This is a genomic window from Nocardiopsis akebiae (assembly GCF_018316795.1).
Taxonomy (GTDB): domain Bacteria; phylum Actinomycetota; class Actinomycetes; order Streptosporangiales; family Streptosporangiaceae; genus Nocardiopsis; species Nocardiopsis dassonvillei.
The window spans coordinates 1778288-2008973 of sequence record NZ_CP074132.1 but is presented as its reverse complement, the minus strand read 5'-3'; the positions used below and the strand labels follow the sequence as shown (position 1 = coordinate 2008973).

General features: G+C 71.5%; 178 protein-coding genes, 6 tRNA genes and 1 pseudogene (1 of these 185 only partly in view). 72 read left to right on the top strand and 113 right to left on the bottom strand.

What is annotated here, in order from left to right; all coding sequences use genetic code 11:
* The 4 genes from KGD83_RS08585 to KGD83_RS08570 all read left to right on the top strand — a co-directional run.
* Positions 1-2360: the 3' portion of a DNA gyrase/topoisomerase IV subunit A gene (locus tag KGD83_RS08585; protein ID WP_212643302.1), read on the top strand. 127 nt of this gene lie to the left of the window's left edge; 2360 of the gene's 2487 nt are visible here — the last part of the coding sequence; its start codon lies off the left edge, out of view; it ends in the stop codon at positions 2358-2360.
* 85 nt (positions 2361-2445) lie between these two features.
* On the top strand, positions 2446-2973 hold the full coding sequence (locus KGD83_RS08580) for a beta-class carbonic anhydrase (RefSeq protein ID WP_212643301.1): 528 nt from the start codon (positions 2446-2448) through the stop codon (positions 2971-2973).
* 202 nt (positions 2974-3175) lie between these two features.
* Complete coding sequence (locus KGD83_RS08575) at positions 3176-3502, top strand: tetratricopeptide repeat protein (protein WP_013154318.1); 327 nt, start codon at positions 3176-3178, stop codon at positions 3500-3502.
* Between the two features lie 165 nt (positions 3503-3667).
* Complete coding sequence (locus tag KGD83_RS08570; RefSeq protein WP_212643300.1) at positions 3668-4810, top strand: L-cysteine desulfhydrase Cds1; 1143 nt, start codon at positions 3668-3670, stop codon at positions 4808-4810.
* Positions 4811-4819: 9 nt separating this feature from the next.
* Here the strand turns inward: KGD83_RS08570 and KGD83_RS08565 are convergent, their stop codons facing one another.
* On the bottom strand, positions 4820-6925 hold the full coding sequence (locus KGD83_RS08565; protein WP_212643299.1) for a DNA gyrase/topoisomerase IV subunit B: 2106 nt from the start codon (positions 6923-6925) through the stop codon (positions 4820-4822).
* A 354-nt stretch (positions 6926-7279) separates the two neighbouring features.
* Here KGD83_RS08565 and KGD83_RS08560 point away from each other — a divergent pair, with 354 nt between their 5' ends.
* Entirely contained in the window at positions 7280-7498 is a 219-nt protein-coding gene (locus KGD83_RS08560; RefSeq protein WP_047869571.1) for a DUF7455 domain-containing protein, read from the top strand.
* A gap of 46 nt (positions 7499-7544) precedes the next feature.
* On the opposite strand, the gene KGD83_RS08555 is transcribed toward KGD83_RS08560, so the two are convergent.
* A complete protein-coding gene (locus KGD83_RS08555) occupies positions 7545-8222 on the bottom strand; it encodes a GNAT family N-acetyltransferase (protein ID WP_212643298.1) in 678 nt (225 codons plus the stop codon).
* A 247-nt stretch (positions 8223-8469) separates the two neighbouring features.
* Between KGD83_RS08555 and KGD83_RS08550 the strand changes: the two genes are divergently transcribed.
* Complete coding sequence (locus KGD83_RS08550; protein ID WP_249352218.1) at positions 8470-9108, top strand: hypothetical protein; 639 nt, start codon at positions 8470-8472, stop codon at positions 9106-9108.
* Positions 9109-9154: 46 nt separating this feature from the next.
* Positions 9155-9895 carry a peroxide stress protein YaaA gene (gene yaaA / locus KGD83_RS08545; protein ID WP_212644327.1) on the top strand — a complete coding sequence of 247 codons (741 nt, stop codon included), beginning with the start codon at positions 9155-9157 and terminating at the stop codon, positions 9893-9895.
* Positions 9896-10353: 458 nt separating this feature from the next.
* Here the strand turns inward: yaaA and KGD83_RS08540 are convergent, their stop codons facing one another.
* Both KGD83_RS08540 and KGD83_RS08535 read right to left on the bottom strand, forming a co-directional pair.
* Positions 10354-12066: an RNA polymerase sigma factor gene (locus tag KGD83_RS08540; RefSeq protein ID WP_212643296.1), complete on the bottom strand. Its 1713-nt coding sequence runs from the start codon at positions 12064-12066 to the stop codon at positions 10354-10356.
* 366 nt (positions 12067-12432) lie between these two features.
* Positions 12433-14514: a SpoIIE family protein phosphatase gene (locus tag KGD83_RS08535; RefSeq protein WP_212643295.1), complete on the bottom strand. Its 2082-nt coding sequence runs from the start codon at positions 14512-14514 to the stop codon at positions 12433-12435.
* Between the two features lie 569 nt (positions 14515-15083).
* Between KGD83_RS08535 and KGD83_RS08530 the strand changes: the two genes are divergently transcribed.
* Both KGD83_RS08530 and KGD83_RS08525 read left to right on the top strand, forming a co-directional pair.
* Complete coding sequence (locus tag KGD83_RS08530; protein WP_212643294.1) at positions 15084-15371, top strand: hypothetical protein; 288 nt, start codon at positions 15084-15086, stop codon at positions 15369-15371.
* Positions 15372-15570: 199 nt separating this feature from the next.
* Positions 15571-17187, top strand: a complete 1617-nt coding sequence (locus tag KGD83_RS08525) for a hypothetical protein (protein WP_212644326.1) — start codon at positions 15571-15573, stop codon at positions 17185-17187.
* A 22-nt stretch (positions 17188-17209) separates the two neighbouring features.
* Here KGD83_RS08525 and KGD83_RS08520 read toward each other — a convergent pair whose 3' ends face one another.
* The 4 genes from KGD83_RS08520 to KGD83_RS08505 form a co-directional block, all read right to left on the bottom strand.
* Positions 17210-18007: a tyrosine-protein phosphatase gene (locus tag KGD83_RS08520; protein WP_212643293.1), complete on the bottom strand. Its 798-nt coding sequence runs from the start codon at positions 18005-18007 to the stop codon at positions 17210-17212.
* 47 nt (positions 18008-18054) lie between these two features.
* Positions 18055-18789, bottom strand: a complete 735-nt coding sequence (locus tag KGD83_RS08515; RefSeq protein ID WP_212643292.1) for a nucleotidyltransferase family protein — start codon at positions 18787-18789, stop codon at positions 18055-18057.
* A gap of 42 nt (positions 18790-18831) precedes the next feature.
* On the bottom strand, positions 18832-21300 hold the full coding sequence (locus KGD83_RS08510; protein ID WP_212643291.1) for an AAA family ATPase: 2469 nt from the start codon (positions 21298-21300) through the stop codon (positions 18832-18834).
* 192 nt (positions 21301-21492) lie between these two features.
* A complete protein-coding gene (locus KGD83_RS08505; protein WP_212643290.1) occupies positions 21493-22191 on the bottom strand; it encodes a ribonuclease HII in 699 nt (232 codons plus the stop codon).
* 202 nt (positions 22192-22393) lie between these two features.
* On the opposite strand from KGD83_RS08505, the gene KGD83_RS08500 reads away from it, so the two are divergent.
* The 3 genes from KGD83_RS08500 to KGD83_RS08490 all read left to right on the top strand — a co-directional run bounded on the left by KGD83_RS08500 (position 22394) and on the right by KGD83_RS08490 (position 24089).
* Entirely contained in the window at positions 22394-22966 is a 573-nt protein-coding gene (locus tag KGD83_RS08500; RefSeq protein ID WP_212643289.1) for a DoxX family protein, read from the top strand.
* Positions 22967-23044: 78 nt separating this feature from the next.
* Positions 23045-23701: a hypothetical protein gene (locus KGD83_RS08495; protein ID WP_212643288.1), complete on the top strand. Its 657-nt coding sequence runs from the start codon at positions 23045-23047 to the stop codon at positions 23699-23701.
* Positions 23702-23897: 196 nt separating this feature from the next.
* Positions 23898-24089, top strand: a complete 192-nt coding sequence (locus tag KGD83_RS08490) for a hypothetical protein (protein ID WP_017565304.1) — start codon at positions 23898-23900, stop codon at positions 24087-24089.
* A gap of 114 nt (positions 24090-24203) precedes the next feature.
* On the opposite strand, the gene KGD83_RS08485 is transcribed toward KGD83_RS08490, so the two are convergent.
* Together KGD83_RS08485 and KGD83_RS08480 are read right to left on the bottom strand one after the other, a co-directional pair.
* Positions 24204-25670 carry an SPFH domain-containing protein gene (locus KGD83_RS08485; RefSeq protein WP_212643287.1) on the bottom strand — a complete coding sequence of 489 codons (1467 nt, stop codon included), beginning with the start codon at positions 25668-25670 and terminating at the stop codon, positions 24204-24206.
* Positions 25671-27467: an SPFH domain-containing protein gene (locus KGD83_RS08480; protein ID WP_212643286.1), complete on the bottom strand. Its 1797-nt coding sequence runs from the start codon at positions 27465-27467 to the stop codon at positions 25671-25673.
* A gap of 287 nt (positions 27468-27754) precedes the next feature.
* On the opposite strand from KGD83_RS08480, the gene KGD83_RS08475 reads away from it, so the two are divergent.
* Complete coding sequence (locus KGD83_RS08475) at positions 27755-28060, top strand: hypothetical protein (protein WP_212643285.1); 306 nt, start codon at positions 27755-27757, stop codon at positions 28058-28060.
* Between the two features lie 67 nt (positions 28061-28127).
* Here the strand turns inward: KGD83_RS08475 and KGD83_RS08470 are convergent, their stop codons facing one another.
* Both KGD83_RS08470 and nrdR read right to left on the bottom strand, forming a co-directional pair.
* Positions 28128-32258 (bottom strand): vitamin B12-dependent ribonucleotide reductase, encoded by a 4131-nt coding sequence (locus KGD83_RS08470; RefSeq protein WP_212643284.1) that lies wholly within the window; start codon positions 32256-32258, stop codon positions 28128-28130.
* A 107-nt stretch (positions 32259-32365) separates the two neighbouring features.
* Entirely contained in the window at positions 32366-32851 is a 486-nt protein-coding gene (gene nrdR / locus KGD83_RS08465) for a transcriptional regulator NrdR (RefSeq protein ID WP_212643283.1), read from the bottom strand.
* A gap of 654 nt (positions 32852-33505) precedes the next feature.
* Here nrdR and lexA point away from each other — a divergent pair.
* Entirely contained in the window at positions 33506-34225 is a 720-nt protein-coding gene (lexA, locus tag KGD83_RS08460) for a transcriptional repressor LexA (RefSeq protein ID WP_061078907.1), read from the top strand.
* 107 nt (positions 34226-34332) lie between these two features.
* Positions 34333-35424, top strand: a complete 1092-nt coding sequence (locus KGD83_RS08455; protein WP_212643282.1) for an alpha/beta hydrolase family protein — start codon at positions 34333-34335, stop codon at positions 35422-35424.
* A gap of 13 nt (positions 35425-35437) precedes the next feature.
* Here the strand turns inward: KGD83_RS08455 and KGD83_RS08450 are convergent, their stop codons facing one another.
* From KGD83_RS08450 to leuS, 3 genes are all read right to left on the bottom strand, one after another.
* Positions 35438-36064 (bottom strand): hypothetical protein, encoded by a 627-nt coding sequence (locus tag KGD83_RS08450; protein WP_212644325.1) that lies wholly within the window; start codon positions 36062-36064, stop codon positions 35438-35440.
* 392 nt (positions 36065-36456) lie between these two features.
* Positions 36457-37047, bottom strand: coding sequence for a hypothetical protein (locus KGD83_RS08445; RefSeq protein ID WP_212643281.1), 591 nt, complete (start codon positions 37045-37047; stop codon positions 36457-36459).
* Positions 37048-37133: 86 nt separating this feature from the next.
* Positions 37134-39629 (bottom strand): leucine--tRNA ligase, encoded by a 2496-nt coding sequence (gene leuS / locus KGD83_RS08440; RefSeq protein ID WP_212643280.1) that lies wholly within the window; start codon positions 39627-39629, stop codon positions 37134-37136.
* 372 nt (positions 39630-40001) lie between these two features.
* Here leuS and KGD83_RS08435 point away from each other — a divergent pair, with 372 nt between their 5' ends.
* Positions 40002-41561, top strand: coding sequence for a long-chain-fatty-acid--CoA ligase (locus KGD83_RS08435; RefSeq protein ID WP_212643279.1), 1560 nt, complete (start codon positions 40002-40004; stop codon positions 41559-41561).
* A 169-nt stretch (positions 41562-41730) separates the two neighbouring features.
* Here the strand turns inward: KGD83_RS08435 and KGD83_RS08430 are convergent, their stop codons facing one another.
* Positions 41731-42630 (bottom strand): carbohydrate ABC transporter permease, encoded by a 900-nt coding sequence (locus KGD83_RS08430; RefSeq protein WP_212643278.1) that lies wholly within the window; start codon positions 42628-42630, stop codon positions 41731-41733.
* 166 nt (positions 42631-42796) lie between these two features.
* Here KGD83_RS08430 and KGD83_RS08425 point away from each other — a divergent pair, with 166 nt between their 5' ends.
* Positions 42797-43096 (top strand): hypothetical protein, encoded by a 300-nt coding sequence (locus KGD83_RS08425; protein ID WP_212643277.1) that lies wholly within the window; start codon positions 42797-42799, stop codon positions 43094-43096.
* 23 nt (positions 43097-43119) lie between these two features.
* Here KGD83_RS08425 and KGD83_RS08420 read toward each other — a convergent pair whose 3' ends face one another.
* The 5 genes from KGD83_RS08420 to KGD83_RS08400 form a co-directional block, all read right to left on the bottom strand.
* A complete protein-coding gene (locus KGD83_RS08420; RefSeq protein WP_212644324.1) occupies positions 43120-44025 on the bottom strand; it encodes a carbohydrate ABC transporter permease in 906 nt (301 codons plus the stop codon).
* A 112-nt stretch (positions 44026-44137) separates the two neighbouring features.
* Positions 44138-45421 (bottom strand): sugar ABC transporter substrate-binding protein, encoded by a 1284-nt coding sequence (locus tag KGD83_RS08415; RefSeq protein ID WP_212643276.1) that lies wholly within the window; start codon positions 45419-45421, stop codon positions 44138-44140.
* Positions 45422-45616: 195 nt separating this feature from the next.
* Entirely contained in the window at positions 45617-46102 is a 486-nt protein-coding gene (locus KGD83_RS08410) for a hypothetical protein (RefSeq protein WP_047870734.1), read from the bottom strand.
* Between the two features lie 229 nt (positions 46103-46331).
* Entirely contained in the window at positions 46332-47618 is a 1287-nt protein-coding gene (locus KGD83_RS08405; RefSeq protein WP_212643275.1) for an SAM-dependent methyltransferase, read from the bottom strand.
* A gap of 69 nt (positions 47619-47687) precedes the next feature.
* Positions 47688-49133: an FAD-binding oxidoreductase gene (locus KGD83_RS08400; protein ID WP_212643274.1), complete on the bottom strand. Its 1446-nt coding sequence runs from the start codon at positions 49131-49133 to the stop codon at positions 47688-47690.
* A 253-nt stretch (positions 49134-49386) separates the two neighbouring features.
* Between KGD83_RS08400 and KGD83_RS08395 the strand changes: the two genes are divergently transcribed.
* Positions 49387-50172, top strand: a complete 786-nt coding sequence (locus KGD83_RS08395; RefSeq protein ID WP_212643273.1) for a glutamate racemase — start codon at positions 49387-49389, stop codon at positions 50170-50172.
* Between the two features lie 73 nt (positions 50173-50245).
* On the opposite strand, the gene KGD83_RS08390 is transcribed toward KGD83_RS08395, so the two are convergent.
* On the bottom strand, positions 50246-51763 hold the full coding sequence (locus tag KGD83_RS08390) for a hypothetical protein (protein WP_212643272.1): 1518 nt from the start codon (positions 51761-51763) through the stop codon (positions 50246-50248).
* 227 nt (positions 51764-51990) lie between these two features.
* Between KGD83_RS08390 and KGD83_RS08385 the strand changes: the two genes are divergently transcribed.
* Both KGD83_RS08385 and KGD83_RS08380 read left to right on the top strand, forming a co-directional pair.
* Complete coding sequence (locus tag KGD83_RS08385; RefSeq protein ID WP_047870738.1) at positions 51991-52338, top strand: hypothetical protein; 348 nt, start codon at positions 51991-51993, stop codon at positions 52336-52338.
* A gap of 183 nt (positions 52339-52521) precedes the next feature.
* Positions 52522-53049: a DUF6315 family protein gene (locus KGD83_RS08380; RefSeq protein ID WP_047870739.1), complete on the top strand. Its 528-nt coding sequence runs from the start codon at positions 52522-52524 to the stop codon at positions 53047-53049.
* A 36-nt stretch (positions 53050-53085) separates the two neighbouring features.
* Here KGD83_RS08380 and KGD83_RS08375 read toward each other — a convergent pair whose 3' ends face one another.
* From KGD83_RS08375 to KGD83_RS08360, 4 genes are all read right to left on the bottom strand, one after another.
* Complete coding sequence (locus KGD83_RS08375) at positions 53086-55170, bottom strand: ATP-dependent DNA helicase (RefSeq protein ID WP_212643271.1); 2085 nt, start codon at positions 55168-55170, stop codon at positions 53086-53088.
* An 87-nt stretch (positions 55171-55257) separates the two neighbouring features.
* Positions 55258-55731, bottom strand: a complete 474-nt coding sequence (locus KGD83_RS08370; protein ID WP_212643270.1) for an SRPBCC family protein — start codon at positions 55729-55731, stop codon at positions 55258-55260.
* Positions 55728-56075 (bottom strand): ArsR/SmtB family transcription factor, encoded by a 348-nt coding sequence (locus KGD83_RS08365; RefSeq protein ID WP_212643269.1) that lies wholly within the window; start codon positions 56073-56075, stop codon positions 55728-55730. The genes KGD83_RS08370 and KGD83_RS08365 overlap by 4 nt, the downstream gene beginning before the upstream one ends.
* 263 nt (positions 56076-56338) lie before the next feature.
* Positions 56339-56411: transfer RNA gene (locus KGD83_RS08360), tRNA-Ala, on the bottom strand.
* A 159-nt stretch (positions 56412-56570) separates the two neighbouring features.
* Here KGD83_RS08360 and KGD83_RS08355 point away from each other — a divergent pair.
* Positions 56571-56786, top strand: coding sequence for a hypothetical protein (locus tag KGD83_RS08355; protein WP_212643268.1), 216 nt, complete (start codon positions 56571-56573; stop codon positions 56784-56786).
* Positions 56787-56846: 60 nt separating this feature from the next.
* Here KGD83_RS08355 and KGD83_RS08350 read toward each other — a convergent pair whose 3' ends face one another.
* Positions 56847-57071, bottom strand: a complete 225-nt coding sequence (locus tag KGD83_RS08350) for a hypothetical protein (RefSeq protein ID WP_338036951.1) — start codon at positions 57069-57071, stop codon at positions 56847-56849.
* 370 nt (positions 57072-57441) lie between these two features.
* A tRNA-Ala gene (locus KGD83_RS08345) sits at positions 57442-57514 on the bottom strand.
* Between the two features lie 154 nt (positions 57515-57668).
* Between KGD83_RS08345 and KGD83_RS08340 the strand changes: the two genes are divergently transcribed.
* Complete coding sequence (locus tag KGD83_RS08340) at positions 57669-57962, top strand: GroES family chaperonin (protein WP_017568462.1); 294 nt, start codon at positions 57669-57671, stop codon at positions 57960-57962.
* Positions 57963-57993: 31 nt separating this feature from the next.
* Here KGD83_RS08340 and KGD83_RS08335 read toward each other — a convergent pair whose 3' ends face one another.
* Positions 57994-58638: a TetR/AcrR family transcriptional regulator gene (locus KGD83_RS08335; protein WP_212643267.1), complete on the bottom strand. Its 645-nt coding sequence runs from the start codon at positions 58636-58638 to the stop codon at positions 57994-57996.
* 138 nt (positions 58639-58776) lie between these two features.
* Here KGD83_RS08335 and KGD83_RS08330 point away from each other — a divergent pair, with 138 nt between their 5' ends.
* Together KGD83_RS08330 and KGD83_RS08325 are read left to right on the top strand one after the other, a co-directional pair.
* Positions 58777-60555: an ABC transporter ATP-binding protein gene (locus KGD83_RS08330; protein WP_212644323.1), complete on the top strand. Its 1779-nt coding sequence runs from the start codon at positions 58777-58779 to the stop codon at positions 60553-60555.
* Positions 60556-60715: 160 nt separating this feature from the next.
* Complete coding sequence (locus KGD83_RS08325) at positions 60716-61879, top strand: alpha-hydroxy-acid oxidizing protein (protein ID WP_212643266.1); 1164 nt, start codon at positions 60716-60718, stop codon at positions 61877-61879.
* Positions 61880-61971: 92 nt separating this feature from the next.
* Here the strand turns inward: KGD83_RS08325 and KGD83_RS08320 are convergent, their stop codons facing one another.
* Genes KGD83_RS08320 through KGD83_RS08310 form a run of 3 tightly spaced genes read right to left on the bottom strand, consistent with a single transcriptional unit; the run spans position 61972 to position 65083 of the window.
* Complete coding sequence (locus tag KGD83_RS08320) at positions 61972-62871, bottom strand: carbohydrate ABC transporter permease (RefSeq protein ID WP_212643265.1); 900 nt, start codon at positions 62869-62871, stop codon at positions 61972-61974.
* The gene (locus KGD83_RS08315) at positions 62868-63716 is read right to left on the bottom strand and encodes a carbohydrate ABC transporter permease (RefSeq protein WP_212644322.1); all 849 of its coding nucleotides are present in this window, start codon (positions 63714-63716) and stop codon (positions 62868-62870) included. The genes KGD83_RS08320 and KGD83_RS08315 overlap by 4 nt, the downstream gene beginning before the upstream one ends.
* A gap of 56 nt (positions 63717-63772) precedes the next feature.
* Entirely contained in the window at positions 63773-65083 is a 1311-nt protein-coding gene (locus tag KGD83_RS08310) for an ABC transporter substrate-binding protein (RefSeq protein WP_212643264.1), read from the bottom strand.
* Between the two features lie 223 nt (positions 65084-65306).
* On the opposite strand from KGD83_RS08310, the gene KGD83_RS08305 reads away from it, so the two are divergent.
* Positions 65307-66326, top strand: coding sequence for a LacI family DNA-binding transcriptional regulator (locus KGD83_RS08305; RefSeq protein ID WP_212643263.1), 1020 nt, complete (start codon positions 65307-65309; stop codon positions 66324-66326).
* Between the two features lie 19 nt (positions 66327-66345).
* Complete coding sequence (locus tag KGD83_RS08300) at positions 66346-67965, top strand: glycoside hydrolase family 13 protein (RefSeq protein WP_212643262.1); 1620 nt, start codon at positions 66346-66348, stop codon at positions 67963-67965.
* A 165-nt stretch (positions 67966-68130) separates the two neighbouring features.
* Here the strand turns inward: KGD83_RS08300 and KGD83_RS08295 are convergent.
* The 4 genes from KGD83_RS08295 to nadD all read right to left on the bottom strand — a co-directional run bounded on the left by KGD83_RS08295 (position 68131) and on the right by nadD (position 70011).
* A tRNA-Ala gene (locus KGD83_RS08295) sits at positions 68131-68203 on the bottom strand.
* An 80-nt stretch (positions 68204-68283) separates the two neighbouring features.
* Entirely contained in the window at positions 68284-68907 is a 624-nt protein-coding gene (locus KGD83_RS08290; protein ID WP_212643261.1) for a histidine phosphatase family protein, read from the bottom strand.
* Positions 68908-68941: 34 nt separating this feature from the next.
* Positions 68942-69340, bottom strand: coding sequence for a ribosome silencing factor (gene rsfS / locus KGD83_RS08285; protein WP_047870575.1), 399 nt, complete (start codon positions 69338-69340; stop codon positions 68942-68944).
* Between the two features lie 17 nt (positions 69341-69357).
* On the bottom strand, positions 69358-70011 hold the full coding sequence (nadD, locus tag KGD83_RS08280; RefSeq protein ID WP_256448850.1) for a nicotinate-nucleotide adenylyltransferase: 654 nt from the start codon (positions 70009-70011) through the stop codon (positions 69358-69360).
* Positions 70012-70242: 231 nt separating this feature from the next.
* On the opposite strand from nadD, the gene KGD83_RS08275 reads away from it, so the two are divergent.
* On the top strand, positions 70243-71298 hold the full coding sequence (locus KGD83_RS08275; protein ID WP_212643260.1) for a M48 family metallopeptidase: 1056 nt from the start codon (positions 70243-70245) through the stop codon (positions 71296-71298).
* A 191-nt stretch (positions 71299-71489) separates the two neighbouring features.
* Here the strand turns inward: KGD83_RS08275 and KGD83_RS08270 are convergent, their stop codons facing one another.
* The 3 genes from KGD83_RS08270 to KGD83_RS08260 all read right to left on the bottom strand — a co-directional run bounded on the left by KGD83_RS08270 (position 71490) and on the right by KGD83_RS08260 (position 74951).
* Positions 71490-72221: an alpha/beta hydrolase family protein gene (locus tag KGD83_RS08270; protein WP_212643259.1), complete on the bottom strand. Its 732-nt coding sequence runs from the start codon at positions 72219-72221 to the stop codon at positions 71490-71492.
* 175 nt (positions 72222-72396) lie between these two features.
* Positions 72397-73368: a hypothetical protein gene (locus KGD83_RS08265; RefSeq protein ID WP_212643258.1), complete on the bottom strand. Its 972-nt coding sequence runs from the start codon at positions 73366-73368 to the stop codon at positions 72397-72399.
* A gap of 308 nt (positions 73369-73676) precedes the next feature.
* Positions 73677-74951 carry a glutamate-5-semialdehyde dehydrogenase gene (locus KGD83_RS08260; protein ID WP_212643257.1) on the bottom strand — a complete coding sequence of 425 codons (1275 nt, stop codon included), beginning with the start codon at positions 74949-74951 and terminating at the stop codon, positions 73677-73679.
* 543 nt (positions 74952-75494) lie between these two features.
* On the opposite strand from KGD83_RS08260, the gene KGD83_RS08255 reads away from it, so the two are divergent.
* From KGD83_RS08255 to KGD83_RS08245, 3 genes are all read left to right on the top strand, one after another.
* Positions 75495-76787: a phenylacetate--CoA ligase family protein gene (locus tag KGD83_RS08255; RefSeq protein WP_249352215.1), complete on the top strand. Its 1293-nt coding sequence runs from the start codon at positions 75495-75497 to the stop codon at positions 76785-76787.
* Between the two features lie 106 nt (positions 76788-76893).
* Positions 76894-77856, top strand: coding sequence for an aldo/keto reductase (locus KGD83_RS08250; RefSeq protein WP_212643256.1), 963 nt, complete (start codon positions 76894-76896; stop codon positions 77854-77856).
* Positions 77857-77955: 99 nt separating this feature from the next.
* Entirely contained in the window at positions 77956-78420 is a 465-nt protein-coding gene (locus KGD83_RS08245) for a MarR family winged helix-turn-helix transcriptional regulator (protein ID WP_013154379.1), read from the top strand.
* A gap of 260 nt (positions 78421-78680) precedes the next feature.
* Here KGD83_RS08245 and KGD83_RS08240 read toward each other — a convergent pair whose 3' ends face one another.
* The 4 genes from KGD83_RS08240 to KGD83_RS08225 all read right to left on the bottom strand — a co-directional run bounded on the left by KGD83_RS08240 (position 78681) and on the right by KGD83_RS08225 (position 83361).
* The gene (locus KGD83_RS08240; protein WP_212643255.1) at positions 78681-79736 is read right to left on the bottom strand and encodes a 3-oxoacyl-ACP synthase III family protein; all 1056 of its coding nucleotides are present in this window, start codon (positions 79734-79736) and stop codon (positions 78681-78683) included.
* Between the two features lie 85 nt (positions 79737-79821).
* Positions 79822-80571 carry an HAD family hydrolase gene (locus KGD83_RS08235; protein ID WP_212643254.1) on the bottom strand — a complete coding sequence of 250 codons (750 nt, stop codon included), beginning with the start codon at positions 80569-80571 and terminating at the stop codon, positions 79822-79824.
* Positions 80572-80606: 35 nt separating this feature from the next.
* Positions 80607-81710, bottom strand: a complete 1104-nt coding sequence (locus KGD83_RS08230; protein ID WP_212643253.1) for a ScbA/BarX family gamma-butyrolactone biosynthesis protein — start codon at positions 81708-81710, stop codon at positions 80607-80609.
* Positions 81711-81888: 178 nt separating this feature from the next.
* A complete protein-coding gene (locus tag KGD83_RS08225; protein ID WP_212643252.1) occupies positions 81889-83361 on the bottom strand; it encodes an MFS transporter in 1473 nt (490 codons plus the stop codon).
* A gap of 222 nt (positions 83362-83583) precedes the next feature.
* On the opposite strand from KGD83_RS08225, the gene KGD83_RS08220 reads away from it, so the two are divergent.
* The 3 genes from KGD83_RS08220 to KGD83_RS08210 all read left to right on the top strand — a co-directional run bounded on the left by KGD83_RS08220 (position 83584) and on the right by KGD83_RS08210 (position 88414).
* Entirely contained in the window at positions 83584-85245 is a 1662-nt protein-coding gene (locus tag KGD83_RS08220) for an FAD-dependent monooxygenase (protein ID WP_212643251.1), read from the top strand.
* 588 nt (positions 85246-85833) lie between these two features.
* A complete protein-coding gene (locus tag KGD83_RS08215; protein WP_212643250.1) occupies positions 85834-86997 on the top strand; it encodes an AMP-dependent synthetase in 1164 nt (387 codons plus the stop codon).
* Positions 86998-87454: 457 nt separating this feature from the next.
* A complete protein-coding gene (locus tag KGD83_RS08210; RefSeq protein WP_212643249.1) occupies positions 87455-88414 on the top strand; it encodes a cyclase family protein in 960 nt (319 codons plus the stop codon).
* 115 nt (positions 88415-88529) lie between these two features.
* On the opposite strand, the gene KGD83_RS08205 is transcribed toward KGD83_RS08210, so the two are convergent.
* From KGD83_RS08205 to KGD83_RS08125, 17 genes are all read right to left on the bottom strand, one after another.
* Positions 88530-88976 (bottom strand): type II toxin-antitoxin system PemK/MazF family toxin, encoded by a 447-nt coding sequence (locus tag KGD83_RS08205; RefSeq protein ID WP_212643248.1) that lies wholly within the window; start codon positions 88974-88976, stop codon positions 88530-88532.
* A gap of 37 nt (positions 88977-89013) precedes the next feature.
* The gene (locus KGD83_RS08200) at positions 89014-89904 is read right to left on the bottom strand and encodes an alpha/beta hydrolase fold domain-containing protein (RefSeq protein WP_212643247.1); all 891 of its coding nucleotides are present in this window, start codon (positions 89902-89904) and stop codon (positions 89014-89016) included.
* A gap of 90 nt (positions 89905-89994) precedes the next feature.
* The gene (gene proB, locus KGD83_RS08195; protein WP_212643246.1) at positions 89995-91152 is read right to left on the bottom strand and encodes a glutamate 5-kinase; all 1158 of its coding nucleotides are present in this window, start codon (positions 91150-91152) and stop codon (positions 89995-89997) included.
* Positions 91153-91233: 81 nt separating this feature from the next.
* On the bottom strand, positions 91234-92598 hold the full coding sequence (gene obgE, locus KGD83_RS08190) for a GTPase ObgE (RefSeq protein WP_212643245.1): 1365 nt from the start codon (positions 92596-92598) through the stop codon (positions 91234-91236).
* 122 nt (positions 92599-92720) lie between these two features.
* Positions 92721-92981, bottom strand: a complete 261-nt coding sequence (gene rpmA / locus KGD83_RS08185) for a 50S ribosomal protein L27 (RefSeq protein WP_047869455.1) — start codon at positions 92979-92981, stop codon at positions 92721-92723.
* 14 nt (positions 92982-92995) lie between these two features.
* Positions 92996-93307, bottom strand: a complete 312-nt coding sequence (rplU, locus tag KGD83_RS08180; RefSeq protein ID WP_212644319.1) for a 50S ribosomal protein L21 — start codon at positions 93305-93307, stop codon at positions 92996-92998.
* A 359-nt stretch (positions 93308-93666) separates the two neighbouring features.
* Entirely contained in the window at positions 93667-96630 is a 2964-nt protein-coding gene (locus KGD83_RS08175) for an Rne/Rng family ribonuclease (RefSeq protein ID WP_212643244.1), read from the bottom strand.
* Positions 96631-96788: 158 nt separating this feature from the next.
* Entirely contained in the window at positions 96789-97565 is a 777-nt protein-coding gene (locus KGD83_RS08170) for a TIGR03936 family radical SAM-associated protein (protein WP_249352423.1), read from the bottom strand.
* Positions 97566-98229: 664 nt separating this feature from the next.
* A complete protein-coding gene (locus KGD83_RS08165) occupies positions 98230-100167 on the bottom strand; it encodes a TIGR03960 family B12-binding radical SAM protein (protein ID WP_212643242.1) in 1938 nt (645 codons plus the stop codon).
* Positions 100168-100448: 281 nt separating this feature from the next.
* Positions 100449-101621: a rod shape-determining protein RodA gene (rodA, locus tag KGD83_RS08160; RefSeq protein ID WP_212643241.1), complete on the bottom strand. Its 1173-nt coding sequence runs from the start codon at positions 101619-101621 to the stop codon at positions 100449-100451.
* A gap of 2 nt (positions 101622-101623) precedes the next feature.
* Entirely contained in the window at positions 101624-103768 is a 2145-nt protein-coding gene (gene mrdA, locus KGD83_RS08155; protein ID WP_212643240.1) for a penicillin-binding protein 2, read from the bottom strand.
* An 8-nt stretch (positions 103769-103776) separates the two neighbouring features.
* Positions 103777-104337: a rod shape-determining protein MreD gene (mreD, locus tag KGD83_RS08150; protein ID WP_212643239.1), complete on the bottom strand. Its 561-nt coding sequence runs from the start codon at positions 104335-104337 to the stop codon at positions 103777-103779.
* Positions 104334-105230: a rod shape-determining protein MreC gene (gene mreC, locus KGD83_RS08145; RefSeq protein WP_212643238.1), complete on the bottom strand. Its 897-nt coding sequence runs from the start codon at positions 105228-105230 to the stop codon at positions 104334-104336. The genes mreD and mreC overlap by 4 nt, the downstream gene beginning before the upstream one ends.
* A 3-nt stretch (positions 105231-105233) precedes the next feature.
* Positions 105234-106268 carry a rod shape-determining protein gene (locus KGD83_RS08140; protein WP_013154400.1) on the bottom strand — a complete coding sequence of 345 codons (1035 nt, stop codon included), beginning with the start codon at positions 106266-106268 and terminating at the stop codon, positions 105234-105236.
* Between the two features lie 220 nt (positions 106269-106488).
* Positions 106489-106893, bottom strand: a complete 405-nt coding sequence (gene ndk, locus KGD83_RS08135; protein ID WP_013154401.1) for a nucleoside-diphosphate kinase — start codon at positions 106891-106893, stop codon at positions 106489-106491.
* A gap of 154 nt (positions 106894-107047) precedes the next feature.
* Positions 107048-107443, bottom strand: coding sequence for a DUF4233 domain-containing protein (locus tag KGD83_RS08130; protein ID WP_212643237.1), 396 nt, complete (start codon positions 107441-107443; stop codon positions 107048-107050).
* A gap of 31 nt (positions 107444-107474) precedes the next feature.
* Positions 107475-108827: a bifunctional folylpolyglutamate synthase/dihydrofolate synthase gene (locus tag KGD83_RS08125; protein ID WP_212643236.1), complete on the bottom strand. Its 1353-nt coding sequence runs from the start codon at positions 108825-108827 to the stop codon at positions 107475-107477.
* Positions 108828-108947: 120 nt separating this feature from the next.
* Here KGD83_RS08125 and KGD83_RS08120 point away from each other — a divergent pair, with 120 nt between their 5' ends.
* Positions 108948-110261, top strand: coding sequence for a folylpolyglutamate synthase/dihydrofolate synthase family protein (locus KGD83_RS08120; protein ID WP_212643235.1), 1314 nt, complete (start codon positions 108948-108950; stop codon positions 110259-110261).
* A 371-nt stretch (positions 110262-110632) separates the two neighbouring features.
* Here the strand turns inward: KGD83_RS08120 and KGD83_RS08115 are convergent, their stop codons facing one another.
* The 3 genes from KGD83_RS08115 to KGD83_RS08105 form a co-directional block, all read right to left on the bottom strand.
* The gene (locus KGD83_RS08115) at positions 110633-112048 is read right to left on the bottom strand and encodes an LVIVD repeat-containing protein (protein ID WP_212643234.1); all 1416 of its coding nucleotides are present in this window, start codon (positions 112046-112048) and stop codon (positions 110633-110635) included.
* A gap of 152 nt (positions 112049-112200) precedes the next feature.
* Positions 112201-113613, bottom strand: a complete 1413-nt coding sequence (locus KGD83_RS08110; RefSeq protein WP_212643233.1) for a hypothetical protein — start codon at positions 113611-113613, stop codon at positions 112201-112203.
* A gap of 194 nt (positions 113614-113807) precedes the next feature.
* Positions 113808-115127 carry an LVIVD repeat-containing protein gene (locus tag KGD83_RS08105; protein ID WP_394358100.1) on the bottom strand — a complete coding sequence of 440 codons (1320 nt, stop codon included), beginning with the start codon at positions 115125-115127 and terminating at the stop codon, positions 113808-113810.
* Positions 115128-115507: 380 nt separating this feature from the next.
* Between KGD83_RS08105 and KGD83_RS08100 the strand changes: the two genes are divergently transcribed.
* On the top strand, positions 115508-116218 hold the full coding sequence (locus KGD83_RS08100) for a DUF305 domain-containing protein (RefSeq protein ID WP_212643231.1): 711 nt from the start codon (positions 115508-115510) through the stop codon (positions 116216-116218).
* Positions 116219-116430: 212 nt separating this feature from the next.
* Here KGD83_RS08100 and clpX read toward each other — a convergent pair whose 3' ends face one another.
* From clpX to KGD83_RS08075, 5 genes are all read right to left on the bottom strand, one after another.
* Positions 116431-117705: an ATP-dependent Clp protease ATP-binding subunit ClpX gene (gene clpX, locus KGD83_RS08095; protein ID WP_013154409.1), complete on the bottom strand. Its 1275-nt coding sequence runs from the start codon at positions 117703-117705 to the stop codon at positions 116431-116433.
* A 286-nt stretch (positions 117706-117991) separates the two neighbouring features.
* Positions 117992-118651 carry an ATP-dependent Clp protease proteolytic subunit gene (locus tag KGD83_RS08090; RefSeq protein ID WP_047872141.1) on the bottom strand — a complete coding sequence of 220 codons (660 nt, stop codon included), beginning with the start codon at positions 118649-118651 and terminating at the stop codon, positions 117992-117994.
* Between the two features lie 48 nt (positions 118652-118699).
* Positions 118700-119332, bottom strand: coding sequence for a ClpP family protease (locus KGD83_RS08085; protein ID WP_013154411.1), 633 nt, complete (start codon positions 119330-119332; stop codon positions 118700-118702).
* Positions 119333-119549: 217 nt separating this feature from the next.
* Complete coding sequence (gene tig / locus KGD83_RS08080) at positions 119550-120995, bottom strand: trigger factor (protein ID WP_212643230.1); 1446 nt, start codon at positions 120993-120995, stop codon at positions 119550-119552.
* Positions 120996-121221: 226 nt separating this feature from the next.
* A tRNA-Pro gene (locus KGD83_RS08075) sits at positions 121222-121296 on the bottom strand.
* A gap of 117 nt (positions 121297-121413) precedes the next feature.
* Here KGD83_RS08075 and KGD83_RS08070 point away from each other — a divergent pair.
* From KGD83_RS08070 to KGD83_RS08060, 3 genes are all read left to right on the top strand, one after another.
* Positions 121414-121487 (top strand) — tRNA-Gly (locus KGD83_RS08070).
* Between the two features lie 475 nt (positions 121488-121962).
* A complete protein-coding gene (locus KGD83_RS08065) occupies positions 121963-122466 on the top strand; it encodes an adenylyltransferase/cytidyltransferase family protein (RefSeq protein WP_212643229.1) in 504 nt (167 codons plus the stop codon).
* A gap of 170 nt (positions 122467-122636) precedes the next feature.
* Positions 122637-124499 (top strand): ABC transporter ATP-binding protein, encoded by a 1863-nt coding sequence (locus KGD83_RS08060; RefSeq protein WP_212644318.1) that lies wholly within the window; start codon positions 122637-122639, stop codon positions 124497-124499.
* Between the two features lie 108 nt (positions 124500-124607).
* On the opposite strand, the gene KGD83_RS08055 is transcribed toward KGD83_RS08060, so the two are convergent.
* The 10 genes from KGD83_RS08055 to KGD83_RS08010 all read right to left on the bottom strand — a co-directional run bounded on the left by KGD83_RS08055 (position 124608) and on the right by KGD83_RS08010 (position 133555).
* Positions 124608-125144, bottom strand: a complete 537-nt coding sequence (locus KGD83_RS08055) for a (2Fe-2S) ferredoxin domain-containing protein (protein WP_249352213.1) — start codon at positions 125142-125144, stop codon at positions 124608-124610.
* Positions 125145-125287: 143 nt separating this feature from the next.
* Complete coding sequence (locus tag KGD83_RS08050; protein ID WP_212643228.1) at positions 125288-126205, bottom strand: M23 family metallopeptidase; 918 nt, start codon at positions 126203-126205, stop codon at positions 125288-125290.
* 46 nt (positions 126206-126251) lie between these two features.
* Positions 126252-126494 (bottom strand): Rv0909 family putative TA system antitoxin, encoded by a 243-nt coding sequence (locus KGD83_RS08045; protein WP_212643227.1) that lies wholly within the window; start codon positions 126492-126494, stop codon positions 126252-126254.
* Between the two features lie 94 nt (positions 126495-126588).
* Positions 126589-127932, bottom strand: a complete 1344-nt coding sequence (gene mgtE, locus KGD83_RS08040) for a magnesium transporter (RefSeq protein WP_212643226.1) — start codon at positions 127930-127932, stop codon at positions 126589-126591.
* Between the two features lie 495 nt (positions 127933-128427).
* On the bottom strand, positions 128428-129531 hold the full coding sequence (locus KGD83_RS08035; protein WP_212643225.1) for a PP2C family protein-serine/threonine phosphatase: 1104 nt from the start codon (positions 129529-129531) through the stop codon (positions 128428-128430).
* 657 nt (positions 129532-130188) lie between these two features.
* Positions 130189-130656, bottom strand: coding sequence for a ribose-5-phosphate isomerase (locus KGD83_RS08030; RefSeq protein ID WP_212643224.1), 468 nt, complete (start codon positions 130654-130656; stop codon positions 130189-130191).
* 85 nt (positions 130657-130741) lie between these two features.
* Positions 130742-130891, bottom strand: coding sequence for a hypothetical protein (locus KGD83_RS08025; RefSeq protein ID WP_165435955.1), 150 nt, complete (start codon positions 130889-130891; stop codon positions 130742-130744).
* A 187-nt stretch (positions 130892-131078) separates the two neighbouring features.
* The gene (locus tag KGD83_RS08020; protein WP_212643223.1) at positions 131079-132500 is read right to left on the bottom strand and encodes an aldehyde dehydrogenase family protein; all 1422 of its coding nucleotides are present in this window, start codon (positions 132498-132500) and stop codon (positions 131079-131081) included.
* Positions 132501-132623: 123 nt separating this feature from the next.
* Entirely contained in the window at positions 132624-132779 is a 156-nt protein-coding gene (locus tag KGD83_RS08015) for a hypothetical protein (protein ID WP_013154423.1), read from the bottom strand.
* A 140-nt stretch (positions 132780-132919) separates the two neighbouring features.
* Complete coding sequence (locus KGD83_RS08010) at positions 132920-133555, bottom strand: DsbA family oxidoreductase (RefSeq protein ID WP_212643222.1); 636 nt, start codon at positions 133553-133555, stop codon at positions 132920-132922.
* A 213-nt stretch (positions 133556-133768) separates the two neighbouring features.
* On the opposite strand from KGD83_RS08010, the gene pepN reads away from it, so the two are divergent.
* Positions 133769-136315, top strand: coding sequence for an aminopeptidase N (gene pepN, locus KGD83_RS08005; RefSeq protein ID WP_212643221.1), 2547 nt, complete (start codon positions 133769-133771; stop codon positions 136313-136315).
* Positions 136316-136486: 171 nt separating this feature from the next.
* On the opposite strand, the gene malQ is transcribed toward pepN, so the two are convergent.
* The gene (malQ, locus tag KGD83_RS08000; RefSeq protein ID WP_212643220.1) at positions 136487-138520 is read right to left on the bottom strand and encodes a 4-alpha-glucanotransferase; all 2034 of its coding nucleotides are present in this window, start codon (positions 138518-138520) and stop codon (positions 136487-136489) included.
* A 195-nt stretch (positions 138521-138715) separates the two neighbouring features.
* On the opposite strand from malQ, the gene KGD83_RS07995 reads away from it, so the two are divergent.
* Complete coding sequence (locus KGD83_RS07995) at positions 138716-140035, top strand: MFS transporter (RefSeq protein ID WP_212643219.1); 1320 nt, start codon at positions 138716-138718, stop codon at positions 140033-140035.
* 115 nt (positions 140036-140150) lie between these two features.
* Here KGD83_RS07995 and KGD83_RS07990 read toward each other — a convergent pair whose 3' ends face one another.
* Positions 140151-141590 (bottom strand): amidase, encoded by a 1440-nt coding sequence (locus KGD83_RS07990; RefSeq protein WP_212643218.1) that lies wholly within the window; start codon positions 141588-141590, stop codon positions 140151-140153.
* 212 nt (positions 141591-141802) lie between these two features.
* Between KGD83_RS07990 and KGD83_RS07985 the strand changes: the two genes are divergently transcribed.
* A complete protein-coding gene (locus KGD83_RS07985) occupies positions 141803-142588 on the top strand; it encodes a nuclease-related domain-containing protein (protein WP_212644316.1) in 786 nt (261 codons plus the stop codon).
* Positions 142589-142829: 241 nt separating this feature from the next.
* The gene (ilvD, locus tag KGD83_RS07980; RefSeq protein ID WP_212643217.1) at positions 142830-144692 is read left to right on the top strand and encodes a dihydroxy-acid dehydratase; all 1863 of its coding nucleotides are present in this window, start codon (positions 142830-142832) and stop codon (positions 144690-144692) included.
* 38 nt (positions 144693-144730) lie between these two features.
* On the opposite strand, the gene KGD83_RS07975 is transcribed toward ilvD, so the two are convergent.
* The 4 genes from KGD83_RS07975 to KGD83_RS07960 all read right to left on the bottom strand — a co-directional run bounded on the left by KGD83_RS07975 (position 144731) and on the right by KGD83_RS07960 (position 146295).
* A complete protein-coding gene (locus tag KGD83_RS07975; protein WP_017566030.1) occupies positions 144731-144934 on the bottom strand; it encodes an FmdB family zinc ribbon protein in 204 nt (67 codons plus the stop codon).
* A 26-nt stretch (positions 144935-144960) separates the two neighbouring features.
* Positions 144961-145374 carry a type II toxin-antitoxin system VapC family toxin gene (locus KGD83_RS07970; protein ID WP_212643216.1) on the bottom strand — a complete coding sequence of 138 codons (414 nt, stop codon included), beginning with the start codon at positions 145372-145374 and terminating at the stop codon, positions 144961-144963.
* Entirely contained in the window at positions 145371-145622 is a 252-nt protein-coding gene (locus KGD83_RS07965; RefSeq protein ID WP_212643215.1) for a type II toxin-antitoxin system Phd/YefM family antitoxin, read from the bottom strand. Before KGD83_RS07965 ends, KGD83_RS07970 begins: the two co-directional genes overlap by 4 nt.
* Before the next feature lie 172 nt (positions 145623-145794).
* Positions 145795-146295, bottom strand: coding sequence for an HNH endonuclease (locus KGD83_RS07960; protein ID WP_019611059.1), 501 nt, complete (start codon positions 146293-146295; stop codon positions 145795-145797).
* Positions 146296-146673: 378 nt separating this feature from the next.
* Between KGD83_RS07960 and KGD83_RS07955 the strand changes: the two genes are divergently transcribed.
* Complete coding sequence (locus KGD83_RS07955) at positions 146674-148767, top strand: prolyl oligopeptidase family serine peptidase (RefSeq protein WP_212643214.1); 2094 nt, start codon at positions 146674-146676, stop codon at positions 148765-148767.
* 137 nt (positions 148768-148904) lie between these two features.
* Complete coding sequence (locus KGD83_RS07950; RefSeq protein WP_212643213.1) at positions 148905-149348, top strand: acyl-CoA thioesterase; 444 nt, start codon at positions 148905-148907, stop codon at positions 149346-149348.
* Positions 149349-149397: 49 nt separating this feature from the next.
* Here the strand turns inward: KGD83_RS07950 and KGD83_RS07945 are convergent, their stop codons facing one another.
* The 9 genes from KGD83_RS07945 to cobC all read right to left on the bottom strand — a co-directional run bounded on the left by KGD83_RS07945 (position 149398) and on the right by cobC (position 165164).
* Positions 149398-149919, bottom strand: a complete 522-nt coding sequence (locus KGD83_RS07945; RefSeq protein ID WP_249352211.1) for a globin — start codon at positions 149917-149919, stop codon at positions 149398-149400.
* Between the two features lie 133 nt (positions 149920-150052).
* Complete coding sequence (ettA, locus tag KGD83_RS07940; RefSeq protein ID WP_212643212.1) at positions 150053-151717, bottom strand: energy-dependent translational throttle protein EttA; 1665 nt, start codon at positions 151715-151717, stop codon at positions 150053-150055.
* Positions 151718-151828: 111 nt separating this feature from the next.
* The gene (locus tag KGD83_RS07935) at positions 151829-153052 is read right to left on the bottom strand and encodes a DUF4192 domain-containing protein (RefSeq protein WP_212643211.1); all 1224 of its coding nucleotides are present in this window, start codon (positions 153050-153052) and stop codon (positions 151829-151831) included.
* Positions 153053-153137: 85 nt separating this feature from the next.
* The gene (locus tag KGD83_RS07930; protein WP_212643210.1) at positions 153138-154514 is read right to left on the bottom strand and encodes a GGDEF domain-containing protein; all 1377 of its coding nucleotides are present in this window, start codon (positions 154512-154514) and stop codon (positions 153138-153140) included.
* 561 nt (positions 154515-155075) lie between these two features.
* Complete coding sequence (locus KGD83_RS07925) at positions 155076-157484, bottom strand: YfjP family GTPase (RefSeq protein ID WP_212643209.1); 2409 nt, start codon at positions 157482-157484, stop codon at positions 155076-155078.
* Positions 157481-159376 (bottom strand): dynamin family protein, encoded by a 1896-nt coding sequence (locus KGD83_RS07920; RefSeq protein ID WP_212643208.1) that lies wholly within the window; start codon positions 159374-159376, stop codon positions 157481-157483. The genes KGD83_RS07925 and KGD83_RS07920 overlap by 4 nt, the downstream gene beginning before the upstream one ends.
* 70 nt (positions 159377-159446) lie before the next feature.
* On the bottom strand, positions 159447-160727 hold the full coding sequence (gene cobA / locus KGD83_RS07915) for a uroporphyrinogen-III C-methyltransferase (protein WP_212643207.1): 1281 nt from the start codon (positions 160725-160727) through the stop codon (positions 159447-159449).
* Positions 160728-160942: 215 nt separating this feature from the next.
* Positions 160943-163825, bottom strand: coding sequence for a nicotinate-nucleotide--dimethylbenzimidazole phosphoribosyltransferase (gene cobT, locus KGD83_RS07910; RefSeq protein ID WP_212643206.1), 2883 nt, complete (start codon positions 163823-163825; stop codon positions 160943-160945).
* Positions 163826-164138: 313 nt separating this feature from the next.
* On the bottom strand, positions 164139-165164 hold the full coding sequence (gene cobC, locus KGD83_RS07905; protein WP_212644314.1) for an Rv2231c family pyridoxal phosphate-dependent protein CobC: 1026 nt from the start codon (positions 165162-165164) through the stop codon (positions 164139-164141).
* A 203-nt stretch (positions 165165-165367) separates the two neighbouring features.
* Here cobC and KGD83_RS07900 point away from each other — a divergent pair, with 203 nt between their 5' ends.
* Together KGD83_RS07900 and KGD83_RS07895 are read left to right on the top strand one after the other, a co-directional pair.
* Positions 165368-166477: a peptidoglycan recognition protein family protein gene (locus KGD83_RS07900; RefSeq protein WP_212643205.1), complete on the top strand. Its 1110-nt coding sequence runs from the start codon at positions 165368-165370 to the stop codon at positions 166475-166477.
* Positions 166478-166745: 268 nt separating this feature from the next.
* Entirely contained in the window at positions 166746-167321 is a 576-nt protein-coding gene (locus KGD83_RS07895) for a GNAT family N-acetyltransferase (RefSeq protein ID WP_212643204.1), read from the top strand.
* 116 nt (positions 167322-167437) lie between these two features.
* Here KGD83_RS07895 and KGD83_RS07890 read toward each other — a convergent pair whose 3' ends face one another.
* Positions 167438-167728, bottom strand: a complete 291-nt coding sequence (locus KGD83_RS07890) for a DUF6504 family protein (RefSeq protein WP_013154448.1) — start codon at positions 167726-167728, stop codon at positions 167438-167440.
* Positions 167729-168020: 292 nt separating this feature from the next.
* Here KGD83_RS07890 and KGD83_RS07885 point away from each other — a divergent pair, with 292 nt between their 5' ends.
* Both KGD83_RS07885 and KGD83_RS07880 read left to right on the top strand, forming a co-directional pair.
* Positions 168021-170288, top strand: coding sequence for a serine/threonine-protein kinase (locus KGD83_RS07885; protein WP_212643203.1), 2268 nt, complete (start codon positions 168021-168023; stop codon positions 170286-170288).
* Between the two features lie 74 nt (positions 170289-170362).
* Positions 170363-171328: a quinone oxidoreductase family protein gene (locus KGD83_RS07880; RefSeq protein WP_212643202.1), complete on the top strand. Its 966-nt coding sequence runs from the start codon at positions 170363-170365 to the stop codon at positions 171326-171328.
* 135 nt (positions 171329-171463) lie between these two features.
* Here the strand turns inward: KGD83_RS07880 and KGD83_RS07875 are convergent, their stop codons facing one another.
* From KGD83_RS07875 to KGD83_RS07865, 3 genes are all read right to left on the bottom strand, one after another.
* Complete coding sequence (locus KGD83_RS07875; RefSeq protein ID WP_212643201.1) at positions 171464-172555, bottom strand: SPFH domain-containing protein; 1092 nt, start codon at positions 172553-172555, stop codon at positions 171464-171466.
* A 44-nt stretch (positions 172556-172599) separates the two neighbouring features.
* Positions 172600-173040, bottom strand: coding sequence for an NfeD family protein (locus KGD83_RS07870; RefSeq protein ID WP_212643200.1), 441 nt, complete (start codon positions 173038-173040; stop codon positions 172600-172602).
* Between the two features lie 164 nt (positions 173041-173204).
* Positions 173205-176132: a penicillin acylase family protein gene (locus KGD83_RS07865; protein WP_212643199.1), complete on the bottom strand. Its 2928-nt coding sequence runs from the start codon at positions 176130-176132 to the stop codon at positions 173205-173207.
* Between the two features lie 439 nt (positions 176133-176571).
* Between KGD83_RS07865 and KGD83_RS07860 the strand changes: the two genes are divergently transcribed.
* Positions 176572-177087 carry a hypothetical protein gene (locus KGD83_RS07860; protein WP_212643198.1) on the top strand — a complete coding sequence of 172 codons (516 nt, stop codon included), beginning with the start codon at positions 176572-176574 and terminating at the stop codon, positions 177085-177087.
* A 42-nt stretch (positions 177088-177129) separates the two neighbouring features.
* On the opposite strand, the gene KGD83_RS07855 is transcribed toward KGD83_RS07860, so the two are convergent.
* Positions 177130-178017, bottom strand: a complete 888-nt coding sequence (locus KGD83_RS07855) for a cobalamin biosynthesis protein (RefSeq protein ID WP_212643197.1) — start codon at positions 178015-178017, stop codon at positions 177130-177132.
* A 543-nt stretch (positions 178018-178560) separates the two neighbouring features.
* On the opposite strand from KGD83_RS07855, the gene KGD83_RS07850 reads away from it, so the two are divergent.
* Positions 178561-178633: transfer RNA gene (locus KGD83_RS07850), tRNA-Arg, on the top strand.
* A gap of 261 nt (positions 178634-178894) precedes the next feature.
* Here the strand turns inward: KGD83_RS07850 and KGD83_RS07845 are convergent.
* The 5 genes from KGD83_RS07845 to KGD83_RS07825 form a co-directional block, all read right to left on the bottom strand.
* On the bottom strand, positions 178895-180244 hold the full coding sequence (locus tag KGD83_RS07845; RefSeq protein ID WP_338036960.1) for an FG-GAP-like repeat-containing protein: 1350 nt from the start codon (positions 180242-180244) through the stop codon (positions 178895-178897).
* 255 nt (positions 180245-180499) lie between these two features.
* Complete coding sequence (locus tag KGD83_RS07840) at positions 180500-180772, bottom strand: hypothetical protein (RefSeq protein WP_212643195.1); 273 nt, start codon at positions 180770-180772, stop codon at positions 180500-180502.
* 1165 nt (positions 180773-181937) lie between these two features.
* Positions 181938-185114 (bottom strand): RHS repeat-associated core domain-containing protein, encoded by a 3177-nt coding sequence (locus KGD83_RS28940; protein ID WP_256448849.1) that lies wholly within the window; start codon positions 185112-185114, stop codon positions 181938-181940.
* 573 nt (positions 185115-185687) lie between these two features.
* Complete coding sequence (locus tag KGD83_RS07830) at positions 185688-185951, bottom strand: hypothetical protein (RefSeq protein ID WP_212644649.1); 264 nt, start codon at positions 185949-185951, stop codon at positions 185688-185690.
* Between the two features lie 54 nt (positions 185952-186005).
* Complete coding sequence (locus tag KGD83_RS07825) at positions 186006-186872, bottom strand: phosphotransferase family protein (RefSeq protein ID WP_212643193.1); 867 nt, start codon at positions 186870-186872, stop codon at positions 186006-186008.
* Positions 186873-187131: 259 nt separating this feature from the next.
* Between KGD83_RS07825 and KGD83_RS07820 the strand changes: the two genes are divergently transcribed.
* The 4 genes from KGD83_RS07820 to KGD83_RS07805 are packed head-to-tail and all read left to right on the top strand — an operon-like array spanning position 187132 to position 189985.
* Positions 187132-187776: a HemK2/MTQ2 family protein methyltransferase gene (locus tag KGD83_RS07820; protein ID WP_212644313.1), complete on the top strand. Its 645-nt coding sequence runs from the start codon at positions 187132-187134 to the stop codon at positions 187774-187776.
* Positions 187769-187984 carry a CDGSH iron-sulfur domain-containing protein gene (locus KGD83_RS07815; protein WP_212643192.1) on the top strand — a complete coding sequence of 72 codons (216 nt, stop codon included), beginning with the start codon at positions 187769-187771 and terminating at the stop codon, positions 187982-187984. The genes KGD83_RS07820 and KGD83_RS07815 overlap by 8 nt, the downstream gene beginning before the upstream one ends.
* Entirely contained in the window at positions 187981-188976 is a 996-nt protein-coding gene (locus KGD83_RS07810) for an iron-containing redox enzyme family protein (RefSeq protein WP_212643191.1), read from the top strand. Before KGD83_RS07815 ends, KGD83_RS07810 begins: the two co-directional genes overlap by 4 nt.
* Positions 188977-188983: 7 nt before the next feature.
* Entirely contained in the window at positions 188984-189985 is a 1002-nt protein-coding gene (locus KGD83_RS07805; RefSeq protein ID WP_212643190.1) for an L-histidine N(alpha)-methyltransferase, read from the top strand.
* Between the two features lie 62 nt (positions 189986-190047).
* Here KGD83_RS07805 and KGD83_RS07800 read toward each other — a convergent pair whose 3' ends face one another.
* Entirely contained in the window at positions 190048-191871 is a 1824-nt protein-coding gene (locus tag KGD83_RS07800) for a calcineurin-like phosphoesterase C-terminal domain-containing protein (RefSeq protein WP_212643189.1), read from the bottom strand.
* Between the two features lie 1289 nt (positions 191872-193160).
* On the opposite strand from KGD83_RS07800, the gene KGD83_RS07795 reads away from it, so the two are divergent.
* From KGD83_RS07795 to KGD83_RS07740, 12 genes are all read left to right on the top strand, one after another.
* The gene (locus KGD83_RS07795; RefSeq protein WP_212643188.1) at positions 193161-193685 is read left to right on the top strand and encodes a PadR family transcriptional regulator; all 525 of its coding nucleotides are present in this window, start codon (positions 193161-193163) and stop codon (positions 193683-193685) included.
* A complete protein-coding gene (locus tag KGD83_RS07790; RefSeq protein WP_212643187.1) occupies positions 193682-194398 on the top strand; it encodes an ABC transporter ATP-binding protein in 717 nt (238 codons plus the stop codon). The genes KGD83_RS07795 and KGD83_RS07790 overlap by 4 nt, the downstream gene beginning before the upstream one ends.
* Complete coding sequence (locus KGD83_RS07785; protein ID WP_212643186.1) at positions 194395-196710, top strand: ABC transporter permease; 2316 nt, start codon at positions 194395-194397, stop codon at positions 196708-196710. Before KGD83_RS07790 ends, KGD83_RS07785 begins: the two co-directional genes overlap by 4 nt.
* A 578-nt stretch (positions 196711-197288) precedes the next feature.
* On the top strand, positions 197289-197573 hold the full coding sequence (locus KGD83_RS07780) for a hypothetical protein (protein WP_212643185.1): 285 nt from the start codon (positions 197289-197291) through the stop codon (positions 197571-197573).
* A complete protein-coding gene (locus tag KGD83_RS07775) occupies positions 197566-198618 on the top strand; it encodes a polyprenyl synthetase family protein (protein WP_212643184.1) in 1053 nt (350 codons plus the stop codon). The genes KGD83_RS07780 and KGD83_RS07775 overlap by 8 nt, the downstream gene beginning before the upstream one ends.
* 17 nt (positions 198619-198635) lie before the next feature.
* On the top strand, positions 198636-199799 hold the full coding sequence (locus KGD83_RS07770; protein WP_212643183.1) for an oxygenase MpaB family protein: 1164 nt from the start codon (positions 198636-198638) through the stop codon (positions 199797-199799).
* Between the two features lie 249 nt (positions 199800-200048).
* Positions 200049-201032: a PfkB family carbohydrate kinase gene (locus tag KGD83_RS07765; protein WP_212643182.1), complete on the top strand. Its 984-nt coding sequence runs from the start codon at positions 200049-200051 to the stop codon at positions 201030-201032.
* Positions 201033-201320: 288 nt separating this feature from the next.
* Positions 201321-202154 (top strand): MurR/RpiR family transcriptional regulator, encoded by an 834-nt coding sequence (locus KGD83_RS07760; protein WP_249352209.1) that lies wholly within the window; start codon positions 201321-201323, stop codon positions 202152-202154.
* Between the two features lie 83 nt (positions 202155-202237).
* Positions 202238-203413, top strand: a complete 1176-nt coding sequence (locus KGD83_RS07755; protein WP_212643180.1) for an ABC transporter substrate-binding protein — start codon at positions 202238-202240, stop codon at positions 203411-203413.
* Positions 203414-203445: 32 nt separating this feature from the next.
* A complete protein-coding gene (locus tag KGD83_RS07750) occupies positions 203446-205224 on the top strand; it encodes an ABC transporter permease (protein ID WP_212643179.1) in 1779 nt (592 codons plus the stop codon).
* Positions 205225-205262: 38 nt separating this feature from the next.
* Positions 205263-206375, top strand: a complete 1113-nt coding sequence (locus KGD83_RS07745; RefSeq protein ID WP_249352207.1) for an ABC transporter ATP-binding protein — start codon at positions 205263-205265, stop codon at positions 206373-206375.
* Complete coding sequence (locus KGD83_RS07740; protein WP_212643177.1) at positions 206372-207007, top strand: histidine phosphatase family protein; 636 nt, start codon at positions 206372-206374, stop codon at positions 207005-207007. The genes KGD83_RS07745 and KGD83_RS07740 overlap by 4 nt, the downstream gene beginning before the upstream one ends.
* Before the next feature lie 159 nt (positions 207008-207166).
* On the opposite strand, the gene argG is transcribed toward KGD83_RS07740, so the two are convergent.
* Positions 207167-208615: an argininosuccinate synthase gene (gene argG / locus KGD83_RS07735; protein WP_013154492.1), complete on the bottom strand. Its 1449-nt coding sequence runs from the start codon at positions 208613-208615 to the stop codon at positions 207167-207169.
* Between the two features lie 365 nt (positions 208616-208980).
* On the opposite strand from argG, the gene KGD83_RS07730 reads away from it, so the two are divergent.
* Both KGD83_RS07730 and KGD83_RS07725 read left to right on the top strand, forming a co-directional pair.
* Positions 208981-209388, top strand: coding sequence for a MerR family transcriptional regulator (locus KGD83_RS07730; RefSeq protein WP_047868168.1), 408 nt, complete (start codon positions 208981-208983; stop codon positions 209386-209388).
* A 438-nt stretch (positions 209389-209826) separates the two neighbouring features.
* Positions 209827-211326, top strand: a complete 1500-nt coding sequence (locus tag KGD83_RS07725) for a SulP family inorganic anion transporter (RefSeq protein ID WP_212643176.1) — start codon at positions 209827-209829, stop codon at positions 211324-211326.
* A 103-nt stretch (positions 211327-211429) separates the two neighbouring features.
* On the opposite strand, the gene KGD83_RS07720 is transcribed toward KGD83_RS07725, so the two are convergent.
* The 4 genes from KGD83_RS07720 to KGD83_RS07705 form a co-directional block, all read right to left on the bottom strand.
* Positions 211430-211630 (bottom strand): ferredoxin, encoded by a 201-nt coding sequence (locus KGD83_RS07720; protein ID WP_047868166.1) that lies wholly within the window; start codon positions 211628-211630, stop codon positions 211430-211432.
* On the bottom strand, positions 211627-211773 hold the full coding sequence (locus KGD83_RS07715) for a hypothetical protein (RefSeq protein ID WP_249352205.1): 147 nt from the start codon (positions 211771-211773) through the stop codon (positions 211627-211629). The genes KGD83_RS07720 and KGD83_RS07715 overlap by 4 nt, the downstream gene beginning before the upstream one ends.
* Positions 211767-212987 (bottom strand): cytochrome P450, encoded by a 1221-nt coding sequence (locus KGD83_RS07710; protein WP_212643175.1) that lies wholly within the window; start codon positions 212985-212987, stop codon positions 211767-211769. The genes KGD83_RS07715 and KGD83_RS07710 overlap by 7 nt, the downstream gene beginning before the upstream one ends.
* 112 nt (positions 212988-213099) lie before the next feature.
* On the bottom strand, positions 213100-213864 hold the full coding sequence (locus KGD83_RS07705) for an SDR family NAD(P)-dependent oxidoreductase (protein ID WP_212643174.1): 765 nt from the start codon (positions 213862-213864) through the stop codon (positions 213100-213102).
* Positions 213865-214101: 237 nt separating this feature from the next.
* Between KGD83_RS07705 and KGD83_RS07700 the strand changes: the two are divergent.
* Both KGD83_RS07700 and KGD83_RS07695 read left to right on the top strand, forming a co-directional pair.
* Positions 214102-215274, top strand: a pseudogene (locus tag KGD83_RS07700) (RNA-guided endonuclease InsQ/TnpB family protein).
* A 193-nt stretch (positions 215275-215467) separates the two neighbouring features.
* Positions 215468-216091, top strand: a complete 624-nt coding sequence (locus KGD83_RS07695; protein ID WP_212643173.1) for a TetR/AcrR family transcriptional regulator — start codon at positions 215468-215470, stop codon at positions 216089-216091.
* 641 nt (positions 216092-216732) lie between these two features.
* Here the strand turns inward: KGD83_RS07695 and KGD83_RS07690 are convergent.
* Positions 216733-217296, bottom strand: coding sequence for an ATP-binding protein (locus KGD83_RS07690; RefSeq protein ID WP_212643172.1), 564 nt, complete (start codon positions 217294-217296; stop codon positions 216733-216735).
* A gap of 214 nt (positions 217297-217510) precedes the next feature.
* Here KGD83_RS07690 and KGD83_RS07685 point away from each other — a divergent pair, with 214 nt between their 5' ends.
* The gene (locus KGD83_RS07685) at positions 217511-218374 is read left to right on the top strand and encodes a helix-turn-helix domain-containing protein (protein ID WP_212643171.1); all 864 of its coding nucleotides are present in this window, start codon (positions 217511-217513) and stop codon (positions 218372-218374) included.
* The gene (locus KGD83_RS07680; RefSeq protein ID WP_212643170.1) at positions 218371-218610 is read left to right on the top strand and encodes a DUF397 domain-containing protein; all 240 of its coding nucleotides are present in this window, start codon (positions 218371-218373) and stop codon (positions 218608-218610) included. The genes KGD83_RS07685 and KGD83_RS07680 overlap by 4 nt, the downstream gene beginning before the upstream one ends.
* Positions 218611-218961: 351 nt before the next feature.
* Here KGD83_RS07680 and KGD83_RS07675 read toward each other — a convergent pair whose 3' ends face one another.
* The 3 genes from KGD83_RS07675 to KGD83_RS07665 all read right to left on the bottom strand — a co-directional run bounded on the left by KGD83_RS07675 (position 218962) and on the right by KGD83_RS07665 (position 230300).
* Positions 218962-219546: a hypothetical protein gene (locus tag KGD83_RS07675; protein ID WP_212643169.1), complete on the bottom strand. Its 585-nt coding sequence runs from the start codon at positions 219544-219546 to the stop codon at positions 218962-218964.
* A 703-nt stretch (positions 219547-220249) separates the two neighbouring features.
* Positions 220250-226729: an RHS repeat domain-containing protein gene (locus KGD83_RS07670; RefSeq protein WP_212643168.1), complete on the bottom strand. Its 6480-nt coding sequence runs from the start codon at positions 226727-226729 to the stop codon at positions 220250-220252.
* Between the two features lie 79 nt (positions 226730-226808).
* A complete protein-coding gene (locus tag KGD83_RS07665) occupies positions 226809-230300 on the bottom strand; it encodes a LamG domain-containing protein (RefSeq protein WP_212643167.1) in 3492 nt (1163 codons plus the stop codon).
* Positions 230301-230686: the final 386 nt, after the last annotated feature.

Sequence of the window (230686 nt, the reverse complement as noted above, 5' to 3'; positions counted from 1 at the left end):
CGGACGCGCGCGACGGTATGAAACCGGTGCAGCGGCGCATCCTCTACCAGATGAACGAGATGGGGCTGCGGCACGACCGCGGCCACGTCAAGTGCGCCCGCGTCGTCGGGGACGTGATGGGCCGCCTCCACCCCCACGGCGACAGCGCCATCTACGACGCGCTCGTGCGCCTGAGCCAGCCCTTCGCCATGCGCGTGCCCCTGGTCGACGGCCACGGCAACTTCGGCTCCCTGGGCGGCGACGACGCGCCGGCCGCCATGCGCTACACCGAGGCGCGCCTGGACCGCGCCGCCGAGCAGCTGGTCGCCTCCATCGACGAGAACGTCGTCGACTTCCGGCCCAACTACGACGGCCAGGAGACCGAGCCCGAGGTCCTGCCCGCCGCCTTCCCGAACCTGCTGGTCAACGGCGCCTCCGGCATCGCGGTGGGCATGGCCACCAACATGGCCCCGCACAACCTGGGCGAGGTCGTCGCGGCCGCCCGCCACCTCATCGCCCACCCCGAGGCCACCCTGGAGGAGCTCACCGAGTTCGTCCCGGGCCCGGACCTGCCCACCGGCGGCACCATCGTCGGCCTGGACGGCATCCGCGACGCCTACCGCGGCGGCCGGGGCACGTTCAAGACCCGCGCCACCGTCTCCATCGAGAAGGTGTCCGCGCGCCGCACCGGCCTGGTGGTCACCGAGCTGCCCTACAGCGTGGGCCCGGAGAAGGTCATCAGCCGGATCAAGGAGCTGGTGCAGTCCAAGAAGCTCCAGGGCATCTCGGACCTGAAGGACCTGACCGACCGCACGCAGGGGCTGCGCCTGGTCATCGAGCTCAAGAACGGCTTCAACCCCGAGGCGGTCCTGGAGGAGCTGTACCGTCTCACGCCGATGGAGGAGTCCTTCGGCATCAACAACGTGGCCCTCGTGGACGGCCAGCCCCAGACGCTGGGGCTGCGCGAACTCCTCGAGGTCTACGTCAACCACCGCCTCGACGTTGTGCGCCGCCGCAGCGAGTTCCGCCGCGCCAAGCGCCAGGAGCGCCTGCACCTGGTGGACGGCCTGCTCGTGGCCCTGCTGGACATCGACCGGGTCATCTCCCTCATCCGCGAGGCCGAGGACACCGCCGCCGCCCGCGAGTCGCTCATGGGCGCCTACGACCTGTCGGAGGTCCAGGCCCGCTACATCCTGGAGACCCCGCTGCGGCGCCTGACCCGCTTCGACCGGATGGAGCTGGAGACCGAGCGGGACAAGCTCAACAAGGAGGTCGACGCCCTCACCGCGGTCCTGGAGTCGGACAAGAAGCTGCGCCGCCTGGTCTCCAAGGAGATGGGCGACGTCGCCAAGGAGTTCGCCACCCCGCGCCGCACGCAGCTGCGCGAGAGCGACGGCGTGGCCCGCAGCGCGGTGATCCCGCTGGAGATGGCCGACCAGCCCTGCCACGTGCTGATGGGCGTGGACGGGGCGATCGGCCGCAGCAAGGGACCCGCGGTGCCGCGCGTGTACGAGGGCCTGCGCACCAAGCACGACGCGGTCCACGTGTCCGTCCCCACCACCTCGCGCTCCGCCGTCGGCCTGGTCACCGACCTGGGCCGGATGATCCGCGTGCCGGTGGTGGAGCTGCCGGAGCTGCCCGACGAGGGCGGGGACGGTCCGCCGCTGGCCTCGGGGCTGGACGTGTCCGAGTTCGTACAGCTCGACGGGGACGAACGGGTGGTGTCGGTGGTGTCCATGGACGCCTCGGGTCCGGGCTTCGCCCTGGGCACGCGCGGGGGCGTGGTCAAGCGGGTCTCCCCCGACTACCCGCCCAACAAGGACGACTTCGAGGTCGTGACGCTCAAGGACGACGACCGCGTCGTGGGCGTCACCCAGTTGTCGACGGGCGAGGAGGACCTGGCCTTCATCACCTCCGAGGCCCAGCTGCTGCGCTTCCCCGCGAGCACCGTGCGGCCCCAGGGGCGGCCCGCGGGCGGTGTGGCGGGCGTGCGCCTGTCCGAGGGGGCGCGGGTGCTGTGGTTCGGCGCCGTGCCCAGCCCGCAGGACTCGGTGGTGGTCACCGTCTCGGGCTCCTCCGGCGCTCTGGAGGGCACCCAGGCCGGTTCGGCCAAGGTCACCCCCTTCGAGGCCTATCCGGCCAAGGGCCGCGCCACCGGCGGCGTGCGCTGCCACCGCTACCTCAAGGGCGAGGACACCCTGCTCTTCGGATGGATCGGCCGCTCGCCCGCCCGCGCCGCGCGCGCGGACGGCAAGCCGGTCCGCCTGCCCGACCCGGTCGACCGTCGGGACGGGTCCGGTGACGCGCTGCCCCGCGCGATCGTTACTGTAGGTAGTGGACAGACCGACTCCGGGATCACCGTTCCCGGAGCGAAAGCCTGACTCGTCTCGGAAGAGCGCCGCGCGCACCGGATCCGTCCGGTGCGCGCGGCGCGTCCGCGACCACGGGACAAGGGAGCGCCTCCACGTGAGCGACAACAGCGGCACTACTTCCTCCAGTGCCTTCGACGATTTCCTGCCGGCCAACGACGCCTACGCCGAGTCCTTCTCCCTCTCCGGGCTCGAACCCGTCGCCGCGCGCGGTCTGGGCCTGGTGACCTGTATGGACTCCAGGATCGAGCCTTTGGACATGCTCGGCCTCAAGCCCGGTGACGCCAAGATCCTGCGCAACGCCGGCGCGCGCGTGACCGACGACACCCTGCGCACCCTGGTGCTGGCGGTGTACCTGCTCGGTGTGGACCGGGTGCTGATCATGCCGCACACCCGGTGCAAGATGGCCTCCGTGGAGAGCGACGACGCCGTTCACGACCTCATCGAGGAGAAGTACGGAGTGGACACGCGCAGCCTGGAGTTCCACACCGACAACGACCAGATGGGCGCCCTGCGGCACGACCTGGAGCGCATCCGCCACCACCCGCTGCTGCCCGAGGGCCTGCCGGTCGCGGGCGCGCTGTACGACGTGGACACCGGCCGGATCACCATGACGGACCTGTGACCGCTCCCGGGAGGAGGCGGTGACCGGGGTCGGTCACGTGTGCGCCGCACGTGCGCGGGGATCTCTTCAAGGGGACCGGAAGACGCGGGAGGGCCCGGTGGGCTCCTGCCCGCGCCTCCGTCCCACACGCCCCACCAGGGAATGCGACCGGTACGCCGGCCGTTGTGATCCGGGACGGCCCCGCGCCGTCGGAAGGAGCACCGTGGAAGAGAACACCTACGACACCTTCAACCGCGCCCGCATGTTCATGGAACTGGGCGACCCCATCTACGCAGCCCGCACCCTCGAACCGATCGTCGACGACGAACCGGACAGCCGCTCCCTGCTGGAGCTGCTGGGCCGCGCCTACTTCCACTCCGCACAGCTCAACAAGGCCGAGCGGACCTTCCGCAGGATCATCGAGCTGGACCCGGTGGACAACTGGGCGCACATCGCCCTGGCGCGCACGCTGGAGCGCCAGAGCCGCCACGAGGAGGCGGCCACCTACCGGCGCATGCACGCGGTGATGTCCGGGGGCTCCCTGGACTGAGGTCCCCTCCCGGTCCGGCGCGCCCGCGTGCGCGCCGGGGCAGGGGGGACCACTCGCCCGGGCCGTCCCCCGCGGCCGGGCCGCATGGACGCCCCCGTACGAGCAGGAGCGGGGCCGGGCCCCTCGGGGCGCGGCCCCTCCCGTGTGCGGGCTACGCTGCTGGGCATGGCATCCTCACCGACAGGTCCGCGGCCGGGCGACGACACCCCGTGGGTGGACCGGTGCGACGACAGCGCCCGCTCCTGGGCGGACGAGGCGGTGCGCAGGGTCGTCGCCGACGCCAACCGCTCGGCCGACACCCACCTGCACGTGTTCCCGCTCCCCCCGGAGTGGGGCATCGACCTGTACCTCAAGGACGAGTCCGTGCACCCCACGGGCAGCCTCAAGCACCGGCTGGCGCGCTCGCTTTTCCTGTACGGGCTGGCCAACGGGTGGATCCGGGAGGGCACCACCATCGTGGAGGCCAGTTCGGGCTCCACCGCGGTGTCGGAGGCCTACTTCGCCCAGCTGGTCGGCCTGGACTTCATCACGGTCATCCCGCGCAGGACCAGCCCGGAGAAGATCGCCCTGATCGAGCGCTACGGCGGCAGGTGCCACTTCGTGGACGCCCCGCCCGCGATGTACGCCGAGGCCGAGCGGCTGGCCGCCGAGACCGGCGGGCACTACATGGACCAGTTCACCTACGCCGAGCGGGCCACGGACTGGCGCGGCAACAACAACATCGCCGAGTCGATCTTCGAGCAGCTGGCCATGGAGCGCCACCCGTGCCCGGAGTGGGTCGTGGTGGGCGCGGGCACCGGCGGCACCTCCGCCACCATCGGCCGCTACCTGCGCTACCGGCGCCTGGGCACCCGGTTGGCGGTGGTGGACCCGGAGAACTCGGCGTTCTTCCCCGGCTGGGTCACCGGCGCGCCCGACTACGCCACCGGGACGCCCTCCCGGATCGAGGGGATCGGCCGCCCCCGCATGGAGCCGAGCTTCGTGCCGTCGGTGATCGACCTGATGATGCCGGTGCCCGACGCCGCGAGCATCGCCGCGATGCGCCACCTGCACGACCGCACCGGGCTGTCCGCCGGAGGCTCCACGGGCACCAACCTGTGGGGGGTGTGGCACCTGGTGGCCAGGATGCTCCGAGAGGGGCGCAGGGGCAGCGTGGTCACGCTGATCTGCGACGGCGGCGAACGCTACCAGCACAGCTACTACAACGACGCCTGGGTGGCGGAGCGGGGCCTGGACCCGGCTCCCTACCGCGCGACCATCGACCGGTTCCTCGCCGAGGGGGTCTGGGAGCCGCCCCAGACCCCCTGAGGGGCCCGGTCAGGTGTCGATGCGGGCCACGTCCAGCTCCTGGGCGCCCTGCTGGATGAAGCGGCGGCGCGGGGCGACCTCGTTGCCCATCAGCAGGTTGAAGACGGAGGAGGCCTCCTCGGCCTGCTCCACCCGGATCCGGCGCAGGGTGCGGTGACGCGGGTCCATGGTGGTCTCGGCCAGCTGGTCGGCGTCCATCTCGCCCAGGCCCTTGTAGCGCTGCACCGGCTCCTTCCAGGAGATCTTGCGCTTCTCCAGGTCCAGCAGCGTGCGCGAGAGCTCGGCGTCGGAGTAGGTGTAGACGTAGCGGTCCTCGGGCTTGCTGCCGCGCTTGCGCCGGGTGTTGGTCAGCTCGATGCGGTGCAGCGGCGGCACGGCCGCGTACACCCGCCCGGCCTCCAGCATGGGCCGCATGTAGCGGTAGATGAGCGTGAGCAGCAGGCAGCGGATGTGCGCGCCGTCCACGTCGGCGTCGGCCATGAGGATGATGCGGCCGTAGCGGGCCGCGTCGATGTCGAAGGTGCGCCCCGAACCGGCGCCGACCACCTGGAGGATGGCCGCGCACTCGGCGTTCTTGAGCATGTCGGTGACCGAGGACTTCTGCACGTTGAGGATCTTGCCCCGGATCGGCAGCAGCGCCTGGAACTCCGAGTCCCGGGCCAGCTTGGCGGTGCCCAGCGCCGAGTCCCCCTCGACGATGAACAGCTCGCTGTGCTCCAGGCCCTCGCTGCGGCAGTCCACCAGCTTGGCGGGCAGCGCCGAGTTCTCCAGGGCGGTCTTGCGCCGCTGGGTCTCGCGCTGCTGACGCGCGGCCAGGCGGGCCTTGGCCGCGCCGACCACCTTCTCCAGGACGCTGCGCGCCCTGGCCTTCTCCACCTTCTTGGTGGAGGTCAGGAACTCGCGCAGCTCCTTGCCGACCACCTGGGAGACGATCCTGGTGGCCGCGGAGGTGCCGAGGATCTCCTTGGTCTGGCCCTCGAACTGGGGCTCGGGCAGGCGGACGGTGACGACCGCGGTGAGCCCCTCCTGGGTGTCGTCCTTGGTGACGGGGTCGTCGCTGTTCCTCAACAGCTTGGTGGTGCGCAGCTGCTCGTTGATCACCCGCACCAGGGCCCGTTCGAAGCCGTTGATGTGGGTGCCGCCCTTGGGGGTGGCGATGACGTTGACGAAGGAGCGCACGGTGGTGTCGTAGCCCGTGCCCCAGCGCAGGGCGACGTCCACGTCCAGGCGGCGCTCGACGTCGGCGGGCACCATGTGCCCGGCGTCGTCCAGGACCGGGACGGTCTCGGTGAAGTTGCCGCTGCCCTGGATGCGCAGCACGTCGCTGACCGGCTCGTCGGGGGCCAGGAAGGTGCAGAACTCGCCGATGCCGCCGTCGAAGCGGAACTCCTCCTCGTGGGCGGGCTCACCCTCCACGCGCTCGTCGCGCACGGAGAGGGTCAGCCCCGGCACCAGGAAAGCGGTCTGGCGGGCCCGGTCCAGGAGAGCCTCGCGGGCGATGTCGGCGTCCTTGAGGAAGATCTGCATGTCCGGCCAGAACCGGATGCGGGTGCCGGTGATCTTCTGGGCCACCTTGCGGACCTGCTCCAGGCCCGAGACCGGCGTGAACTCGGCGTCGGGGCCGGACCCGGCGAAGCGGCCGGGGATGCCCCGGCGGAAACTGATCGCGTGGGTGCGGCCCTGGCGGTCGACCTCGACGTCCACGCGCGACGACAGGGCGTTGACCACCGAGGCGCCGACGCCGTGCAGGCCGCCGGAGGCGGTGTAGGAGCCGGAGCCGAACTTGCCGCCCGCGTGGAGCTTGGTCATGACCAGTTCCACACCGGACAGGCCGGACTTGGGCTCGGCGTCCACGGGGATGCCGCGTCCGTCGTCGCTGACCGAGACCGACCCGTCGGAGTGCAGCGTGACGTCGATCCGGGTGCAGAAGCCGCCCAGGGCCTCGTCCACGGAGTTGTCGATGATCTCCCACATGCAGTGGGTGAGGCCGCGGCTGTCGGTGGACCCGATGTACATGCCCGGCCGTTTGCGCACCGCCTCAAGACCTTCGAGGACCGACAGGTGTCGGGCGGAGTAATCCTCGGGGTCGTGGACGACTGCGGTCAAGGCGGTCACTCGGACATCTCCTGCGTCTTCAGGGCCATCAGGGCGCTGTGCGGTGCGTGCCCTTTGTACCGCGCCGCACTGACGAATAGGGGGCGGCGTGCCGGTCGCTTGCTACCGCCGGGACCCGGCGGGAGGACGGGGGCCTGCCCCGCGCGAGACTACCACCTCCGGTGGATGCGACCTGGATGCTCCCCTTTTCCTGGGATGCCGGACCATGAGGCGGGTACAACAAGGACATGAGACGACATCCAGGCATCAACCAGGCAGATTCCGCTGTCGGCGTACACGGGACCGGGTTGGGAACGTCCTGGTCGGGTTAAATGTTGTCAGAGGTGACTAACGCCGAGTATTGAGGATGGCGAAGTGACTGGAACCCTTGCCCCCACCCAGCCGCTGACGGCTGCTGACCGTTGCGACCGCTGTGGTGCGCAGGCTTACGTCCGGGTGCTGCTGAACTCCGGCGGCGAGCTGCTGTTCTGCGCCCACCACATGCGCAAGCACGACGACTCTCTCCGCAAGATCGCCTCGGACATCCAGGACGAGACCGACAAGCTCAACGAGAGCAAGACGGACGAGCGTTAGCCACAGAGCACAACAGAACAGGCCTGAACACCGGCGGCGGCTCCCCTCAGGAGCCGCCGCCTTCGCGTGCGCCCTCCAGTACACGGCTGTGGTACCGCGACACCTCGGCGAAGCCCGCGCGCCCGTACAGTCCGAGCGCCGGGGCGTTGTCGGCGACCACGCACAGGTAGGCCCGCCGCGCACCGCGGTCGTACCCCCAGCGCAGCAGGTCGGCCAGCAGCCCGGAGGCCACGCCGCGCCCGCGCGCCGCGGGGTCGGTGAACATGGCGCAGACCGCCACCGACTCCCCGTCCAGCACCGCCGCGCCCCGGCCCAGGCCCAGCTCGGCCGTTCCGTAGGCGGCGTCGACCCGGCCGAGGATGCGCGCTGCCCCGGTGGTCGGCCACCCTGGCCCTGGCGAGGCCTCCACCGAGGACGTGCCCGGGGCGTCGGGGCGCGCGCCCAGTTCGCGGGCCAGGACCAGCGAGGGCTCCACCACCGCGTAGCCGTGCTCCGCCAACCGCCGGTCGACCTCCTCCTCACCCGGCCACACCTGCACGCAGGGCCTCAGCCCGCGCCCGGTGTAGTAGGCGGTGACCTCGGCTACCGGCGCGTGCGGGTCCAGCACGAGCGCGCAGTTGGCCCGCTTGGTGATCCCCTCCGCGAAGCCGAACCGCCAGCCGCCGCGCTCCTCCACCTCGAACGGCGGCCAGTCCCGCGTCACCCGCCGCGCCCACTCGTGCACGCCCGCCCCCTCTCCCGGAGCCGACGATGCTATCCGGCGGGTCCGCGGCGGCCGCGGGCCCGCCCCCCGGTACGGCTGCCCGGGGGGTGCGGGCCCCCGGGCAGCCGTGGTGGCAGCGTTCCTGACACGGCGCCCTCCCGGTGGCGAGGATGGCCGCATGGACTCCACTCCCCGACGAAGCCCCTTCACGTCCGCGTCCCTGAGAACGTCCCTGCTCCGCGATTTGCCGGGGCGGGCCGAAACCCCCGTGCCCGGCCCCTTCCCAGGCCGCTGGCCGACCGCCGTCTCGCTGGCGGCGGCTCCGCCGCTGCTCCTGGCCGGGGAGCTGCTCAAGGCGCCGCACCACTTCTTCTTCCCGGACCAGATCGCGGCGTACGCCGACGACCCCGTCCAGATGGCCTGGGGGTACGGGCTCTGGTTCGCCGGACTGCTGTTCCTGGTGCCCGCCTTCGCCGGACTGGCGGCGTCGATCACCAGGACCCGGCCCGCGTTGGGCACCGCCACGGGGATCGTGTGCCTGCTCGGCCTCATGGTCGCGGCCTTCTTCGAGGGAACCAACTTCGCCTCCCTCCAGCTCGTCAGTTCCCACTCCCCGGAGCTGGCCACCGCGTTCGTCGAGTTCCTCTACCCGCGGGTGCACGTGGTGTACGCACTGGTGTGGGCCCCCAACCTGGGCTGGGTGCTCCTGGCCGCGGGACTGCTCGCCACGCGCTGCGTGGGCCCGGTCCGCTTCCTGTGCGTCCTGTTGATGGCGCTGCACGCCAACGGCGTCCTCAAGGGCTTCAGCATCGCGGGCACCGCCTTGGACGTCCTGCTGTGCGTCGCCTTCGTCACCCTCGCCGTACAGGTCCTCCGGCGCCGGGAAGCGGCTCCGGACAAGCCCTAGCATGGGCGGGGTATCCGACCGCCGCCTCCACCTGGGAAGTTCCACCATGCTCATCCTGCTGCCGCCGTCCGAGGGCAAGGCCTCCTCCGGCGAGGGCCCCCGCCTGGACCTCGGAACGCTGACCCTTCCGGAACTGACCGGAGCCCGGGAGCGGGTCATGGCGGCGCTGGCGGACCTGTGCTCAGGGCCCGAGGAGACCGCGCTGGAGACCCTGGGGATCAGCGCCAGGCAGGCCGACGCGCTCAAGCGCAACCTGGACCTGACGACCGCGCCGACCCTGCGCGCGGCCGACCTGTACACGGGCGTGCTCTACGACCGGCTCGGCCTGCCCGACATCCCCGACGCCCGGGTCCTGATCTTCTCCGGGCTGTGGGGCGCGGTCGGACCCGCCGACCGGCTGCCCCCGTACCGCCTGTCCATGGGCGTGAAGCTGCCGCCGCTGGGCGGGCTGGGCGCCTACTGGCGCCGCGAGGCGGCCGCGCCCCTGGACGAGCTCACCGCGGGACGGCTCCTGGTCGACTGCCGCTCGTCCGCCTACGCCGCCGCCTACGCTCCGGGCACCGGCGTAGCCGTCAGGGTGCTGCGCGAGCGCACGGTGGACGGGGTCGCCAAGCGGACGGTGGTCAGCCACATGGCCAAGGCCACCCGGGGCGACATCGCCCGCTCCCTGCTTCTGGAGGGCGTGGACGCCGCCACCCCCGAGGAGCTGGTGTCGGCCCTGCGCGACCTCGGACACACCGTGGAGCTGCCCGAACGGCACGTGCTGAACGTCGTCGTCCGCGACTGAGGGGAACGCCGGGGATACGGGCGCTGACCGCGGCGGCGGGACCGCGCCCGTGTGAGCGGAGGGGGCCTCCGGGCGCACGCGGGACGGGGAGCGGCCGCAGGCCACTCCCCGTCACATAACGACTCGATATCGCGACTTTATGCCGCACCTACAGTACGTGCGGCACGATGGGCACCGTCGGATCGGATGACACGGCACCTCGGACGACACGGTGCCTCGGATGACACAGTGCCCGGGAGACCCAAGGACGCTCCCGAGCGCGACGGGCACCCCGGAGTACCAACGGGGGCTGCTCCGGCACACGCGGACGTCGCCACAACCGCGCGGAACTGGGGGTGCCGGTCCCGGGTCGGCGCGCCCCGCCTTCGGACAGGGGCGCCGGCCCGGGGCCGGTCCGGTTCTCTTCAGCCGCCGGTCAGCGTGCCAGGACCGCCGACCGGCCGACCACCCGGGTGAACCTAGTCCAGGTAGTCGCGGAGCACCTGCGAACGCGACGGGTGGCGGAGCTTCGACATCGTCTTGCTCTCGATCTGCCGGATGCGCTCACGGGTGACCCCGTAGACCTTGCCGATCTCGTCTAAAGTCTTCGGCTGGCCGTCGGTGAGACCGAAACGCATGGACACCACGCCCGCCTCGCGCTCGGACAGCGTGTCCAGCACCGAGTGCAGCTGCTCCTGGAGCAGGGTGAAGCTGACCGCCTCGCCCGGCTGGATCGCCTCGGAGTCCTCGATGAGGTCGCCGAACTCGCTGTCGCCGTCCTCGCCCAGCGGGGTGTGCAGGGAGATCGGCTCGCGGCCGTACTTCTGCACCTCGACGACCTTCTCCGGGGTCATGTCGAGTTCCCTGGCCAGCTCCTCCGGGGTGGGCTCCCGGCCCAGGTCCTGGAGCATCTGGCGCTGGACGCGGGCCAGCTTGTTGATGACCTCGACCATGTGCACCGGGATGCGGATGGTGCGCGCCTGGTCGGCCATGGCCCGGGTGATCGCCTGGCGGATCCACCACGTGGCGTAGGTGGAGAACTTGAAGCCCTTGGTGTAGTCGAACTTCTCCACCGCGCGGATCAGACCGAGGTTGCCCTCCTGGATCAGGTCCAGGAAGAGCATGCCGCGGCCGGTGTAGCGCTTGGCGAGCGAGACCACGAGCCGGAGGTTGGCCTCCAGCAGGTGCTTCTTGGCGCGGCCGCCGTCCTCGGCGATCCACTCCAGCTCGTCGCGCAGCTCGACGGTGAGGAGCTCGGCCTCCTCCGCCAGCTTCTCCTCGGCGAACAGGCCGGCCTCGATCCGCTTGGCGAGTTCGACCTCCTGCTCGGCGTTGAGCAGCGGGACCTTGCCGATCTGCTTGAGGTAGTCCTTGACCGGGTCCGCCGTCGCGCCCGCGGCCACGACCTGCGCCGCGGGGGCGTCGTCATCGTCGTCGTAGAGGACGAAGGACTCGTCCTCGTTGGCGGGTTTGGTCGGGGCGCCCACGGCCTCGGGCTTGGCGGGCTTGAGGTCCTTGTCCGCCGGGTCCGGGGTGTCCTCGACCAGCTCCAGCTCGGCGCCGGTGTGCTCGAGGTCGTCCAGGCCCTCCTCGTCCTCGTCGAACTCGCCGTCCGCCGCGAGCCCGAGCTCCTTGGTCGCCGTCTTCTTGGCGGCGGCCTTGAGGCCGGTGGTCTTGGCGGCCGGGCCCTTGGCCGCGGTGGTCTTGGCGGCCTTGGTCGCGGGCTTCTTGGGCGCCGCCTTCTTGGCGGGCTTCTTGGCCGCGGGCTTCTTCTCCGCCTTGGCCTCGCCCCCGGCGTCCTCTGCGGAACCGACCACGGCCGTGACCGTCTCGGTCTGCTCCTGGGCCGCCGCCGCGCGCACGGGCTTGGCGGCCCTGCTCGTCGCGGTGGTCTTGGTGGACCTGGTCGAGGTGGACCGCGTGGCCGCCGTCTTGGTGGTCGCCGCCTTGCGCCGCGGCGCCTTGCGCCGGGAGGAGGCCGACTCGGGGACGAGCACGGTCACGCCCTCCTTCGCGAGGCTGCGGAGCACGGACTGCGCCTGCGACATCGGGATTTCGGCCTCTTCGAAGGCACGGCGCACGTCCTCGGGCTCAAGGAAGCCCTGGGACCGCCCACGCTCGATCAGCTGCTGAATGACGGGCTCTTGCAGTGACTCGGACTGCTTCGAGCGAGTCGAACTGGCAGATGACACAAACACCTCTCGAACGGACGTGTGGCGAGATTGTCGGACCCGGTGGTCCGCCTGGCCGGGACCGGGCACTGCGCCCTCTCCCACCTGCGGCCTGGGATCGTCCCCACTGGGGCGGGGAAGCCGTTGGTCTTTCAAGCGTATGCGCTCTCCAGGGTCGTCCCCGTCCAGCGTATGCGCTCCCGGAGGTCACCCCCGCAGAGGATCACCCCCGCATCGCGGGGCGGAACGGCTTCTTCACTGTAGGCAAGGCAATGGACTTGTTCGTACGGTCTGTCGTCGGTCTGCCGACGGTTCACCGGCACGGCGCGGACCGGTGCGCACCGGTCCGCCACAGACCGGTGTCCACCGGTTCGCCTCGAACCGGCACTACCGCTCCGGCACGGAGTCGATCACCGGAAGCTGGACGGCGAGCAGCGTGACGTCGTCGTCCTGCTCATACCCATCGAGCATGCTCTCAACAAGGTACTCCAGCATCTGCTGTGGATCGCCCACCACCTCCGGAGGGGCCGAGGACGCCACGTGGACGAGCTCGTCGAGTCCGGAGTAGACGGACCGTTTGCGGTTCTCAACCAGTCCATCGGAGTACAGGGCGACGGTGTTACCGGGTTGGACGAAGAATTTGTGGTGACCCCGCGGGGAGCTGACCCCGAGCGGTGTGTCGGGTTCGGTGTCGAGCAGTGACGGCCGCGCGCCGCCCGCCACGACCAGCGGCGGGAGGTGTCCCGCGTTGCTGAGGTCGAGCTGTCCGGTGACGGGGTCGAGCACGAAGTAGACCAGTGTGGTGACCTGGTCCATACCCTCCGTGGCCGAGAACATGCGATCCAGGCCGGCCAGGACGTCGGCGGGCTCGGGCATGGAGAAGGCCAGGGCGCGCAGCGCGTTGCGGATGCGGCTCATCCCGGCCGCGGCCGGGATGCCCTTGCCCATGACGTCGCCGAGCACCCCGGCGACGCGGCCGTCGGGCAGCGGGAAGGCGTCGTACCAGTCGCCGCCGACCTGCACGTTCTGCGACCCGGACCGGTAGTAGGCGGCCAGGCGCACACCGCGCACCCCGGGCAGTTCCTCGGGCAGCAGGCTGCGCTGGAGCTCCTCGGCGGTGCTGTGCTCCTGCTCGTAGAGGGTCGCGCGGCCGATGGCCAGCGCGCACTGCCCGGCCAGGGCCTCCAGGAACACGCGCTCGTCGTCGGAGACCTCGCGCGGGGTGGAGAAGGCGAAGCGCAGCGCGCCGATGGGGCGCCCCGCGGTCATCATCGGCAGCGCGATCCAGGCCCGCTCGGGCGTGGAACCGACGAGTTCGTCGACCTCGGGCGCGCCGTCGAACAGCGCGCCCAGCTCGGCCGGGTTGGCGGCCAGGCGGGGCAGCCGGTCGGCCACCGCCAGGGCGGCGATGTCGGGGTGGTCCGTGGGGAAGGTGGAGCGGGGCAGCTGGTGGGCGTGCGCGGCGGCGATGGTGCGCAGCCGCAGGCGGTCGCGGTCCAGCAGGACGACGCAGGTGTGGTCGGCGCCCACCCCGGAGCGGCCGATCTCGGACATGGCGTTGACGACCTCGTCGGCGGTGAGCGCCTCGGCCAGGTCGGAGGTGGCCTTCTGGAGGCGGGCGGTGCGCATGGCCGCCTCGCTGAGCTGCTGGTTGAGGCGCTGGCGGAGTTCGTCGGCCTCGCGCTCGTTGGTGATGTCGGCGAGGGTGCCGACCCACTCGGCGGTCCGCGTCCCCTCCATGACCGGATGGGCCCTGGCCCGGTAGTGGCCGTAGCCGCCCGAGCGGGTGCGCACGCGGAACATGGCGTCGAAGGGGGTGACGTCCAGGACGGAGTCCTCCCACGCGCGCTCGACGCGGGGGCGGTCCTCGGGGTGGAGGGCGTCGAGCCAGCCCCGGCCCAGGTAGTGCTCCAGCTCCTGGCCGGTGACGGCCCGCCACTGGGGGCAGTCCTCGCGGATCTCGCCGCCGGGCCCGGCGGCCCAGACGATCTGGTTGCCCGCCTGGAACAGGGCGCGCAGCCGCTGCTCGTCGCGGCGCAGGGCGGCGCCGTCGTCGGCGGGTTCGGCGCCCTCACCGGCGGGGACGGCGATGAGGGCGACGTACTCCTCGTCCGTGTCCGGTTCGGTGACGGGGAACCAGGTCAGGTCCCACAGCTGTCCGGCGGTGGCGCGGTGGCGTCCGCGGACGGCCTGTCCGCTCTCGCGCGCCCGGGCCAGGCCGGTCCGGTGGTCGGCGGCGGCGTCGCGGTCACCGCTCTCCTCCAGCAGGTCGCCGGGGTCGCGGCCCAGGCACTCGGCGGGAGCGCGCCCCAGGACGTCGGCGGCCAGGCGCTGGTTGATCGTGCCGAGGAGACCGTCGGGGCCGAGCAGCGCGAACCCGATCGGGGAGTCGGTGAGGAGGGATCCGACCGCGTCGGGGAGTTCCGCCCCGCTGACCCGGGGTGGCGGAATGGACGTCTCGGCGCTCAACTGCTCGACACCTCCGGAACCGTCGATTCCCCAGCCGTGTTTCGTTGGGGGGTGCTGCCTGGGCCGCGCGGCCCCTGTCGACCGGCCGCCCCCGGCGTGAAAGCCGGAAGTCGCGCGGCGCCGAAGGTAATCGGGGGGCTCCGCGGCTCCCGGGAGTCACGCTCGATGACTCCTCTCGGCCGCTGTCACGGCTCAAGCATAAGACACAGCCGTCCACACGCAACGGCCGTCTCGGAGGGAGGCCGCCCGCGGACGTGGAAGGTAAACAATAGGCCACCCGGGGGTCGCGTCACAGCGGACGGAGACTTTCGGCGACGTGTTTTCCGCCCATTCCCGGCGATGGGAGTTCCCGGGAGGTTTGCGTTCTCCACTCGGGACCAGGGGCGTTATACGCCTGAAACACCCTTTTCGCCTTGTTGAACTGCGATGACTGTGGTGTTCGAGTAAACGATGCTTCCCGGAGGTTTTATCAACAGCGTGCCGGGAGAAGGGTTGACACTCCGTCCAGAACAAGTGAAATGGGTGGAGGTCACCGTCCAGGCCATCTCCAGCTAGGGGTGTGAGCGAGAATGCTCCAGACCTTCCCGGTCCAGGATCTCAGTCGGATCTCGGCACGGCTCCACGACGAGTTCAGTGCCCTGTCCCACCGATGTGTCGAACGCTGCGTCAGCGACACCTGGAACTGCGTCGAACACCTGGGCATCACGGTCACGCCGCACCTGGTCGAGCGGGTCGCCCGCGAGCACCTGGAGGCGATGGTGAACTCCGTGCCGCCCTCCCCGCCGGCCAGGAAGCCGGCGCGCAGATCGGCCGCGGGCCTGTTCGGCGGCCACCGGGGCATACCGAAACCTCGCTGAGCCCGACGGACGCCACCAGGGGCGCGGCCTCCCCCGACGGGAGCCGCGCCTTGGTCGCGCCCCGAGCCGCCGGGGCGCCGCCGCCGGTTCACGGGAACGGAGGAGCGCACACCCGGGGCTGGCATACGCTCGGGTGGTGCCCTCCCCGATGCCTCCGTCCCCAGGTTCCGAACCGGTTCCCCGCGCCGTCTTCGACGAGATGCTGCGCGCCGCCAGAGCGCTGCTGGCCATGCGCCACCCGCTCGACGCCGAACTCGCCTTCAGCGAGCTGCTCGGCACTTGGTGGGGGGAGCGGGTCCCCGGAGTGGACGTGGAGAGGCTTCTCGGCGAGGGCCTGGTGGCGCACGCAACCGCCTCCGGCAAGCCCGCGGGACTGGGCGTGCTCGCGGCGGTCACCGCCCTGGGCACCTCGTCCGAGCAGCGGGGACTGGCCGAACAGGGGATGATCGCGCTCCGCGAGCGCGGCCTGCAGGTACCGGCGTGGGCCTCCCAGCTCGGCGCGGTCACACCGGTGGCCGTCTACGTCAGCACCGACCAGTTCGGTGACACCGAGGACTTCGTGTGCGTGTTCAGCCGTGACGGCGACCACCCCGGTCACCCGGGCTCGCTGCCGCCCGAGCACGCGCTGATCCTGGTCCTGGACCACAACGGCGGCGGCGTGCTGCGCGACGCCTGGGTGACCACCAAGGTCGAGCAGCTGCTGGAGAGCTGCCGGACCAGGGCCGAGGCGGACGAGTTCGCGCGGTTCACGCAGGTGGAGCTGACCGAGGCGCGCGCCCTGCTGTCGCGGGCCCTGGAACGCACGGAGCAGGTGGTGGCGGGCGCGCCCGCCGACCGGGCCTCGGGGGCGCTCGTGGAGCCGGTGGGACTGAAGGTCTCCGACCTGACCGGGGGGTCGCTGGCCGCGCACTTCGCCCTGGCCAACGCGCGGGTGCGGTCCCTGCCCACACCTCCCGAGGGGGTGGACCCCTTCCCCGCCCCGGTGTGGCGGCGCGACCGGCGGGCGGTGCTGGCCGCGCGCTTCCTGGCCTCGGACGAGGCCGCCGAGCTCTCCGACTCCTACGCGGCGAGCCGCTGCGCCGACCACATCATCACGCACGGCTGCGACGTGGACGGCGGTCGGCCGATGCGCGTCAGCCCGCGCAAGGTGGAGTCCTTCCTGCTGCACTGGCTGCCCGGCCGGGTGGTGCTGCTGCCCGAGGAGCAGGAGGCCATGCCGCACGTGCTGGCGGCGTGGGTGCGCTGGGCGGGCGGACGCGGCGGGCTGCCGCGGGTGGCGGTGGGCGCGACGCTGGACGCGGTGTGGGAGTCCACCGCGGAGTTCACCCGCACCTACCGCGACCCGGCGCGCCCGCTGGGGCTGCGCCAGGAGGCGGTGCGGAGGCTGATGCCGGACGGCGACTTCTCGTCGCTGGCGCGTCGGATGTTCGCGTTCCCGCTGCTGGCCAGCGAGCTGGTGACGTGGGCACCGGAGGAGTTCGACCCGGACACGGCCCGGGGCCGCAGAGCGCTGCTGCGCCTGGACCACTACGGCGAGTACGAGGCGGCCACACCGCACAGCGGCCGCCACTCCAGCGGGCAGGACCGGTGGTACCGGCCGGTGACCGGCGACGACCCCGAGCGGGAGCGGGAGCTGGACCGGCACGAGCGCCTGGCCCGGCGGCTGTGGCACGGCAGGCCCGCGAACCTGTGGGCGGCGGCCCGGCGGATGCTGGACCGGGGTGTGGACCGGCCCGGCGTGCTGGCCGCCCTGGGCGAGGTGCTGGAGGCCGCCTCGGACGAGGGCGACCTGCGCCGCCGCCTGGACGCGCTGTAGGCCGCGCGCCCCGGCGCCGCGGCTACTCCAGCATGCGCTCGCGCAGCTGCTCGACGGTGGCGTCGGAGAGCTTGAGGCCCTCGGTGACGTAGGCGTCGAAGGAGCCGTGGACCTCGTCCACGTGGTCGAAGGCGGTCTCCAGGTACTCGGCGCGCACCCGCGTCATGGGGACGACCTCCTCCCAGTCCAGGGCGCTGTGCCGGGCGAGCCTGCGCATCCACTCGTCGGTGTTGGCCTGGCGCCCGTTGCTGGCCAGGTAGTCGGCGACCACGGCCTCGCGGTCCACGCCCAGCAGGCCGAGCAGCAGGGCGGCTCCCCAGCCGGTGCGGTCCTTGCCCGCGCTGCAGTGGAAGACCAGGGCCGCCGGGCCACGGGCCGCCCGCTCGACCAGCTCTCGGTAGCCGGTGAGCGCCTCGGCGTCGGTCACCAGCTCGCGGTAGACGCCGTGCATGAAGCGCTCGGCGGCGCCGTCGGCGAACATGAGGCGGGCCTTCTCGGGGTCGGCCAGGGCCAGGGAGAAGTTGGCCCCGGCCGCCTCGGGGTCCTGCACTGCCACGACCGCGTACTCGGCGCCGTCGGGGACGACGTCGGGGAGGGTCTCGCGCTCGTGCGGGGTGCGCAGGTCGACGAGCTGGCGGATGCCCAGGCCGTTGTAGGCGGGCAGCTCGTCGGCGGCGATCGCGTGCAGGGCGTCGGAGCGGTACACGAGCCCTCGGCGGACCGTGCGGCCCGAGGCGGTGCGGTGCCCGCCGAGGTCGCGGAAGTTGGGGGCGCTGGAGAGGAGGAAACCGTCGTTCGTCACCTTGGTGACGATACCCATCCTCCCCGGCGCCCGGTCAGTCGGCGTCCGCTGTCCCCCGGCCGGGGTCAGGCGCCCTCGCGCATGGCGGTGATCCGCTCCCCCGCCTCCTTGACGTCCTTGGCGGTGTCCACGCCGCGCCAGAAGCCGTCGATGCGGTAGGCGGTCAGGCGCCCCTCCTCGGCCAGTTCGGGGAAGGTGGAGGACTCGTGGTCGCCCTTGGTCGGCAGCAGCGGGGTGACGCCCGGCTCGAACAGGTACACCCCGGCGTTGATCCACACCGGCAGCAGCGGGCTCTGGGTGAAGCCCTCGATCCGGTCCTGGTCGTCCACGTCCACGATGCCCCAGGTTGTGCGGAACCGGGCCAGTGCCAGGGTGGCCAGGCCGCCCCGCTCGCGGTGGTGGGCGGTCATCTCGTCCAGGGGGAACCAGGTGAGCACGTCGCCGTTGAGCGCGAAGTAGGGGGCCTGCGGGTCGCGCAGACCGGTGGAGGCGAAGCGCAGGGCCCCGCCGCGGCCCAGCGGCTCGTCCTCGACCAGGAGCGTGATCCGCGGGCCGCCCTCGCGGGCCTCCAGGTGCTCGCGCAGGACCTCGGCCTTGTAGCCGCAGGAGACGACGACGTGTTCGACGCCGTGGCCGGTGAGCCACTCCAACTGGTAGTCGATGATGGGCCGTCCGGCCACCTCCACCATCGCCTTGGGGCGGGTGTCGGTGTAGGGCCGCAGCCGGGTGGCCTGGCCCCCGGCGAGGATGAGCGCCTGGGTGACGGGGGACGCGGGGGAGGAAGTGGGTGCAGCGGTCATGGACCGGACACTAGCAGCACGCGCGTGCGCGGCTCCTCGGGTCTACTGCGTCGCCTCGGCGTACGCCTTGCGGACGTCGGCGCTGGTCAGCACGGTGAGTTCGGCGGCGGTCGCGGCCTCGCCCAGCTCCTGGGACACGCGCAGGTCGCGGTGGGAGCACGCCTTCTCGAACAGCGAGCGGGCGAAGCGGCCGTTGCCGAGCTCGTCGATCCACCCGGCCTCGCACACGTGCGCGAAGATGCTGCGCAGGTCCTCGCGCGCGGTGTCGTCGAAGGCGTCGCCGGTGCGGGCGGCCACGGCCTCGGCGATCTCTGTGAGCTCGTCGGCGGTGTAGGAGGGGAAGCGCACCCGCACGTTGAACCGCGAGGACAGCCCGGCGTTGGAGGCCAGGAACCGCTCCATCTCCGCCGGGTAGCCCGCGAGCACGACCACGAGCCGGGACCGGTCGTCCTCGGCCCGCTTGAGCAGGGTCTGGATGGCCTCGGAGCCGAAGGCGTCGCCGCCGCTGTAGCCGGGGTTGACCAGGGAGTAGGCCTCGTCCACGAACAGCACGCCGCCCAGCGCCCGGTCCACGAGCCGGTTGGTCTTGACCGCCGTGGCGCCCAGGTGCTCGCCGACCAGGTCGGCGCGCTGGGCCTCGACCACGTCGGCGCGGCCGAGCAGGCCCAGCGCCGCGAAGACCCGGCCCAGCACCCGGGCGACGGTGGTCTTGCCGGTGCCGGGCGGGCCGGAGAACACGAAGTGCCGCATGGGCGCCTGGTTGAGCAGCCCCTGCTCCTCGCGGAGCTTGGCCACCCTCAGCTGGGCCACGATGGAGCGGACCTGCTCCTTGACCGGCTCCAGGCCGATCATGGCGTCCAGTTCGGCCATCGCCTCGCCGATGCCGGGCGCCTCGCCGAAACCGGGCAGGCGCGAGGTCAGCTCCCGGTGGGCGGCCTCCACGTCCGAGGCGCGGACGGTGATGAGTTCCTCGGCCTCGGGCCGGGGCGCGGGCTCCGCGCCGTCCACTCCGGCGGTGACCACGCGCACGTCGCGGGCCTGGGCGGCCTTCTCGACCACCGAGCGGGCGAAGCGGCCGTTGCCGAGCTCGTCGACCACCTCGCGCTGGACCACCTGGTCGAATCTTCGCCGCAGCGCCTGGGCGGCTTCCTCGTCGAGGGTGTCGCCGCGCTGGTGGACGAGGGACTCGGCGATGCGGAACAGCTCGTCGGCGGTGTAGCTGGGGAAGTTGATACGGGTGGCGAAGCGCGAGGCCAGACCGGGGTTGGAGGCCAGGAAGGCGTCCATCTCCTTCTCGTACCCGGCCAGGACGACGACGAGCTGGTCGCGGTCGTCCTCGGCGCGTTTGAGCAGGGTCTGCACGGCCTCGTTGCCGAACCGGTCGGCCTGGCCGTCGCCCTCGTTGACCAGGGAGTAGGCCTCGTCCACGAACAGCACGCCGCCCAGCGCCCGGTCGATGAGCTCGTTGGTCCTGATCGCGGTCGCGCCCAGGTACTCCCCCACGAGGTCGGCGCGCTGGGCCTCGACCACGCGGGCGGTGGGCAGCAGCCCGAAGGAGTGGAAGATGGTGGCCAGGGTGCGGGCGACGCTGGTCTTGCCGGTGCCGGGCGGGCCGGAGAAGACCAGGTGGCGCAGGGGCCGCTCGACGGGGAAGCCCGCGTCGGCGCGCAGGCGGGCAGCCTCGATGGAGGCGGCGATCCCGCGCACCTGCTGTTTGACCGGGTCGAGGCCGACCATGTCCTCCAGTTCGGCCAGGGCCTGGTCGACGGGGACGGGTTCGTCGTCGGCGGCGGCAGGAGCGCCCCGGGAACCGCTGCCGGTGCGCGCGCGCAGCGTCCGGGTGCGGCCCTCGGCTCCGTTCCTGTCCCCGGGCGCGTTCACGGGGCCCGCGCCGCCGTTGCGGCGCGAGACGGGCATGGACTTGGCGGTCTCGCGCCGGTTGGCCTCGCTCTCCCGGTGGATCTGGCGCGAGGCCGACAGCCGCCACAGCACGCAGGCGCCCGCGGCGGCGTAGAGCAGGGCGATCCCCCAGGAGGCGGCGAAGGGCTCGACGACCAGCCCGACCAGGGCCAGGGAGAACCCGGCGATGAGCCCCGCGGTCAGCGAGAGCACGGTGGTGTGCCAGACGGGGAACTCGCGCGCCCGCCCGGCGGCCAGGACCACGAGCGGGGGCAGGGGCAGGACCAGCAGCGTGACGGGTTCGCCGGTGAGGGGGATCTGGAAGAGGGGGACGGCCACCGCGAGCCAGAGCACGCACACCATGACGGTGGCGAAGGCGTCCGCGGAGCGCATGAGGGCGGCCAGGACCATGAGCAGGACCAGGGCCCCGGTGACCGCGCCGAGGACGGAGGCTCCCGTGACGAGCGCGACGACGGCGACCACGGTCAGCAGGACCAGCGCGGACACGAGCCTTCTGCCTAGGGGGATCCGGTGGTAGAGGGGGCGCACGCGGTCGAGTCCCGAGGCGCGTCCCGGCTCCGCGGCGGCGGTGGAGCGCATCTCACGCGTCATCCATGCACCTTCCTGCGTGGGGGTCCGTGGCGGTCGGCTCTCCTGACCGGCGGGGTTCGGGTCGGGGGCGGGGGGCGCCGGGGGGCCGACGTCCACAGCCACAGCCTTGCCCCAAGTGGGGCGGATGTCCAGTACGGGACCGCGTGTCGTGCCCCCTGGAGGGGGGCCGCCCGGGGGCCGCGGGTCCGGTGCTCACAGCAGGGGGAGCTGCCCGCCGGGAGCGGGGCGGGCCCTGCGCAGGTGCTTCCATCGGGGCAGGTCGTCGAGGTAGGACCAGCTCATGCGGTGGTGCGGGGTGGGCCCGGACTCGGCCAGGGCGGCGCGGTGCACGGGCGAGGGGTACCCGGAGGCCCGCTCGAACCCGTAGCCCGGGTGGTCGGCGGCCAGCTCGGCCATGAGGGCGTCGCGGCGGACCTTGGCCAGGATCGCGGCGGCGGCGACGCTGACGCAGGCCAGATCGCCCTTGACGCAGGTGCGCACCCTCCAGGGGCGGCCGATGAAGTCGTGCCTGCCGTCGAGGATGACGGCGTCGGGCCGCGGGGAGAGCGCGTCCAGGGCGCGGCGGGAGGCCCGGTGCAGCGCCTCAGTCATGCCCACCTCGTCGATCTCCTCGGGAGAGGACCAGCCGAAGGCGTGGTCGGCGACCCAGGGGCGCAGTTGGTCGGCGATCTCCCGGCGGCGTCCGGGGGTCAGGCGCTTGGAGTCGGTCAGGCCGGAGGGCGGGTCGCCCTCGCCGGGGACGGCGGCGCAGACCAGGAGCGGACCGGCCCAGGCGCCGCGGCCCACCTCGTCCACTCCGGCGACCACACGCGCCCCGGAGGAGCGGAGCTCGTCCTCCAGCTCGTAGGTGGGTGCGGCGGGCGGCTGGGCGGGCGTGGATGTGGTCGGCACGGTGTCCACCCTAGGGCGTGCGGCGCGGAGGCCGTGCGGGGACCGGGGCGCGGACGGCCCCTGCCGGACGGCCCCGATCCCGGACAGGACGGCCACGCGAGCACCCTTTCGCGCGACTCGCCGGGCACCACGAGAGGCCAACGGCCATGACTTTGTGTAGTTTCCGCTTGTCAGGACCGCCGTCCGCCCGGGAGGAATGGGCATGCAGCGCGCCAGGCCGTACCAGCGGCCACGGATCTCCCGGGGACGCCTCTACGACGTCGTCGCCGCCCTCGTCCGGGTGGGCGTCGGGTGGATGTTCACCGAGTACGGGCTCGCGCTGCGCGGCCGGGAGGCCGGGGTGGCCCAACACCTCGACGCCGCCGGAGCGGGTGTGCTGTCCCCGATCGCCGGGACGCTGCCCGCCCTGCTCGTCGCGCTCTCGGTCGCCTTCGCCGTGGGCCTGCTCACATGGCTGACCGGCCCCCTGCTCGCAGCCGCGGCGGTGCTCGGCGCCCTCACGGCGGGCTCGGCCGACCTGGCCCCCCTCTCCTCGTGGGGAACGACGTCGCTGGTCACGGCGGTGTGCGTACTGATGGCCGTGAGCGGCGGACGCTGGTCCTGGGACCACCTCGTACTCTCACCGCGCGTCGGCGTGCGGCACCGGAAACACCGCCGTCAAACGTCCGCGACCCGCGGGAGCGACGGCGGCGTTTCATCCCGCCTCCCCGAACACGCCCCTCCACTGCTCTATCCTGTGGAGCAGGCCGTGCTTCGGCGGCCGTATCGACTGTGACGCGGCCCCCTGCGGCCCCTTCTTCCCGTTCGCTCCGGGTCCGCGTCCCCATGACACGGATTCGGTGGAGGGAACGCCATGTCCGCCGCGGCTTCCGGCCCGACCCCCGACAGGTCCCTGGCCAAGCTGATCGAGATCGCCGAGAAGCCGACGCTCGGCCAGCGACTGATCAGCTGGGCCTCCCGTCCGCCCGGTCGGCTCTACATCCCCGCCTGCGGCGTGGTCGGCCTGGTCCTGCTCTTCGAGGACAGCGTCCCCGGCGGACACCTGCCCACGTTCGTCATCGCCCTGGTGGGCGGTCTGCTGCTCGCCGGTATGGGCGCGCTGCGCCTGGGCATCGCCCTGGCGGTGGCCCGCCCGATGATCCGCCACTACTGGCTGCGCTGGGTGTCCGCGCCGGTGATCGCCGCCGCCGCGATCGGCCTGGCCGTGGCCGACGTCCCGCTCCAGAGCCGGATCAGCGCCTCCTCCGACCAACTGCTCTCGCTGCGCGAGGACACCGACGGCCGCACCTCCATCCCGCTCAACGGCGAACGGGTGGGGCTGTACTCGCTGCGCAGCGTCTCGGCGTACGAGGGCGTCACCCACTACGCGGTGGAGGGTTCGGGGCTGTTCAGCCCCTCGGGCCTGGCGCACAGCGCCGAGCGCATCCCCGAGGGCGTCTTCGTCCCCGGGCAGGGCTCCAGGATCTACGAACACGTGTCGGGCGACTGGTACGTCTGGGTCAACCACTGACCGCGCCCGCGCACCCGTGACCCGCCCGCCGCGCCACCGCGCGGCGGGCGGCCGCGTTTTCACCCCGGCCTTGCCGGCCCTTGTCCCCCTCCAACCCTGCTCTCACCCTCGCCGGGTACACAAGGAGGCGCCCCCCGGGGGGAGAGCCGCAGGCCCGCCCTCCCCGGCAGCGCCGCCAACCCTGAGGAGAGGCCCCATGCGCGAGTTCGCGCTCACCCTTCACGTGCGCATCCACGACTCGATCACCGCGCTGCGCCGCGCCCACGCGCTCGGCGACGACGATCTGGCCAGCGCGCAGGCGGGCGAGGTCGAGGACCTGGTCGAGATCGCCGCGCGGAACGGGATCGACATCGCCGGGGGCTACTCCTCCCTCTCCCCCGTCACCTGAACCCGGGCACGCAAGGGGCCCGCGACCACCGGTAGAGCCCAAGCTCCCGGTCGCGGGCCCCGTGCGCGGCCTCCCGTGCCCCGTGGACCGGCCGCGGGGCGCGAGGCCGCCGGGTCAGCGGCGTCCCTGCCCGCCGTACCCCTCTCCGCGCTCGAACTGCTCGCGCATCGCGGCGCCCTGCTGGCGCTGGTACTCGTCGGCCATCTGCTGCTGGCGCTCGGCGGCCGCGGCGACCGCGCCCTGCGCGGAGTCCAGGACGTCCCTGGCCCCGGCCGAGCCGCCCGAACCGCCCAGCGGCGCCCGCGCGCCCCGGCCGTCCATCACCTGCGGCAGCAGCTGCGCGGTCAGCAGCGTCGACAGCGCCGAACCGTCCCCCGCGCCCGCCTCGGTCTGCACCACCACCGGGCGCGGGGCGCGCCCGGCCAGGGTGGCGCCCACGTCCAGGCGGCGGCGGGCCAGCTCGTACTCCAGCACCGCCCGGTTGTCCCGGTAGGCCGTGGCCAGGCGCTCCTGCGCCTTCGCCTCGTTCTCGGCGGCCACCAGGTCGGCGCGCCCGCGCGTCTCGATCTCGTAGCGCACCCGCTGCGCCTCGGTCTCCTGCTCCTCCAGCATCTGCGCCACGTCCTTGCGCGCCTTGTTGAGGGAGGCGTTGACCTCGACGATCTTGGCGTCACGGGTCTTCTTGGAGCGCTCGATGTCCATCAGCAGGGTGTCGATCCGGCGCTTGCGCGTCAGCTCCCACTCCTGCTCGTAGGCCACCAGCTCCTTGGCCACCCGCTCCCGGGTGGACAGGTGCTGCTGGTACTGGCTGGGCAGCTGCACGTCGGGGATGTTGCAGCCGGTGATGCGCACACCGTACTTCTCCAGCTGCCCGTTGAGCAGGCGGCGCATGTCCTCGACGTTGGAACCGCGCAGGTCGTAGGCGGACTCGGTGTTGACCAGACGGCTTCGCTGGCGGATGGCGTCCTGCACCGCGCTGGAGAGCACGAGGTCGAAGTTGCTCGCGCCGATGATCGTCACGAACCGGATCGGATCGGTGATCTGGAACTTGAGGAAGAACTCGATCGACTTCAGCGGCACGTTCTCCCGCGTGGGGCAGGCAAGGACCGGCGCCGTGTAGGGGATCTCCGTGCGGGTGTCCACCACGAAGTCAACCCGCGACCACGGGTGCCACAGGTAGTGGCGGCCCGGACCGATCGGCTTCACGATCGCGCCGTACTTGGTGAGGATGCCGTGCGTGCCCTCCTCGATCTCGATGATCGAGCTGCGCCACCACCACAGGCCCGCCGCGACGATGCTGAGGACGCCGACGATCAGGGTCGGCACGGCCAGCACGACGTAGGCGACCCCGAGGACGAACCCGCCCGCCGAGGCGTTGAGGGCCATCATCAGCGCGGAGCACAGGGCGAACAGGCCGAACCAGACCAGGACGGTCCACCGCAGGCCCCGGTTGTCGCGCGGTATGACCACGGGGACGATCGCGCCCTGGTCGCCGCCGCGCAGCAGACCGGCCAGGTCACCCCACGAGGCTAGGGACTCCTTGATGCTGGAGCCGCCGCCGGCGTTCACTGACACGCTCATCTACTGACCTCCCTCGTCGGGGCCGGAGCCCTGGGTGCCGCGCGACCACGGCGGCGGGGGCGGGTCCTCCAGGGACCGGTGGGGGGCTTCCGAGGGCGGCGGCGCGTCGACCGGCGGCCCTGCGGGGCACTGCTCCCGCGGGGCCTCGGGCCGACCGTGCGGCTCCCGGGACCCCTGGGGCGCCTCGGACATGCGCTCGTCGATGGCCTGCTCGGAGACGGACTGGCGGATCTCCTCCACCAGCTCCTCCCCCGGGTCCTCGCCCCGGCCCGGCTCGGGCCTGGGACCGTCGGCGTCCCGCACCAGCGCGCTGATCTCCTGCTCGCGCTCGGCGATGCGGCCCCGGATGTCGCCGAGGCGGGAGCGGATGGCGTCCATGTCCTCCTGCGAGAACAGGGCGGTGTCGGCCTGGCCGATGATCTCCTGGGCGATGCGCAGGTAGTCGACGCTGGCGGCGTCGCCCGACCCGATCCGCAGGACCTGCGGCAGGCTGTCGGCGACCGCCTCCAGCTTGTCCAGGAGGGTTTCGCGGAAGCGGTAGTTGAGGATCTCGGGGGCGTCGGCGGCGCTCACCGCGCGGATGTCCAGGGCCTGGGCCTGCAACAGGGCCGCGTTGGCGTTGGCCTCGGACTGGGCCTCGACGAAGCGCTGGTGGGCCAGGGAGCGGGCCCGGTTGGTCTCCCGCTCCAGGGCCGTGTCCATCTGCGCCTGGTACTGGGCGATGTCGGCCTGGATCGCGGACAGGGTCTCGTTGAGGGTCGCCAGCTCCTTGTTCAGGTCACCCTCGTTCTGCTCCTTGCGCAGCTGGAGCTCGTACTCGAAGGTGTAGGCGTCCTTGGCGACGCGGACCATCTCCGGCGCCGCCAGGTCCATCCGGTACTCCTGGTTGGAGGGCTCGGCGTGGGTGATGTTGGCGCTGGTCAGCTCCACGATCCCGCTGAACTGGCGGTTGAGCTGCTCCACCAGGCTCTGGGTGTTGTCACCGACCATGTCGTAGATGGCCGAGGCCTGCTGCTCGTAGATGAGGCTGCGCGTGGTCTCGCTGATCGCGTTGTTGAGCTTCTCCTGGAAGCCGTTCACGCCGCCCAGCGTGTAGACGAAGTCGGTGGCGTTGACGATCCTGAACTGCACGAACAGGTCGATGGAGGCCTGCACGCCGCTCTTGGTGGGCGCCGAGCGGATCGGTGCGTTGAAGGGGTACTCGCGGGTGGTGTTGACGATGTAGGAGACGCGCTTCCAGGGGTTGAAGAGCGTGACCCGCCCGGCTTGGAAGACGTTCTCCATCTTGCCGAAGCGGGTGACGATCGCCTCGCAGCCCTCCGGCACCATCACCATGCCCTGGCGCCACCACATGAACACGGCCACCGCGATGGTGATCAGCCAGTAGTGGACGCCGAAGACGGGGTTGGTCAGGGGGTTGCCGCCGCTGACCGCCTGCGGGACCAGGACGGTGACGGCGCCCAGCACGCCGAGGGCCACCAGCGCGATGGCCGGGAGCATCGTCACGAAGGTGCGTCCGCGGGGGATGACCATGGGGCAGATGACGTGGACCGGCCCGCCGTCGCCGCGCTCGTAGTAGCTGCGGTTGATCGCCTCGCCCGCGTTGTTGAGGGAGGTGCTCTTCTGCTCGATGCGGGTGCCGACGGAGTCACCCTGTTCACGGGCGGCGACGAAGTCCCGGGGGTCGAGGCCACCGCCCTCGGTGGCCTGTTGCAGCGCGTCGGACACCGCCTGGCGCGGATCGCCCCCCTGGGCGACGGCACCGGCCGCGCCGCGCACGGTCTGCGCGAACGACATAGGCATGGGCTCCTTGGTCGGAGGTCGGGAACTATCGGCTACGACGTCGCGTACCGCGGTCCGGTTCCAGGTGGGGACCTGTTCCGTGACCGGAGGGGCCGTAGCGGACAGCATCAACCCTGTCATGAGACGCGTCCGGAACCCAGGGCTGTAGACCGGAACGTGACGGGGGAAACCACCCCCGGGACCGGTCCGGGCGGGCCGGACCACACCGCCGCCGGACGGCCGGTAACGTCGTCGGCACACGCAGCCACCGGCTCCGGCCGCAGCGAGAGGGGACACCGTCCATGCCCGCAGTACCCAGCTCCGTCCTGACCACCGCGGGCCTGATCGGCGGCTACACGGTGGCCCGCGCGACGGGCAACCGCCCGCTGGGCGGAGCCGTGCTGGCCGCGTTCGGCGCCGCGGCCTTCGAGACCTGGCGCCGCCGCTCGGGAGTTGGCACGGCGGTCGCGCTCACCGGCGTGTACGCGGGCGCGTTCGGGCTCTCCCACCCGCTGGCCAAGAAGGTCGGCGCCTGGCCCGCCGTGCTGGGGGTGACCGCCGTGACCGCCGCGGTCGCGGCCGCCTCCGGGGACCTCGACCGCGGCTGACACGGGACCGGGGCTGTCGGGGAGGGGTACGGCTCCGCCCCTCCCCGGGCCGCCCGTCCGACACCGGTCAGCTGCAACCGCTGGTGGCTCCGCAGCCCTCGCAGGCGTAGCAGCTGCCCGACGGGCGCATCTTGGTACCGCAGGTCACGCACAGCGGCGCGTCCGCCACGAAGCCCTTGCCCTCCATCAGCTCCGCGGTCGAGTGCGCCCGGGTCGGCCGCTCCGCCGCCGTGTGCGGCTCCCGCGCGGGGACGGCCGGGGCCTCCTCCGGGGCGTCCGCCCCGCGGGTGGCGGCGGACTGGGCGTAGGACTCCACCTGCGTGGCGACCTGCGCGGGGTCCTCGCCCGCCACCTGCGCCTGGCGTTCGGCGGCCGACAGCACCCCCAGCGCGGCCCGTTCCTCGTAGGGCAGGTGGTCCAGGGCCAGGCGGCGGAAGATGTAGTCCACCACCGACTGGGCCATGCGGATGTCGGGGTCGTCGGTCATGCCCGCCGGGTCGAACCGCATGTTCGTGAACTTCTCCACGTAGGTCTCCAACGGGACCCCGTACTGCAGGGCGATGGAGATCGCGATGGAGAAGGCGTCCATCACCCCGGCCAGGGTGGACCCCTGCTTGCCGAGCTTCATGAACACCTCGCCCAGACCGTCGTCCGGGTAGGAGCCCGCGGTGATGTAGCCCTCGGCCCCGCCCACGGAGAACGACGTGGTCTCGCTAGGTCGCTTCTTGGGCAGGCGGCGGCGGACCGGGCGGGGCGCCTCGGCGGCCTCCGTCTCGGGCTCGGCCTCCTGCCGCGTCCCGCCGGTGGACAGCGGCTGGCCGACCTTGCAGTTGTCGCGGTAGACGGCGAGCGCCTTCAGGCCCATCCGCCAGCCCTCGAAGTAGATGTGCTCGAAGTCCTCGACCGAGGCCTCCTCGGGCACGTTCACCGTCTTGGAGATCGCGCCGGACAGGAACGGCTGCACCGCGGCCATCATCCGCACGTGGCCCATGGGCCGGATGTAGCGGCGCCCCATCGCGCAGTCGAACACCTCGTAGTGCTCGGTGCGCAGGCCGGGCGCGTCCACGACGTGGCCGTTCTCGGAGACGTACTCGACGACGGCCTCGACCTGCTCGTCCTGGTAGCCGAGGTTGCCCAGCGCGCGCGGGATGGCCTGGTTGACGATCTGCATGGAGCCGCCGCCGACCAGCTTCTTGAACTTGACCAGCGAGAAGTCCGGCTCGACGCCGGTGGTGTCGCAGTCCATCATGAACCCGATGGTGTTGTGGCTGACCAGGCCGTTGGCCACGTAGGTGACGTTGTCGGGCACCGAGATGTCGTAGGTTGGCTGGACCCCGCCGTCCTCGTTGGAACCGACCTCCTCGAAGACGTAGCCGAGGGCGTGGCCCAGCCTGTCGTCGAGGGTCTCGGAGTGGATGACCGAGGCCAGTTGCCGCGCCACACCGCCGTACTCCCTCAGCGACTGCACGACGGTCCCCCGCGCGGTGTGACCGACGGGCACCAGCTCGTCCCACACCTGACGGGGCAGAACGATCCGGTCGCCCTTGGCCGAGCGGTCCGGCTCCAGCCGGACGACGAGCCTGTTCTTGCGGTCGCCCAGGAAACCGACGGTCTCGTCGAAGCGCAGGGCGTGGTCGACGTTGCGCAGCCGCACCACGTGGCAGTCTCCGCCGTGACCGCTCCGGGTCGTGTGCGTGGTGGAGGCCATGCCCAGGGTCAGCAGCAGTGTGCGCACCTCCCCGGCGAAGGAGGCGTGCGCGGTGGACAGGCTCGGCACGCCCCCGTGGACGGTGCCGTCCGCCTCGAAGAGGCCGCGCAGGAAGGCCGCGTACACCGCCGGGTCGTTGGCCTCCAAGACCGCGGAGGGCACGCGGGGGGTCCAGCCCCTGCCGGAGTGGTCCTGGCCGGGCAGGTCCTTGGCGAACCCCGCGGCCTTCCACCACCGGGCCAGGCGAACCGAGGACAGGACGACCTCCTGGTAGCCCTGCATGGCGGTCACCGCGGGCACGAGGCCGAACAATCCCTTGGCCAGGACGCGCAGCCGCTCGACGACGTCCTCGTCGGCGTCGGCGACGCACATACGAAGGCCCCTGGCGTGCAGGCTCCCGTCACCCGTGAAGTAGCCGACGAACTCCGCGAGTTCCTCGTCCACCGCATCGGGCACGAACAGGCCGTGATCCCCCGTGTAGTAGGCCTGGTCCAGGACCGGCAGCACCACACGACGGGGTCGACCGACCAGGGTGCCCATCTGGACCGGAACGACGTCGCCCTCCACGACGTCGGCGAAGCGCTTCCACTCCCAGTCACCGGTCTGGGGGGAGACCACCTTGATCCGGTGCGTGTGCGTGCCCTGGAGCCGGTACCCGCCCCTGGTCACGATGCGCCGGGTCGGCTCCTCTCCGTTGACGAAGAACCTCGTCGCATCGCGGGGCCCCTCGTCAGTGGACACCCGGGCGGAGAGGTCCTGCCACCTGGGCCCGTGGACGTCGCCCAGTTCGGTGAGCCGGACGAGTCCCCGGTCGGTGGTGACCATGGAGTCGCCGGTGAGGCAGCCGGTGGGTGCGAGAAGGCTCGCCTGGGCGTTGCGCCAGCCGTTGCGGTCACCGGTCCTGAGGCACTCGGCCCACTCGCGGGTGGCCGCGGCGTGGATCGGCTCCTCCAGGGTGCCGACGGTGCGCAGGTCGTCGTTGGCTGCGGCGTGCTTGCGCATGACCCGCTTGTGGGCACGCTCGTTGCGGCGGTAGCCGTCGTAGGGCCCCACGACCCCGGCCAGCTCGGCGCTGCGCCGGTAGGCCGCGCCGGTCATCAGCGAGGTCACGGCGGCGGCGACCGCGCGCCCGCCCTCGGAGTCGTAGGCGTGGCCGGTGGCCATGAGCAGGGCGCCCAGGTTGGCGTAGCCGATGCCGAGCTGCCGGTAGGCGCGGGTGGTCTGGCCGATCCTCTCGGTGGGGAAGTCGGCGAAGGTGATGGAGACGTCCATCGCCGTGATGACCAGTTCGGTGAGCGCGGTGAAGCGCTCCACATCGAAGGTGTCGTCCTCGCGCAGGAACTTCAGCAGGTTGATCGAGGCCAGGTTGCAGGACGAGTCGTCCAAATGGAGGTATTCCGAACATGGGTTACTTGCACTGATACGTCCGCTCTCGGGCGTGGTGTGCCAGTCCTGGATCGTGCCGTCGTACTGGATGCCCGGATCCGCGCACTCCCAGGCGGCCCTGGCCATGCGCTGGAACAGCTCCTTGGCGTCCACCGTGGCCACGACCCCGCCGGTGGTGCGGGAGGTCAGGCCGAAGTCGGAGCCGCTCTCCACGGCGCGCATGAACGCGTCGGAGACCCGCACGGAGTTGTTGGCGTTCTGGTACTGGACGCTGAACATGTCGTCGCCGCCGAGGTCGACGTCGAACCCGGCGTCGCGCAGGGCACGGATCTTGTGCTCCTCGCGGGCCTTGGTCTCGACGAAGTCCTCGATGTCGGGGTGGTCGACGTCCAGTACGACCATCTTGGCGGCCCGGCGGGTGGCCCCGCCGGACTTGATGGTCCCGGCCGAGGCGTCGGCGCCGCGCATGAAGGAGACGGGCCCGGAGGCCGTCCCGCCGGAGGAGAGCAGTTCCTTGCTGGAGCGGATGCGCGACAGGTTCACACCCGCGCCGGACCCGCCCTTGAAGATGATCCCCTCCTCCTTGTACCAGTCCAGGATCGACTCCATGGTGTCGTCCACGGAGAGGATGAAACACGCACTGACCTGGGCTTTTGAACTCGTACCGACGTTGAACCACACCGGGGAGTTGAAGCTGAACAGCTGGTGGGCGAGGGCGTGCTTGAGTTCGTGGTCGAAGACCTCGGCGTCCTCGGCCGAGGCGAAGTAGCCGTGTTCGCGGCCGGTCTCGGTGTAGACGCCGACGACGCGGTCGATGAGCTGCTTGAGGCTCCACTCGCGTTCGGGGGTGCCCACCGCGCCGCGGAAGTACTTGCTCGTGACGATCTGGGTGGCGTTCATCGACCAGGAGGAGGGGAACTCCACCCCGCGCTGCTCGAAGTTGACCGTGCCGTCGCGCCAGTTGGTCATGACGACGTCGCGGCGCTCCCACTCCAGGGAGTCGTAGGGGTGCGTGCCAGGGGAGGTGAAGACGCGCCTCACCCTGATCCCCTTGCGGCTGCCCTTGCCCTTGCGTCCGGCCGGACCGTTGGCGGTTTCCGTCATCGCCGGGTCTCCCCTCACTCGTGGGCACGGTCACCGACCGTGCCCGGCGTCCTCGTCCCGGGAGTGGTGTGGCCCCGCGCGCGGTCGGCGTGCGGCCGCGAGGGGCGCTACCCCGTGGCGGCGCCGCTCCGGCCGCCGGTCTCGGCCTCGCGGTCCTGGCGCAGGCTGGCGATCTCGGCCTCGAAGTCGGAGAGGCTCTCGAAGCCGCGGTAGACGCTGGCGAAGTGCAGGTAGGCGACCTCGTCCAGATCGCGCATCGGCCCCAGGATGGCCAGGCCGATCTCGTGGGCCGGGACCTCGGCCAGGCCGCGGCCGCGGATCTCCTCCTCGACCTGCTGGCCGAGCTTGGCCAGGGCGTCCTCGGAGACGGGGCGGCCCTGACAGGCCCGGCGCACCCCGGCGATGATCTTGGTCCTGCTGAAGGGCTCGGTGACCCCCGAGCGCTTGGCCACCATCAGCAGGACGGTCTCCTGGGTGGTGAACCTGCGCTCGCAGACGGGGCAGGACCGGCGGCGCCGGATGGCAGCGCCGTCGTCGGTGGACCTGCTGTCGATCACCCGGGTGTCCGGATGGCGGCAGAACGGACAGTGCACCCTGGTTCACCTGCTTCTCTCACCGAACGACAACACCTAGGTACCACTAAACCACAACTTCTGGGCAACCACTCCCGTCGCAACACCAGATGTTGTGGTCGAACCTAGACTTCTTCCTGACCTCGCCGCAACCCCGGCGCGGGCGTGTCACGAACACGGCCGAGGGACCGCGCGGCATCGTGGTCCGCGGCGGCGGGGCGGGACGGGGATGTCGGTGCGGGCGGACTGCCGCGGGGGCGGCCCGGCACCGCGCTCAAGGATAGCGCCGCCCACCGGAGCCGCCGCTCCCGGCGGCGGGCGCGGGAATCCCGACGTCACGGGGATTTCGGTCGAGCCGACGCCCCGGGATAAGACCCCCGCGCCTGGCCGGAACCGCCGTCACGGACACGCGTTCGCGCATTCCGGGGACAACAGCGCGTGAACGCGTGTACACACGTAAGTGCAGGCCGGAAATTGGCCGCGAATACGCGCGACGGCAATTCTCCCCGGCCTCGAACGCTTGTTTGATATCACCGTGTGCAACGACTAAAGTTGACCTTGATTTCACACCGGTTTCGCCATCACGTGGACCCCCAGGTCGGCACGGTCGCGGACCGGGGGTGGCCAGTCACACAAGCAGGCCCTGACCGAACCGAATGCCGAGGAGGCCCGGCCGTGCCGGAGGAGAATCCCGGAACCGCAGATACCGCCACCGTTCTCGCACCAGCGGAGAACGCGGGCGGGTCCACGCCCGAAGCCCCCAAACTCACCGCGCGCCAGCAGAGCGTGCTGAACTGCATCCAGCGCTATGTCCGGGAGCGGGGTTTCCCCCCGTCGATAAGGGAAATCGGGGAAGCGGTCGGCCTGTCCAGCCCGTCCAGCGTGGCGCACCAGCTCAAGGTCCTCCAGCGCAAGGGTTACCTGCACCGCGACCAGAACCGGCCGCGCGCGGTGGAACTGCGCACGCCCGGGCGCGCCTCGGGGCAGACCCTGGTGCCCGAGGACATCGACCTCTCCCGCGCCGCGGCCGTGCCCCTGGTCGGCCGGATCGCCGCCGGCGGTCCGATCCTGGCCGAGGAGTCGGTGGAGGACGTGCTCGCCCTGCCGCGCCAGCTGGTGGGTGAGGGTCGCCTGTTCATGCTCACCGTGGTCGGCGACTCGATGACCGACGCCGCCATCACCGACGGCGACATGGTGGTGGTGCGCCAGCAGCAGGACGCCAACAACGGCGACATCGTGGCGGCGCTGCTCGACGACGAGGCGACCGTCAAGGTGCTGCGCCGCGAGGAGGGCGGCCACGTGTGGCTGATGCCGCGCAACGAGGCCTACGAGCCGATCAACGGCGACGACGCCACCATCCTCGGCAAGGTGGTCGCGGTCATGCGCCGCGTCTGAGGTGCCCGCGTACCCGCGTCCCCGGTCCCTCTCCCCTCGGAGGGACCGGGGACGCTTCCCCTGTGGACGGCGCGGGGCCGACGGGCGCGGGCCGCTAGGCTGAGGAGGTGTTCACACGTGCCTCCTCCCCCGCCGTCCGCTGGCGCACCGCACTGGCCGGTGCCGCGAGCGCCGTCCTGTTGACCGCCGCCTGCGCCCCCGCCGACGACGGGGCCGCCGAGGCGCCGGGGGTCGGCGGCGTCGAGCGCGAGGTGGCCTTCGAGGGCGGCGGGCACGAGGCGTCCGGCGCGTTCCGGATGCCCCAGGACGTCTCCGGCACCGTTCCGGGCGCGCTCATCATCTCCGGCAGCGGTCCCACCGACCGCGACGGCAACAGCTCCGTGCGCCCCGACGCCGACACCAACCAGAACCTGTCACGGGTGCTCGCCGACGTCGGGGTGGCCTCGCTGCGCTACGACAAGTACGGCAGCGGTCCGGACTCCGAGACGCCGGGCCCCGGCGACGAGGTCGCGCCGGTGGACCCGGTGGTCTTCGACGAGCAGGTCGCGGCGGCCTACGAGGAACTCGTCTCCCAGCCCGAGGTGGACCCCGAGCGGGTGGTCGTCGTCGGGCACAGCGAGGGGGCCCTGTACGCGCTGCGCGCCCACGAGCTCATCGGTGCGGAGCACCCCTCCCCCGCGCTCGTGCTGGCCGCGCCTCCCGGTACGCGCTACCTCGACCTGATCGACCGCCAGCTCACCGAGCAGGCGCGCGCCGCCGAGGCCTCGGGCCAGGTGGAGGAGGGGCAGGTGGTCCAGCTGCTCTCGGACTCCCGTGCCGGACGGGCCGCGATCAGGTCCGGGCGCGCGCTCAGCGAGGTGGAGACGCCCAGCGGGGGCGTCATGGGCGTGTACACCCCCGCCAACGAGGACTTCCTGGCCTACATGGACGCCTTCGACCCCGTCGAACTGGCGGAGGGCCTGCCCGGGGGCACCCCGGTGCTGGTGCTGTGGGGGGAGCGGGACGCGCAGGTCTCCCGGCAGGACGTGGACCGGCTGATGACCGGTCTGGACGGAGCGCGACGGGTGGACGTCCCCGACACCGACCACATCCTCCGCCGCTACCGGGACGAGCCCGGGGCCACGGTCCTGGACGCCCAGCGCCCGTTCGCCGAGGAGGTCTCGCCCGCGCTGGAGGAGTTCCTGGGCGCGGCCTGGTAGCCGCGCCGGGGCCTCACTCGGGGATGGAGTCCGGCAGCGCCTCGGCCACGGACAGCGCGAACTCCTCGGCGCCCGCCACCATGCGCTCCCGGCCGCCCGGGTCCTGCGCGTCGTAGCTGGCAGCCACGGTGTAACAGGTCTCCAGGTACAGGTTGGACACCCGGGCACCGACGCAGGCGACCGTGTACGGGTCCTCCTGGACCCAGGCGACCGCCTCCTCGCCGACGCCTTCCAGCTCCTGCGCGTCGTACTGGGAGGTGGTGGTGCGCAGGTTGTCGGCGGCCGTCGTGACGCCGCCCGGGTCGGGGGCGGCCACGGCCACCAGCGTCGCGGTGGCCGGAACCTGTTCGCCGGGGCCGCCTGGGGTCGCCCACCGGCACTGCCAACCGGAGCCGAACGCCTGCTGCGGGCCGCCGACCGGCTCCTCGACCTCCAGCTCGTGGTCGGGCACCAGTTCGTCCAGCGTCCCGGTCTCGGCGACGGAGCACTCGGGCGCCGTCCCGAAGGCGCTCGCCTCCGGGGTGTCGCGCGCCACCACGTACCAGATCGCCCCGGCGGCGAGCACGACCAGCACCAGTGCGGCGGCGACCACGGCGGCGGTGGCGCAGCCCCGGCTCTGCGGTTGGACGGAGGCCACCACCTCGGGTGCGGGCTGCTGGGGGTGGGGCTGTCGCCACGGGGTGCCGGGGGGCGGCGGGTACTGCCCTTGTGGTGCCTGGTGGGGGTGGTAGGCCTGCTGCTGCCCGTGGGGTTGTGGTGCCTGAGACGGCGGAAGCGGCTGCTGTTGCCCGTGAGGCTGCGGCACCTGGGATGACTGAGGCGACTGCTGGTCTGCGTGCAACCGGGGAGGTTCCTGTGACCCCTGTGACTGCGGTGCCTCATTTCCCTGCTGAAGGCGCTGCTCCTGCGGCTGGGGTGGCTCGTGTTCCTGCGGTTCCTGATGCTCCTGCGGTTGCTGAGACCGAGGAGTTCGGGGGAACTGTTGGGCTTCCCGGGACTGCTCCGGCTCCCGCGGATCGGGCTGCTGGTCGCTCACAGGGCCTCTCCGAGCTGCACGGCGAACTCCACTGCCAGGTCCCGGGCCTCTCCGAAGTCGACCGGCTCGGTGCCGGAGGTCCCGGCGTAGGACACCCGCACCAGCAGGTTGTCGGTGGGGAAGGCCAGTTCGGCGGTACCGGGAGTCTGGCCGCGCCACACCCGGCCATCCCCTGCGGGCAGTTCCACGGCCTCTCCGCGCACCGGCGTCAGGTCGGTGTAGGCCTCCCGCGTCCGCTGGGCGCCGGTGACCGGCTCCTCTCCCGTGGTGTCGGTGAAACGGGCGGACAGGTCCAGCCGGAGCACCCCCTGGGGTCCATCGGTCAGACCGGCGGAGGACCACGAGCACGTGGTGCTGTCGCCGTCGGCCAGGGGTCCGTGCTCGGAGGACTCCAGGACCGCGCCGGGCACCAGGCCGGTGACGAGCGCGCCCGAGACCGCCGCGCACCCGGGCGCCGCGGCGTGGACGTCGCCGTTCCCGGCCACGCCCGGGTCGTCCCCGGCCAGCCACAGCCCGCCGCCGATCGCCACCGCGGACAGCACCACCGTGCCCGCGCCGATCACGGCCACCCGTGCGAGGGGACCCACCCGGCCACCGCCTCCCTGTCGGTCACCGAGCCGACCGCACACGGGCGGCGGCCGCGCGCAGCGGCCGCCGCCCCTCGTGTGCCTGGTCAGCCGACGACGATGTTCACCAGCTTGGGCGCGCGCACGACCACCTTGCGGATCTGCTTGTCGCCGATGAAGCCCTGTGCCTTCTCGGAGGCCAAGGCCAGCCGCTCAAGCTCCGCCGGGTCGATGTCGGGCGCCACGGACAGCTTGTCACGGACCTTGCTCTGCACCTGCACCACGCAGGTCACGGACTCCTGCACCAGCAGGGCCGGGTCCACCTCGGGCCAGTTGCCGACGGCGACGCTGCCGCTGCGGCCGAGCTTCTCCCAGCCCTCCTCGGCAACGTAGGGCGCGAACAGGGACAGGGAGACGGCCACGGCCTCGGCGGCCTCGCGGACCGCCGGGTCGGCGGCGCCGGGACCGGAGTCGATGGCCTTGCGGGCGGCCGAGACCAGTTCCATGGTGCGGGCGATGGCCACGTTGAACCGGCGGGACTCGACCAGGGCGGTGATCTGGTCGACGATGCGGTGCGTGGTCCGGCGCAGGCCGCTGTCGCCCTTGGCGGGGTCGGCTCCCGGCGCGCTGGCCGCGCCCGCCTCGCTCATCACCCGGTAGGCGCGGTTGAGGAACTTCTGCGCGGCGACGACGGAGACGTCGGCCCAGTCCACGTCCTCCTCGGGCGGGGAGGCGAAGAGCATGGTCAGCCGGACCGCGTCCACGCCGTAGGCGTCGATCTCCTTGCCCAGGTCCACGCCGTTGCCCAGGGACTTGGACATGGCGCGGCCCTGGTTGATGACCTGGCCCTGGTTGGTCAGGCGGCGGAAGGGCTCGGTGAAGGACACCATGCCCATGTCGTACAGGACCTTGGTGAAGAACCGGGCGTACATCAGGTGGAGCGTGGCGTGCTCCTTGCCGCCGATGTAGTGGTCCACCGGCCCCCACTTCTCCACCGCCTCGGTGTCGAAGGGGGCGGTGTCCAGGCGCGGCGAGCAGTAGCGCAGGAAGTACCAGGACGAGTCCACGAAGGTGTCCATGGTGTCGGTGTCGCGCTCGGCGGGGCCGCCGCAGGAGGGGCAGTCGACGTTGACCCACTCGGTGGCCGCGGCCAGGGGCGAGACGCCCTTGGGTGCCAGCTCGGCGCCCTTGAGTTCGGGCAGGGTGACGGGCAGCTGCTCGTCGGGGACGGGCACCTCGCCGCAGGAGGGGCAGTGGATGATCGGGATGGGGGTGCCCCAGTAGCGCTGGCGGGACAGCAGCCAGTCGCGCAGGCGGTAGTTGATCGTGCCCTGTCCGGTGCCGCGCTCGGCCAGGATCCCGATGATGCGCTCGATGGCCTCGGTCTTGGCCAGGCCGTCCAGCGGGCCGGAGTCGCGCAGGACGCCCTCCCCCGCGGTGGCCGTGCCCGTCTCGACGGGGTCGGGCTCGCCGGTCTCCACCACGACCCGGACCGGCAGGTCGAAGGCCAGGGCGAAGTCCAGGTCGCGCTGGTCGTGCGCGGGCACCGCCATGATGGCGCCGTGGCCGTAGTCGGCCAGGACGTAGTCGGCCGCCCACACGGGCATGCGCTCGCCGTTGACGGGGTTGATCGCGTAGCGGCCCAGGAACACGCCGGTCTTGGGGCGCTCGGTGGCCTGGCGCTCGATGTCGGAGAGCTTGGCGACGTCGGAGCGGTAGGAGTCGAAGGCCTCGCGCTGTTCGGGAGCGCACAGCTCGTCGGCCAGGTCGGCGTCGGCGGCCACGACGAAGAAGGTGGCCCCGTAGAGGGTGTCGGGCCGGGTGGTGAAGACGGTGACCGGCTCGTCGCGGCCCTCGATGGCGAAGTGGACGTCGGCTCCGGTGGAGCGGCCGATCCAGTTGCGCTGCATGGCCAGGATCTCGTCCGGCCAGCGGCCGTCGTCGAGCTGGTCCATGTCGTCCAGCAGGCGCTGGGCGTAGTCGGTGATGCGGAAGTACCACTGGTTGAGGCTGCGCCGCACGACGTCGGCTCCGCAGCGTTCGCACCTGCCCTGCACGACCTGCTCGTTGGCCAGCACGGTCTGGTCCTGGGGGCACCAGTTGACGTGGCCGTCCTTGCGGTAGGCCAGTCCGCGCTCGAAGAAGCGCGTGAACAGCCACTGGTTCCAGCGGTAGTACTCGGGGTCGCTGGTGTGCAGGCGGCGCGACCAGTCCACGCTGATGCCGTAGCGCCGGAACGAGGCCGCCTGGGTCTCGATGTTGGCGTAGGTCCACTCGGCGGGGTGGGAGTTGTTCTTGATGGCCGCGTTCTCGGCGGGCAGGCCGAAGGAGTCCCAGCCGACGGGGTGCAGGACGTTGTCACCGCGCTGGAGGCGGTAGCGGCTGATGACGTCGCCGATGGCGTAGGCCTCCGCGTGGCCCATGTGCAGGTCGCCGGAGGGGTAGGCGAACATGTCGACGATGTAGGAGCGCGGGCGGGTGTCCCCGGGGTCCTCGTCGGCCTGGAACGGAAGCTCAGCGGCCCAGCGCGCCTGCCACTTGTCCTGGAGGGCACGGGCGTCGTAGGTGTCGCCCGTCGTCTGGTCGCCGTCTACCGCTGTCATCGCCACGTGTTCCTTAGCCGGTTCGGGGTGTACAGCACTCAGGTTAGCGGTTGGCGGGTCGGGGCGCGGACGGGTTCCGCGCAGCCCCGCGCAGCCCCGCGCGGGTGCGCACGGGGCTGCGGCCGGGGCCCGGAGCCCGAGCCGCCCTCCCCCGCCCCGTGCGGGCGGGCCCGGCGTCGCCGTTCTGCGCCCTCGGTCCCGGGGTCGCCGAGAGCGAAGGGAAGATCGGTGAGATTACGGACTCCCGCCCCCTCCACACCGACCAGCCGGTTTGTTACTCTTCCGTCAAAGTGGCGCAGAACACGCGATGCGGGTCACATCATCCCGAACCTTCGCGCGTTCACTGGACCCATCTGGCTGCGGGAGGCCCCCATGCTCAACCTGTCCGTGCTCCTGGAGGACGGCGCCCGATCGGCTCCGGAGAAGGAGTGCCTGGTCTACGGCGACCTGCGCCTGAACTACGCGATCACCGACACGATCGCCAACCAGGTGGCCAACCTGCTGGTCTCGCGCGGGATCAGGCCGGGGGACCGGATCGCGCTGGCCAGCCCGAACGTGCCCTACTTCCCCTTCGTGTACTTCGGCGCTCTCAAGGCTGGCGCGGTGATCGTGCCGCTGAACGTGCTGCTGACCCCGCGCGAGATCGCCTACCACCTGGAGGACTCCGGAGCCAGGGCCCTCTTCGCCTTCACCGGCACGCCGGAACTCCCGCTGGGCGAGCGGGCCTTCGAGGCCTTCGGCCGGGTGGACTCCTGCGAGTTCTACGTGGACCTGCCCGCCTCCCCGGGCGCCACCGAGTCGACCATCGACGGCGCCGAGACCTTCTGGAAGGCGCTGGAGGGCCAGTCCGGTGAGTTCGAGACGGTGCAGGCCAGCTCCGACGACACCGCGGTCATCATCTACACCAGCGGCACAACCGGCAAGCCCAAGGGCGCGGAGCTGAGCCACCACAACCTGCTGCTGAACGCGGTCGGCTCCGCCCGGCTGGTCGAGGCCCACCCCGACGGCCGCGACGTCGCCCTCGTGGTGCTGCCGCTGTTCCACATCTTCGGCCAGACGGTCATGCTCAACGCGGCCCTGTACCGGCACGGCACGATGGTGCTCATGCCGCGCTTCGACGGCGCCGAGGCGCTCAGACTCATGGAGAAGGAGGGCGTCACCGCCTTCGCGGGCGTGCCCACCATGTACTGGGGGCTGCTGGGCGCCGTCCGGGCCGCCGATCCCGGCGCCTACGACCTGGAGAGGATCGCGGACAACATGGTGGACGCGGTCTCCGGCGGCGCCGCCCTGCCCGGCCAGCTGGCCGAGGACTTCACCAAGACCTTCGGCGTGGGCATCAAGGAGGGCTACGGCCTGTCGGAGACCTCCCCGGTGGTCTCGTTCAACAACCCCAAGGTCAAGGCCAAGACCGGCTCCATCGGGCTGCCGGTGTGGGGTGTGGAGATGAAGCTCATCGACCCCGAGTGGAACGAGGTGGAGGAGGAGGGCGAGATCGCGGTGCGCGGGCACTGCGTGATGAAGGGGTACCACAACCGCCCCGAGGTCAACGCGGAGGTGATCCGCGACGGCTGGTTCCGCACCGGGGACATCGCCCGCCGCGACGAGGAGGGCTTCTACTTCATCGTCGACCGGTCCAAGGACATGATCATCCGCGGCGGCTACAACGTCTACCCGCGCGAGGTCGAGGAGGTCCTGATGACCCACGAGGCGGTGAGCCTGGCCGCGGTCGTGGGCGTGCCCCACGACACCCACGGCGAGGAGGTCAAGGCGTTCGTGATCCCCAAGGAGGGCGCCGAGGTCACCGCCGAGGGGCTCGTCGCGTGGGCGAAGGAGAGCCTGGCCGGGTACAAGTACCCGCGCGAGGTGGAGTTCCGCACCGAGCTGCCGATGACCTCCACCGGCAAGATCCTCAAGCGCGAGCTGCGCGGCTGACCTCCCGCGCGGCGGGGCCGGTCCGCGGGAGGGGGTTCGGGCGCCCACGGGGTTCTGGAGGCGGGACTGCAAGCAGGACCGCGCCGTAGGCGTCCGTTGAGGGTGGTGGCGGGCGACGGGTGGGACGAAGCGAAGCAAAAGCCCGAGGAGAACGGGACCGGCCCCGCCCTCATCCCTTGACGGCTCCCTGGACCAGCCCCGAGACCAGGAAGCGCTGCACGATGACGAAGAAGACCATGACCGGGATGGTGATGAGGGTGGAGGCGGCCATCACGTGCCCCCAGTCGTTGGCGTACTGGCCGAAGAACTGGCGCAGGCCGACCGCCACCGTGTAGTTCTCGCTCTGGGTCATGAAGGTCAGCGCCAGCACGAACTCGTTCCACGCCACGATGAACGAGAAGATGGCCGTGGCCACCAGACCGGGCGCCACCAGCGGGAACAGCACCCGCCAGAACATCTGTCCCCAGGAGGCCCCGTCGATGTAGGCGGCCTCCTCCACCTCCACGGGCACGGCGGCCACGAAGCCGCGCATCATCCACACCGCCAGCGGCAGGGACAGCGCCACGTAGACCACGCCCAGGCCGAGCATGGTGTTGAGCAGCTGGAGGTCGCGCACCTGGAGGAAGAGCGGGATGACCAGCGCCTCCAGCGGCACCATCTGCACGATGAGGACCATCACCAGCACCGCGGTGCGGAACCGGAACCGGAAGCGGGCCACCGCCACGGCGGCCAGCAGCGACAGCACGCACGCTCCGGCCACGGTGATGCAGGCGACCGTGAGCGAGTTGAGCATGTACTGGCCGAACCTGGCCTCGGTGAGCACGTAGACGAAGTTGTCCAGGGACAGCCCCGTGGGCAGCAGCGCCCCGGCCCCCGAGGTGGCCCGGTCCGAGAACGCGCTGATGAGCATGAAGTAGACGGGGAAGAGCGTGAACAGCAGCAGGACGGCCACTCCGGCGGACTTGGCCAGGAACCGTCCCGTCCTGCGGACCTCGCCCCTGCGGCGGGCGTCGCGGACGCGGCCCTCCCAGTCGGTGTCGGCGGCGGATGCCTCTGTGCGCGTGACCACGGGCGTTCCTTCCTCAGCGGTGACCGGAGGGCCGAATGCGGTTGTTCCGGGCTCGGACGGGGCCGTTAGACTCCTGCACTGGCCGGGGCGGGACGTCCTTCGCACCCCGGCGGAGGAGGAGTGATGGCCATGTCGACAGGGTCGCCGGAGACGGTGGCGTAGCACCGTGCGCGATTTCCCCGGGCCCTCCCCCACCGAGGTGGTCATCAGCTGGATACCCCACGACGCGCGCTTCCGGGACCGGGCCGTCCGGCACGCCCTGCGCGACCCCAGCGGACGGCTGCTGCACGCCTACGTCGAGAACCTGGTCAACCGCGACAACGACGACGGGCGCCCGCTGGGCGAGTACGACCTGCGGACCATGGGCGCGGTGCGCGAGGACCTGGACCGGCGCTCGCTGGCCTCGGTCGACTGGCGCCGCGTGCGCGACAAGCTCGTGGCGGGGGTCCACGACCCCGCCGGCTGAGCGGGCCGCGGGGGCCGCCGCGCTCATCGGAGCTCGTCCTCTCGGAAGAGCGCGCGCAGGTAGAACACGGTGATCACCAGCAGCAGCAGGGTGAGCAGCACGGCGATGGCCGACCCCAGGCCGTAGTCGTTGTGGCCGAAGGAGCGCACGTAGGACCACACGCCCAGGTTGAGCACCTCCGAGCCGCCCACGTCGCCGCCGGGCATGAGGTAGATCTGCGCGAACACCTTGAAGTCCCAGATGGTGGAGAGCACGGTGACCACGGCGAACACCGGGCGCAGCACCGGGAAGGTGACGTGCCAGAAGCGCTTCCAGGCGCCCGCGCCGTCGATGCGGGCCGCCTCGTGCAGTTCGGCGGGGACCGTGAGCAGTCCGGCCAGGACCGTGACCGCCACGAACGGGAAGCCCCCGTGCACCACGTTGAGCGTGACGATGGCGTAGAAGAACAGCCGGTCGGCGAACCAGTTGTACCCGGAGGGCTCCACCAGGCCCAGGGAGGCCAACGCCTGGGAGACGACGCCGCTGTCGACGTCGAAGATCCAGATCCACACGTAGGTTCCGCTGACCGCGGGCATGGCCCAGGCGACCATGATGCAGGAGACCACGATGATCCGGGGCACCGGACGCAGCGTGGCCAGCAGCAGCGCCACCAGCGTGCCCACGACGATGGTGGTGACCACCGCGACCACGGCGAAGACCACCGTGTTGAGCAGGGCGACCCGCCACAGGTAGGGGTCGGTGAGCAGGGCGGCGTAGTTGGCGAGCCCGATGAAGTCGGACTCGCCCGAGACGAGGTTGCGCAGCTGGTACTCGCGGAAGGACAGCCACACGATCCGGGCGAGCGGGAGCAACAGCAGCAGTCCGATGACCGTCAGCGCGGGGGCGAGAAGCACCCAGGGCAGGAGCGCCCTGCGGCCGCGGTGGCCCAGGAGCGGCGCCCGCCGCGGCCGGGGCCGTCGCGAGGACGGCTCCGCGGAGCGGCGGGCCTCGGGCCCCGGCTCGCTGCTGGCGGTGCCCAACCCGACCGGTGTTCGCACGTGTCTACCCCCCGTTGAGGATGCGCTCGATCTCGTTGGCCGCGCTCTCGGTGGCCTCCTCCACGGTGGCCTCGCCGTTGAGGATGTCCTGCTGCATGCCGACCAGGACCTTCTCGGCCTCGACCTGGGTCCAGGCGGGGGTGACGGGCACTCCCCGGCTGGCCTCGTTGAGCTGGACGGCGAAGGGCTCCAGGATGGGATCGGCGGATTCGGAGAAGGCGTCGACCCGGTCGACCACGCCCGGGAAGAAGCCGGTCTCCTCAGACCAGCGCATGCCGAACTCCTCGCCGGTCAGGTGCTGGACGTACTCCCAGGCTGCCTCCTCCTGGCCGGTGCCCTCGAAGACCGACAGCAGTGAGCCGCCCGCGAAGGAGGGCATGTAGCCGCCGTCCTGGCCGGGCAGGGTGAAGGATCCCAGCCTGCCCTCCAGGTCGGGGTTGGCCTCCAGGACGGCCTTGGGGTTGGCGCTGCCGAGGATGGCCATGGCGGCCTCCTCCTCCGCGACGGCCTCCATGACGGCGATCTCGTTCCAGTTGACGGCACCGGTGGTGGAGGTGCCGTCCTCCAGGGCCAGGTCGGTGAAGAACCCGATCCCGGCGCGGGCCTCCTCGCTGTCGATCTCCGAGACCCAGGTGCCGTCGGACTGCTCGACGGCGATCTCCCCGCCACCGCCCCAGATCCACGGCATGACCGAGTACTGGGCGTCTCCGGGGACGGGGAAGGCGATCAAGTCCTCCTCGGCCTCGGCCAGGGTCAGGGCGGTCTCGCGCAGCTCCTCCCAGTTCTCCGGGACCTCCAGACCGTGCTCCTCGAAGACGTCGGTGCGGTAGACGACGGAGCGGATGGAGGCGTACCAGGGGACGCCGTAGACGCCCTCTCCCAACTGGCCCATCTCCATCAGGCCGGGGATGTACCGGGAGGCGTCCACGTCGTAGCCGGACAGGTCGTGCAGGGCTCCGGCGTCGGCGAAACCGGGGGTGAAGGTGTTGCCGAGCTCGGCGACGTCGGGCATGGTGCCGCCCGCGATGGCGGTGGAGATCTTGTTCTGGGCGTCCTGCCACGGGACGAACTCGACGTCCACCCCGATGCCGGTCTCCTCGGTGAACGCGGCGTTGGCCGCCTCGAAGAACCCCGCCTCGTCGGGGTTGGTGCCCTGCATGATCCAGACCAGGAGGCCGTCGGAGTCGGCGGCCCCGCCTCCTCCGCTCCCGCACGCCGTCGCGGCCAGGACCAGCGCCGCGACGGCGGCGGGGAGCGGAACGTACTTGTGGGTTCGTCTGCGGGCCATCGGCACGCCTCCCGTTCCTTTCGAGGGTCCCCTCAGGGTTGGTAGGAAACCTACGTAAAGAACCGCGTCGAGTGAAGTAAACCACTGCCTTTTGTGTCTGAGCCGTTAGGAGGCTGGACATATCCGGAGTGTCGCGGCCGGTACGGCGTGTCGCACGAGTCCCTTTGGACCCTTTTGCCCCTTTATCAGACGTCCTTACTCGGACAGGCCGGTGACCTGGCGCAGGGTGGACAGGAGTTCGGCCCGCTTGTACACGGCCAGGCCGATGGCCGCGCCGAAGGCGGCGAGCATGTGCACGTAGACCATGGGGTCGCCCCGGGTGAAGCGCTCCGCGGCCTCCTCCTCGCCCACCGAGTGGGCCTCCCAGGCGGTGGAGACGGCGAACTCCAGTTCGGGCGGGAGCATCTCGGCGACCATGCGGGCGACGGCCTCACGGGAGTCGGCGGGCTTCCAGACCACGCCGGTCTGCTGCACGCGGCGGCCGAGGAAGGCGGCGATGACCTTGAGCTCGGACGTGACGGCCTCGACGTCGTCGGCGGCGCGCGGGACGACCCCGTCGAGCTCCTGCCGGTTGCGGTCGGCGTAGGCCTCGATCAGGTCGATCGCGGTCCGCTTGACGTGGTCGGGCGCGTCGGGCGCGGGCGTGGTCCCGTCGGTGCTGCCGTCGGAGGATGAGGACACGTCGTGGTCCCTTCTGGTGGGTGTGCGGCCGGGGCTGTGCCGGGCCGGGCCCCGCCGGTCGCGCGGCGGGGTGTGCGTCCGCCTGACACGCCCCGGATCCATGATGCCGCGAAGCGGGCCCGCCCGGTCCCTGACAGGCCGGAGGTCCTCCCCCGGCGAACAAGGGGAGAGGGGGGAGGACCTCCGGCGCACCCGTGCGGCGGTCCGCGGCGGCGGTCGGGGCGGCCGGTCAGAACCAGGGGCGCAGCGGCACGTGCGCCTCGGTGCCGTCCAGCTTGACGCCGAGGATCTGGTGCAGCTGCACCACGTCGCGTTCGAAGCCGAGCACGCACCCGGCCATGTAGAGCCGCCAGACCCGGGCGGTGCCCGCACCGACCTCGGCGACGGTCTCGTCCCAGTTGCGGTCCAGGTTGGCGCCCCAGTGGCGCAGGGTCAGGGCGTAGTGCTCGCGCAGGTTCTCCTGGTGGCGGATCTCGAACCCGGCGTCGTTCATGGCGGCCTGGATCCGGCCGGGGCCCTCCAGTTCCCCGTCGGGGAAGACGTAGCGGTTGATGACGCCCCTGCGGTTCAGGGACGGCAGGTCGTTGCGCGGCCGGGTGATGCAGTGGTTGAGCAGACGCCCCCCGGGCACGAGCTTGTCGTTGAGCGAGGCGAAGTAGGAGGGCAGGTTGTCCGCCCCCACGTGCTCGGTCAGGCCGATGGAGCTGATCCGGTCGTAGCTGCCGTCGGGGACGTCGCGGTAGTCCATGTGGCGGACCTCGGCCAGCTCGGACAGCCCCTCCTGGGCGATCCTCTTGGCCGCCCAGTCGGCCTGTTCCTTGGACAGGGTGACACCGAGCGCGCGGACCCCGTGCTCGCGGGCGGCGTGCATGACCATGCCGCCCCAGCCGCAGCCCACGTCGAGCAGGCGCATGCCCGGCTCCAGGCCGAGCTTGCGCGAGACCAGTTCGTACTTGCGGAACTGGGCCCTCTCCAGGGCTCCGTCGAAGCGGCCGACCCGGTCCAGGGCGCCGTCCTCGTCGTCGAAGACGGCGCAGGTGTAGGTCATCGACGGCCCCAGGACCATCTCGTAGAAGGCGTTGGAGACGTCGTAGTGGTGGTGGATCACCTCGGCGTCGCGCTGCTTGGAGTGGCGCCAGCCCAGGCCGCTGAGGCGGCCCTGGCGCATCTCCTGCGGCGGCGGGGCGACCCGGTTGACGAACTTGACCCAGCCCACCGACCGCGCGATCCCGACCGCGTCGCGCACCGAGACCCCGAACCCGTCGGCGAAGACGAAGTCCGCCATGCGTCTGAGGGCGGTGTACATGTCCCCCTCCAGCTCCAGGTGGCCGGAGACGTAGGCCCGGGCCAGGCCGACGGCGTTGGGGGACTGCGCCAGGTAGTTCACCGCGACCGGGGTCCGCACGTGCAGGGCCACGTCGCTGCCGGGGTCCCCCGCGCCGCTGCCGTCGTAGGCGGTGAACCGGATGGGCGCGTCGGTTCCGACGACGCGTTCGAAGATCTCAGCGAGCCGCATTGCTCTGTCCTTCCCTCTAGCCGGACGCGGTGACGTCCCCTCGGGGCGCGTCCCGGTGGTCTCGTGCCGTCAGCGGTTGCGCACGCACTTGGCGTACAGGTCGAGCAGCCGCCCGTCGGGGTCGTAGGCCTCCTTGAGCCCGGCGTAGGCGGTGCCGTTGTACAGACGCCAGAACTCCTCCTCGTCGTAGAAGGAGTCCGAGTACAGGGACTTGTGGCCGCCCAGTTCGGCGACCGTCTCCTCCACCAGGCGGTTGTGGTGGGCCCGGCGCTGCCCCGGCTTCATGTCGACCAGGCCCCAGAAGCCGAAGTTCACGTAGAGGCGGTCGTGGTCGAGTGGGTAGAGCGGCCACACGTGCTCGCCCTCGCCCCGGCCCGGGCGGCGGGGCTCGCGGAGCCGGAGGGGGCACATCCACACGGGGGTCATGCCGATCTCGGCGTGGTAGGTGTCGAGGAACTCGGCACCGCGTTCGACGCCCACCTCGATGTCCTGGATGAGGGGTTCCTTGGGCCGCCGCCCCCGGTAGTGGTTGAGGAGGCGGGAGAAGTCGGTGCGCCGGTCCCACGCGACCAGCCTGCGGTAGACGTCGGAGCGCTTGAAGAAACGCGGCCACAGGGGGCGCACCAGCGGGTGCTGGGCGCCGAAGGCCCGGGAGCACCAGAACCAGTCCGTGTCCCAGCGCCACAGGTAGTCGGCGATGGTGAGGTAGTCGCCGGGGCCGCTGCCCGCGTAGCGCTGGATGGACCGGTAGTAGACCTCCTGGCCGGTGTAGTCGCTGGTCCAGGGGGCCTCGTCGGTGAAGCGGGCCAGGGTCAGGTACAGCTCGTCGGGGCCGAAGGCGACCCCGTCCACGAAGTCGACCGGCTGGCCGCCGTACTCGCGGTCGGCGCAGACCAGGGCGAGGGCGTCCATGGCCTCGGCGGCCTTGTGGAAGCGAACGTGGCGCAGGTGCACGTACGGCGAGACCGGTTCGAGTTCGACGCGCAGGCGCAGGCTGTAGCCCAGGGTCCCGTAGGAGTTGGGGAAGCCGTGGAAGAGGTCGCTGTACTCGTTGTCCCTGGTGGCGGTGACGACGTCGCCGCCTCCGGTGAGGACCTCCATCTCCCGGACCGCCTCGTGCGGCAGGCCGCTGCGGAAGGAGGAGGACTCGATGCCCATGCCGGTGACGGCGCCGCCGATGGTGATGGTGCGCAACTGGGGGACGACCGTCGGCATGAGGCCGTGCGGCAGGGTCGCCGCGACGAGGTCCTCGTAGGTGGTCATGCCGCCGACGTCGGCGACGCGCTCGTCGGGGTCGATGGAGATGACTCCGGTGAAGGCGGACACGTCCAGGGCCGGGGCGCCGGTGGGCTCGCGGAACCGGAAGAGGTTGGAGGTGGGTTTGGCCAGGCGCACCGGCGCCTTCTGGGGCAGGGCCCGGTAGTCGCGGCGCAGCTTGTGGACCGCCGCTATGTGCTCTGCCAGCCCCGTCCGCGCGGGGGTGGCGCTGCCCGTGACCTGCTGTTGAGAAGTCATCCCAGTTCCCGTTCCGGTGTCGGCGACACGCACTCGCGTGCCGGATCGGCCATGACCGCCGGGCGGCTGGGACGGCCGATCCACTCAGTTCTACCTACCGGTAACGGCTTTGTGCCACCCCATTTGTTCCGTGTCTTCCCCCTAGTCGTCCTGCCTGCGGTCGCGCCCGGATCACGGGTGCCGCGGGCGGATCCGACGCCGCCGCGCGGTGTCCCGCCGGTGCGGTGCGGAGGTGGTCGTAGGATCGGGGTTCGTGCGTATCGCTCTCGTTGACTCCGGTATCGGCATGCTCTCGACCGCGGCGGCCCTGCGTGTGGCACGGCCGGACGCCGACCTGTTCCTGTCGATGGACCCGGACCACATGCCCTGGGGTCCGCGTACCCCGGACGAGATCGTCGCGCGCGCCCTGGCCGGGGCCCGGGCCGCGCAGGAGGCCGCCGGGGACGCGGCGCTGGACGCGGTGGTGGTGCCGTGCAACACGGCGTCGGTGCACGGGCTGGCCGAGCTGCGCGCCGAGTTCGAGCCGGACGTCCCGGTGATCGGGACGGTGCCCGCGATCAAGCCCGCGGCGGCGGCCGGAGGGCCGATCGCGGTGTGGTCCACCGCCGCGACCACGCGCAGCGGCTACCAGCGCCAGCTGATCGAGACCTTCGCGCGCGGCGTGGAGGTGGCCGCGGTGGCCTGCGCCGGGCTGGCCGAGGCGGTGGAGTCGGCCGACCCGCGGCTGATCGACGACGCGGTGGCCTACGCCGCCGAACTGACCCCCGGAGACGTGCACGGCGTCGTGCTCGGGTGCACGCACTACGACCTGGTGGGCGCGCGGATATCGGCGGCCCTGGGCGGGCGGGCGGAGCTGTTCACCGCCGCCGGCGCGGTGGCCGCGCAGACCCTGCGCCGGATCGGCGAGAGGCCCGTGGGCACCGCCCCGGGCCGGGTACGGGTGCTGGCCAGCGGCCGTCCCTCCCGGCTGCCCGCCGCCGCGCTGTCCTACCCCGCGGGGTGCTCACTGGCGTCCGGGGTGGGCGCGGCGGCCGTGTGAGGGCACCCCTGCGCTCAGGTCCAGCCCGCCCCTCGCGTCACACCGGCGACGGCCGCCCTCCTGTGACCGCCCGTCACGGGTGGGGCGCCAGGGTCCCCCGTCCGGGGGTGCCGACCCGCACCGGACCGTCCAGCGCACCGGCGGCCAGGGTGCTCACGAGGGTGCGCACCCCGACGGTGTCGTTGTCGTGCAGGAGGGTCTCCAGCAGGGACAGCGCCGCGCGCTGGTCCCCCGGTTGCTCGCGCACGTGGCGCCACTGGGGCTCGGTAGCCGCGTCCGAGAGCATCAGGGTCCGGCCGACCTGGCCGAGCGCGGTCAGCAGCGGGGTGTCGTGCGGCATCCTCTCCAAGGCGGCGTTGACCTGTTCGGCCTGCTGCTCGGGATCGACCTCCTCCGCGGGCTGCGCCCGCAGGAAGTCCAGCACCTCCTCGGCCGGGGCCAGCGGCCGGACCGGGGGCATCGTCGCGATCATGGCGCGCACCTCGGCCAGGTCTCCCAGGATCTCCTCGGTGCTCCCCAGCTCCCCGATGAGCCGTTCCGCCCGCTGCGCGGAGCAGCTGGCCACCCAGCGGGAGCCGCGGACCGCGGCCAGGCGGGCGGCGGACAGGGCCAGCTCGGCGCCGCGGCGCGGCGCCCCCACCCGCTCGAAGTAGCGCGACCAGGTGGTCACCCGCACTCCCAGGCGCCAGTCGTTGCGCACCGCGCCCTGGCACACCAGGTTCTCCACCGCCTCCACCCACGCGGGCCGCAGACTCGGGTACGCCTCGGCCTCCTCCACGGTGGGCAGGGGGACGATGGCCTCGTGGGGCGGGCATTGGCCCAGACGGGCCAGCCAGGACAGCAGCCGGGCGCGCTCGAAGCGGATGCGCCGGTTCAGGGCCGCCCGGCGCGGGTTGGTCTCGTCCAGGACCAGCTCCGCCTCCATGCGGTCCAGCACCTCCAGCGCCTGGGCGTGCTCGTCCTGGTGGCGCAGGGCCCTGACGAGGGTGAACACCCCCTCGGCACCGAGCATGGCCGGGCCGGTGGCCGTGTGCTCGTAGCGCCGCAGCTCGTTCTCCGCCCGGTCGGCCAGGTCCTCGTCGATGAGCAGGTTGACACGGGCGAGGGTGAAGGAGGGCCAGGCGGGGGTGCGCTCCCAACCGGCCAGGCGCCGGGTGGAGAGCAGTTCGCGGCGCTGTCCGGTGGTGCCGCGGGCGTCGATGTTGGCGTGGCAGCGCACCAGGGTCTCCAGCAGGGACACCGGCAGCGGGCCGTGGGCCAGGGGCTCGGGTTCGTCGTCGGCCGCCGCGCTCACCTGGGCGAGCGCGCGCCCGCCCTCGGCCAGGGCGCCCACGCGCACGGCCAGGGGCCAGTGCGCCAGGAAGAACAGGGTCGGCGGGCCGAAGACCCCGGGGACCGCGGCCTCGACCGCTCCCGCCTCGGCGACCAGTCGGCGCGCGGTGCGCAGCGCCGAACGGGCCACGGCCTCCACGCGCACCGGGTCCCCGGCCTCGCAGAGCACGGGCAGACCCGCGACCGCCTCGGCCAGCTCCGCCTGGCCGACCGCCCGGAGTCGTCGTGCGGTCTCCCCCGCCCACGTCCACATCGGCATGGTCTGCACCCCCTGTAAGCACCATGTGAGAACAGAACGTAGCAGCGCCGTGACAGGGCTGTCCGGAAAACGCGCAAAGCCGTGGAGCAGGGGGATACGCGTCCTGTCGGGGACGCCCCGGACCGCTAGACTCGGGGGCCGTGGTGCCCGGCGGGGACCTTCGCGGGGTCCCGAGCATCCAGCCGCGCCGAGCCGCACCGAGTTGCACCAAGGGGACATGAGCGCCGATGGGATGGCGAGACCGTTTCGGACTCCGCAAGGCCAACCGCAAGGGCAAGGCCCGTTTCGACCGGGATGCCGAGGATTCGGACATCAAGGCGCTGATCGAGTTCGCCAAGAGCCGAGTGGGCGTGGAGTTCTTCGTCGAGCCGGAGACCTTCGCCACGCGGGCCACGGCGGTCGCGGTCGCGACGGACGGCGAGTGGATCCGCCGCCGGTGCGGTTCGCCCGACGTGATCCGCAAGGTGGCCCGAAACCTGGCGGCCCCGGCCTACGACGTGCAGATCGTCGGCTACCCGCAGCGGATGCGCGACTGGAGCGCACGCAACAAGCGCGGCCTGTCACTGGACGAGTGAGGGCGCGCGGGCGTACTGGGCGAGGGTAAGACTCGCCACACCGACACGCCGTTGGGGACGGTCCGAAACCCGCGACCGGGTCATTTTGGGCATTGATGACGAGTCCTTGCCGTGACTTCCTCGCAGAACGGGTTCCCTAACGGGCTTCATCCGTCGCATACTCGCCTCGGAGGGGGGACTCTGATGAAGCAGGATCTCACGGCCCTGTGCTGCGACTGCGGCACGATTCGCGAGGTGAGCGACTACCAGAGTGTGGGCGAGGCGCAGTCCGCCTACGGACTGGCCCGCTGCGTCGTCTGGCGCAAGTGCCGCACCTGCGGCTACCGCACCTACCACGCCTACATGCGCGCCGACGAGGACCGCGACGAACTGGAGGACGCCCTGCGGCTGGACGGCGCCCTGGCGGCCGAGGCCCTCGACGAGGAGGTGGAGCAGCTCAGGCTGTGCGGGGTCGAGGTCGGGCACGCCCCCGTCCCGGCCATCTGGGACGGCCAGTCCGTGGGCATGGTGACCCAGCGGCTGACCGACCGCGCCTACTCGATCGTGCTGGACCCCGAGGCGTCCGTGGTCTCCCGGCTCAAGCTCATCGACATGATGTGGAACGAACTCCTGGTAGGCGAGCACGACGACCGCTGGTTCATCCAGGAGGCGGAGGACGACGAGTCCCCCGCGTACGCGGTCCGGCTGTTCGGCTACCGCACGCGCGGCTGAGAGCGGTCCGCGCTCGCCCGACACGGCCCCGGCGCCCTACCCGGCGGCGGGTTCGGGCTGGCCCGCGAGGCGGCGCAGCGCCGACCTGGCCACCGCCGGATCGGTGGTCCCCCAGTAGGGCGGCAGGGAGGCGCGCAGGAAGCCGCCGTAGCGGGCCGTGGCCAGGCGCGGGTCCAGGACGGCGATGACCCCCCGGTCCTCGGTGGAGCGCAGCAGGCGCCCGGTGCCCTGGGCGAGCAGCAGGGCGGCGTGGGTGGCGGCCACCGACAGGAAGCCGTTGCCCCCGTGCGCGGCGACCGCGCGCTGGCGCGCGGAGGCCAGCGGGTCGTCGGGCCGCGGGAAGGGGATGCGGTCCACGATCACCAGGGACAGCGAGGGTCCGGGCACGTCCACGCCCTGCCACAGCGACAGGGTGCCGAACAGGCAGGACCGCTCCTCCTCGGCGAAGCGGCGCACCAGCTGCCCGGTGGAGTCCTCCCCCTGGCACAGGATCGGCTGGTCCAGGCGCTCGCGGAGCTCCTCGGCGGCCTGCTGGGCGGCGCGCATGGAGGAGAACAGCCCCAGCGCGCGGCCGTCGGCGGCCTCGATGAGTCCGCTGATCTCGTCCAGGTAGGCGGGCGCGAGGCCGTCGCGGCCGGGCGGCGGCAGGTGGGTGGCCACGTAGAGGATGCCCCGGCGGGCGTGTTCGAAGGGGGAGCCCACGTCCAGCGCGCGCCAGCGGGGCTCCCCGGCCGCGCGGTGCGGTCCGTCCTCGTCGTCGGTGCCGTCCTCGTCCCTGGGTCCGTCCGGCTCCGGGCCGCGGCCCGCAGCGGCGCGTTCGGCGGCCTCCTGGGCCACCTCGCGGCCCAGGCCCCACTGGTTGGCCAGCGAGGTGAAGGAGCCGCCCAGGGTGAGGGTGGCGGAGGTCAGCACCACGGTGCGGTCGCCGAAGAGCTTCTCGCGCAGCAGTCCGCCCACGCCGAGCGGGGCGACGTGGAGCGCGGGCTGGCGTCCGGGGGTCTTGGTCAGCCAGACGACCTCGGTGCGGTCGCGCAGGGCGGGTTCGAAGGACTCCAGGACGCGCACGGCGGTGTCGTGCACCTCGCCGAGCGCGGCCAGGGCCAGGCGGCGGTCGCTGGCGCCGTCCGGGTCCAGCTCCCCGGGTGAGGGGCCGATGGCGGTGACGCAGGCCGAGGCGGCGTCGCGGGTGGCGGCGACCGCGTTGGCCAGGGCGTCGTCGATGTGGTCCAGGCGCCCGTCGGGCGACTCGGTGAACATCAGGGCGAGGCCGTCGGCGCACTCGGTGAGGCGTTCGCTGATCCCGGGTTCGACCAGGCGGGCGGCGCGCTTGGCCGCGGCGTTGACGGTGCGCTCGCCCAGGACGCCGGTGGCCACGGAGGTGGCGCGGTCGACGAGTTCGTGCGCCTCGTCGATCATGATCGTGTTGTGCTCGGGCAGGATGTGGTAGCCCTGCGACATGTCGATGGAGAGCATGGCGTGGTTGGTGACCACCACGTCCACGCCCTGGGTGGCCTCTCGGGCGAACTCGGCGAAGCACTCCTGGCCGAAGGGGCAGATGCGGGCGCCCATGCACTCGTTGGCGGCCACCGACACCTGGCGCCAGGCCAGGTCGCTGACGCCGGGGACGAGTTCGTCCCGGTCGCCGGTGACGGTGTCCTCGGCCCACTCGTGCAGGCGGGCCACCTGTCGGCCCAGCGAGGAGAGCTGGCGCGGGTCGAACAGCTCGGTGTCCTCGGCCTCCTCGCCGGCGGTCTGGAGCCGGTTGCGGCACAGGTAGTTGCGGCGGCCCTTGAGGACGGCGAACGTGGGCTCGCGGGACAGCATCGGCGCGAGGGCCCCGGCCAGGCGCGGCAGGTCGCGCTCGATGAGCTGGTTCTGCAGGGCGATGGTGGCGGTGGAGACCACCACGGTGCTCTCCTTGGCCATGGCGTGTCTGATCGCGGGCACCAGGTAGGCCAGGGACTTTCCGGTGCCGGTACCGGCCTGGACCACCAGGTGTTCGCGCTTGTCGACCGCCTCGGCCACGGCACCGGCCATGGTCGCCTGGCCCTCGCGGCGGCTGCCGCCCAGGGCGGCGACGGCCGCGTCGAGCAGGGTGGGAACGTCGGGGAGATCTGCCACGGATCGACAGTACCGGCCGCGGGGGACAGGACGGGCGTTGTCCACAGGCGGGATCGGCCGGGCCCGGTCGATCCCGCCCGGAGGCGCTCAGCCCATGGTGGCCAGCAGCTCGTCCAGGGCGTCCATGGACTGCTTCAGGCCGTACTCCATGCCGGACTCGACCATGCCGTCGCGGTCCTCGACGCTCTGGAACACCGTGGTCGACGTGTAGAGGGTGCGCCCGTCCCTCTCCTCCAGGGCGGTGGTCTCCAGGCACACGTGCCCGGGCATGCCCTCGAACTCGAAGGTCTGCACGAAGCGCTCGGGCGCGACGACGTCGTGGACCACGCCGTGGAAGGCGTACTCCTGGCCGTCGGGGGCGCGCTCGACGAACCTCCAGGAACCGCCCCGGCGCAGGTCCGCGCGGTCGATGACGGTCTCGTTCTCCTTGAGCCCCCACCAGCGGGCGAGGTGCTCGGCTTCGGTCATGGCCCTGAACACCACGTCGCGGGGCGCGTCGAAGCTGCGCGTGACGACGATGTCGTGCTGCCCGGGCTCGGCGATCACCGTGAGGTCGCTCATGACTGCTCTCCTGTGGTCTGTGTCTGCTGGATTCGGCGGATCTCCGCGTCGAGCCGGTCGAAGCGGTCCTCCCACTGGCGGTGGTAGCGCTCGATCCACCCCGTCGCCTCCTCCAGGGGGGCGGTCTCCAGTCGGCAGGGGCGCCACTGCGCGTCGCGGCCCCGGCTGACCAGGCCCGCCCGCTCCAGCACCTTCAGGTGCCGGGAGACCGCCTGGAGGCTGATGGGGAACGGCTCCGCCAGCTCGTTGACCGTGGCCTCACCCTCGGCGAGCCTCGCCAGCAGCGCCCGACGGGTCGGGTCGGCCAGTGCAGCGAACGTGAGACTCAACGGGTCGGTCGCCATCTGCGTATTCAACTTTCCTGTTAATCAACCGTTGTGTTGATTATGGCTCACGACACACCCACGGGTCAAGAGCGGGGAACCGCGTCGATCCCGAAGGGCGCCTCGGGGCGAAGCCCCGCGTCACAGGGGAGTTCTCCTCCCACCCCGCCGATCACCGCGGCCCGGCCACAGGGGGCGCCTCGGGGGTCGGGGGTCTCCCCCGGTAAACGCGAAGGGCGACCCTGCCCACGCGTTCACGCGCGAGCAGGGTCGCCCTTCGTCCGTGGAGCTATGGGGATTCGAACCCCAGACCTCCTCCATGCCATGGAGGCGCGCTACCAACTGCGCCATAGCCCCTCGTGCCGTTCGGCAACGGTTCGAGTCTATCGGACGTGTGGGGGTGGGATGACCAGCCGCGGTGTCGGTCGGCCCACACACCCCCGCACGCTCCGGGCCGGCCGGGGCGTCCGCCCGGAGCCCTCTTCGAGCGCCCCCGGACGGGGCACGTGAGAGGACATGAGCGACAGACCACGACAGAACCCGGTCGACGCCCTGGTCCGCTGGGAGGACCACGGCGCCGTGTGGCGGGTGGTGGGGCGGACCGCCTCCGAGGTGACGGTGGCCCTGCACCGGTGCGACGGGGGCGAGGAGGTGGAGCGCCTGACCTCGGGCGATCCGGACCTCCTCGCCTTCGTGGACGAACGGCTCAGTCCTCGTCCGCCGGCTTCCTGAGCGCCTCCAGCCTGCGGCCCCAGACCCGCGCGAGGCGCCGGAGGTCGCGCCCCAGCCCGCTCAGGCGCGCCCCGACCGGGCGGTGCGCCACCTCGCGGCCGCGCCGCTCGGACTCGACCAGGCCGACCCCGCGCAGGGCGCCGCGTGTTTGACGGTGGCCTGGCGGCTGATCGGCCGTTCCTCGGCCGGTGCCGGGGCCGACGCGGGCGCGCGGCCCAACCGGACCAGGATGCTCCAGCGCGTCTCGTCGCCCGGGGCCGCGAACGCGGTGGCCTCGCCGGTCACGGCGCCGCCGTCCGCGCCAGGTGTCCGACGAGGGCGGCGAGCCCTCGGGACCACCCCTCGGTCTGCGCGGCGACGTTGTCGGGGACGGTTCCCAGGCGCGCGGCGAGGGCGTCGAACCAGCTCCGGGTGACGGTGAGCAGCGAGCCCTTGCCGGACTCGCGGACTCGCGGCGTGACCAGGGTGCCTTCGTCCTCCCCCGGTTCGGCGCCGGACTCGGCCGCACCCAGCCGCAGGAGCCCGGAGGCGAATCACCGCGGCCCCGACAACAGGGGGGGTACCTCGGGGGGTCGGGGGGTCTCTCCCCCCCCCGGAAAGCATCGCGGGCCGCGGCCAGCCGGTCGAGGACCGGCGAGCAGCAGCCCGCGCGACGTGGAGCTATGGGGATTCGAACCCCAGACCTCCTCCATGCCATGGAGGCGCGCTACCAACTGCGCCATAGCCCCTTGTATGCCGGGCGGTTCCCCCGCTCGGCGATGGAATCACTGTACCGGAGGTTGGGAGTGGGTTGCGACCTCAGGACCCTCGGGTGGACGTGCGGTGGCCGGTTTCCGCGCCGAATACCCTGGAGTGGTGCCCGAATCAAAGCTTGAGATCCAGATGCTCCACGACCGCCTGCTGGTGAAGTCGGTCCCGGACAGGACCGAGCGGCGCAGTAGCGCCGGCCTGGTCATCCCGGACACGGTGAAGCTGGCGACCAGGCTCGCGTGGGGAGAGGTCGTCGGCGCCGGGACCAGCGCCCGCCACGTCAAGACCGGGGACCGGGTGCTCTTCGATCCCGAGGAGCAGGGCGAGGTCGAACTGAACGGCGAGCGCTACGTGATCCTGCGCGAGCGCGACGTGCACGCCGTGGCCAACGAGGCCCCCGAGCGCGGCACCGGCCTGTACCTGTAGTCCCCTCCCCCGGCGGGTTACCCGACTTCCTCTACGCGCCGCCCGGGGCGGACGCCCGCCCTCGCGCCGCCCCGGGTCGGTCGCCCGCGCCGTCGCGGCCGGGGTTGGAGACGGCCTTGACCAGCGAGTACACGCACAGGTTGAGGGACTCGTAGGCGGGCGTACGGCTGACGCTCACGTAGGCCCAGGCCGCGTAGAGCCCCGACCACAGGAGCTGCTGCGCCCATATCGGGGTGATCCTGGGGTCGATGCTGCCGTCGGCGTGACCGCGCTCGACCAGGGCGAACAGGGCCCGGTCCGCCTCCCCGCACTCCTCCTCCAGCACCTCGTCCCAGGAGTCGTCGGACCCGAAGGTCAGCATGATCACCTTCTGCAGCCCGAAGTACTCGGGCACCAGGCGCCCGAAGGCCTCCAGTCCGGTGCCCTCGGTGGTGCGCGCCCGTTCGGTGGCCTCGTTGATGAGCTCGTCGGCGTACTCGCCGAGGGCGCACACCAGGTCGGCGCGTTCGGCGAAGTAGCGCTGGAGCGTGCTGCGCGCCACACCCGCGGTTCTGGCCACCTGGGACAGGGGCGCCGAGGAGTTCTCCCCGAGCACCTCCACCGCCGCTTCGAGGATCGCGCGCCGGGTCCGGGCGCGCGTCCTCGTCTCTTCGTCTGAGGGAGCGCTCTTCACCATGCCCTCATCCTAGGCTTGTCGGTAATTGGTTGACAATAATCGGTCGCCTATGACCTACTTTAAAACATGACTGATCCATCGAAAGTAGACACCGACTCGAAACCGGGTGCGCCCGAACCCCGGTTCGCCCAGCTCCGGGTGCTGTGGTCGTTCGTGCGCCCGCACCGGAACAAGCTGGCGCTGGGCCTGGTGCTGGCCCTGTTCGGCTCGGCGCTCGAACTCGCCAACCCGATGGTGATCAAGCTGGTCCTGGACACCGTCTCCGGCGGGGGCGGCCTGCTCGCGCCGATCGCCCTGCTGCTGGGTCTGTTCGTGCTGGGCACGGTGTCCGGCCTGTGGCACTGGATCCTCCTGGGCACCGTCGCCGAGAAGGTGGTGCTGGACGCGCGCACCTCGCTGGTGCGCCGCTACTTCCGCGCCGCGCTCATCCCGCTGTCGCGCCGCTCCTCCGGCGAGCTCGTCACCCGGGCGACCTCCGACACGGTCCTGCTGCGCGAGGCCGCCTCCAGCAGCGTCATCAGCCTCATCAACGGCGGTGTGCTGCTGGTGGGAACGCTGGTCATGATGGGCGTGCTGGACCTGTTCCTGCTCACGGTCACCTTCGTCGCGGTGCTCGTGGTCACCGTCCTGTTCCTGACGCTGATGCCCGCCCTGGCCAAGGCGCAGGAGAGGGCGCAGAACTCCCTGGGCCTGATGGGCGGCATGCTCGACGGCGCGCTGCGCGCGGTGCGCACGGTCAAGGTCAGCCGGGCCGAGGAGCGCCTGAGCGGCCAGATCCTCGAACACGCGCGCGAGTCCGCGCGGCACGGCGTGCGCTCGGTGCGGCGCGAGGCGGTCGCCTGGACGATCGCGTTCAGCGGGATCCAGCTCGCCATCATCTCCATCCTGGGCGTGGGCGCGCTGCGGGTGTCCTCGGGCGCGATCGAGGTCTCCACCCTCATCGCCTTCCTGCTCTACGCGTTCACCCTGATGACCCCGGTCATGGAGCTGTCCCAGAGCGTCACCACCCTCCAGTCGGGCGTGGCCGCGGCCAGGCGCATCCGTGAGGTGGAGGCCATTCCGCTCGAGCCCTCCTCCGAGGCGGCGGACGCGGACGCGCCGGTCCCCTCCCCGGACGGGGACCGCCCGGGCGCGCTGCTGGAGCTGCGCGGGGTCACCGCCCGGTACGCGCCCGGCGCCGAGTCCGCGCTGGACGGCGTGGACCTGGCCGTCCCCCGGCGCGGGCACACCGCGATCGTGGGGCCCTCCGGCGCGGGCAAGACCACCGTGTTCTCGCTGCTGCTGCGCTTCCTGGAACCGGAGGAGGGGCAGCTGTTCCTGGACGGGACCCCCTACCGGGAGCTCACCCCCGGGCAGGTGCGCGGCCGCTTCGCCTACGTGGAGCAGGACACCCCGGTCATCCCCGGCACCATCCGGGAGAACCTGCTGTTCAGCCGCCCCGACGCCACCGAGGACGAGGTGCGCCGGGTACTGGGCCAGGTCCGGCTGGCCGACAAGATCGACGCCCTGGAGGAGGGGCTGGACACTCCGCTGGACGCCACGTCCTTCTCCGGCGGCCAGCGCCAGCGCATCGCCCTGGCCCGCGCCCTGCTGCGCTCGCCGGACGTGCTGCTGCTGGACGAGGCCACCTCGCAGGTGGACGCGATCACCGAAGCCGCCATCACCGAGAGCGTGCGCGCCCACGCCGCGCGGGCGGCCGTGGTGACGATCGCGCACCGGCTGTCCACCGTGATCCACGCCGACAGCATCGTGCTGATGGAGGACGGGCGGGTGCGGGCCAGGGGCACGCACCGGGAGCTGATGGAACGGGACGACCTGTACCGGGAGCTGGTCACGGCACTGCACATCGCCGAGACCGGGGCCGCGGAGCCCGGCGGTGGCCGGACCGGGGCGGACCGGGTGACGCCGGTCACGTGAGCGCGCGGTAGCATCCGGCCAGAACCGGTGGGCGCGAACGGTTCGACGGCCGCGGCCGCGGGGGCGCACCTCCCCGCGGCCCGGTCCGTCCTCTTCTTCCGTCCCGTGCGCCGTGCCCCGCGGTGCCCGTACCCGGCGCCGCGGCGCCAGGGAGGGAACCATGACCGACTTCGCCCAGTACCAGGACCGCGTCTACGCCGACGCGACCAACGGCATCCTGCCCGGCCTGCCCTACCACCACGAGGACCTGCGCGACCTGGCCGAGAGGGCCATGGAGCCGGGTCCGTTCGGCTACGTGGAGGGCAGCGCGGGAAGGGAGCGCACCGCCCGCGCCAACGTGGACGCGTTCGCCCGCTACGCGCTGCGCCCGCGCAGCCTGCGGCCGGGGGCCGAGGGGGCCGGGGGGCTGGGAGTCACCCTGTTCGGCAAGGAGTACGCCACACCGCTGCTGACCGCGCCGATCGGCGTCCTGGAGCAGGTGCACGGGGAGGCGGAGCTCGCCGTGGCCGAGGGCGCCAACGCCGTGGGGGTGCCGATGGTGCTGTCCACGGCCGCCTCCACCCCGATGGAACGGGTCGCCGAGGCGGTCGACTCCTGGTGGTACCAGCTGTACTGGCCCGGCGACGACGCGCTGGCCGAGTCGTTCGTGCGGCGGGCGGCGGCCGCGGGGGCGGAGGCGGTCGTCGTCACCGCGGACACCAAGCGGCTGGGGTGGCGGCCCCGCGACCTGGCGCTGGGCCACCTGCCGTTCCTGCGCAGCCAGGGCACGGCGAACTACTTCAGCGACCCGGAGTTCCGGTCCCGGCTCAAGGCCGACCCGGAGCCGGGCGGGGTGTTCACCGAGGCGGTGTTCCACTTCCTGGGCGCGTTCGCCAGCAGGTCCCTGAGCACCGACAACATCGCCCGCATCCGCCGGTGGACGGACCTGCCGGTGCTGGTCAAGGGCGTCGTGCGCGGGGACGAGGCCGCCGAACTGGTGGCGGCGGGCGTGGACGGGATCGTGGTCAGCAACCACGGCGGCCGTCAGGTCGACAACGCCGTGGCGGCGCTGGACGCCCTGCCCGAGGTGGTGGACGCGGTCGGCGACCGCGCCACGGTGCTGTTCGACTCGGGTGTGCGCTCGGGCGCCGACGTGGCCGTGGCGATGGCGCTGGGGGCCGAGGCGGTGCTGCTGGGGCGGCCGTGGGTGTACGGGCTGGCCGTGGGCGGCGCCGCGGGCGTGGAGCACGTGCTGCGCGCGACGCTGGCGGAGCTGCAGATCACCGCCGAGCTGATGGGCAAAAACGCGGCGGACCTGGACGGGAGCGACGTCGTACGCCGCTGACCCGGGTCCGGCGGGCGCCGCCCCGGACACGGAGCCGGTCCCGGAGGCGGGGTGCGCTCCCGGGACCGGTCCGTTTCCCTCCGGTAGTGCTGTCAGCCCTTGACGGCTCCGGAGGTCAGGCCCGCCACGATCCTGCGTTGCAGGACCAGGGCGAAGACGATCAGCGGGACCGACACCAGGACCGAGGCGGCCATGATCTGCCCGATCGGGTTCTCGTAGCCGACCCGCTGGAAGGTCGCCACGAAGACCGGCACCGTCTGCACGTTCAGGTCGTTCGGAGCGAAGGAGAAGGCCAGCAGGAACTCGTTGGTGGCGTACACGAAGGTCAGGATGGCCGCCGCTCCCACGCCCGGCGCCGCCAGCGGCGCCACCACGCGCAGGAAGGCCTGGAACGGGGTGGCCCCGTCCACCTTCGCCGACTCCTCGATCTCCTTGGGGATGCCCGCGAAGAACGTGGTGAGGATGAAGACGGCCAGCGGCAGGGTCAGCGCCACGTACGGGATGATCATGCCCGCGAAGGAGTTGAGCAGGTTGATCCCGGTCCACTCGTTGAGCTGCAGGTACATCTGGTAGAGCGGGTTGACCAGCGCCACCGGCGGGAACAGGGTCGCGACCAGGGTGGCGGCCAGGATCGCGAACTTGCCCGCAAGCGGCAGCCGGGCCAGGGCGTAGCCCGCCAGCGAGGCCACCGGGATGCAGATCAGCGTGGTCACCGTCGCCACGATCAGCGAGTTGCGCAGCGCGAACTGGAAGCCCTGGTCGAAGATCTCCCGGTAGTTGCCGAAGTCGAAGGGCCCCTGGAAGATGTTCGGGTCGGTGATCGCCGCCGATCCCGACCGCAGGCTGGTCATACCCATCCACAGGAACGGGAACAGGCACCAGAGCAGCACCACGGCCAGTCCGAGCAGCTTGAGGGTGTTGCCCACCGCCGGGTGGACGCGTCGGCGGGGCTTGTGCACCGACCCGCTCGGCCTCACCGTCTCGGCCGTCATCGCTTCTCCTTCCGCGGCGCCTCACCGATCATGTGGCGGCCCATCCGGCTGATGAAGGCCAGGCCGACGAGCATGACGATGACGAACGTGACCGTGGACAACGCGTTGGCGTAGCCCAGGTCCGGGTCCCGGACCAGGTAGCGCTGCGCGTAGACCGACAGGGTGGCCAGCGAGTTCGAGTAGCCGGTGAACACGTACGCGAAGTCGAACATGCGCAGGGCGTCCACCGTGCGGAACAGCAGGGCCACGACGATCGACGGGCGCAGCAGCGGCAGGGTGATGTTCCAGAAGCGCTGGAGCGCGTTGGCCCCATCCACCCTGGCCGCCTCGTAGTAGTCCTTCGGGATGGTCTGGAGGCCCGCGAGCAGCAGCAGGGCCACGAACGGCGCGGTCTTCCACACGTCGGCGCTGATGATGCCGACCATCGACCAGAACGGGTCGCGCAGCCAGTTGATGTCCGTGCCGAGGACGGCGTTCACGAAGCCCGGGTTGGGGTCGAACATGAACCGCCACACCTGCGCGGCCACGGCGGTCGGGATGACCCACGGGATCAGGATGACCGCGCGGGTCAGACCTCGGCCGAGGAAGGCCTGGTGCATGATCAGCGCGAAGGCCATCCCGACGAGGAACTCCAGCGACACCGAGGCCACCGTGAACACCAGGGTGTTCCAGACGGCGTTGAAGAAGCCGGAGTCGGTCAGGACGCGGACGTAGTTGTCGAAGCCGGTGAACTCCTGGCGGAACCCCCGGATCTCGTAGAGGCTCATCCCGATCGCGTAGAAGACCGGGAAGAGCGCTATCACGGCCATGAAGGCGAACGACGGGGCGAGGAAGATCCGCCCCATCGCACGCTCACCCAGGCCCCTGCTCACGCGGACTCTCTGGGTCGTCGCCATGCGGCCTACTCTTGTTCGAGCGCGTCGTTGGCCGCCTGGTCCACCGCCTCCAGGGCCGTGTCGGGCTCCTCCTGTCCCCGGAAGGCCGGGTGCAGGTTGTCCTGCACGGCCAGGGACAGCGAGTTGTAGCCGGGCACCGGCGGGCGGGCCTGGGCCTGGGCGAGGATGTCGCCGAGCATCTGGAAGTCGGGGTCGTCGGTGTTCTCGTAGGCGCTCGCCATGGTCGGCGGCAGGCTGTTCTGGAGCAGGATGTCCTGCGCCTCGGGGTCGGTGGCCGCCCACAGGACGAACTCGCGGGCCAGGTCCTTGCTGTCGCTCAGCGTGCTGACCGCGTTGTTGAGGCCGCCCAGCGCGCTGGTGGTGCCCTCACCGGTGAAGGTGGGCAGCGGGGCGACCGCGAAGTCGTCCGCGACCGCGCTCTCCTCGTCGCCCTCGCCCGCCAGGAGCGGGATGGCGTAGGGCCAGTTGCGCATGTAGACGGCCTCGCCCGCCTGGAACAGGGCGCGCGCGTCGTCCTCGACCATGGTGTCGAAGCCGTCGGCGTAGAACCCGCTGTCGTAGGCCTCGGTCATGAAGTCCAGGGCAGTGGCGGCGGCGTCGCCCTCCAGGAAGGTGCTCTGCTCCTGGGCGTCGTCGAACAGCTGGCCCCCCGCGGACCAGTACAGCTCCAGGAAGTTGACGACGAAGCCCTCGTACTGGTCGCCCTGGCCGACGTAGGCGGAGATGCCCTCCTCCTCAGCGGCGGCCATGCCGGTGTCGTAGAGCTCCTCCCAGGTCGTGGGGGGCTCCTCGACGAGGTCGGTGCGGTAGTAGAGGAACGCGCCGTTGGAGGAGTAGGGCAGCGCGTACAGCTCCTGCTGCCACTGGGAGCTGTCGACGGCCCCCTCCAGGCTGACGCCCTCGACCTCGCCGCGCAGGTCCTCCAGGCTCTCGACGTAGCCGTACTCGGCGAACTCACCGGTCCAGATGACGTCCAGGCCCAGGACGTCGAACTCCCCCGCCTGGTTCTGGAGGTCCTGGAACATGGCCTGGCGCTGCTCGTCGGCGGTGGGGGCCAGGAAGAAGATGTCGACCTGCCGGTCGGGGTTGTCCTCGTTCCACAGGCGCGCGACATCCTCGTGGATCGCGCGGTCGGCCCCGGTGACCGCCCAGACGAAGGCCGGGTCCTCGGCCAGGCCCGCGGTCTCGCCGCCCTCCCCCGCGGTCTCCTCCCCGGGGGGTTCGCCGCACGCGGTGGCCAGGGTGAGGCTCAGTGCGGCGAGCCCGGCAGCGCACGCGCGCACCGTGTACCCCTTCTGGTGTGAATGCACTGGCATGGCTCTCTCCTTACCGCGCCGGAACGGTGTCCGGGCGCGCGGCGTCGAGTGTGTGCTGGGTCATCCCCCCGTGTTCGTGCGCAAACGATGCCACCGACTGTGTGACCTAGTCAACAGTGAACGCGCTTCGATATACGTCATGCACGGAAAGGAGAGGCACACCATCCGAATCTACTCATGAAAACGTTGCCATCACCCGGGTCGCGCTCCTACCGTGGACGGCATGGCCAGCCAACCCGCGAGCATGCGGGACGTCGCCCAGCGAGCGGGGGTCTCCCTCTCGACGGTCTCCCGTGTGCTGCGCGGGGCCCCCGGGGTCGCCCCGGAGGTGCGCCACCGCGTCCAGCGCGCCGCGGACGAGCTGGCCTACGTGGTCTCGCGCAACGCCTCGGGACTGGTCACCGGCCGCACGGGGCGGGTCGCGGTGGTCGTGCCCTTCCTCCAGCCGTGGTTCTTCGGAACGGTCCTGGCCGGGGTCAGCGACGCGCTGCGCGAAGCGGACCTGGACATGCTCGTCTACCAGGTCGGCGAGACGCGGGCCCGGGAGGGCTGGACGCGGGCGCTGCCGCTGCGGCGCAACACCGACGCCGTGGTCACCGTGTCCATGGACCTGTCCGAGGAGGAGTGCCAACGGCTGGACGACGTGGGCGTGCCCGTGGTGCTGGTCGGGCAGAGGACACCCGATCGGGCCAGTGTGTACATCGACGACCGGGCCGGTGCCGCGGGGGCGACGCGGCACCTGCTCAACCTGGGGCACACGCGCGTGGCCTACATCGCCTCGCGGTCCGAGACCTGGTCCAGCGCCAGCTCACGGCACCGGCTGCGGGGGTACGAGGCGGCCATGGCGGAGGCGGGGCTGCCGCCGCGGAGCGTGGCCAAGTCCACCGGGCACGCGGGCGGCGAGCTGGCCATGGGCGAGCTGCTGTCGGACCACGACCCGCCCACGGCCGTGCTGGCCGAGTTCGACGACCTCGCTCTGGGCGCGTACCGCACGCTGCGCCGCTCGGGCGTGCGCGTGCCGGAGTCGATCTCCCTCATGGGCTTCGACAACCACGACACCGCGGCGGTGATGGACCTGACCACCGTCGACCAGGCCCCCTACGACACCGGGCTGACCGCGGGTCGGCTCACCGTGGGCATCCTCAACGGGACGGCCGGAACCCTCGAGGTGGAGATGCCAACCCAGCTCATCCTGAGGCAGTCCACCGCCGCGCCCCGGAGCACGCGCGGCCTGTTCTCATGACCCACCAGGAGGAACCGACATGCAGCAGTGGTGGCGCGACGCGGTCCTGTACCAGGTCTACCCGCGCAGCTTCGCAGACGCCGACGGGGACGGGACCGGCGACATCGCTGGGATCACCGCGCGCCTGGGCCACGTCGCCGACCTGGGCGCGGACGGGATCTGGCTGTCGCCGTTCTACACCTCGCCGTGGGCGGACGGCGGGTACGACGTGGCCGACTTCCGGGACGTGGACCCGCGCCTGGGCACCCTGGAGGACTTCGACGCGATGGTGGCCGCCGCGCACGCGCTGGGCCTGCGGGTGATGGTCGACATCGTGCCCAACCACACCTCCGAGGAGCACCCGTGGTTCCGGGAGGCGCTGGAGGCCGGTCCCGGGTCGCCCGAGCGGGAGCTGTACGTGTTCCGCGACGGGCGGGGCGCGGAAGGCGAACTGCCGCCGACCAACTGGCGGTCGACGTTCGGCGGCCCGGCGTGGACCCGCGCGGCGGACGGTCAGTGGTACCTGCACATGTTCGCGCCCGAGCAGCCGGACCTGAACTGGGACGACCCGCGGGTGCGCGAGGAGTTCCGCGCCGTCCTGCGGTTCTGGAGCGGGCGCGGTGTGGACGGGTTCCGGATCGACGTGGCGTACGCGCTGGTCAAGGACCTGCGGGAGCCGCTGCGCGACCTCGTGCTGGTGGAGGGCGGCCGGTTCGAGGACATCGCGGCCAACCCGGACCACCCGTTCCTGGACCGGCCCGAGGTGCACGAGGTGTACCGGGACTGGCGGCGGGTGCTGGCGGAGTTCGACCCGCCCCGGGCCACGGTGGGCGAGGTGTGGCTGCCCGGTGAGCGGCGGGTGCTGTACACGCGTCCGGACGAGCTGGACCAGGCGTTCAACTTCGACTTCCTGAGGACCTCGTGGGACGCCGACGCCTACCGCGGCGTGATCGACTCCTCGATCGCCGACGCCGGGCAGGTCGGCACGGTGCCCACGTGGGTGATCGGAAACCACGACGTGGTGCGCCCGGTGTCGGTGCTGGGGCTGCCCCCGGGCACCGACCAGAAGGCGTGGCTGCTCTCCGACGGGCGCGACCCGGAGCCGGACCTGGAGCTGGGCACGCGGCGGGCGCGCGCACTGGCGCTCCTGGAGCTGTCGCTGCCGGGATCGGCGTACGTGTACCAGGGCGAGGAGCTGGGGCTGCCGGAAGTGGCGGACCTGCCAGCTCAGGCGTTGGAGGACCCGCGGTGGTCGCGCAGCGGGCACACCGACAAGGGACGGGACGGGTGCCGGGTGCCGCTGCCGTGGACGCGCGAAGGAGCGTCGTACGGCTTCGGCGGGGACGCCCCGTGGCTGCCCCAGCCCGAAGGATGGGGCCGCTGGTCGGTGGGGGCCCAGGCCGACGACCCCGGGTCCGTGCTCTCCCTGTACCGCCGGGCGCTGGCGCACCGCCGGGAGTTCTCCTCTGACGAGGCGCTGACCTGGGACGACACGCTGAACCGGGGGCCGGTACTGGCCTACTGGCGGGGTGAGGACGTGCTGGTGCTGGTCAACACGGGCGAGGAAGCGGTGGAGCTGCCGCCGGGCCGGGTGCTGGTGGCCAGCGCGGAGCTGGACGGACGGCTCCCGGGGAACTCGGCGGTGTGGCTGCGCCGCTGACCAGCGCGGCCCCGGGACGAAGCCCCGCTCGCAGGGCCCCCGCCGATCCCCGCGACCCCGGCCACAGGGGGTTACCTCGGGGGTTTCCGGGGGCCTCCCCCGGAAAAACGAAGGACGACCCGGCGAGGCGGCCGAAGACCGCCGAGCAGGGTCGTCCTGAGTCCGTGGAGCTATGGGGATTCGAACCCCAGACCTCCTCCATGCCATGGAGGCGCGCTACCAACTGCGCCATAGCCCCTCAAGGGAGTCGATCGGACCTGTGGTGGTCCCGCCGACTCCCTGAACCATAGCGGAATCCGGCCCGAACGTCGAAACGGTTCAGGCGTCGTCGCTGAGCACGACCGGCTCGGGGAGGCTGGCCGCGTTGTGCTCCAGCAGCCGCCACTGCCCCCGCCGCTCCCGGAGCACCGACCAGCAGCAGTTGCTGATCGGTCCCAGGATCTCGCGCTGTTCGTCGGGGACCCCCAGCATCCGGGCGATCCCGACCCTGAGGGCGGCGCCGTGGCTGACCACGACGAGCAGCCCTCCGGTCGGGGTCTTGCCCAGTCCGCGTTCGACGGCGGCGCGCATCCGGTCGCCGACCTCGGCGATGAGCTCCCCGTCGGGGATGTCCATGCGCGCGTGTTCGACAGGCCAGCGCGCGGACAGCTCCGCCCCGGTCATCCCCTCCCACGAGCCGCCGAAGCGCTCGCGCAGCCCCTCGTCGAACTCCACGGGCACCCCGGAGGCCCGGGAGAGGTATCCGGCGGTGTCGGCGGCCCTGGTCAGGTCGGAGGCGACGATGACGTCGGGGTTCAACGAGGCGAGCAGTTCCCCCGCCCGCCTGGCCTGGGCGTGGCCGACCGGATCGAGTGCGATGTCGGTCTGCCCCTGGAAGCGGTTCTCCACGTTCCAGGACGTGCGTCCGTGCCGCCAGAACAGCACACGAGGGGTGTCGCTCACGTGGTGTGTCTCTCCGCTCGCAGTGGGGTGGGGGTCAGAACTCGTCCAGCGGCGTGCGCTGGGCGCCGCGCGCGCCCTCGGGCAGGTCGATCTCGGGGCAGTCCTTCCACAGCCGCTCGAGGCCGTAGTAGCCGCGCTCCTCCTCGTGCTGGATGTGCACGACGATGTCGGCGTAGTCCAGCAGGACCCAGCGGCCGTCACGCTCGCCCTCGCGCCGGACCGGCTTGGCACCGGACTGGAGGCGGAGCTGGTCCTCGACCTCGTCGACGATCGCGCGGACCTGCCGGTCGTTGGGGGCCGAACACAGAACGAAGGCCTCGGTGATGACCAGCTGCTCGCTGACGTCGTAGGCGATGATCTCCTGGGCGAGCTTGTCGGAGGCGGCTTCCGCCGCGACCCTGACCAGCTCCAGTGCCCTGTCGGTGGCTGTCACGTTGTGCTTGCTGCCTTTCAGCTCTCTAGGTAGAGCCCGGTCTTGTTGATGTAGCGGACGATGCCGTCGGGGACCAGGTACCAGATGGGTTCGCCCTTGCGGACGCGTTCCCGGCACTCGGTCGAGGAGATGGCCAGCGCGGGGACCTCCACCAGGGAGACCTTGCCCTTGGGCAGTCCGGTGTCACTGAGGTGGTGACCGGGCCGGTTACAGCCTACGAAATGTGCGAGCTCGAAGAGTTCGTCGACGTTGTGCCAGCTCAGGATCGCGCCCAGCGCGTCGGCTCCGGTGATGAAGTACAGCTCCACGTCGGGGCCGTACTTGGCGCGCATCTCGCGCAGCGTGTCGAGGGTGTAGGTGGGTCCCGAGCGGTCGATCTCGATTCGGTCGACCCGGAACTGGGGGTTCTCGGCGGTGGCGATGACCGTCATCAGGTAGCGGTCCTCGGAGGGCGTCACCTTGGCCAGGTCCTTCTGCCAGGGCTGGCCGGTGGGGACGAACACCACCTCGTCGAGCCCGAAGAGGTGGGCGACCTCGCTGGCCGCCACGAGGTGGCCGTGGTGGATGGGGTCGAAGGTGCCGCCCATGATGCCGACCTTGGTCGGACCGGTTCCTCCCCGCGGCGCGGGGGAGTCCGCGTTGCGGGATGCGTCGGAAGCTGCGTGCGCCACTGTGCGCTCCGTTTCGCCGTGGACGTTGCCGTTGCCGGGATCGGCCAACCGAGATTAGCCGACGGAGGGCACCACCGCCGTCCCCTTCCTCCCTTTTTGGTCCTGTCACTCGGACAACGAACGCCGTGTCGGGTTCCTTCCCCCGGGCGCGTCGGCGCCGCTCGGAAATCACGTCATATCTCGAAGCCGGAAACCGTGGCCAAGCGCGATCACGGCGCATAGCATGCCGATATGGCCAACTCACCAGACCGCGTCCGCGTCCGGCTCTCCGAGATCTCGCCTCGTGCCTACGAACACCCCGCCGACCGGGGCGCCCTGGTCGCGCTGCGCTCGCTGCGCGGGTTCGACGAGGTGTTCAAACGCCTGTCGGGGCTGTTCAACGAGCGCGCCCTGCGACTGATGTTCCTGTCCAGTGCCGTCCGGGTCGGGCCCACCCAGTTCCCCCACGTGTACGACTACGTGCGCGACGCCGCCTACGTCCTGGACATGGACGAGGTCCCCGAGCTCTACATCCAGATGAACCCGAAGCCGAACGCCATGGCGATCGGCAGCAACCGCCCGTTCATCGTGATGACCACGGGACTGTTCGACCTGCTGGACGCCGAGGAGCAGCGCTTCGTCATCGGCCACGAGGTCGGCCACATCCTCAGCGGCCACGCCGTCTACCGCACCATGCTGCTGGCCCTGATCCGGCTGGCCACCCGCGTGGCGTGGGTGCCGCTGGGCTTCATCGGCATCCAGGCCATCGTGGCCGCGCTGGAGGAGTGGTACCGCAAGTCCGAGCTGTCCTGCGACCGCGCCGGGATCCTCGCCAGCCAGAACCCCGAGGCGGGCAAGCGGGCCCTGATGAAGCTGGCGGGCGGTTCCAGGCTCGTGGAGATGAACCCCGACGCCTTCCTCGAGCAGGCCCGCGAGTACGAGTCCGGCGGCGACGCCCGCGACGGCCTCATCAAGCTGCTCAGCCTGGTCGGGCAGACGCACCCGTTCGCGGTGGTGCGCCTGGCCGAGCTGCACCGGTGGATCGAGGACGGTTCGTACCAGAGCATCGTCAACGGCGACTACCCGCGCCGCTCCACCGACCGCGACGCCCGGGTGGGCGAGGAGGCGCGCAAGGCCGCCAACTCCTACAAGGAGTCCTGGGAGCGCACGGGCGACCCGCTGCTGGGCACCCTGCGCGACGTCGCGGGCAGCGCGGCCAGCGCGGGCGGCAAGATCTTCGACACCGTCGCCGACCGGTGGCGCAACGGCTCCTCCCGCACCAACCAGGGCTCGGGGACCTCTTCCTGACCGGTCCTTCCCCGAGGCACCAGCGCCCGGGAACCCGGCACCGGTCCCCGACGCGCGCGGGGACGGATGCGCTACCCCGAGGGGCGGCCCCGGGCGCGGGCCGCCCCTCGGGCGTGTCCGGCGGGTGCGGCTCCGCTGGGCCGGGGGCTCCTCCGTCGCGGGACGCGACCGCGCCATCGGGCGCGGGCGGCTCAGAACAGGTCGTCGAGGTAGGCCCGCGCCTGCCGCCAGGCGAAATGGGCCGGGTCGATGACCGCGAAGTGGTCGGCGCCGACCGGCTCGCGGTGGTCCACCGCGTCCCCCGCGGCACGCGCGGCGGCCACGTAGGCGCGGCTGTGGTCGACCGGGACGCGCTGGTCGGCGTCCCCGTGCACGACGAGTTGGGGCACCCCCAGCGGCACGCGCAGCAGCGGCGAACTGGCGGCGTAGACCCGCGCGGAGGGGACGGGGCCCAGGAACGGCTCCACCGCTCCCTCGCCCAGTCCCTCCCGCGCGCAGCGCTCGGGATCGGTGACGGGGGCGAGGGCGACCACGGCGCGCACGGGCGTGCGGGGGTGGAGCGCGTTGAGCAGCGCCAGGTGCCCGCCCGCCGAATGGCCGACGGACACCGTGCGGGACAGGTCGTAGCGGTCGGGCTCGCGGGCCGCGGCCTCAGCGAGCGCCGCCAGCGCGCGGTCGACGTCGTCGAGAGTCTGCGGCCAGCCGCCCCCGTCGTCGCCGGTGCGGCGGTACTCCACGTTCCACACCGCCCATCCGGCGGAGGCCAGGTCGCGGGCCAGCGGGTCCATGAGCCCGGCGTCGAGCCCGTCCCGCCACCAGCCGCCGTGCAGCAGGGCGGCGACGGGCGCGGGCGCGCCGCCCTCCGGTTCCCACAGGTGCGCGATCTGGCTGGGGTGTTCTCCGTAGGGAACGGTGGTGGGCACGCGTCGCTCCTCGTCCTCGGGTCGGCCTTTCGCGGACGGTAACAGCCCTCCCCCGCCGTCCCCGCCGCGCGTACCCACGACGGGCCACGGCGAGGCCGGGAACCCGGGCACACGACAGCGCCGACGGCGGGGCCGTCGGCGCTGTCGGGCGTCCTGGTGTGACCGGGAGCGGGTCCTAGAAGGCGGGACCGGCGGCCATGGCCTCGTCGATGGTCGTGGATCGGGCCTCCTCGACCTCCTCGACCAGGTCGTCCTCGTGGGCCTCGAACTCCTCGACCACGGCGGCGGAGAAGCTGCGCAGGGCGATCTCCTCGGTGAGGATGTCGCCGCGGACGCGGTTGTTCTCACCGATCTGGGCGGTCGGGCTGTTGGCGGAGGTGGACAGGTCACCGCCGACGATGTTGTTGTCGACGTAGACGCCGCCGCTGACGCCGGTGACGCTCAGGTCGCCGTCGACGTAGTTGACGGAGGAGCAGAAGCCCTCCTGCTCGCCGGCGCCGACCGCGACCGGACCGGTGCCGCCGCTGTAGGCGGCCGCGCCGATCACCTCGCTGTCGCAGAGGATGCCGCCGCTGGCGGGGTTGTTGACGGTCAGGGCGCCGCGCACCACGGAGTCGTAGATGTCGGCGTACTCGACACCGTCGGCGTTGACGGCGCCGCCGATGCGCGAACCGGAGACGTAGACGGCGCCGACCTCGGCGTTGATGCTGTGGACGGAGGAGTCCACCACGTAGGCGAAGCCGTCGGTGTTGCCGCCGTCGACCGGAACGGCGCGCAGGGCGGCACCCGTGGAGCTGTTCTCCAGGTAGGTGCCGTAGGAGCCGCGGTTGACCACGCGGTCACCGACGGAGCTCTCCTGGGAGTCGAAGTATGCGTCCTGCTGGACGGTCACCTTCCCCTCGATCTCGCCGCCGATGATGTGCAGGTTGGCACCCTGGCGGACGGTGACGTCGCCCTGGATGACCGTGCCGTCCAGGAAGCAGCTCTTGCCGGCGGGGACCGCGAGGTCCGTGGGCAGGGTGATGGCACCGCCGTGGCCCGAGCAGAGGGTGACCAGGTCAGCCTGGGCGGGAGAGGCCATCAGCGTGACACCACCGACGGCCAGGGCGGTCGTGGCGATGGCAGCGACCTTGCTCCGGAGCTTCATTCGGGGGATTCCTTTCGTTGTGACCGTGGGGGGGCGACACTCCGAACGATGCGGAAGCGCGCCGTGAGACACCACAGTGAAATTACCGACCAGCCGTCGCTTTGGGAATACGTGCTAGACGAAGATTCGCTTCTGTCCAGGTTTCCAGCGGGAAAACGCTCCAGATGCCAACGGCCCCTCGGCCCCCGGATGTCACTATCGGTCGCACGACGAACACACGCGCCCGACCGCACGTCGCGGGCGGGCCCGTGGCGTGCGGTCCCTCGCGGTCCAGGCCGCCCGCGCGAGGGCGGCCCCGGCGCGCGCGGCTACCTGAGGTGGCCGTCCCCGGTGACCACGTACTTGGTGGAGGTCATCTCGGTCAGCCCCATCGGGCCCCTGGCGTGCAGCTTCTGGGTGGAGATGCCGATCTCGGCGCCGAAGCCGAACTCTCCGCCGTCGGTGAACCTCGTGGAGGCGTTGACCATGACCGCGGCGGAGTCCACCCGTGAGACGAAGTACCGGGAGGCCTTCAGCGAGTCGGTGACGATGGCCTCGGTGTGCTGGGTGGAGTACCTGCGGATGTGGGCCAGCGCCTCGTCGATGGTGGGCACCACGCGCACGGCCAGGTCCATGGACAGGTACTCGGTGGCCCAGTCCTCCTCCGTGGCCTCGACCACCCTGGCTCCGGTCGGGTGGGCGGCCGCGGCCTCCAGCACCCGGGGATCGCCGTGCACGGTCACGCCGCTCTCGCCGAGGGCCTCCAGCACGCGCGGCAGGAACTCCTCGGCCACGGCCTCGTGCACCAGCAGGGTCTCGGCGGAGTTGCACACCGAGCAGCGCTGCGCCTTGGCGTTGGTGGTGATGGCCACGGCCTTGTCGAGGTCGGCGTCGGCGTCCACGTAGACGTGGCACAGGCCCTCGCCGGTCTCGATGACCGGCACGGTGGAGTCACGCACCACGGCCTGGATGAGGGAGCCCCCGCCGCGCGGGATGAGCACGTCCACCAGGCCTCGCGCGCGCATGAGCGCGGTGGAGGACTCGCGGGTTCGGCCGGGCACCATCTGGACGGCGTCCACCGGGACCCCGGTGCCCTCCAGGGCGTCCCGCAGGACCCCGACGATGGCGGTGTTGGAGGAGTAGGCCGAGGAGGAGCCGCGCAGCAGGGCGGCGTTGCCGCTCTTGAGGCACAGGGCGGCGGCGTCCACGGTGACGTTGGGGCGGCCCTCGTAGATGATGCCGATGACACCGAGCGGCACCCGGATCTGGCGCAGGTCCAGGCCGTTGGGCAGCACGGACCCGCGCACGGACTCGCCCACCGGGTCGGGGAGCTCGACGATCTCGCGGACGGCCTCGGCGATGTCCTCGATCCGCTGCGGGGTGAGGGTGAGCCGGTCGACCATGGCCGGGCTGGTGCCGTCCTCGCGGGCCCGCGCCACGTCCTCGGCGTTGGCCGCGGTGATCTCGTCGGACCGCTTGACCAGGGCGTCGGCGATCGCCAGCAGTGCGGCGTCCTTGACAGCCCGGCTGAGCGGGGCGAGGTCGGCCGCCGCGTTCCTGGCCCGCCCGGCTACCGCGTGGACCTCGCGCTCGATGTCACTCATGGTGCTCTCTCTTGGTTGGGAGGCCATCCCGGCGTACCCGCCCTGCGGCGTCGAAGGGTCTCAGGGGCGTGCGCCGGGGTGAACGCTTCCAGCGTATAGCGCGGCCCCGCCGGACGGAGGTTGTCCACGGGGCGGAGTCGGGCACGCGCGGCCGGGACGTCCGGGCCGGCCCGCCACCTCGGCCTCCGCCGGGCGGACGCCGGTACCCGGACCCGAGCCGGTCACCAGGCGTGACGGCCCGCAGCTCACACGTGAGGAAGGTCATACCACACGGGAAACGACGGCCCGTCTCACGGGAACACCCCCGACGACGGACGATAACGAAAGGTGCCCACACGGTCACACGGGCCCGGAGACCGCCTCGGATATCGTCGCATTCTCTCGAATGGACGCATTCCGAAGTCAACTGTGGCCCCGCCCCGCCGACGACTGGACGACGAAGTCCGGGAACTTCTGGTCACTTCGGATTCACCAATGGCTCCGCAGCAGTACGAACGCCCGTGATCGGCCGTATTTGAGTACACCAGGAACGCGAGTGCGCGAATGACAACGAATCTCGGTCCACGAACGACCCTCGGCGGGGCTCCGTCCACGGCACGGGCGCTGGCCAGGCTGTCCAGGATTCCGGGGCTGCGGGAGAAGTACCTCCGCCACACCTCCGGGACCTCCGCGCCGGAACTGTCCGACCTCCCCACGCTCGACAGGGACGAACTGGGCCGGGCGATCGACACCCTGGTGCGCACCGACCCGTCCGCCCTGACCCGCGCCTCCCTGAACGTCATGGGGGGCACCCGGTCGACCATGCGCCTGGGGGCGGTCCCGGCGGACCTGTACCTGGACGAGATAGCGCCGCACGTGCGCCCCTTCGAACAGGGCGACCTGTTCACCACCCTCGGGACCCCGTTCCACATGCGGGCCTGCCAGGAACTGCACAACGGACTCGCCTCCAGGGCCGGGGTGCCCACACTCTCCATGGACGCGCCGACCGACCAGATGATCGACGCCTACCTCGACCTGTTCGAGCGCCACGGGGTCAACGCCCTGGGCACCACCCTCGACACCTTCCGGAGCCTGCTCCGCTACTGCGCCGCGTCCGGCCGGGACCTCGGCTTCCTGCGCAAGGTGCTGTGGAGCGGTCCGGCCATGGACGCCGCCACCCGATCGCTGATCCGGACGCACTTCCCCCACCTGCGCACGTGGGCGCTCTTCGGCTCGGCGGAGACCTGGATCATCGGGCACAGCGGCCCGGACTGCGCCAACGACACCCTCCACCCGCTCCCCCACCAGTACACGGAGATCGTCGACGGGCGCATGCTGGTGACCGTCACGCACGAGAAGGCGGTCGTCCCGCTGCTGCGCTACGAGACCGGGGTCGCGGCCGAATGGACGGCCTGCCCCTGCGGTCTGCCCGGTCCCGCGGTGCGCACACACAGCCGCATAGACGCCCCGATGGGGCCGCTCAGCCGCGTGGTCTCCCCCCTCGACCTCGTGCCGCTGGCCATGCGGCTCGACTCGGTGGAGGCGGCCCAGGTCGTCCTGGTCGATCCCCACACCGAGGACGAACGGCTCCACCTGCGGGTCCGGCTGCGTCCGGAGACCAGGTCCGAGCTCTACACCGGCGAGTGGATACGGCAGCACGTGCTGTCCGAGTCGCTGGGGCTGTCCGAGGTGACGGAGGAGGCTCCGGAGTCCTTCGAGGTCATCGTCTCCCGGCACATGCTGCGGGAACTTCCGGACGGGTCGGCCCCCGAGTTCCTGGTGCGCGAGGGGGGACGCCTCCGAATCCAATCGATATCGAGTCATCGTCAGGGTTCTTATGGTACCTTCTCGGCATAGGTTCAGGAGGGCAGGTCGCAGGCGCCGTATGCGGCGCCCGGGTCGCACCCCCGGGCAGCGCCTCCCTGAGTCGCGCCGAGCACGACCACCGAGCACAGGAGTGCGCATGCGGACTGTTCCGCTGACCACCGACGGCCCCACCGTGTCCGCCCAGGGGCTGGGCTGCATGGGGATGAGCGAGTTCTACGGCCCGGGAGACGAGGCCGACTCCCTCGCGACCCTGAACCACGCCCTGGACCTGGGCGTCGGCTTCCTCGACACCGCGGACATGTACGGACACGGGGCCAACGAGGAGTTGGTGGGCAAGGTCGTCCGGGAACGGCGGGAGGAGGTCGTCCTCGCCACCAAGTTCGGGATCGTCCGCGACCGCGGGACCGGTGCCCGCAGCCACCGCGGGGACGCGGAGTACGTGCGCGCGGCCTGCGACGCCAGCCTCTCCCGTCTGGGCGTCGAGACGATCGACCTCTACTACATGCACCGGCGCGACGCCTCGGTCCCCGTCGAGGAGACGGTCGGGGCCATGGCCGAGCTGGTCGCCCAGGGCAAGGTGCGCCACCTGGGGCTGTCCGAGGTGAGCGCCGACGAACTGCGCGCCGCCCACGCCGTGCACCCGATCGCCGCCGTGCAGACGGAGTGGTCGCTGTGGAGCCGCGACGTGGAGGAGTCCGTGGTGGGCGAGTGCGCGCGGCTCGGTGTGGGCTTCGTCCCCTACTCCCCGCTGGGGCGCGGTTTCCTCACCGGGGCCCTCCCTCCGGTGGAGGAGCTGTCCGCCGACGACTTCCGCCGCGGCAAGCCGCGCTTCTCCGGCGAGAACGCCGTGCGCAACCAGGATCTGCTCGCCATCGTGCGGCGGGTGGCCGACGCACACGGCGCGACCCCGGGCCAGGTCGCCCTGGCGTGGGTCCACGCCCGGGCCGAGCGCTGGGGCCTGCCCGTCGTTCCCATCCCGGGAACCAAGAGGCGCGAACGCCTGGAGGAGAACGCGGGCGGCGCGGACCTGGTCCTCTCCCCGGAGGGCCTCGCCGAACTCGACACCATCGCCGGCGCCACCGCGGGCGCGCGGTACTGACCCTCCTCCGAGCCGGAGTGGAGCGGGCGGCTCCCGGCGCCGGCCTGACGACCGGCCGACGAGCACGGAGGGACAGGCGCTCTGAGATACGATTCCCAGATGACCCAGCTTCCCATGGACCAGCGGATCGGTCATCACCTGAAGCGCGCCGAGCAGGAGCTGATCTCCGCGAAGCACGCTGTTCTGAGGCAGTTCAACCTCTCGGTCCCCCAGTACACGGTCCTGCTCGTGCTCTCGGAGGAGCCCGGGGCCTCAGGTGCGATCCTGGCCCGCAGGTGCCTGGTGACCCCCCAGACCATGTCCTCGGTCCTCGCGACCCTGAGCAGGCGCGAACTGATCGAGCGCAAGCCCCACCCGCTGCACTCACACATCCTGGAGACGAGGCTCTCCCCCAGCGGACAGGACCTGCTCGCCAAGGCGGACGAGGCCGCGATCCGGGTGGAGATGCGGCTGAGCGAGGCGTTCAGCAGCGAGGAGGAGGGTGAGTTCGTCCGCTTCCTCAGCCGGTGCGCGGAGGTCTCCGCGGAGACACGCACCGAACTGGCGGACCTGGGCGAGGAGTGACCCCCGTCCGGGCGTGCGCCCCGGCGCCACCCCGCGGGGAGCCGGGCGGGGCCCCGCCCCGCCGCTCCGCGGGCGCCCGCCTCCCGCGCCTTCCCTGACAGGTGCCCGAAGGGGCGCTCCACGAGGCGTCCCGGGAAAGGCGTCCGGAACAGGCCGCGCCCCCACGGTCGGGACACCGGCCGTTCACGCACGTCCCGGGATGGAGCGTGCACGGCCCCGGGAACCGGACACGCACCGCCCGCCCTCCGGCCCGGGAGGGGTCACGCGGGCACGTGGACCGGAGTCGTCCCCGCGGAGCGGACCGAACGGACCACGGAGGCCGCCCTCGCCGCCACGGGGCTCCACCGCACGAGGGCCAGCCCGACGCTCATGCCGCCGCCGAACCCCGCGAGCAGGACGAGGTCGTCCCGTTCGAGCCGCCCGGCGCGGTGCACCGTGTCCAGGGCGACGGGCACCGATCCCGAACCCGTGTTGCCATGGGTCTGCACGGTCAGGTGGAGGCGGGCGTTGTCCAGGCCCAGCGACGGCCAGACGTCCTCGAGCATGGCGCCGTTGGCCTGGTGGGGCACGAAGTGGCGGATCTCCTCCCGGTCCACGCCCAGGCCGTCGAGCATCCGGTGGACCGCCTCGGGCAGCCGCCGGGTGACGTACTCGCGCACGCCGCGGCCCTCCATCGTGAAGAAGTGCCCGCCCTGTCCCAGGGTCTCCGCGGAGGCGGGCAGGCGCGAGCCCCCGGCCGGAACCCTGATCAGGCGGTGGTGGTCACCGTCGGTGAGCAGTTGCGTCCCCATGACGCCGCCGCGGTCGGGTGAGGGCCCCAGCAGGACCGCGCCCGCGCCGTCGCCGAACAGGACCGCCGTCCTGCGGTCGCCGTAGTCGAGGATCCGGGAGTAGATGTCCGCGCCGACGACCAGCGCGTAGGCCTCCCCGTGCGGCCGCAGCAGGTGTTCGGCCACGGAGAGGGCGTAGACGAACCCGCTGCACACGGCGTTGACGTCGAACGCCGCCGCGGACCGCGCGCCGAGCAGGTGCTGGGTGATGCTGGCCGTCGCGGGCTGGGGGTGGTCCGGAGTGGACGTGGCGACGATGACGTAGGCCAGGCGGTCCGCGGAGACGCCCGCCTGCGCCAGGGCCCGGCGGCCGGCCGCCGCGGCGAGGTCGGAGGTGGCCTGGTCGGGGGCGGCGCGTCGGCGCTCGCGGATCCCCGTCTTGCGGCGGATCCACTCGTCGGTGACACCGGCGGTGCGGGCGATCGGCTCGTTGCCGACCACTTCGTCCGGCAGGTACGAGCCCGTGCCGAGGATGGCGATGGTCATCGTGCTGTCTCCTTCTTGCTGGACTGCGGGGAGGGGAGGGCGCGGGTTCGCCTCCGCACAGCGCGGAGGCGAACCCGGCCCGGCGTCACGCGTTCACCGACGGGAGGGACGGGGCTCCCTCCGGAGCGCCGGGGCCCGGGCGGGCGGAGCGGACGCGTTCCCATCCGTTGGCCTCGGCGTGCGCCGTGAGCGTCGCGTCCTCGCCGACGGCGACCGGGACTCCCACGGCCGACAGCAGGGCGAGGTCGCTGGAGTGGTCTCCGTAGGCGGTGCACGAGGACAGGGGTACTCCTCTCACCGCCGCGGCGGCCCTGGCGGCGCTCTCCTTCGTCGCGCCGATCATCGGGACGAGGACCTCACCGGTCAGGCGCCCGCCGCGGACGACCGGCCGTGTGCCCAGCGCCCAGTGGGCTCCGGCCTCCTCCGCGATCGGGTCCAGGCAGGCGGAGAAGGAACCCGAGAGCAGGACGACCAGGTCGCCCTCGGCCCGGTGGCGGCGCAGGCGCTCCAGCACCGGCGTGTGCCAGAAGCCCGGCGCGCGGGCGGCCTCGGAGAACCACGCCCGGCCCTCGGCGCGCAGCCCCTCGACGGACTCGCCCGCCATGAGGCGGTAGTAGAGGCGGTTGACGTCCTGGCGGGGCACGCCCCGGGCCGCCGCCGCCCTGAGCCGGGCCACGGCCCGCTCGTAGGAGCCGGGCGGCCCGGAGCCGTTCCCGAGGTGGAACTCCAGGAACGAGAACATGCTCTTCGGTCCGATGAGCGTCTCGTCCACGTCGAAGAACGCGATGCCGCGCCCCCGGGTACCCGGGGTGTGCGCTCCGTTCGGAGGGGTCATGGCTTCTCCCGTCGTGTGGGTCGGTAGGGTCCGCTTCACGCGGGGAGGCGGACCAGGCCGACCTGGATCCGGCAGATCGACGCGCCCCTCTGGAGCACGTCCACCCCGACGGAGGTCGGGGCGGGTTCCGGGCCGCCGGTGGGCGCGAGGAACTCCACGATTCCGCCCTGCGTGTAGTAGACGCCGTCCTCCTCTGCCCCCTCCGCTCCCGCCGGAGCGGTGACGGCCCGTATCTCGGTCCGGGGCTCCAGTTCGCCGAAGCTGGTGAAGGCGGCGGTGATCTCGGTGGGGTAGGCCTTGGCCGGCGAGGTGCCCCGGACCTCCAGGAGCGTGTTCAGGGCCAGCTGGCGCCCTGCCTCGATCAGGACCATGCCCGGCAGGTGGTCCTGGGCGTGGTCGAACAGGCTCGGGTGATGGGGCAGCACGCGCAGGGAGGCCGACACGGTGTCCCCGGCGCCCGTGAGCCCGGTCAGGACCACGTTGTCGCCGTTCGACCGGCCGACGAGGTAGGGGGCGGGGACCTCCCCGCCGACGGTGAAGTCGAAGGTCTCCGTGGAGGGCACCGGCTCGCCGGAGCGGTTGCTCAGGCGCAGCGCCTCGTAGCTCTCCGGGGACTTGAACCGCAGCCCGACGACGGCGTTGCCGACCTCCGTGCCGCCGACGAAGAGCCGGAACCTGGCGTCGTAGCCGACCACGCGTCCTTCCTTGACCCTCTTGTCCCCGACTGAGCAGAGCATGCGGAGGGCGCACGGAGCCGTCCCCACCGTCATCAGTTCGGGGCGCGTGATGGTGATGCCCAAGGTGGTGAGCACGAACTTGTGGTCGAAGGGGACGCCGTAGTGGGTGTGCGCGATGGCCAGCCCCACCTGTCGGCATGCTTCGAGCAGCAGCACGGGGTCGTGGCGGCGGGGGCGGAGCAGGTGGTCGCCGTAGTAGGCGTGCGAACGGGGGAGCTGGGCGGCGGCCGCGTGGGCGTCCCCGCCGAGGGGCTGGGTGTCGGTGACGAAGACCTCCGCCAAGGACTCCCGGTGGACGACGGTGCGGTCGACGGTCCGCTCGTAGTCCAGGGCCGGGCCCTCCGGGTCGGCGGTCACGGTGCCGGCGGCGCCGTTGAGGAGGTGGTGCACGGGCATCTGCATGGTCTGTCTCACATTCCTCGGGCTTGCGGTCCTGATCTGGGGCCGCGGCGGGGAGCGTCTCCCGCGGTGCGTCGGTGCGTCGGTGCGTCGGGACGGGGGACGGGGTACGGCGGGGCGGGGTTCGGGAGGGGCGGCCGGCGGTGGACGGGGGCCCGGGCGGGGGTCCGCGGGGCCCCGCCTAGCGGAGCTCGCGTTCCCTGACGACGAGGAACGTGACCACCGCGCCTGCCAGGGCGAGGAGCGCCAGACCCAGGAACGTGGTGTGCATCGCGGAGGTGAGGCTGGCCGAGACGGCGTCCAGCGCGGTCGAGCGGTCCACCTCGGCGAACTGGCCCAGCGCCGTTTCCAGTCGGCCCTGGGTGGCCTCGCCCGCCAGGGTCCGCTCCTGCTCGGGGTCGGCGAAGGGGAGGTCGAGCGTGTTCAGGGACAGGGTCGCCAGCACGGACCCGGCTCCGGCGATCGCCACGCTCTCCCCGGTGATGCGCATGGTGTTGAAGATGCCCGAGGCCATCCCGGCCCGCTCGACCTCCACGGAGCTGAGCGCCGCGTTGTCCATGACTCCGAAGGCGCTTCCCACCCCCGTGCCGAACAGGGCCAGGGGAGCGGCCAGCGCCGTCCAGTGCTGACCCGGCTGGAGGGTCGTCAGCCACAGGGATCCGCCCGCGATGAGCAGGGAGCTGGTGGCGAGCATGACCCGCAGGGGGAGCCTGGCGGCGAGCTGCCCGGCCAGCATCGGCAGGACGAGCACCGGCAGGGTCAGGGGCAGGAGCAGGGCCCCGGCCTCGGCGGCGCCGAACCCGCCGACGCCCTGGAAGAAGGGCGGCAGGTAGACGAGCAGGACCACGAAGCCGAAGGTGATGGTGAAGGGCTGGCAGACGACCACGACGAACGTGGGCCGCTTGAACAGCGAGAGGTCGAACATCGGGCGCCGGACCCGTGACTCCACCACGACGAAGGCCGCGAGGAAGACGAGGAACCCGACCGCCGATCCGATCGCGCTCAGGCTGAGCCAACCCGCCTCGGCGCCCTGGACGAAGGCGAGGGAGAGCAGGAACAGGCTGGTGCTGAAGGTCATGACGCCGCCCCAGTCCACCGAGGTGGAACCGGGGTCGCTCGACTCCCGGATCGAGCGGACCAGGAGCAGGACGACGGCGGCGAACGCGAGGTTCATCAGGAACACCATGCGCCAGTCCAGGAAGTTGACCATCAGCCCGGCGACGAAGGGCCCCATGGCCAGTCCGAAGCCGAAGGAGGTGCCCAGGAGGCCGAAGGCCCGGGCCCGGGCCGCTCCCCGGAAGGAGTCGGCGAGGATCGCCGATCCGCTGGTCATGATGCCCGCGGCGCCGATGCCCTGGACCGCGCGGGCCACGTCGATGACGAGGATGTTGGAGGAGAGGCCGATCACCGTGGCCATCGCGGTGAAGACGACGAGGCCGATGACGAGGACCCGGCGCCTGCCGAAGCGGTCGGCGAGTCCGCCGGCGGCGAGCATGAACGCCGCGAAGGTGACGTTGTAGGCGTTCTGGACCCACTGGGCCTCGCCGACGCTGGCGTTCAGGTCGGCCGCGAGCTGGGTGAGCGCCACGGCCGGAGCGGTGACGGCGAGCGGCAGCATCACGCTGGACAGAGCGACGGCGACGAGTGTGGCCACCGCCTGTCCCCTGGTCAACGGGGCGGGAGCGCTCCGCGCGCCCTGCCGATCCGTTGCTTCTATCGCCATTCCCCTACCCCTCAATTCGCTTCCTTATAGCCATCCATTCGTGGATGAGCATAAGGTGTCTTATGTTCATCGTCAATCTTATAGAACTGGCCGCGTGCGCGGTGGGCGGACCCTGGACGCCCACCGCGACCCGTTCGATCGGAGCTCCCCGAAATGCAGTTGACCAGCGACGACACCGCTTCCACCCGCGCACGCAGCGCCCCCGCCGACGTCCTCGTGGTCGGTGCCGGGCCCGTGGGCCTGACCGCCGCGTGCGAGCTTCTGAGACGAGGAGCACGTGTACGGCTCATCGACCGCGCCGAATCCGCCTCCCCCTTCCCCAAGGCACTGCTGCTCTGGCCGCGCACCCTCGACCTGCTGGACGACCTGGGTGCCCTGGAATCCACCCGGCGGGCGGGTATCGGCATCCGCAGGTTTCGCTACTACTCCTCCGGCGACCCGCTGGCCACGTTCACGTTCCCCGAGCACCTGGCCCCGTTGTGCCTGCCCCAGAACGAGACCGAGCGCGTGCTCACCGAGCGGCTGCACGCGCTCGGCGGGCGCGTCGAACGGGGGGTGCGGCTGCTCGCCCTCGACGGGCTGGACTTCTCCGGAGACATCACCGCGACCGAGGGGGTGACCGCGATCCTCGAACACTCCGACGGGACCGTCGAGCGCTACCACGCGCCCTTCCTCATCGGCGCGGACGGCGCGGGCAGCGCGGTGCGCGCCCAGATCGGCACGGGCTTCGTGGGCGGCACCTACGAGTCGGCGTTCGCCCTCGTGGACTGCCGCGTCGAGGGGGAGCTGCCCGCCGACGAGGCGCTCTACTACCAGTCGCCCCGGGGCGCCCTGGTGATCGTCGCCCTGCCCGACGGCGTCTTCCGGTTCTTCGCCAGCCTCCCGCCCGGGGAGAAGGCGGGGGTGGACTTGCTCCAGCGGATCACGGACGAGCAGGGCCCGGGAGGCGTCCGGCTGGTCGACCCGGTGTGGGAGTCCGTGTTCCGCGTGCACCGGCGGCACGCCGACGACTTCCAGCGGGGCCGCGTCTTCCTCGCCGGGGACGCGGCGCACGTGCACAGCCCGGCCGGGGGCCAGGGCCTCAACACCGGGATGCAGGACGCGCAGAACCTGGCCTGGAAGCTGGCCGCGGTTACACGGGGCGAGGCCGGACCGGAACTGCTCTCCACCTACGGCCCCGAACGCAAGGACGTGGCGCGGCAGGTGGTGCGCGACACCGACATCCAAACACGCGGGTGGATGCTCCAGCACCCCGTGCAGACGGCGGGCCGGGACGCGGCCTTCCGGATCCTGGAACCGGTCATGGAACGCGGATACCTGCCTGTCATGGCGGGTTACCGGTTCCGCTACACACCCGCTCGCCTCACCCAGGAGCCCACCTGGCCCTCCCTGTGCCGGGTGACCGGACGGCTGGCGGGCGCCGTCCGCACCGGCCACGCCCTCCCCCGCTCCCTCGCGGTGGACCTTGGCGTCGCCGGGCACGGGGAGGCCGGGAGCGGGCAGGGGTTCCGCGGGTGGACGCTCGCCGTCACACCCGGCCGCGGACGCACCCGGGACGGGGAGCCGTTCTCCGGGCTCGTCGCCGACCGGCCCCAGGTGCGGACGGTGGCGCTGAGCGCCGACCAGGCCTCGGAGCACCGGCTGTGCTCGGCACCGGGCTACCACCTGGTCCGACCGGACGGCTACGTCGCCGCCCACGGGCACGCGCGGGACCACGCCCGCCTGAGGGTGGAACTGGCCGTGCACCTGGGGGCGGCGGACGGTCGGCGACACGCGCCGGGGGCCGCCGGGCAGGCCGCGCCGAGCCGAGCCTGAGAGCCCCTCCACACGGCGCCCGGCGGCGCCGACGGCGCTCGGCACCGCCGGGGGCTCCAGCGCCGACCGGGACCGAACGGCGGGGGCCGCACCCCGCGGCGGCCCCCGAAGCGACACGGTCACCCCGGGCCCTCTCCCCCGCGCACGCCGGGTCGTGCCCCAGCGCCGTCCGCGGCGCCGCGGCAACCACCCCCGTCCCGCTCGGCAAGCGTGATCGGTGAGCAAGGTCACTCGACCGCATCCGGCCACCGGGGGAACACGCTCCGAGGCGTCTCCCAACAAGTGAACATGACCTGCGGTGATCACACGCTCACCAGCAGGGGAAATCTCCACCATGTTCCTCGGTGAGGGGATCTGCTTTACTGTCCAACGGCCTCGAACCCGCCATGCCGACCACGAAGGCATTCCCCGAGAAGAATTAACAGGAATTCCACATTCATTAACGTCACCGCAGCCGTCCCCGGCGGGATGAATGAATCCCTAACATCCAGAGATGCGAGCACGAGAATGACGATGAATATCGGAGGAAAAGTGGAGGGGCCGCTCTCCCTGGCCCACGCGTTACAGCGCCTGGCGAGGATCCCGTCCATGAGGCGCAAGTACGGCCGTCACCTCGTGCTGGGGCGCAGGCCCCGCTTGGTGGACCTGCCTCCCCTCACCCGGGAGGAACTCGGCGAGGCCGTCGACACGATGATGCGGGAGTCCCCGGCCGAACTCTCCCGGGCCTCGCTCCACATCATGGGAGGAACGACGTCCACGAGCCGGTTGGGCGCGCTGCCCTCCGACCTCCACGTGGACGAGATCGCCCCGCACCTTCAGCCCTTCGCGCCGGGCGACCTGGTCGCGAGCCTGAGCACCCCGTTCCACATGCGCGCGTCGCACGACCTGCACAACGCGCTCGCCGCACGGGCCGGCGTCCCCACCCTGTCGCTCGACGCCCCGACGGACCAGATGATCGAGCCGTGCCTCGACCTCTTCGAGCGGCACGGGGTGAGCGCCTTCGCCGCCACCCTGGACACCGTCCAGCGCGTCCTGCGCTTCTGCGCCGCGTCCGGACGGCGCCTGGACTTCCTGCGCAAGGTGCTCTGGAGCGGACCGGCGATGGACGCGGGAACGCGCTCGCTGATCCGCACGCACTTCCCCCACCTGCGCACATGGGCCCTGTTCGGCTCCGCGGAGACCTGGATCATCGGGCACAGCGGGCCCGACTGCGCGATCGACACCTTCCACCCGCTCCCCTACCAGCACACCGAGGTCGTCAACGGACGCATGCTCGTGACCGTCACGCACCGGAAGGCGGTCGTCCCCCTGTTGCGCTACGACACCGGCACCGGAGCCGAGTGGACGTCGTGCGCCTGCGAGCTGCCGGGCCGGGCCCTGCGGACCAACAGCCGCATAGACGCGCCCTACGGTCCGCTCAGCAGTCTGGTGTCCCCCGCCGACCTGGCGTCGCTCGCCCTCCAGCTCGACTCGGTGGAAGCCGCCCAGGTGGTCATGATCCGTCCGCACACCGAGAACGAGCGGCTGCGCCTGCGTGTCCGGCTCCGCCCCGGGACGGAGCCGGACCTGTACACCGTCGAGTGGATCCGGCACCACGTGGTGTCCGGCTGCCTGGCTCTGGCGGAGGTAATCGAGGAGGCCCCCGAGACCTTCGAGGTGACCCTCTCCCGGCGGCTGCTGGACCAGTCCTCGGACGGCTCGGCGCCGACGACGGTGGTCCGCACCGCGTCCCGGGGCCGCTGCTCCGCGTAACCCGTTCCCGCCACCCGGCCCCGCACAGGGCCGGGCGGGAATTCACCGGTACGGCGCGAGCGCGGCGCCCGCGGAATACTGAGGGGCGGGGTCTGCCACCTCGAGGAGGAATTCCCTCCGTTCCCCGGATGGGCGCGGCGGCCCGGGGGAGGGGACGCACTCCGTTCCACACAACGGGTTCGGGGAAAGGCGGAAAGCGCCGTGCAGAGTCCGGACGCGCCCCGACCACTCCGGCTCTTGCGGCTGCCCCGCCGCAGAACGACGCCTCCCGGAACGGGCGCGAGCCTCCGCGTCGGCCCGCCGCGTGTCCGGCGGGCCGCCTTCCGCAGCGAGACCGCCGGCCCGCGCCCGCCTTGAACACAAGACACCGCATGGTCCACAGGCTTCACTTTTAGATAAGAGATCGTATACTCATTCCAGCTCGAACAGACAGCAGACCTGGAAGAGGAACACTGCGATGTGCGGACCCCACGTGATCCACAAGGCCCGGAAGACGTTCATGGGCGCATCGGGGCACGCCCCGGAAAAGCCGGGGAGCACGATCACGGCGGAGCGTCCGGCGCCGCCCGCGCGCCCGGCCGGCGCGGGCCTGGGCCGGAGGCGCATGCTGACCGGTTCGGCCGCCGTCGGCGCCGTGCTCACCGGGATCGGCGCCCTAGGAGGGCCGGTGGAGTCCGCCCACGCCCAGACCATCGCCGGGATCAGCCCGTCTCGGCTGACGGTCACCGACCTCACCCACGTCCTCCACAACGACTTCCCGATCTACCGGCCCTACATCCTCGACCCGAACATCTTCCAGTTCGCCTCGATCGAGGAGGACGGCTTCAACGCGCTCAAACTGGAGATCGACGAGCACACCGGGACCCACTTCGACGCGCCGTGGCACTTCAACGACAGCGCCGACGCGCTGCACACCCACGAGGTGGACCCGCGCGACCTGGTCTGTCCGCTCGTCGTCGTCCGCATCGCCGACCGCGCCGCGAGGCACTACGACGCCCAGGTCACCGTGGCGGACCTACGCCGCTGGGAACGGCGCCACGGCCGCATCCCCCGGGGCGCCCTGGTCGCCATGGACTCCGGTTGGAGCGCGCGGGTACTCCAGAGCGAGGAGGCGATGCTCAACCGCGACAGCGACGGCGTCGCCCACTTCCCCGGGTTCGACATCGAGGCGATCGACTGGCTCCTGAGCGCGCGGGACATCGCCGGGATCGCCGTGGACACCCCGAGCTTCGACTACGGGCCCGACTCCGCCTCCAACCCCGAGGCGCACGTGTTCCTCCTCGGGGAGAACAAGTACGCCGTCGAGATGGTCGCCCACCTGGAGACGGCTCCCGAGAGCGGCGCGATGGCGATCGTCGGCGTCGCCAACATCCGGGGCGGTTCCGGCGGTCCCGTACGCCTGTTGGCCCTCTCCTGAGACGACGTGGGCCGCAGGGCCCCGGCGGCGGTCCTGCGCCCCGGGGCCCGACCGCCTCTCCGGCGGGGACCGGGCCGGGCCCGGGACCCGCGGACGTGCGACCGCCTTCCGCCGCTCAGCTCCACCCGTAGCGTGCCCGCAGGACGTCGGCGACCATCCAGAACAGCTCCTCGTCCATGACGGCCGCCTCCCTGCGGATGTCGTCCTCGTCGAACTCGAAGAGCCGGTCCACCCGCACGTAGGAGTCGCGCTGCTCCCGGTCCCAGGGGCCCGAGCCCACGGGCAGCCAGTTCTGGCGTTCCCACGCCTCGGGGCGCTGGGAGGACAGCATCAGCCCGTGCAGCCGCCCGCCCCGGCGGCCGACGACCAGCAGCGGGCGGTCCTTGCCCCGCCCCGGGTCTTCCTCGTAGGGGACCCACGTCCACACGATCTCGCCCGCGTCGGCGAGTCCGTCGCGCTCGGGCGCGTAGACGAGCCTGGTGGCACTGGCGGCGGTGGGGATCTCGCGGACCTCGCCCCGGTGGGGGTGGTCCTCGCTTCGGCGCGTCGTTCGTTCGCTCACGCCCGCATCCTAGGGCGTCCGCCCCGCCCTGGGGGCCTCACAGGTCCTGGACGGTGCCGATGATGCTCGCCCGCGCCCGACTGCCCTCGGGCACCGGGACCAGCGGGTAGACGTGGAAGGCCCCCTCCTCCTCGTGCAGGTCCACCTCTCCCCCGGCCCGCGCGACGAGCGCGCGCAGGCGCCTGGTGTCGGGCAGGAACACGTCGCGGGTGCCGATGTAGAGGTCCATGGGCGGCAGGCCGGAGAGCACGCCGTTGACTGGGCTGAGCCGGGGCAGGGACAGGTCGTCGCCGTCAGCCCACACCTTGGCGGCCTCCTTGAGGCCGACCGGGCTGAGCCAGGGGTCCCGGCCCTCCACCTCGGCGATGTCGGGGTTGGACATGGTCAGGTCCGCCCACGGTGAGACCAGGATGAGCCGCGCGGGCTGGGGCAGACCCTCCTCCGGCAGCGTCTGGGCGAGGGCCAGCGCCAGGCCCGCCCCGGCCGAGTCCCCGGCGAACACCGTGCGCTCCGGCACGACGTGCTCCAGCAGGTCGCGGTACACGGTGTGGAGGAAGCCGAACGCCTCGCGGTAGGTGTGCTGGGGCGCCAACCCGTAGATGGGCACCTCCACCCGGCAGCCCACGTCCGCCATGCGCGAGATCAGCACCCAGTGCCAGGGGGAGATCTCGCTGATGTAGGAGCCCCCGTGCACGTACAGGACGGCCTTGTCGGGGTCCTCCTCCCGGTCCCGGGCGAGAACCGTGTAGCTCGCGAAGCCCCCGACCTCCCGCCGGGTGGTCTCGTGGCGCTTGGCGACCCAGTGCGGCGGCTCGGGGTCGTCCTTGGCCTCGTCGATGCGCTCGCGCGCGCCCTCGACGGTCTCCATGGGGCGCTTGCGCGCCACCCGGAACGCCACCGCGAGCATTCTCGCCACCAGGCTAGGCATGGGTGTCTTCACTCTCCTCGGGGGATGTCCCCGACATTGCCACACGGGTGTCGCGGCGGGACGGGACCGCGGCAGTCCGGGGAACGCGGTCTAGAGCACGACCAGGTCGTCCCGGTGCACCAGCTCGCGCTCGTAGGAGGGGCCCATCTCGCGGGCCAGCCACCGTGTGGACCTGCCCATCAGGTCGGGCACCTCGGCGGCGTCGTAGTTGACCAGTCCGCGCGCGACGACGGAGCCGTCCTCGTCGCACAGGTCCACCGGGTCGCCCGCGTTGAAGTCGCCGGTCACCCTCACCACACCGGCCGGTAGCAGGGACGCCTTGTCCCGCGCCACCGCCGTGACCGCGCCGGGGTCCAGGACCAGGCTGCCCCGCCCAGCGGTGGCGTGCGCCAGCCAGAGCTGGCGGGCCGAGGGGCGCCGTCCGCGCCCCGGGGCGAACAGGGTGCCCGCGGACCCGCCCTCCAGGGCCGTGCGGGCGTTCGCGGCGGAGGTCAGCAGGGTGTGCACGCCCGCCTCGGTGGCGATCCGCGCGGACGCCACCTTGGTGACCATCCCGCCGGTGCCCACTCCCCGCCCGCCCGCGCTGCCGATGTCGATGCCGTCCAGGTCCGCCGGACCGCGCACGAGGCTGACCACCGACGACCCCGGAGCGGAGGGGTTGCCGTCGTACAGGGCGTCCACGTCCGAGAGCAGCACCAGCGCGTCGGCGCGCATCAGGTGCGCCACCAGCGCCGCCAGGCGGTCGTTGTCGCCGAACCGCAGCTCGTGCGTGGCCACGGTGTCGTTCTCGTTGACGATGGGCAGGGCGCCGATGTCCAGCAGGCGGCGCAGCGTGCGCTGGGCGTTGCGGTGCTGCACCCGCCGCATCATGTCCTCGACCGTGAGCAGGACCTGCGCCGCGGTGAGGCCGTGCCCGGCCAGCTCGGCCGTGTACGCGGCCAGAAGGAGCCCCTGGCCCACGCTGGCGGCGGCCTGCTGGGAGGCCAGGTCGCGGGGTCTGCGGGCCATGCCGAGCGGGGTCATCCCGGCCGCGACCGCCCCGGAGGAGACCAGGATGACCTCCTGGCCCGCGGCCCGGCGGTCCGCCAGCACCCGGACCAGGTCGCGGATACGGCAGGAGTCGATCCGGCCGTCGGGTGTGGTCAGGGAGGACGATCCCACCTTGACCACGACCCGGCGCGCGGCGGCCACCGCCGCGCGCCCGGAGGCCTCCAGGGAGTCGGTCTGTTCGAGTCCTGCGCTGTGCACCGTGTGGGGCTTTCCATCCAGTGGCGCGGCACCGGGCGCCGCGCTCGTGCCTGTCGGCCGGGCCGTCGGTCCCCGCGCGGGTCAGCCCAGCCGGGCGTCGGACCCGCGCGGGCCGGACGGGACGGCCTCGGCGTCCGTGGAGGGGTCCCAGTCGAAGACCACGGAGTCCTCCTCGGTGCCGATGTGCACCTCGGCGCCCTCCGTGGCGCCCGCCTTGGCCAGCTGCTCCTCGATACCGAGGCGGTTGAGCCGCTCGGCGAGGTAGCCGACGGCCTCGTCGTTGGAGAAGTCGGTCTGGCGCACCCAGCGGGCGGGCTTGTCGCCGCGCACCTGGAAGGCGTTGCCGCCCAGCGGCACCACCTGGAAGGGCGCTTCGCCGATGGCCTGGGGGCGGATCACGACCCGGGTGGGCTCCGCGGGCGGCGCGGCCTCGCGGGCCGCGGCCACCTGCTCGCCCAGGGCGAAGGACAGTTCGCGCAGCCCCTCGCGGGAGGCCGCGGAGACCTCCAGGACGCGGTAGCCGCGCTCGACCAGCATCGGGGTGACCATCTCGGCGAGCTCGCGGGCCTCGGGGACGTCCACCTTGTTCAGGGCGACCAGGCGCGGCCTGTCGGACAGGTCCACGCCGGTGCTGCGGCCGTAGGCGGACAGCTCCGCCTCCAGCGCCTCCAGGTCGCTGACCGGGTCTCGGCCCTGCTCGTAGGTGGCGCAGTCCAGCACGTGCAGGAGGGTGGAGCAGCGCTCGATGTGGCGCAGGAACTCCAGGCCCAGCCCCTTGCCGTCGCTGGCCCCCGGGATGAGGCCGGGCACGTCGGCGATGACGTACTGGACGTTGCCCGCCTCCACCACGCCCAGGTTGGGCACCAGGGTGGTGAACGGGTAGTCGGCGATCTTGGGGCGGGCCGCGGACATGGCGGCGATCAGGGACGACTTGCCCGCGCTGGGGAAGCCCACCAGGCCGACGTCGGCGATGGTCTTCATCTCCAGGCGCACGTCGAAGCCCTGGCCCTCCTCGCCCTTGAGTGCGAAGCCGGGGGCCTTGCGCCGCTTGGTGGCCAGCGCGGCGTTGCCCAGGCCGCCGTGGCCGCCCTCGGCGAGCACCAGGCGGGTGCCGTGGCCGACCAGGTCGGCGACGACCTCGCCGTCCATACGGCTGACCACGGTGCCGTCGGGCACCTTGAGGACGAGGTCCTCGCCCTTGGCCCCGGCGCGGTGGCCGCCCTGGCCGGGCGTGCCGTTGCTGGCGGCGCGGTGCGGGCGGCGCTGGTAGTCCAGCAGGGTCGCGGTCTGGGTGTCGACCTCCAGGACGACGTCTCCGCCGTGGCCGCCGTTGCCGCCGTCCGGACCGCCCAGCGGCTTGAACTTCTCACGGTGCACGGAGGCGCAGCCATGCCCGCCGTTCCCGGCCTTGACGTGCAAGACCGCCTCGTCGACGAAGTCAGGCATAGCTCTCCCCGTTACTCTCCGGCCCCCGAGCGGGGGCCTGGACACACACGCGTCATCCAGTGACAACGCGAGAGGCGGGCCAGTGTTCCCTGGCCCGCCCTGTACAACGTCCGCGCGCGTGCCTACTCGGCGGCGGCGGGAACGATGTTGACGGCCTTGCGGCCGCGGAAGCTGGCGAACTTGACCTCGCCGGCGACCAGCGCGAACAGCGTGTCGTCGCCACCGCGGCCGACGTTGGCGCCGGGGTGGAACTTGGTGCCGCGCTGACGGATCAGGATCTCACCAGCCGAGACGCTCTGGCCGCCGAAGCGCTTGACGCCGAGGCGCTTGGCGTTCGAGTCGCGACCGTTACGGCTGGACGAAGCGCCCTTCTTGTGTGCCATTTCTTCCAGGCCTCCTACTTCGCCGCGATGCCGGTGACGCGCACCTGGGTGTGCTTCTGGCGGTGACCCTGGCGCTTCTTGTAACCGGTCTTGTTCTTGTACTTCAGGATGTTGATCTTGGGGCCCTTGGTCTCACCGAGGACCTCGGCGCTGACCGTGTAGCCGCTCAGCTTGTCGGCGTCGCTGATGACGTTGTCACCGTCGACGACGAGGATGGGCTGCCATTTGATGGTGGCGCCGGTCTCGTCGGAGACCTTGTCGATGTTCAGGACGTCATCGACAGACACCTTCTCCTGTCGGCCGCCCGCTCGCACGATCGCGTACACCGGGTAACTCTCTTCCTGCTCGCTCAACGAATAATGCTCGGGACCATCCCCGAGACATGAGCCCGGGGTCCGGGTCCGACCGCACCTGTGCCCAGATCGGCCGGGAGGCCCATCCCCGTGTGGGCGGGGAGGTGCCTCGTTCCACGATCCACTGATCGCCTGTAGCGGGGCGCGGGGATCCGAGGGAAACAAACCCTGCGTGGAGAGCACTTCGGTGTCGGGGCGCGCGATTGTGGTGGCATAGCGCGCCGACGCACCGTCCCTCAGATTACCATCGGCCCGCCACGGGCCTGTACACGTGCCGTGGTCCGGACCGGGTTGGCGCCGGTCCGGACCACGGCGGGGCTACCGCCCCTGAATCAGCCCGCGTCCACGGCGGTCGGCGGGGTGGCCGCCGCCCTGGTGCGCCGGGTCCGGCGGCGCTTGGGCCGCTCGGCGGCCTCGTCGTCACCGGCCTCGGCGGGCGTCTCGGCGGCGGTCGCGTCCGCCTCGGCGGGGACGCTCTCACCGCCCGCGGCCTCGGCCTCACCGGTGTCGGCCGCCGCGCGGGCGGTACGACGGGTGGTGCGCCGGGCGCGGGTCTTCTTGGCCGGGGCCTCCTCGGGGGCCTCCGCGGCCCGCTCGGGCTCCGCGGCCTCAGGGGCCTCCTCCGTGGCGGTGATCTCCTCCTGCTCCTCCGCCGCGGCCTCGGCCTTGCGGGAGCGGGAGGCCCGCTTACGGGTCTTCTTGGCGGGCTCCGGGGCCTCGGGGGCCTCCTCGGTCCGCGCCGCGTCCGCCTCGGCGGACCCGTCGGCGTCACCGCCCGCCTTCTCGGCCCTGTCCGGCCCGTCGGCCCTCTCGGGCTTGCCGGAGGACGGCTTCTCGGCCTTCTCCGGCTTCTCGGCGGCCTGGTCCGGCTCGCCCTTGCCCTTCTTCTTCTTGCGGCCGTTGCCGTTGCCGCCGCCCTTGCTCTCGACCGGGTCGCTGGCGACCACCAGGCCGCGGCCGTTGCAGTGCTCGCAGCTGTGCGAGAAGGCCTCCAGCAGGCCCTGGCCGACCCGCTTGCGGGTCATCTGGACCAGGCCCAGCGAGGTCACCTCGGCCACCTGGTGCTTGGTGCGGTCGCGCGAGAGGCACTCCAGCATGCGCCGCAGCACCAGGTCGCGGTTGGACTCCAGGACCATGTCGATGAAGTCGATGACGATGATGCCGCCGATGTCGCGCAACCGGAGCTGGCGGACGATCTCCTCGGCCGCCTCCAGGTTGTTCTTGGTGACCGTCTCCTCCAGGTTGCCGCCCTGGCCGGTGAACTTGCCGGTGTTGACGTCGACCACGGTCATGGCCTCGGTGCGGTCGATGACCAGCGAACCGCCGCTGGGCAGCCAGACCTTGCGCTCCAGGGCCTTGTTGATCTGCTCGTCGACGCGGTAGGCGGCGAAGACGTCGCGGTCCTCGTTCCAGTGCGAGAGGCGCTCGGAGAGGTTGGGGGCCACGTAGTCCACGTACTCGTGGACGGTGGTCCAGGCCTCCTCACCGGAGACGACGAGGCTGGAGAAGTCCTCGTTGAACACGTCGCGCACGACCCGCACCGTCAGGTCGGGCTCGCTGTTGAGCAGCGAGGGGGCGTTGGCAGACTTGGACTTGCGCTTGATGGAGTCCCACTGCTTGGCGAGACGGGTGATGTCGCGCTCCAGCTCCTCCTCGCTGGCGCCCTCGGCGGCCGTGCGCACGATGACGCCCGCGCCGGAGGGCATGACCTTCTTGAGGATCTGCTTGAGGCGCGCGCGCTCCTTGTCGGGGAGCTTGCGGCTGATGCCGGTCATCGAGCCGCCGGGCACGTACACGAGGTAGCGGCCGGGCAGGCTGATCTGGCTGGTCAGGCGGGCGCCCTTGTGGCCGACGGGGTCCTTGGTGACCTGCACCAGGACCGACTGGCCGGACTTGAGCACCGACTCGATGCGCTTGGGCTGGCCGTCCAGGCCGAAGGAGTCCCAGTTGACCTCGCCCGCGTACAGGACGGCGTTGCGGCCCTTGCCGATGTCGACGAACGCGGCCTCCATCGAGGGCAGCACGTTCTGCACCCGGCCCAGGTACACGTTGCCCACGTAGGAGCGGTGCGTGGCCCGGTCGACGTAGTGCTCGACGAGGATGTCGTCCTCGAGGACGGCGATCTGGGTGCGGTCCTCGACGCGGCGCACCACCAGGTCCCGCTTGACCGACTCGCGCCGGGCCAGGAACTCGGACTCGGTGACGATGGGGGCGCGGCGGCGGCCCTGCTCACGGCCCTCGCGGCGGCGCTGCTTCTTGGCCTCCAGCCGGGTGGAGCCGCGGACCGCCTGGACCTCGTCCTCGATCGGCTTCTCCTGGCGGGGCTCGCGCACCCGGACCACGGTGTTGGGGGGGTCGTCCGAGGTGGCCTCGGGGCCGTCCCCCCCGCCGGAGCGGCGGCGACGGCGGCGACGGCGGCGGCTGCTGCGGTCGTCGGACTCGGCGGCCTCGTCGGCCGCGCCGTCGTCCGCGCCCCGGTCCTTGTCGCCTCGCTGCTCCGCCTTGCCCTCGGCGGGCTCGGGGGCCTCGGCGGCCTCGTCCTCGTCCCCGCGGGAGCGGCCGCGTCCCCGGCCTCCGCGACGGCGGCGACGGCGGCTGGGGCGGTCGTCGTCCCCGTCGCCGGTCTCCTCCGCGCCGGTGGCCTGTGCGGCCTCCTCCTCGGACTCCTCGTGCGCGTCCTCGTCGGCCTCCGCCGGGGCGGTGCCGCGGGCGGGCACGGGGGCGGCGCTGGCCACCGGGGGCTGGAAGAGCATGGAGGGGGCCTGGAAGACGTTGCCGCCGCCCGCCTCCACGGTCTCCTCGTCCTTGGCGGGCTCGTCGGCTGCCTCGGAGGGCGCGGGCCCGGCGGTCTCCGCGGCCGCGGCGGAGCGGGCGCGCGAACGGCCGCGGCTCCTGGCCGTGGAGGGGGCGGTGTCCTCCGAGGCGGGGGCGGAGGCGCGCGAACGGCGCGGAGCCTTGTCCTCGTCAGCGGAGGCGCGGGCCCTGCGCGGGGCGGCGTCCTCGTCGGGACGGCCCGCGGCGCGCACGGTGCGCCTGCGCGAGGTCGTGGCCACCGAGGTCTTGACCGTGCCCCCCTCACCGGAACCGGCGAGGGAGGTGACGGGCGCGGAGGGGGGGGTGAAGACGTCGTCGGGTTCGGGGGGTGGTCCGGCGGCGCGGCGGACGCCCTTGGCGGGCGCGGGCGAGGTCACGCGCACCTCGCCGCCCCCCGCGGGGGGCGCCGCCGCCGTGTCGTTGGTTGTTTCAGTTGTACCCGCGGTGCCGTCGGCACCGTTGTTGGGCTCGTTGTCGAGCATCCGGGCGGTCTCCCGTCAGAGTCCTCGGGCGCGCCGCGACCTCTCGGTCGGCGGCGCGGCTCACGAGAACTGTCGTCGCTGTGTCAGCGCCGGCGGCGCCGGGGCGCCGTCGGGGCAAAGTCCTGTGGTGTCGCCCATGTTCCCCGCTTCGGGGCCGCTCATCCGCGCGGTCCCGCCATGGGCGTTGACGGCCGTGGTGCGTCTTCGCGCCGCTCCTCCGCGTTGTCGTCCGCGGGTCCGGAGCTCGTGTGGGCTTCGGGCCGGTCCTGGGAGAGCGGGTCCGCGATCGCACCTGTCGTCTCGTCCAGCGGCCCCTGCGCCAGCCGGGTCATCATCGGAGATGACGGCGGCGCGAGGTCGGCCACGTGGCGAAGGCCGGTCAGCACGTCGTCCGGTCGAACAGCAGGTGTCGTGTGCCGTACGACCATCCGAAGTATGGCATATGTCGTGTGATGTTCCTCTGGGACGCGCCCGAGGGAGTCAGCGCACACGTCGATGCGGACCACCGCCGGCCGTGTGTCGAAGCGGCGACGGCCCTTCTTCGTCATCCGCTCCACCTCGACGCTGTCGGCGGCCAGATAGGCGGCCACCGCCCTGGCGGCGTCGTCGGGGTCGACTCCAGCCATCTCCACGCGCCATTCGGAGGCCTGGAGCCGGTCGGCCAGCCCGGGATGCCGGGCCTCGACGACGTCGACGACGTCGATGCCCTGGGGCATGGCCGCGTCGATGTCGGCTCGGACCCTCTCGGGCGGACGGTGCTCGGCCAGAGTGAGTTCAAGGTACTCCGCCTCGCTGGCGACCCCGGTGGGGGCCGCGCCGGTGTAGGAGACCTTGGGGTGAGGCGAGAAGCCAGCGGAGAAAGCCACGGGTACGGAGGCCCTGCGCAGGGCGCGCTCCAGAGCCCGGGCGATGTCGCGGTGGCTGGCGAACCTCATGCGTCCGCGCTTGGCGTAGTGGACGCGAAGCCGTTGTCCGGGTTTGGCGGTGGAGGGTGAGGTGGTGCCCTCGGATGCGGGGGGCAGCTCAACTCCTTTCCTCATGCCCCCTGGTGCGGTCGGCGGGGCGACCTGAAGGGGCTGTTCCTCGTCCTGTTCAGCGTACGGTGCGCCGTGGTGCACATGCGCCAGCAGGACTACGCATACCGGTATCTCCCCCACTGACCTGCGGTCGAAAAGTCCCCGAGCGGTCGGAGCGGACACCGGAGCCGTGTTCACCACCAGAACACGGGGTTCGCCGAAAAAAATCCGAAGAAAATCTGGATCCGATGGCAACCCCCCGCGTAGCCCGCGAGTCCTATTACACGTACGGCCCGGCGCGAGCGGGGCGCCGGGCCGTACACCTTCCTCCCCCGGGCCGCTCCCCCAAGGGTCGAGAGAGCGCCCGGAGCGCGAAATCCTACTTCACCCCTTCCCGGGGCACATGAGCCGACCCCCGCCCCCGCACGGACGCCAGAACCCCTGACCCCACCGACGACCGGTGGGACCAGGGGTTCTTCCGTGTCCGGCGCCGCCCGGAAACCTCCCGGGCCCGTGCGGCACGCCGCCGCGGCCGGAGCCTTCCGGTCGCGGGAGTTCCGCCCCGCGACCGGCGCCCGGCCCGCTAGACCACGTTGAGCGGCAGCAGCGGACGGCCCTCCGCCGGGGCGTTGATCTGGATCTCGGTGCCCATGCTCGGGCAGACACCGCAGTCGTAGCAGGGGTTCCAGCGGCAGTCGTCCACCTCCAGCGACTCCTCGCCGTACAGCGAGTCCTGCCAGTCCTGCCACAGCCACGACCGGTCCAGGCCCGCGTCCAGGTGGTCCCAGGGCAGGACCTCGTCCTCGTCGCGCTCGCGGGTGGTGAACCAGTCCACGTCCACCGGGAGGTCGGCCAGGGCGGCCTCGGCGGCCCTGGACCACCGGTCGTAGGAGAAGTGCTCGCTCCAGCCGTCGAACCGGCCCCCCGAGCGCCACACCTCCTCGACCACCCGGCCGACCCTGCGGTCCCCTCGGGAGAGCAGGCCCTCGATGATGGAGGGGCGGCCCTCGTGGTAGCGCAGACCGATCGACTTGCCGTACTTGCGGTCGCCCCGCAGCCTGTCACGCAGCTTGCGCAGCCGGGCGTCGACGGCCTCGTGCGAGGTCTGCGCCGCCCACTGGAACGGGGTCTGCGGCTTGGGCACGAACCCGCCGATGGACACCGTGCAGCGGATGTCCTTGCGCCCGGTCACCTCACGGCCGGTCCGGATCACCTCGGTGGCCAGGTCGGCGATGGCCATGACGTCCTCGTCCTCCTCGGTGGGCAGGCCGCACATGAAGTACAGCTTCACCTGCCGCCACCCGGCCGCGTACGCGGCGGTGACGGTGCGGATGAGGTCCTCCTCGGTGACCATCTTGTTGATCACCCGGCGCATCCGCTCGCTGCCGCCCTCCGGCGCGAACGTCAGGCCGGAGCGGCGCCCGTTGCGGGTCAGCTCGTTGGCCAGGTCGATGTTGAACGCGTCCACGCGGGTGGAGGGCAGGGACAGGCCGGTGTTGGTGCCCTCGTAGCGGTCGGCGAGCCCCTTGGCGATCTGCCCGATCTCGCTGTGGTCGGCGCTGGACAGCGACAGCAGCCCCACCTCCTGGAAGCCGGAGGCCTCGACGCCGTCCTCGACCATCTTCGTGACGGTCTCCTTGTTGCGCTCGCGCACCGGCCGGGTGATCATCCCCGCCTGGCAGAACCGGCAGCCGCGCGTGCAGCCGCGGAAGATCTCCACGCTGTAGCGCTCGTGCACGGACTCGGCGGTCGGCACGATCGGCTTCTTGGGGTAGGGCCACTGGTCCAGGTCCATCACGGTGTGCTTCTGCACCGTGCCGGGCACCCCGGGCCGGTTGGGCGTGTAGGAGGCGATCCGCCCGTCCTCGTGGTAGGCCACGTCGAAGAAGCGGGGCACGTACACGCCGCCGGTCGCGGCCAGGCGCAGCAGCAGGCCGTCGCGCCCGCCGGGTTCGCCCTCCTCCTTGAACTCGCGGATGATCTCGGTGATGGCGAGGGTGATCTCCTCGCCGTCGCCCAGGACCACCGCGTCCAGGAAGTCGGCGATCGGCTCGGGGTTGAACGCCGAGTGCCCGCCCGCCAGCACGACCGGGTGGTCGGCGGTGCGGTCGGCCGCGCGCAGCGGGATGCCCGCCAGGTCAAGCGCGGTGAGCATGTTGGTGTAGCCCATCTCGCTGGCGAAGCTCAGCCCGAGCACGTCGAAGGCGGCCAACGGCCGGTGCGAGTCCACGGTGAAGTGGGGCACGCCGTGCTCGCGCATGAGCTTCTCCAGGTCCGGCCACACCGCGTAGGCGCGCTCGGCCAGCACGCCTTCGCGCTCGTTGAGGACCTCGTACAGGATCTGGACGCCCTGGTTGGGCACTCCCACCTCGTAGGCGTCCGGGTACATCAGCGCCCAGCGCACCCGGGTCTCGTCCCATTCCTTGACCACGGAGTTGAGCTCGCCACCGACGTACTGGATGGGCTTGGCCACCTGCGTCAGCAGGGGTTCCAGCCGCGGGAAGAGGCTTTCGACGGACATGGTGTGGGCCTTCGTTCGGCGGACATCGTGTCGGGTGTGCGTGGACCCCGCCGTCGCGGGGACCGGCGCGGTGACGCGTGGAGCGCGCCCGCGCGGATGTTCCCAGGCTACCGGCGCCACGGGCTCCGGGCCGCTCCGTCCACAGGCCCGTTCGGAACCCGTCCCGGGCCGCTCCGCCGGAGCCGTGCCGCTCCCCCGCCGTGATCGGCCCTCCGCACGGCGGCGGGGCGGGCACCGGCGCCTGCGCCGTGTCCGCCCCGCCGGTGTCGAGGTCCGCGTCCCTAGGCGAAGCCCCGGTCCCGGGAGTCGACGCCCAGCACCAGCCCCAGGGCGACCATGTTGGCCACGATCGCGGTGCCGCCGTAGGACATGAACGGCAGCGGCAGACCCGTCACCGGTACGACCCCCAGCCCCATTCCGATGTTGATGAAGGCCTGGAACCCGAACCAGGCGACCACACCCACGCACAGCAGGCGCGGGTAGGGCTGCTCGCACCCCTGGGCGATGCGCAGGATCCGCCACAGGATCAGCGCGAACAGGCCGATGACCACCACCGACCCCACGAACCCCAGTTCCTCGCCCGCCACCGTGAAGATGAAGTCGGTGTGCTGCTCGGGCACGAACTGCCCGTGCGTCTGCTCGCCCTGGAACAGCCCGGTGCCGTTGAACCCGCCCGACCCCACCGCGATCAGCGCCTGGTTGGAGTTGTACCCCGCGCCCTGCGGGTCGGCGGTCGGGTCCATCAGGGTGGCGATGCGGTCCAGCTGGTAGGGCTCCAGCAGGTCGAACCACCACACGCACAGCGCGCCGACCACCCCGCACGCCAGCATGCCCGCCACCCACACGATCGGGGCGCCCGACAGCGTGAGCACGCCCAGGAAGATCGTGACGAGCACCAGCGTGGTCCCCAGGTCCGGCTGCGACATCACCAGTGCCAGCGGCACCGCCAGGACCACCAGGCAGAACACCACGTCCCGCGTCATCGGCCGGGCCTCGCCGTCGCGGGGCTCCCCCAGCAGCGTGGCCAGGACCAGGACCAGACCGACCTTGGAGAGCTCACTGGGCTGGAACTGGAAGCCGCCGACCACGATCCAGCCGCGCGAACCGTTGACCACCTCGCCGAGCGGGGTGAGCACCAGGACCAGCGCGACCACCGTGACCAGGTAGACGATCGGCGCGTACGCGCGGATCGTGCGGTGGTCCACCGCGGCGACCAGAAGGCACAGCGCCCACGCCACCAGCAGGTGGAGCAGGTGGCGGCCCAGGTGTTCGGTGGACTCCAGCGGGTCGCTGCCGTCGCCCGGGATGGTCGCCGACCACACCAGCAGCGTGCCGATGGCGCACAGTGCAGCCACCGACACGACCAGCGTCCAGTCCAGCCGGCGCGCCAGGCCCGCCGCGCTGCGTCCGATCTCGGCGCTCCGTGACCCGGGCGCCCCCATGTAGGTGCTCATGGCTACCGATCCAGCAGGTCGATGGAACCGTCGGGACGGACGCCGGGCAGCTGCTCGGGCGGCGCGCCGCCCGGGATCAGCGGCTCCGCGCCGCCGGACGCGTCTGTCTCGGCCCCGGCCCCCTGCGCCGGGGAGTCGAACCCGTAGATGCCGTCGTAGATGGCCCGCGCGATGGGCGCCGCGGTCGTACCGCCGGTACCGCCCTGGGAGACCAGGACGACGATGGCGAACTGCGGGTCGTCGGCGGGCGCGTAGGAGGCGAACCAGGAGGAGACCTGGCGCCCCTCCACGTCGGCGCTGCCGGTCTTGCCCGCGACGGACACCCGGTCCTGCGGGAACCCGGCGAAGGCGCCGCGGGCGGTGCCCTCCTTGGGGACCGCGGTGAGCGCGGTCTGGAGGTACTCCAGCGTCTCGTCGCCGATCGGGAGCTCGCCGCGCACGACCGGTTCGATCTCGCGCACCTCCGTCCCGTCGGCGGAGACCAGCGCCCTGCCGATGCGCGGTTCGTGGAGCGTGCCGCCGTTGGCGACGGCCGCGTAGGCGCTGGCGAGCTGGAGCGGGGTGACGAGGACGTCGCCCTGGCCGATGGCGAAGTTGACGGCCTCGTTGGCCCGCCACTGGAAGCCCTCCACGCACTGCTCGTAGGCCAGCAGTTTGAGGTAGGCGGCGCGCGACGGGTCGGTCTCGGCGACGTCGGGGTAGCCGTGCTCGCCACGGTGGCAGTTGTTCTCGCGGGTCTCCTGCCAGAAGGTGCGCTTCCACTCGCGGTCGGGGATGCGCCCGGAGGTCTCGTAGGGCAGGTCGATCCCGGTCGGTGAGCCGAAGCCGAAGCCCTTGGCCATCTCGGCCATCGCCTCGTCGGCCTCGCCGTCGGGGTAGAGTCCGCCGTCGTCCTTCCACATCTGGTAGCCGAAGTTGTAGAAGACGGTGTTGCAGGAGACCACGATGGCCTCGTGGAGGCTGATCGGCCCCTGGCCCTGGCCCTCGTAGTTCTCGTAGTTCTGCCCGGCCAGGTTCACCGAGCCCGGGCAGGCGTAGGTGCTGCGCAGCGAGTAGCCGTTCTCCGCCGCAGCCGCGAGCGAGGAGACCTTGAACGTGGAGCCCGGCGGGTAGGTGCCCTGCACGGCGCGGGAGAGCAGCGGCTCGCCCGCCTCCTCGCTGAGCATCTCGTCGAAGGTCTCCTGGTCGATGCCGCCGCGCCAGATCGCGGGGTCGTAGGTGGGCAGGCTCGCCATGGCCACCACGCCGCCGGTGCGCACGTCCAGGACGATGGCGGCGCCGGAGTCGGCCTTGTAGCGGGGCCGGGCGTTCGCCATCCCCTCGGCCAGCGCCTCCTCGGCGATCTTCTGCACCCCGAGGTCGACGTGGGTGACCAGGTGCATCCCCGGTTCGGGCGGCGTCTCGGAGATGACCTCCATGACCTCGCCGTGGTTGTTCACGCCCAGGACGCGCTTGCCAGCGGTGCCGCGCAGCTGGGCGTCGTAGACCGCCTCCACGCCGTCGCGACCCACCATGTCGATGCCGGTGAACTGGGTGCGCAGGTCCTCCCGGGCCTCCAGCTCCTCCTGGGTCACCGGTTGCAGGTAGCCCAGCATCTGGGAGCCGTGCTCGCCCTGCGGGTACTCGCGCACGGCGTGGGCCTGGGCGCTGATCCCGGGGAAGCGGTCGGCGCTCTCCATGACCTGGAGGGCGACGGACGGCTCCACGTCGTCGGCCAGGGTGACGGGCTGGTAGGGCGAGCCGGGCCAGCACGGGCGGCTCACCTCGGGCCCGCACAGGCGCATGCGCTTCTGGAGCTCCTCCAGCGGGACGTCGAGCACCTCGGACAGGTCGGTCAGGACCTTCTCGCCGCCGTCGTCCATGCCCGTGATCTCGTGGTAGTCGGCGGAGACCACCAACTCGGTGCTGTTGTTGACCAGCGGACGGCCGGTGGCGTCGAGGACCTGCCCCCGCGTGGCGGGGACGAGGAGCTGCTGGTGGTGGTTGGCCACCGCGAGCTCGCGGTAGTGGTCCCACATCGGGATCTGGAGGTACCACAGCCGCACGGCCAGTGCCGCGAAGAGCACCAGGACCAGGATCTGGGCGAGCAGCAGTCCGGCCCGGCCGAGCTTGCGGCCGGGCAGTTCGACGTCGTCGACGGGCGACATGTGCACGCTCACCACCCCCCCGGGGACACCGGGCCCCGGACTCCGGCGAGCTCGCTGTCGGAGAACGCCCCCCGCGCCCAGAGCAGCGGAAGCGTGACCAGCGGTGAGACCAGGGTGGTCAGGACGGCGCCGACGAGGGTGTTGACCGCCACGGCGGCCAGCGACACCCGCGGGTCGCCCATGAGCACGCCGACCAGCGCGTAGCCCAGGCCCACCCCCACGGCGGTGACGGCGGTGGCGGCCATCAGGGCCCACACCGAGGGCCTGCCGCCCAGGGCCCCGGCGGAGCCCGTGTTCCTGTGCAGCAGGGCCAGCAGGTAGGCGGCCACGCACAGCACCAGGGCGTAGCGGCCCAGCGCGTGCTCGGCGGGCGGCAGGACGTCCATGGCCAGTCCGGCGGCGAAACCGCACGCCGCGGCGGCGGCGGGGCTGGTGCTCAGGGCGACCGCGACGATCGCCGCGGCCACGAGGTCGGGCCCGGCCCCCCACTCGAACGGGAGCCGGTTGACCACGGTGGCCTGGGCGAGGACGGCGACGGCCACCAGGACCATGGTCGCTGCGTTCCTCATGATCGTTCCCCCTTGTCGGGTCGGGGCGGGAGCACGGAGTCGCGCGGGTCCTCGTCGGGACCCCCGACCACGACGCCCACCACGTCCAGGGACGAGAAGTCCACGGCCGGGGCGATACGGGCGAGGCGGCTGAGCGCGCCGGGCGCCACCTGCACCTCCTCGACGGTGCCGACCGGCACGCCGGGCACGAAGGGCGCGCCCTCGTGCGAGCCGAGCGTGACCAGCCGGTCCCCGGCCTCGACCGGCGCCTGGAGGTCGAACAGCTCCAGGGTCAGTTCGGCGTCGGGGCCGCCGGGGACGGTGCCGCCCCGGACGACGCCGATCTTGCGCGTGGCCTCCAAGCGGGCGCCGACGGCGGAGTTGACGTCGGTGGCGAGCATGACGGTGGCGGTGCTCGGACCGGCCTCGATCACCTTGCCCACCAGGCCGGAGCCGTTGACGACGGTCATGTCCGGGCGCACACCGGAGTCGGTGCCGGCGTCGATGGTGACCGTGTCGGCGTAACCGCGCGCGGTGACGTGGGTGACGGACTGGGCGGGGACGATCTCGTAGCCGCCCAGACCGGCCAGCCCCAGCATCGCGTCGAGCTGCTCGGCGCGCGCCTCGTCGATGCGGGCGGCCCGCAGGTCGTCCTCCAGCTCGGCGTTGGCCTGCTCCAGCTCGGCGACGCGCTCGGATTCGGGGCCGCTGACCAGGCCCTCGTAGAGACCGGTCACGGGCCCGGTCGCCCAGGTGACGCCCGCGGCGGCGGGCGCGAAGACGAGTTCGCCGCCCGTGCGGGCCACGGAGGTGACGGGGTTGGCGCCGGGACGGGCGTCCAGGACGAGCAGGGCCACCGCCACGGCCACGAGTACGGCGAGGAGTACGCGGGATCTGCGCGAGTCGCGGAACATGGGTCACCTCCGCCGTTCGGGGACGAGTACCTGGTGGAGCCGTTCGTAGTTCTCGACGCAGGTGCCCGAGCCGACGGCGACGGAGTCCAGCGCGTTGTCGGCGACGTGGATGGGCATCCCGGTCTCGTGCAGGAGCCTCTCGTCGATCCCGCGGAGCAGCGCTCCGCCGCCGGTGACGGCGATGCCGCGGTCCATGATGTCGCCCGACAGCTCCGGGGGGCACTTGTCCAGGCTGGTGCGCACCGCGTCGACGATGGCGGTGACCGGCTCCTCGATCGCCTGGCGGACGTCGCTCTCGGACAGGACGATGGTCTTGGGCAGCCCGCTGACGAGGTCGCGCCCGCGCACCTCGGCGCGGATCTCCTCCGAGCCGGTCGGGTAGGCGGAGCCGATGGCCATCTTCAGCTCCTCGGCCGTGCGCTCCCCGATCATCAGCGAGAACTCCTTCTTGACGAAGGTCGCGATGGCCTGGTCGAGTTCGTCGCCGCCCACGCGGATGGACTGGGAGGTGACGATGCCGCCCATCGAGATCACGGCGACCTCGGTGGTGCCGCCGCCGATGTCCACGACCATGTTCCCGGTGGGCTCGTGGACGGGGAGCCCGGCGCCGATGGCGGCGGCCATGGGCTCCTCGATGATGTAGACCCTGCGCGCGCCGGCCTGGTAGCCCGCCTCCTTGACCGCGCGGTGCTCGACCGAGGTGATGCCGCTGGGCACCGCCACGATCAGGCGCGGCTTGGCGAAGTGGCGCCGACGGTGGATCTTCTGGATGAAGTAGCGCAGCATGCGCTCGGTGATCTCGAAGTCGGCGATGACACCGTCCTTCAGGGGACGGATGGCCGTGATGTTGGTGGGCGTGCGGCCGATCATCTGCTTGGCCTCGATGCCGACAGCGACGATTCGGCCCGTTGAGGTGTTGAGCGCGACCACCGACGGCTCGTTCAGAACGATGCCGCGTCCTCGCACGTACACGAGCGTGTTGGCGGTACCCAGGTCGACGGCCATGTCCCGGCCGAGAAAAGCAAGGTTGTTCGGCATGTAACGTCCTCAGAGGCGCCGTGTCGGACGTGGTTGCCCGGGGCGACCATACGTAGTCGTTCCGGCACGATAGGTGTTGAGTCCCCCGTATCGTAACGGTCAGCACTTAGTCCGTTACGCAAACACACCGAATTGTTGCCCCGTCGGCGGACGAACCGACCGAAGTCGCCCGTGGCCGCGGGTCCCACATGCCGAGGGGCCCGCGGCCGTGCCGTCTCCCCTACAGGTCGGGGAAGAAGAGCTTGATCTCGCGCTCGGCGGAGTAGGTGGAGTCCGAGCCGTGCACGATGTTCTGCTGCACCTCCAGCGCGAAGTCGCCGCGGATGGTGCCGGGGGTGGCGGTGACCGGGTCGGTGGCGCCGGCCAGGGCGCGGAACGCCTCCACCGCGCGCTCGCCCTCGACCACCATGGCCACGAGGGGACCGCCGGTGATGAACTCGACGAGCGAGCCGAAGAACGGGCGCTCGGCGTGCTCCTCGTAGTGCGTCTTGGCGGTCTCGGCGTCGAGCGTGCGCAGCTCCATGGCGACCAGCTTCAGGCCCTTGCGCTCGATGCGCGAGATGACCTCGCCGACGATGTTGCGGCGGACGCCGTCCGGCTTGATGAGAACGAGAGTGCGCTCCACGTGCGTGTCAACTCCTCACTGGGGCTCCGCGTGGCGCACGTGGGCACCCGCCCACGGCAGCGGCCGCACGCGGAGGAATCGGGTGATGGGTCACAGGTGCGGGGGCCGCAGGAGGAGGGTTCTCCCCGGGCCGCCCGCCCGGACCTGCGTCACACTATCGCGTTTGGCGCGTGGGCGCGGAGGCCCCGGCGTCCTCGCCCCGCCCGGCGCCCTCCGCCTCGGCGCGGGCCAGGTGGGCGGCCTTCATCTCGTCGGTGCGGCGGCCCATGATGACGCCGGTCACCCACAGGGAGACGAACACCACGGCGATCAGCACCGCCCCGGAGACCAGGAAGGAGGTGAACAGGAAGGCGGCCTGCAGCACCCACGCCGCGTAGTGCGCCCAGCGGTGCTTCTGGAGCCCGGAGAGCACGAGGGCGGCGACGGCCATCCCTCCCCACAGGCTCCCGGCCAGGACCGGGTCCATCCCCTCCAGGGAGACGGCGACGGGGATGAAGAGGCCGATCACGATGACCTCGAACACCAGGATGACGGCGCAGACTACACGCACGGCGGGTTCCCTTCGTAGTAGACCTGGCCCGTCACTCCTGCGCACCGCGCAACAGGTGGACGGCGTCACCGGCGGTGACGACCGATCCGGTGACCAGTACACCGGTGCCGCCGAACTCCCCGCCTTCCTCGGCCAGGCCCACCGCCCGGTCGATGGCGTCGTCGAGTCGGGGCTCCACGTGCACGCGTTCCTCACCGAAGACGTGCTGGGCGACGTTGGACAGCCGCTCCGGTTCGAGGGAGCGCGGGGAGGAGTTACGGGTGACGACGATCTCGTCGAGCAGTGGTTCGAGGGGTTCGAGGATCCCCTCGACGTCCTTGTCGGCCATGATCGCGACCACCCCGACCAGCCGGGAGAAGGTGAAGGCCTCCTCCACGGCCGCCGCGGTGGCGGTCATTCCGGCCGGGTTGTGCGCCGCGTCGGCGATGATGGTCGGGCTGGTGCGCACGACCTCCATGCGGCCGGGGGAGTCCACTCCCGCGAGGGCCTCTGCGACGATCGCCGGGTCCAGGCCCCCGGCGTCGTCCCCGGAGGAGGCGAAGGCCTCGACCGCGGCCAGGGCCACGGCGGCGTTCCCGGCCTGATGCTCCCCGAACAGGGGCAGGAACAGGTTCTCGTAGCTGCCGGTGAGGCCCTTGAGGGCGATCTGCTGGCCGCCGACGGCGATCTCGCGGGAGGTGACGCCGAACTCCAGCCCCTCCCTGGCCACCCGGGCCCCGACCTCCGCGGCGTTGCGGACCAGGGCCTCGGCTGCGGGCAGCGGCTGCTGGGCCAGGACCGCCACGGAGTCGGGCTTGATGATGCCCGCCTTCTCCTCGGCGATGCCCTCCACCGTGTCGGGCAGGTACTCGGTGTGGTCGATCCCGATGGGGGTCACCACGGCGACGTCGCCGTCGACGACGTTGGTGGCGTCCCACCGGCCGCCCATGCCGACCTCGACGACGGCCACGTCCACGGGGGCGTCGGCGAAGACGGCGTAGGCCATCACCGTGAGGATCTCGAAGAACGACAGCGGTGCGTCGTTCATCGAGTCGGCCATCTCGACGTAGGGGCGGATGTCGTCGTAGGCCTCGACGAACCGCTCCTGGGATATGGGCTCCCCGTCGATGACGATGCGTTCGCGCACGGTGCGCAGGTGCGGGCTGGTGTAGCGGCCCACGCGCAGGCCCCGCCCGCGCATGAGCGCGTCGATCATGCGGGCGGTGGAGGTCTTGCCGTTGGTGCCGGTGACGTGGACGGCCCGGAAGTTGCGGTGCGGGTCGCCCAGGAGGTCCAGCAGGGTGCGGACCCGGTCCAGTCGAGGATCGATGTCGGACTCGGGCGCTCGGGAGAGGATCTCCGCGGTCACCTCGGCGTAGCGCCGCTCGGCGCTGGCTTCGCTCACGGTGTCTCGGTGTCTCGTGTGTTCGGGGTGTACACCCGCGCCAGTCTACGCGCCCCCACCTGGGCACGGTCCCCGGGTAAAGGAACCGGCGGCCCGTGTCGCGCAGACCATACTGGGACCATGCCAAGCCTTGACCCCTTCTTCTCCGAGTGGGCGCAGCGCCGCCCCGGTCAGACCCGGAGCCTGGAGCGCGCCGCGGCGCTGATGCGCGTGCTGGACCTGGACGCCGGGCGCCCGCCGGTGCTGGGGGTGGTGGGCTCCAAGGGCAAGGGGAGCACCGCGACCACGGCGGCCGCGGCGCTGTCCTCGGCCGGGCTGCGCACGGTGCTGGTGACCGGGCCGAGCTTCCGTTCCTACCGCGAGCGTGTACGGGTGGACGGGACGTCGGTGGCCGACGGAGAACTGGACGCGCTGGGCGAGCGGATCGCGGCCGCCAGCCGGGAGCTCTCGCCGGTGGAGGAGTCGGGCGGCTACCTGGCGCCGAGCGGGCTGTTCCTGGTGGCGGGCCTGCTGCGCGCCCGCGAGGTGGACGCCGACGTGTGCGTGCTGGAGGCCGGGATGGGCGGTCACCGCGACGAGCTGCGCCTGGTCGGCCCGGAGGTCGTCGCCCTGGGCAAGGTCTTCGCCGAGCACGTGGGCGTCCTCGGCGACACCGTGGCGCAGATCGCCCGGGAGAAGGCGCGGGTGGCCGGAGAGCGGACCCGCGCGCTGGTGCGCCTGCCGCAGACCGCGGAGGCGGCCGCCGCGGCCGACGCCGCCCTGGCCGAGGTCACCGGGGGCCGGGTGCCGGCCGAGGTGGTCGATCCGGACGGGCCGGGGGTGGAGCCGCCGCCCGGGCTGCGCCCGCCGGGGCTGTCCGCGGCCTCGGGGGTGCTGGGGACGGCTGCGGCCTCGCGGATGCTGGACCACCTGGGCCGCCCGCCCCTGGACCGGGAGCGGCTGCACGCCGTGCTGGGCACCGTCCGGCTGCCGGGGAGGCTGTCCCGCCACGCCGTGCCCTCGGGGGCGGGAGGAGCGTCCGGCCGTCCCGGGGGGACACGCGGCGGCGAACCGGCGGAGGGCGTTACCGCGCCGGAGGCCGAGGTGGTCGTGGACTCGGCCATCGACCGCAACGGGGTCGCCGCCGCCCTGGCCCACGCCCGCGGGCTGTGGGGCGGGGTGGACCACGTGCTGCTGTGCCTGCCCGACCACAAGGACGTGTCGGGGGCGGTGGAGGTCCTGGGCGACCTGCCCGTGACCGCCGTGCGCCTGCCCGAGGCCCACCTGCGCTTCGAGCACGCCCTGCCGGACCGCTGGGGCCGCATGGACGCCGCGGACCTGTCCCCCGCGGCCCTGCGCGCGCTCGGCGAACGCGTGCTGGCCCTGGGCACGGTCTACTTCACCGGCCGGGTCCTGGAGGCCGTGGAGGCCCCCACCGACCGCCTCTTCGGCTGAGACCGCGCGGCCGCGCGGTCTTCGACCGCCCAACCCCGACCGCCCACGTCGTCCACGGGGCGGAGGAGGTTCTGGCGGCGCCGGGCACCGGCGCGGGACACTCGGATACGGGGGTCGGGGTTCCCCGGCGCCGGGGCGCGGCTCCCCCGGAATCGAGCCTACGCCGTCGGGACCCGGCCCGGAAGCGCTCTCCCGCCGCTGTGGACAACCCCCCGTGCTCCTGCCTCCGGTTCGTGTCCGGCGCCCGGGGGCCGGACACGAACCGGGGCCACGGCGCAGGAGCAGCCCACGGCATAGGAGGCGGGGCGGTGCCGCGGCACCGCCCCCGCCCGGTCCGCGGGCTCGGGGAGCCCGTCAGCCCCTACCCGCCGTCAGCGCCGCCCCGGCCGGTAGCTCTCCTGGCTCTGCGGGTTGAACTCCTCCATCCGCACCCGCTCGGCCGCGCGCACGCGCGGATCGTCGATCCGCAGCACGTCCAGGCCGCGTTCGATGTCGGACGAGTACACGTAGCCGTTGTAGTAGTACGTCGACCAGGTGTCGTTGTCCTGCACGCCCTCCTCGACGCGGGAGTCCACGTCGAAGAAGCCGATCTCGCTCGGGGCGGCCGGGTCGTTGAAGTCGATCACCGAGACGCCGCCCTGGTACCAGGACTGCACGAAGTAGTCCTGGCCGGGCACCGGGATCAGGGAGCCGTTGTGCGCCACGCAAACCTGGTCGCCCTGGTGGCGGTCGATCTTGAAGTAGCTGGCGAACTCCAGCTCCGGCGAGTCGCCGCCGCCCACCTCGTAGATCGCGTTGGCGCCGCGGTGGGGGCCGACCTCCTCGGTGCAGGTAGGAGCGCCGCCACCGCCGAGCTCGTCGGTGAACAGCACGGTCTGGCCGTTGTTGGTGAAGGTCGCCGAGTGCCAGAACGCGAAGTTCTCGTCCTGGACCACCTCGGTGACGATCGGGTTCACCGGGTCGGAGATGTCCATCAGCACGCCGTCGCCCATGCAGGCGCCCGCGGCGATGTCGCGCTCGGCGTAGACGGTGATGTCGTGGCAGCCCTGGGTTGGCAGCAGCAGCCCGTCCTGCTCGTGGTTGCCGCCCTCGGGGAACAGGACCGGCTCGTTGACGACCGCGGCCTCCTCGGGCGCGTCGTGCGGCACCTCGATGACGGAGATCTTGTCGTGCGGGGGCTGGCAGTTCGGGAAGGCCTCCGAGGGCGAGTACGACGACACGTAGATCAGGTCGCTGTCGCCGGTCTTGCTCGGCACCAGGGTGTTGGTGTGCGAACCGCAGTCGGTGCGCACCGCCGACACGTACTGCGGGTTGGCCTTGTCGGAGATGTCGAAGACCCTGATGCCCTCGAAGCCGTCCGGGTCGGTGGTCGGCACCGAGGGGGCTCCGCACTCGGTGCCCGCCCGGGGGTAGTCCACCGAGAAGTAGAGCAGGTCGCCGCTGACCGACACGTCGCCCTGACCGCCGGGGCACAGGACCTCGGAGACGACCTGCGGCTCCTCCGGCTCGGAGATGTCGTAGATGACGAAGCCGTCGTAGTTGCCGCCGATGGCGTAGTCGCCGCTGAAGGCCAGGTCGGAGTTGACGTTGCGCACGGCCGAGGGCTTGGGCGTGTGGGCGACGTGGGTGATGTTGTCGCTGTGGATGTCTTCGGCGGGCGCCTCGTCCGCCTGGGCGGCGGCCGGGCCGAGGAGCCCGAGGAGCAGGGACGCGGCCGCGGCGGACGCGAGGGCCGCGGTGCGCCGCAGCGCCTTCCTGGCCCGTGGTGCTGCGGGAGGTGCGGGCATGGGTTCTCCTGTGTGCACTAGGGGGTGGGGGTTGACGCGCCGGGGCCGCGGCGTACACGGCCGCGGCCCCGGTCGTTCGTCACCCGGCCACGGGCCGGGCGGCGTTCGGGCGGGTGCCCCGGTCCCCCTCGGGGCCCGGGGCACCCGTGCGGTCAGCGGCCGTTGCCGCGGCCCGGCCGGTACTCGGGCTGGGACTGGGGGTTGAACTCGTCCATCCGCACCTGCTCGGCCACCCTGAACCGGGGGTCCTCCAGTTTCAGGACGTCGAGACCGCGGGTGATGTCGGAGGAGTAGACGTAGCCGTTGTAGTAGTAGGCCGACCACGAGCCGCCCAGGACGAGGTTGTCCTCGCTGATCGGGCCGCGGTCGAAGTGGCCGATCTCGCGGGGGGCGGCCGGGTCGTTGAAGTCGATCACCGAGACGCCGCCCTGGTACCAGGACTGCACGAAGTAGTCGCGACCGGGGACGGGGATCAGCGAGCCGTTGTGCGCGACGCAGTTCTCGGTGTCGGCCTGGTGACGGGGCAGCTTGTAGTAGCCCTCGAACTCCAGGTCGGGGGAGTCCTGGCCGCCGCCGATGGCGTAGATGGCGTTGGCGCCGCGCTCGGAGCCGATCTCCTCGTTGCAGGTGGCGCCGCCGCCTCCGCCGAGTTCGTCGGTGAACAGCACGGTCTGGCCGTTGTTGGTGAAGGTCGCCGAGTGCCAGAACGCGAAGTTGTCGTCCTGGACCACCTCGGTGACGACCGGCGCGGCCGGGTCGGAGATGTCCATCAGCACGCCGTCGCCCATGCAGGCGCCCGCGGCGATGTCGCGCTCGGCGTAGACGGTGATGTCGTGGCAGCCCGCGGTGCCGGTGTTACCGCCGTCGGGGAAGAGCACCGGGGTGTCGATGACCGCGGCCTCGGACGGTTCGTCGACGGGGATCTCGATGACGGAGATCTTGTCGTGCGGGGGCTGGCAGTTCGGGAAGCGGTCCGAGGGCGAGTACGAGGAGACGTACACGTACTCGTGCTCGCCGTCCTTGCCCGGCACCAGGGTGTTGGTGTGCGAACCGCAGTCGGTGCGCACCGCCGACACGTACTGCGGGTTGGCCTTGTCGGAGATGTCGAAGATCCGGATGCCCTCGAAGCCGTCCGGGTCGGTGGTCGGCACCGAGGGGGCTCCGCACTCGGTGCCCGCCCGGGGGTAGTCCACCGAGAAGTAGAGCAGGTCGCCGCTGACCGACACGTCGCCCTGACCGCCGGGGCACAGGACCTCGGAGACGACCTGCGGCTCCTCCGGCTCGGAGATGTCGTAGATGACGAAGCCGTCGTAGTTGCCGCCGATGGCGTAGTCGCCGCTGAAGGCCAGGTCGGAGTTGAAGTCACTCATGGCCTCGGTCTTCGGGACGTTGGTCACATGGGTGATGTTGGCACTGGTGTCGGCGTCACTGGCGAACTCGTCGTCCGCCGCGGCCGAGGCCGGGCCGAGGAGTCCGACCATGAGCACCGCCGCTCCGGCGAGGGAGACTCCGGTCAGTCCGCGTCTGGCGCGCCGGGAGGTGGGGGTCGGGGGGGATGACGCCATCCTGTGTACTCCTGATTCCGATTGGAGCGAAACAGGAAGAAGGTACACAGTTCAACATCTATATGTATAGGGGGAGACAAAAGAAACCTTGTTCTTAACACGGTGTCCAGCTGGCCCGATTCGACTACACAAGGCGCCTAACCCCGGGTGCCGCGCGGCGCACCGGAGGCCTCCGGTGCGCCGCGGCCGACGGTTCAGCCGGAGGGCGTGGACGGCTGCGACTGCGGGTTGAACTCCTCCATCCGCACCTCCTCGGCCCCCGCAAGGCGGGAGTCGGTGAGCCGGAGCACGTCGAGCCCGCGCATGATGTCTGAGGAGTAGACGTACCCGTTGTAGTAGTAGGCCGACCACGAGCCCGCCGTCGTCAGGGCGTCCGGGTTCCAGGGGCCGCGGTCGAAGTGGCCGATCTCCTCGGGGGCGGCCGGGTCGTTGAGGTCGATGACCGAGACGCCGCCCTGGTACCAGGACTGCACGAAGTAGTCCTGGCCGGGGACCGGGATCAGCGAACCATTGTGCGCCACACAGTTCTCAGTTTCGGCCTGATGGCGAGGCAGTTTGTAGTAGCTCCGAAATTCGAGCTTCGGCTCCGCCCGGCTCTGGTCCAGCGAGTAGACCGCGTTGGCCCCCCGCTCGGGCCCCGTCCCGGCGTCACAGGTGGCCGCGTGTCCGCCGCCGAGTTCGTCGGTGAAGACCACGGTGCGGGCGTCGTTGGTGAAGGTCGCCGAGTGCCAGAACGCGAAGTTCTCGTCCTGGACCACCTCGGTGACGACCGGGTTCACCGGATCGGAGATGTCGAGCAGCAGGCCGTCCCCCAGGCAGGCCGCGGCGGCCAGGTCCCGCTCGGGGTAGGCGGTGATGTCGTGGCAGCCGGTGGTGGTCCCGTGGCCGCCGTCCGGCAGCAGCACCGGCTCGCTGACCACCCGGGCCGAGGCCGGGTCCGCCAGGGGCACCTCGACCACGGAGATCCTGTCGTGCGGCGGCTGGCAGTTGGGGAAGGCCTCCGAGGGCGAGTAGGAGGAGACGTACACGTAGTCGCGCTCGCCGTCCTTGCCCGGCACCAGGGTGTTGGTGTGCGAACCGCAGTCGGTGCGCACCGCCGACACGTACTGCGGGTTGGCCTTGTCGGAGATGTCGAAGATCCGGATGCCCTCGAAGCCGTCCGCGTCGGTGGCCGACACCGAGGGGGCTCCGCACTCGCTGTCGGCGCGCGGGTAGTCCACCGAGAGGTAGAGCAGATCGCCGCTGACCGACACGTCGCCCTGGCTCCCGGGGCACACGACCGTGGACACCCGGCTCGGGTTCTCCGGGTCTGAGATGTCGTAGACGACGAAGCCGTCGTAGTTGCCGCCGATGGCGTAGTCGCCGCTGAACGCCAGGTCGGAGTTGTAGGACGCGGCGCCGTCCAGCCCCTCCGGCCTGGGCAGGTTGGCCACGTGCACGACGCCTCCGCCGGTGCTCACCCCGTCGGCCCTCGCCCCGGGGACTGCCAGGAGGGCGGTGACCAGGAGGGGCACCGTGCCGAGCGTCCCCCACCGCAGTCCGTTCGCGTGCCTTCGCGCCTCCGACACCACCGCACACCCCCCGGAAATACACAAAGCATCCAACTGACTACTATGGGTTTTACTCCTCTCCATTGGTAATAACCAGACGAAACGCCGAGAACGGACATACAACACTTCAGAAGGCCAAAAGAAGACAGAAGTCCCCGGCTTGACGAGCGTCCCGGCTCCCGAGCACGGCAGCGCGAAATCGAACGAGACGGCACCGACCCGGGCCCGGGACTGGACAGAACACCCGTCGAGTGAGTAAGAAAGCCCGCAGGACGTTGCCCCAAGGCACAGTGCCCGCCGGTGCGGCGGCCCCGTCCGCACCCCACCCCATCGGAGGACACCTCGTGCGTCGCCTGGTACTCGCGGCCGGAACCGCTCTCGCCCTGCTCGGAGCCTCAGCCTGTACGGGCGGGGGAGAAGGGCAGGAACAGGAGTCGGCCAACGTCATCGCCCCCGGCGCGCCCGGGGAGTCGTCCTCCCCCGCCACGGCCGACCAGATCGCCGCCCTCGCCGAGGAGCAGGGGCACAACGAGGCCGACGTCACCTACCTGGTGATGATGATCGAGCACCACTCGCAGGCCCTGGAGATGACCGACCTGGTGCCCGAGCGCCACGAGCGCGAGGACATCGAGCTCATCGCGGACCGCATCGCAGACGCCCAGGGCCCTGAGATCACCGCCATGGAGAGCTGGCTGGAGGAGAACGTCTTCGGACCGGCCAGGGAGAACCCGGCGCACCAGAACTTCTGCGGACTGGAGGGGGACGGCACCCACCACGACGAGAGCGGCGACGTGCCCACCTGCGAGCTGGAGGTGGACCACGGCGACATGCCGGGCATGGCCACCGAGGAGGAGCTGGAACAGCTGGCGGCGGCCGAGGGCGACGAGTTCGACCGCCTCTTCGTGGAGCTGATGACCGCCCACCACGAGGGCGCGGTCACCATGGCCGAGGAGGTGCTGGCCGAAGGCAGGGACCAGACGGTGATGCGCATGGCCAACGACGTGATCGCCGAGCAGAAGGCCGACATCGCGCGCATGGAGCAGTCGCTGGAGTAGGCCGGGCGGTCCCCCGCGCGTCCGTCCCGGTCGGGGCGGATCGCGCCCCCGGACACGCGCGAGGGGGCGCCCCTGGTCGGGGCGCCCCCTCGCGCGTGTTGGACCCCGTCCTGCGGGCGGGCCGCCGGAGAGCGGGACGCGGGCCTCAGGAGGGTAGCGCCGGACCCGGCGCGGGCGCTGAGGACGCGTGCGCGGGGTCCGGGAGGACGCTGCTAGGCGGACTTCTCCTGGCGGGCCCGGCGCAGCTGGGCCCGCGGGACGATGGTGGGGTTGACGTTGTCGATCACGGTCTCCCGCGTAATGATCACCTGACCCACGTCCTCACGACTGGGCACCTCATACATCACCGACAACAACACCTCCTCGATAATCGCCCGCAACCCACGCGCACCCGTACCCCGAATAATCCCCTGCTCAGCAATCGCGTTCAAAGCATCCGGCGTGAACTCCAACTCCACACCATCCAACTCGAACAACCGCTGATACTGCTTCACCAACGCGTTCCGCGGCTCCGTCAGAATCCGGATCAACGCCTCACGATCCAGATCATGCACACTCGTGATCACCGGCAACCGACCCACGAACTCCGGAATCATCCCGAACTTCAACAGATCCTCCGGCATCACCTCACCGAACAACGCCGAACCACCCAGCTCACCCTTGGGACGCAACACCGCGTTGAACCCCATCCCCTGCTGACCCGTCCGCGACTCGATCAACTTCTCCAACCCCGCGAACGCACCACCACAGATGAACAACACGTTCGTCGTATCGATCTGGATGAACTCCTGATGCGGATGCTTGCGCCCACCCTGCGGAGGCACACTCGCCGTCGTCCCCTCCAAGATCTTCAACAACGCCTGCTGCACCCCCTCACCCGACACATCCCGAGTGATCGAGGGATTCTCACTCTTACGCGCGACCTTGTCGACCTCGTCGATGTAGATGATCCCCGTCTCGGCCTTCTTCACGTCGTAGTCAGCCGCCTGGATCAACTTGAGCAGGATGTTCTCCACATCCTCACCCACATACCCCGCCTCCGTCAGCGCCGTCGCGTCCGCGATCGCGAACGGCACGTTCAGAATCCGCGCCAACGTCTGCGCCAACAACGTCTTCCCCGACCCCGTCGGCCCCAGCAGCAAGATGTTGGACTTGGCGATCTCCACATCCTCCTCGCCCGGACGGTCCCCCTCCGAGCGCACCCGCTTGTAGTGGTTGTACACCGCCACCGACAACGCCTTCTTGGCCTGCTCCTGACCGATCACATACGAGTCCAGGAACTCGTAGATCTCCCGAGGCTTGGGCAGGGAGTCCCAGGTGAGCTCGGTGGCGTCGGCGAGTTCCTCTTCGATGATCTCGTTGCACAGATCAATGCACTCATCGCAGATGTACACGCCGGGGCCGGCGATGAGCTTCTTCACCTGCTTCTGGCTCTTGCCGCAGAACGAGCACTTCAACAGGTCCCCGCCGTCGCCGATGCGTGCCACCCAGCCACTCCTCAAAACTAAGGCCGCCCCGTCGGTGCCGCTCGCGCGGGCAACCGCCCGGAAGTCGAAAATCTTCCGTGACCGTCCACAGCGGTGGTCACGGACGAGGCGATCTGTGTGTCGCTCTCCGTCAGACTAAGCGAAAAACCGGACCGGCTTCACCACCGGGCTCCCCCAGGCGGGTCATGGGCCGGTCCGGCCTGCGCTTCACCTTCGCCCGAACGCCCTGCCCGGCACCGCGTCCGCGCGCCCGGTCAGGCCGTCCGGCTGTGCCGCGACCCTACGTTCAGGACTTCAGGGAAGCCTTGCGGTAGGGCAGCACGAAGTCGATGATGCCGTAGTCCTTGGCTTCCTCGGCGGTCAGGATCTTGTCGCGCTCGATGTCCTTGGAGACCTTCTCGACGGAGTGCCCGGTGTGGCGGGCCAGAGTGGTCTCCAGCTGCGTACGGATACGGGTGATCTCGTTCGCCTGGATCTCGATGTCGCTGGCCTGGCCGTGCATGCCCTCGGTCGCGGGCTGGTGGATCAGGATGCGGGCGTTGGGCAGCGCGCCGCGCTTGCCCGCCGTCCCGCCCGCGAGCAGGATCGCGGCGGCCGAGGCGGCCTGACCGATGCACACCGTCTGGATGTCGGGGCGGACGAACTGCATCGTGTCGTAGATCGCCATGAGGGAGGTGAAGGAGCCGCCCGGCGAGTTGATGTACATCTGGATGTCCCGCTCGGAGTCGAGCTGCTCCAGAGTGATGAGCTGGGCCATCAGGTCGTTGGCCGACGTGTCGTCGATCTGGACGCCGACGAAGATGATCCGCTCCTCGAAGAGCTTGTTGTACGGATTCATCTCCTTGACGCCGTAGGACGTCCGCTCCACGTAGGACGGCAGGACGTAGCGACCCTGGGGGGCCATCGAGGCCGCGCCGCCGATGAGACTGGGGTTGAACTCGGTCATTTCACGCCTTCCACGCACTGCGCCGTTCCTGGGATGAGGTCCGACGGATCAACTCTGGGTTCGGCCCTGGGTCACGTCGAGGGTCCCTTCGAGGACCTCGTCGATGAAGCCGTACTCCTTGGACTCCTTGGCCGTGAACCAGCGGTCGCGGTCGGCGTCCTTCTCGATCTGCTCGACCGTCTGGCCCGTGTGCTCGGAGATCTTCTCGATGAACATCTTCTTCACGTAGAGCAGCTGGTCGGCCAGGATGCGGATGTCGGAGGCGGTACCACCGATGCCACCCGACGGCTGGTGCATCATGACGCGGGTGTGCGGCAGCGCGTAGCGCTTGCCCGGCGCTCCGGCGCACAGGAGCATCTGGCCCATGGACGCGGCCATACCGATACCCACGGTGCGCACGTCGTTGGGGATGTACTGCATGACGTCGTAGATCGCCATGCCCGCGGTCACCGAACCGCCGGGCGAGTTGATGTACATGGTGATGTCGCGCTGGCGGTCCTCCGCGGACAGCAGCAGCAGCTCACCCACCAGGCGGTTGGCGATCTCGTCGTCGACCTGCTGGCCGAGGAAGACGATTCGCTGGCGCAACAGGCGCTGAGGCGTCTGCTCAAGCAAAGGGGAAATCTGGGTCTCCGACGTACGGGCGTCGAAACGCGGGGACTCTTCAAAGGTCGACGGCACTCTCGTCACCTGCTCCGGAATCGAAACGGTTGCGATACAGCGACACTAACGCCGCGCGGCACCGCGCTCGTCCGGTTCGCGCCCCTGTTCGCTTTGAGCGCAGGGTGGCACGATCTCCGTACAGGGCGTTCTTCCACAGGCGAACACGACGCGGGCCCCGCCCGACCCGGAGGGTCGGACGGGGCCCGTACGCGCGGATACCGGGGCTACCGGATGCCTATTTGGCTTCCTCGGCCTTGGCGTCGTCGGCCTTGGCCTCGTCGGCCGCGTCCGCGGCGTCGCTCTCGGCGTCGTCCTCAACGGCCTCCAGGGCCTCACCCGCGGCAACGGCGGCGGCCTTGGCTGCCTCCTCCTCGGCGGTCTCCTGCTCGACGACGTTGCCGTCCTCGTCGGTGATCCGGGCGCCGGCCAGGACCAGGTCCATGGCCTTGCCGCGGACGACCTCGGTGAAGGCGACGCGGATCTGGTTGGACTCGACCAGGTGCTGGGCCAGCTGGTCCGGGCTCACGCCCATGCGCTGGGCCTGCTCGAAGACGTACTGGCTGAGCTCGCCCTGGTCGGCGCTCAGGTCCTCCTGGATGGCCAGCTGGTCGAGGATGAACCCGGCCTTGACGGCGGAGCGGGCGCCGGTGGTCAGCTCCTCGTCGAACTCCTCCTCGGTCTTCTCCTGCGACTCGAGGTAGGCCTCCTTGGTGAGGCCGCTCTGCGCGAGCTGCTGCTCCAGGCTCTGGCGGCGGCGGGTGATCTCCTCCTCGACGACCGCCTCGGGCAGCGGGATGTCGACGGAGTCGATCAGCTGCTCCAGGGCCTTGTCGCGGGCGGCGGAGAGCTGCTGGAGGCGGCGGACCTCGCCCATGCGGTTGCGCACGTCCGCGCGCAGCTCGTCGATGGTGTCGAACTCCGAGGCCAGCTGGGCGAACTCGTCGTCCAGCTCGGGCAGCTCCTTGACCTTCACGCTGTGCACGGTGACGGTGACGTCCGCTTCCCGGCCCTCGTGCTCACCGCCGACGAGGGTGGTGGAGAAGGTGGCCTCGCCACCGGCCTCCATGCCGCGCAGGGTCTCGTCGAGGCCCTCCAGCATGGTGTTGGTGCCGACCTCGTAGGAGTAGCCGCTGACCGCGACGTCCTCGAGCTTCTCGCCGTCGACGGCGGCGGACAGGTCGATGGACAGGTGGTCGCCGTCCTCGACGGGGCGGTCCGCGCCCACCAGGGTGGAGAAGCGCTCGCGCAGGGTGCCGATCTGCTCGTCGACCTGCTCGTCGGTCACCTCGGCGCTGTCGACGGTGACCTCGATGCCCTTGTAGTTCTCGACCTCGAACTTGGGGCGGACGTCGACCTCGGCCGTGAAGGCGAGCTCGTCGTTGTCCTCCAGCTTGGTGACCTCCACGTCGGGCTGGCCGAGCGCGAAGAGCTCCTCCTTCTGGATGGCTTCGTTGTAGAGCTCCGGAACGGCGTGGTTGACCGCTTCGCTGATCACCGCGCCGCGGCCGACGTAACGGTCGATCAGCCGCGCCGGCGCCTTGCCGGGGCGGAAGCCCTTGATCCGGACCTGCTTGGCGAGCGACTTGTAGGTCACGTCGAAAGCGTGATCGAGCTCCTCGAAGGGCACCTCGATGGTCAGCTTGACCCGGGTGGGGCTCAGCTCCTCGACATCGGTCTTCACGGGGCGGTACTCCTAGGTTTGCCGGCTGGTGTCCGCGTCGGCCCGCAGGCGCACCACACACAACGGCGAAAGGCACGCGCGCACCCCCGGGGTCTTTACGACCGCATCCAGCTGGGGTGCCCTGCGACGGGCTGGGACTTACAGTTTCCTGCTGATCGCACCAAGTCTAGGGCAGATACACAGGGGGCCACGGCGCGCGGCCGGAGCCGCTGCCACGGTGGTTTCGTCGGGGTGGCGGGATTCGAACCCGCGGCCTCATGCTCCCAAAGCATGCGCGCTAACCAAGCTGCGCTACACCCCGTGTGCCGAACCAAGGATGGCACTCCTGAAAGGTGTGTGCGACCACGGCTCCGGAGACTGTAGTCTTGTCTCCGTCGGCTCCACGAGTCTAGAGGACGCTCGAAGTCTCCGGTGCCACGCGGGCGTAGTTCAATGGTAGAACACCAGCCTTCCAAGCTGGCCATGCGAGTTCGATTCTCGTCGCCCGCTCCACTCGGGGCGAGTCGTGTGTCAAGGACACCGGCTCGCTTCGCCATTTCCCCCGGAGGACGACCCCCGAACCCCCGCCCCACTCGGGGCGAGTCGTGTGTCAAGGACACCGGCTCGCTTCGCCATTTCCCCCGGAGGACGACCCCCGAACCCCCGCCCCACTCGGAGCGAGTCGTGTGTCAAGGACACCGGCTCGCTTCGCCATTTCCCCCGGAGGACGCACAGCACTCGGGACGATCTGCGCACCGGAGGCCCGCCTCCTGTCCGTATTTCGGTCGTTTTCGGCATTTCGTTGGGCGACTTTCCCAGTGAGGTAGCTCACATTTACGGACCGCTCCCCCGTTCCTAAACCGAACCGTGTTCGGCCGGCGCGCCCCGATAAGGAATACCCGTCCCGGACGGATACGTTGACCTTTCGGGCGAGCCCGCGGGCGCGATCGGATCCGGGCGCCCTCAGGCCTGCCGAACGGGTGGTGGTATGACGGACACGGAAGCGACGCGGGGACCAGGCACCGCGCTGAGCGCCCACTGGTTCGAGCGTCCCGACCCCCTGGTGCGACCGGCGGTCGTCACCGGGGCCTTCGACGTCCTGCACGTCGGGCACGTCCGCTTCCTCCGCTCCATCGCCGACCGGGGGCTGCCCCTGGTGGTGGGCGTGGAATCCGACGCGCGCGTGCACGCCTGGAAGGGCCCGGGACGCCCCGTGAACCCCGCGGAGGAGCGCGCCGAGACCGTGGCCGCCCTGGCCTGCGTCACCGGCTCGTTCGTCATCGAGGGGCCGCCCGAGGTCGCCGACTGGGCCTCCTACGCCGAGGTGCTTCGCCCCCTGGCGCCCGCCGCCCTGGCCTACACCGCCGGGGACCGCTACACCCAGGCCAAGATCCGCGGCGCCGACGCCCTCGGCGCGCAGGCCTGGGAGCTGCCCTTCACCCCCGGCCGGTCCACCACCGCGGCCCTGGGACGCCTCGCCCACTCCCTCTAGCAACGGCACGCACACCCCCACCCGGCCCGCCGCGACGGTCGGCGGCCCCGCCCGCCCCGTCACTCGCGCGGGCCCTTACCCGTTTCCGCCCGGCATGGGAAGCGGCGCACACGCACCGGTGTTGACGCATGCGTGGCGAATAGGCAAGCAGAACGAGGCTGTTCATGACAATGATGTCCGGCAGGCCCTCCTACAGGGCCCTGGTCAACGACGGGAGCGCGAAGGGGCAGTCACTGCCCCCCGGAATCACCCGACGCATCATCTCCTACGCCCGACCGCACTGGCGGGTGATCCTGTGCTTCCTGCTGGTGACGACGGTCGGCGCCGGAATCGTGGTCGCCAACCCGCTCCTGCTCAAGGCCATCATCGACCGCGGCATCCTGCCCGGGAACACCGCGCTGGTGGTGTGGCTGGCGCTGGCCGCGGCGGGTCTGGCGGTGTTGGAGAGCGGGCTGACCCTGCTCGGCAGGTGGCTGTCCTCCCGGATCGGCGAGGGGGTCATCTACCAGTTGCGCACACAGGTGTTCACCCACGTGCAGCGGATGCCGGTGGCCTTCTTCACCCGTACGCAGACGGGATCGCTGATCAGCCGTCTGAACACGGACGTGGTGGGCGCGCAGCGGGCGATCACCTCCGTCCTGCAGTCGGTGGTGTCCAACGTGGTGAGCGCGACCGCGGTGATCGTGACGATGATCGCCCTGTCGTGGCAGGTGACGCTGATCGCGCTGGCCCTGGTACCGCTGTTCGTCGTACCCGCCAAGGTGATCGGGCGGCGGCTGGCGCACATCTCGCGCGAAGCGATGGACACCAACGCGGACATGAGCTCGCTGATGACCGAGCGGTTCAACGTCGGTGGGGCGATGCTGGTCAAGCTGTACGGACGCCCCGAGGAGGAGTCGGCGGGTTTCGCCCGGCGCGCGGGCCGGGTCCGCGACCTGGGCGTGCGCCAGGCGGTGTTCGGCTCGCTGCTGTTCAGCATGCTGGGCCTGATCACGGCGCTGGCCATGGCGATGGTCTACGGGGTCGGCGGCGTGCTGGCGATCGGCGGGGCCTTCGAGGTGGGCACGCTGGTGGCGCTGACCACCCTGCTCGCCCGCCTGTACGGACCGGTGACGACGCTGTCCAACGTGCACGTGGAGATCATGACCGCGCTGGTCTCCTTCGACCGGGTCTTCGAGGTGCTGGACCTGGAACCGGGCATCAAGGAGAGCCCCGACGCCCGGGACCTGCCCGCGGTGCGTCCGGGCGTGGAGTTCGACAACGTGTCGTTCCGCTACCCGGCGGCGAAGGAGTCGTCGGTGGCGTCGCTGGAGCTGACTCCGCAGGCGTCGGTGGACGAGGACACCCAGGTGCTGAGCGGGGTGTCCTTCCGGGCGGAGCCGGGGACGATGGTGGCCCTGGTGGGGCCGTCCGGAGCGGGCAAGACGACGCTGACGCACCTGGTGTCGCGCCTGTACGACCCGACCGAGGGCCGGGTGCTCGTCGGCGGGCTGGACCTGCGCGAGGTGACCGGCGACTCGCTGCGCGAGGCGGTCGGCGTGGTCACCCAGGACGCGCAGCTGTTCCACGACACCGTGGGGGCGAACCTGCGGTACGCGCGGCCGGAGGCGACCGACGCCGAGCTGGAGGAGGTGCTGCGGATGGCGCGGCTGGGCACCCTCCTGGACCAGCTGCCCAACGGGCTGGACACGATGGTCGGCGACCGGGGGTACCGGCTCTCGGGCGGTGAGAAGCAGCGGCTGGCGATCGCGCGGCTGCTGCTGAAGGCACCGTCGGTGGTGGTGCTGGACGAGGCGACGGCCCACCTGGACTCCGGGTCCGAGGCGGCCGTGCAGGAGGCGCTGTCCGTGGCCCTGGAGGGCAGGACCTCGCTCGTGATCGCGCACCGGCTGGCGACGGTGCGCGAGGCGGACCAGATCCTGGTGCTGGAGGACGGCCGGATCCTGGAGCGCGGCACCCACGACGAGCTGCTGGGCCAGGGCGGACTGTACACCGCCCTGTACCGGACCCAGTTCGCACCGCAGGGCCGGTAGGCGCCCGTGCCGGGGACCGGCCCGGAGGGACGGTTTCCGGCACGTCCGGTCGGCCGTCCGCCGGGAACCTCTCCGGCACCGGGGCGCGGGGCCTCCGGGGGCCCGGGATCACTCCCCGCCGGACTTGCCGACCTTCTCCAGCTTCTCATCCTTCTTGAGCTTCTTGTCCTTCTTGGACTTCTTATCCTTCTCGTCCTTCTTGGACTTCTTATCCCTCTTGGACTTCTTCTTCCCGGACTTCTCGCCCTTCTTCTTCCCGCCGCCCTTGTCGGGACGGGCGGCGTCCTCGCGCCTGTCCTTCTTGCGCTCCTTCTTGGCCGCCTTGGAGTGCTCGGGCTTCTTGCGCTTCTTCGGCTTCTTGGCGTCCTTGGAGGTCACGTGGTCGGCCAGGACGGCGGGCAGCGGGGCGATACCGGGCCCGCCCTCGAAGATCCAGTCGTCGACGGCCTCGACCAGCTTGTCCTCGGTGACCTCCCCCAGCCACACCGGGCGGCCCCCGGCGGCCCGCCCCGCCGAGGACGGCTGGACGACCACCACGTTCGCCTGGAAGCAGATACCCAGGCACTTGCTGGTGCGGACGGGAACGCTGCGGCCGGAATGGTCGTCGATGGCGCTGAGACGGGCGAGCTGCGCCTTGTGGTCCACCCCGGGGACCTTCTTCTTGGTACCGCAGCAGCAGCCCCGGCACACCGTGAGCTGACAGGGACGTCCTTGGGCCGTATCCACTCTTCTCCCTTCACGCTCCCGCCGCACCCCAGGAACCGTTAGGTTCGCCTTACCTCATCAGCCTAGTCCTTGGCCGGAACCGCCTGACCAGCGGGTACGCCCCCGGGCCCGGACACCGGCGCGCCCCCGTGCCCGGGCCCGGTGACCACCACGGGACGCCAGGTCTCGGGCAGCCCCGCGCCGTCGTCCCGGGCGTTCCACCCCGGCGCCCACACGAACGGCAGTCCGGCGGCGAACAGCGGACCCGGACGGTCCATGAGCTGCATCCGCACCTGGGGCTCGGTGCAGGCACCGGAGTTTCCGCAGCGGGCCACCGTCTGACCCGCCCGGACGCGGTCGCCGCGGCGGACCGCCAGCGATCCGCGCTCCAGGTGTCCCAGGAGTACGTAGGCGCCGCCCACGTCGATCACCAGGTGGTTGCCGAGCAGTCCGGCTGGGCCGCGCAGCTCCCGCAAGGTGTTCTCCACGACCGACCCGAACAGCCACGGCCAGGAGTTGCGGCTGCGGTGGTCGCGCCGACCCCCGTGAGCGGTCACCACCGTCCCGTCGGCGGGCGCGTGGACGGGCCGGCCGAAGGCCGGGAAGTCGCCCGGTGGGCGGCTGAGCGGCCGCCATCCGATGTCGGGACGGGTGCCCGCGCCGGGTTCGGCGACCAGGCCCAGCGCGTGGGTCTGCCCGTAGGCGTGGCTGCCCTGGCTCGGCACGCCGTCCACGGGGCTGGTGAGCGCCATCCACCTGCCCCGCACGGGCGGTTCCAGCACCAGGGGCTCGCACCGCGCGGTGCCCAGTCGCAGGTACACGGCCAGCGCGGCGGCGAACAGGACGCCGCCTACCCACCAGGGGAGGCCGAGGTAACCGGCGAGGAGGGCGAGGGTGGCCGTCCACATGAGCGGCATGCGGACCCTGGCGAGCAGCAGCGGCCAGCGGGGGACGGGACGTCCGGAGGGGGCCGGGGAGCTGCGCGGGGTGGGAGAGGGCATCCCCCATTGTGGACGCCCCGCCCGCCCCGCGCGAAGACGGGCCGCGTTACCTCGGGTTCTCCCCGTCCCGGCGGACCTCCCCGTCCGGCCGGGGCCGCTCGTTCTCCCGAGCGCGCTTGCGCAGGTACTCCGTCGCGGCTCCGGCGCCCCGGTCGATCCTGTCGTCGTGGGCGCCGCCGGTGGCCTTCTTGGCGGCTCTGGCGGCCTTGCCGACCAGGCCCTGGGCGTGTTCGGCGTTGTCGTCGACGGCCTTCTTCAGCCGTTTGAACGCATCTCCGGTACCGGACATGTAATCCTCCCTCGATCCGTCCTGCCCTGTCGCGATACCCGGTTCCCGCCCCGTTCATGCCGGTGGGGCGTCCGGGGCGGGATCGCAGACCAGGTCACAGGCCCAGGACCACGGTGGCGATGGAGAAGTAGATGAGCAGGCCCGTGGCGTCCACGATGGTGGTCACCATCGGCGAGGACACCACCGCTGGGTCCACGCCCACCTTGCGGGCGAACAGCGGCATGGACGAGCCGATGACCGCCGCCCACGTGCACACCGCGATCACCGAGCACGCCACCACCACGGCGACGTCCACGCCCACCAGCAGGGAGCCGATGGCCAGGGCCAGCACTGCCAGGAGGAGTCCCAGCAGCAGGCCGACCCGGGCCTCCTTCCAGATCACCGAGGGCAGGTCGCGCACCCGGACCTCGCCCACGGCCAGGGCGCGCACGATCGCGGTGGCCGACTGGGCCCCGACGTTGCCGCCCGTGCCGATGAGCATCGGCACGAACAGGGCCAGGGCGGTGACCGCCTCCAGCGCCGACTCGAAGGCCTGCATCACGTTGACCGTGAGCGTGGCCGCCACGATGAGCAGCATCAGCCACACCGAGCGCGCGCCGACCAGGCGCAGCACCCCGACGGAGACGTAGTGTTCGCCGACCGGGCTCGCACCGGACTGGAGGGCCATGTCCTCGGAGTCGGCGGCCTCGATGACCTCCAGGGCGTCGTCGAAGGTCAGCAGACCCACGAAGCGCTCCTCGGAGTCCACCACCGCCAGGGCGACCAGGTTGGCCTCCTGCATCAGGCGGGCGGCGTCCTCGACCGGCTCCGCGGCTCGCACGCGCGGCGCGAACACGTCCACGATGTCCTTGATCAGCCGTTCGTCGTCGCTGACCACCAGGTCGCCCAGCGTCACCGTCCCGACCATGCGGCGGCCGTCGCTGACCACCGGCAGGGTGTAGATGGTCTCGGCGTCGGCCCCCCGTGCGCGCACGACCTCCAGGGCGCGGCCCACCGTGAGGTCGCGGTGCAGGATGACCGTCTCGGGGGTCATGTACCGGCCGACGGAGTCCTCGGGGTAGCCCAGCAGAGCGGCGGTCATCTTGCGTTCGGAGGGGCTGAGCCCGGCCAGGGCGCGGGTGGCGATCTTGGCGGGCGCCTCACCGATGAGGCGGGCCCGGTCGTCCGGGTCCATCTCCTCGAGGATCTCGTGGAAGGCCGTGTCGCGCAGTCCGAGCAGGATGGACTGCTGCTGGCCGGGGTCGAGTTCCTCGAAGACCTCCAGCTCGCGGTCCTTGTCCAGGAGCCGGAAGGGGATGATCGCCTCGCTGCCGTCCATGCGGGAGAGTTCGTCGGCGATCTCGTAGGGCCTGTGTTCGGCCAACCAGAGCCGGATACCGGTCAGGTCGTTGTTCTCGACCAGATCGATCAGTTCTTCAGCGCGCTCGCCTTCTGACATGCGAAGCACCCCCTCGCATTCTTCTGCGCCCGGTGGGAAGCACCACGGGCGGCACCGGATCCTGGGAAAAGCGGTGGGCCGGTGGTTCCACGGCCCCGCTCCGGTCCCGTTGTCACTGGTGTGGTGAACCGTGCGTCGGATGGGTCTTCCGGGGGCGGAAAGGGCGGGCACGGTGATCCGGGGACGTGTACGGTCTGACCGCCGTACGCGGGACGGGGAGCACCCCGACCTTACCCGTCGGGAGGGTCTGGGGGCACACCGGCCGACTCACCAGCGCGCCAGAAACCGCCCGACGGGTAGGGGACGGCAGGACCTGGAAGCACACCGGCCAACTCACCAGCGCACCAGAAACCGCCCGACGGGTAGGGGACGGCAGGACCTGGAAGCACACCGGCCAACTCACCAGCGCACCAGAAACCGCCCGACGGGTAGGGGACGGCAGGACCTGGAAGCACACCGGCCGACTCACCAGCGCACCAGAAACCGCCCGACGGGTCAGTCCCGCCAGAGGACGACCAGGGCGCAGTCGTCGTTCTTGTCCCTGCTGAGGGTGTCCACGATCTCGTCCGCCCCGGTGGCGAAACCGCGCGGGACGAGCTGTTCGGCCGCGCCGAGGAGGCGGTCGATCCCGGCGTCGAGGTCCTCGCCCGGGGTCTCGATGAGGCCGTCGGTGCAGAGCATGATGGCGTCGCCGGGCCGGAGCCTGCCCTCGACGGAGACGTAGGTCATCTCGGGGATGACGCCGAGGACCACGCCCTTGGCCTCGGTGGTGCTCCAAAGCCCGCCGCCGCTGTCGTAGTGCAGCGCGGGAGGGTGTCCGGCGGAGGCGATCTGGTACTCGCCGGTGTCCAGGTCCACGCTCAGGTGCACGGCGGTGACGAAGCCCTCGCCACCGCTGTTGCGCATGAGGTAGTCGTTGCAGTGGGCCAGGAAGTCGCGGGTGGGGACGGCCCCGATCAGTCCGCTGAAGGCGCCGGAGAGCAGCAGGGCCCGGGTTCCGGCGTCCACGCCCTTGCCGGAGACGTCCACGACGGCCACGTCCAGCCGGTTCTCCCTGCGGATGGAGACGACGAAGTCGCCGCCGAAGGACGAGCCGCCCGCCTGGCGCAGGACGGCGGTGCGCCCCCAGCCCTCGGGCAGCCGGGGCAGCTTGCCCTGGCGGCGCAGGCGGTCGCGCAGGTCCAGCAGCATCATCTCGCCGCTGAGCCCTTGGACGCCGAGGCGCTCGCGCACCCCCGACAGCAGGTAGGACAGCACCGCGGTGACACCGATGGTGACCAGCAGGCCGGGCCCCACCTGGCCGAAGTCGAGCATGAAGGCGACGAAGACCAGGACGGCGGCGACCACGGCCAGCAGGAAGGCCAGGCTCTTGCGCTTGAGGAGGAGGCCGCCCGCGAGGACGGTGAGGATGGTGGAACTGGGCGGGAACCAGCCGGTGGGACCCCACACGGCGCCGACGCCGACGCCGACGGCCAGGGCGACGAGGGTGATCAGGACGAGCCGGTAACGGAACAGCACCTTGCGCCGGAGCACCGCGACGAGCCGCTGCGCGGTGGAGCGCAGTAGCCGGGTGGTCTTGGCGGTCGGTGTGGGCTTCATGTGTCCCCTGCGTTGCACACCCGCTCACCAGCGGGGGTTCGGTTCTCGGACGGCACGGTCGGGATGGGCGCGGGGGCCGCGTCGCCGCCGGGGGCCGGCGTACGGGGCTGTGTGGGGCACGCCCTGGCCGTGGTGGTCGGAGGTGCCGACCGGAGGGCACCGCCGCGCCGCGGGCAGCGAGGCCCGCAACTGTGCACGAACTGTAGCGCGGGGGGTGTCGCCGTGGCACGTGCAACCAGCAGTGTTCTCCACCCAAACCGAGGATTTGGGTTCAGCCGATAACCGAGCGTGTGGATTCGGGCATCGTTCCGGCGTCCGAAAACCGTTCCGTAAGCCGGGGTGTTCATCCCTCTCGGACGTTCCCGCGGGGTCGGGCTCCCCGCCGCCGGTCGGGTCCGCGCCCCGTCGGCGCGGTCCGCTTCCAGGTTCCCACGGTGCCGCGGCTCGGACCAGGGACTCTCGTCCCAGGCCCGCGCCGGAGGTCGCTCGGCGCGTACGGGCGCACCCGACCGCGGCCTGGAAGGGCGCCCGGGCAGGGAAGTGCCGCGCATGGCGTCCGTCGAGGGCGTCGGCCCGCCCGCCGCGGAGCGCCCCCGGCGGGCGACGGGCGGGCGACGGGCGGACCGGAGCGAAGCGGAGGTCCCGAGCGGGTACCGCTCAGGGGAGCGGGGGGAGCTCGCCGTTCTCCTCGTAGGCCGTCAGCATCGCGATGCGGCGGGTGTGCCGTTCCTCGTCGCTGTACGGGGTGGTGAGGAAGACCTCCACGAACCGGGTGGCCTCCTGCGCGGAGTGCATCCTGGCGCCGAGGCTGAGCACGTTCGCGTCGTTGTGCTCACGCGCCAGGCGGGCGGTGTCCTCGCTCCAGGCCAGGGCCGCGCGCACGCCCCTGACCTTGTTCGCGGCGATCTGCTCGCCGTTGCCGGAGCCGCCGACGACGACGCCCAGGGAACCCTTGTCTGAGGCGGCCCCCTCGGCCGCGCGCAGCACGAAGGGCGGGTAGTCGTCAGCGGCGTCGTAGGCGGCGGGCCCGGCGTCGACGACGTCGTGGCCCTGCTCCCTCAGCCAGGAGACGAGGTGTTCTTTGAGCTCGTAGCCCGCATGATCTGATCCAAGGTAAACACGCACGGGACCAGTCTGGCAGGTCACGGCTGTGACAAGCGCAGCGCCCCGCTCGCCGGGGCGAGGCGGGGCGCGGTGGTACTCGTGTCCCTCAGATGGAGCCGGAGGCCGCAGCGGCGACGCTCAGCCCGAGAACAGCGAAGAGGGCCATCGAGCCGATGGCGATCACGTTGTAGATGACGATCGCCTTGAGGTCCTTGCCGAGAGGACCTGCCTTGGAGACCGCGGGCTTCTTGCTCAACTTCCACCTCGTTAGGGTTCGACCAGGGATATCCCGTCGGAAATTTTTCCACACCGCACAACGTGGTTCTCACCGGGGCCGATTCCGCGCGAGGAGCCGCGGGGGCCGTGAGTCCGCGCACACCCGTCGGCGGGTGCGCGCCAACGGTTCGCGCGCCGGGCCCGCGGGGTCCGGCGCGCGTGCGGCGTCACAGCTGGACGGCCTTGACCTCGCAGAACTCCTCCAGGCCGTGGGCGCCCCACTCGCGCCCGTTGCCGGAGCGCTTGTAGCCGCCGAAGGGGGCGCGGGGGTTGAGGGCGCCGCCGTTGACCTCCACCTGTCCGGCCCGCAAGCGCCGGGCCACGGCCAGGCCGCGCTCGGGGTCGCCGGACCACACCGCCGCGTTGAGCCCGTACACGGTGTCGTTGGCGATGGCGACCGCCTCCTCCTCCGTGTCGTAGGGGATCAGGACCAGCACGGGGCCGAAGATCTCCTCCCGGGCGATGCGCATGTCGTTGCTGACGTCGGCGAAGACCGTGGGGCTGACGTAGTAGCCGTTCGGGCGGCCCTCGACCGGTTCGGGGCCGCCGGTGACCAGGCGGGCGCCCTCCTCCACTCCGAGCGCGAGGTAGGAGCGGACCCGCTCCAGCTGGTCGGCGGAGACCAGCGGTCCCATGCGGGTGGCCTCGTCCGCGGGGTCGCCGGGCGCGTACTTGGCCGCGGACTCGGCGGCCAGGGCGACGGCCTCCTCGTAGGAGTCGCGGTGCACCAGCATGCGGGTGAGCGCGTTGCAGCTCTGCCCGGTGTTGCGCATGACGTCGGCGACGCCGCGCTTGACCGCCTTGACCAGGTCGGCGTCGGGGAGGATGACGTTGGGCGACTTGCCGCCCAGTTCGAGGGCGACCTTCTTGACCGTCTCCGCGGCGACCTGGCTGACCCGGGTCCCGGCGCGCGTGGAGCCGGTGAAGGACACCATGTCCACGCGGGGGTGGGCGGCGATGGCCTCTCCGACGACCGGCCCGGTGCCCGACACCAGGTTGAACACGCCCGCGGGCAGGCCCGCCTCGTGGAACACCTCGGTGAGGGCGTAGGCGCTGAGCGGGGCGACCTCACTGGGCTTGAGGACGACGGTGTTGCCCGCCAGGAGGGCGGGGACGACCTTGAGCACGATCTGGTGGAGCGGGTAGTTCCACGGGGTGATGGCGCCGACCACGCCGACGGGCTCGCGCACGACGAGCGAGTTGCCCACCCGCTCGCCGCCGAAGTAGCGCTCGCCGGTCTCCTCGACCAGGTCGAGGTAGGTCCGGAACATGAGGGCGGGCAGGCCCGCCTGGACCTTGCGGGCGAACACCGCGGGAGCGCCCATGTCCCGGGTGAGCTCCGCGGCGATGTCGTCGACGCGGGCGTTGAACAGTTCCAGGGCCTTGGTCAGGTGGGTGACGCGCTGCCCGGGCGCGAGCGCGGACCAGGCGGGCAGGGCGGCGGCCGCCGCCGCGACCGCGGCGTCGACGTCCTCGGCGGCCCCGGCCGGAACGGTGTCGATGACCTGCTCGGTCGCCGGGTTGACCACGTCCAGTGCCTCACTGGAGGCGGAGTCGCGCCAGGCGCCGTCGATGTAGAGGGATCGCATGGCCCCACTGTCGCAGAACGCGATTCGGGTTGGCCAGCCCGGGACGCGGGGCCGGTGCTTTCCCCGATGCCGGGGGTCTCGCGCCGCCCCCCGCGGAGGGCGGCGGACCGGTGTCCCGCCGGATCAGTCCCAGTGCGGGGGGCGCTCCGCGAGGAGGCGCGCGGTGGAGTCGTCGTCGGAGTCGCCCCAGCCGGGGCCCCTCTCGTCTCCGGTGGTGTCGGGCAGGATGTCGAGGTCGTCGAGGAAGTCGACCCTGCGCTCGTCGTCGGGTCCGGACACGGTCCCCCGCCCCCTTCGCGTTCGTGGCGGCGGGCCCCTGCCCGCCGCCGGTGTTCGCCTCCAGTGTGCACCCGTCCGGGCGCACCGCGTCCGTGCGCCCCGCCGGGCCGGGGCGCGCGCCCCGGCCCGGCGGTCGCGGGTCAGTCGAAGACGGGTTCCCTCGTGCGGGTCCGCTTGAGTTCGAAGAACCCGTCGGTCCCGGCGACCAGGAGCACGCCGTCCCAGAGCCTGCCGGCCGCCTCGCCGCGCGGGATGGGCGTGAGGACCGGTCCGAAGAAGGCGGTGTCGGCGACCCGGATCACGGGGGTGCCCACGTCCTCGCCGACCAGCTTCATCGCCTCGGCGTGCGAGGCGCGCAGGGCCTCGTCGTGGTCGGTGGACGCGCCCGCCTCGGCCAGGTCACCGGGCAGTCCGGCCTCGGCCAGCGCGGCGCGGATCGTGTCCGTGGTGCGCGGTTCGCCGCCGTTGTGGAAGCGGGTGCCCAGGGCCGTGTAGAGGCGGCCCAGGACCTCGGGGCCGAAGCGCTGTTCGGCGGCGACGCACACCCGCACCGCCTCCCAGGACCTGTCGATGCCCTCGCGGTAGTCCTCGGGCAGGTCGCGGCCCTCGTTGAGCACTCCCAGGCTCATCACGTGCCAGCGCACGCGGACCGGCCGGACCTTCTCCACCTCGACGAGCCAGCGCGAGGTGATCCAGGCCCACGGGCACGCGGGGTCGAACCACATGTCCGCCTGGACGGTCTCCTGCCCGTCGCCGGGGTCTGGGGTCTGCGTCATCGCTGCTCCTCGGATCGGGAAAAGGTGTGCACACTTCGGGTCGTAGGAGTGCAACCCCGGCTATCGGTTGCGCATTCCGTGCCCTCGCGTGGCAGGATCGGGGCGAGTGGCAGACGACCCCCGGCCCCGACGACGCTCCACCCCAGGCGGCGGACTCGCCGTGGTCGGCAACGATCCGGCCGGCGGGGACGGCGGCCGTGGAGGGAGCGTGGCGTGGCAGGGAACCTGACACGGGACGAGGCTCGTGAGCGGGCGCGGATTCTCAGCGTCGACTCCTACGCCGTGGAGCTGGACCTGACCACCGGTGCCGAGACCTTCAGGTCCACCACCGTGGTCCGGTTCTCCAGCTCGGAGCCCGGGGCGCGGACGTTCGTCGAGCTGGCCGCGCCCGCGATCCGCACAGCGACGCTGAACGGGACCGAGCTGGACGCGGCCGAGCTGTTCGACGGCGAGCGCCTCGTCCTTCCCGAGGTGGCCGCGGACAACGAGCTGACGGTCGTCGCCGACGCCGCGTACATGCGCACCGGAGAGGGCCTGCACCGGTTCGTGGACCCGGTCGACGACTCGGTGTACCTGTACACCCAGTTCGAGACGGCCGACGCGCACCGCATGTTCGCGTGCTTCGACCAGCCCGACCTCAAGGCCGCCTTCGAGCTGACGGTGTTCGCTCCCCCCTCGTGGGAGGTCGTGTCCAACAGTGCGCCCGACGTGGAGCGCGAGGCCGCGGGCGAGGAGCGGGTGCGCTGGCACTTCCCGGCCACGCCGGTGATGTCCACCTACATCACCGCGCTGATCGCGGGCCCCTACCACGTGGTGCGCGACGAGCACGACGGCATCCCGCTGGGCCTGTACTGCCGCGCCTCGCTGGCCGAGCACCTGGACTCCGACGCCCTGTTCGAGGTCACCAAGCAGGGCTTCGACTTCTTCCACGGTCTGTTCGACCTGCGCTACCCGTTCGGCAAGTACGACCAGCTGTTCGTGCCCGAGTTCAACGCGGGCGCCATGGAGAACGCGGGCGCGGTCACGTTCCTGGAGGACTACGTCTTCCGTTCAAGGGTCACCGACGCCCGCTACGAGCGCCGCGCCGAGACGATCCTGCACGAGATGGCGCACATGTGGTTCGGTGACCTGGTCACCATGCGCTGGTGGGACGACCTGTGGCTGAACGAGTCGTTCGCGACCTACGCCAGCGTGTACTGCCAGGCCAACGCCACCAAGTGGACCGACGCCTGGACGACGTTCGCGAACGTGGAGAAGAGCTGGGCGCTGCGCCAGGACCAGCTGCCCTCCACCCACCCGGTCGCCGCCGACATGGTCGACATCCAGGCGGTCGAGGTCAACTTCGACGGCATCACCTACGCCAAGGGCGCCTCGGTGCTCAAGCAGCTCGCGGCGTACGTGGGCGTGGACGCGTTCTTCGCGGGCGTGCGCGCCTACTTCAAGGAGAACGCGTTCGGCAACACCGAACTGCGGGACCTGCTCAAGCACCTGGAGGCCGCCTCGGGCCGCGACCTGTCGGGCTGGTCGCGCGACTGGCTGGAGACCACGGGCGTCAACACGATGCGCCCGGAGTTCGAGGTGGACGCCGAGGGCCGCTTCACCTCGTTCGCCGTGCTCCAGGAGGCGCCGGCCGACCACCCGACGCTGCGCTCGCACCGCCTGGCGATCGGTCTGTACGACCGTACCGACGAGGGCGTCGTGCGCCGCGAGCGCGTGGAACTGGACGTGCGCGGCGAGCGCACCGGGGTTCCGGAGCTGGTCGGCAGAGTCCGGCCGGACCTGGTGCTGATCAACGACGACGACCTGACCTTCACCAAGATCCGTCTGGACGAGCGCTCCCTGCGCACCGTGGTGGAGGGCGCCGGCGAGATCCGCGAGTCCCTGCCCCGCGCTCTGGCCTTCGGCGCCGCCTGGGACATGACCCGCGACGGCGAGATGGCCGCCCGCGACTACGTCTCCCTGGTCATCTCCGGGATCAGCGGTGTGGACGACGTCATGGTCGCCCAGACCCTGCTGCGCCAGGCCAACTCGGCCCTGCACATGTACGCCGACCCGGCGTGGCGCCCGTTCGGCTTCGAGCAGCTCTCCGAGCGGCTGCGCGAGCTGCTGACCGCGGCCGAGCCGGGCGGCGACCTGCAGCTGGCCTACGCCAACGCGCTGGCCGCCTCGGCGGTGAGCGACGCCCACCTGTCCCTGGTCCGGGGCCTGCTGGACGGCGCGATCACCGTGGACGGGCTGGTCGTGGACACCGACCTGCGGTGGACGCTGCTGCGCCGCCTGGTCGCGACGGGCAAGGCCGGGGAGGCGGAGATCGCCGCCGAGCTGGAGCGCGACGCCACGGCGGCCGGGCAGCGCAACGCCGCCGGGGCCCGCGCCGCGATCCCCACCGCCGAGGCCAAGGCCGCGGCGTGGGAGCGGATCGTGGGCGAGGAGCTGGCCAACGCCGAGTTCCGCGCGGTCCTGCTGGGCTTCACCGAGCCGGGCCAGGCCGAGCTGTACCGGCCGTACATGGAGAGGTACTTCGCGCAGCTGGGCCCGGCCTGGGAGAAGTGGACGGGGGAGTTCGCGCAGACCTTCGCCGAGGTGGTGTACCCGAGCGGCCTGGTGGAGGAGGCGACGCTGGAGCGCACGGACGCCTACATCGCCGAGTCCGACCCGGCCCCGGCCCTGCGCCGCCTGCTGGTCGAGGGCCGCGCGGGAGTGGAGCGGGCCCTGCGCGCCCGGGCCGCCGACATCGCCGCGGGCGGGCGTCAGGGGTAGGACGCGAGGACCGGGCGCCCGCTCCGCCGTCGCAGGCGGGGCGGGCGCGCTCGTGCGCCGGGGCCCGCCGTGCACCGCGGCTCCGGGCCGCACCGGGATTCGAGCGCGGGCGTGGGCCCGGACGCGGGCCGGGCCCCTCGCGTCGCACCGGCGACGGTTCCGGCCGACCCGCTAGGGGGTGTGGTCGCGCCGGCCGACCGGCCCGAGGGTGCGACGGATGCGCGCCACCATGCGCGGGTCGGCGAGCAGTTCGTCCACCAGGACCGGCTCGCCCTCGCCGCTGGTGAGCGGGATGCGCCAGTTCGGGTACTCGTCGCTGGTGCCGGGCTGGTTCTGCATGCGCCGTTCCCCCACCACGTCGGTGAGCGCGACCCCGATCATGCGGGCGGGGGTGGCCACCAGGTAGGCGTGCATGGCCGCCACCACGGCGGCCGGGTCGGCCACCGGGTCCACGTCGTCGTCGAGCAGGCCCAGCTCCACCAGGAGCTCGCGCCAGCGCTCCACCCGCGACTCGGCGTCGGCGCGCTCCTCCTCCACGGGACGGCCGAGCAGGCCCAGCCGGTCGCGCAGCTCCACGTGCTCGGTGGACAGGAACGACGCCACCGGCGGCAGGTCGTGGGTGGCCACCGTGGCCAGGCAGTCGGCGCGCCACTCCCCCGGCGGGCGCGGGCGGCCGTCGGCGTCCTGCTCGAACCACAGCACGGAGGTGCCCAGGACCCCGCGGCCGGCGAGGTGCTCGCGCACCCACGGCTCCACGGTGCCCAGGTCCTCCCCGACCACGACGGCGTCCGCACGGTGGGCGGCCAGGGCGAGCGTGCCCACCATGCCCTCGTGGTCGAACCTGACGTAGGCGCCCTCGTCCGCGGAGGCGCCCTCGGGCACGCACCAGAGCCGGAACATGCCCATGACGTGGTCGATGCGGACCCCGCCCGCGTAGCGGAACGCCTGGGCCAGGATCTGGCGGAACGGTTCGTAGCCGCGCTCGGCCAGGCGCCGGGGGTGCCAGGGCGGCTGCCCCCAGTCCTGCCCACGCCGGTTGAACTCGTCCGGGGGCGCACCCACGTGCAGGCCGGGCACGAGCGCGTCCCCGTACATCCACGCGTCCGCGCCGCCCGCCTGCACCCCGATGGCCAGGTCGTGCACGATGCCGACGGCCATCCCGCCGGCCTCGGCGGTGGTCTGCGCCTGGGAGAGCTGCTCGTCGAGGATCCACTGGAGCCAGCGGTGGAACTCCACGGCGGGCCACCGGCGCAGGGCCTCCTCCCCGACTTCGCGGCCGTGGACCCCGCGCAGCCCCTGCGGCCAGGTCCGGTAGTCGGTGCCGTGCCGCTCTGCCAGGGCCGACCAGGTGGCGAACTCGATCAGCGGTCGGCCCTCGCGTTCGAGGTAGGCGCGCAGGGACGCCTCGCGGCCGGGGGCGCGGGGAGCCTCGAAGAGCACCTCCAGGGCGGCGCGCTTGGCCCTCCACACGGAGTCGCGGTCGAGGAGGTCGGCGGTGCGGCCGCGTTCGCGCAGCGGCCGGGCCAGGCGCTGGATGCCCTCGCGCTGGGCGGGGTCGAGCCGGGCGTACTCGGGCACGTCCTCGATGCGGATGTAGAGGGGGCTGGCGTAGCGGCGGCTGACCGGCAGGTAGGGCGAGGGCTCCACCGGGGGCAGCGGCTCGGTGGCGTGCACCGGGTTGATCAGGGCGAAGTCGGCGCCCAGGTCGCGCGCGCTCCAGTCGGCCAGCTCGGCGAGGTCGCGCAGGTCGCCGGTGCCCCAGGAGGCGCGGGAACGCACGCTGTAGACCTGCGCCATGACGCCCCACAGCCGCGGGTGGTCCCTGAGCGCGCTGGGTTCGATGCGGTCGGGGGCCACGAGCAGGGGCGCGGCGTGCTCGGCCGTGCCGTCGGTGACGCGCAGGGTGTGCACGCCCAGCGGCAGTCCGGGGCCGAAGGGCAGCAGGGAGCCGCCGGAGGTCTCGACGACGCCGTGCGACCCCTCGGGGAGCACGAGGTCGGGCGCCTTGCCCTCGCGGACGACCACCGCGGGCGGCAGCGGGTCCGGCGCCGCCCCGGCGTCCGGGGCCGCCGGGTCCACGCCCAGGGCCGCCAGGACATGGCGGATGGTGTCGGGACTGACCGGGACCCTGCGCCCCCGCCAGTCCTCGTAGGTCGTCGCGACTCCGTGCTGCTCTGCCAACCGTGCCAGCTGAACGTCCCTCACAGAATCCGATCATGCCCTACCAGGGTCCCCGTACACCGGAGGCCGTTCCGGCGTGGGACCAGAACGTGTCCCGGGTGCGGGCCGATAACGGCTCCCCGCGCGGCGCGTCCGGACTGTCCAGCACGTACAAGCGGGTGCTCTGCACAGGCCGTCAAATCGATCGCCCCGTGTCCTCGACATCTGCATAATCGGGGTGTGCTCGCCAACTACCGACGGCTCTTCGCCGTCCCCCACGTGCTTCCCCTGCTGGCCTGGTCCCTGGCCGCGCGCTTCTACATGCCGGGGCTGATGATCGCGGTCACCTTCCTGGTGGAGGAGTGGACCGGCTCGTACACCCTGGCCGGGCTGGTCGCGGGCGCCTTCACCCTGGGCATGGCGCTGGTGGGACCGCTGCGCGGGCGGATGGCCGACCGGGGCGGGACCGACCGGCTGGTGCTGGTGTGCGGCGTGGTGTTCAGCGCGGGACTGCTGGTCCTGGTCCTGCTGCCCGAGCGGCTGTGGTGGCTCTCGCTCCCGTTGGCGCTGGGCACCGGGCTGTTCGGCTCCCCGGCCAACCAGATCGTGCGGGCGCTGTGGCCGCGGCTGACGCGCGGCCCCGAACGGCAGGCGATCTACGCGGCCGAGGCGACCGCCCAGGAGCTGCTCTTCGTCTTCTCCCCGATCATGACCGCGGGCGTGGTGGCCTTCGCCGGTGCCCGCTGGGCGCTGGTGCTGCTGTCGGTGGTGGCGCTGCTCGGCTCGGCCGGGTTCGCGCTCGGGCTGCGCCGGGCCGGGGTGACCGGTCCCGCGCCGACCGGGGAGGGGGCCGGCGAGGAGCCGCCCGGTCCACGCCGGAGTCTGCTGCGCAGCCCGGCACTGGTGGCGCTGTTCCTCATGTGCCTGCTGATGGTCAGCGGGATCATGGGCGTGGACCTGGTGATCGTGGCGTGGGCCAACGAGCTCGGCGCCCCGCAGTACGTGATGGTGCTGGCGTCGGTGTGGGCGCTGGGGTCGCTGGTGGGCGGGGCCGTCGCGGGCGCGCTGCGCGGCCGCCCCCACCTGGTGCGCCGCTGCTTCGGCTCGGCGCTGGGCGTGGCGGTGCTGGTGCCGTTCGTGCCGCCGATCGCGCAGTTGCCGACTCCGCTGCTGGTCACACCGCTGCTGTTCCTGTCCGGCATGGCGCTGGCGCCGACCCTGGCCGCGGTCATGGGCCGTCTGGGCGATCTGGCCCCCGCGCGGCGGCGGGCCGAGGCCTTCGGGTGGATGTCCACGGCGCTGGGCGTGGGCGGGGCGGTGGCCGGTCCGCTGTCCGGCGGCCTGATCGACCTCATGGGTATCGCGGGCGGCGTGCTGGGCGCGGCGGTGCTGGTGCTGGTGTCGGCGCTGCTGAGCCTGTTCGTGCCCGAGCCGCCTCCCGAGGCCGTCGAGGAGCCGGACGGCCTCGATCCGGAGGAGGTCGGGGGGAGCGTGCTGGAGGCCCCGCCGGTGCACGGTGCCGCGGCGGGCGCCGAGGCCGCGTCCGACGACCCCCGCTGAGGCGCGGGCCGCCGGAGCGCGCGCTCCGCGCCGGTCCCCGACGGCGGCGCCGCCGTCGGCCCCGGTGACGGAACGACCGGGTGGGCGGCCCCGGCAGCCGCACCGGCGTCCGGTCTCAGACGGTGCGCAGCGGCGGGACGCGGTGGGCCCAGGGGCGCGCGCGTTCGAGCTGTGCCGACAGTGACAGCAGGGTTCCCTCGCCGCCCATGCGGCCGGTGAGCATGACACCGATCGGCAGCCCCTCGGGCGACCAGTGCAGGGGGACGCTGACCGAGGGCTGTCCCGAGACGTTGTAGACCGAGGTGAACGGCGCGAACGCGGTCATCCGGCGGAACTCCTCCTCGGGTCCGGCGCCGGTGAAGTGCCCCAGCGGTACCGGGGGCGCGGCCAGCACGGGTGAGAGCACCGCGTCGAGGTGTCCGGTCGCGGCGACGAGGGAGCGGACGCCGCGCTGGAGGCGGGCGCAGGCGGCGATGTAGTCGGGCACGGGCGTGGCGCGGGCCCGTGCGCGCAGCCACTGGTTGAGGGGGCTCAGCTCGGCCTCGCGGGCGGGGTCGACCGGCGTGGCCGAGGCCATCGCCGCCCAGACCACCCCGAAGTCCGCCATGAAGGATCCGCCGAAGTGGGCGTCCCCGGGGGCGGGGACCTCCTCCACATCGTGTCCCAGGTCGGTCAGGAGGCGGACGGTCTCCTCGTGGGCGGCCAGCACGTGGGGGTGCACGGGGATCCGGGCGGAGCCGGTGGTGGTGTGGCAGCCGATCCGCAGGCGCCCGGGTTCGCGGCCCACGTGGTCGGCGAAGGTCTCGCCGGGCGGCAGGGGCGGGGCGGTGAAGTGGTCGCCCGGGCCGGAGAAGGCCATGGCGTCCAGGAGGAGGGCGGCGTCCCGGACGCCTCGGGTGAGGGGCCCGGCGGTGGACAGGCCGGCGAGGTCGGGCTTGAGGGGCGCGCCGGAGATCCGGCCGCGGGTGGGCTTGAGGCCGAAGAGCCCGCACGCGCTGGCGGGGATGCGGATCGAGCCGCCGCCGTCGCTGCCCTGGGCGACGGGGGCGAGTCCGGCGGCGACGGCCGCCGCGGCTCCTCCGCTGGAGCCGCCCGGGGACAGGTCGGTGTTCCAGGGGTTGCGGGACGGCGGGGCGACGGCGTTCTCGGTGTAGCAGCTCGACCCGAACTCGGGGGTGTTGGTCTTTCCCGGCAGGACCGCGCCCGCGGCGCGCAGCCGGGCGACCATGCCGGAGTCGGTCGGGGCGACGGCGTCGCGGAAGACCGGTGAGCCGTGGGTGACGCGGACCCCGGCAACCGGGTCGAGGTCCTTGACGGGAACGGGAAGCCCGAGGAGCGGCGGCAGGGCCTCCGGCGTGTCGGCCATCACCCGGTTCTGCGCGTAACGGGCTTGTTCGAGCGCCTTTTCCGGGGTGACCGTAATGTACGCGCCGACGAGGTGGTCATACCTCTCGGTGCGGTCCAGGAAGTGCTCAGTGATCTCAGTAGGCGACAGCTCACGACTGCGGACCATCGCGAGGAGCCGATGGGCCGGAAGGTCATGGATCTGGGTCATGGCGAGTCAGGTTAGCGGGCACACCGCAGGGCACCACCGTGAGGAGGACTCGACTTCTCCAGAGAGAATGACAGAAGGGTAAGCATTCCCTGTCCTGAGGCGGCCGACACGCTTGGACGCCGAGGAACGGGGTTAGAAAAGTGTGAGAAGTAATGCACTAGGACTCGGATATGGATCGAACTAACCTGTCCGACGTGAAATCGGCTACCAGAGTGAACGGCTCCACTCCATCGTCCGAGGGATCGGACTCCGAAAGGCCCGAATCCCTCTTTTTCCCCAACCAGAGAAAGAAGAAGGACACCTCGGGCGGCAAGGCGGTCTACGGCGCCCTGCGTTCCAACCGCTCGGCCCGCAGGTGGGTGGTGCGCGGCGGCGGTGCCGCCGTGGTGGCCGTCCTGGTCGGCCTGCTCACCTCCGACTGGCGGACCGGCGTCAGCTTCGGCGTCCTCACCCTGGCCGGGATCATGGTGTACTCCTCCCGGCGCGAGTCGGAGATCCCGCGCTGGCGCAAGCCCTCGGCGGCCCAGCGCAAGACCGAGGCGCAGCTCAAGGTGATGAAGCAGCTCGGCTACCGCGTCCTGCACGCGCGCGCGGTGCCCGGCGGCAACGGCCAGATCGACCACTTCATCGTGGGTCGGCGGGGCGCGTTCGCCATCGACTCCGAGTCGTGGGACAAGCGGCTGCCGCTGCGCAACAAGCTGGAGAAGCTCTACCACGGGCGGTTCAGCAAGAACGAGCGCATCGACGAGGCCCTGGAGGAGGCCAAGCGGGCGCAGGACCTGATCAGCTCCGAACTGGGGCGCGAGGTCAAGGTGCGCGCGTCGCTGGCCATCTACGGCCCCGGCATGCCCTGGGACAGCCACCGGCTGCGGGGCGTGGACATCATCACCGGCACCAAGGTCCGCAAGTGGCTGCGCAGCGGTCGGGACCGCCTGACCGAGGAGGAGATCGAGGAGATCTACCAGGCCGCGATGAAGGCCCTGCCGCCCAGGTACTGAGACGCCCCCCACCCCTGGCACCACCCCGGCCCGGGACGGACCACAGCGCCGTGGCACCCGGGCCCTTCCCGTGTCCAGGGGCTTCCCGCTCCCCCGCACCGGACCCGCCCGGGCCGCGGCCCGGCCTTCCCACCACGGGCGTCTCACGATCCGGATGGCCCGTCTTCCACTCCGAGACCAGAGCGGTGCGACGAAGGACTACCATCGAGGGGAAACACCCGTAACGATGGGAGCCCACCCCATGCCAGCCCTACGCTCACGCACCGTCACCCACGGCAGGAACATGGCCGGCGCGCGTGCCCTCATGCGCGCCACCGGTGTGGAGCGCGAGGACTTCGGCAAGCCCATCGTGGCCGTGGCCAACAGCTTCACCGAGTTCGTCCCGGGCCACGTCCACCTGCGTGAGGTGGCCGAGGTCGTCGCGAACGCCATCCGCGGTGCGGGCGGCGTCCCCCGAGAGTTCAACTCCATCGCCGTGGACGACGGCATCGCCATGGGCCACGGCGGCATGCTCTACTCCCTGCCCAGCCGCGAGCTGATCGCCGACTCGGTCGAGTACATGGTCAACGCGCACTGCGCCGACGCCCTGGTGTGCGTGTCCAACTGCGACAAGATCACCCCGGGCATGCTGCTGGCAGCGCTGCGCCTGAACATCCCCACGGTGTTCGTCTCCGGCGGCCCCATGGAGGCGGGCAAGGTCACGGTGGTCGACGGCACCGCCACCACCGTGCGCAAGCTGGACCTGATCAACCCCATGATCGCGGCCGCCGACGAGAGCGTCTCCCAGGCCGAGCTGGACGAGATGGAGGAGGCCGCCTGCCCGACCTGCGGCTCCTGCTCGGGCATGTTCACCGCCAACTCGATGAACTGCCTCACCGAGGCGATCGGCCTGGCCCTGCCCGGCAACGGCACCGTTCTGGCCACCCACACCGCCCGCCGCGCCCTGTACGAGGACGCCGGACGCCTGGTCGTGGAGGCCGCCAAGCGCTACTACGAGGACGACGACTCCTCCGTCCTGCCGCTGTCCATCGCCACCCCCGAGGCCTTCGGCAACGCCATGGCCCTGGACGTGGCCATGGGCGGCTCCACCAACACGATCCTGCACCTGCTGGCCGCGGCCACGGAGGCGGGCGTCGGCTTCGGCCTGCCCGAGATCGACGCGGTCTCGCGCCGGGTGCCGTGCCTGTGCAAGGTCGCGCCGAACACCGAGAAGTACCACATCGAGGACGTGCACCGGGCGGGCGGCATCCCCTCCATCCTGGGCGAGCTGGCCCGAGGCGGCCTGCTGGACACCTCCCTGCCCACGGTGCACGGCAAGACGGTCGGCGAGTTCATCGCCGAGTGGGACATCGTCTCCGACAGCGTCTCGCCCGAGGCCGTGGAGCTGTTCCACGCGGCCCCCGGCGGCAAGCGCACCACGAAGGCCTACTCGCAGGACACCCGCTGGGACACCCTGGACACCGACCGGGAGAAGGGCTGCATCCGCTCCGTCGAACACGCCTACACCAAGGACGGCGGCCTGGCCGTGCTGTTCGGCAACCTCGCCCCCGACGGCGCGATCGTCAAGACCGCGGGTGTGGAGGAGGAGCTGTGGACCTTCTCCGGACCGGCCAAGGTGTTCGAGTCCCAGGAGGACGCCGTGGACGGCATCCTCAACAAGCGGATCGAGCCCGGTGACGTGGTGGTCATCCGCTACGAGGGGCCCAAGGGCGGCCCGGGCATGCAGGAGATGCTGTACCCGACGAGCTTCCTCAAGGGCCGCGGCCTGGGCAAGGCCTGCGCCCTCATCACCGACGGCCGCTTCTCCGGCGGCACGTCGGGGCTGTCCATCGGCCACGCCTCCCCCGAGGCCGCCGCGGGCGGTGACATCGCGCTGGTGGAGGACGGCGACGTCATCAGCATCGACATCCCCAACCGGGGCATCGTGCTGGAGGTCTCCGCGGAGGAGCTCGACGCGCGCCGCGAGCGCCTGCTAAAGGAGCTGGGCCGCTTCAGGCCGCGCGACCGCCAGCGACCGGTGACCGCGGCGCTGCGCGCCTACGCGGCCATGGCGACCTCGGCCTCGACCGGCGCCGCGCGCGACGTGTCCCAGGTCGAGAGGTAGCGAACCGGGGGGGGGGGCGGTGCGACCGCCCCCCGCCCTCAGGAGCAGCATCCGCCCCCGCAGCACCCTCCACCGGAGGGCGCGGGGGCGGACGCGCGTCCGCCGACCGCCACGGTGGACAACAGCCGGACCGTGTCGCCGTGCCCCTGGGGGCAGGTCGCCGGGTCGCCGGCCCGCGCCATCGGACGGGAGAGCTCGAAGGTGTCGCCGCACTCGCGGCAGCGGAAGTCGTATCTGGGCATGCGGCCAGAATACGACCGCCCCCGGCTCATCCCGTGAAGGGGTTCAGGAGCCGCACCCCCCGGTTCGCTACATCCTTGGTGTTACGGGTGACGAACGTCCACCCGTGGTGCTTGGCGGTGGCCGCCATCAGGCCGTCGACCACGGGTATCCGGTCCGGAACGTTCATCGGAGCCCACTCGAGAACGACTCCCACGTCCACGGGAACGACCCTGTCGCCGTAGGCGCGGACGAGTCGGCCGAGCCAGTCGGACAACTGCTCCGCCCGGGAACGGTCGCCCCGGTGGTGCAGCTTGCGGACTCCCAGCCGGATCTCTCCCACTACGAGTGCGCTGATGTACAGATCCGAGTCCTCGACCTCGTCCCACCACCTCAGAAACCCCGGGTCCGGCTCACGCCGACGCAGTTCGGACAGAACGTTCGTGTCGAGGAGGAAGCTCAACGTTCGCCCCAGTCGATCTCGCGCCCCAGATCCGGCACGCGGACCTCGTCGAGCACGTCCAGCGGAGGCACGGAACCGAGAAGCTCCTTGAAACCTCCGGACTCTCCCTTCAACCTGCGGTACTCCTCGATGTCCACCAGTACCGCGATCTCGCGCCCGTGGCGTGTGATGATCTGGTCGCCCTCACTCTCCACTGCACGAAGCACCTCGCTGGTGCGCTGCTTCAGTTCCTGGACCTGCCATCTCACGGCGACCACCTCCGCTTGAAGTCTAGACTGTCTGGACAGAAGGTGACGGACGTTTCGCCTCGTAGCGGGGAAGGGACGGGGAAGCACGCGAGCGCCCCCCGGCGCGTGTGCCGGGGGGCGCTCGGGGTCGGGGGCGGCGCCGGGTGGGACGCGAGGTCCCGGCTCCGCCGGATCAGGCGGCCAGGTGGGCCATGTACGGCTCCCACTGGGGATCGCCGTGGAGGTCACCGTTGATCAGGCGCCAGTGGGGCCCCTTGGGCACCTTGGGGGTCACGTGCAGCTCCCAGCCGAGTTCGTCCAGGAACTTGTCGGCCTTGCGGTGGTTGCACGGCTTGCACGCGGCGACCACGTTCTCCCACACGTGCGCGCCGCCGCGGCTGCGCGGGATGACGTGGTCTATGGTCTCGGCCTTCTTTCCGCAGTAGCCGCAAGTGTGCCTGTCGCGCCGCATGAGGGCGACCCTGGTGAGGGGCACCCTGCGGCTGTAGGGGACGCTGATGTAGCGTCGGAGCCGGATGACCGACGGCACGTCGTAGGAGCGTGTCGCCGAGTGCAGTATCGCGCCCGCGTCGTCCTGGTGGACGACCTCCGCCTTCTCCCTCAGGACGAGCAGGATCGCCCTGCGCAGGGGCAGTGTCGTCAGTGGTTCGAAGCTGGCGTTGAGCAGCAGCACGTGGCGGCGGGCGGTGCCTGTGCCACCCTCCCGGCTGCTTCGGGCGCTCATCGCGTCGCCCCAGCCGTCGTCAGTGACGGCCGTGTCTCCTCCCCGGCCAGCCGATCGGCCAGCCAGGAGACCTCCCTGTGCACCGATCCGAGGATCGATGGTTCCGTACGCCTTGCCACACGGACCTCCCGGTGGTCCCGCCGAGTTGCGTCCCGCATTCAGTTTGCGTGGTCGGACCGCTCCGGCGCCACCCCAATTTGCGCTGGGCCGCCCAGAAACCGCGTGTTCCCCCTTTTCCCGGCTCCATTGTGCGCTGACGGCGCTCCTTTTCACACTGGCGCCGCGCCGAGCACACCCGGGTGGATGACGGTGGATAGGGTGCGAAGTATGCGTGAACTCCGCTACCCCCAGGCCGCACGGCTGGACATCATCGAGAACCTGCACGGCCACACGGTCGGTGACCCCTACCGGTGGTTGGAGGACGGCGATTCGGCGCAGACCAAGGAGTGGGCTGCCGCGGAGGACGCCCTGTACACCGAGGTCTCATCGCGGTTCACCACACGGAACTGGTTCGCCGACCGGGTGCGGTCCCTGCTGGGCGCCGGAAGCGTCGGTGCGCCCGTGTGGCGGGGCGAGCGCCGCTTCTTCGTCCGTCGCGCCGCCGAACAGGAGCACGGCGTGCTCTACGTCCGGGACGGTGACGGCCCCGAGCGGGTGCTGGTGGACCCCGGGGCGCTCGACCCCCAGGGTCTGACCACGCTGGACGCCTGGAAACCCGACCACTCCGGCGCGCTCCTGGCCTACCAGCTCTCCGAGGGCGGCGACGAGGAGTCGGTGCTGCGCGTCGTGGACGTGGCCTCCGGCGACCTGGTGGACGGGCCAGTCGAGCGGGTCCGGTACAGCCCGATCGCCTGGCTGCCCGACTCCTCCGCCTACTACTACGTGCGCAGGCTCCCCCGGGACCAGGTGCCCGAGGGCGAGGAGAGCTACCACCGCCGCGTCTACCTGCACCGCCTGGGCACCCCCGCCGAACAGGACACCCTGGTCTTCGGTGAGGGCCGCGACAAGACCGAGTACTTCACCCCGGTCGTGAGCCGGGACGGGCGTTGGCTGGTGCTGCTCGCCAACCGCGGCACCTCGGCGGCCACCGACGCCTGGATCGCCGACCTGTCCGACGGGAACCTGGACGCGCCGCGTCTGGTCCCCTTCCAGGAGGGCGTGGACGCCTCCCTGTACCCGCACGTGGGCAGGGACGGGCGCCTGTACCTGTTCACCGACAGGGACGCCCCGCGCGGACGGCTGTGCGTGGTCGACCCCGCCGACCCCGGCTACGGGAACTGGACCACCCTGGTCCCGGAGGACCCCGAGGCGGTGCTGGAGGGCTACGCGGTCCTGGACGGTCCCGGGATGGAGCGGCCCGAGCTGCTGGTCCTGCGCAGCCGCCACGCCGTCAGCGAGATCACCCGGCACGACCTGGCCACCGGCGAGCCGCTGGGCGGGTTGGACATGCCCGGTCTGGGCACCGTGGCCGGGCTGGTCGAACGCCCCGAGGGCGGGCACGAGGCGTGGTTCGGCTACACCGACAACACCCACCCCTCGTCGGTGTACCGCTACGACGCGCTCTCGGGCGAGGTGTCGCCGTGGGCCGACGCCCCCGGTGACATCGACCTGCCCGACGTGCGGGTGGAGCAGGTCACCTACACCTCCCGCGACGGCACGGCCGTGCGCATGCTCGTGGTCTCGCCCCAGGCTCCCGCCGAAGGGCCGCGGCCGACCATCCTGTACGGCTACGGGGGCTTCCGCATCTCCCTCACGCCCGCCTACTCGGCGGTGGCGCTGGCCTGGGTGCGCGCGGGCGGCGTGTACGCCGTCGCCAACCTGCGCGGCGGGCTGGAGGAGGGCGAGGAGTGGCACCGGGCGGGCATGTTCGCCGACAAGCAGAACGTCTTCGACGACTGCGCGGCGGCGGCCGAGCACCTGATCGCCACCGGGGTGACCGACCCCGAGCACCTGGCCGTCATGGGCGGCAGCAACGGCGGACTGCTGGTGGGGGCCATGGTCACGCAGCGGCCGGACCTGTTCACCGCCGCGGTCTGCTCGGCCCCGCTGCTGGACATGGTCCGCTACGAGCGGTTCGGACTGGGCCAGCTGTGGAACGTGGAGTACGGCACCGCCGACGATCCCGAGCAGCTGGGGTGGCTGCTGGGCTACTCGCCCTACCACAACGTGCGCGAGGGCACCCGCTACCCGGCGACGCTGTTCACCGTGTTCGACAACGACACCCGCGTGGACCCGCTGCACGCGCGCAAGCTGTGCGCGATGATGCAGCACGCCACGGCGTCCGCGCCCGAGGAGCGGCCGATCCTGCTGCGCCGGGAGTCGGAGGTGGGCCACAGCTCGCGGTCGGTGAGCCGCAGCGTGGCGCTCAACTCCGAGCAGCTGGCCTTCCTCGCCCACCACCTGGGGCTCCGCGTGGGCTGAGAGGCCCTCCCCGGTGTCCGCCCCGCGAGAGCAACAACACAGGGGCCGGGCACCGGGGGACGCCCGTTCCTCCGCGAAGCGTTGGGACAATCGGGAGGAACCCCTCCCCCAGGAGAACAGCGCGAGAGGATCCGGACGTGACACAGACCGAGACCGGAGCCGCCGACAACCGGACGGCCGAGCCCCGCAGGCACGTGCACCTCGCCCAGGTCCGCTACGCCGACCTCGACCCGCAGCACCACGTCAACAACGTGCGGATGCTGACCTACCTGGAGGACGCCCGGGTGTCCTTCCTGCGCTACGGCGGCGCCGTCGAGGGCGACGAGGTCTTCGGCGCCATGGTGGTGGCCCGCCAGGAGGCGGACTACGTGGCCCCGCTGCTGCCCCGCTCCGAGCCGGTGCGCGTGGAGCTGTGGGTGACCGAGGTGCGCAACGCCAGCTTCACGCTGGCCTACGAGATCCGGGACGAGACCACGGTGTACCTGCGGGCCAGGACGGTGCTGGTCGGCTTCGACGTGCCCACGCAGCGCGCCCGGCGGCTCGACGAGGTCGAGCGCGCCTTCCTCGCCGACTACGCATGAGCCCAGCGGGGACCGGACGGCCCGGTCCCGGCGGCCGTGTCGCCCCGGGTCACTTGAGGGAGATGGTGACGGCCTCGCCGTCGTCACCGTCGTCGCCCTTGGCCGACACCGAGACCCGGGTCGGGTTGGCGACCTCGGGGGCGGTGGTCTCATCGGGCACGTTGACCATGCTGTGCGCCGCCATGACCATGTACTCCCAGAGCTGGCGCTCCAGGGCCTCGTGCAGCTCCAGGGAGTCCACGGCGGCGCGCATGTGCGCGAGCCACAGGTCGCGCTCGGCCGCGCCGATGCGGAACGGCACGTGCCGCATGCGCAGCCGGGGGTGGCCCCGCTGCTCGTTGTAGGTGCGGGGGCCGCCCCAGTACTGGATGAGGAACAGGCGCAGGCGCTCCTCGGCGGGGCCGAGGTCCTCCTCGGGGTACATGGGCCGCAGCACGGGGTCGTCGGCCACCCCCTCGTAGAAGCGGCGGACCAGGCGGGTGAAGGTCTCCTCACCGCCCACGGCCTCGTAGAACGTCATCTGCGCGGGCTTTTCGCCCGCGCTCTGCTGGGAATCGCGCGCGGAAGTCATCGCCACCAGGGTATGCGACCACCCCGGCCCGGACGAGTCGTCCGGGCGGAGAGCGCGGGGGCCCGCGGCCGGATCGGGGATCCCGCCGCGGGCCCTGGGAACCGCTCGGCGCGGGGCGCTCGGCCCCGGCCGGTCAGTCGCGGGTGAGCTTGCGGTGGGTGACCGCGTGCGGGCGGGCGGCGTCGGGGCCCAGGCGCTCGACCTTGTTCTTCTCGTAGGACTCGAAGTTGCCCTCGAACCAGTACCAGTTGGCGTCGCCCTCCCACGCCAGGATGTGCGTGGCGACGCGGTCGAGGAACCAGCGGTCGTGGGAGGTGATCACGGCGCAGCCGGGGAAGTCCAGCAGCGCGTTCTCCAGGGAGCCGAGGGTCTCCACGTCCAGGTCGTTGGTGGGCTCGTCCAGGAGCAGCAGGTTGCCGCCCTGCTTGAGGGTGAGGGCCAGGTTCACGCGGTTGCGCTCACCGCCGGAGAGCACACCGGACGGCTTCTGCTGGTCGGAGCCCTTGAAGCCGAACGCGGCGACGTATGCGCGGCTGGGGATCTCGACCTTGCCGACCTCGATGAAGGTCTCGCCGTCGGAGATGGTCTCCCAGACGTTCTTGGTGTCGTCGATGCGGCCGCGGTACTGGTCGACGTAGGAGATCTCGACGGTCTCGCCGACGTTGATCCTGCCCTGGTCGGGGGTCTCCTCACCCACGATCATCTTGAACAGCGTCGTCTTGCCGACACCGTTGGGGCCGATGACGCCGACGATGCCGTTGGGCGGCAGCGAGAAGCTCAGGTCCTCGATGAGCACGCGGTCGTCGAAGCCCTTGGTGAGGTTCTTGACCTCGACCACGGTGTTGCCCAGACGCGGGCCCGGCGGGATCTGGATCTCCTCGAAGTCCAGCTTGCGGGTCTTGTCGGCCTCGGCGGCCATCTCCTCGTAGCGCTGGAGGCGGGCCTTGCTCTTGGTCTGGCGGGCCTTGGCGTTGGAGCGGACCCACTCCAGCTCGTCCTTGAGCCGCTTGGCCTTCTTGGCGTCCTTCTGCCCCTCGACCTTCAGGCGGGCCTGCTTGGTCTCCAGGTAGACGCTGTAGTTGCCCTCGTAGGGGTAGAACTGGCCCCGGTCCAGCTCCAGGATCCACGTGGCGACGTGGTCCAGGAAGTACCTGTCGTGTGTGATCGCGATGATGGTGCCCGGGTACTTGGCCAGGTGCTGCTCCAGCCAGTTCACGCTCTCGGCGTCCAGGTGGTTGGTGGGCTCGTCGAGCAGCAGCAGGTCGGGCTGCTCCAGGAGGAGCTTGCACAGGGCCACGCGGCGCTTCTCGCCACCGGAGAGCTGGGTGACGGAGGCGTCGCCGGGCGGGCAGCGCAGCGCGTCCATCGCCTGCTCCAGCTGGCTGTCCAGGTCCCAGGCGCCCCGGTGGTCGAGCTGCTCCTGGAGCTTGCCCATCTCCTCGAGCAGGTCGTCGGAGTAGTCCGTCGCCATCTGCTCGGCGATCTCGTTGAAGCGGGTCAGCATCGCCTTGGTCTCGGCGACGCCGTCCTCGACGTTCTCCAGGACGGTCTTGTCCGGGTCGAGGTGGGGTTCCTGCGCGAGCAGACCGACGGTGAAACCGGGCATGAGCCTCGCCTCGCCGTTGGACGGCTGCTCGATGCCGGCCATGATCTTCAGAAGCGTCGACTTACCCGCACCGTTGGGGCCCACGACGCCGATCTTGGCTCCGGGCAGGAACGACCCCGAAACGTTGTCCAGGACGACCTTGTCGCCGTGCGCCTTGCGCACGTTGTTCATGGTGTAGATGTACTCCGGCATGAGTCCAAGCCTAGGGTGTCGCGGCCAATGCCCCCGCCATGGACCGGACCCGCGGGGGCCGGTTCCGGGCGGCGGCCGCGGCCCGGAAGCGCCCCGCGGGGCCGCGACCCCTCACTCCCGCGGCCGCTGGCTCCTCGCCCGCAGCCAGCGGGGCGTGAACTCCCGCCAGCGCTCCACGGGCAGCCCCCAGGCCAGGGCCCTGCTCATCAGCACCGCCATGGAGTAGCCGGGGTCGGCGTCCAGGGCCACCTCCAGCGCCGCGGCGGCCAGGGGCTCGTCCCCGCGCTGCCAGGCCGCGACCGCCAGCAGCGAGGCGGGCGCCGCGCGCTGGTGCCGGGGCAGGTGGCGGGCGAGCCGGGCCCACAGTTCCTGGTGGGCGGGGGCCGCCTCGGCGGTGATGCGCGCCCACGCCTCGTCGCGCACCCGGATCTCGCCTAGGTAGACCCCCAGCCAGGCCAGTTCCTCCCGGTCGGTGACGCCCCGGCCCTCCCGTTCGGCCCGCACCGCCGCGAGCACGGCGCTCAGGCCCCGGTCGGTGAGCGAGCCCCGCATCCCCTGGTCCAGGAGCCGGCGGGCGCGCGCCTGCACCTCTCCGGCGACCTCGTCCATCGCGGTGCGCTCGGGGCCGTGCACGGGCCGCAGCACCTCCCGCACCCGATCGATCCCGGCCGTGACCTCCGAGAGCGGCTGGACCGGGACGATCCCGTGCAGGACCGCGCTGGCCGGGACTGTGGAGCTGTCCACGTTGACCACCGTCCCCTCCACCGGACAGCAGTCGGCCCTGGCACAGGTGTAGGACCAGTAGCGGCCGCCGGTGACCCGCAGGGCGTCGACGACGGTCAGGCCGCGGCTCCGGGCCGCGGACAGGATCCTGTCGACGTGGGGCGTGACCCGTTCGGGCGGCCCGTAGGCCACGACCACCAGGGAGGTGCAGCCCTCCGCGGCGGCCATGTCCACGGGGACGACCGCGCGCTCCAGCGGGTCGCCGGCGGCGGCCAGGCGGTCCAGGTCGCCGCAGAACGCCGAGTGCACGCCCTTGTCGCGCACGGCGAGGACCACGATCCCCGGATCGGGCGGCGTCCCCACCAGGTAGGGCAGGGTCGCGATGACGTCGGTCGGGTTGGTGAGGGTGAGGGCTGTGCCCGCCGCGGCGGGACCGGTCCGCCCCTGCCCGCCGGGGCTCCGGGGCGGGGGGACGGGAGCGCCGCCGCCCCGGGAGCGCCCGGACGCGGTCGGACGGTCGGACTGGGCGGGGCGGTCGTGGTCCGGTGCGGAGTCGAGGGGGCGCCGGGGGTCGGAGGGGCCGAGGGGGTGGTGCGGCTGGTCAGAGTGCATATCTTCACGTTGCGTGATCCGACGGTTCGGGCGCAACGTCCTTCTTGGCGCTGTGGACAACTCCGTCAGACCACGAAGCCGCAGGTCAGGGAAGCTCGGTGTGCTCGGTGGGGTCCGTGTGCTCCTTGTGACCGGAGATCTCCCCTCCCCTGGGCCCCGGGATCTTGCCGCCGCTCCCGGGGCGCCCGGCGGGCAGGCAGACGCGGTTGCGGCCGGTCTCCTTGGCCCGGTAGAGCGCGAGGTCGGCCGCGGTGAGCAGCTCCACCAGGTCGTTGCCGTGGTCGCCGATGACGGCCGCGCCGATCGAGATGGTGATGGACACCGGCACGTCGTCCACCGCGATCTCCATGCGTCCCACCTGCGAGCGCAGGCGTTCGGCGGCCCGCCAGGCCTCGGCGGTGTCGGAGCCCGGCAGCAGCACCACGAACTCCTCTCCGCCGAACCGGCCGAGCAGGTCGGACTGGCGCAACTGCTGGGCGATGGTGGTGGCGACGCCGAGCAGCACCTGGTCGCCGAACAGGTGCCCGTGGTTGTCGTTGACCCTCTTGAAGTGGTCGATGTCGATGATCAGCACCGCCGCCCTGCCCCGCGAGGAGCGGGCCCTGGCGATCTCCACCGACGCCTCCTGCTCCCAGGTGGGGGCGTTGAGCAGGCCGGTCTTGGGATCGGTCCGCGCGGCCATCTGGAGCTGCTGGTACATCAGGCTGCGCTGGAGCAGCAGCACCGGGGGGACCGCGATGAACAGCAGGAACAGCGACAGGTGGGCGAGGATGGCGACGGTGACGCCGACACATAACTCGACGGCGTCCACGATGAGGGCCTCGCGGTCCCACATGGGCCGCAGGGTGTGCCCGGGGCCGCTGCTGATCCGCGCGGCCACCGCGACGAGCAGGTTGTTGAGGACGGTGAAACCCGTGCAGCACAGCACGGCGACGAGCACGCCGGGGCCCGTGGTCAGGTACTCGTGCGCGCCGGGGGTGCCGCCGAGCCCGTCGACCAGGCCGCCGCCCCAGATCGAGTGCCAGGTCACCGAGGCCAGGAACCCGGACAGGGCGATGGAGGCGGCGTTGAACACCCGCCGGTGGAGCAGCGCCCGGCGCGTGCGGTACTGGAGCATCAGGAAGACGGGCACCGGCAGTATCAGCGCGTACAGCGGCGGCAGCAGGAGGACCGCCGGGAACCACCAGGCCCCCAGGAAGTCCCGGTTGATCCCTGCCGGCGTGCCGAGGCGGCGGCCCGCCTCCACGCAGAGCACGGCGCCCGCCAGCAGCGCGACCAGGGTGACCGCGTCCATCACCGCGGCGGCCGTCAGGGCCACCGCGCCTCCGAACAGGAACAGCGTCGCGGACACGAGCAGCGCCATGTAGACGACCAGCCCGCGGGGCTGCTGGAGGATCGGCCAGCGCGGACGTTCGTCCTCGGGACGCCCGGCCGGCGCGATCGGCTTCTCAGAGATGCTCACCGTTGCGCCTCCCTCCTCACATCGCTCTCCACCGTCCGACTCCTACACCCGCCTCTGATGGGTCCACCGCCTCCCACGGTTCTCCCTTCGACGGGGTTGTTTCGCCGCGCGTTCCCTTACGGTGCCAGTCGGTTACGACAACGGGGTGTCGGGACCCGACGACGGTGCGGCTCGCCAGTCCCGCGACACGCTCCACTTTACATTACGTTGGGTAATAACTTAATTGCTGATTGTGTGATCGCCGTGGGTAACGGGCTTGCGGCCGGCGCACCCGGTTTTCACGGGGTTGGGCTCAGCGGTGATCTAGGGCATCCTGCCGTAGGGACCCTCCACGGTAGCCACTGTGTGGCACGGCGTGTCGACCGCCTGACACCCCGCACACCCGGGCTCCCACGGCACTCACTACAAGGAGCACACATGTACAACGGCACTGTCTGGGTCTAGAACCCGTTACAGCTGAGTGAAGATCACCGGGGACGGGCGGCGCGGTGCCGCCCGTCCCCGGCCTCGGAAACGCGGTGGGGATCCGGCCCGGGCTTCGGCGCCCGTCCGGCCCCGGAGTCAGTCCGCCGTACTGGCCACCTCGTAGGCCGCCCGGAACGCCCGGTAGCTGGCCAGTTCGGCCTCCAGCGGCTCGACCACGCGCAGTCCGGCGATCTCCCGGACCCGGGCGGAGGCCGTACGCTCCACGTCCTCGCGGCGCTGGACCGCGGCCACCTCGACGAGGTTGCCGCAGCCCACCCCGGTCAGCCACCCCACCAGCAGGGCCGCGACCACCAGGACGCCCGAGTAGGCGGCGAAGACCGGGTCGTCGAACATCGCCAGGCCGGTGATGCCGCCGCCCAACCAGCTCGACAGGGTCACGACGGCCCAGGCCAGACCCAGGCCCGCGACCGCGAGCAGCGCGTACTGGGCCGCGCGGGCGACCTTCCACCACGACGGGCTCCGGTCGGGATCGCCGACCGCGCCGGCCACGGCCTGCCCCAGTTCGGCGGGCAGCTCGGGAACGGCGCCGAGGGCCACGGCGCGCATGCGGCGGCGCCACAGCGGGGGCATGCCCTCCGAGACGCTGTCGGCGGCCTCGCCCAGCGCGGTCTCGAGCTCGGCCTCGTGCGCGTCCACCGGGCCGCCCACACCGCTACCGCTGTCGCGGCGCAGGAAGTCCAGCTGGACCGCGGCGAGCGGGTCCTTGCCCAGCCGCAGCGAGCGGCGGGCCACCGGCCAGCCGACCTGGCGTCTGCCGCGCCGGACGTCGTTGGTCTCGGTGACGTCGGCGACCGCCGCCACACCGGCCGCGTTGGCCAGTCCCTCCTGGACGCGGGCGCGCACCTGGGCCGGGACCGCCTCGGGCACCGCGCCCTCGCCGTGGAACTCGCCGAAGGGCTCGACCACCTGGTCCAGGTCGGCGGCAAGCCGGTCCACCAGCGCGCGCCGCTCGCGCACCGTCTCGGCGAGGAACTCGCGCAGGTCGCGGACGCCCTGGCCGGTGAGCGTGGACGTGGTGATCACCCGCGGGTGCACCCCCGACTCCGTCTCCAGCAGGCGGCGCAGGTCGGTGAGCAGTTCCTCCAGCTCGTCGGGCTCGACCTTGTCGACCTGGTTGAGGACGGCGACGGTGACCGCGCCGTGCCCGGCCATCTGCGCCAGGTAGCGGTGGTGCACCGCGGCGTCGGCGTACTTCTGCGGGTCGAGCACCCACACCAGCAGGTCGACCGAGCCGATGAGGCGGTCGGCCTCGGCGGTGTGCATGCTGCGGACCGAGTCGTGGTCGGGCAGGTCGAGCAGGACCAGGCCGGTCAGCTCGGAGCTGCCCGTGTCCAGGACGCTGGTGCGCGAGTGGCGGTAGCGGGTCGGGACGCCCAGCCAGCCCAGGAGGGCGTCGGCCCCCTCGTGGCCCCACACGCAGGCGTGCGCCTTGGAGGTGGTGGGCCGGGTCACGCCGGTCTGCGACAGCTGGAGTCCGCACAGGGCGTTGAACAGCGAGGACTTGCCGCTGCCGGTGCCGCCCGCCAGGGCGACCACGGTGTGGTCGCCCGACAGCCGCAGCCGGGCCCCGGCGTGGTCGAGCAGTTGGGTGGACCGGGCGACGAGTTCCTGCGGCAGGTCGTCGCGGCCCAGCTCGGTGAGCGTGGACAGCGCGTCCAGGCGCTCGATCAGCTCGGCCCGGGTGGTGGAGCGGGCGGAGTGCCAGGCGTCGTGGGTGGTGGGACGGTACTCCTCGTCCTCCTCCGCGTCGGCGGCGGTGTCGGCGCCCACGGCGCGGAAGGCCCCGGAGACCGCGGAGGGGCCGGGGACGCGGCGGGGCAGCGGTTCGGGCCCCTCCGAGGCTTCGGACCCGGTCGGCGCGGGCTCCTCGGACGCCTCGTGCCCGCCCTGGTCCGGGGAGTCCTCCCGGGCACGGTGCGGTGCCCGGTCCCCGTCCCGGTCCCCGGACTGCTGGCCCACGACCGGGAAGGCGCCGGTGGCGCGCCCGGCGATACGGGTGTCGTCGGCCGCCTCCGCGAGGCTGCCGACCCATCCGGCGAGCCCGTCGGGGTCCTCGTGGCGGTCCTCGTCGGGACGGGGCTCCCCCTCGCGCTCCCGGTCCGCGAGGGACCGCGCGTGGCGTCCAGAGCGCCGCTGCGCGGCGGGGGACGGCGCCGGTTCCTCCGGTTCCGCGTCCGCGCCGCGGGGGGCGCCGTGGTCGCTCTGGACGCCCCGGTGCGGGGCTCCGGCGCCCGAGGGGTCGGGGTATGCCGCGATGCCGTCGTAGGCGGGGTCCTCGGAGCCCGCCTCGGACACGGCGTGGTCGGGATGCTCGGGGACCGGCACGGTGTACCCGCGCCAGGGCCCGGACGCCGCGTCGCCGCGGGGGCGCCCGTCGTCACCGGCGCCGGGCGCACTCCGTCCGTTCTCGCGGTCCTCGTCCTCGGCGCGACCGTGCGCACCGGGCTCCCCGTACGCCTGCGCGGGGTTCCATTGAGTCGTCATCGTGCAATCTCAAGGTTGTACGTGGCCTGGTAGAGCTGGACGGCGGTGTCCTCGGACGGGATGGCGGCAGACGCCAGGGCGCTGTCGAAGGGCACGCGCTCGCGGTCGAGCAGTCCCTGGACGCGCTGGCGCAGGTCGTCCCGTGCCGCTGCGCCAATGCTACGCAGTGACTGGGCGCCGAACAGCCCCTTGAGCAGGCGCTGCGGGGAAGGGCCGGAGGCCTCGGCCGCGTGGGCGCCGCCTCCGGAGCGGGACCGCTCGTAACCGAGCAGGTCGATGATCAGGACCAGGGCGACGACGTCGTGGTCGAAGGTGACGAACCGCGCCACAGAGCGCTTGGTGGCGCCGCTGGCGGTGGTCATCTCGACGACGCCGCGCTGCCACTCGGCGATCTCCTGGCGGATCTGCTGCGAGAGCAGGCCGGTGCCGGGCTGGTTGAGGGCCTTGGAGGCGAGGTCGCCGCCGCCGGGGACCTCGCGCCACCTGCGCTCGACCTCGTCGGAGGCGCGTTCGCAGGTGGAGACCACCAGGGCCTCCAGGCCGTCGCGGACGGCGCGCTCCAAGGCGCCGACCCGCTGGCCGCGCTCGGCCTGTTCGGCGCGGCCGCCCGTGCGCGTGCGCCTGCCGCGCGGGCGCAGGCTCCTGGTGAGCTCTCCCCCGGCCGCGACCTCCTGCCAGCGGGCGAGCAGCGATCCGCGCAGCAGGGAGCCGTCGGCCAGGCTGGTGTCGACGCGGTCGCGGGCGGCGGCGTAGGAGTCGTCGACGGCGGCGGTGAGGGTGCGCCCGGTCTCGATCTGCGTCTCCACCTGGCGGGCCAGTTCGGGCACCCGCGTCCGGAAGCTGTCGATGACGCCGATGAAGGTGCGCCGTGAGACGCGGTCGCGCTGCTCGGCCTCTCCCGCGACCTCCGCCAAGTAGTCGCGGATGTGGTCGGCGACGTTGGAGGTGAAGCGCTCGCCCCGGATCTGGTCGGTCTCGGGGATGGCGAACCGGGCGGCCGCGCCCAGCCCGTTGGCCTCCAGCATCGCGCCGAAGTGGTCCAGGAGCTGGCGCCTGCCCCTGCGCGGCACCCGGGAGAGCACGACGGCCAGGGAGGTGTCGCGGTCGCGGGCGACCTGGAGGAACTCCCACACGCGCGCGTCGGCGTAGCGGCTGCTGGTGGTGACGAACACCCACAGGTCGGCGGCGTCGAGGAACTTGGCCGCGAACTCGTGGTGCGCGGCGACGGCGGAGTCGACGTCGGGGGTGTCGAGCAGGGCCACGCCCGGGGGCATGGCCTCGGTGGCGGCGAGCACGAGCATGCCGTCCTTGCCAGGCATGGCCAGGCCCTGCTGGCGCACGCGCGGCAGGGAGGGGATGAAGGAGGCCTCGCTGAACCAGTCGACGTCGGCGGGGTTGCAGGCCAGGACGGGGCTGTTGGTGGTGGGGCGGCGCACGCCCGTGGTGGTGACCTGTTCGCCGACCAGGCTGTTGACCAGGGTGGACTTGCCCGCTCCGGTGGATCCGGCGACCGCGATCAGCAGCGGGATGTCGGGGCGGCGGACCCGGGGCAGGACGTAGTCGGAGAGCTGGGCGAGCACGTCCGCCTGGAGTGCGCGGCCCTCCTCGTCACTGGGCAGGCCCTCGGCGAACTCCAGGTCCCGGATGTGCTTGCGCAGTGCTTCCAGGACCTGTTCGAAGTGGTTCTCTTCGGGTTGGGGGGCGCGGTGCTTGGCCGGTCCGGCGGCGAGCGGCACGGTGGGCCCCCGTCGGGCGCCGACGGCCGCGCCGTCGGCCTCGCGCGCGGGTTCGGAGCCCTGGGCGGGCTGTTCGGAGGTGGCGGCCGGTCCGGTTCCGAACCGGTCCGGAGCGCCGGGACCGTTGGTCCCCGGTGCGGCCGACGGCCGGGTCATGATCGGTGTGCCCTCCTCATCGGTGCTGACGGTCCCCGCCGCGGAGCGACGTACGCCGCGGGCGGAGGTCTCACTGGAGATCGCGCCCGGTCGCCAGTCGACGGGTCTCGAACTGGTTTCCCGTGTGCAGTATGTCAAGATCCCGCGCTGTTTTGACCACTTCTCCGATGATCAGTACCGCGGGGGGCCGCACTCCGGCCGCTCGGACCGCGGCGGCGATGGTGGCCAGAGTACCCGTGACGGTCCGCTGCCCCGGCAGAGTGGCCTCCTGTACCACCGCCGCGGGGGTGTCGGCGGATCTGCCGTGGGAGACGAGGGCCTCGGCGATCGCCTCGATCCGCTCCACCCCCATGAGGACGACGACGGTACCGCCCGCGCGGGCCAGCCCGGCCCAGTCGACCGTGGAGCGGCCGTCGCCGGGGGGCACGTGCGCGGAGACGATGTGCAGGTCCTGGGCCACGCCGCGGTGGGTGGCGGGGATGCCGGCGCTGGCGGGGGCGGCGAGCGCGCTGGTCACACCGGGCACGGCGATGACGGGGATCCCCGCGGCGGCGCAGGCGGCGGCCTCCTCGCCGCCGCGGCCGAAGAGGAAGGAGTCGCCGCCCTTGAGCCGCACCACGAACTTCCCGCGTCCGGCGCGGTCGACCAGGGTCGCGTTGATCTCCTCCTGGGTCATGGAGCGGCCGTAGGGGATCTTGGCGGCGTCGACGATCTCGACGTCGGCGGGCAGGCGGTCCAGGAGGGAGGTGGGGGCGAGCCGGTCGACCACCACCACGTCGGCCTGGGAGAGGAGCTGCTGTCCCCGCACCGTGATCAGGCCGGGGTCGCCGGGGCCGCCTCCGACGAGGGCGACGCCGCGCAGGCGCTCGCGTCCGCGACGGGCGTCGAGGGTGCCGTCGGCGAGGCCGTCGACGACGGCGTCGCGCAGTCCGGCCGAGCGGCGGGGGTCTCCGGAGGCGACGACGCCCACGGTGACCCCGGCCGCGCTTCCGCTGGCGGGGGTCCAGGCGGAGGAGGCGTGGCGGTCGTCGGCGCGCACGCACCACACGCGGGCGTTCTCGGCCTCCTCGGCGACGGCGGCGTTGACGGCGGGGTCGTCGGTGGCGGCGTGCACGAGCCAGTGGACGGGGGCGTCCGGACCCGCGACGTCGCCGGGGGCGTAGGGGCGCCGGTGCCAGGTGAGGCGTCCGGCCGAGGCGAGGTCCTCCAGGGCCGCCGAGGCCTCGGGGGAGACCAGGGTGACGCGGGCCCCCGCCTCGATGAGCACGGGGACGCGCCGCTGGGCGACCCTGCCCCCTCCGACGACGAGGACGTCGCGTCCCCGCATGCGCAAACCAAGGAGATAGGTCATGTGTCGCGCCCCTTCGGTCGTCCGTGCCGGTCCCCGGCGACGACGGCGGGGTGCTGGCGGAGGAGGACCGCCAGCCGCCGGCGATAGTTCGGCGATTGCTCCAAAAGTACCTTGTCAAAGAGGTATTACGCGGGTGTAAACGGGTGCCGCACCGCGGGTGTGAGCCCGCCCGCACCGGGGGTCGGTGCGGGCGGGGGACGGTGGGTCGTTCCAGGTCAGGAGGCCGTGGAGACGCCCGCGTCGTCGAAGGTGGCGACGTCGCGCAGGACGCGCGCCGCGCTCTGGAGCAGCGGCAGCGCCAGCAGCGCTCCGGAGCCCTCGCCCAGGCGCATCTCCAGGTCGACCAGGGGGCGCAGGCCCAGGTGCTCCAGGGCCAGGCCGTGCCCGGGCTCGCTGGAGCGGTGCCCGGCGAAGCAGGCGCTGAGGACGTCCGGGGAGATCGCGGCGGCGGCCAGGGCCGCCGATCCGGCGATGACCCCGTCCAGCAGTACCGGAACGCGCAGGGCGGCGCCGCCGAGCACGAACCCCGCCAGGGCGGCGTGCTCCAGGCCGCCCAGGGCGGCCAGGGTGCCGATGGGGTCGGCCGGGTCGACGGGGTTCGCGGCCAGGGCGCGGCGCACCACGTCGACCTTGTTTGCGTAGACGGCGTCGTCCACGCCGGTTCCCCGCCCGGTGGCGTGCGCGGGGTCGGCTCCGGTGAAGGCGCACACCAGGGCGGCGGCCGGGGTGGTGTTGGCGATGCCCATGTCGCCGGTGACCAGGCAGCGGTTGCCCGCGGAGACCAGGTCGCGGGCGACCTCGATGCCGCATTCCAGGGCCTGGAGGGCCTGCTCCCGGGTGAGCGCGGGCCCCTGGGTGAGATCGGCGGTGCCGTGCGCGACCTTGCGGGCCAGCAGGCCGGGGGCGCCGGGCAGGTCCGCGGCCACACCGACGTCCACGACGGTGACCTCGGCGCCGACCTGGGCGGCGAAGGCGTTGACGACGGCGCCGCCCTCCAGGAAGTTGTGCACCATCTGGGCGGTGACCTCCTGGGGCCAGTGGGTCACCCCCTGGGCGTGCACGCCGTGGTCGCCCGCGAACACGGCGACGGCCGCCGGGTCGGGGATCGGCGGCGGGCACTGTCCGAAGATCCCGGCCAGCTGGACCGAGACCTCCTCCAGGAAGCCGAGGGAGCCGAGCGGCTTGGTCATCCGGTCCTGACGATCCCTGGCCTCCTCCATCGCGCGTGTGTCCAGGGCTCCGACGGCGGTGATGGTCTCCTCCAGCAGGCTCGTGGGGCTCTGGCCGGGCAGACCGCGGCGGCCGTAGCGGTCGTGGTGCACCGCCCAGGACAGGGGGCGCTCCCCGGCCCAGCCGGAGAGGGTGAGTTCGGACTCGGCGGGGAACTCCTCCACGTAGCCGACGCACAGGTAGGCGGCCAGGTCAAGGTGGGCGGGGAGTTCGAGGGCGCGGGCGACGTCGCGCTCGTCGACGAAGGTGAGCCAGCCGACGCCCAGGCCCTCGGCGCGCGCGGCGATCCAGAGGTTCTCCACGGCGAGCGCCGCGGCGTGGTCGGCGCTCAGGGGGCGGGCGTGGCGGCCCCGGGCGTGGCGTCCCCCCCGTGTGGGGTCGACGGTGACGGCGATGTTCAGGGGCGCGTCGAGGACCGCCTCGGCCTTGAGCCCGGCGAAGGCACGGGCGCGCAGGCCCGGCGGCGCGTGGGCGTGGTCCTCGCGCTCGGCCGCGGCGAGGTCGCCCACGCGGGCGCGCAGGCCGGGGTCCTGGACGACCAGGAAGTCCCAGGGCTGGGAGTCGCCGACGCTGGGCGCCTGGTGGGCGGCCTCCAGGACGCGGGTGAGTACGTCGTGGGGCACGGGGTCGGGCCGAAAGCCCGTCCGGACGTCGCGGCGTTCGCGGATGGCCCGGTAGACGGCGGCGCGCTCGGCCTCGCCGTAGGCGTGGACGGGGCCGTCGTCGGCCCGCTCGGGGGCCGGGGCGGCGGGCGCGGCCACGGGCTCGGGAGCGAGCTGGACGGGAGGCCCGGTAGGCCTCGGCAGGGGCGCGGCTGGTTCGTGTGCGTGCATGCTCTGCTCCGGCTCGGTGGTCGCGGAGGGCTGGTCCGCGCGTCCGTGGTCTGTGGTCGGTGCTCCGGCCTCCCCGGCCCCCGCCTCCTCCTGGTCGGCGGTGGTACCGGTCGGGCGGTCGGTCCGGGCGGGGTGCGCGGCCGGGCGTGCGGGTACCGCCGGTCCGGTGGCAGCGGCCGGGCCGGAGGGCGCCTCGGTGTTCGGGGGCGCGGCGGGGTGCGCCGACGCCCGGGGGCGTGTGGACTCCCCGGTGCGCACGGGTTCGGCGGGGCGCGGGGGCACCGGCGGGTAGGCGGGGGCGGCCGGGTGGGCGGACGCCGCGGGACGGGCGGGTACGGCCGGACGGCCGGTCGTGGTCGGGCGGGCGGGTGCGGCGGTGCGCGCGGTGGTCGTGCCGTGCGCTGGTGCGGCCGGACGCCCGGGCGCCGCTCCCCGTGGGCGCGCCGCCTTCGCGAACACCGCCGACCTCGCGAGTTCCGCCGCGTCCGCGAGCGCCGTCGAGGGCTCCGGTTCGGCGGTGGGCTCCTGCCCGGCCGGACCGCCGGGTTCCGCCGGAGGTTCGGCCTCGGCGGAGGGCGCGGTCCGCTCCTGGTTCTCGGGTACCGGTCTCGGTCCTGCTCCCGGGTCGGCCGCCTCGGTCGCGGTGGCGTGCTCGCCTACGCGCGAGGAAATGACCTCGGGCCGGTGCGGCGATCCGGTCGGCGCCGGCGCGTCCGCCGAGCTCTCGGCCTCTGGTCGCGGGGCCGGGGGGACGTCCAGGGGAAGGGCGCCGTAGGGGGAGACCGGCGCGGAGGGGACTCGTGGCGCGGGGTCGGCCGGCGCGGGCGGCCGGGGCCGCTGCCGGAACGGGTTGGCCGGGCCCGAGGAACCGCGCGGGGGCCGGGCCCGGGCGCCGCGCCCGCTCTCGGGGAGCCCGTCGAACAGGCCGCCGAGGCGGGAACCGGCCCCCGAGGAGGACCCGCCGCCCTTCCAGGGGGACGGCTCGGCTCCGCCGTCCTCGCCGCGCCGGGCGTCCTCGCGGTCGTCTCTGGTCATGATCGCTCCACGCAAGAGGTGTTGTGGCGGGCCCGTCTCCGCCTCGTCCGGCACAGACCGGTAAGCGTAGTCCGCCGCTTCCGCGCCACCCGCACGGGTCCCGCGGACTCGGGGCGGCCGGTACCGGCTCGGCCGCCGAAAGTCCCGAGTCATCACCAACTGTGCCAGAGACCGCGCGGGCGCGCGCTGGCTCCGGAAACAGGCCAGGCGCGAGAAATCCGGCCGGGGCCGGGAACCCCTCGGGCCAGGGTCGGCTCCGGGGACGGTCCAGGCCCGGGCGGCCCGTCCGGGAACCCCCGGGCGCGGAGCCGTCTCACCGGGCGAGCAGCTCCCCCAGCGCCTGCGTCAGGACCCGGTGGACGGCGGGCTCGCGGACCGCCACCCGGAACCATTCCGGCCCGAGGCCGGGAAAGGTGTCACCGCGCCGCACGGCGATCCCCCGTTCCCGCAGGCGGGCCCGCAAGCGGTCCGCCTCCGGGTCCGCGACCAGCAGGAACGAGGCCCGCGCTTCCGGGACCACCCGCAGGCCCAGGTTCCGCAGGCCCTCGGCGAGGTCGTCGCGGTGCGCGGTCAGGGACGCCGCCCAGGCGTCGGCCTCGGCGAGGGCCTCCGGCCCGCAGCACGCCTCCACCGCGACCAGGGCGGGCGTGGACACCGACCACAGGGGCTGGGCCCCGGCGAGTTCGGCCACCAGGCCGGGTTCGGCGAGCAGGTACCCGGCGCGCAGCCCGGCGAGGGACCAGGTCTTGGTGAGGCTGCGCACCACCACCAGGCCCGGCAGGTCCCCGCGGGAGGCCAGCGACTCAGGTTCGCCGGGGACGCAGTCGGCGAAGGCCTCGTCCACGACCAGCACGCGCCCGGGGCGGGCCAGCCCGGCCAGGACCGGCCCGGGGTGGAGCACGGAGGTCGGGTTGGTCGGGTTGCCCACCACGACCAGGTCGGCGTCCTCGGGGACCAGCCCGGGGTCGAGCGCGAAGTCCGGTTCCAGCAGCACCCGGTCCACGGCGTGCCCGGCGGCGCGCAGGGCGGCCTCGGGCTCGGTGAACTGGGGGTGCACGACGACCGCCCGCCGGGGATTCAGGACCCGCGCCAGGAGGACGAAGGCCTCCGCCGCCCCGGCGGTGAGCAGGACCTCGCCCGTCTCCCGTCCGTGGCGCCGGGCGACCGCCTCCCGCGCCCGGGAGGGGTCGGGGTAGGCGCCCAGGCCGGTCAGCGAGTCGGCGAGGAGCCGTCCCAGCCAGGCGGGCGGTGTCCGGCCCCGCACGTTGACGGCCAGGTCGAGCAGTCCGCCGCCGACCTCGGCGTCACCGTGGTGGCGCAGGTCGTGTCCCGCGTCCATGTACTCCCCCACCCCGTGTGTTCCTTTCTTCACAGGAAAAACATCGCACGATACGCCATCACCAGCCCTTTCGGTGAACGGGGGGTGCCTTGGCCACACATTCGGACGTGCCGCTGGTGGCACGGCTCACGGTCCTGTGCCAGGGTGTGCGCGTTCCCCTCACCGGGGCCTTCCCCCGCCCGATCCGAGAGAACGGACACACGATGAGAAGGCGTACCCTCCTGGCCGGTGCCACCGCCGCCGCGGGACTGACCGCGCTGGGCACCGCGCTCCCCTCCGCCCGCCCCGCGCTGGCCGACACCGGTGGCGGTGGAGGCGACCGCACCGTCCCCCGCGTTCTGGCGGAGCCCTCCGCCTCACACGGACTCGTCCGCCCCGACCTGCGCTTCGACATGGTGGCCGTCACCGGCGACCCCGGAGAGGCCGACGCGGCGGTGCGCTTCGAGACCGCCGACGGCCTGGGCTCGTGGAACCCGGTGCACCTGCACACCGGGGGCCGCGACGACCGGGACCCGGTCGCGGCCGCGCTGGTGCGCGCTCCCGAGGGCGCCACCGGTTACGAGGTGCGTTCGAGGGGGGAGAGTGCGGCCGTGAACCTGCGCGACGGCGAGGTGCTGCGCTTCGGCGGACCCGCGCAGGCGTCGCTGTCCGCGGAGGCATCCAGCGTGGCGCGCGGCCGGACCAGCGTCCCGTTCCGCACCCGCGCGGGTTGGGGCGCCGACGAGTCCTGGCGTTTCGACGACCGGGGCAACGACCTGTGGGAGGCGGAGTTCCACCCCGTGCAGGCGCTGACCGTGCACCACACCGCGATGCCGACCGGCGACGACCACGCGGCGGACGTGCGGGCGGTGTACTACCTGCACGCGGTGCAGCAGGCGTGGGGGGACATCGGCTACCACGTGCTCATCGATCCCGACGGGGTGGTCTACGAGGGCCGCCACTCGGGCGGGGACGGCGTGCCGGTCTTCTCCGGGATCCCGCGGCCGGGGCGGGCCGAGTCGGTGACCGCCGGGCACGCCTACGGGTTCAACCAGGGCAACGTGGGCGTGTGCCTGCTCGGGGACTTCACCGACGAACTGCCCACGCAGGCGGCGCAGGACTCCCTGGTCGACGTGCTGCGCGTGCTGTGCGCGGTGACCGGCGTGGACCCGGCAGGGCGGATCGAGTACGTCAACCCGGGCACGGGCGTGGCCACGCCGGGCGACGCGATCTCCCGGCACCGCGACTGGCTGGAGACCGAGTGCCCGGGCAACGCCTTCTCCGAGGTGTTCGACAGCGCGGTCCGCCAGCGCGTCATCGCGGGCCTGGCCTAGGCAGTGCTTCTTCGGACCTCCGCTCCGCTTCGGGCCGTGTCCGGGCGCCCGAACCGAGCCCCACAAGCTGAGACCGGTTCAGAGAACAGACCTTAGGCGGACGGGGCGCCCGCCGGAACCGCGGACCGCACGGGGTCCACGGCCGTTCCGAGGGGCGCCCCCCTGGTCGGGGCGGTACCGCCCTCCCCCGGGTACCCGCGGGAAAATCCGGGTGCCGCGCTCGGGTCCGGCGCGTATCGTGAGCGCACTCCGACCCGAGGGGAGAGGCGTGACCACCACGCAAGACAGACCGATACTGCCGTCAGTGATCCTGGAGACCGAGCACCTGCGGCTGCGTGCCTTCGTCGAGGGCGACGTCGACGACGTGCACGCGTCCTGCACCGACGCCGAACTCCAGCGCTGGCTCCCCCTCCCCCTGCCCGGCGTGCCCTACACCCGGGAGGAGGCGGAGCGGTGGTGCCGCGAGGTGGCCCCCGCCCTGCGCACCTGCGGCGAGGGACAGCAGTGGGCCATGGTCGAGAAGGAGACCAAGCGGCTCGTGGGCTCGGTGGGCCTGGTGCGTGTCGTGTGGCCGGCGATGAACACCGAGGTCGGCTACTGGGTCTCACCGTGGGGACGCGGCCGCGGGTACGCGACGGAGGCCGCCGTGGCCGTCTCCCGCTGGGCGCTGGAACAGGGCTTCCAGCGGGTGGAGATCAAGGCCGCCACCGGCAACACCGGTTCGCGCCGGGTCGCGGAGCGGTCGGGGTTCAGCCTGGAGGGCGTCGAACGCAGCGCGATGCCGCTGCACGAGGGCCGCGCCGACTTGGCGGTGTACAGCCTGCTCCCCGGCGACCTGGGCTGACGCGTGCGCCCCGTCCGCACCGGGCCTCGCCCCGCCCGCACGGGTCGTACCGGGCGGGCGGACGGGACCGTACGGACCGCGGTCGCGCGGCGGACGGGGACGCGCCGGACGCGTCCTCACCCCCACACGCGGGAGAGCAGCCACCTTCCGGTGGCCGTGTCGTGGCGCAGTTCGTACACCCCCTGGGACTGGGCCGTGCCCGCCTCCACCCGCCAGTGCCTGCGCTCGGGCGCCTGGGACTCACGCGCCGGTGTCCAGTCCATGCGCAGCGTGACCCAGTGTTCGAGGATCCTGCGCACTCCGTACACCCTGCCGTTCCACACGAACCGGGCCGGGCGCCCCTCGTCCTCGACGACGGTCACCTCCGCCCCGTAGTAGCGTCCCACGACACTTCCCCTCAGCATCATCCGCCTCCTGTCAGTCCCGGCACACGCCACCGGGACACCCACCCGTGGGGAAGACGCGGCCAGGTGTTCGAACGTGTGTTCTAATCCTAGCGAAAACCGGTGCCTCCGGGGAACCGTTCGGGCGCGAGGGGCATCCCCACGACTGACACGGCGCGCCCGCGCGCCGCTCACGAAACCCCCGCCCCGGGCCCGCGTCCGCGGAGACCGGGGCCAGTCAGCACAGAGCGCGTCGGCGTGTCGGCATCGGTACGCTGTGAGCGCGAACTCCACGATTCATGAGGGACCCCCAACTGTGACGTCGAACGGGCACCAGAGCGGCAAACCCCTGCGTGCGGGGGACCCGCGCGAACTCGACGGTTACCGCATCGTGAGCCGTCTCGGCCGGGGCGGCATGGGCACCGTCTACCTCGCCAAGGACGCCTCCGACCGGTCCGTCGCGGTCAAACTCATCCACCCCGACCTGGCCGACGACGAGTCCTTCCGGCTGCGCTTCGCGCGCGAGGTCGAGGCCGCGCGCCGCGTGGCCCGCTTCTCAACCGCGGGGGTGATCGACGCGCGGTTGGAGGGCGATCCCCTCTTCATCGTCTCGGAGTACGTGCCGGGCCCGAACCTGGACGAGGCGGTCCGCGCGGACGGCTCGATGGCGGGCGGCACCCTGGAGGGCCTGGCCATGGGCGTGGCCGCGGCGCTCACCGCCATCCACGGGTCCGGGGTCGTCCACCGAGACCTCAAACCGGCGAACGTACTGCTCTCCCCGGTCGGCCCGAAGGTCATCGACTTCGGCATCGCCCGCGCACTGGACGAGGCCGCGGACGCGGTCACCCGCTCCAGCCAGCTCATGGGCACCCCCTCGTACATGGCCCCGGAGCTGATCCTGGGCGAGCGGGCCACCGCGGCCGCCGACATCTTCGCGTGGGGCTGCCTGGTGGCCTTCGCCGGTACCGGCACCGCCCCCTTCGACGCCGCCACGGTCCCCGCCGTCCTGCACAACATCTCCTCGGCGCCGCCGCGCCTGGACGGCCTGGACCCGGACATGCACGACCTGGTCAACGCCGCACTGGACAAGAACCCGGCCAACCGGCCCACCTCCAAGCAGCTCCTGGCCCGGCTCACCGGCCAGGAGGACCCGGAGGAGTACGAGGTGGAGCGCACGATCAGCACCTCGTGGGCCCCGCCGAGCAGCTCCCCGGTCCCGGGGCGGCCGCCGCGGGACACCGGAGTCCGGGAGAGCGGGACCGCGGCGCACCAGGCGCCGAGCGGACCCCAGCAGGCGGAGGGCCAGCCCCCGGACAGCGGACCGCAGCAGGGCGCCGCGCTCCCGGAGGGCGGCCGGCCCCTCCAGGCGCAGGCCACTCAGTACAACCCGTACGCGCAGCCCACGCACGTCCAGCACCCGGTACAGCCGCCCCACGCGGCCCAGCAGCCCCGCGTGGAACAACGGCACGGCAACCCGGGCCTCCAGCCCTCGGTCCCCCGGCAGGACGCGGGGTACGGCGGACACCCGCCCCAGGACCCGCCTCCGGTCTACGGCCAGCAGATTCCCGGCCACTACGCCCACTCCGGCGGCCAGGTCCCCCCGACGCACCAGGCGAACGGCGGCCACCCGTCCCCGCCCCAGGGCCGACACGCCTTCAACGCCTACTCCGGCCCCGGCGGTCCCGGTGCTCCGGGCGCACCGGGCGGCCCCGCGGGGCCGTCCGGCGGCTCCCCGCGCAGACGCCGGCGGATGGTGGTGGTCGGCGCGGCCGCGGGCGCGGTCGTCCTGGTGGCCGCCGCGGGCGCGACGGTCCTGCTCAACGGCGGCCCGGAGGTCCCGGAGAACACCCTCTCCGTCTACAACACCGACTTCGGCACCGATCCGGGCTGGGTCAGCAACACCTACGAGCACGAGGACTCCGACGGCTACTGGGCCGAGCGCAGGGGCGTCCTGCTCCAGCTGGACCCCGAGAGCAACCCCAGCCGGGGCGAGGTCGTGGCGCTGGAGCGCGAGGAGGTCCTGCCGGACGACGTCCTGGTGAGCACCACCGCGTACGTGGCCCAGGGCCCGGAACAGGCGACGTTCGGCGTGCGCTGCTGGGACAACGACGGTGAGGAGTACCGGAGCCAGTACGAGGGGCTGCTGCGCTACGACGGCCAGCGCGCGGAGATCCGCCGGATGCACGAGGGCGAGGGCGACATCACCCTCGGCGAGACCACCGACGTCGCCGGATACACCCCCCAGCCCCTCTTCGACGAGTCGGTGCGCGAGGAGTACGGCTACGAGGAGCGCGACCCCCTCGGTTTCGACCACGAGAACATCCCCGCCAACACCGTCGCGCTCTCCTGCTCCCTGCAGGAGGACAGGGACGGCGACGAGTTCATGGAGCTCTCCCTGTGGGTCAACGGGGAGCACGCCGTGACCGCTGTGGACGAGGAACCGCTTCCCGACGACGCCGAGGAGGTCGAGGACCGCCGCAGGGTCGGCATCGTCACCCGCTCCGGACCGGGCAACGACTTCCTCGGCGTCCTGTACACCGCCTTCTCGGTCCACGAGATCCTCGGGGAGGGCCGGTCGGAGTGAGCGGGCCGCCGTGGCCGGTTCGGGCTCCGGGCTGACATGATGCCGGGAACCGACCCGGAAGGAGCAGTGGACCCATGCGTGCCATCGTGATCGAGGAGAACGGCGGACCCGAGGTGCTGCGGCTGGCCGAGAGGGACGATCCGGTGCCCGGCCCCGGCGAGGTCCTGATCGACGTCGAGGCCCGCGGGGTCAACTTCATCGACGTCTACCAGCGCAGCGGCCTGTACGACGTCCCGCTCCCCTACGTCCCGGGGATGGAGGGCGCGGGCGTGGTGGCCGCAGTCGGCGAGGGCGTCACCGACCTGTCCGTGGGGCAGCGGGTCGGCTGGGCGATGGCCCCCGGTGCGTACGCCGAACGGGCCGTGGTCAGGGCCTCGCTGGTCGTCCCCGTCCCGGACGCGGTCTCCGCCGAGCAGGCCGCCGCCCTGCTGCTCCAGGGCATGACCGCCCACTACCTGGTCCGCTCGGTGTACCCGGTGGCCGAGGGCGACACCGTGCTGGTGCACGCGGCCGCGGGAGGCACCGGTCTGCTGGTGACCCAGCTGGCCAAGGAGCGCGGCGCGCGCGTCATCGGCACCGTGTCCACCGAGGAGAAGGAGCGCATCGCGCGCGAGGCGGGCGCGGACGAGGTGGTGCGCTACACCGAGACCCCCGTGGCCGAGGCGGTGCGCGACCTCACCGGCGGCGAGGGGGTGGCCGCGGTCTACGACGGCGTCGGCCGGGACACCTTCGACGCCAGCCTGGCCTCGCTGCGCCCCCGCGGCGTGCTGGCGCTGTTCGGGCAGTCCTCGGGAGAGGTGGCCCCGGTGGACCCGCAGCGGCTCAACTCCGCCGGTTCGGTGTACCTGACCAGGCCCTCGCTGGCCTACTTCGTGGCCGACCGCGAGGAGCTCCTGGGCCGGGCCGGCGACCTGTTCGCGCTGGTGGGCGACGGCCGCCTGGACGTGCGGATCGGCGGACGCTACCCGCTGGCCGACGCGGGACGGGCCCAGAGCGACCTGGCCTCGCGCCGGACCACCGGCAAGCTCCTGCTGGTCTGAGCCGGACGGCCGCGGGCCGCACGCGCGGCGGGCGGGGGGGGAGGCGGTCCCTCTCCCCCGCCGACCCGGGTCGGCTCCGCGGCCGGTCGCCCCGCCCCGCCGCCGGTGCGGGGGGACCGGCCGCGCGGACAGGACCTAGTCCTCCTCGCGCGGTCCGGGCGGCCGGGAGCCGCCGAGGGCCGATCCGGCCCGCCTCACGTCGTCGCGGGCGTCGGCCACCGCGCGTTCGGCGGCCTCGGCCGCGTCCACGGCCGCCTGCGCGGAGGAGGAACGGGTGGGGTCGGGCGCCGTGAGCTGCGCGGGCCCCCGGGCTTCGGCCTCCTCCTCGTCCTCCTGTTTCCGCGTGGAGGGCACCGTCGGGGCGTCGCCCGCGAAGGCGTGGCTGACGTTCTTGACGGCCTCGGTGAGCTCGCCGGGGATCACCCAGAAGGTGTTGCCGTCGCCCTCGGCCAGGGACGGCAGGGTCTCCAGGTACTTGTAGGCCAGCACCTTGGCGTCGGCGTTGTTGGCGTGCACCGCCTGGAACACGCGCTCGATCGCCTTGGCCTCGCCGTCGGCCCGCAGGATGGCCGCCTGCTGGTCGCCCTGGGCCTCCAGGATGGCCTGCTGACGGGCGCCCTCCGCCTTGAGGATGCGCGACTGGCGCTCGCCCTCGGCGTGGAGGATGGCCGCGCGCTTGTCGCGGTCGGCCCGCATCTGCTTCTCCATCGCCTCCTTGATGGTGGGCGGCGGGTCGATGGCCTTGATCTCCACGCGGTTGACGCGGATGCCCCACTTGCCGGTGGTCTCGTCCAGGACCCCGCGCAGGCGGGTGTTGATCTCCTCGCGGGAGGTGAGCGTCTTCTCCAGGTCCATGGAGCCGATGACGTTGCGCAGCGTGGTGACGGTGAGCTGGTCGATGGCCTGGATGTAGTTGGCGACCTCGTAGGCCGCGGCCCTGGGGTCGGTGACCTGGTAGTACAGCACGGTGTCGATGTTGACGACCAGGTTGTCCTCGGTGATGACGGGCTGCGGACGCGAGGTGAACACCTGCTCGCGCAGGTCGAACTTGGAGTTGACGCGGTCCACGCCCGGGATGAGGAAGTTCAGGCCCGGGTTCAGGGTGCGGATGTAGCGGCCGAAGCGCTCGATGTTGTACGCCCTGGCCTGCGGGACGATGCGGATCGCCGCCAGGGCGACGGCCACGACGACGACCGCGAGGATGATGAGGGCGATGGTGGGTTCCATGTGCTGGCACCTGGCCTAGGTCGGGAACGTGGCTGTGGCGGGGTTCAGGGCAGTGCTTCGCGCGGGTAGACCACGGCTGTGGCCCCGTCGATCTCCATGACGTCCACGCGCGTGCCCACCGGGATGACGAGGTCCTCGTCGATGCAGCGCGCGGACCACTCCTCCCCGGAGAGCTTGATCCTGCCCCGGTCGGCGCCGACCTCCTGCAGGACGACCGCGGAGCGTCCGACGAGCGCCTGGGCGCCCGACCTGACGACGGGGCCGCCCCTGAGCTGGCGCCGCATGATCGGCCGTACGAGGTAGACCCCGGCGGCCGCGGTGGCGGTGAACCCGATGATCTGCGCGGCCACCGGAAGCCCGATGGCGCCGAGGAGGGCGGCGACCAGCGCCGCGACCGCCAGGAGGCCCAGTACGAACGTGAGGGTGAAGACCTCGACGACCCCCAGGCCCACGGCGAGGATGAGCCAGATCAACCAGGCGTCCATGTTCCTGCGGCCCTCCCGCTCATGTTCGGGTATTCCTTACGCTACCCACACGGACCCGGCGAAGCACGCGATCCGGCTCCAGTATTCCCCTGCCGTGACACGCGGACGCGGCCCCCGCCGGCACCCGCTCGGGGCCACCGCGGGCCGCGTCCGCTCCGCCCGTCCTACCGTCCGCCGGAGAACTGGTAGACGAGCTGGTACGTGGGCCGGTTCTGCCACGCGATCGGCCACATGCCGATGCCGCCGACCGCCTGGTGGATCACCGTGTCCGCGCACAGCTGGTCGCCCGGGTCGCAGTGCCCGTCGCCGGGGTAGACCTCCGCCGCGGGGGTGTCCGTGGCCCGGGCCAGGGTGTCCAGCAGCACCGTACGGCAGGCGTCCGGGTCGCCGCCACCGCAGTAGGCCTCGCCCAGTCCGCCCTCCACCTCCCGCCCGAGCACCGTGCGCAGGTCCTTGTCCACGTAGGACCACCAGCCGTACTGGAACGCGGAGCCCCGGTGGGGCTGCGCCTGGTTGACGCTCGCGGGTCCGCCTCCCCCGATGGAGCCCGAGGGCGACTCGTCGGTCTGCACGGCCCTGGTGAGCTGGGTGTAGAGGTCCTCGCCCAGGCCCGGTTCGAACTGGGAACGCACCAGCAGCGGCCACCAGGCGTCCAGCGTGCGGACGGCGTCGGCGTGGGAGTAGTGCCCGGCGTCGCGGAAGGGCTCGCGGCGCAGGGATCCCGACTCGTGCCAGAGCCGCAGCTCCTCCACGACCGCGGCCAGTTCGGGGTCGTCCACGGCCTCGGTGCCGATCACCTCCAGCAGGAGCGGGAGGACCTCCTGGGCACGCAGGTCGGCGACCCCCGCCTCCATCATCACCTGGGTCAGGCTGGCGGTGGTGAACTCGTGCCCGTCGGCGACCAGCGCGGAGACGCGGCCGTCGATGAGGTCGCCGCGGTGCACCGACCCGGTGGCCCAGCCGGAGGTGTAGCCCTGGGCGGGCTTGTTGTTCCAGTTGACGATGTAGTCGGGGTTGATCGCCTGCGGGTGGTCCTCCTGCGGGTGGTAGTCGGCGCCGTTGTCGTCGGGGTCCCATCCGGACCAGCCCGCGTCGGAGTAGGCGTCCACGGGCAGGTTGGGGTTGGTGCCCTCGGTCCGGACCGGGTTGGCCCCGGAGTTGACGAAGGCGATGTCCCCGTCGTCGACGTAGTGCCAGTTGAAGGCGTAGCCGATGTCCTCGGCCGCGTCCGTGAAGGTCCGCGCCGAGGTGATCTCGCCGGGGTCGTTGAAGCGCTGGAAGCCGATGATGGAGTCGACCTCGCGCATGTAGGTGGAGCGCCGCGTCGTGAACGCGACGGGCTCGCCGTCCACGGTCGCGAAGGAGTGCACAAGGCCGAACTCCGAGCGCAGGGAGGTCAGCGTGTAGCCGCCCTCCGGAGTGCCGTCGGCGATGGTGGGCGACCACTCGTTGGTGACGCTCAACTCCTCGAAGGGCACGCACTCCCCGGCGGTGTCCACGTAGGCGCGCGACCCGGTGGTGGGCGCGGACCCGTCGGTCTCGCACAGTCCGACGGCGAAGGTGTCGGTGACGTCCTGGCCCGCCGAGGTGGCGCTCCAGGCGTAGTCGACGCCGCGCCCCATCTGGACGTAGAAGCTCACGCCCGCGAAGGACGCGCCGCGTGCGCTGATACCCGGCCCCTGGAGTTCCTGGAGCATGAGCAGCTGCGGGGAGAAGTAGCCGGTCTGGGGCCCCATCACCGCGACGGGGTTGCCGCTCGCGGTGTGCTCGCCCGAGACGAGCAGGGCGTTGGACATGCCGCGGGGGTCGGTGAAGCCCTCGGGCAGGACGCCGTCGTTGAACACGCCCTCCACCGCGGACAGGTCCCCGTCCTCGACCATCCGTTCCAGCTCGTCTCGCTGTTCCCTGGACAGGTCCTCGACCGCGGGCGCCTCGGCGCCCTCCTCGGGTTCCTCCACCGTGCTCGCCAGCGGGGCGGGCTGCTCGGCGGTCTCGCCGCTGAGCGCGGAACCGTGCTCGTCGTGGACGATGTCGTAGAGCTCCACGGAGCCGGAGTCGGGCACGGCCTCGCCGACCGGGTTCTCGGGGGTGCCGCTGTAGGGGAACTCGCCCTCGACGCTGACCACGGCCTCGGGGTCGTTCTCCGTCCGCCAGGCGCGGTAGAGCTCGGCGCCCTCCTCGGCCCCGTAGCGGTCCCGGAAGTTGGCGAGCACGACGGCCGCCTGCACCTCGCCGCCGCCACCGCCGCCGAAGATGCCGCCCACCATGGCGGCGATGCCGACGACGTCGGTGGGGGTGAAGGGCTCGATCTCCCCGGCGTTGGTGATGGCGTCCTTGTGCCCGGTCAGGACGTACTCGCCGGGGAAGTCGCGGTCGTCGTCGGCCTCCTCGATGTAGGCGTTGACGCCCTCCAGGTAGGCGTCGACGTCGGCGAGGGCCTGCTCACCTCGCTCTCCGCTGGCGGCGACCCGGTCGATCTGCGCCTGCTTGTCCTCCTCGGTGTAGGGGGCGCTGCGCCACAGGTCCTGTTCCAGCCCGCGGTTGCCCTCGGCCCCTCCGGCGAAGGAGGTGAGTCCACCGCGGCCGACCCGGCGCAGCACGTCCATGAGGAAGAGGCGGTCCTCCGCCGCGGCGTACCCGGCGCCGAACATGGTGCCCTCGCGGGTGGTGCCCTCGACGTGCGGGATGCCGTGGGCGGCGTCGCGGGTGATGGTGACGTCGTCGCGCGGCTGGTACCGGCGCCCCACGTCGTCGGCGTCGACCCCGAAACCGGCGTCGAGGAAGAAGTCGTCCAGGCCCTCCTCGGTGAGCCCGTCGTAGTGGTGGACGAGGTTGTCGTACATGTCCAGCTGGCTGGAGGAGTGCCGCGGCCGGGTGCCGAAGACCTGGTGGCCGAGGATCTCGACGAGCGTGGCGCTGCCGTTCTGGCCGGGGGGAAGGATGTCGTTGCATCCCCCGGGCGCGCAGTAGTCGGGTTCCGGTTCGGCGAGGGCCCGGGGGGCGGCGGGCAGGGCGGCGAGCGTGGCCGCGGCCACCATCAGGGCGGTACCCGAGGCGCCGGTGCGTAGCCGTCGTCTGAGCGTGGGGAACAAGAGCTGTCACCACCTGGGGGTGCGGGCGATGGGTGAGCGCATGCTACGCACGAGTAGGGAAATCGCGAAAGAGATTCACGTTTGGGCGGACCGGAAGAATCCCGCACCGGAAAACCGGCGGGTTTGGAGTGATCCGCGCCACAAGCAGCCCGGACTCCGGAGGGCGGACGGGACGGAGCCCGGCACGGGAGTCGGGGCGTGGCCACATCCGGCCACGGCCCTCGGTCGCACTCACTGTGGGGCCGCCGGTAAGGCCGGAACCGCCCCGAAGGCGGGGCGGTACGGCTGGAACGGGCCGGGGGAAGGGGCGGCGGCAGCCGAAAGGGACACGGGAGACGGGACCGCACTGCCGGGACCGGGGGCGCGGACGGACGCGCGGGTCGGCGCGGGTACCGGGGAAGTGGTGCTGTGCCTGCCCGCCCTTTGACACAATCGCGGCATGAGCGAGTACCCCAACCCCCGCCCGGGGGAACCGTGGTGGCACGAGCCCCACGGTGAGGCACCCGGCTGGGGCCTTCCCCCGCAACAGCACGGCGGCGGGGCACTGGAGCCCTACGGCTCCCCCACCGGGGGCTACCAGCCCGCCGTCCCCCCGCCCCAGCCCGAGGAGGACGTCCCCCTCGGCACCATCGGCGAGATCGCGTTCTCCCGGCACACCGTGATCACCCCCGTCGGGCGCTTCCCGATCAGGGGAACGGTGTGGACCGTGAACGACATGAGCCGCACCGAACGGAACACACCCACCTGGGCGGTCATCGTGGCCGTCCTGGTCTTCTGGTGGACCTGTCTGCTCGGACTGCTCTTCCTCCTGGTCAAGGAGCAGAGGACCACCGGACACGTGCAGGTCACCGTCCAGGGGCACGACAGGCACTACAGCACGACGATCATGGCGACCCACCCGGGCGTGGTGGGCCAGATCCACCAGCAGGTGAACTACGCGCGCAACCTGACCTGAGTCGGGCCCGCGCCCGGGGTGTCCACCGACGCCAGCCGCGCGCTACCGGGCCACCGCCGCGGCCACGGCCAGGGCCCCGAGGTGGACGGCCCGGGCCAGGCGGGCCGCCCGGCGGATGTCGCCGACCCCGGCCCGGGGCCCGTCCCCCATCGCCGGACGGCGCTCCTCGCGCCCCCCGTAGACGTTGGCGCCGCCCAGGGTCCGGCCGAGCGAGCCCGCGAACGCGGCCTCGCACTGCCCGGCGTTCGGGCTGGGGTGCCGGTCGCCGTCGCGCCGCCACACGCGCCACGCCCCGCGCACGTCGCCGCCGATCACGGGCGCGGCCAGGACCGCCAGGACCGCGGTCAGCCGGGCCGGGCCCCACCCGGCGAGGTCGTCCAGCCGCGCCGAGACGGACCCGAACCGTTCGTAGCGCTCGTCGCGGTGGCCGACCATGGCGTCGAGGGTGTTGACGGCGCGGAAACCCGCCAGACCCGCGACCCCGCCCAGGGCTCCCCAGACCAGTGGCCCGACCACGGCGTCGGATGTGTTCTCGGCGACCGACTCGACCACCGCCCGGGCGACTCCCTCCTCGTCGAGCCGGGAGGGGTCCCTGCCGCACAGGTTCGGCAGGAGTTCCCGCGCCCGCGCGAGGTCGCCGTCCTCCAGGGCCCCGGCGATCCGCTCGGCCTCCCGGCACAGCATGCTGCCGCCGAGCACGGCCCACGTCGTCGCCGCCGTCGCCGCGCCGCCCCGCACCACGGAACCCGCGGCCACCACCGGAAGCACGGCCCCGGCCGCGAACAGGGCTCCACGCGCCCGCGAGTCCCCGTAGACCCGCCGTTCCCACCATCCCGCGGCGCGCCCGTACAGGGCGACCGGATGCCCCCGACGCGGGTCGGGCACCGCCTTGTCGAGCAGGAAGCCCGCCACCAGTCCCAGAGATCGCACCCGACCACGTTAGCCGTGTCAAGGAAGTCCCCAGCAACTCCCAAACCACGGCAAACCATGTTTGTCCCTCTGGGTAATAACACATACACAAAGAGCAATAAGTGACTGACCGTAAGGGGCCCCCGCATGATGACCGCGCTGGCCCTGCTGATGGTCTCCGCAGGTCAGTGGTGGTGGTTCTGACTTCCCGTCCCACTTGGGGCACCAGGACTTCGCGAAACGCCCGGGGTACAGCACCGCACCGGGAGTTAATCACCGGTAACGTGGTGCGCGAGGCCCATAGCGACCGGTTTGGTGGAACGCGCGTGGTAACGAGAGGCAACTACGAATCACCGTAGTTGATGAGTCTTTGCCCGACTGTGGGCGACATCAGGCGAATACCCTAGAATGTCTGCCCGGGACGCCACCGGCACCGCGGCACGGGTCCTCCCGACCGCAGGCCCGCCGACCGACCCCCGCCCCGCCTTCGGCGCACGACGCCTTCCCGCGACCACGTGTCACAGCGTGATCACGACCTGCCATGGCGGGCGACAATTGAATCGAGCACCCGTAGCTCAGTGGATAGAGCACCGGACTTCTAATCCGATGGTCGCAGGTTCGAATCCTGCCGGGTGCGCAACAAAACCCCAGGTCAGGCGGGGTGCGCGAGTCGAACAGGCGAGGCGCCGGGTCTGGTTCGGGGCCTGACATCCTCCGTGTGTGCTCCCCAGTGCAGGGTCCAGTTCAGGTGGGCGCCCACCTCGCGGAGCACTTTGCCGTCCCGTGACCTTGGTCCCCCTGTCAAGGGCGTGTTCGCGTACCTCCGGCCCACCACGACCAGCGCGGTGGGCCGGGCCCTGTTGGGAACCACGGCCCACCGCACATCGACGATGGACACCTACCGGGACAGACCCCGACCGAACTCAGCCTCGGTCCCGTCCAGGCCCAGGGTGGCGCCGCCGAAGGTCAGCGAGCCCTGTCCGGTGAGGCCGTCGGCGTTGGCGTAGAGCAGGGTGATGGCGCCGTTGCCGTCGTTCTCGCCCGGCGCCCCGGCCACCAAGTCCCGGTACCCGTCACCGTTGACGTCGATCAGGGTCACCTGCGCGCCCATCTCATCCCCGGCCTCGGAGACCCCTGCCACGTCCGGGGAGTCCTGGGTGAGGGACTGCTCGCGCCCGTCCAGCCAGTTGGGGCCGCCGTAGAGCACACCTACTCCGCCCGCGTCAGCGCCGCCGTCAGAGGCCTGCACGGTGGCATCGCCCAGCACGATGTCGGCGTAGCCGTCGTTGTCGATATCACCCACCGCGACCGAGTCCGACCCCAGTTCCTCGTCCAGTTCAGCGCCCCGTTCGGTCAGGCCAGCGACCGAGCCCGCCAGGACCTGGGTGGTATGACCGCTACCGGGGACGGCCACCACGTCGGCGTAGCCGTCACCGTTGACGTCTCCGGACGCGATCACTGCGGTGGAGTCCTCCAGGGTGAGGGGCTCGTTGAGCGGTCGGGGGGTCAGGCCGTCGGCCGAACCGGAGAACACCGACACGTCCCCGGCCCCGTCCTCGCCCTGGCGGGAGCTGGAGACCACCAGGTCCAGATGTCCGTCACCGTCGATGTCGGCGACTTCCAGCGCCTGGACGGTGTCGCCGGGACTGGGAGTGGCCGAGAACGCGCTCACCGACGGGTCGTCGGCCTCGCTCAGGTCGGCGCGGCCCGACAGGACCACGACGTGGTCCTGGGCGCTGATGGCCGCGTCGGCGTAACCGTCGCCGTCGAGGTCACCGACCGCCAGAGCGTGGCCGAAGCCGGTGTCGCCCCGCTCCTGGCGGGGCGAGTGCAAACCGATCGCGGTCTCGGACAGCCCGTCCGCGGAGCCGAAGACGACCTGGACCAGGCCGGCGTCGGTGTGCTCCTCCACGTCCTCGTCCGGGGCGGCCACGATCAGGTCGGCGTAACCGTCCCCGTCCACGTCGGCGGAGCGCACCACCTCACCGAACCGGTCCCCCGCTTCCGGGGTGCCGGGGACACCGGTCGAGTCCTGGTCGACTTGGGAGCCCGCACCGGTGTCCACACCGCCCGACCCACCGGGGACCACCGCGACGTAGCCACCGCGTACACCGTTGCCGCCCACTCCTTCCGGGGCGCCGACGAGCAGGTCCGCGTAACCATCCCCGTCCACATCGTTGGGAAGAGCGGTGCTGGCCTGAGCGGAACCAACCGACAGAGGAACCACGAGTGCGACACAGGAGAGCATCACAGCAGCTCTGCGATTACACAGGGGGATTTGACGCATCACGTTCCTTTTTTCTTGACACGAATCGGGGTAATTATTTTTGGAGCCACGGAAATCAGAAAGAACGCAAGAACACCAACGGCAGCCTCACTTTACTACCGGTGCCACCCAAGCAGGTTCGAGGTTAACTGGAGCGTCACATGGAGCCATGGATTTGTGTCAAATGGCTTTAGCATTTGACACAACCGACCCAGTCGCCACACTCTGGCATACCCATCATCTCTGTTTCTTCTTTATTTCCAAAAATAGGTACCATTTTGGAGCGGACATCAAGAGGACACAGAAGGCAGCAAGGATGGCACTCAGAATCCCACCTGCGATGTTGCCTCTCCAGTAGACGGACATCAGTCCAAGCGCGGCGAGCGGGGGTACAGCCAGCAAGGGGATGATAGCCATGGTCCGCACATCTTTGATGGAAGAGTTCTCGGTCAGGCGCTCGCCATGAGCTCCGGGCGCGAGAAACGGACTGGTAGCGAGTAGCACCATCATACGACCGAACCTTGATCTCTCTTGCTGCATGCAAGCATCCATTCACCCCAGCAGTGAGCACCCGCCTTCTCCCCGAAGGATCGCCTGAGACTAATCAGTGGACTCACGGGATTCTGCGTAGTCCCCACGTCTGACCTTCACCAGATGCCAAATAATATATACCGCACTGAGGATCACACTGACAAGGATGATAGCTATCGCGGAAGCATGGTCTTGGTCGAGGTATCTTTGAAGCGCAAGAAGGAGGAAAACCGACACAAAGAAAACCCGAAAGCAAACCATGGTCAGGATATGATTTTTGGTGGGGCCCCCGGGAGAAGGGTTGACCATTTCACTTCCACCTTTCCGCCTTCCTTCTTAATTTAATTTTTTGACACTGCCCCCCAAGGCAACCTATCGTTGCACTGGAGCCTCCTGGGTGCCATACCCCGAATCACAGGAACTATGACGCTCACTACGAACCATTCATGGCGGCCGACCGCAGAAAAGCAGAGCCTGCGGCCGACCGCACACACGTTAACTTCCTGTGGTGAACTGGACAGACGACCACAGGTTGCCGTACCTACCGAAGAACGGTCCTGCGGTGCCTGAAACGAGACCAGACCACATACCACTCGTGACCTGCTGATTATTCCCACCCGCAAGCGCGGCACCAGCGGCACCGCCGCCAGCCGACCATCAGCCACCTGCATCACACCGAGAACGGTTGCCAGAAATAGAATGGACACGAAAACACCAAGTCGCACCCCAACTTCAAAAATAAGATAAATGCACCCCCGCCAACCTCCCGTCACTCACCCCCGTTCACCGACTCCCTTTTCTTTTTTCTCCATTTCAGAATCGCAGGAAAGGCGAACACGAAGAAAAGAACAAGAACGACAATGCAATAGTATATTGCAAAAGTATAGTCCTGATTGAACCCCCTCCAGATTCCATACAAGATCAGACCAAAAATCGATCCGGACTTGACGATCGCCATTCGGCGGAGCTGTTTTTCAGTGGGATCCTCTGGATATGGAATCATTTTGACTTCACTTTCTGAAAATTATTTCCATGCATTCTATCAGTCAGCGTCCCACATGAATACTGCACTTGAGGCGCGGGGCCGCCCAACCCGGCTTGAGCGCTGGACGGCCCCGCGGCTTCAGATAAATCAGAGCTATGGCTATGAACTTGGTGGAACGATGCTGTGCATACCGATCAGAGTTCCCCAAGGCCCCAGAGGGGCCAACAGGCTTCCTTCAACAAGCCCTGACCACATGGCGCTTTCAGCGTCCTGAGCGGAACCGCCAGCTATGGTCGCACCTGCGGCGCCGCCCCCCGCTGCCCAAAACCCCGCAGTCAACGACATGGCAGCCGCGCACGCGAGCGAGGCGATACATCCAGCCCCGAAAAGCGCGGCGGCTCCAGCTCCGGCCACAGCAGCACCTACCGAACCACCCCAAGCAGCTGCTGACATCAGTCCGAGTGGGTCGGTGTTGTTGATCGGGTCGCCCATGCCGTAGGCGTAGTTGTTCATCTCCTGCCGGGACGGATCCGGCTGGGTGAAGTTGAGCGTGTTCGTGTCATAGAACCGGTATCCCAGATGCACCGTCCCGTCCTGGAACTGGTAGGCGCCCGTGAACCCGAACGGGTTCAACGACGCCGCCCCGCTCTGACCGGAAGCTTCCACGGACCGCTCACCGAAGGGTGTGTAGTCATAGACCACGTCCGGGCTCTCGGCTTCGGAACCCTCGGCGGTGATGGCGAGCACCGTGTTCTGGTGGTCGGTGGTGAAGTGGAACCGCTCCTGTCCGTCCCAGGCCACCATCGAGATCAGCTCACCGTTGGCGTCGCGCACGAAGCTGGTGCGCTCACCCTCGGAGGCGACGTTGGTGACCCCGAGCGCGGTGTTGGACAACTGACGGTCGACCCGCTCGCCCTCGTGCACGTCGGTGATGCCGCGCATCTGGGTCTGGTTGGTGGTGTCGTAGCTGATGCTGGTGGCCAGGTCCGCGTCATCGTCCGCGGTCAGGAACTGGTTGGTGAGGCTGTACTCCAGCACCCGGCCGCCCCGGGAGGTCATGTTCCCGGCCTCGTCGTGGCCCACCTCTTCGCCGCGGGCGTCGGTGACCTGGTCGGCGTCGTTGTAGGCCAGGTCCTCCCCGTCCGCGCTGGTCAGGTTCCCGGCGTCGTCGTAGGCGTAGTCGGTCTGGCCGTTGCTGGTCAGGCGGTCCAGGCCGTCGTAGGTGAAGGTCTCGGTCTCACCGTCGATGGTGCGGGACTGCAACTGGTCGCTGTCGGAGCCCTCGCTGGTCGTCCAGGAGTAGGAGGCCTCCAACAGGGTCTGCTCGGCCGCGCCGGTGGTGGTGATCGCGGTCAGGCGCCCGGAGTCGTCGTAGGCGCGGTCCTCGCTGGCCCCGTCGGGATGGGTGGTGTTGGTGCGCTGGTTGTTCTCGTCGTGGTCGAAGGTGGTCTCGGCACCGGTGTGGTCGGTCAGTGAGGTCAGCCGGAACGCGGCGTCGTAGGTGTAGGTCGTGGTCTTGCCGTGTTCGGTGAACGCGGTCAGGTTGCCGACCGTGTCGTAGGCGTAGGCGGTGGTCTCGCTTCCGCTGGAGTCGGTGCGCACGCTCTGGAGCAGGTCGCCGCGGCCGTCGTAGGCGAACTCCACACTGACCTGGTCGGTGTGGGTCGCCACCTGGCGGCCATTGCCGTCGTATTCGATGGCCTGCAACACATCGCCGTCGTGGGAGATGGACACGACCCGGTCCAGGCGGTCGTAGCCGTACTCCAACCTCACACCGTTGCCGTCGGTGACCGAGGTGAGGCGCGACAGCGAGTCGTAGGTGTAGGACGTCTCACCCACGGGACCCGGCTCGGACATGCCGGTCATGTTGCCCACGTCGTCGTAGGAGTAGGTGGTGCGGTTGCCGCGTGCGTCGGTGGCCGAGGAGACGGTGCCGTTGTGGTGGTAGTTCATCGCGGCGACCGTGATGTCCTCGGCCTCGGAGCGGGCCCGCACCATGTTCCCGGCCTCGTCGTAGGTGAGGGAGAGCTCGTTGCCGTCCGGGCCGGTGAAGGAGGTGGGTTTGGCCGGGTTGATGGCGTCGCCGTAGCCGACCGACGTTGAAGCTCCGGTGGGCAGTTCGGTGCCGATGAGGTTGTTGGCGTCGTCGTAGTCGTAGGTGACTGAGGCTTCCAACGCGTCGGTGGTGGTGGCGATGTCGGAGTTGGCCGTCCAGGTTTGGGAGCGGGTGTTGTCGACCTGGTCGGTCGCCGAGGTTTGGCGGCCGGAGTCGTCGAATTCCAGGGTGGACTCGCCGCCGCCCGGGTCGGTGACGGTGGTCTGGCCGTCTTCGTGGTCGTAGGACCAGGTCGCGCCGTTCTCGCCGTGGGGTTCGGTGAAGGAGGTCACCCGGCCCTGGGCGTCGTAGGACAGCTTCCAGGTGGCGCCTTCGGCGTCGGTGATGGAGGTGAGGTAGCCGCCGGTGTAGCCGAAGGCGATCTCGTTGCCGGCCCGGTCGGTCAGGCCGCTGGGGTGGCGGGTGGAGTCGTCGGCGTAGGTGTAGGCCACCGCGGTCTCGCCGGTGGGGTCGGTGACCTGGGTGGGTCGGTGCTCGTCCCAGGACAGGGAGGTGGTGCGGCCCTGGGAGTCGTTCACCGCGGCCAGGTCACCATTGGTGGTGTAGCGGAAGTCGTTGGTGTTGCCGTTGCGGTCGGCGTGGGTGATGGCCCACCCGTTAGCGTCGAAGTGCCAGACCTCGTCGGCGAATTCACCACGGGTGTAGGTCAGCGCGTAGTGGCCGTTGGACAGCTCGGTCAAGGTGGCGTTGAGTCCGGCGGGGGTGTCGAACTCACCGTCCCCGTTCTCCATGAACTCATCGCACGATCCGGTGGGGCCGTGGAAGGCGACCCGGTCGGACTCGAACTTGAGCCCGATGTCGCGCCCGTAGGAGAGCTTCCACTGGGTGTTGAGGTCGCGGGAGTTGTAGACGCTGTTGAGACCCATGTGCACACCGGTGCCGCGGATGGTCATGTCGCGGTGGCGGATGACAGCGTTGCCGCTGTCCAGGTTGATGTCCACGTCCAGGCGATCGCTGATCTGGTGGCGCTCCATCGGATACCACGAGGCCAGACCCAGGTTCTCCCCGCCCGAGGAGCAGGACCAGTCCGGGCTGCGCCGGTTCTCGGCCCCACCGTCGTCGGTTCCGGGCGGTGTCCAGGGCTCGGCGGGCGGGTCCTGGCCCACTGCCTCGGTGGAGGCCTCACCGGGTTCCCAGGTATCGGGGATGGCGACGGTGCGATCACGAGGCGAGTGGGGGTCGGTATCGGCCAGGGCCGGGGGCGCGGACAGCAGCCCCAAAAGGAGGGTAGAGGCGGCCGTACAGGCCGCCAAAGACCAGGGGATGTGTCTTCTCACGAGGGGAATCGCTCCCAGGGTAGGGACGTGCACGGGTGCTACCCGAACATGACGGCCCTGGGGTGCGGGGACCGTCTCCGGGGGCTCAGGCACCCGGTACGTTACGAAACCCCACCCCGCGAGCACCATGAGCCCAGGGTGAAGAGCGTGACCCTGGGTGAGAGGGACCTTCGGCAAGTTTGACCACGGGTGCAACGGAAAGTGACCGCGTTCACGCACGTGAACACGCACGCCCGCGGAAACGGAGCGCTGCCTTCGCCAGATGCCGTCCCTGAGTCCCACTGGGCTCGGTGGCCGAAACCGGCCCCGACGACAACAGTTGCCAGGCGACAAAATGGCGGGAAAGGCGTGATGCTCACCGGAGTGGGCACTTCCCTGAAGCAACCTCCAGGGAACCTTTGATCCGATCGGCTATCGGCCCCGAGCGCGAGGAAACCCCAGGCCAGTCGGGGTGAACCCGTGCACTGGCCTGGGGTCGGTGACGCCGTATGGCTCGGGGTGTGCTCGCCGGTTCGGCTACCCGGCCCTCACCGGAGCCGGGCCGCGCAGCAGCGCGGCGATGGCCTCGGCCGCCGCTTCGGCCACGTCCGGGAACACCGACCGGTAGGTGTCCGGGGCGAAGACCGGGCCGCTGCCCGTCAACGCCGCCCCGGCCTCGTTGAGGGTGACGGCGCGCTGCCCGGCCGGTCGCCCGCACCAGCGGGTCCGGGCGGTCAGCGCTGCGGAGAGGGTGCTGGGCAGGGTGGCGCGGATGCGGTGCTCGGTGGCCGGCCGGACCACCCGCTCCCCCTTCACCGGGTTCCGGACGTTGGCGTCATTCGCCTTCGGCGGCCGCTACAGGCCGCCCGGCCGCTTGTTCACCGTGTCGGGCGTCGGCCACGGAGGACCGCCGCGCAGGGCGCGCAGGAGCTCCTCTCCGAAGCGCCTTCCGTTCGGAAACTCGTCGCCGCGGTCCCAGCGCCACGCCGCGACCATCGCGAGGACGAGCTGTCGGCACTCGTTCAGGAGCCCCTGGTCGATGTTCGGGTAGTGCTCGCAGACCTCCTCGGGCACATGGGCGAGGTCGAACTCCACGGGCCCTCGGCAGCACGTTTCCAGGTCGATGAACAACGGGCCGATCCGCGTGCTGAGCACGTTGCCCGGGTGCGGCTCTCCGTGGAGCAGCTGCTCGACGGCGCCGCGCTCCCCGATCGTCCGTCGCAGGTCCGCCAGCCTGCCGCTGAGGAAGACGCGGTCCGCCTCGGCCAGCTCCGGTGAGCGGTCCGGATCGGCGACGATGTCCTGCGCCTGCGTGATCCGGTCCGTGAACCGCGGGCTCGGCACATCGACCCGGCGCATGCCGGCGTGCAGCAGTTCCAGAGCCTCGGCGCACTCGGCCGGTGGGACGCGGGGCGTTACGGGCTCGTAGTAGGTCCACAGCGTGACCGCGAAGCCGTCGCGCGTGTACACGCGCGGGTCCGCCCGGGGCTCAAGAGGGCACACCGGGCTCCCCACCGCGACGAGCCGCTGAGCCAGTGCCACTTCGAACCGCGCGACCTCCCGTCCCACGGGGGCGACCCGGGCGAAGACGTCGCACGGGGTCAGCCGCAGCGCCAGCTTGTTCGAGTTGTGGAGCACGGTCGCGCCGCTGGTCGGCAGGCCGAGCGACGCGGCGACCGAGATAGCGGCGGCCTTCGCGCGAGTGACGTCGGACATTTCCATTCTCAGATCCTGGCGTACCGGCCGCCGGTGGTCTCCCCCTTTTTCCGCGCCGAGCGCGGGGTGGCTCGGTCCTCGTGAGCGTCGGCGTAGCGCTGGAAGTCCGGGAAGCTCCTCCCGGGCCGGGGCGGGGACCACGGGCCGCCCATTCGGCGAACGCCCCTCCCGCAAGCACGTCACCCATGGTCACCGGCTATCACGCACAGGGCCCGCGCTGCGGTTGGAGGGTTCGGGACCGGGTAGTGGTTGCCCCATGCTGCTGATGAGGCCACCGGGTGTTTACCCAGCTCAGGAGGACACCTCCTTGCTCCGCACCGTGCTGCGCCAGCACGGCCGGGTCGCCGGGCGCTCCGTCCTCGACGTCGGTTCGGGCACCGGGGCGCTGGGCATCGAGGCCTTCCGCGCCGGTGCGGCCAGCCTCACCTCGATCGACCTGTCGCGCCGCTCGGTGCTGGCGAGCTGGCTCAACAGCCGGCTGCACGGGGTCCCGGCGAAGGTCCGGCGCGGCGACCTGTTCGCTCCCGTGGCCCCGCACCGCTTCGACCTCGTGCTCGCCAACCCGCCCTACATGCCCGCTCCCGGTCGGCGGCTGCCCCGACACCGGATGGCCAGGTGCTGGGACGCGGGGCCGGACGGGCGGATCCTGCTGGACCGCATCTGCGCGGGGGCGGCCTCGGTGCTCAGCGAGGACGGCGCGCTGCTGCTCGTGCAGTCCGAGCTCGCGGACGAGCAGGCGACGTTGGAACAGCTCAGGAAGGCCGGGCTGGTGCCAGAGGTCCTCGCGAGGGCCCGTATCCCGTTCGGTCCGGTGCTGCGCGCGCGTGCCGCGGCGCTGCGCACCCGAGGACTGCTCGGCCCGGACCAGACGGAGGAGGAACTAGTGGTCATCGAGGCGCGCCATGGCTGAGGACCGCCGCCGGATCGTCGTCACCGACGACGGCCCGGTCCTCGTCTACGGTCCGGTCGACGTGGAGACGCCCGACGGGACGCGTGTGCGCAGCGACCGGGCGGTCACCGCGCTGTGCGTGTGCGGCCGCAGCAGGCGCCGCCCGTTCTGCGACACCAGCCACCGTCGGCGTGTACGCGGCGACGGAGGGAAGGAGCACGGCCCATGACCACGACGACGCCGGAGGCGCCGACCCTGCCCGCCCCCCGCGGCCCGGTCTCCGAGGCGGTTCTGGAAGCGCTGCGCGGGAACCGGACCGGGCTCCCCCGGGTGGACGGCTCCCCTCCCTACGGTGAGGACCTCCAGCTCGCCCTCTACTGCTGCTACGAGCTCCACTACCGCGGGTTCGGGGGAGTCGACGCCGACCGCGAGTGGGACCCGGCGCTGCTGGCACTGCGCGCCGAACTGGAAGGGGCCTTCCTCGGCGCGCTCAGGGACGAGGTGGCCCCGGGCGCGGACGTCGAGAGCGAGATCGGTGCGCTGCTGGTGGAGCACGTCGACGCGTTCGGCGCCTCCCACCACCTGCGCCGCCACGGGCAGTTGTGGCAGCTGCGCGAGTACGTCGCCCTCCGCTCGCTCTACCACCTGAAGGAGGCCGACCCGCAGACCTTCGTCATCCCGCGCCTGCACGGCCCCGCCAAGGCGGCCCTCGTGACCGTGCAGCACGACGAGTACGGCGCGGGAGACCCGGAGCGGACGCACTCCACGCTCTTCGCCGACATGATGGCCGAACTGGGCCTGTGCGCGGACTACGGCGCCTACCTCGACTCCGCCCCCGCCGAGATGCTGGCCGAGGTCAACTTCATGTCGCTGTGCGGTCTGCACCGCGGGTTGCGCGGGGCGCTGATCGGGCAGTTCGCCACCGTCGAGCTCACCTCCTCCCCCGGCTCGGACCGGCTGGTCAAGGCCATGAGGAGGCTGGACTGCGGTCCGGCCGCCATCCGGTTCTACGCCGAGCACGTCGAAGCCGACGCGGTGCACGAGCAGCTCCTGCGGCGCGAGGTGATCGCGCCGCTGCTGAGCACCGAACCCGAGCTGGCCTCCGACATCGTGTTCGGCGTCCGCGCCAGCACTCTCCTGGCCACGCGGCTGGAGGAGTACCTCCTGCGCCGGTGGAGCCGGGGCGAGTCGAGCTTGCGCGAAGCGACGGGACGGACGTGAGGAGACCATGAGAACACCTGGACCAGCGGTGCGGGCCCGTGTCCTTCCGCTCGCCGACAGGGGCGACGCGGTGCCGGACGACACCGTGGTGCGCGACTGCCTGCGGCGGTCGCCGCCCCGGCTGCCGCCCTGGCTCGGCTACGACGCGGTCGGCTCCGCGCTGTTCGAGCGGATCACCGAGCTGCCCACCTACTACCTGACCCGGGTGGAACGCGACCTGTTGGAGCGCCACTCCGCGGAGATCGCCGAACTGCTCGCCTGCGGGCGCGTCGCCGAGCTGGGCAGCGGAAGCGCGAAGAAGACACGGCTGCTGCTGGAGAGCTGTCTGCGCCTGCGCGAGACCGCCTACCTGCCGATCGACGTCGACCGGGGCATGTTGGAGTCCAGCGGCGCCGAGTTGTGCGAGGAGCTGGACCGGCTGGAGGTCACGGGCCTGTGGGGACGCTACGAAGCCGGTCTGGACTGGCTGCGCACCCACCCCGGTGAGCCGCTGGCGATCGTCTTCCTCGGCAGCAGCTTCGGCAACGCCACCCGCGGGGAACGCGACGCGCTGCTGGGCGAGATCGCCCGGACCCTGCGCCCGGGCGAGGCCTTCCTGGTCTCCGCCGACCTGGACAAGGGCCGCGAGGCCCTGGAGACCTGCTACAACGATCCCGCCGGGCACTCGGCCTTCGCCGACTTCCGGCTCAACTACCTCACCCGGTTGAACGACCTCTACGGCGCCGACTTCGTGCTCGACGACTTCGTCCCGGAGGCGCGCTACGACGCGGACACCGCCACTGTGGAGGGGCGTCTTCTCGCCCGGGCCGACCGGGCGGTGCCCGTACCGGGTCTGGGGCTGACCGTGCGGGTGCCGCGCGGGCGGTTCGTCAACGTCGGCTACTCGGTGAAGTTCGACGTTCAGGGGCTGGCCGACGAGGTGGGGGCGCACGGTTTCGGTCTGGGGGCCCGGTGGCTGGACCCCGATGCGCGGTACGGGCTGTTCCTCTTCCGCCGCGACGGGGGATGAACGGCCGAGGCGAAGGGCCGCCACCCGTGCGGGGTGGCGGCCCTCCTGCCGCGAAGGCGCGACTACCTCCGGCCGACGACCTCGAACTCGAGGACGTCGGTGAACTCGCGGCCGTAGGCGTCGGTCGCGGTCACCTCGGCGGTGTGCTCACCGGTGTGCAGGTTCCTGGGCAGGTCGAACCGCCACAGGTGCATCGTCCGGTCGGCGAGGCTGCCGCCGTGGACGAGCTGCTGCGCGACCGCGTACGGGTCGGAGTACTCGACGCCGACGTTGACGGCCTCGCCCTCCATCTGCTGGGTGCGGGAGGCCTCCCGGGCCGGTCCGCCGTCGATGCCGACCTCGACCGTCGAGCCGGTGGAGCCGAAGAAGAAGTTGGTCGTCAGCCAGCTTCCGTGGGCCAGGTCCCTGCGGTCGACCACCAGGGGCTCCTCCAGCTCGGGGGCCTCGCCCACCGGGTTGCCGTTCCACTCCTGGCGCGCCTCGACCCACTCGCGGTAGGTCGGGCTGTTGATGCCCAGCTGCGTCTGCACGTCGTCGGACTCGCCGGTGACGGTGTAGCGCTCCTGGAACTCGCTGCCCTGGATGTCCAGCGTGACCACGCCGGGGCGTCCGCCGTCGCGGCCGATCGCGGTCGGGTAGCCCTCCTCTCCGATCGCGCCGGAGTACCAGTCACCCGAGATCGCGCCCGCGGTGATGTGGGGGAACGGCAGGCCCTCGACACCGAACAGGTCGTTCCAGCCCTTGGCTCCGTCACCGGTCTTGAGGTTCTCGATGCTGTGGCTGTGGCCGGACACCGCCACGGCGCTGCGGCCCTCCAGCAGCTCGTGCACGCGCCGGACCTGGTCGGTCTGGTGCACCGGGGAGGTGGAGTCGGCGTAGTTGAGCAGACCGATGTGGCTGGCGACGACGACGAGCTTGTCGGGGTCGACGTTGGCCAGGTCGCGTTCGAGCCAGGCGAGCTGGTCCTCGTCGAGGCGGCCGTTGTAGGACGGGTCGCCCTCCGGGTCGGCGCAGTGCGCCTCGATGCCCGCGGGGCTGTCCTCGGCCGCGACGCACGGGTACTCGACGGTGTTGAGCGCGATGATGTGCGTGTCGCCGACGTCGTAGGAGTAGTACTCCGGAGCCAGCTGCGCGCGGTAGGTGTCGAAGGAGTGCTCGGAGTCCGGGGCGTCGAAGTCGAGGTCGTGGTTACCCGGAAGGAAGCGGGCCGGACCGTTGGTCTCGGCGACCAGGTCCTTGATCTCGGGGTAGAGCGACAGGTCGTCGCCCACGACGTCGCCGACGAACAGCGTGCCGCAGCCGGCGTAGTCGTGGCGCGCGGCCAGGTCGGCGATGGCGCCGTCGCGCGCGTACCCGATCTCCTGCCGGTCGTAGGTCTGCAGGTCTCCGGCCATGACGCAGCTCTGCGCGTCGGTAGCGGTCAGCTCGCTCTCCACCAGCGGGAAGTTGACCGCGGACGGCAGGGGTCCGGTCGGCTCGATCCCGCCGTAGCGCAGTTCCGGCGACCCCTCGGGCAGGTGGTTGTAGTGGAACTGCGGGATGTTGTGCTCGTCCATCGGCACCTGGTAGCCCGACGGCTGCGTGATGGACACCGTCATGTTGTCGAACGCGGGCAGTTCGTAACGGCCCTCGCCGTCGGTCAGCACCACGTCGCGGCCGTTGGTGACCATGACGCCGGACAGACCGGCCTCCTCGCCGTCGCTGGCGCTGTCCCGGTCGGCGTCGACGAACACCTGGCCGGTCAGCACCGCGTCGTCGGCGGCTCCGGTCGGGGTGTGGACCACCTCGATCTCACCGCGGTAGGCGGTGTCGTCGAGGTTCTCCGACGGCGCCGCCGCGGCCGGGGCGGACACCGCGGTCAGGGAACCGGCGACGACGGCGGCCATCGAGGCCGCCAGCGCCGCGCGAGAGTAACGGCGTGTCCGCGGAGCACTCGGCGTTTGCGCACGTCGTGAATGTGTCGTTGGCATGCAGTTGCCTCCGGTCTGCGGGGGAGGGGGAGCAAAACCGGCCAGGGGGACCGGCGGGAAGCAACCTTTCTAGATATGGCTGAACAAAGGCCCAGTTGTCGGCCAACAGTCGGCCACCAGGCGGTGACCACTGGCGCGGCGCACTGATTATTCTCAGCCAGTTCTATCCCCATACGTTGTGAATGGCTAGGGCCGTCCGGGCGTTCTCTCCGTTCCCTTCCGGACTGGCTCGGGTCCTGCTTTCGGGACGGCCGCGAGGTTCATGCGGCCTCCTGGCACACTTGTTTCCGAGAAAGTTCCGAAGCCGGGGGCCAGGCGTCGCTGACAAATGTCCGCGCACGTCAGCTAATGTCTACGCACGTCGGCCCGGGAAGCAAGGCGCAACTCCGTACACGCCGAAAAACCTCGCGGAGCGGTGTCGGACAGCGCCCCCGGCCGCCCCGGACGACACGCCCCTCCGGTGACGAAACCGGCACCGTGCGGCGTGCACCGAGGTGAACGGCGCGTTTCCTGACCCGGGACTCCGACCCCGTCGACGGGTTCCGTCCCCTGCCCCGCCGCCCCTCGGTGGACCCGTCGCCCGCGGCGACACCACGACCGGTGCCACCCTCGCGCGCCGCGGCCCTTTCCTGTACCCTCTTCGTGGTCGCTTTTCGGATAAGCGGGAAGGTGCGAGCGAAGATCGAGGCACTGGTTCCGATCAGTCTGGCTTCGTCTTTCAGGGGCCATTACCTCTGGCGGAGCACGCCCGAGAACTCGCACTCCAACTCGGCCCAGCGACACTCCTGCAGTTCCTTCTCACCATCGCCGCGGGCCTGTTCACCTGCAAAGTCGCCTGGGGTACCGCTGATCTGCTCGTGAGAATCCTCAGGCACAAGGCCGTACAACGGTGGCCGGGCCTGGCGGCGGAAAAGCCGCGTCGCGGTCCGGCCGGAACAGGGGAATCCGTCCGGGGGCCGGCGGCGATCCGCAACGGGGTCCACGGCGATGTCGGGGGCGTCGTGGTCCAGGCCGGGCGCATAGACCGGCTCCACGTCCACCCCCGCGGCTGCGCGGCCCCGAAGGACTGCCCCGGCCCGGCGGCCGCCGGGCCGCCGGAGAACGACCCCGCCTGAGCGGACCCCCTGGAGGCGCGGACCGCGCCCGGGAACGGGACGCATCGTCCCTTCTGCACCCATCTATACACATTGTGTATAGTCGCCGCCATGTCTATCGGCAACACGCTGCTCGGTCTGCTCGAATCGGGCCCCCGCCACGGGTACGACCTCAAACGCCTCTTCGACGAGCGGTTCGGGCAGGACCGGCCGCTGCACTACGGACAGGTCTACTCGACGATGTCGCGCCTGCTCAGGAACGGCCTGGTCGAGGTGGACGGCGTGGAGACCGGCGGCGGCCCCGAGCGCAAGCGCTACGCCGTCACCGACGCCGGTGTCACCGACGTCGGCCGCTGGCTCTCCACGCCGGAGAGCCCCGAGCCCTACCTCCAGAGCACCCTGTACGCCAAGGTCGTGCTGGCGCTGCTGACCGGCCGTGACGCCGCCGGGCTGCTGGACGTCCAGCGGGCCGAGCACCTGCGCCTGATGCGTGAGCTCACCCGCCGCAAGAGGGGCGGCGACCTCGCGGACCAGCTCGTCTGCGACCACGCCCTGTTCCACCTGGAGGCCGACATCCGGTGGCTGGAGCTGACGGCCAGCCGCCTGGACCGGCTCGCCGGGGAGGTCGGCGGGTGAGCGGCACCAACGCGGCGGAGGGCGCGGGAGCCCTGCTCACCGCCACCAGGCTCCGCAAGTACTTCGGTTCGACCGCCGCGCTGAACGGAACGGACTTCAGCATCGGCTCCGGCGAGGTCGTCGCCGTCATGGGCCCGTCCGGTTCCGGCAAGTCAACGCTGCTGCACTGCCTGGCGGGCATCCTCGACCTCGACGGCGGCACCGTGCACTACGACGGGCGTGAGCTGTCGGCCCTGTCCGACGCAGAGCGCAGCAGGCTCAGACGCAGCGACTTCGGCTTCGTCTTCCAGTTCGGCCAGCTCGTCCCCGAACTGACCTGCGCGGAGAACGTGGCGCTCCCCCTGCGCCTGACCGGCGTCGCCCGCAGGAGCGCGGAGGCCTCCGCGGCGGAGTGGATGGCCCGCCTGGAGGTGGACGACGTGCGCGACAAGCGCCCCGGCCAGGTGTCCGGCGGGCAGAGGCAGCGGGTGGCCATCGCGCGGGCGCTGGTGGCCGGGCCCCGGCTGCTCTTCGCCGACGAGCCCACCGGCGCGCTGGACTCGCTCAACGGGGAGCGCGCCATGGAGCTGCTCACGGGCGCGGCCCGTGACACCGGAGCCGCGGTCGTCCTGGTCACCCACGACGTCCGGGTGGCCGCCTACTCCGACCGCGAGGTCGTCGTCCGCGACGGCCAGGCCCTCGGCGCCGCCACCGGGCCCATGGGGGCGACGTGATCGGCCGGTGGTACCGGGACCTGGCCATGGGCGCCGGGCTCACCCTGGGCGGCGGGCGGGTCGGCTGGACGGGGACGCTGCTCACCGCGCTGGGCGTGGGTCTGGGGGTGATGGTGCTCCTGCTGGCCGCCGCGGCGCCCTCGGCGCGCGCGGCGGGCCAGGAACGGATGGACGCGCGGGCACCGGTGTACCTGGAGCGGGACGCGCCGACCGGCGACGCCGCGGTCCTGGCGGCCCCCCGGGTCGTCGAGTACCGGGGCGACATGTTCACGGGCATGCTGCTCGAAGCGCCCGAAGACCCGGGGCCGGACGTGCGCCCGCCGGGGATCGACCGGCTGCCGGAGGCGGGCGAACTCCACGTCTCCCCCGCCCTGCGCGACCTCCTGGCCTCCCCCGGGGGCGCCCTGCTCGCCGAGCGGTTCGACGGCGCCGCGGTCACCGGCCTGATCGGCGCCGAGGGGCTGCGGGGGCCGCACGAGCTCTACTTCTACCTGGGCACGGACTCCCTCTCCCGGTCCCCGCTCCCGCACGCCGCCTCCGGCTTCGGCGCGGACCTGCGGGACGGCGGCATGTCCGCGGTCCTCGTCCTGCTCATCGTCGTCGTCATCGTGGTTCTGCTGCTGCCGATCGCCGCGTTCGTCCTCACCGCGACGCGCTTCGGGGCCGAGCGGCGCGACCAGCGCCTGGCCGCGCTGCGGCTGGTGGGCGCGGACAGGGCGATGACGCGCAGGATCGCCGCGGGCGAGTCCCTGGTCGGCGCGGTCCTGGGCCTGGTCCTGGGCTCCGGGTTCTTCCTGGTGGCGCGGACCTTCGCCGACGACGTGCGGCTCCCGGGCCCGGGCGTGCAGCCCGCGGACCTCACACCGGTGCCGCTGCTCGCCGCCCTCGTCGTGGTGCTCGTCCCGGCCAGCGCCGTCCTGGCGACGCTCCTGGCCCTGCGGGGGGTCGAGGCGGGTCCGCTGGGCGTCTTCCGGGAGGGCACCGATAGGGGGCGGCGGCTGTGGTGGCGCGCGGCGGTCCTGGCCGTCGGCTGCGCGGTCCTGGCCGTGCTCGGGCGGGGCGCGGACTCCGAGGGCGCGGAGTGGGCCGTCGCCGCCGGTGCGGCGGCGGCCCTGACGGGGTTCACCCTGCTGCTGCCGTGGGTGGTCGAGGCCGTGGTGGGCCGACTGCGCGGCGGTCCGCTGTCGTGGCAGATGGCCACGCGGCGCCTCCAGCTGAACAGCGGGATCGCGGCCCGCACCGTCAGCGGAGTCACCCTCGCCGTGGCCGGGGCGATCGCGCTCCAGATGCTGTTCTCCGCGATCGACGCCCAGGTCCCCTCCGACGGCGGCCGGGAGCCCGGCCGGGCGGGGATGATCGCCTCGGCCACGGTGGGGAGCCGCGCCGAGGCCGCGGAGTTCGCCCGCGACGTCGACGGCGCCAGGGGTGTGGAGTCCTCCTCCCCCTTCCTGCTGGCCCACCTCCCCCCGGCGGACGCCCCGCCCGGCGCCGACGACCCGTCGCGGACGCGGACGGTGGTCGTCGCCGACTGCGCGACCCTGGGCGGGCTCATCACGTTCTCCTCGTGCGCCGACGGCGACGCCTTCGTCGCGGGTGAGGGGGCCTCCGCCGTGCGCGCGGGGGACCGCCTGGACCTCGGCAACGCCCCTCGGGGCGGCTCCGCCTCCGGGTCCCGCCCCTGGACCGTCCCGCCGCTGCGCGAGGCCGAGGCCGCGGACGACCTGGTCGGGCAGGAGTACCGGGGACTGTTCGTCACCCCGTCCGCCCTTCCTGTCGAGGAGCTGGAGTACCTCCAGTCCACGGTGTTCGTCACCCTGGACGGGAGCGCCCCGGACGCGGTCGAGCACGTGCGCAACCACGTCGGAATCGACAGCCCCGGCACCTATCTGCGCGTACTGCACCAGGAGGGCGGCGGCACCCTGTTGACGTCCATCGGCGACGCGCTCCGGGCCGGTGCGGTCCTCACCATGCTGGTGATCGGGGCGAGCATGGTCGTCTCCACGGTGGAGCAACTGCGGGAGCGCAGGCGGCAGCTCTCGGTGCTGGTCGCCTTCGGGACGAGCCGTGCCACGCTCGCCGCGTCGGTGCTGTGGCAGACCGCGATCCCGGTCGTGCTCGGCCTGGTGATCGCCGTCGGGGGCGGGACCGGGCTCGGGCTCCTCCTGCTGCGGGTGGCCGACCTCCCGGTCGCCGACTGGCTGGGGTTCCTGCCGCTCGTGGGCGCCGGATTCGGCGTGATCGCGCTGGTGACGCTGGCGAGCCTGCCCTACCTGTGGCGGATGACGAACCCCGAGGGCCTGCGCACCGAGTGAGGCCGGGGAGCGCGGCGGGGTCGTGGAACCGGTGTCCGCGGCCCCGCCGTTCGTCCGGGCGCCGGTAGCGCCGGAGGCCCCGCTTCGAGGGGACCGCGGAAAAACTCGTATCGCCCATATCGACTTTTGTCCGTCATGGAGTCAAACGCGTTTTCCGTGACCCCCGGACGCGAACCCCCTCCAGGATCCACCGCCCCGGAAGCGTCCCGGAATCCGGGGAGGAGCGCCGTGGTGCGAGCAGGATTCCGGCGTTCCGGACCGCCCCCCTTCGAAGTTCGGCCCGGCCCCAACACCGAAGAAAACTGTGGCGACAACCTGCGAGAACACGGACAATCCGCATGACGCCACCGGCTTTTATCCACCCGTGTCCTTTTACTCCTTTCCCTTGTTCCCGCCGACTTCCACCAAACCGAACCAGATCACACCATTGCGTTGACAAAAACCGCGATGGCCGAAGATGATCACTCCACAAGTACCGCGCGGCGGACCTCCGGCCGCCCGGACGGCGCCCTTCCCCGGGCACCGCCGTTTCCGGACGCCGTCCTTTCCGCGCCGATCGGGAACAGGGGGTGTACGCCGTGGCGCACACCGATGACGAAGCGGGCGCCGACCGCGCGCGGGAGCCGCTGCTGGTCGCGGCAGGGGCGGCCGACCTGGCATGGAGCGGGATCGGCGCGGCCCTGCGGGGAGCGCGGTCGGTGCTGGGCCGGTCGGACCTGGCCGAGCTGGTCCGGGACGGTCGGCGGGACCTGCGCGAGCGCGGCGAACTGGCGCTGCGGCGGTACGCTCCGACGGCCGAGTCCCACATGGAGCTGCTCGCCCGGCGGGCCGCCGCCTCCCGTCCCGGCCAGAGCGATGGCTGAGACCGGGGAGCAGGCCCTGCTCCGGACACGGGTGGACACCGAACTCCGGGAGTTCGCGCGCCGGGAGACGGACCGGCTCCTCGCCGTCGACGCCGACCTGCTGCCGGTGGCCGAGCAGCTGGACGTGGCGGTGACCGGGGGCAAGCGCCTGCGCGCGTCGTTCTGCTACTGGGGGTGGCGCGCGGCCGGGCAGCCGGACAGCGACGCGCTGGTCAGGGCAGCCGCCGCGATGGAGCTGGTGCACGCCGCGGCCGTCGTCCACGACGACCTCATCGACGAGAGCCCGATGCGGCACGGCGTGCCGAGCGCACACGTCGCCCTGCGCGCGGCGTTCACCGGCAGGCCCAGGCCCCACGCCGGGAGCCGCGCCCTGGCCCTGCTGACCGGCGACCTGCTCATGTCGTGGGCCGCGGAGCTGTTCCTGTGCTGCGGCCTTCCCTCGGCCTACCTCTCCCGCGCCCGTGAGCTGTGGCTGGTCATGGCCCGGGAGCTGATCGCCGGGGAGTGCCTGGAGGTCCTGCGCACCGGCTCGCCGCCCGACACGGGCCGCTCGCTCCAGGTGGTCCGGTACAAGACGGCCAAGTACACCGTCGAGCACCCCCTGCGCATCGGCGGTGCGCTGGCCGGCGCCCCGGGCGCGGTGATGGAGGCCTTCACCGCCTACGGGCTCCCCCTGGGCGAGGCCTTCCAGCTGCGGGACGACCTGCTGGGGTTGTTCGGCGATCCGGAGCTCACCGGCAAGTCGAACCTGGACGACGTCCGGGGCAACCGGCCCACCGTCCTGCTCGCCGAGACCTGGTCGGCCGCCACCGCGGCCGAGCGCCGGGAGCTGCGCGGCCTGCTCGGCCGCCGCCGCCTGGACGGGGAGGGCCTGTCCAGGGTCCGGTCGATCATGCGGCGCACCGGGGCGCCAGAGCGCGTCGAGGAGATGATCGGCGAGCGCGTCCGGGCCGCGACCGACGCCCTCGACCGCGCCGACCTGCCGGACGGGGCCTCCGCCGCCCTGTCGCAGATGGTGACCTCGGCCGCGGCCCGACACTCCTGACCCCAGGAAGGGATCCCATGTCCTACACACCGGAGTCCATGGACGCGCTGCGTCTGATGGGCGACGAACTCGCCGACGCGACGGTGGAGACGCTCTTCGAACGCGGGGAGGTCGGCAAGTTCAACACGCTCATGCGCTACTTCTCCAACGCCGGACAGGACCTGCCCGACGGGCTGCCCGACGTCGCCCGCGAGTACCTGCACGCCACGGCCGCGCCGCCCTCCTGGGTCGACTGGGACGAGATGGAGAGGGCCCGTCTGTTCTTCATCGACAACAACGTGCACGTCTCCACCGCCCTGGCCTTCTCGTCGATGCCCGCCTGCTACGTCGTCCCGCACGTGGCCAGGCTGCTCAGCGCCACCCACGCCCTGGAGTACCCCTCGCGGCGCATGGCCGAGACCGGGCAGTTCACCGTGTACCTGATGCGGCCCGACGCGTTCGAGGCGGGGAGCCGGTTCGTCCCCGCGGCCCAGAAGGTGCGCCTGCTGCACGCCTCCATCCGCTACCACATGCGCCGCGAGGACCGCTGGGACGTGGACGCGCTCGGCACCCCGATCTGCCAGGAGGACATGATCGGCGGCCAGATGATGTTCTCCATCCAGGTCCTGGACGCCCTGCACCGGCTGGGCGTGCACATGACGGCCGAGGGCGCGGAGTCCTACTACTACGCCTGGCGCGTCGTCGGCGCCATGCTCGGCGTCGGCACCGAACACGCTCCGGCAGACGTGGCGAGTGCCCGCGAGTTCTCCGACCTGTACATGACCCGGTACATGGGCCCCTCCGAGGAGGGGGCGCACCTGACCCGCCAGCTCATCGACCTCTACGAGGAGGTCGTGCCCGGAACCCTCCTCGACCCGGTGGTCGCCGCCCTCATCCGCTACCTCATCGGCGACACCTGCGCCGACTGGCTCCGGGTTCCGCGCAGCGCCTGGGACACGGCCGTCAAGGCCTCCCCCGCCCTGCTCGGGGTCCTCGAACGCGTCGAGGACGGCTCCCCGCTGGGCGCGTGGGCCCTGGACCGCCTCGGGCACGTCACCACCCGCCTGGAGCTGAGTTCCCTCACCCGGGGCCGGGTCATGCAGTACGCCATCCCCGAACGGCTCAGGGACGAGTACGGCGTCCCCTCCCGCGCCCCCCGCGCCCAGCGCTGGACCCCGCCGCCCCCGGTTCCCCAGCTCTAGGGACGGACGGCCGGTCCCGCGCGCCGGTCACCGGCCTCCGGTGACCCCTGAGGACGCGGTGGCCCCTGCACCTCCTGTGATCACGGCGGACCGGGAGGCCTCCGCCGGGAGGCCCCCGAATGCGGCGGAGGCCGCCGGGGGACACGCCCTCCCCCGGCAGCGGCCCACCCGGTGAGTCCCCTCCGCGGTCGCCGCTGGGATGATCGCGGGGCCGACGCCACGGTCGGCGCAGTCGAGGGGAGCCCTGCCGTGACCGGACGCCTTGTGCACGTGGGACCGGTGATCATCGACGTCGTGATGGCGGTCGACGCCCTCCCCCGGGCCGGGGAGGGCGTGTTCGCCTCCTCCGCCCGGACCCTGGTCGGGGGCGGTTTCAACGTCGTCGCCGCCGCGGCGCGCGCGGGCATGGAGGTGGTCTACGCGGGGGCGCACGGAACCGGGCCCCACGGGGACCTGGCCCGGGCCGCGCTGCGCTCCGAAGGGGTGGCGGTGGCGCACGCCCCCTCCCCCGACGCGGACACCGGCTTCTGCGTGGCCCTGGTGGACGGCGACGCCGAACGCACCTTCGTCACCCGGCTGGGCGCCGAGATGGACCTGTCCCTGGACCGGCTGCGCGCCCTCCGGCCCGAACCGGGGGACTTCGTCTACACGGTGGGGTACTCGCTGCTGCCCGGGCCGCGCGCCGACGACCTGCTCACCTGGATCGGCGGGCTCCCGGAGGGGGTGCGCCTGGTCCTGGACCCGGCTCCGGTCGTGGGCGACGTCCCCGGGCCGACCCTGGACCGGGTCCTGGCCCGCGTGGACCTGCTCAGCCTCAGCGCCGCCGAGGCCGCGACCGTGACCGGGCGCTCAGTCCCCGAGGAGGCCGCCGCGCTCCTGCTCCCCCGCATCCGTCCCGGCGGCACGGTGGTCGTGCGCGACTCCGCGCGGGGCTGCGCGGTGGCCGGGACCGGTGGCGGGGACGGGACCGTGTCCGGGGGCTCCGCCGCCCGGCGCGTGCCCGGTTTTGCCGTGCGCGCCGTGGACACCAACGGCGCGGGCGACGCGCACGTGGGCGTGTTCACCGCCGCCGTGGCAGAGGGCATGGACCCGCTGTCAGCCGCACGCAGGGCCAACGCGGCCGCCGCCCTGGCCGTCACCCGCCGCGGCCCGGCCACCTGCCCCACCGCCAAGGAGACGGACGTCTTCCTGGAGGAGGCCGAGGGCGACGGGGTCCCCGACCGGGGCCGGTGATCCGGCCGGGAGCGCCGCCGGTGAGCCGACCGGGAGCACCGCCGGTGGGCGGTGCGGGGCGGCGCCGCACCCGCCTTCACCCGCCTTCACCCGCCTTCACCCGCCGGAAGCAACCACCGTTCCCACCTGCGGTTTTCGGGACGCGTCCTGACCCCCGGCTTGCCGCCGGGCGATCCGCGGGTGAACGCCCGACCGGTTCGCGGGGAGAGGGTGAAGTCCCCATGAACCGAAAATAAAGTTGCAGGAAAGACAGCCTGCGCAATAAAACTTGCTTGTATCGTGGGCGCTGTGAACCTCCAGGAACGCATGAGCGAGTACCGCGACCGGCTGACGAAGTCGGACCGGGTCCTCCTCGACGAACTGCTCTCCAACCCCGCCGAGGCCCCCCTGTGGCGGGGCGGGGAGGTGGCCCAGCGCGCGGGGGTCCACCCCGCCGCCGCCACCCGGCTGGCCCAGCGGCTGGGCTACCAGGGCTACCTGGAGCTGCGCGAGGACCTGCGCGAGGCCCACGAGGCACGCCTCAACGGCGCGGGCGACCGGTTCCGGGCCGAACTCCGGGGCCAGGGGCGGGCCAGCGTGCTGGACACCCTCCTGGCCACCGAACTCGACTCCCTCGCCGCGGTCGGCAAGCACGTGAGCCAGGCCCAGATCGACGAGGTGGCCGACCTCCTGGTCGGCGCGCGGGTGGTCTACCTCTTCGCGCGCGGCAACTCCGGGGTCCTGGCCGAACTCCTCGACAGCCGACTGCGCCGGTTCGGGATGCGCCCGGTCAACCTGGTCGGCCCCGGCCGCGAGGTCGCCGAACGCGTCCTGGCGATGTCGGACTCCGACGTCGTCGTGTCGTTCGCGTTCCGCCGCGCTCCGCGAGGCCTCACACAGCTGTACGCACACGCCTCCGAGGTCGGAGCCCGGTCCGTGCTGGTCACGGACACCCTGCACACCCTCGATCCGGCTCCGACCACCGTGCTCTCGGCCCCGCGCGGACACCAGGAGGGCTTCTCCTCCCTGAGCGTCCCGATGATGATCGCGAACGCCATCGTGCTCACCGTCGCCCAGCGCCACCCCGAGACCATCCTGCCCGCCCTCGACCGCCTGGACGACCTGCTCAACGCGTTCGACTGACGCCGGTCTCCCCATCCCCCGCGACGGCCGGACCACCCCGGCCCCGCTCCCGCCTGCGCGAAAACCGACGCAAAGGACCTGTCATGCGCACTTCGAGACTGCTCTCCGCCTCCGTCGCCCTCCCGCTCGCCGCGACGCTCGCCGCCTGCGGCGGCGGCACCCCCGAGGCCGCCGACACCGCCGACGCCGGCGAGGCCGCCCAGCCCCACGAACTCGACGACGCCACCCACGAGGAGCTGGTCGAGCTGGCCAGGGAGGAGGGGGAGGTCACCGTCTACTCCTTCACCTCGCGCATCGCCTCCGTCGAGGAGGCCTTCGAGGAGGAGTACCCGGGCGTCGACCTCATCGGCCACGACATCGCCTCCTCCGAGCAGATCACCCGCCTGCAGTCCGAGGCCCAGGCCGGGACCCCGTCGGCGGACGTCGCCTACATCTCCGACGCCCCGGTGGTCGTCACCGAACTCGTCTCGGGCGGCATCCTCCAGAACCACGTCCCCCAGCGCGTCGCCGGGACCGTGCCCGAGGAGTACCAGCAGCCCCTGCTGGCCAACCGGCTCTCGACCAAGATCCTCATGTACAACGAGGAGGCCCACCCCGACGGCAGCCCGGTCCAGAACCTGTGGCAGCTGACCGAGGAGGAGTGGAACGGCAGGGTCGTCATGGTCGACCCGAGCGTGCGCGGCGACTACCTCGACCTCGTGGCGGAGATCGTCCAGCGCTCCGACGAGATGGCGCGGGCCCACCAGGAGCACTTCGGGTCCGAGGTGGAACTCGACGAGGGCGTGGAGAACGCCGGACAGCAGTTCATCGAGGACCTCTACGCCAACGGCCTGGTCCTGGTCGACGACACCGACAACGTCAACGCGGCCGTGGGCGCGACCGGGCAGGAGGACCCGCCGGTCGGCATCACCTCCTACTCCGACCGCCGGGACAACGAGGAGGAGGGCTGGGCGCTCCAGGCCTCCCTGGGGACCGCGCCGTCGCTGGGCATCACCTTCCCGGCCTACATCGGCATGGTGCGGGGCTCCGACAGCCCCGCCGCCGCGCGCCTGGTCGCCGACTTCCTCATGGGCGACGACTCCGCGACCGGCGGTCCCGGATACGAGCCCTTCTACGTCCCCGGCGACTACCCGGTCCGCACGGACATGGAGATGCCCGGGGACGCCGCGCCCCTGGACGAACTGGGTGCCTGGGACATCGACCCCGAGGAGACCTCCCGGGTCCGCGACGACGTGGCCGACTTCCTCCTGACCCTGTAGGACCCCGACTCCCCCGTCAGCGAAAGGACGCCATGACGACGGCACCCGCCCCCCGCCGCACCGCGGTCGGCACCACGGTGGCCCGTGCGCGCACGACACTGAGGCAGCCCTCCGTGGTGCTGGGAGCCGGCACCCTGCTCGTACTGTTCGTCCTCGTGGTGGCGCCGCTCAGCGGACTGGTCAACACGACCCTCCAGAGCGGCAACCGCGAGGCGTGGGCGGACGTGTTCGCCAGCCCGATGTCGGAGAACCTCCTGTGGAGGCCGATGGGCAACTCGATCCTCATGGGGACCGCCACCGCCGTCTGCTCGACGGTGGTGGGCGGGTTCCTCGCCTGGGTGGTCGTGATGACCCGTATCCCGGGGCGCAGGACCCTGGGGCTGCTGGCGACGATCCCGTTCGCCCTGCCGAGCTTCGCCCTGGCGCTGGCGTGGGAGTCGGTCTTTCGCAACGACCTGATCGGCGGGTCCACCGGGATCCTGATGAACCTGGGCCTGGACGTCCCGGACTGGCTGGCCTGGGGGCCCGTACCGATCGCCGCGACCCTGACGGCCCACTACTTCTCCCTGTCGTTCATGCTGGTCGCCGCGGCGCTGGCCAGCGTCAACGGCGACCTCATGGAGGCCGCCGAGATGACCGGGGCCTCCACGCTGCGGGTGGCCCGGGACATCGCCCTGCCGGTCGTGGCCCCGGCGATGATCTCCGGCGCGCTGCTCGCCTTCGCCGAGGGGGTCTCCAACTTCGTCACACCGGCCCTGCTCGGACTGCCGGTGCGGTTCCACACGCTCTCCACCCGGCTGTACGGGGCGATCTCCACCGGTGACGTCGCACGCGGGTACGTGCTCTCGATCGTGCTCATCGTCGTCGCCGCGATGATCATGTACGCCTCGACCCGCATCACCGGGGGCGGGCGCAGCTTCGCGACGATCACCGGCAAGGGCGGCCGCCGCCGGGGCGTGGACCTGGGCCCCTGGGGGCGGCCGGTGGCCGGGCTCGCCTGGCTGCTGGTCACGTGCACCACGATCGTGCCCGGCCTCGTGCTCGTCCTGAGCTCGCTGACCCTGCGCACCAACGACTTCGCCTCCGGGCTGACCCTGCACTACTGGATCGGCGACTCGGACCCCGCGCTCGCACAGGGGCAGCGGGGCGTCCTGAACAACCCGCAGATCCTGGAGGCCACCTGGAACACCGTCCTGCTCGGGGTGTGCGTGGCGGTCGGCGCCGGTGTGCTCGGACTGCTCATCTCCTACGTCATCACCCGCTCCAACGGCCCGAGGTGGCTGGTGGGGACCATGGGCGTCACCTCGTTCGTGCCCTTCCTCATCCCCGGCATCGCGCTGGGCGCGGCCTTCATCGCGCAGTTCGGGGCGCCCATCGGCCCGCTCCCGAGCCTGTACGGGACGTTCGCGATCCTCGTGCTGGCCGGGATCGCGGCCACGATCCCGTTCTCCGTGCGGTCGGGCACCTCGGCCCTGAGCCAGGTGTCCAGGGACGTCGAGGAGTCCGCGGTGATGGCGGGGGCCGGGCTGACGCGCAGGATCGGCGCGGTCATCGCACCGCTGACCGCCCGCGGCCTGTTCACCGGCGGGGTGCTGGTGTTCGTCCAGATGGTGCGCGACCTGTCCCTGGTCGTGCTGCTGGCGACCCCGGCGATGCCCGTCCTGGCCGTGCTCACCTACCAGTACTCCTCGGAGAACTTCACCCAGTTGGCCAACGCGGTCACCGTGGTCATCGCGGTGATCTCGGTCGCGGCAACCGTCATCGCGCGGCGCTTCGAGGGCGCCGCCCAGCCCTGGAACTCCCGATCATGACCCCGATGCCGCGCGCCCGGCAGGCCGAAAGGACCGACATGCGCTCCGAAACCCCCTCGGCCGCCCTGACCATCACCGACCTGCGCAAGGACTTCGGCGGCACCGCCGCCGTGGACGGCGTCTCGATCGAGGTCCCGGCGGGCTCCTTCCTCGTGCTGCTCGGACCGTCCGGCTGCGGGAAGACGACGACCCTGCGGATGCTCGCCGGACTGGAGAACCCCACAGGGGGCGAGATCCGGTTCGGCGACCGCGTCATCGCCCGAGGCGACGGGACCGAGATCGTGCCGCCCGCCGAGCGCGAGGCCGGTCTGGTCTTCCAGTCCTACGCGCTGTGGCCGCACAAGACCGTGCGCCAGAACATCGCCTGGCCGCTGACCGTGGCCAAGTGGTCCAAGGCCGACCGGCGGGCCCGCAGCGAGCAGGTGCTGTCGATGCTGTCGATCGAGGACCTGGCCGACCGCTACCCGGGGGAGATCAGCGGCGGCCAGCAGCAGCGGGTGGCGATCGCCCGCATGATCGCCCCGCAGCCCAAGGTTCTGCTCTTCGACGAACCGCTGTCCAACCTCGACGCGAAACTGCGGGTGGACACCCGGGGCGAGCTGATGCGCGTGCACCGCTCGACCGGAGCCACGAGCGTCTACGTCACGCACGACCAGGTGGAGGCGATGACCATGGCCACGCACATCGCGCTCATGAAGGACGGCCGGATCGAGCAGTTCGGCACGCCGCGGGAACTGCTGGAGTCGCCGCGCACCGCGTTCGCCGCGACGTTCGTCGGCACTCCCCCGGCCAACATCATCGAGTGCCGGGCCGGGGGCGGTCGGCTGTCGACCCTGGGCGCCGACTGCGGCGCGGCTCCCGCCTCGGTCCCGGACGGGGTCGTGCGGGCGATGTACCGGGCGGGTTCGCTCGGGATCGACCGCGACGCCTCCGCGCCCGGGTGCCTGGAGGCGGTCTTCGCCGACCAGGTGCCGATGGCCGACAGGTGGGTGGTGGGCGTGGACCTCGCCGACGGAACCCGGGTGAACGTCTCCCGGGACACGCCGGTGGACCTGCGGCCCGGGGACGCGGCCGGTCTGCGGCTGCCCGAGGCGCCGGACGCCTACTTCGACGCCGCGGGCGACCGCCTGGACACCGGGGAGGCCCGATGACGCGGCTGATCCTGGTCCGCCACGGCGAGACCGAGTGGAACGGTGAGCGCCGCCTCCAAGGGCAGCAGGACATCGGGCTGTCGGAGGCCGGGCGCCGCCAGGTCGCCGCGCTGGCGGAGACGGTCCGCTACCTGGACCCCGGCTACGTCGTCATCTCCGGCCTGTGCCGCACGCAGGAGACCGCCGAGGTCCTCGGGGTCAGCCCGGACGCGCGCGACCCCCGGCTCAACGAGGCCTACCTGGCCGGGTGGGAGGGGCGGTACTCGGCGCAGATCAAGGAGGAGGACGGCGGTGTGTACGCCGCGTGGCGCGCGGGGCGGTTCCACCCCCCGGGCGCGGAGAGCTTCGGCGAACTCACCGACCGGGTGGTCGAGGGGATCGGCGCCGCCGTCCGCCGGGCGCACGCCGACGGCCACCGGACGCTGCTGGCCGTCACCCACGGAGGGCCGGTGCGGGCCTTCCTCGTGGCCGCCGTCGGGCTCGACCCGGCGCGCACGGTGCCCAGCCACCCGGCCAGTCTGAGCATCGTGGACGTCGACCCCGGGGCCGCCTCCCTCACCGAACCGGGCGCGGCCAGGCTCCGGCTGTTCAACTACTCCCCGGCGATGTCGCCGCTGGACCCGCCGGACTGACGGGCGCCGCCGGGGCGGGAACGCTCGTGCGGCGTTCCCGCCCCGGCGGCGGGCCGGTCCGGCGGACCCCACGGCCGGTGCGCGGACCCGGCTTGCGGCTCGGCCCCGCGCGGAGCCCGGCCGGTCCCCGCGCGCTGGCGCGCGGACCGGAGCCGGGCCTCAGTCGTTGCCGGACTCCATCGCGGCGTGGTCGAGCAGGTCGTCGCTCTCGGGGGCCTGGCCGCGGGAGGCGATCGCCTCGGCTCCGCCCTCGGGCATCGCGCCGATCAGCCCGGTCGAGGCCGCCTGGGCGGCGCCGATCGACGTCGGGTGCGAGGTGCCGACCATGCCGACCCTGGAGTACTCCTCCAGCTTGGCGCGGGAGTCGGCGATGTCGAGGTTGCGCATGGTCAGCTGGCCGATGCGGTCCACCGGGCCGAACGCGGAGTCCTCGGTCCGCTCCATGGACAGCTTGTCCGGGTGGTAGCTGAACGCCGCGCCGGTGGTGTCCATGAGGGAGTAGTCCTCGCCGCGCCGCAGCCGCAGGGTCACCTCGCCGGTGACCGCCGTGCCCACCCAGCGCTGGAGGGCCTCGCGCAGCATCAGCGCCTGGGGCTCCAGCCAGCGGCCCTCGTAGAGCAGCCTGCCGAGCCGACGGCCGTCGTTGTGGTAGCTGGCGAGGGTGTCCTCGTTGTGGACCGCGTTGACCAGCCGCTCGTAGGCCGCGTGCAGCAGCGCCATGCCCGGGGCCTCGTAGATGCCGCGGCTCTTGGCCTCGATGACGCGGTTCTCGATCTGGTCCGACATGCCCAGGCCGTGTCGGCCGCCGATGGCGTTGACCTCGTTGACCAAGTCCACGGCGGTGGCGAAGGTCTTGCCGTTGACGGTCACCGGACGGCCCTGCTCGAAGCCGATCGTGACGTCCTCGGGGGTGATCTCGACCTCGGGGTCCCAGAACCGCACGCCCATGATGGGCTCGACGATCTCGATACCGGTGTCGAGGTGTTCGAGCGCCTTGGCCTCGTGCGTGGCGCCCCAGATGTTGGCGTCGGTGGAGTAGGCCTTCTCGGTGCTGTCCCGGTAGGGCAGGCCGTGGGCCAGCAGCCACTCCGACATCTCCTTGCGGCCGCCGAGCTCGTTGACGAAGTCGGCGTCCAGCCACGGCTTGTAGATCCGCAGGGAGGGGTTGGCGAGCAGGCCGTAGCGGTAGAACCGCTCGATGTCGTTGCCCTTGAAGGTGGACCCGTCGCCCCAGATCTGCACGCCGTCCTCGAGCATCGCGCGCACCAGCAGGGTGCCCGTGACGGCCCGCCCGAGGGGGGTGGTGTTGAAGTAGGTGCGGCCGCCGGAGCGGATGTGGAAGGCTCCGCAGGCCAGCGCCGCGAAACCCTCCTCCACCAGCGCCTCCCGGCCGTCCACCAGGCGGGCGCCCTCGGCGCCGTAGGCGGTGGCGCGGCCGGGGACCGAGGCGATGTCGGGTTCGTCGTACTGGCCGATGTCGGCGGTGTAGGCGTACGGGACGGCGCCCTTGTCGCGCATCCACGCGACCGCCACCGAGGTGTCGAGGCCACCGGAGAAGGCGATACCGACGCGCTCGCCGACGGGGAGGGAAGTGAGTACCTTGGACATGGAAATAAGTATGCGCCCTTATGAATGAGCATGCAATCTGGGGAGGCGCATGTCGGTGTGGGATACATCCCCGACCTGCCGCGCGGGGCACCGGGGCCGGGGCCCGCCCCCCACCCTGCCCGGGACCGGAGCCGCCCGACCGGCGACGCGCCGGACGCTCCCGGGCGGTCGCGCCCCGCGCCCACGGGGCCGCGGGAGAACCGCGTGCGCACCGCGGGGTCCCGATGCGCCCGGCGGACCGGCAACGGCTCTACGGAGGGGGCGCATCACGGGGGTTCGGCTCCGCGGGGGCCACCGCGCCCGGCGGCGGGCCGCGCCCCGCCGGAACCGGCGTTAGAGTCGGGTGGACGAGAGGGGGTGCCGCGATGTCCGGGGCGCAGCACATGCAGATCGGCGAGGTCGCCGAGCGGACCGGCCTGTCCCTGCGCACGATCCGCTACTACGGCGAGGTCGGCCTGGTCGAGCCCTCCGCGCGCTCCCGAGGCGGCTTCCGGCTCTACACCGAGACGGACGTGGACCGCCTGAACCTCATCAAGCGGATGAAGCCGCTGGAGTTCAGCCTGGAGGAGACCCGCGAGTTGCTGGAGGCCGTCGACCGGCTGGGGTCGGCCGAGACCGGACCCGACGAGCGGCGCGCCCTGAGCGAGAGGCTCGACGCCTTCGAGGCGGCCATCGTCGCCCGCTGCCAGACCCTGCGCGACCAGTTGGCGATGGCCGAGGAGTTCGCCGAGCGGCTGCGCGAGCAGCGCGCCCGCGACAACGCCACCGCCTAGCGTCCGCCGGGGCCGAGCGGCCAGCGCCCCGAGACGGGAACCCGTTCCCCCCGCCCGCATCGCGAGTCACCGCCGCAGCTCCACCGGTGGTCACGGCGCGTCATCACCGGTGGAGTGCGCCCGCCCCCGCCTGGAGGAACAGCCGCACCCTTCCGTCGTGTGAGGGTTGTCTCAGCCACCGAACGAGAATCAGACTCTCACGTAAGAGTAGAGTTTCTCCGGGTCGTCCCCCGCGCACGAGCGGAGGACCACCGCGCTCTCCTCCCGGCTCTGCCCAGGGGCACGACCGGACCCGCGGCGACGAAGCCGCACCGGGGCCGACATCGCCCCGGATCCCCGTGCGCACCGGCGCACCCCGCCTCACCGGCGCGCGTCCGCGCCGTGCACGAACGCCTGACCCGAACACCGCGGTCCTCGTTGTGGGCTGCCCGAAACCCGATGGGTGCCATGAAACTGCCCGTGAAGACCCCCAGGTCCCTCAAGGCCCGGATCCCCGCCGCCGCGCAGCTGCGCGCCGACGTGCTGGCCGGACTGGTCGTCGCCCTGGCCCTGATCCCCGAGGCCATCGCCTTCTCCCTCATCGCCGGGGTCGACCCCCGCGTGGGCCTGTACGCCTCCTTCGTGATGGCCGTGTCCATCGCCTTCCTGGGCGGGCGGCCCGCGATGATCTCCGCCGCCACCGGCGCGATGGCCCTGGTCGCGGCACCGCTGTCGATGGAGCACGGCGTCGACCACCTGATCGCCGCCACCATCCTGGCCGGGCTCATCCAGGTCGCCCTGGGCCTGCTCGGGGTGGCCAGGCTGATGCGGTTCGTGCCGCCCAGCGTCATGACCGGGTTCATCAACGCCCTGGCCGTCCTCATCTTCACGGCACAGCTGCCCTACCTGGAGGGCGTGGGCGCGCCGATCTACGCCATGGTGGCCGTGGGCCTGGTCATCGTCTTCGGCCTGCCCCGCCTGACCAAGGCGATTCCCGCGCCGCTGGTGGCCATCGTCGTGCTCACCGTCGCCGCGCTGGCCCTGGGCATCCCGGCGCAGACGGTCGGGGACATGGGCGAACTGCCCGACACCCTGCCCGTGCCGCTGATCCCGGACGTGCCCTACACGCTGGACACGCTGGTCCTGATCGCCCCCTACTCGCTGACCCTGGCGCTGGTGGGGCTGATGGAGTCGCTGATGACCGCCAAGGTCGTCGACGACCAGACCGAGACCTCCTCGAACCACGGCCGCGAGGCACGCGGACAGGGCATCGCCAACGTGCTGGTCGGGTTCTTCGGCGGCATGGCCGGGTGCGCGATGATCGGCCAGACCATGATCAACGTCAAGTCCGGGGCCCGCACCCGCGTCTCGACCTTCCTGGCCGGCGTGTTCCTGATCATCCTGTGCGTGGCCCTGGGCGACCTGGTGGGCATGATCCCGGTCGCCGCGCTGGTCGCGGTGATGTTCTTCGTGGCCGTCGTGACCTTCGACTGGCACAGCGTCGCCCCGGCCACCCTGAGGCGGATGCCCTGGACCGAGACCCTGGTCATGGTCATCACCGTCGCCGTGGTCGTGGCCACCCACAACCTGGCCCTGGGCGTGATCGTCGGGGTCGTGGTGTCCATGGTGCTCTTCGCCCGCCGGGCCGCCATGCAGGCCGACGTCACCAGCGTGCTCGACCCCGAGGGCGGCACCCGCGTGTACTCGGTCAACGGAGAGGTGTTCTTCGCCTCCACCGGCGAGCTGGTCAACCGGTTCGACTACACCGAACAGGGCCTGGAGAAGGCGGTGGTGGACATGTCCAACGCGCACGTGTGGGACTCCTCGGCCGTGGCCGCCCTGGACCAGGTCACCGAGCACTTCCGCAGGCACGGGGTACGGGTGGAGATCACCGGCCTCAACGGGCCCAGCGCGCACCTGCACCGGGAGCTGTCCGGAACCCTGACCGGCGGCCACTGACCCCGGGCGACGGGGGCGGCCCTCCGGAGCCGCGGCGGGACGCCACCGGGTTCCCCGGACGGCGCCCCGGCCGTGAGGCGCGCTCTCCGCCTACCCCGCGCGGTCAGGCCTCCTCGTCCACACGGATCGCCCCGGTGGGACACACCTGCCCCGCCTCGCGCACCACCGGGTACAGGTTCTGCGGCGGCCGTTCGGTGAGCAGTTCGACGATTCCGTCCTCCTCACGCTGGTCGAACACCTCCGGGGCGAGCAGCACGCACTGACCGGCGCCGCAGCACCAGTCCTGGTCGACGGTCACCCTCATGGTCGCTCCTCCTCCTTCGTCCCCGCGGCGCGGTCGGACACCGCGGACAGGCCGTGTTCGGCGAACGCGCGCTCGGCGGCGGACGGGATCGGTTCCCGGGTGGCGCCGACCGGTCCGGCCACGGCCCGCGACACGGTCACCACCGGACCGGGACCTCGCGCAGCCCGCCCACGATCAGGCCGTCCAGCCGCCGCAGCTCCGCCACGGGAACGGCGAGCTCCAGCGTGGGGAGTCTGCGCAGCAGCACGTCGAGCACGGCCTGGAGTTCGGTGCGGGCCAGCGCCTGCCCCAGGCACGAGTGCGCCCCGGCCCCGAAGCCCAGGTGCGGGTTGGGCACGCGCCCCAGATCCATCTCGTCGGCGTTCTCGAACGCGCCCTCGTCCCGGTTGGCCGCGCCCATGCTGCACATGACGGTGGTTCCGGCCGTGACGGTGGCGCCGCCGATCTGGGTCTCCTCGGTGATGTAGCGCGGCAGGCCGAGCCCGGAGTTTGCGTCGAAGCGCAGCGCCTCCTCCACGGCGGAGCGCACGAGCGTACGGTCGTCCAGCAGCCTCTCCCAGCGGCTCCGGTCGTCCAGCAGCATCGCCACCATCTTGCCGATCATGTTGGCGGTGGTCTCGTGCCCGGCGACCAGCAGGCCCATGCTGGTGGCGACCAGCGCGGAGGTGGGCAGGTCGTACCCGGCCCCGGCGGTCTCGGTGACCAGGGAGCTGATCAGGTCCTCGCGCGGCTCCGCCCGCTTGGCCTCGACGTGGCCGCTCATGTAGGCGACGAACTCGGCCAAGGCCCGGTCCATCTCCTCCTGGGTGTAGCGGGTGAGGTTGAGCAGCGCGTCCGACCAGTGGGAGAAGCGGTCGCGGTCGGAGTCGGGCACGCCGAGCATGTCGCAGATGACCCACACCGGCAGGGGAAAGCCCAGGGCGGCCCCGAGGTCCGCCGGTCGGCCGCGCTCCACCATGCCGTCGACGAGCCGGTCGGCCATGGCCTCGATTCCGGGCCGCAGCGCGTTCATGCGCCTGGCGGTGAACCACTTGCCGACCAGCCGCCGCCACTGCCGGTGCTCCTCCCCGCTGTCGGGGACCGCCGAGGCGAGGTCGCCGCTGAACACTCCGCCCGTCGCGTCGGCAGAGACCCGGGCCGCGTCCTCGGCGTCGAGCCGCCGGGTGAAGCGCGGGTCGGAGAGCACCCGCCTGACGTCCTCGTAGCGGGTGACCACCTCCGCCCGGTCACCGCTGGGCAGCCGCACCCCGGCGACGGGGCGCCGCCGCCTCAGCTCGGCCCACTCCTCGGGCGGCTCCAGCGCCCCGGGGCAGGAAAACGGGTAGTCCATCAGCGGTTCGGTCCCGTCGGCGGCCACAGCCCTCACTCCTCCGCGTCATCGGAACGTACACGTAAAGCGAACGTCCGCCGTGGCGTTGAGTCAAGCGACTGGCCCAGGGGGGCGGTGGGGTGTAAGCGCGCTCGCCTCCTCAGACCGCCGACCAGCCGTTGTCCACCGGCAGCACCGCGCCGCTGATGCTGCTCGCCGCGTCGGAGGCCAGGAAGACGACGGCGGCGGCCAGTTCCTCGGCCCGGGCCACGCGGCCCATGTTGGACATGAAGGCGCCGAGGGTGGTCGGGCCGTGGGGCGCGGAGGCGACGTCGACGGTGATCGAGGTGGCCGTGCCGCCCGGGGCGACGGCGTTGACCCTGATCCCCTTGTCGCGGTACATGACCGCGGTGGACTTGACCAGGCCGACCACGCCGTGCTTGGAGGCGGTGTAGGCGGCCCCGGCGGCGCTGCCGCGCAGGGAGGCCTCCGAGGCGGTGAAGACGATGGATCCGGCTCCCCGCTCGACCATGTGCGGCAGGACGGCGCGGGTGAGCAGGAAGGGCGCGGTCAGGTTGACCCGCAGGAGCCGCTCCCAGACCGCGTCGGTGACGTCGGCGGTGGCGGACATGTCGTCCATGATCCCGGCGTTGTTGACCAGGACGTCGACACCGCCGAGGCGTTCGACGGCCGTGGCGACGACCCGGTCCACGACCTCCTGGCTGCTGAGGTCGCCGACCACGGTCTCGGCGGTGCCCCCGGCCGCGCGGATCTCCTCGGCCGCCTCACGCGCCGTGTCGGCGTTGAGGTCGGCGATCAGGACCCCGGCGCCCTCCTCGGCGAAGCGCAGCGCGCTCGCGCGGCCGATGCCGGAGCCGCCTCCGGTGACGATGACGCTCTTGTCCTTCAGGCCCAGGCCGGTCATGGGAAGCCCTCTCGTTGCCGCTGGCGGCGGCCACGGCGGCCGCTATTGTCACTGTAGGACTTTTTGTCGCCCAGAGACAAATATTGTTCTGCCTGGTCCGGACATCAACCTTGCCTCGGCGATGAACCCCAGGGCCTCAGCCCCAGGAGGAACCGCCGCGTAGACCAAACCGACCTGTTAGTGGCAGGGGACACATCGGACTGCTTTGGCTGCGTTCTGTCACTGGCCGGGTGCAAGATGGTGGGCGTGTCGAAGATCGTCGCGTGGGTCAAGCTCACGCCGTCGCCTGAGCAGGCGGCGGTGCTGGCCTCGACCCTGCGCACACTCAACGACCACGCCACCCGGGTGGCGAAGGTGGCCCACGAGCAGGGCGTGATGCGCAACTACGAGCTGCGCAAGCACACCTACCAGCAGTTGCGCGAGGCTTGAGTGGGCTCGCAGGCGGCCCAACACGTGATCAAGAAGGTGTGCGACGCTTACCGTACCCGCCAGTCCAACCCGGACAACGGCAACTACGGAACGAAGGGGTCGGCCCGCCGCACGCGGATGGAGTCCATGCCCATCACCTTCCGCCCGGAGTCGGCGCACCCCTACGACGCGCGCAACCTGTCCTTCGCGATGGATGCGCGCACAATCTCGCTGTGGACCTTCCAGGGCCGGTTGAAGGACGTGCCATTCGTCGGCTCTGTCGACCAGGTGAAGATGTTGGCCGAGCACAAGCGCGGTGAGGCCGACCTGCTCCGCCGCAACGGCACCTGGTTCCTCGCGGTGACCGTCGAGGTGCCCGACGCCCCCGAGATCGACCCCGCCTCCTTTCTCGGGGTGGACCTGGGGATCATCAACATCGCCACCACCAGCGACGGCCAGGTGGTGGCCGGGCGCCAGCTCAACCGGTACCGCCGCCGCCAGCTCAGGCTGCGCCAGAAGTTACAGGCCAAGGGCACCGGGTCCGCCAAGCGCTTACTCAAGAAGCGGCGCAAGCGTGAGGCCAGGCATGCCAGAAACACCAATCATCAGATCTCGAAGCGCATCGTGGCCGAGGCCGAACGCACCGGGCGCGGTATCTCCCTGGAAGACCTGACGGGGATCCGCATCCGGGTACGGCAACGCAGGCCCCAACGGGTCACGCTGCACTCCTGGTCCTTCCACCAACTGGGTGCCTTCATCGCCTACAAGGCGCGCCGCGCGGGGGTGCCGGTGGTCTTCGTCGACCCGGCCTACACCTCACAGACGTGCGCGGAATGTGGCCATGTGGACCACAGGAACCGGGTCGATCAGGCCATCTTCATCTGCCGGGGCTGCGGTGTCGTTGCGCACGCGGACCGGAACGCTTCCGCCAACATCGCCGCTCGCGGTCGTGTGGTGTGGAACGCGGGGCGGAAGTCACACGTCCCACCCGACCACCCCTAGGTTGTCGGGTCGGACGCGGTGGGCTCTTCCGCATCCAGCGGGGTGGTCCAACCGCACGCTCGATCCCTTCAGGACCGAGAAGCTGACTAGAGTGGACCCGCCCAGACGCCTCGGATACGGGAGGGGGACGGTCGTGCCGGGAACACCGTCCGCGAAGACGCCCAACGCACCCTCGGGTCGGGGCCGCCCTCCCATGACCGAGCGGCGCAGGGAGATCGTGCGCACGGAGATCGCGCGCGCGGCCGTGCGGCTGTTCACCGAGAACGGGGTGTCGGGCACCACGGGCGACGACATCGCGCACGCGCTCGGCATCTCCACCAGGACGCTGTGGCGCTACTTCCCCAGCAAGGAGAGCTGCGTCCGGCCGCTGCTGACGACGGGCCTGGAGTACATGGCCGAGCGCCTGCGCGCCTGCCCTCCCGGGGTCCCCCTCCTGGAGTACCTGGAGCGGGAGCGGTTCTTCGACGGCGAGCCGCAGGTCGTGGAGGGGCCCGTCGCGGACCTCATCCGGATGACCCGCACCGAACCGGCGCTCATGGCGGTGTGGCTGGAGGTCCACCACGCGGCCGAGTCGGTCTTCGCGGGGATCATCGCCGACCGCACCGGGGAGCCCGCCGACAGCCTGCCCGTCCGCGTCCAGGCGGCCGCCCTCAACTCGGCGCTGCGCCTGGCCGCCGAGGAGCGGGCACGCCTGGGGGACCACGGGCGCGGCGTTCCCTCGGAGGGCGTGGGGCCGCTGCTGCGCACCGCGCTGACCACTGCGGCCCGCGGCCTGCCCGCCTTCGGGCACGAGGGAGGGGACGCACCCTCGGACTGAGGGACTCCGCGCCGCCCCGGCCGCCGCTGCCAGCGCGGGAGCGAAGGCGGGCCGGGACCGCTGGTGGCGGTTCCGGCCCGTGGCGGGAGGGCCGGTGCGAGAGTGAGGGCCTCGACGGCCGGGGCGGGCGGCATGAACGGGGCGTTGTGCGGCCACAGGGCCAGGAGGAGGGAGTCAGCGTTCGCGGCTTCGAGGAGTCCGGTGGGGGTGACCGCCCAGAAGGACTGCGTGGCCTCGCCGTAGTAGACGATCAGGTGGTGGTGCCGGGCCTGGATCGCGGCGGCCTGGGCGTGCGCCGCGGAGAAACTGCGCCGGAGGCGTCCGTTGAGGGTGGTGGAGGGCGACGGGCGGGCGAACTCGGAGCGGTGGCCGCCCAGGCGGGGCAGGCGCTGGGCGCGGCGGACGCGGCACGAGGGGTGCTCACAGCGCGGGCAGACCGGGCCGACGAGCGGGGTGCGGCGCGGGAGCGGTGGGACGAGCCGGGGCATCGGTCGAACGTCGTCCGAACGGCGGGGCGAGGGGATAGGGTTCTGCATCAGATCCTCTTTTTCCTTACTTATGACGGGTTTGGTTTTCGGGGGTTCAGGGCCCGGGAGAAGCGCTGCAACGCTTTCCTGGGCCCGTCTCGTGTCGGCGGCATGTCAGTCGTCGGTGCGGGTGTTCCAGCGGCTTCCGGTGAGGTCGTAGGCCAGTGAGAACCACACCGTGCGGTAGTGGGCGTTGCCGTTGTCGCCCCAGGCGGTGGCGAAGGCGTTGACCATGGCCAGGCCCCGGCCCGATTCGGCGTCCAGGTTCAGGCCGTTCTTCTTGGGTTGCAGGCGGGCGTCCTTGTCGCGCAGGCCGCCCCGGTCGCGGCAGGCCAGGTGCAGCCCGGTGCGGTGGCGGTGGACGAGCAGGGTGTAGGTGCCCCCGGGCTGACCGGAGAGGCTGTGGCGGATGCTGTTGTTGGCGAGTTCGCTGCCGAGCAGGGTGAACAGGTAGCGGTAGTCGGTGCCCTGTGCGGCGGCGCAGGTGTCCAGGAAGGCCCGCACCAGCGGCATCACGGCCGGGGTCCCGGCGAAGTCGTAGCGGCGCATGCGGTAGTTGGGCCGCTCGGGCTGCCGGGTGAAGTAGTGGCGGTGGACCGGTCGGATGAAGCTGGCCAGCGGGACCGTGGCTTCTCCCAGCGCGGGCACGGGCATCGGGGCGTGGGCTTTCGCGGGCATGACGAACACACTCCTTGGCGTGAGCAGGGGTTTCGTGGTGCCCGTTGGAGGAGTCTCACGGATGCCGTGATGCGCGGAACGGGCAGGGCGTAGCCTGACCGACATGAACTCTGTGTGATCCATCAGTCACTGGCTACATCCCCATATTGGAACCGCGAATCTCAGTTGTCAACCATGAACTGAGATTCGCGGTAGCTTTTGCTAGGTTGGTCCCATGCAACGGCCCTACAGCCCCACCATCCGTCGCAGGCGTCTCGGCTTCGAGCTGCGGCGCCTGCGTGAAGAGCACGGCTTCACGCTCGATGACGCCGCCAAGAGGTCAGGCGTGCCGCGCGCGACCATCGGCAAGATCGAGACCGCAGAGTCCCGACGTACCCGCGCTCGGGACCTGGATGCCCTGGCTGACCTCTACGGACTGAACGAGGAGAGCCGCACCGGGCTGCACCAGATGTCCCGCGAGTCAAAAGAGAAGGGCTGGTGGTCCCGCTACAAGGACGTCTTCAGCGAACACACCCTGCCTGACTTCGAAGCGGAAGCATCAGCTATACGCACGTACGAGGCCCAGGTGATACCTGGCCTGTTCCAGACACCTGACTACGCCGAGCAGATCTTCAAAGGAGGACGGGCTACTGAGGACCCGAGCATCCCTCGTCAGGTGGAAGCTCGCCTGGCACGTCAGCAGATACTGTCGCGGGTCAACTCTCCTCACATGACAGCAGTCATCGATGAAGCCGCTTTGCTCCGGCTCGTTGGCAGTCGTCAGATCATGGCTGAGCAACTAAACCACTTGGGACACCTTGCGATCCGCCACAACATCGACATCCAGGTACTTCCCTTCAACAGCGGGGCTCACCTCGGCATGGCAGGAGCCTTCACCATCCTGGACTTCCCCGAACCCAGGGACCCTACGATCGTCTACGTCAGCACAGCCGCAGACGGTCTGTACCTTGAGCAGGAAAGCGACATCAAGCGTTACAACATGGCATTCAGCAATGTTCAGGGCATAGCGCTATCGTCGACTGCGTCGATGAAGACCATCGCTGGCGTCAAGGCGTCGATGGAGAGTGACGAAGGATGATCCTAGAGTTCCGCAAGAGCAGCTACAGCGCTCAAGACGTCAACTGTGTTGAGGTAGCCCACATCCCCACGGGCTTCCGGAAGAGCACCCACAGCGGTCGGGACCAGAACTGCGTCGAGGTAGCCGACCTCCCCTGCGGCGCGGCCGTCCGCGACTCCAAGCACCCCGGCACCGGGCACCTCCCCTTTCCCGCCGCCGAGTGGAACGGTTTCCTGAGAACCGCCCTCTCGCGCTGACACCTGGAACCACCCACGCCCGGCCGCCTCCCCCGAGGACCACGGCCGGGCGTCGCTGTTCCCAGGGAGCAGGTGTCCCGGCCACCTCGTCCGTCTCCCGTCTCACCCCAGGGAGTTGAGGATGAACAGAAGCAGGGCGGTCAGCGCTACCGAGACCACCAGCGACATGACACAGCCCAGACGGTTGCTGAAGAAGACGAACACGGCACTCCCTCCATTCTCAGCCACTCCCGAAGGACTGAGCACGGTTGCCGATCCCCTACCCCGCTTGCCCCGCCCCAGTACGGGCGTCTCCGGTCGTATCTTCAGCCAAGCCAGAAGAGCAAGGAAGACAGAGAGAGGCCGACGAACCTAGTATCCGAGGCTCAGAAGATAAAAAAGGATCAAGGAAGCAAGAGACGCACAAGCGAGGAAAGACAGATTGAGGTGTAGTGAAGTTACGACGCCGGAACCCTCCACAGTCACAGGTTCAGCCTTAATTCTTTCCACGAAATTCTCGATCTCCCTGGCGCACCTCCGGTTTGTCGGGTAGCCAGCGAGCTGACCGACCAGGGATCCCCCCAGATTGAGACACCACCACTTACTCCCATCTTCAAGAACAATATCTACACCCCCTTCCCAAAGAACTCTAGAGACGAGTTGAGCAGGGATGACATGCTTCACCAGGAAGTTCTTAACAACAACAGCATCAACTCGCAGTCCAATATAAGTGAAGCATGAGACCTTCAGAAGGAACCAATAAGCAGTAGGATAGAATATCGAATAGAAGAACCACTCCCACCGGTAAGCTCCACTTTCAGACCCGAGAGCTTGCGTTACACCGCCAAGCCAAAAAAGTCCCACAAGAAAGCAGACAGAGATACCGAAGGAAGCTGTCCACCGGTTCCGCAGTGTCTTGGAAGATCTTTTCCGCCGAGACTTCTGAAAGACGCTCACCAGAGCATCCCAACCAACCCCTAACTTCTACCGCGCTGCGAACTTCTCACTTGCGTAGTTCAAGTAACTCATACTCCACCTTGCCCGCTGCGAGATTTCAAGCTACCCCTACCCGTCAAACGGGCGGCCTCCTGAGAACCGCTATCTCGCGTTGCACTCAGTACTACCCCACGCCTGGCAGCCTCACCAGGAGTTACAGCCAAGCATCACTTTTCTCACAGACCTTGCGTCTACACCCTGACACATCGTGATTTAGTCTAGGTAGTTGAAAACGAACAGAAACTGTGTCGTCACCACTACCTATACCACCGACAACGAATCCGAAAACAAAAATTTTGCCATTCATGTTCACATAAGCACTTCTCGGCGAATAGCACCAGAAAACTATTTAACGCAGGCCATATGGCCACTCAAGCAAAACGTCAATACGGCAGCGATGAATCATAGATTCAGGTGCAATCTCAAGAACCTCGCCCAGGTCTTTTAGATTTCTTGCGAGAGTCAATCGCGACATAGACACTCAGCAGCAAAGAAATTAAAAGCCAGCCAGAGGAGAAAATGAAGACGACGAAGGACCTACTTGGATCCATGAAGCTTTCTCCCCATACAACGAGAGCCAAGGATATAAAGAAAGCAGCAAAAGATGCCACAAGAGGCCACATCAAAGTCTTTAGGCCGGACATGCACACCTCAAAATCTATTTTCACTCACGGAATCTCAGGGCAGAAATTTCGTTCCCGATCGCGGCAGAGATTGTGTTTGCACTCCCATCGTAGATGGTCCCCGTGGCATCAAAAGATCCATTCCTGTTCGTTCGAACCACAGTGCTGTAGAAATCATCTTTTACCCTCCTGGGAGAGAAATAGTTAAATCTAGATAGAGTGGTTCCTCGCATTGCCCCATTCAACCATCCACTGAATGCCCCACTGATACCCAAACCCGCAATGCCAAAGGCATGCTCCTGCCACCTCATGCTCCCCAGACCCCCTCCAGTAGTCGCAGCTTGAAATCCATCGAGCAGAACCTTTCCTCCAACCACGGCACCTCCAACAGCAAGGCATATACCAAACGAAAGAGCCACACAAGCAGCCATTCCGACACCGGTACCAACTGCGCCAATAGTACTCCAGTTATCATTAACCCAGTTGCCAGCGCCATTCCCCCATTCAGTAACCGTATCCCACGTGTCGCTGAACCAACTGGCATCGTTGATCGCTTCGGTCTCCGGAGAGTTGGTGTAGCTGACCAGTGGGGGCCTGCTTACTGGAGCTCTAGGCACAGTTTGGAATCCAGTAGTGCGGCGCCACTGCTCGGCGTAACCACCGCCCATCGAAGGATGCCACCCAGTAGGAGTCTTGGGACGGCGAGGCGGGCCGTGCCAGTTCCCCTGCTTCTTCCATTTCTCTGTCAGAGCACCGCCCATCGACGGATGCCACCCGTTGGACAGGAGATCCTTCCAGTTCAGGCCATTCGGGTCGGTGAACGAGACGGGGTTGTTGTTCGAGTAGACGTACCCGTTCATTTTCTGTGCATCGGTCAATTCCATCAAGGGGTCTACCGAGATGAACCGGCCCAGCGCCGCGTCATACGCTCGCGCACCCAGTTGGGTCAGCCCCGTGGACTCATCCACCGTGCCGTCCACGAAACCGCGCTCACCCGGCCACTCCCCCGCGGCCTCACGGTTCTCACCGAACACGGTCATCCACCGCTGAACGACCTCTCCCCAGACCGCGTCCACCGCCATCTCGCCCGTGCCGTGGTGGTCGGAGAACACCCAGTGCAGATCCCCGTCGTTCTCCCGTACCGCGACCGTCTCACCCGCGTGCTCGAAGTAGCGCGTGGCCTCCTCGGTTCCCGCGGCCGGGTCCCAGGTCACCTCCATGCCCGGAAGGTACAGGGTGGTGGCCCCGTGCGCACGCCGCAGCAACCGCTCACCGGCGGCGTCGTAGACGTACTCGGTCCTGTCCACGCCCTCGGTGACACTGGCCAGTTCGCCCTCGGGCCCCCACTCCAGGACCTGGTCTCGCTCGCCTGTGGTGCGGCGGACCATGTTCCCGGACGCGTCGTAGTCGTAGGAGTGCTCGGTGACCCCACCAACACCCTGCTCCTCCACGCCGGTGATCGCGTGAGCAGGACCCTGCCCCTCCTCGGGGGACGAGTACGAGCGCGTCGTCTGTCCGCTGCCCGGCGCGTACTGGATCTCCTCGACGCGGTTGCCGGTCTCGTCGTAGGTGTAGGAGTGCCAGTACGGAGCGGTCCCGCCCAGGTTCTGAGCATCGGGCTCGGCGGCACAGGCCTCCTCACCGGTGGCGTTCGGCGTCCACACCTGGTTCAGGCGGCGCAGGTGGTCGTAGTCGAAGCACTGCACGTCGCTGGCGCGTACCGGGTCGGTGGGCTCGTCGCTGACCCGCAGCAGGTTGCCGATGTCGTCGTAGGCGTAGGTCTTCGTGGACAGCGATCCCTCGCCCACCTCCGGCACGACGCTGGCCATGTCCAGACGGTTCGTCTTCTCGTCGAAGTCGAGGGTCTGCCAGGTCTTGTCCGTGCCCAGGGGCCTGCGGCTGAACTCGCGTTGGACGAGGTTGCCGACCTTGGAGTAGACCGCCTCGGTGACGATGTGGTCGTTGCCTGTGACCGAAGTGACGTTGCCGAGGTCGTCGTAGTCGTACACGACGGGTTCGCCGGGCAGATCACCAGCCGCAGGGAACTCAGTGGAGCTGACACTGCCGTCCGGGTTGTACAGGGTGCGGAACAGGTAGCGGCCCGCCAGCCCTCCTTCGGCCCCGGGGATCAGCACCTGCTGGGCCAGCGGACGCCCCATGGAGTCGTAGCTGAGCACCTGGTCGGTGTAGGAGTTGCCGTCCTCGTGGCGTGTGGAGGAGGTCAACTGTCCCGTCGCCACGGTGTCGTAGGCCCAGGACGCCCGGACGGTCCCGTCCGCGGCGCCCTCCCTGAGGTGGGTCTTGCGGCCCAGGGCGTCGTAGGTGGTGTGCAGTGTCTGGTCGCGGGCGTCGGTCGCCGAGACCAGCCTGTCGAGACCGTCGTAGTCGAACTTCGACGTCCCCGTGTCGGGGTCGGTCTCGGTGACCTTCCGGCCCAGCAGGTCGTAGGCGTAGGACCAGGTGTTGCCGCCCGGGTCGGTGACGGTCTCCAGCTCATCGCGCGCGGTGTAGGTGTAGGCGGTCGCGTCGTAGTCCCCCGCGGGCTCCTCACCGTGGTGCTTGCGCAGCTCGACCACGTTGCCGCGGGCGTCGGTGATGGACGTGGTCCCCGTGCCGCCCTCGGGAGCGTTGGTCAGGGTGCGGTCGCCGTGGTGCTCGGTGGTGGTGCGCCACTGCTCCACGCCCCGGGACATCTGGACGACGTCGGTGGCCCGGTCGGCGCCGTCGTAGACGGTACGGGTCCAGCGGGGAACCTCGTCGTGGTTGTTGACCACGAACAGCTCCCCGGCCGGATCCTCCTCGTTGTGGTAGGGCTCGCGCTTGATCACGGTGTTGCCGCGCGAGTCCAGGAAGGTGTCGGTGATGACCCGCCCGCCCTCGGGCGAGGGGGCCTGGGTCTGCCGTTCGCGCAGGAAGCCGTCGAGGATCCGGTAGCTGGTGGTGTAGTCCCCGTCGGCGTTGAGGCTGTGGCTGACGACCGTGGTGGGCGCGTCCTTGCTCACGTGGTACTCGAACCGCATGGAGGGGGAGGCGTCACTGGAGCCCGTGCGGTCGGCGAGCCACACGTCGGTCAGACGGCCGAGCGGGTCGTAGGCCAGTTCGGTGCGGTTGCCGTCGGCGTCGATCTCGGCCACGGGCTGCGAGCGGGCGTCGAACTCCTCGACGGTGACGTGCCCGAGGGCGTTGGTGGTCTCCACCTTCACGTCGTGCCCGCCGGGGTTGGCGGAGGTGTAGGCGGTGGTGGTCGTGTTGCCCTCCGCGTCGGTGACCTCGACGGCGCGGCCGTACTCGTCGAACTCCGAGGTGGTGACCGTCTGGTAGACGGCGCCCTCGTCGTCGTAGTCGGTGGCCCGCTGAGTCTGGGTCGGGCGGCCCTGAGTGGGTGCCTCTCCGAAGCCCTTGCCGTCGTAGAGGGTGCGGGTGTCGCTGACGATCTGGTCCTCGGACGGGGTGCCCTCGCAGTCGGAGGCGACCGTGCGGGTGTGGGAGACCAGGCTCAGCAGGTGCTTGCCGGTGTTGCGGGCGTAGGCCGTGGAGGTGCACCGGTCGTCGTCGGGGTCGGCCACGTCGCCCCGGTCGTGCACGGTGGAGACCATGCCGTAGGAGTCGAAGGTGTTGACCGTGCTGGTCCGGCGGAACGAGTCGTCCGCCAGCGCGGTGTGGACGTCCGTGCTCTTGGTGTTGGTCATGTGCGCGCCGCGCTCGTCCCAGGAGTGGGAACTGGTGGAGGTCTCGCGCTTCCATGGGGTGGTGACGGTCCGGGAGACCACGTCGCCGTCCACGCCGTCGCGGACGATGACCTCACGGGGCTGGCCGTTGAAGACCTCCTCGTCGGTCACACTGGCGCCGGTGGAGTCGGTAACCTCCGCCGACCGGGTTCCGTCGGGCAGGTGGTCGCCGTCCATGCCCTGGTAGAACAGGTGCTCGGTCTCGGTCCGCACCTCGTTCTCATGACCGGTGCGCACGATGACTCGGTCGTAGCCGCGCCACTGCGACCAGGTGCGCCTGTCCTCCTCCACGAAGCCGTCGTCGTCCATGTACCGCCAGGCGCCGTCGCCCACGTAGTCGTAGCTGGTGATCTGGTCGGGCTGTCCGCCGACCAGGTCCTTCTCGACCAGCGCGACGACGGGGTACTTGGCGAACCAGTCGGTGATGTCATCCGCTCCGGGCTGGTGGGAGCGGATCACCGGGAAGCAGGCCTTCGTGTTCTCGTGCGGCTTGGGAGTGTCGCCCTCCACGCATTCGGACTCGGCGTAGCGCACGTCCACCTGGCCACCGGTCTCGGTGTAGATGGCGCTGACACGCCACTTGTTCATCGGGGCCAGGCCGTCGGTGGTGGAGTCGACGCGGTTGGGCATCGGTGTTCCGCCGAAGGTGATGGACGGGTAGGCCTCGGTGCCGCCGACGTGTCCGGTGTGGGTGATGGAGTCCAGCCACAGGGCCGGATCCGTGCCGTCCCCCGGCTCGGGGAACGTGTGCTTGAGCTTCCAGGTGTCGACGGTGGTGTACTCGTCCCCGTCGTGGACCTGGGTGGTGATGGTGTCGAGCTTCTTGGTGGTCCAGAAGGTGGGTGAGTGCTGCCCGGCGCAGTCGCTCTCGCACTCCTGGTCCAACGGCGTGTCTGGCCAGTGCTCGGCGTTGTCCTCGGTGCGCTCGTCCTCAGCACAGTCGAAGCCTTCCTCGGGAAGGCAGCGCTCGGACACGGAGTAGGTCACCCGTGCCGGAGCTGTGGCGTGGGGGTCGTCGTCGCGCAGGCCGTACTCGGTGCGCTTGAGGTAACCGCCGCGGTCGTAGGGGGTGGCCTCGGATTCGAAGTGGCGACCGTAGTTGTTGGTCTCGGCCTCGTAGTAGTGGGACAGGGCGTTGCCCTGCACGTCCACCACGTAGTCCAGGTTCCACCGCCAGGCCTGCTGGCACCAGGCGTCCTCATCGGAGGACTTGTGGCAGGGTTCGCCGGAGTCGTTGCCGTAGACCGGCACCGTCCAGGCCGAGTCGGTCTCATCGTCGCCGGAGGAGTGGCCGGGCAGGCGGTTGAGACCGAAGAAGTACTGGGCGCCGTCGGTGGTGGTGACCTTCCAGTACTCGCCGTCGTTGTCGCCGTTGGTGGTGCCGGTCAGCCGCTCGACCTTGGAGCCGTCGTCGTTGCGGGGGGTCCACTCGCCGTCGTCGTAGACCAGCTCGGTGGAGCGGCCGCCCAGGTTGAGGGTGGCGTTGTGGTGCGACCAGCACTGGTCGGGGATGTCGGTGTCGTCGTCCTGGCAGGTGATGTAGCGGCGCTCGATGTAGCCGGGGTGGTAGTCGAAGCCCTCGCCGATCCAGGAGGTCTGGTTGTTGGTGTCCGACACGCGCCCGTCCACGGACTGCGAGGAGTAGGACAGGCTGATGTCGGGCTGGAGGCCACCGGCCGTGTTCGGGGCGGCCATGGGGTAGTTCCAGGAGAAGTCGCCGGTCTGGGGTCCGACGTTCCAGGTGGAGGAGGGGCTCAACGAGGTGGCGGTGTAGTCACCGGTACCCTCCTCGCCGGATCCGTCGTCGGCCGCTGCGACCAGGACACCCGACGAGGTGGCCGGGACCACGGCGGACAGGGTCCGGGACTCGGTGTCGTTGGCCGAGTCCAGGACGTGGGAGGACAGGCAGGCTTCCTCCGTACCCTCCTCGCACCCGGTCAGGGCGATCAGGGACAGGCGTGACCCGTAGTCGGCGCCGTAGGCGGTGGCGAAGTCCGCGTAGTCGACCTCCACCCGCACGGGCCCGACCGCGTCGGAGCCGTCGGTGCGCGTCACCCGCAGCGCCAGGCCGGAAACGCCCAGGGCTGAGGCCGCCTCACGGTCCAGGACCTCCACCTCGGCGGCGGTCACCGGCTCCGGTGCGGTCGGCTCGGTGTCCTCGGGCTCTTCGGTCAGCTCGGGCTCGGGTGCCTCCGCTGCGGGCTCGTCCTCTTCGGTTCCGGTCCCCCCGTCCCCCGGCAGCGGCTCCTCCGGCTGAGGACTGGGCCCGATCTCCTGAGGCTCTTCTGTCTCGGGACCGGACGGCTCTCCCGTGGCCGGCGTGTCGCTGTCCGTCTCGGTTTCGGCGGGGACACGCCGCTCGTTGCGGGTCCCATCGGCTTCCTCCGGTGCCGCGCTCTCGTCCTCCTCCGGAAGAGGTGAGGTCCACTCCTCGAAGTCGGCTCCCTCGACAGCGTCGAGTGCCACCACTCCGTTCTCTTCCTCAGCGGGAGCGCTGAAGGAGCGCGCCTCCGTTCCGCCGATATCGAAGGACGTAGTGCTCGCCTCCGGCCACTCGGCCGGTTCTAGCGAGGTGACGGCGGCGTCGGTGGCCGCGCTGTCGGCTTCGATGGCGGCCTGGACGGCGGTGTGGCCATCCACCGACTCGGTCTCGGCCACCTCGGGGCGGGTGTTGTAGGCCAGCGCCGAGGCGGGCATGGCCGAAGCCAGCCCGGCGACCAGCACCAGGGCGACGAAGGAGACGAGGGGTTTGCGACCGCGCCGGAGGGCGGTGCTCTGGGGGATGTCAGACATGGGGCGACCTCCTACCCGGCGGAGGGGGCCGCCGGGCAGATCGTGCTTGTCAGGGGGAAGCAGGGGGTCCACAACGGGTTCAGGCCACGGGAAGATACCCCCGCATCACGCGGTCCAGATCGGTTTCGGCGAGCACGCCCTGGTACAGGTGCACGTCGCTGATGTCGCCCGCCCAGGCGTCGGAGAACTGCTGCTCGAAGAGCGCCCCTCCGATGACGACCGGGCCGCCGGTGTGCCAGGCGTCGGGTACTTCGGCGCTGCCGTTGTCGACTCCGTCGACGTAGAGGGTGACCCGGCGCGAGGTGTGGTCGTAGGTCGCGGCCAGATGCGTCCACCGCCCGAAGTCGGGGGCGTGGTCGGACAGTGCACGGTGCCAGCCGGAAGCGTCCATGGTGTCCTCCGGGGGCAGCTTCATCACCCAGTTGTCCCACTCGAAGGAATGCTGGTAGCTGAGGTAGAAGGCGCTGTGGAAGTCGCCGTCCTGTGAGACCGCGGTGGAGTTGTGTCCGACCTCGTCCAGGCGGACCCACGCGGCGACCGAGTAGCTGCGGTCCGTGCGAATAGCGGTGTCATCGGTGCGGATGTGTTCCTGCGCGGTCGGATCGAGACTGACACCGGGTGCCCAGGTCACTTCGTTGAGGGCCTGGTTCCAGGCGGTCAGCGGGTCGCCGTGCAGTGTCGCGGTCAGTCCGTGGTCGGAGGAGTCGGAGACCGAGGTGCCCTCGGTCTCGTCCAGTTGCCAGCGCCCTTCCAGTGCGGCGGGGCGGTTGGCCAGTTCCCAGACCTCGGAGCGGGCGTCCTCGTCCGCGGTCAGGGGCTGGTCCATGAGCACCCGGTCCCACACGCGTACCTCGTCGATCGCTCCGATCCATGTGCCGATGTGCTCGCCGCGGTAGCGGGCACCGCTGACGACGAAGTCCCCGTCAGCGTTCCACGGGGTCTCCTGGACCGCGGTGGCCTGCTTGTCGCCGTTGACGTACAGCGCCAGTTCACCGGTTTCGGGATCGAAGGTGCCGAGCAGATGGGTCCACACACCGATCTCGGCCTGCTCCGTGGAGATCGCCCGGTGGGTGACCTGCGTGTCGTCGGCATCGTACGGGGCCTGCTTGAAGACCCAGCGGCCTCCCTCGGTGTGCTGGTAACCGAGGTAGAAGCCGCTGTTGCGGTCACCGTCCTGGCCGACGGCTGCGAGGTTCTCCGTGGCGCCCTCCTCCAGGAGGACCCAGGCCGCGACCGAGAACGCGCCGCTGGTGTCCACGACGGGACCGTCGGTACGCAGGTGGGAGTCTCCCGTCGGCTCGACGGCGGTTCCTTCCAGCCGATAGCTCTGTCCGGCGCTCTCGCCCACACGCCCACGAGTCCAGCCGACGGTACCGTCGGCGGTCGCGACACGGCCGGACTCACTCAGGTCGGCCACCGTGGTGCCGGTTCCCTCGTCCATGGGGAAGTGGGAGACGGGGTTGGAAGGCGGCGCGACCGTGAACGTGTACACCAGGCCGCACTCGGAGGAGTTGCCGTAGGCGTCGGTGATCCGGGCGTGGATGAGGTTGGGACCGTCCCGGCGCGGGGTGATCGCAACGGTCGCCTGCGCCCCGGGCTCGTCCAGTTCCACCGTGGTGGAGCAGGAGGCGTCGTTGACGCTGTAGTGGTAGGCGGTGGCGGCCTCGACCCCGTTGTTGGTGAACGTGAAGTCGCCGCTGCGTCCCACCGAGCCGTGGACGGTGTCTCCGGACGGGTAGTCGGTGGAGGTCACCGCGGGTCCGGTCTCGGGCTTGGTGGTGTCGATCCTGATCCAGCACCAGTCCGACCAGGGGTAGCCCCACTCGGTCTGGTCGTGGGCGATCGCCCGGTAGCCCAGCAGCTCTCCTTCGGGAAGCCCGGTGGCGGTCACGCGGTGCGAGGAGCCGCTCGGCCAGTACCCCACGTCGGAGTAGGCGGAGTCGGCGTACTCGCGCGGTTCGGTGCCGTCGACCCGCCACTCCACACGCAGCTTGAGCTTCTGACCGCCCCAGGCGGCGCGCGCGTCGTAGTCGCGGATAGTGGCGCGGAAGGTGACGGTGGTGTCGTTGATCAGGCGCGGATTGTCCCGATCGGTGGAGCAGACTCCGCCCAGGGAGTCGGACATGGTGGAGGTGGCCACCTGGGACGGCTTGTTGTTGTAGTCGATCACCACGACCGGTGGTTTGCGGTCGGTGTCGAAGCGCCGCCAGGCGGTGGTGCCGGACTCGTCGCGTTCCTTCAGGCGCAGGTAGACGTAGGACTCATCGTTGTCCGCGCCCCACTGGTAGGCGGTGGTGGCGTCGAACTCCACACCGCTGCTGGACGGGCAGGTGGCCCAACCGCCGGTGACGTTCTGGGTGTCGAGCAGGGTGCGTGTGGTGGGTTGGTTGTTCCAGGTGGTCTTGCTGTTGAACCTGTCCGTGCGGTGGAGCTGCACGTGGGAGTTGCTGTTGCAGTCGTAGGCCCACTCGACCTCGGTGCGCAGGGTGGCCGCGTGGATCGTGGTGGTGTCCTGTTTGATGCGTCCGGGCACGGAGAACTGGAAGAAGGCGCGCCGGGTGTAGACGCGGTCCCACTCGATGCGCCCCACGCCCACGCTCTCCTCCTTGGAGTTGAAGTAGGCCTGGTTGGGATAGGCGCGGTCGACGTAGGCCCAGTTGGGGCGGCTGGCGCTGACCGAGGGGTCGATGTAGACGGGGTACTCGGTGGTCTCGTCGGTGAGCATGCCCTGGTCGGGAACCAGACGGATGGATTCCACCTCGACCTCGGTCTCGACCAGCGCGGTGCGGGCCCCGGTGGTCGGTGCCAGGAGCGGGTCCTCGCCCGGGGCCTCGTCCTGGCCGGTGGAGTCCCACATCGCCGGGGCCTGGGCGGTGAACACGCTCTGGCCGCCCTCGTCGCCGAGGGCCTCGATGTTGCCGTGTTCGTCGGCGACGACGCGCACGCCGGTGGCGTCCAGGGGGAGTTCGAGTTCGGCCAGTTCCGGGGAGGCGGCGGCCTCGGGGGTGTGCACGACCAGGACCTGGGTGAAGCCCTCGACACCGGCGGTCAGGACCAGGTCCACGTCGGGCAGCACGTCGGCGTAGGTGGCCTGGTCGCCGTCCAGGGTCGGCGTGGGCAGTTCTTCGGCCCAGTCGAGAGCGACGCTGTTGGAGCCGATACCGATCCGGGCCATCGGGGCGTCACCGCCGCCGGAGAAGGCGATGTCCATGCCCGCAGCCCTGGGACGAACCAAGCCGTCGTCACCGGCGACCAGGGTGGTGTCCACATCCACCCAACCGTCCGCGGAGCGCACCCGAACGGGGATCGCGGAGACCTCGGCGGTGAAGGTGCCGTCGGGATTAGCGAAGTGCCGGGTCTTCTCGTCCGTCAAGGACGGGATCTCCACCGGTTCCCCGGTCTGCTCCGCCAGCGCCAGCGCGTCGAACTCCTCGCTGGCGCCCTGCGCGTTCTCGCTGCCAGGCGGTGTGGAGTCGTCGTCATCGGCCGCGGCGGGCACCGCGGTCATAAGTGACAGGGTCAGCGCGGCAGCGGTGGTCACCGCCGCCACCCGGGTCAAGGGGGAGAGCATGGGGGATGCCTGTCTTGTGCTGTTGTGGTGGGACTCTGCCCCCGAAGGGACTTAGTCCAGCTACTTCAAACCGGGCAGAAAGTTACTAGTTACACCTATGACGACACAAGGCACACAGAGTCACTTTTATCCACCGAAGCGAGGTTCAAGCGATGACTGGGGACGCTGACATGGACGCAAACCCTCGTGACCGGATCCGGTCACGGAATATTTGACCGAGCTACTGGCGGGGTCTCGCTCGATCCAGGCAAGTCGGCACCACGCGGCTCCCGCGACACATAGGCACCAACCTGACGTAGGAGTCTTGCATCTGCCCGACAAATCATGAAGGTTTTCTCCTAGGGCAGACCCGGACGCCGCGCGCGGTGACCGCACCGGAGCGCGTC

What these genes read in the sequence shown, in the direction of transcription:
- KGD83_RS08570 (WP_212643300.1), top strand. Translation starts at nt 3,668, where the DNA reads ATGGCATCCTCACCGACAGGTCCGCGGCCGGGCGACGACACCCCGTGG.
- yaaA (WP_212644327.1), top strand. Translation starts at nt 9,155, where the DNA reads ATGCTCATCCTGCTGCCGCCGTCCGAGGGCAAGGCCTCCTCCGGCGAG.
- KGD83_RS08530 (WP_212643294.1), top strand. Translation starts at nt 15,084, where the DNA reads ATGCTCCAGACCTTCCCGGTCCAGGATCTCAGTCGGATCTCGGCACGG.
- KGD83_RS08525 (WP_212644326.1), top strand. Translation starts at nt 15,571, where the DNA reads ATGCTGCGCGCCGCCAGAGCGCTGCTGGCCATGCGCCACCCGCTCGAC.
- KGD83_RS08520 (WP_212643293.1), bottom strand. Translation starts at nt 18,007, where the DNA reads ATGGGTATCGTCACCAAGGTGACGAACGACGGTTTCCTCCTCTCCAGC.
- KGD83_RS08515 (WP_212643292.1), bottom strand. Translation starts at nt 18,789, where the DNA reads ATGACCGCTGCACCCACTTCCTCCCCCGCGTCCCCCGTCACCCAGGCG.
- KGD83_RS08510 (WP_212643291.1), bottom strand. Translation starts at nt 21,300, where the DNA reads ATGACGCGTGAGATGCGCTCCACCGCCGCCGCGGAGCCGGGACGCGCC.
- KGD83_RS08500 (WP_212643289.1), top strand. Translation starts at nt 22,394, where the DNA reads ATGCAGCGCGCCAGGCCGTACCAGCGGCCACGGATCTCCCGGGGACGC.
- KGD83_RS08495 (WP_212643288.1), top strand. Translation starts at nt 23,045, where the DNA reads ATGTCCGCCGCGGCTTCCGGCCCGACCCCCGACAGGTCCCTGGCCAAG.
- KGD83_RS08490 (WP_017565304.1), top strand. Translation starts at nt 23,898, where the DNA reads ATGCGCGAGTTCGCGCTCACCCTTCACGTGCGCATCCACGACTCGATC.
- KGD83_RS08485 (WP_212643287.1), bottom strand. Translation starts at nt 25,670, where the DNA reads ATGAGCGTGTCAGTGAACGCCGGCGGCGGCTCCAGCATCAAGGAGTCC.
- KGD83_RS08480 (WP_212643286.1), bottom strand. Translation starts at nt 27,467, where the DNA reads ATGTCGTTCGCGCAGACCGTGCGCGGCGCGGCCGGTGCCGTCGCCCAG.
- KGD83_RS08475 (WP_212643285.1), top strand. Translation starts at nt 27,755, where the DNA reads ATGCCCGCAGTACCCAGCTCCGTCCTGACCACCGCGGGCCTGATCGGC.
- KGD83_RS08470 (WP_212643284.1), bottom strand. Translation starts at nt 32,258, where the DNA reads ATGACGGAAACCGCCAACGGTCCGGCCGGACGCAAGGGCAAGGGCAGC.
- leuS (WP_212643280.1), bottom strand. Translation starts at nt 39,629, where the DNA reads ATGACAGCGGTAGACGGCGACCAGACGACGGGCGACACCTACGACGCC.
- KGD83_RS08435 (WP_212643279.1), top strand. Translation starts at nt 40,002, where the DNA reads ATGCTCAACCTGTCCGTGCTCCTGGAGGACGGCGCCCGATCGGCTCCG.
- KGD83_RS08415 (WP_212643276.1), bottom strand. Translation starts at nt 45,421, where the DNA reads ATGGCCCGCAGACGAACCCACAAGTACGTTCCGCTCCCCGCCGCCGTC.
- KGD83_RS08405 (WP_212643275.1), bottom strand. Translation starts at nt 47,618, where the DNA reads ATGCGGCTCGCTGAGATCTTCGAACGCGTCGTCGGAACCGACGCGCCC.
- KGD83_RS08400 (WP_212643274.1), bottom strand. Translation starts at nt 49,133, where the DNA reads ATGACTTCTCAACAGCAGGTCACGGGCAGCGCCACCCCCGCGCGGACG.
- KGD83_RS08390 (WP_212643272.1), bottom strand. Translation starts at nt 51,763, where the DNA reads ATGCCGATGTGGACGTGGGCGGGGGAGACCGCACGACGACTCCGGGCG.
- KGD83_RS08385 (WP_047870738.1), top strand. Translation starts at nt 51,991, where the DNA reads ATGGGATGGCGAGACCGTTTCGGACTCCGCAAGGCCAACCGCAAGGGC.
- KGD83_RS08380 (WP_047870739.1), top strand. Translation starts at nt 52,522, where the DNA reads ATGAAGCAGGATCTCACGGCCCTGTGCTGCGACTGCGGCACGATTCGC.
- KGD83_RS08370 (WP_212643270.1), bottom strand. Translation starts at nt 55,731, where the DNA reads ATGAGCGACCTCACGGTGATCGCCGAGCCCGGGCAGCACGACATCGTC.
- KGD83_RS08365 (WP_212643269.1), bottom strand. Translation starts at nt 56,075, where the DNA reads ATGGCGACCGACCCGTTGAGTCTCACGTTCGCTGCACTGGCCGACCCG.
- KGD83_RS08355 (WP_212643268.1), top strand. Translation starts at nt 56,571, where the DNA reads ATGAGCGACAGACCACGACAGAACCCGGTCGACGCCCTGGTCCGCTGG.
- KGD83_RS08340 (WP_017568462.1), top strand. Translation starts at nt 57,669, where the DNA reads ATGCTCCACGACCGCCTGCTGGTGAAGTCGGTCCCGGACAGGACCGAG.
- KGD83_RS08335 (WP_212643267.1), bottom strand. Translation starts at nt 58,638, where the DNA reads ATGGTGAAGAGCGCTCCCTCAGACGAAGAGACGAGGACGCGCGCCCGG.
- KGD83_RS08325 (WP_212643266.1), top strand. Translation starts at nt 60,716, where the DNA reads ATGACCGACTTCGCCCAGTACCAGGACCGCGTCTACGCCGACGCGACC.
- KGD83_RS08320 (WP_212643265.1), bottom strand. Translation starts at nt 62,871, where the DNA reads ATGACGGCCGAGACGGTGAGGCCGAGCGGGTCGGTGCACAAGCCCCGC.
- KGD83_RS08315 (WP_212644322.1), bottom strand. Translation starts at nt 63,716, where the DNA reads ATGGGGCGGATCTTCCTCGCCCCGTCGTTCGCCTTCATGGCCGTGATA.
- KGD83_RS08310 (WP_212643264.1), bottom strand. Translation starts at nt 65,083, where the DNA reads ATGCCAGTGCATTCACACCAGAAGGGGTACACGGTGCGCGCGTGCGCT.
- KGD83_RS08305 (WP_212643263.1), top strand. Translation starts at nt 65,307, where the DNA reads ATGGCCAGCCAACCCGCGAGCATGCGGGACGTCGCCCAGCGAGCGGGG.
- KGD83_RS08300 (WP_212643262.1), top strand. Translation starts at nt 66,346, where the DNA reads ATGCAGCAGTGGTGGCGCGACGCGGTCCTGTACCAGGTCTACCCGCGC.
- KGD83_RS08275 (WP_212643260.1), top strand. Translation starts at nt 70,243, where the DNA reads ATGGCCAACTCACCAGACCGCGTCCGCGTCCGGCTCTCCGAGATCTCG.
- KGD83_RS08265 (WP_212643258.1), bottom strand. Translation starts at nt 73,368, where the DNA reads ATGAAGCTCCGGAGCAAGGTCGCTGCCATCGCCACGACCGCCCTGGCC.
- KGD83_RS08260 (WP_212643257.1), bottom strand. Translation starts at nt 74,951, where the DNA reads ATGAGTGACATCGAGCGCGAGGTCCACGCGGTAGCCGGGCGGGCCAGG.
- KGD83_RS08255 (WP_249352215.1), top strand. Translation starts at nt 75,495, where the DNA reads ATGACAACGAATCTCGGTCCACGAACGACCCTCGGCGGGGCTCCGTCC.
- KGD83_RS08250 (WP_212643256.1), top strand. Translation starts at nt 76,894, where the DNA reads ATGCGGACTGTTCCGCTGACCACCGACGGCCCCACCGTGTCCGCCCAG.
- KGD83_RS08245 (WP_013154379.1), top strand. Translation starts at nt 77,956, where the DNA reads ATGACCCAGCTTCCCATGGACCAGCGGATCGGTCATCACCTGAAGCGC.
- KGD83_RS08240 (WP_212643255.1), bottom strand. Translation starts at nt 79,736, where the DNA reads ATGACCATCGCCATCCTCGGCACGGGCTCGTACCTGCCGGACGAAGTG.
- KGD83_RS08235 (WP_212643254.1), bottom strand. Translation starts at nt 80,571, where the DNA reads ATGACCCCTCCGAACGGAGCGCACACCCCGGGTACCCGGGGGCGCGGC.
- KGD83_RS08230 (WP_212643253.1), bottom strand. Translation starts at nt 81,710, where the DNA reads ATGCAGATGCCCGTGCACCACCTCCTCAACGGCGCCGCCGGCACCGTG.
- KGD83_RS08220 (WP_212643251.1), top strand. Translation starts at nt 83,584, where the DNA reads ATGCAGTTGACCAGCGACGACACCGCTTCCACCCGCGCACGCAGCGCC.
- KGD83_RS08215 (WP_212643250.1), top strand. Translation starts at nt 85,834, where the DNA reads ATGAGGCGCAAGTACGGCCGTCACCTCGTGCTGGGGCGCAGGCCCCGC.
- KGD83_RS08210 (WP_212643249.1), top strand. Translation starts at nt 87,455, where the DNA reads ATGTGCGGACCCCACGTGATCCACAAGGCCCGGAAGACGTTCATGGGC.
- KGD83_RS08200 (WP_212643247.1), bottom strand. Translation starts at nt 89,904, where the DNA reads ATGCCTAGCCTGGTGGCGAGAATGCTCGCGGTGGCGTTCCGGGTGGCG.
- obgE (WP_212643245.1), bottom strand. Translation starts at nt 92,598, where the DNA reads ATGCCTGACTTCGTCGACGAGGCGGTCTTGCACGTCAAGGCCGGGAAC.
- rpmA (WP_047869455.1), bottom strand. Translation starts at nt 92,981, where the DNA reads ATGGCACACAAGAAGGGCGCTTCGTCCAGCCGTAACGGTCGCGACTCG.
- KGD83_RS08175 (WP_212643244.1), bottom strand. Translation starts at nt 96,630, where the DNA reads ATGCTCGACAACGAGCCCAACAACGGTGCCGACGGCACCGCGGGTACA.
- KGD83_RS08170 (WP_249352423.1), bottom strand. Translation starts at nt 97,565, where the DNA reads ATGAGGTTCGCCAGCCACCGCGACATCGCCCGGGCTCTGGAGCGCGCC.
- KGD83_RS08165 (WP_212643242.1), bottom strand. Translation starts at nt 100,167, where the DNA reads ATGTCCGTCGAAAGCCTCTTCCCGCGGCTGGAACCCCTGCTGACGCAG.
- rodA (WP_212643241.1), bottom strand. Translation starts at nt 101,621, where the DNA reads ATGAGCACCTACATGGGGGCGCCCGGGTCACGGAGCGCCGAGATCGGA.
- mrdA (WP_212643240.1), bottom strand. Translation starts at nt 103,768, where the DNA reads ATGTCGCCCGTCGACGACGTCGAACTGCCCGGCCGCAAGCTCGGCCGG.
- mreD (WP_212643239.1), bottom strand. Translation starts at nt 104,337, where the DNA reads ATGAGGAACGCAGCGACCATGGTCCTGGTGGCCGTCGCCGTCCTCGCC.
- mreC (WP_212643238.1), bottom strand. Translation starts at nt 105,230, where the DNA reads ATGTTCCGCGACTCGCGCAGATCCCGCGTACTCCTCGCCGTACTCGTG.
- KGD83_RS08140 (WP_013154400.1), bottom strand. Translation starts at nt 106,268, where the DNA reads ATGCCGAACAACCTTGCTTTTCTCGGCCGGGACATGGCCGTCGACCTG.
- KGD83_RS08120 (WP_212643235.1), top strand. Translation starts at nt 108,948, where the DNA reads ATGCCAAGCCTTGACCCCTTCTTCTCCGAGTGGGCGCAGCGCCGCCCC.
- KGD83_RS08115 (WP_212643234.1), bottom strand. Translation starts at nt 112,048, where the DNA reads ATGCCCGCACCTCCCGCAGCACCACGGGCCAGGAAGGCGCTGCGGCGC.
- KGD83_RS08110 (WP_212643233.1), bottom strand. Translation starts at nt 113,613, where the DNA reads ATGGCGTCATCCCCCCCGACCCCCACCTCCCGGCGCGCCAGACGCGGA.
- KGD83_RS08090 (WP_047872141.1), bottom strand. Translation starts at nt 118,651, where the DNA reads ATGACCGAGTTCAACCCCAGTCTCATCGGCGGCGCGGCCTCGATGGCC.
- KGD83_RS08065 (WP_212643229.1), top strand. Translation starts at nt 121,963, where the DNA reads ATGACGGACACGGAAGCGACGCGGGGACCAGGCACCGCGCTGAGCGCC.
- KGD83_RS08060 (WP_212644318.1), top strand. Translation starts at nt 122,637, where the DNA reads ATGATGTCCGGCAGGCCCTCCTACAGGGCCCTGGTCAACGACGGGAGC.
- KGD83_RS08050 (WP_212643228.1), bottom strand. Translation starts at nt 126,205, where the DNA reads ATGCCCTCTCCCACCCCGCGCAGCTCCCCGGCCCCCTCCGGACGTCCC.
- KGD83_RS08045 (WP_212643227.1), bottom strand. Translation starts at nt 126,494, where the DNA reads ATGTCCGGTACCGGAGATGCGTTCAAACGGCTGAAGAAGGCCGTCGAC.
- mgtE (WP_212643226.1), bottom strand. Translation starts at nt 127,932, where the DNA reads ATGTCAGAAGGCGAGCGCGCTGAAGAACTGATCGATCTGGTCGAGAAC.
- KGD83_RS08035 (WP_212643225.1), bottom strand. Translation starts at nt 129,531, where the DNA reads ATGAAGCCCACACCGACCGCCAAGACCACCCGGCTACTGCGCTCCACC.
- KGD83_RS08020 (WP_212643223.1), bottom strand. Translation starts at nt 132,500, where the DNA reads ATGCGATCCCTCTACATCGACGGCGCCTGGCGCGACTCCGCCTCCAGT.
- KGD83_RS08010 (WP_212643222.1), bottom strand. Translation starts at nt 133,555, where the DNA reads ATGACGCAGACCCCAGACCCCGGCGACGGGCAGGAGACCGTCCAGGCG.
- KGD83_RS07990 (WP_212643218.1), bottom strand. Translation starts at nt 141,590, where the DNA reads ATGACCCAGATCCATGACCTTCCGGCCCATCGGCTCCTCGCGATGGTC.
- ilvD (WP_212643217.1), top strand. Translation starts at nt 142,830, where the DNA reads ATGCCAGCCCTACGCTCACGCACCGTCACCCACGGCAGGAACATGGCC.
- KGD83_RS07975 (WP_017566030.1), bottom strand. Translation starts at nt 144,934, where the DNA reads ATGCCCAGATACGACTTCCGCTGCCGCGAGTGCGGCGACACCTTCGAG.
- KGD83_RS07955 (WP_212643214.1), top strand. Translation starts at nt 146,674, where the DNA reads ATGCGTGAACTCCGCTACCCCCAGGCCGCACGGCTGGACATCATCGAG.
- KGD83_RS07945 (WP_249352211.1), bottom strand. Translation starts at nt 149,919, where the DNA reads ATGACTTCCGCGCGCGATTCCCAGCAGAGCGCGGGCGAAAAGCCCGCG.
- ettA (WP_212643212.1), bottom strand. Translation starts at nt 151,717, where the DNA reads ATGCCGGAGTACATCTACACCATGAACAACGTGCGCAAGGCGCACGGC.
- KGD83_RS07935 (WP_212643211.1), bottom strand. Translation starts at nt 153,052, where the DNA reads ATGCACTCTGACCAGCCGCACCACCCCCTCGGCCCCTCCGACCCCCGG.
- KGD83_RS07925 (WP_212643209.1), bottom strand. Translation starts at nt 157,484, where the DNA reads ATGACGACTCAATGGAACCCCGCGCAGGCGTACGGGGAGCCCGGTGCG.
- KGD83_RS07920 (WP_212643208.1), bottom strand. Translation starts at nt 159,376, where the DNA reads ATGACCCGGCCGTCGGCCGCACCGGGGACCAACGGTCCCGGCGCTCCG.
- cobA (WP_212643207.1), bottom strand. Translation starts at nt 160,727, where the DNA reads ATGACCTATCTCCTTGGTTTGCGCATGCGGGGACGCGACGTCCTCGTC.
- cobT (WP_212643206.1), bottom strand. Translation starts at nt 163,825, where the DNA reads ATGACCAGAGACGACCGCGAGGACGCCCGGCGCGGCGAGGACGGCGGA.
- cobC (WP_212644314.1), bottom strand. Translation starts at nt 165,164, where the DNA reads ATGGACGCGGGACACGACCTGCGCCACCACGGTGACGCCGAGGTCGGC.
- KGD83_RS07900 (WP_212643205.1), top strand. Translation starts at nt 165,368, where the DNA reads ATGAGAAGGCGTACCCTCCTGGCCGGTGCCACCGCCGCCGCGGGACTG.
- KGD83_RS07890 (WP_013154448.1), bottom strand. Translation starts at nt 167,728, where the DNA reads ATGATGCTGAGGGGAAGTGTCGTGGGACGCTACTACGGGGCGGAGGTG.
- KGD83_RS07880 (WP_212643202.1), top strand. Translation starts at nt 170,363, where the DNA reads ATGCGTGCCATCGTGATCGAGGAGAACGGCGGACCCGAGGTGCTGCGG.
- KGD83_RS07875 (WP_212643201.1), bottom strand. Translation starts at nt 172,555, where the DNA reads ATGGAACCCACCATCGCCCTCATCATCCTCGCGGTCGTCGTCGTGGCC.
- KGD83_RS07870 (WP_212643200.1), bottom strand. Translation starts at nt 173,040, where the DNA reads ATGGACGCCTGGTTGATCTGGCTCATCCTCGCCGTGGGCCTGGGGGTC.
- KGD83_RS07860 (WP_212643198.1), top strand. Translation starts at nt 176,572, where the DNA reads ATGAGCGAGTACCCCAACCCCCGCCCGGGGGAACCGTGGTGGCACGAG.
- KGD83_RS07845 (WP_338036960.1), bottom strand. Translation starts at nt 180,244, where the DNA reads ATGCTCTCCTGTGTCGCACTCGTGGTTCCTCTGTCGGTTGGTTCCGCT.
- KGD83_RS07840 (WP_212643195.1), bottom strand. Translation starts at nt 180,772, where the DNA reads ATGATGGTGCTACTCGCTACCAGTCCGTTTCTCGCGCCCGGAGCTCAT.
- KGD83_RS07825 (WP_212643193.1), bottom strand. Translation starts at nt 186,872, where the DNA reads ATGGAAATGTCCGACGTCACTCGCGCGAAGGCCGCCGCTATCTCGGTC.
- KGD83_RS07820 (WP_212644313.1), top strand. Translation starts at nt 187,132, where the DNA reads ATGAGGCCACCGGGTGTTTACCCAGCTCAGGAGGACACCTCCTTGCTC.
- KGD83_RS07815 (WP_212643192.1), top strand. Translation starts at nt 187,769, where the DNA reads ATGGCTGAGGACCGCCGCCGGATCGTCGTCACCGACGACGGCCCGGTC.
- KGD83_RS07810 (WP_212643191.1), top strand. Translation starts at nt 187,981, where the DNA reads ATGACCACGACGACGCCGGAGGCGCCGACCCTGCCCGCCCCCCGCGGC.
- KGD83_RS07805 (WP_212643190.1), top strand. Translation starts at nt 188,984, where the DNA reads ATGAGAACACCTGGACCAGCGGTGCGGGCCCGTGTCCTTCCGCTCGCC.
- KGD83_RS07800 (WP_212643189.1), bottom strand. Translation starts at nt 191,871, where the DNA reads ATGGCCGCCGTCGTCGCCGGTTCCCTGACCGCGGTGTCCGCCCCGGCC.
- KGD83_RS07795 (WP_212643188.1), top strand. Translation starts at nt 193,161, where the DNA reads ATGTCTATCGGCAACACGCTGCTCGGTCTGCTCGAATCGGGCCCCCGC.
- KGD83_RS07775 (WP_212643184.1), top strand. Translation starts at nt 197,566, where the DNA reads ATGGCTGAGACCGGGGAGCAGGCCCTGCTCCGGACACGGGTGGACACC.
- KGD83_RS07770 (WP_212643183.1), top strand. Translation starts at nt 198,636, where the DNA reads ATGTCCTACACACCGGAGTCCATGGACGCGCTGCGTCTGATGGGCGAC.
- KGD83_RS07755 (WP_212643180.1), top strand. Translation starts at nt 202,238, where the DNA reads ATGCGCACTTCGAGACTGCTCTCCGCCTCCGTCGCCCTCCCGCTCGCC.
- KGD83_RS07750 (WP_212643179.1), top strand. Translation starts at nt 203,446, where the DNA reads ATGACGACGGCACCCGCCCCCCGCCGCACCGCGGTCGGCACCACGGTG.
- KGD83_RS07745 (WP_249352207.1), top strand. Translation starts at nt 205,263, where the DNA reads ATGCGCTCCGAAACCCCCTCGGCCGCCCTGACCATCACCGACCTGCGC.
- KGD83_RS07740 (WP_212643177.1), top strand. Translation starts at nt 206,372, where the DNA reads ATGACGCGGCTGATCCTGGTCCGCCACGGCGAGACCGAGTGGAACGGT.
- argG (WP_013154492.1), bottom strand. Translation starts at nt 208,615, where the DNA reads ATGTCCAAGGTACTCACTTCCCTCCCCGTCGGCGAGCGCGTCGGTATC.
- KGD83_RS07730 (WP_047868168.1), top strand. Translation starts at nt 208,981, where the DNA reads ATGTCCGGGGCGCAGCACATGCAGATCGGCGAGGTCGCCGAGCGGACC.
- KGD83_RS07725 (WP_212643176.1), top strand. Translation starts at nt 209,827, where the DNA reads ATGGGTGCCATGAAACTGCCCGTGAAGACCCCCAGGTCCCTCAAGGCC.
- KGD83_RS07720 (WP_047868166.1), bottom strand. Translation starts at nt 211,630, where the DNA reads ATGAGGGTGACCGTCGACCAGGACTGGTGCTGCGGCGCCGGTCAGTGC.
- KGD83_RS07705 (WP_212643174.1), bottom strand. Translation starts at nt 213,864, where the DNA reads ATGACCGGCCTGGGCCTGAAGGACAAGAGCGTCATCGTCACCGGAGGC.
- KGD83_RS07695 (WP_212643173.1), top strand. Translation starts at nt 215,468, where the DNA reads ATGACCGAGCGGCGCAGGGAGATCGTGCGCACGGAGATCGCGCGCGCG.
- KGD83_RS07690 (WP_212643172.1), bottom strand. Translation starts at nt 217,296, where the DNA reads ATGCCCGCGAAAGCCCACGCCCCGATGCCCGTGCCCGCGCTGGGAGAA.
- KGD83_RS07685 (WP_212643171.1), top strand. Translation starts at nt 217,511, where the DNA reads ATGCAACGGCCCTACAGCCCCACCATCCGTCGCAGGCGTCTCGGCTTC.
- KGD83_RS07680 (WP_212643170.1), top strand. Translation starts at nt 218,371, where the DNA reads ATGATCCTAGAGTTCCGCAAGAGCAGCTACAGCGCTCAAGACGTCAAC.
- KGD83_RS07670 (WP_212643168.1), bottom strand. Translation starts at nt 226,729, where the DNA reads ATGTCTGACATCCCCCAGAGCACCGCCCTCCGGCGCGGTCGCAAACCC.
- KGD83_RS07665 (WP_212643167.1), bottom strand. Translation starts at nt 230,300, where the DNA reads ATGCTCTCCCCCTTGACCCGGGTGGCGGCGGTGACCACCGCTGCCGCG.